This is a genomic window from Devosia sp. MC532 (genome assembly GCF_016461625.1).
GTDB lineage: Bacteria > Pseudomonadota > Alphaproteobacteria > Rhizobiales > Devosiaceae > Devosia.
This window is the reverse complement of record NZ_JAEMNZ010000001.1, coordinates 115,344-346,029: the sequence shown is the minus strand read 5'-3', so window position 1 is coordinate 346,029 and position 230,686 is coordinate 115,344. Positions and strand designations below refer to the sequence as shown.

The following is a 230,686-nucleotide window of genomic DNA, read 5'->3' as shown; positions in this document are numbered from 1 at the left end:
GGCAGATCACTTGAGTATTGCGTATCAAACAAGTGTTCCCCGCCCAGCTGTGCCAGGACATTGGCCACACGCCGGAAATAGTATTGCGTACCGGCTGGCCAATCTCCGCACCTCGCGTGTTCTTGCGATGGTGTTGGCGATAGGTCTCTTTTATTTCTGCTGAATATCTTGTGCCGTCCTTCGGGGCGGCATAAACTTATGCATCGTTCAATGTCGAGACGGGAGGGTGACGTGACAATATTTCCGACGCATCGCCAGCGTGGTCCCGTTCATGCCCTGTTGCTTAGGCGGCAGGGCTGACCAGTCGGTCCGGACGATATTTCGCTCCTTCCCACTTGGTTCGCCCTTTATGGCGCTTCGGCTGATGCTGTAGCGCTGAATTGACGGCAAATGGCGCCACACTTGCGCCGATCCAATGAGCGAAATCCATGGGCACTCTCAGTCTCAAAAATGCCGGCCACCGTGCGGGCGATCTCTTATTCTCCAATCTCACTCTTTCCATCGCTGATGGCGACCGTGTTGGCCTTGTGGCGCCAAACGGGCGTGGCAAGTCTACGCTTTTGCGGGCCCTGGCGGGGGAGCTTGAATTGAGCGAAGGCGCGATCACGCGCTCGCGGGGCTTGAAACTCGGCTATATTCCGCAGGACATTCCGTCGGAATTCCTCACGCTCTCCTTGCGCGACTTCGTTGGCACGGGGCTCGACCGCAGCCAGCTCGAAAGCGAAGGCTGGCGTGTTGATGTGGTACTGGAGGAATTCTCCATCCCAGAAGAGTTTCGCGACAAGGCTCTGAACCAGTTGAGTGGTGGGTGGCAGCGCATGGCGCTTTTGGCGCGCTGTTGGGTTGGCGAACCAGATGGCTTGCTGATGGACGAGCCCACCAACCATCTCGATCTCTCTCGCATCGTCGCGCTTGAGGATTGGCTCGCTTATGCGGCGAAATCCATGCCGGTGGTTATCGCTAGCCACGATCGGGCCTTTCTCGATCGCGTAACCAATAGAACACTGTTCCTGCGTCCGGACGAGCCCGTCTATCTGCCGCTTGCCTATTCGGCGGCCCGGGCAGAGCTTGATCGCGTCGATGCGGCGGCCCAAGCCCAGCGCGAGCGTGATCTCAAAGAAGCCACTCAGCTGCGCAAGCAAGCCGCGAAGCTGACCAATATCGGTATCAACTCGGGCAGCGATCTGCTGACGGTGAAATCCAAGCAGTTGCGCGAGCGTGCCGAGAAAATTGAAAACAAAGTCCAAGAGGTGCATCGCGACCGGACGGGCTTGGTCAAGCTCGGCAACAGCGGCGCCGACGCGCGCGTTATGATGGCGATCAGTAGCCTTGTCGTTACCACTCCGAATACTATTCCCTTATTCTCAATTGAAAAGCTGCATATTTTTCAGGGAGATCGGGTTGTCCTCTTAGGCGCAAATGGTGCTGGCAAATCCCAATTCATGCGCATCATTACAGAGGCACTTGCGGGCGATGTGGTTGACGGTGTGCGGCTCTCGCCCCAGCTTGTGCCCGGATATATGGACCAAGCCCTCGCTTGGCTCCCCACCAATCGGTCATCACTTGATTACCTATTGGAGCGGTTTGACGAGGGCGATCGGCGGACGATTGCGCTGTTGGCGGGCGCGGGTTTTGCCACCGAGAAGCAAACCAAGCCAATGGCGACACTGTCCCTTGGTCAGCGGGCGCGTGTCGCGCTCTTGGCGCTAAGATTGGCCAAGCCCAATTTCTATTTGCTGGATGAGCCGACCAATCACCTCGACATCCCCGGGCAAGAACAGCTTGAGGACGATATCTGCGGGCAGGGCGCCACAGCCATTATCGTCAGTCACGATCGTGCGTTTCTGCGGGCGGTTGGGACGCGGTTTTTGCAGATCAAGGGCAAGCGGCTGGTCGAAGTTGACAGTCCGGAAGACTTTTTCGCGGAGATGGCTGCCGCTCTCTAAAAAGAACGGGAGCCCCGCGAGGAGCTCCCGTTCTCACCAACTGACTGGAGGTCAGGTCAGTGTTCAGCGATCAACATGCTCTGGCAGAGCTTTTAGCTGATCTTTGGTAAAGCGCGTGACGCCGTGCACATTGCCGTCCTCGTCACGCATGAAATTGAGGTCTGACACGTTCAGAGCGACCGGCTTTGCGCCGAGGCCGAGAAAGCCACCGACATCAACGACAACCTGCGAAATTGCGCCAAGTCCGTGAACATGGGCGACCTTGCCGACATGGTGGTCATCCGGGCCGTAAATTGTCGCGCCTTCTAAAACGGCAGCGTTCAGCTCGGTAACGGAAAGGGGTGTGTGACGAGTATGGTCCATAATGAAATCCTTTTTGGTGTTGCTTATTATGGGATGGTCAGCTGGGGCTAAAGCGGACTGCGGGCCTCAAGGGCGGACAGCATTTCACCGATCCGCGCCGCCACTTCTGAATCGAAGCTTTGGCTCTCTTGGGTCAGCTCATATTCATGCAGTTCGCCAGTCGTGATGCCCGCACGGCGCGCGAAGTTCTTCGCATCAAGACCAAGTGCTATGCGTCGATCGCGATCGACTTGCGGCTGGGGGGCAAAGGCGGATGAAATATAGCTCATGATTTCAGACTCCACAGTGCGTAGTGGCAATGTGGCAGACGCCAAAAGGTTCACTCAAAATGGCTGTGATCGGTAACAAAGAATAAAAAAAAGCCGCCCCGGAGGGCGGCTTTCGTTTGAGCTATGCTCAGATCTTAGTGGTGGTGCTCTTCTGGCACTTCGTCTTCGTCAGCCTGGATGAGCTTTGCGAGCTCTTCACGGGTCATCTTCTTCTCGGTGATTGCACCGGTATCGATGATCAGGTCGACGACCTTGTTTTCGAAGATTGGAGCACGCAGGCTTGCGAGAGCCTGTGGGTTCTTGCGGTAGTAGTCGTAAACCTGCTGTTCCTGGCCTGGGAAGCGACGGACTTCAGCGATAAGCGCCTGCTGGTGCTCTTCGTCCGAAACCTGAACTTCCTTGGTGTTGCCGATTTCGGCAACGACGAGGCCGAGGCGCACGCGGCGTTCCGCGATACGGCGGTACTGTTCACGAGCTGCTTCTTCGGTGGTGCCTTCGTCTTCGAAGGAACGGCCGTGCGACTGCACTTCGTGCTCAACGCGCTGCCAGATGGTGGCGAATTCAGCTTCAACCAGCTGAGCTGGAACGTCGAACTTGTGGCCGTCATCGAGAGCGTCCAGAACCTGGCGCTTCATGTGCTGGCGACCCATGGAAGCGAGAGCCGATTCCATCTGTTCGCGGATGATCTTGCGCAGAGCTGCAACGTCTTCGAGGCCGAGCTTCTTAGCGAATTCGTCGTCGAGTTCGCCAGCGTTCGGGCCGTCAGCATGCAGGATGGTGACGTCGAAGGTTGCTTCCTTACCGGCCAGATCAGCGTTCTGGTAGTCAGCTGGGAAGGTAACCTTGATGGTCTTGGTTTCACCCTTCTTCTGGCCGACGAGCTGTTCTTCGAAGCCAGGAATGAATTCGCCCGAACCAACGGTCAGGTGAGCGTGCTCGGAGGTGCCGCCATCGAATGGAACGCCATCGATCTTGCCAACGAAGGAAAGGCCTAGACGGTCGCCGTTTTCGACAACTGCGCCATCACCCTTGTCGGTGTAGCCGCGGTTCTGTGCGAAAACGCGGTTCACTTCGACGTCGACTTCTGCGTCGGTCACTTCGATCACTGGCTTGGTGATCTTGACGCCAGCAGTGTCCATCAGTGTTACTGGTGGGAGAACTTCGTATTCAACTTCAAATGCCAGATCGGTCTTGCCGTCGAGCACGTCGTTGATCACTGCCTGATCCTGCGGCAGATCAACCTTTGGCTGAGCAGCTGCGCGTTCCTTGCGGGTGTCGAGCGCGCTAGCAACGGTTTCGTTGATCGCGTCGGTCATGACTTCGGACATAGCCGAACGGCCATAGACCTTCTTCATGTGAGCGGTCGGCACCTTGCCGGGACGGAAGCCCTTGATGTTAGCCTGGCCCTTGAGCTCTTCGAGCTTGGTGTCGAGGCGCGCGTTAAGGTCAGCGGCCGAAATGGTGACGCTGAGCTTGCGCTTCAGGCCTTCGTTGAGGGTCTCAGTTACCTGCATGGGGGTCTATTCCCGTCTTGTTTGATCTCGTTAGGCCAACGGCATGACGCATTGATTCAGGAGGCGAGGCCACGCGAAAATTTCGCGCCAGATGAGCCGTTTGCTTTTCTTACCCCGCGTTAAATACAGGGCTTGAAAGCACAAAACCCATCTGTTGGGTCGACACTTTCACCAATCCATCATTTGGACGCGCCAAAACAAAGCGCGGCCTCAGGCCGGGTTGATGGAGGCGTATAGAGGCTATTCGGGCTTGGTGCAAGCATTGCTATGCCTGTCTAAACGCCGGATACCCTAGCAAACCTGCGATTTTTCATGTGGTTGCATCTTGGCGCGGTAATCAAGTGGTGAGGGAGCGGGTTCACTGCGCAGTTTTCCACATGATTGAACGCGCCAGAGTCGGCTGTTTCACAAGATTCTGTGCCTTGAGTTGAGGAGAATGAGGGCAGGGCATTGACCCCGTTATGACAATATCATAGCAAGCCGACAGCGCGCTCGTGGCGGAATTGGTAGACGCACTGGATTTAGGTTCCAGCGCTTCACGGCGTGGGGGTTCAAGTCCCTCCGGGCGCACCATCACTCACCTGTTGAGTGGTTTCAGATTTAATCTGATTGAAAAAGCGGCAGCCGTGATGCCGCTTTTTTCGCATCTAGCGTTTGGCGTCGTGAGTACGGGCGATCACCACCCTTGTGTGATGTGCTGATCGCATATTTCTCATGTTATGCACCGCTCTAGAGCGTGCTGCAGCTCCGAGCTGAGCAGCGCACAATGCCGGTGGCGAATAGAAGTCACTGCCACACCCTTCTGACATTGTACAAGGGCGCAGCTTAAAACTGCGGCACCAAATCCCTGTCCTGTGGTGACTGGGCTGTAAATCTGTGCGCGTCGCCTAAACTTTGTGCATATACCTCACTTTGCCCGTGCTACACTGTTTTTCGCTTATTGACTAAGGCTATGGAAAATATGGTTTTCTTGAAGCTTGCGTGAGTTGGCACACCCTATGCATATGTATTGGCGGTAATTGCCGAAAGTGGCCATGGAGGCATGAGTTGAAAAAGATCGAGGCTATCGTAAAGCCGTTCAAACTCGACGAAGTAAAAGAGGCACTGCAGGAAGTAGGTCTGCAGGGCATCACTGTGACCGAAGCCAAAGGCTTTGGGCGCCAAAAAGGCCACACGGAGCTCTATCGTGGCGCTGAATATGTCGTGGACTTCCTGCCAAAGGTGAAGGTCGAGGTGGTTTGCACCGACGACGTCGCCGAAAAGGCAATCGAAGCTATCCGTGCAGCAGCCCAGACAGGGCGCATCGGCGACGGCAAGATCTTTGTTTACTCGATCGAACAAGCGATCCGCATCCGTACCGGCGAATTTGGTGACGACGCGCTCTAAGTCCCCTTAGACCGAGCGCATCGCACCCGACTGAATACAACCGTTTCCGCAAGACAGGGGAAAGACCCAAATGACGACCGCAGCCGACATCATCCAGCGCATGAAAGACGAGGACATCAAGTACCTGGACGTGCGCTTTACCGACCTGCGCGGTAAGCTTCAGCACGTTACTATGGACGTGTCTGTTGTCGACGCCGACATGTTCGAAGACGGCGTGATGTTTGACGGTTCCTCGATTGCTGGCTGGAAGGCCATCAACGAGTCCGACATGGTGCTCATGCCAGATCCGGCGTCCGCTTACATCGACCCGTTCTTTGCTGCCAAGACCCTCGCAATCAACTGCGACATTCTCGAGCCAGCAACCTACCAGCCATACAACCGCGACCCACGTTCGATCGCGAAGAAGGCTGAAGGTCTCGTCAAGTCGTCTGGTGTTGGTGACACCGTCGTTTTCGGTCCAGAACCAGAATTCTTCATCTTCGACGACGTGAAGTACTCGACCTCCACCTATAAGGTTGGCTTCCAGGTTGACGCGGCAGAACTGCCAACCAACAACGATGCAGACTTCGAAGGCGGCAACAACGGCCACCACATCGGCATCAAGAAGGGCTACTTCCCAGTTCCACCGCTGGACAACGCGCAGGACATGCGCGGTGAAATGCTCGAAGCCCTCGGCGAAATGGGCGTCATCATTGAAAAGCACCACCACGAAGTGGCATCGGCTCAGCACGAACTTGGTCTGAAGTACAAGACCATGATCGCATCGGCTGACGACGTGCTGATCTACAAGTATGGCGTTCAGCAGGTTGCTAACTCCTACGGCAAGACTGCAACCTTCCTGCCAAAGCCAGTCTTTGGCGACAATGGTTCGGGCATGCACTGCCACATGTCGATCTGGAAGGATGGCAAGCCACTCTTCGCTGGCGACCAGTACGCTGGTCTCTCGATGGACTGCCTCTACTACATCGGCGGCGTCATCAAGCACGCTAAGGCGATCAACGCTTTCACCAACCCGACCACCAACTCCTACAAGCGTCTGGTTCCAGGCTTTGAAGCTCCAGTTCTGCTGGCTTACTCGGCTCGTAACCGTTCGGCGTCGTGCCGTATTCCATTCGGCCAGTCGCCGAAGGCAAAGCGCGTTGAAGTTCGCTTCCCAGATCCACTGGCGAACCCATACCTTGCCTACACCGCACTGCTGATGGCTGGTCTTGATGGTATCAAGAACAAGATCCACCCAGGCGAGCCAATGGACAAGGATCTGTACGAACTGCCAAAGGACGAACTCAAGGAAATCCCGACCGTCGCCGGTTCGCTCCGCGAAGCTCTGGAAAGCCTCGACAAGAACCGTGAGTTCCTCAAGGTCGGCGGCGTGATGGATGACGATTTCATCGACGCTTACATCGAGCTCAAGATGGCTGAAGTGCTGCGTGTCGAAATGACCCCACACCCAGTCGAATACGAAATGTACTACTCGGCCTAATCGGCAGAGTTTGGGGAAGGGGCCTTCGGGCCCCTTTTTCTTTTATAGGCTGGGAAATGCGCGGCGCATGGCGTGACGCCAATCCTTGGGCGCCTCAAGCGCCAATTGCGCGTCGCGTGTGGAATAGTGCTCTGTAAACTGCACAGCAAAGCCGATGTCGAAGAGGCGCACGACCGCCCCTTCAAGCTGACCGATGGTGACGAGTTCCCCGATTGCCGGTTGGAACGGAGCTGAGACCGCTGCCCCGCGACCGGAATAGTCGATGACGAGGCATGGCTGTGGCCACTCATCCTGTCCGCGGCAAATGATGGTACGCGGGTTTTTCGGTAGCAGACGTTCGCTACTACGGCGGTTGGTGGTTTCCGTCCAAAGTGTTTCAGTGAAATTGTTGATGCGTTCGTTATGCTCTAATGTGCGCGCGCTGCTCATGAGCAAAGCCATCTCAAACCCATCTTCGAGGCGCCGTGTCACCGGGCCCTGCAGGGCACCAAAAGCTGCAAAGCGTGCCGTAACCATGTCCCCCAATTGCGGAATAATCGGTGCGGCCACGCCCAGACTGGTCGTTGCAATCATACGTAACCGGCAAGCAAACAGGTTGAGGCCAGCGTGAGCAGGTCTCGCGCCAAGTGAATAGCGGCCTGAAACAGTGGTAATGCCGTGTACGACGATAGACGCTTGTGGGGATAGCTCGGTCACGTGGAACCCTCCAGTGTGTAGAATCTACAGCAAAACTGGCAAGCTGACCTTTAAACTCACCGCTGAATTTTATGACCTGCCTTAGCTATTTAGAAACCATGAGGCGGGTTCACATAAACATGACAATGAAGTTCAGGAATCTCTTGATCTGATCTTAACATGAGTTTAGTAGTCCGGTTAAGGGTGCTTGTAGCCCAGTTTACAAAACCGGATCTTCCAAATGCGTCGTTCACTCCTTCGGGGTGCGAGTGCTGTTGCGCTCGCCCTATGCCTTGCCGCGCCTAGCTCTGCTCACGATGCGAGGCTCCATGCTAATCCTGAAGCTGGCAATGGCAGCCCTCACACGGCTGCGGGCATCCTCAGCACGGTCAACAATCAGGGTCCAAAGACTGCTGATAGCCTGACCATCGGCATTTGGAACACCGCCGCCAACATCACCACCTATACGATCGGCAACAGCTGGAACGATTGGGTGCTGTATCTGGCCCTCGATAAACTGCTTGAGCCATCGCCCTATATGTCCAAGGGTCGCTCGTGGCTGGCGACTGAAGTTGTGCAGGTGTCGGAAGACGCGCGCATCTGGGAAGCGGAAATCCGTCAGGGCGTTAAGTGGCACGACGGCACTGACATGACCGCCGAAGACGTCGTCTTCACCTACAATCTTTACCTCAACGGCCCGGCAAACCGCTGGACTCACCACGTCTCTGACGTGCCACGCATCGAAACCATTGAGCTGGTTTCGCCCACTCGCGTCCGCTTTACCGCGCCGCGCCCCATGCCAAACTTCGATCTCGTCACCGCGCCCGAGCTGCCGATCATGCAGAAGAAGCAGTGGGAAGGCATCGAAGACCCGCGCACCATGACCGATCCGGTCATTGGCACCGGCCCCTACAAGCTGGTCGAATACAAGGCCGACGAATTCTACCGCTTTGAAGCGCACGAAGAATTCTGGGGCGGCGCGCCAACGGTCAAGGAATTGACGCTGGTCATGATCAAGGACCCGCAGACGATCTTTGCGGCCCTGAAGTCCGGCGAAATCGACGGGGCTGCCCGCGCTCTGCCGCCTGAAATGGTCGCGCAGTGGAAGGACGATCCCAATATCGAGATCGCGCAGGCGCCAACCCTTTGGGGCACCTGGATGCAGATGAACCTCAATGATCCGGTGTTCAACAACCGCGATCTGCGCAATACCCTGTCGCTCGCGATCAATCCTGAAGAAATGGTCGAGCGCGTCATGCTCGGTCGCGCGCAGTCCGGTAAGCACGGCTGGCCGCACCTTGATAGCACCTGGACCAAGCCAGGTCTTGAAGTGCCATTCGATGCCGAAGCGGCCAAGGCTGGCTTTGAAACCCTTGGCTTTATCGACGCCAATGGTGATGGCTATCGCGATCTGCCCGATGGCACGCCGTTCGATTGGCGCATCGTGGTCTCGACCAATCAGCCGCTCTATGTGCGTGCTGCCGAAGTCATGGTCGAGCAATTCGATGCCGTGGGCATCAAGACCCATGTTGAGGCCGTGGACGCTGCCACCTTCAACAGCCTAACCACCGATGGCAATTACGAGTTCTCCATCTCCGAAATTACCCCGCACGGTCTGGCCGATCAGGACCAGTACATGCAGTTCTATTCGAGCCCGCAGATGAAGACGCTGCTCGACAGCGAACCTGAACGTCTGGCCCTCTACAATGAGTGGTGGGAAGCGGACAGCCGCGAAACGCGTCAGGACGCTCACTTCAAGCTGCAGGAATATGAACTGAAATACCCGAGCCGCTTCATGCTCTGGTACCCAGATGGTCTGTTTGCCTACAACTGGAAGGCCTACGACAACTACGCCTCTTCGTTCGGCTACGGCATCTTCCACAAATACTCCTTCTTGCCTGAAGCTGGCCGTATCGGCACCTCCGACTCCATCGATCAACTGATCGCGGAATAAGTCTGGCTCGCCCGCGCGGCTTCGGTCGCGCGGGCTTTTTGGCGTTTCGGTCCATGTATTATCTGCGCACGACACTGCAGTATCTGCTGACTTTGCTCGCGGCTCTCGCGGCGAACTTCTTCTTGCCCCGTTTGGCGCCCGGCGATCCCATCAACGCTCTGCTCGGCGCAGACGTCGTTGAGACCATGACCGAAGAGCAGGTGGCGCAGGTCGCGAGGGAACTTGGCATCCATGATGCCCTCCACGTGCAGTTCTGGAACTATCTCACCGGCATATTCACCGGCGATTTCGGCATGTCGATCAAGCTGGGAATGCCCGTGTGGGATGCCCTCATCCAGAAGCTGCCGTGGACGCTGCTGCTGATGGGTTTTGCGCTGGTCATCTCGACTGTGATCGGCACGGTCTTAGGCGTCATGTCCGCCTGGAAGCGCGGTGAAATTGCCGACATTGCCACCATGGGCGGCGTGCTTTTCGTCGGTTCACTGCCGCCGTTCTGGCTGGCGATGATGCTGATCATTCTCTTCTCGACGACCCTTGGTTGGCTGCCATCCTACGGTGCTTACAAAGTGGGCACGTCCTTCCCGAGCCTGAATTGGTTCCAAGGGGTGGGGCTGCGGTTGATTATGCCTGTGCTGGCTCTCGCCATTGTCCAAACCACCTCGGTCCTTCTGATTGCCCGCTCCTCCATGCAGATGGCGCTTGATCAGGATTACATCATGTTCGCCCGCGCCAAGGGCGTGTCCGAGGGCAAGATCTTCTTCAAGCACGCGTTCCGCAATGCGCTGCTGCCGCTCTACACCCACACCATGATGGGTCTTGGCGCCCTCATTGGCGGCTCGCTCATCATCGAGACCGTGTTCTCCTATCCCGGTCTCGGCGGTCTCATCGTTCAAGGCGTCAACTCGCGCGACTATCCGCTTTTGCAGGGCCTGTTCGTCATCACCACGATTTCGATCATCGCCGCGAACTTTGTCACCGACCTTCTCTATCCCCTGATTGACCCGCGCACGCGGCGGGCGGGTTAAGTCCATGTCGACAGCACACTATTCCAATACCAGACGCGTCATCGCGCCGTTCTCGACAGCCACAGGCAAGGTGCAATGGCTGGGCATTACCATGCTGGGCGTCATTGTTCTGCTTGCGGTCATGGCGCCGCTTTTTGCGGGCTATCTGCCGCGCGCCCTAAGCTGCGCGCCGTTCGAAACGCCGAGCGCCGCCCATATTCTGGGCTGTGACGACGCTGGCTACGACATCTGGTCCCAGCTGCTCTATGGCGCCCGCGTCTCTCTCATTGTCGGGCTCTCGGTTGCCACGGTCTCGACCGTGATTGCCACCGCCGTTGCCATTCTCGTTGGCTATCATGGCGGCTGGGTTGATCGCCTCGTCATGCGGTTCATCGATGTGGTGCAAGCCATGCCGTTCATGCCGCTGGTCATCGTTCTGGGCGTCTATTTCGGGGCCTCCATCCAGACGCAGATCATTGTGATCGCGCTCGTCATGTGGGCGAGCCCGGTGCGTGAGCTACGCGCGCAAATTTTGTCCATTCGTTCAGCCGGTTATGTTGAGGCATCCATTGCTATGGGGGCAGGGGGCTGGTTCGTTGGTCTCAAGCATATCCTGCCAGAGATTGCTCCTCTCATTGTGCCGCAGTTCGTGCGCATCGCCCTTGCGGCGATCATGGTCGAGACCTCGCTGAGCTTTTTGGGTCTTGGCGATCCTCTCCAAAACTCTTGGGGGTCGATCCTCTTCCACGCCAATGCGCGCGCCGCTTTCCTCACCGGCACTTGGATCTATTGGATCTTGCCGCCCGGCATAGCCGTCTCGCTCACCGTTTTGGCTCTGGCCTTCATCGGCTTTGGCTATGACGCCTCGCTCGCGCCGCGCATCAAGGTCAAGAAGCAGGCACTGCCGCTAGCGCCCGCCCATGCTGCGCCGCAGTCTGGCGCGGCCTTGTCTGCTCAGGGCCTGACCATTGTTTACGACACTGAGTTTGGCACCAACACCGCCGTAAAGGCCTGTGATCTGACCCTCCAAAAGGGCGAGCTTTTGGGCCTTGTCGGTGAGTCCGGTTCCGGCAAAACCACACTCTCGCTCGCCATCCTGCGTCTCCTGCGCCATCCGGCCCGTGTCACGCACGGCGCGGTCTGGCTTGGTGACGATGATCTGCTGGCAAAAGACGCCGAAGAGCTTCGTGCGCTGCGGGGGCGCAAGTTCGCCCTTATCCCGCAGAGTGCCATGAACGCACTCAATCCCGTGCTCACCATTGGTGCGCAGATCGAGGAAGCTCTTGAGCGTGGCGATAAGCTGACCAGCGTCCAAAAATCCGCCAAGGTGAATGAGTGGCTGGGCAAGGTTGGCCTAGAGACTAAGCACGCCAACAGTTACGCCCATGAACTCTCGGGCGGTATGCGCCAGCGTGCCGTCATCGCTATTGCCCTGTGCAATACGCCCGAGGTGGTGATCGCCGATGAGCCGACCACAGGCCTTGATGTGCTGGTGCAGGAAGAGATCATGCAACTTCTGCTAAATCTCCGCCAAAGCCTTAATTTATCTATTCTTTTCGTCACTCACAATCTCCCCTTGATCGCACGCCATGCCGATCGTTTGGCGGTTATGTATCAGGGCGAATTGGTCGATCTCGGCGCGCCAGAAAGCCTGCGCACGGCGGCTCTTCATGCCCATACGCGGGCGCTTTTTGATAACCTACCAGAGATCGACGACCCAAAACTTTGGCCACAAGGCGTCCCAAATGGCGATCCGGTCATCGAATTTACCGGCGTCACCAAAACCTTCTATCCGAACGCCGTTTTGGGCCTCAATCTCGGCGCACCGCACAAAGCGCTAAACGATGTGTCCTTCACCCTGCGTCCCGGCGAAAAGCTTGGGCTGGTTGGGGGCAGTGGCGCGGGTAAATCGACCCTTGCCCGTTTGGTCATGGGCATGATCAAGCCCGATAGCGGCTCGATTGCCTATAACGGTGCTCCGCTTGGTGCGGGTCGTGCGGCTCGTAAAACCATGGCGCGCGCCGTCCATATGGTGTTCCAGGACCCGTATCAGTCCATCCGCAATCGCATGTCCATTCGCGACATTATCGCCGAACCGCTGCGCATCCATGGGGAACGCGACGATGGCGTTATCGGGCGCAAGGTTGCGGCAGCATTAGCGGCAGTACGACTCCCGTCCGATGGGCACTTCATGTCCCGTCGCCCGGTTCAGCTCTCTGGCGGACAACGCCAGCGTGTCGCCTTCGCCCGAGCATTGGTTTGTGACCCCAAGGTGATCATCGCCGACGAGCCAACCTCAATGCTTGATCAATCCGTGCGCATGGAAATCGTGCAGTTGATGGAAGACCTTCGCCGCGAATACGGCACGGCCTTCCTCTTCATCACCCACGACATCGCCTTGGCACGCCACTTCTGCGACCGGCTCATTGTGTTGAGCGAAGGCCGGATCGTTGAGCACGGGGATGCGGACGCTGTCGTCCAAACCCCACAACATGACTACACGCGCAAGCTGATCGCAGCGGCCTGACGCACAGAAAGACAAAGATGAGCGGACGTTTTCTCTATTTGCAGAATAGTTACGGTGGCCCCCCGCCTGCGCTTTTGCGTGTCGCAGACCACACTCTTGATATCTACCAGCAGTACGACACAGACCGGCTCGATTGGTCGGTCTACGATGCAGTCATCATCTCCATGAGCGCCGATCAGGTTCACCTTGTGGAGATCACGGCGAAGCTGCAGGCCTACCTCAATGGCGGCGGCACGCTGGTCATCAATGGTCACGTGGCGCGCCCGTTCCTGCCCGAATTGCAGCGCTACGAGCCGATGGAAAAGCGCGGCAAAGCCGAGCTGGTCATTCATCGCGAAACCGAGCACCCAATGCTTGCCTCCGTCACTGCCGAACAGCTCACCCTGCGCAAGGGCGTTGCTGGCTTTTATGGACGAGGCACCAATCCTGCTCCCGCAGGCGCGACAGTCATTCACTCGGTTGGCCCTGATCATGTAGCCGTCGATTGGCTCTACGAGCGTCCCGAAGGCGGTCGCATCTTCGTCCACTCGGGCGTCGAGCTCTGGGCGGTTCTGATGCTGGAAGGTCCCGAGCAGGGCATACCTGTCATTCAAGCCATTTTCGATTGGTTGGCGCAAACCTCGCAGGTGGCAGCATGAGCACAGTTTTGAAGCCTATTGTTGCCGTTATCGACGGCGGCCAGCACTATCATCATGACGCGATCACCCGGGAGCCATTTGCCACCTTCTTCGATCACATCGTCTATCTGCGCGATGTCGCCAAAACCGATCTCACCCAGTTCGATATCGTCATCATTCCTTGCCGCACCAATGCCTATTATCTGGCGCCTCTGAGCCGTCAGTTCCAGGCCTTCATGCGCAATGGTGGCACCCTTGTCGCCATGGGTGAGACCTTCCCCAATACATGGCTGCCCAATATCGGCCTGCGTGAAATGCCGACCAACTTCTGGTGGTGGCTGACCCCCGGTGCCGATCTTGGCTTGCGCATGAGTGATCCCGATCACGTGGTCTGCGATTATCTCAAAAAAGAAGACGTCACCTTCCATCTCCACGGCGCTTTCGAACCGCTCCACGAAAACCAGAAATCTCTGGTCGAGACAGCCGATGGTGAGTGCCAGATGTTCGAGGACGAGGTGTCCTATGCGCCCGGTCGCTTGATCGCCACGACGCTCGATCCTTTCTTCCATCACGGCGCGTTCTTCATGCCCGCAACCACCCGCATGTTGGCTGGTATGTTGCCTTGGCTGATCGACACGGAAGCCGAGCGAAAGGCTGCTCTGGCCGAATGAGTACTGCAGATTTGGAGGCCGCTCCGGCGGCTGTTCCTCCGCGGCAGGCGTTCTTGAACGCCATGTCGCAATTCGCCAATTCGGTTTGCATCGTGGCCACGGACGGTTCCGCCGGCCGCGATGGCACCTGCGTATCGTCCATGACATCGGTTGCCGCCGATGGTGACAAGCCGACGCTCCTGATCTGTCTCAACGAAAAGAGCCGGGTCACGCCAAAACTGCTCACCAATGGGCGGTTTAGCGTCAATCTTCTTACAGCGAGCGAGCAGGGGATTGCTGACCTCTTTGCCGGTCGCTGCGGCGGCGTTGCCGAGGGATGGTTTGACGATCCGCGCTGGATGCTCGGGGAGGCTGGCTTGCCAGTCCTCAACCCAGCCCTCGCCAGCTTTGAATGCTCGGTCTTCCAAACCAGTTTCGTGGGCACGCACCACATCATCATTGGCGCTGTCGAGGCGGTCTACACCACCCAGAGTGGCACCCCGCTCATCCATTCCCAGCGCCTCTACCGCTACCTCGCTTAGGCGAAAACCTGTACGTTGAAGGGTACACAGAACGATGACTGAACCGACAAGCGGCAAACTGCTGCTGATCCATTCGCACTACGGCACACCGCAGGGCCTATTTGATTTAGCGATGCAGCGTGGCGACGCCATTATCGTGCGCGAGAAAGACCTCACACCTGAGCATTTCGCTCAGGCCAAGGGCTTGATCACCACCAGCCACATCGACCAGTTGAACTTCCTTGCTCTGCGCCCGCATCTTGAGGCTTTCCTCGCACGTGACGGCAATTGGTTCTTCAATGGCCACATCCTGCGCGAACTGGTTGGCGGGCTCAAAATCTACCAGCCCATCATCAAAGCCAAACGCGCCGATCTGGTGCTGACCCGCATCAACGAACACCCAATTTTTGAAGGCGTCGATCAGCCGTCCTTTGAAGAAAACAAGGGCGTCGCAGGCTTCTATGGTCGCGGCCACAACCCGCTTCCCGAAGGCGGTCTCGTGGTCAATGGCATTGGCCCAGACAATCTGCCGATCGATTGGGAATGGAGCCTCCCGACCGGCGGTCGCATCTTCAGCCACGCTGGCAATGACATCGGTGGCATGGGCGGACCAAACCCGAACCACGCCCTTGTCGCCCCCCGCATCATCGCTTGGACCACGGGAGAACTCTAATGGCCATTCTCGCCATCAATCCCGGCACTTACTACCACCTCGAAAGTTTTGAAGCGCCACGTTACGCGCAATATTTCGATCAGCTCGTGCGCCCCGAAGACCTGACGAATGTTGATCTCAACGCCTTCAACGTTGTGCTGATCCCGTGCCGCACACCAGCCGACCGCATGGAGCCGCTCAAGCAGCAATTGCTCGATTATCTCGATAAGGGCGGCACCATCATCGCCACCGGCGAGAGCGACAGCGAACTCTTCCTGCCCAATATCAAGGTCACCCCACAGCCGACCAATTTCTGGTGGTGGCTCACCCCCGGCGCAGACCTTGGCGTACGCATCGCCAAGCCTGAGCACAGCCTCTTCCAATATCTCACCCAGAAGGACATCACCTGGCACTTGCACGGCTGGTTCGATGTTCCCGAAGGCGCCGAAGTTCTCGCCGTCAACGAAAGCGGCAAGCCCATTCTCTATATCGACGAAGTGACCACCAAGGGCCGGATGATCATCACCTCGCTCGATCCTTTCTACCACCACGGCAGCCACTTCATGCCTGCCACCACGCGCTTCCTCGACGGCTTCTTGCCGTGGATGCGCGCTGAACTCGATCGGGACTGCCTCTAATGACTGCCACCACTCTCACCGTTTTGGAAAACGGCAAGCCGCTGACCTACACCTATGCCGACCTCATGTCCTATCACGGTCACGGCTTTCCGGGCGGCGTCGCCCACGGGTTCAAGGTTTTGGAGCGCTCGCTCCCACTCATGGCTGATGGAGCAATCCCTGAGCGCCGCGAAATCTCCTTCCGCACCTCGTTCGGTGGTCCGGGCGGTCGCGATGCTTTGGAAATGGTCACCCGTTGCCTGACCGAAAATCGTCTCTCGATTGAGCCCGATCTGGCGCAGACCGAGCGCGGCGATACCATGGCCCGCTACGTGTGGCTCGTGAGCTATCGCGGCACCACGGTCAGCGTTCGCATCCGTGAGGGCATTGTCCGGGACGAGTTCATCGCCTTGGGCAAAAAGGCCAATCGCACGGACGACGAAAATGCGCGTCTCGAATATCTAAAAAGCGAAATGGCGGAGCGGATTTTATCCCTCCCCGCCACCGAAGTTTACGAGACCTTCTAAGCCGAAGGGTTTAACACAGTGATCATCAGGTGCAGTTCGCTCAAACGAACTGCACCTGTTTTGCTTACGCGGTGTGCGGCAGCACGCGTTTGAGAATGTCGGCCATGGTGACGACACCCAGAATACGGTCAGCTGCGGTGACGATAGCGAGTTGCTCGCCGTCCTTACGCATACGGGCCAGAGCTTCGTAGACGGACGTGTGTTCTGGCAAAGCCAGAACGTCACGCGCGAACTTGGCGGCTGGCGCCGACCCACCCTCAAGAAGCGTGTCGCGAACGTGCACAACCTTGGGCCCGGATGCGCCCTCGTCGAGCAGCAAAATCCGCATGTGGCCCGAAGTTTCGGCGAGCTTGCGCACCTCGGCAACACTGGCCCTAGGGCCAACCGAAACGGGCTTGCCACCCGGAGCGATCAAATGGCTTACCGAAGCACTGCCCAGATCGATCAGGCTCGAGAGCTGTTGTTGCACTTCCGTTTCCAGCACGCCCACCTTCGCCGAATGTTCAACGAGCTGACGGATGGTCGCCGCGTCCTGCCCACCGATAGCAGTGCTTTCGACAGGCTCAACACCTGAGGCACGGACGAGAGAGTTGGCGATGCGATTGATCACGCCGAGCACAGGGCGCAGCGGCCAGATGTAGCTCTCAGCGGCCAGACCAATGGCAACGGCCGCCTTTTCAGGATGCGCAATCGCCCAGGACTTTGGTGCCATTTCGCCAACAACCAGATGCAGGAAGGTGACGAAGAACAGCGACAGCAGGAACGCCGCGCTATCGGCCAGCCAGAATGGAGCACCGGCATTGAGCAGGATAGGGCCCAGCGCCGCGTCTACGGCGGGCTTGGTGATCGCACCCAATGCGAATGTGCACAGGGTAATCCCAAGCTGCGCGCCCGCAAGCATGAGGGTCAAGTCGTTCATGCCGCGCAGCGCTGCGCGGGCCGAAGCACTCTGCGGGGCCATTTCTTCGAGCTGACGACGACGAGCGCCAATCAGTGCAAATTCGATGATCACGAAAAACGCGCTGAGAACGATGAGAGCGATAGTCGCTAGAATGACGAATGTTGGGTCTTTCATGGCAATCACTCCGCCTGCTCGATGAGCTGGACGCGTACTCTGGTGGGCACATGGCGCTCCACTTCGAGAACAGTCACAGACAGGCTACGGCTAATCAGAATACCCTCTGCGACTTCAGCTTGATCGGCAGGGAGCTGCACAACCACAACTTCATCAACAGCCGGCAGTTCGCCGGTTTCCGCAATAAGCAGACCGGCAATGGTTTCGACGTCGCCTTTCTCGATCGGGCGACCAATCGTGCGTTCGACTTCGTCGAGGTGCACATCGCCTTCCATGATCCAGATACCGTCGCCATCAAAGGTCACGGCATCTTCTTCATCGCTGTCGTGCTCATCAGTGATTTCGCCGACGATCTCCATGGCGATATCTTCGAGCGTCAAAACGCCAGCAAAGCCACCATATTCGTCGATGACACAGGCCAATTGGTTATTGGTCCCGACGAGCTTATCGAAGGCGTCGGGCAGGTCCATCAATGTCGGTACAACCAGTGCAGGGCGCATGATGGTGGTCACCGAGGCGTTCGGGTCCGCGGTTTCCAGTTGCGGGAGCAGGTCCGACAGATGCACCACGCCAATTGGCGCTTCTTCATCGTCGACCACTGGATAACGCGTATGCGCACGCGCCATCATCTCACGCACTTCAGCGATAGTCGTTTCCGGGCCGATCCAATCAACCTGCGAGCGTGGCACCATAGCGTGCTCGACGTCGCGCTCTGGGAAGTCGACAATACGGTCCATCATCCAGGCCAGTTCGGCTGGCAGGTCGCCACTATTGCGGGAGTCCGCGATAATGCGTGGCAGATCCTCGCGCGAAGCGCTGACGTCGATGTCGTGAACAGGCTCGATCCGCAGCAGCTTGAGCAGCACGTTCGCAGACATGTCGAAGAAGCTGATGATCCAGCCCATCGCCTTGAGATAGAACAGCGTCGACGTCGCCAGCATTTTTGCGAGCGGCTCTGCATTCGAGATGGCGAGGTTCTTTGGATAGAGTTCGCCAAAAATCATTTGCACGACAGTCGCGAAGAGCAGGGCCAGAATGGTGCCGGTCGCAATACCGACTTCTGTGGGGATACCCACCCCACCAAGCATGGCGCCGAGGGCGCCGCCCACGAGTGGTTCGGCCACATAGCCAACCATAAGGCCGGTTACAGTGATGCCCAGCTGCGCGCCGGAGAGCATGAAGCTCGTTTGCTTGGTGACAAGCAAGGCACGCGCAGCGGCTTTGTCGCCTTGTGCCGCTTGCGCCGCCAGCTTGGTGCGGTCGACGGCCATATAGGCAAATTCTTGAGCGACGAAATAACCGCCAACAGCGATGATCATAATGATGATCGCTATGCCGAGCAGCAGATTCAATATTGGTTCGATCATTTGTGACACCTGATGCACGCTAAAAGAAGCGGCACATATTTCTCCTGTAAGGCTTCGTCAGTTGGATATTGGGTGCTGTCATTCATAAGAACGACCGATGATGTCGATCTGTTCATTTCAGATCGCCTGATTGGGTTGATGGCACTGGCTGCGGTCGTTTCAAAAGATTGCCGATATCGCCAGCCATGCAGCAAAAGCGAAGGCTGCGATAACGCCGGAGACAATCACGAGGGAGACAATGCCGGTCACTGTTCCGGCCAGAACCCAGATCCCGTCTTGCTGAATAAGACCCAGCGCGAGGATGCAAATGGCGATAGCTGGCAGCATATTGCCCAGCGGAATGGGCAGAAACAGTACGATAGCGAGAATGAGTGTGAGCGCGCCGACCAGATATTCTGCCGGTGGCTTTGTCAGTATGGAAAAGCGCGGGCGCATAAGCCGCTCGGCTTTCTCCAGCCATGGCCCAACCTTGGCCAGAATGCGGGCAAAGTCTGCGCGCGCAAAAGAGCGATCAGCGATGATGGCTGGTAGCCATGGAGCGCGTCCCAACATCAGCTGAGCCGCCAGAAATAGGAGCGGTGCTCCAAGCACGCCTGACACGCCTGGCGGCACCGGGATGGTATTGGGCACGGCGAACACAAACAGCATGGCGGCGATAGCGCGCTGATCGAGCTCTAGCAGCAGGTCGCGAATATAAATGCGATCCAGGTCAACGCGCCCGGCAATCTGGCCCAGCTTGGCTGAAAGACTAAACGTTTCATCGTCGCCGCTTATCGCGGTCTCTTTTGTCGACATAAAATTCCCCCTCTCGGCAAAGGCGCGCCACCGACCATCGGTCGGCAGCGCCCCTCAGCTTTACTCGTCTTGTTGGCCTGTCAGGCTGAGCAGCAGCTGGAAGATATTGATGAAGCTCAGATAGAGCGACAGTGCGCCCATAACGGCGAGCTTCTGGTTGCCTTCAGCACCATTGTGCTCTGCGTACTGATCCTTGATCGACTGTGTGTCCCAAGCGGTCAGGCCGAGGAACACCAGAATGCCGATGATCGAGACCGCGAACTGCAGAACGCTGGAGCCGAGGAAGATATTGACGATCGAGGCAATAACGACGCCGATCAGGCCCATGATCAGGAACGAGCCAAACTTGGCGAGGTTCGCTTTGGTCGTATAACCGTAAAGGCTCATCACGCCGAACATTGCAGCGGAGATGAAGAACGTACGGGCGATGCTCGACCCGGTAAAGTTCAGGAAGATGGAGGCCATCGACAGGCCCATCACCGCACAGAATGCCCAGAATATGCCTTGCGCTGCAGCAGCGGAGAGGCTGTTGATCTTGAACGAGAAGAACATCACGAACGCCAGCGGCGCGAACATGACAACCCACTTCAATGGCGAGGAGAAGATCGGCACGTAGAGGGCTGGTGTCGAGCCGACGAAGAAGGCTACGAGGCCGGTGATGACCAGGCCAAGGCCCATGTAGTTGTAGACGCGCAGCATATGCTGGCGCAGGCCTTCGTCGTAGACGGCGGTGTTCTGCGAAGCGGTGGCCGAATTACCCCATCGCATGTTGGGCTGGGATGACATCTGTCTCGTCTCCATTAGTATAAGGTGTCAGCGAGCATGTGCGCTGCGTTCAGTATTTCTGCTTCATCGCTGGCGCCGACGAGCGCATAGGCGATTTCCCCGATTTGCCAGTGCGCGAGAACGGCATTGCCCTCGCTGATGGCAGTAGGGTTGTGCGCATCGAAGTCGCCGGGGCGCGCTGCGAATATGGAAACCCGTCCCAAATCTGATGCACTGAGGGACATCTCGACACTGGGGCCAAACCGGGACGGATAAACCTGTACGTCTTCGACGGTCCAGCTCTCGGGCAGGGTCGGCATGACGATGGCTGTCGCCGCGAGGAGTTCCGCCGGATCGTATTCGGGAACCTCTGGCTGCGATGTCATGACCGCCCGCACCTGACTAACTTCGTGGGCGCGCAACGCTGCCTCAAGATAATCGGGCATCGGGGAGGGGCGCGAGAGTGCCGAAGTGGTCAGTGCGCCGATTGAGGCGCCCACCATCACCAGACCGCAGGCCGCTGCGACGGGACGCAGGCGGTTGAAAAAGACCCGTCGACCTATTGAGTTTTGTAGACGCCGGGCGAGATCCAGCGATGAAACGCGGATCGCCTCTGGCGCACCAACACTGCTCAAATAGAGCTCGTGGTTCACCCTCAGCTCGTCGATCACCTGCGCCGCCAGCTCGGGATTGCGCGCCAAGTGCTGTTCAACCACCACACGCCGCAGCGGATCAATTTGACCATCGATATAGAGAGTTAGATCCTCGTCAGTGACGTGCTCAGTCATTGTCGGTACTCCCTACGATCTTGAGATGTCTGGGGGGATTAAGAAGCTCGCCAGAGCGCAGCGCCTTGCGGGCACGGGAAACGCGCGACAGCAAAGTGCCTTCGGGCACATTGAGAACCTGTGCAGCCTCGGGATAAGTCAGCCCTTCAATGGCAATCAGGTGCAGCGCCTCGCGTTGCTCATCGGAGAGCAACAGAAAGCCGCGTCGGACTTCGCTCAATTGTACGGCATCGTCCTGATTGGGTGGGTAGCTTACGCTGCCAACTCGCGCCTTGTCGGCACTCGTGCGAACAACGCTGCGCCGATACCCATCGACGAAGCAATTGTGCATGATCGACATGAGCTAGGTTTTGAGAGAGCCACCAATTTTGAAGGACCGGCGCTCTTCATAGGCGCGGACCAGCGTTTCCTGCACCAAATCCTCGGCATTCTGCGGCTCGCGCGTTAGCGTCAGCGCGTACCGTCGCAGGTCTGGCAGGTGGTCAATCACTTTGGCGAGGCGGTTGCTCATCCAATATATACGCGCGACTTGCCCAACCCTTCCAATAGGTCATGAAAATAATTGACCGATCGTAGGTGAGAAATGAGCGTCAGGTCTTCCATCCTGACGCCCACGAGGTTCATGTCTATGCCGTATGGACTGTGCGAGGCAGGGACGAGAGGATTTCCGCCCCATCGGCGCGCAGAATGACGATGTCTTCAAGGCGAATGCCAAAGCGGCCCGGCAGGTAGATACCCGGCTCAATGGAGAACACCATGCCTTCGGCTAGAACAGTGTCGGACGACGCGGTGATATAGGGCGGTTCGTGCCCGCCAATGCCCATGCCATGACCGGTGCGGTGGACGAAATATTCGCCATAGCCCGCCTCGGTAATGACCCCGCGAGCCGCCGCATCGACATCGCGCGCCAGTGCGCCCGGAACCGCCGCCTTCAACGCCGCCTGCACCGCACGCTCCACGATGTCGTGGATCTCCGCATACCCATCCGGACCTTGGCCGATTATCGCCATGCGCGTGATATCGCTCGGGAAACCATCCGTGCGGCCACCGATGTCGAGCACTATCGCGTCTCCATCGGTAAGCTTGCGGTCACCGGTATGGTGGTGCGGAAATGCGCCATTGGGACCACTGCCAACCACGGCAAACTGCATGGGCGCGTTTTCAGAACTAAAGTGATCGCTGATGATCGCCATGAGTTCATTTTCGGTCATGCCGGGCTGAATAGCCTTGAACGCCGCCTGCATGGCGCGGTCCGCGATCAGCGCATTCTTCTTGAGCGCCGCATATTCGCGCTCATCCTTGCGCATGCGCAAATAGCTCAGCGTATCGTCCGTAAAGCTGCGCTTGGCCGAGGGCAGGGCGTCGAGCAACAGCATGGCAAAGTCGATGCGCATGGTTTCGTCAAAGCCAATGTGCTTTGCCGCAGTCGCACCAACATCGGCCAGCGCTGCCAGAAACGCCTCCTTCGGCCCAATATCATCGGACCAGACATGGAAGGCGATATCCGTCTCCGCCCGCGAGCCTTCCGCATTCAGCGCCGGCATGACAAACGCTTCGCGCTCAGGGCCGATCAGCAACAGGCACGGGCGTTCACACAACATTGGGTGAAAACCCACCAGCCAGTCCATGTGGGAGCTTGGTGCAAGCGCAATCAGATCAACATTTTGCTCGGCCATACGCTCACGCAGGCGCGCGAACTTGGCCTTAGTATTTTCGGTCACAGAATGCCCCTATGGCTTTGAAATCGCGTCGAGAATGCGGATCCAGCCGCGAATGCCCTTCTCGAACGAGCTAAGGTTATATTTCTCATTGGGCGCGTGCCCGCGGTCGTCCGCCGTGCCCCAGCCGACGAGCAAAGCATCCATGCCCAGAATAGAGCGGAAATCGCCGACAATCGGGATCGACCCACCACCGCCGGTGACAATCGCCGGATTATCCCACTCGCCCTTCAACGCCTGCTTGGCCTTGTCGAGAATTGGCGCGTCGTAAGGCAGCTGCACCGCTGGCGCCGCGCCATGATCGCCGAACTCAACGCGGCAATCCGCCGGAACTTTTGAGCGCACGTAGTCCCGGAAAATCGCGCGGATTTTGTGCGGGTCCTGATCATGCACCAGGCGGAACGAAATTTTTGCGGTGGCTTCCGCCGGAATGACGGTCTTGAAGCCTTCGCCCGCATAACCGCCGCTGATGCCGTTCACTTCCGCTGTTGGGCGCGCCCAGTTCAGCTCCAACATCGAGCGACCCTTTTCCCCGACCGGGATCGAGAGCCCAACTTGCTCGAGCATATGCGGACGAGACGCTTCCAGTGCATCCCAGACCTTCTTCAGCTCCGGTGGCGTCTCGTGCACGCCGTCGTAAAAGCCGGGCAGGGTAATGCGACCCGTCTCATCATGCAGTCCAGCAACAATCTTGCCGATAATATGCAGCGGATTGGCGGCAATCGCCCCAAACCCGCCCGAGTGCAAATCGTGGCTTGCCGCATAAATCTTGATTTCTTCGCCCACCAGCCCGCGCAATCCAGCGCAGATAGACGGCGTCTCGTCGTCCCACATGCCCGTGTCACAGACGAGGACATAATCGGCCTTAAGCTCGTCCTTATTGGCCTCAAGGAATGGCCGCGCCGATGGCGAACCGCATTCTTCTTCACCTTCAAAGATGATGGAAATCCGCGCTGGCAGCTTGCCATTGACCTCCTTATAGGCGCGCACCGCCTCCACAAAAGTCAGCAGCTGAGCCTTGTCATCGCAGGTGCCGCGACCGGAGATAATCTTCTGCCCCTTCGCCCCAATGCGGATCGCAGGTTCAAATGGCGGATGGTCCCACAGGTGCAACGGGTCGACCGGCTGCACGTCGTAGTGGCCATAGAACAGGTAATGCGGGCTCTCGTCGTCCGGGCCCGCATGATGGGCAACAACCATTGGGTGCCCGGTGGTGTCGCGGACCGAAGCGTCAAAACCGAGCTCAGTGAGATAGTCGGACAGCGCCTGCGCGGCCCGTCGACAGTCGGCGGCATGGGCCGGATCGGTTGAGATGGACGGTATGCGGACCAGATCAAACAGGGTCTGCAGGCTTGATTCGAGGTTAGCATCGGCCTGACGAAGGACCGGTTCGAGCTCAGACATGGGCACCGTATCGCTTTGCAATGTATAATTTTTTGAAGCCGCAAACACCGCCCGCCGTACTCAAGCAATACACTCTGTACCCTTGTATGTAAGCGGGCCTTAGCAACTTCCAGCATGACGATTTTAATTGTCTGACATCTCTTGGAAACCCATTTCTGATCGATGATGGCGCTTGTCTGGGCTTGACAGCGGACGGGACATGAATTTGTCTGACATATGTCTATTTCTGCTGAAATGGTCTTGGCTTAAGTTTTCCTGCGCCTTGTGCAAAGGGCAAACGCGGCGGGCCAATAGGGACAGCGGGATGCACGAATTTTACCGGGTGTTGCGGTTTGGCAGGGGGCCAACCGCACGCTCTCGGGTAATTTTGAGGGAGTTTAGTGGTGAGACGTATTATTCTTTTGGGCACGACTGCGCTTGCGATGGCAGCGTCGTCTGCAGGTGTGTCGCTCGGCTACGAAGGGCTGGAACTGGTCGCGCCAAACTGTGACGCTGGCAATAAGATCAGCGCCATCCGTGCTGTCGACGCACACACGGTCACGTTTGAGATGTGCGGCTCCGATCCGGCTTTCGAGCCTAAGGCCGCTTTCGTGTCCTTCGGCATCCAGCCTTCGGAACACATCAACACCGTTGGTACCACTAAGGACATTCTGTCCAACCCAATCGGCACCGGACCATACACGCTTGATTCGTGGAACCGCGGTGACTCGATCATCCTCAAGCGCAACGACAATTACTGGGGCGAAAAGGCCAACGCCGAAACTCTGGTTTTCCGTTGGAGCACTTCGGGCGCCAGCCAGCTCAACGAACTCCGTTCCGGCACTGTTGATCAGATCAGCACGCTCAGCCCAGACGATTTTGACGCCGTAAAGAACGATCCAGATCTGCAGTTCCTGCCGATTTCTGGCCCGAACACCTTCTATGTCGGCATGAACAACAAGTTCGCGCCATTTGATAACGTCAAGGTCCGTCAGGCGATTGCCATGGGCATCGACCGTCAGCGTATCGTTGACAACTACCTGCCTGAAGGCTCGGACGTCGCCAAGTTCTTCACCCCATGCACCATTCCAAATGGTTGCGTAGGTGACGAATGGTATGGTTTTGACCCAGTGGCCGCTAAGGCGCTTCTGGCCGAAGCTGGCTTCCCAGAAGGCTTCAAGACCAAGATTTTCCTCCGCGACGTCTTCCGCACCTATCTGCCTGAACCAAACACCATGGCTGTTGAACTGCAGTCGCAGCTCAAGAACAACCTCGGCATTGACGCTGAAGTTGTGGCTCTGGAATCCGGTGACTTCATCGGTCAGGCGAGCGCCGGTGACCTTGATGGCTTCCACCTGCTCGGCTGGGGTGCAGACTATCCGCACATCACCAACTTCCTCGATTACCACTTCGGTGCTGAGGTAAAGCAGTTCGGTAACTCCTTCCCAGAAATCTCTGGCCCACTGGCTGAAGGAGCGACCGTTGCGGACGTTGAAGCGGCTAAGCCACTCTACGAAACGGCCAACAACGCCATTCGTGATCTCGTTCCGATGATCCCGATCTCCCACGCGGCTGCGGCTTCAGCTGCGCGCTCCTATGTCGAAAATGCCGGCTATCGCCCATTCGGCGCTAAGCAGTTCAGCCTGGCAAACCCCGGCAAGGACACCATGGTCGTTATGCAGAACGCTGAGCCAATCAGCCTGTACTGCGGTGACGAATCTGACGGCGAGTCGACCCTGGTCTGCACCCAGATCATCGAAACCCTGCTCGACTACGCTCAGGACAGCGGTTCCATCGTCGGTGGTCTCGCAACCAGCTGCGATGCGAACGCAGACGCCACTCTGTGGACCTGCAACCTGCGTGAAGGCGTAAAGTTCTCGGACGGTTCGGACTTCGACGCCAATGACGTCGTTGCATCCTATGCTGCCGGTCTTGACGTGACTAACCCTGCGCACGTCGGCAACACTGGTACGTTCAACTACTACTCGTACCTCTGGGGCCTGATTAACGCTCCGGCCAAGTAAGCGATTATCGCTTCGAGCGAAGCGGGTGCTCCGGCACCCGCTTCATCAGACTTCTGCTCTTTTAGAAAAAGCCCGATGCTTGGATATGCGATAAAGCGTCTACTGAGCGCCATCCCTGTGCTGTTTGGCATTCTGCTGGTCACGTTCTCACTCTCTCGCCTGATACCCGGCGACCCCTGTAAAGCCATGCTGGGTGACAAGGTCAGCGAAGCGACCTGTATCGAGTTTGAGCGCAGTTTTGGGCTGGATCAGCCTATATGGGTGCAATTCTTCTATTATATTCGTGACGTCGCCCAGGGTGACTTCGGCAATTCCATTCGCTTTTCGCGTCCGGTAACCCAGATCATCATTGAGCGTCTGCCGATGACCATGGAGCTGGCACTGTCGGCTCTGGTGATCGCCACGATCTGCGGCATCGCTATCGGCATTTTCGCCGCTCGCCGTCACAACACTGCCGCTGACGTCGGCACCATGGCTATCGCCAATGTCGGTATTGCTATGCCGGTGTTCTGGCTTGGTCTGATGATGGCCTATGTCTTTGGCGTTATGCTCAAAGGTACCCCGTTCTGGCTTCCGCCCTCTGGGCGTTTGACGGCTGGTTTGGTGTCCGTGCCCTTCTATGAGGCATGGGGTTGGGAAATCACCAAGGGCACGTTCTTCGGCCAGATCGCCGAGTTCATCTCCAACTTCTTCATTTTCAACGCGCTCATCACCTTCAACTGGACCGTCTTCAATGACGCGGTCCGCCACATGATTTTGCCTGCAATGGCCGTGGCGACCATTCCAATGGCGGTTATCGCGCGTATGACCCGGTCCTCGCTCCTCGACGTCCTCGGTCGCGATTATGTCCGCACCGCGCGCGCCAAGGGTGTGCCCGACAACAAAGTCGTTCAGCGCCATGCGCTTGGCAACGCCATGCTGCCTGTCGTCACCATCCTGGGCCTACAAATGGGCGCGCTTCTGAGCGGCGCCGTTCTCACCGAGACAGTTTTTGGCTTGGCTGGGGTAGGGCGCATGTTGATGGAGGCGATCTTCGCCCGCGACTACCCAATCGTACAGGGTTTCACCGTGCTCATCGCCACCATTTACGTGGTCGTGAACCTCATCGTGGACCTCTCCTATACCTACCTCGATCCGCGCGTTCGGCCGCAATAGGACCCTGATATGAATAGCCTAAATACTGCAACTGCCAGGGCCGCTGAAATCGTGCTGGAAGAGGGCCTGCTCGGCGATCCAGTGCCGCTATGGAAGCAGACGTGGAAGCGTCTCTTGCGCAAGCGCTCTGCCCAAGTGGGCATGCTCTTCATCGGCTTTATGGTGTTGGTCGCAATCTTTGCGCCGCTCATTGCGCCCTATGACCCCAATCAGGTGCTGCTTGGCGTTGAGGATATCAAACGCCGCGAAGCGCCATGTATCCATATGTTCGGCTGCGATGTTGCCAATCCCCAGCATTTGATGGGCATTGACGGCAACGCTCGCGACGTCTTTTCCCGTATTGTCTATGGCTCCCGCATCAGTCTGATGATCGGCATTGTCACCGTTTCTGCGGCTCTCGTTATGGGCGTGCTGCTCGGCGCAATCGCTGGCTACTTCGGTGGCTGGCTCGACAACATCATCATGCGCATCATGGACGTCATTCTCGGCTTCCCATCTCTGCTTCTGGCTATCGCCATTGTCGCCGTGCTGGGGCCTGGCATCGTCAACGCGCTATTGGCCATATCCGTGGTCTCTGTGCCCGGATACGCCCGTGTGACGCGGGCCAGCGTCTTGTCGGTAAAGTCACAAGACTTCGTCGCTGCCAGCCGCGTCCTTGGCGCGAGCAAGTGGCGCATTCTGTTCACCCGCGTTCTGCCGAACTCGCTCACCCCGATTGTGGTTCTTGCCACTATGGGCGTCGCTGGCGGCATTCTTGAAGCTGCGGGCCTGAGCTTCCTTGGTCTTGGCGCTCAGCCGCCAATGGCGGAATGGGGCACCATGCTTGGTAGCGAGAAAGACCAAATCTTCTCCGCGCCGCACTTGGTCTTCTTCCCCGGCATCGCCATCGTCATCACAGTGCTCGGCTTCAATCTGCTGGGTGATGGTCTGCGCGATGCGCTCGACCCACGTTTGAACTCGTGAGGCGGCGATGAGCGAACCAATCCTTCAGGTCCGAGACCTCAGCACTCTCTTCACCACGCGCAACGGCACTGCGCTTGCCGTCGATAAAGTCTCGTTTGATTTGAAAGCGGGGGAGACCCTGTGTGTCGTCGGCGAGAGCGGTTGCGGCAAGTCCATTACCGCCCTGAGCATTGCCGGCCTTGTCCCCTATCCGGGCAAGGTCGTCGGCGGCGAGGTCATGCTTGGCGGCATCGATCTGCGCCGGATGACCCCAGCGGAAACCTCAAAAATCCGCGGCAATCGCCTGTCGATGATCTTTCAGGACCCGTCGTCTGCGCTGAACCCGGTGCATACTGTCGGGAAACAGATCGCCGAGGTCTATCGCCTGCATAAAGGCATGACCGAGGCCGAGGCCAAAGCGGCTGCCATCAAGCTTCTTGCCGCTGTCGGTATTCCTGATCCTGAGCGCCGCATGAAGGCCTATCCGCACGAAATGTCGGGCGGCATGGCACAGCGCATCATGATCGCCATGGCTTTGGCCTGTCAGCCTGAAGTTCTCATCGCCGACGAGCCAACCACAGCCCTCGACGTGACCATTCAGGCGCAAATCCTTGAGCTGATGCGCGAGCTGCAAAAGGATTTTGGCACTGCCATTATTCTGATCACCCACGATCTGGGTGTCGTCGCTGAAATGGCCGACCATGTGGCCGTCATGTATGCGGGGCAGGTGGTTGAATATGCCGACGTGCGGACCTTGTTCCGCTCGCCCCAGCATCCTTACACCAAAGCGCTTCTGCGCTCGATCCCGAGCATGGATGCCGGGCAGGAGATGCTCGAAGTCATCGAGGGCCGCGTCCCTCAACTGACGCACCTGCCGCAGGGCTGTCGTTTTGCGCCGCGCTGCACGGCGCGCCGCGAAGTCGATGAGCCGCGCTGCACAAGTCTCGTTCCGGACCTGCTGCCCGTTGCTCCCGATCACCATTCCCGGTGTTGGCTGACGGCGTCGTCCGCTACCGAAATGCATAAACAGGCTGAACTGCTATGACCGCCTTGTTGGAATTGCGCGATGTGAAAAAAGAGTTCGCCGTCACCGGCGGTCTCTTCCAACGCGTCGTTGGCAAAGTCGCGGCGGTGAACTCCGTCAATCTCGCCATCGAAAAGGGCAAAACCCTTGGCATCGTCGGGGAGAGTGGCTGCGGAAAGTCGACCCTTGCACGCGTTGTCGTCGGCCTGCACCCCGCCACCGGCGGCGAGGTCATTTTTGACGGCAAGCAGATCAATAAGGGTGACGCTGGCGTCAGCTTTGAAGCCAGCCGCCGCATCCAGATGGTCTTTCAGGACCCATACTCATCGCTCGATCCGCGCCTGCCGATTGGTCGGTCAATCGCTGAAGGCTTGGCGGTCCATGGTATCGGCAATGAGGCGAGCCGCCGAAAGGCCGTCGGAGAGATCCTCCAGCGTGTCGGCTTGCCAGCGCAAGCGGCGGACCGTTATCCGCATGAGTTCTCTGGCGGTCAGCGTCAGCGCATCGGCATCGCCCGCGCGCTGATCCTTGAGCCCGAACTTCTGGTCTGCGACGAACCCACGTCTGCCCTAGACGTCTCGGTTCAGGCTCAGATCCTCAATCTATTGCGCGTGCTCAAGAGCGAGCTGAACCTCACTATGATGTTCATCTCGCACAACCTCGCCGTCGTCCGTCACATCGCCGACGACGTCGTGGTGATGTATCTCGGTCACGTCGTCGAGATGGCCCCATCGGCTGAGCTCTTCGCTAATCCCCGCCACCCCTATGCGCAGGCATTATTGTCCGCGACCCCGGTGGCTGACCCAGACCGTCGGGGCACCCGACTGCGTCTCACGGGCGAACTCCCCTCGCCAATGAACCCGCCAGCCGGATGCCCCTTCAATCCGCGTTGCCCATTGGCCAACGATCGCTGCCGCACCGAAGTGCCTAAACTGGCGCAAGCGGGCTCCGCCCGTGTCGCCTGCCACGCCGTCCAAGAGGGACGAGCCTCCAAGCTGGAAGCTCTTATTCCCGCTTAAACTTGGGCCAAGCACCGCAAAAGCTCATGGCGTCTCCATTGGAGGCGCCATTTTTTCGTGTTCAGGGCAGGGCGTAGCCATCGACAAAGCCCCTGCCAAGCCCTTCACGGCGCCCAAAAGTGCCAGCCAAGTGCCAATGATAGGCCCATCGGCGCCACAGATGTTGAAAAGCTTTGAGAATTTTCTTGGGGCCGCTTTACAGGGGCAAATCACGCCCCTATACAGAGCCCACGTTGCGCCGAACGAGAGTTCGCAAGCGCTGCGGGAGTAGCTCAGTTGGTTAGAGCGCCGGCCTGTCACGCCGGAGGTCGCGGGTTCGAGCCCCGTCTCTCGCGCCATTTTCTTTCATGAAATTGTTGTTCTGAAGTCAGGGTGCCCCTGCCAAGTCCTTGCGCTTTATTCGCTTTCGGGCAGTCGGAATGTTGACTGGAATGTCTGTCGCTTGAAGCCTGTAATTCGCACCGTTTTGGGCAGTGCGTCACCAAGACGAGTGCGATCCCTTACAGTCTCACTCCCATAAGTTTTTCTCGCTTCACCTTGTGAAGAATGGTGCCTCCCGGAGACTGGCGGGCCAACCGGGGAGGCGTGTTTGGTGCAAGTAGCCTAGTGACTGATCATCCAAGGTCTGGCGGCAGGGAAGCTCTTGGAGCCGTCGGGTCGGACTAAGGTGGAGCGCCCTTTCTTGCCGGTGCTGCTGCAACACGAGCAGCCTGGTCCATGCGCTGATCCACCCCGTTTGGGCTCGTGACGCGCCCGCTCGTTGGTGGCAAAAGCTCGCCGATTTGAGGCTTCCATGCCCGTAATATAGGGGACCGTAAGGAAAGCCCGCGGCGCGGGCTCTCCACAATCTGGGCAGGCACAGGGCTCTGCCGATTGGGCCATGGGACGCACAGCCGAGAACGGGCCGCAGTCCTGGCATTGATAGTCATAATTGGCCATGATGTTCCCCTAGAGGTCGCGCGCCAGCGGCATGTCCACCGAGCCATCGAGGAACTTCTTTGGCCCCTCGGAGCCGGGCATGATGTCGAATTCGAAGATGTCCGTCGGCAACCACAGCGTGGCGCAGGCATTGGGAATGTCGACCACGCCAGAGATATGGCCCTGCACCGGGGCTGTCCCGAGGATCGAATAGGCCTGAGCGCCCGAGTATCCGAATTTCTTTAGATATTCTATGGCGTTGAGGCAGGCCTGACGATAGGCCGTGGTGACATCGAGATAGTGCTGGGTGCCGCTTTCGTCGACTGAAATGCCTTCAAATATGAGGTAGTCATCATATTTGGGGGTGATTGGAGAAGGGCGGAAGATTGGGTTCTTGATCCCATATTTGGCCATGCCGTCTTTGATCAGACTGACGCGAATATGCAGCCAGCCCGCCATCTCGATAGCGCCGCAGAAGGTAATTTCGCCGTCACCCTGACTGAAGTGCAAATCGCCCATCGAGAGGCCCGCCCCATCGATATAGACGGGGAAATAGATCTTGGACCCGCGGGAAAGGTCCTTGATATCGCAATTGCCGCCATGTTCGCGCGGCGGCACCGTGCGCGCGGCTGTTTTCGCGGCGGCGTCAAAAGCATCTCCTTTGAGCGGGCCAAGGTGGGCGGCATTGACCTCGGGGAGTTTGGCGAGCGAGGGGACGCGGGTTGGATCGGTATCGTTGAGCTTTTTCTCGCGCGTGTTCCACAGATCGAGCATTTTATGATCGGGTAGGCAGCCGATCAGGCCGGGGTGAATGAGGCCTGCATATTTGACGCCCGGAATATGGCGGGACTCGGTGAACATGCCTTTGAAATCCCAGATCGATTTCTGAGCACTCGGAAAATGCTTATCGAGAAAACCGCCGCCATTGTTGACAGAAAAGAAGCCGTTAAAGCCCCATAGGGAGTCTTCAAAAGCGCCGATGTCGAGAATGTCGACGACGAGTAGATCGCCCGGCTGTGCGCCTTTAACGCCAATTGGACCTGAGAGAAAGTGGACCTGATTGAGATCGACATCGCGCACGTCGGCGGCGCTGTCGTCGTTTTTGATCTGGCCGCCAGTCCAGTCATAAGTTTCGACCTTGAAGTCATCGCCCGGCTCGACCCAACAGGCCATCGGAATGTCCGGATGCCAACGGTTGTGGATCTTCTCGTTGGTGTATGGGCTTTCGTTGAGATCGACCTTGATCAGTGTTTCGGTCATGTCTGGTCCTCTTTTAGGCGATGAATGGCAATGGCTAGACGGAAAGGAATGAGGAGACTTTCGCCTCATCGATGCCGGTGCGGGGGCTTTCGTGGACGATCTCGCCATTTTCGATGACCAGCACGCGGTCAGCGATATCGAGCGCAAAGCTCAGCACCTGTTCAGAAACGACGATGGAGAGGCCTTTGTCGTCGCGGATGCGGCGCAGGGTCCGGGCGATCTCTTTGATGATCGAGGGCTGAATGCCCTCGGTGGGTTCATCCAGCAGCAAAACTTTTGGACGCGAGGCCAGCGCTCTGGCGATTGCCAGCTGTTGCTGCTGGCCGCCCGAAAGATTGCCTCCGCGACGTCCCTTCATATCGAGGAGCACGGGAAAAAGCTCATAGAGGTCGGGCGGCACCTCGCGGTCGTCGGTGACGGTGAGGCCGGTCTCGATGTTCTCTTTCACCGTCATGGTCGAAAAGATCATGCGGCCTTGTGGGACATAGGCGAGGCCAGAGCGTACGCGGTCGAAGCTTTCGGTGGCCTCCACCAGCTTGCCGTCAACGGCGATTGTGCCGCTCCGTGAGGGGACGATGCCCATGAGCGACTTCATCAGCGTGGTTTTGCCCATGCCGTTGCGGCCCATGATGGCGACAATCTCGCCGGGAGCGACATCGAGCGAGACGCCGTGAATGACTTCACTCTGGCCGTAGGAAACGCGCAGCTTGTCGATTGCGAGCATGATGGCCTCCTAATGACCGAGATAGACTTCGACGACTTTGGGATCGTTTTGGACATGGTCCATCGTGCCCTCCGAGAGCACTTTGCCCTGGTGCAAGACCGTGACCCGGTGGGCGATGTCCTCGACGAACTTCATGTCGTGCTCGATGACGATCACGGAGTGCTGCTTGATGATGGTGTTGAGCAGCTCAGCGGTTTTGATGCGCTCGGCGACACTCATCCCGGCAACGGGTTCGTCCAGCATCAGCAGTTCGGGTTTCTGGATCAGCAGCATGCCGATTTCGAGCCATTGCTTTTGGCCGTGGCTGAGAATGGCGGCTTCCGTATCTAGGTGATCTTTGAGGAAGATCATCTCCGCGATCTCCTCGACCCGGTTGGTCACCTCATGATCGCGCCGAAAGGCCAAAGCACCCCAGACGGTTTTCCCGCGCGGAAACGAGAGTTCGAGGTTTTCGAAAACCGTCAAATCCTCGTAGATGGATGGGTTCTGAAATTTCCGCCCAACCCCGGTGTGAACGATCTGGTGTTCCTTCATCGTCGTCAGTTCCTTGCCGCGGAAACGGACGGAACCGGATGTTGCTTTCGTTCGACCGCAGATGAGGTCGAGAACGGTTGTTTTTCCCGCCCCATTGGGGCCGATGATGACGCGGATCTCGTTCTCATCGACGTAAAAGGACAGGTCGTTCACGGCCTTGAAACCATCGAAGGACACGGTGAGGCCTTCGACTGCGAGCAGGAAATCCTTCGGCGCTACGTCTGAAATGAACGTCATAGTTCGGGGTCCTATTCGGCTGCAGCTTGAGAGGGGATGGGAGCTATGGAGGCCACGGGCAGGGGCACAGGCGGCGCTGTGACGGGGGTAGTCGGAGCCGGGCGCGGCCGCTCCCGCAGGCGGGCCCAGATCGGCTCGACATAACTCTTCCAAATACCGGCCAAGCCGTTGGGGAAGGCCATGACAACGGCAATGAAGAGGCCGCCCATGGCAAAGAGCCAGAGTTCCGGAAAGCTCTCGGAAAACGTGGTCTTTGCCCAGTTCACCAGCAGAGCCCCGTAGACCGCGCCGAAGATCGACAGGCGTCCGCCGACAGCGCAAAAGATCACCATTTCGATGGATGGAACAATGCCGACAAAGGAGGGCGACATGAAGCCGACCTGGAGGGCGAACATGGCACCACCAATGGCGGAGAAGGCAGCAGCGAGGCAGAAGACGAAAATCTTGAAATTGGCGACGTCATAGCCCGAGAACCGCACCCGATCCTCCTTGTCGCGCATAGCGATCAGGAGGCGGCCGGCCTTGGAGCCTTTGACGTAAAGAGCGATCAGGATAACGCCCAGCAGCAGCGCTGCATTGACGAAATAGAGGATGAACTTGGCGCTGTCGGTGCGGATATCCCATCCGAGCAGGGTTCGCAGGTCGGTCATGCCGTTGATGCCGCCCGTATACCCCTGTTGCCCAACGATCAGAATGGTCAGAATGGCGGCGATGGCCTGGGTGATGATGGCGAAGTAGACCCCGCCGACCCGGCGTTTGAACATGGCCGCGCCGATGATGTAGGCAAACACTGTCGGGACGACGATGATCGCAAGGATCGCCACGGGGAAGGACTGGAACGGCACCCACCACCAGGGCAGCTCGGTCACCTGGTTCCAATCCATGAAATCGGGGATGCCCGGTGTCGACTGGATGGCGGTGTTTTCCGGAGATGACGCCTCAAGCTTGAGGAACATGGCCATGCAGTAGCCGCCAAGGCCAAAGAAGATGCCTTGGCCGAGGCTCAAAATGCCCCCTAAGCCCCAGCACAGAACGAGCCCTACGGCGACGAAGGCATAGGTTAGGTATTTGCCGACGAGGTTGAGGCGGAAGAGATCTAGCGTTAGGGGCAAAACCACCAGCAGCAGCGCAGCGATGACTGCAAAGGCGAGGAGGTCTTTGTTTATCGGGCGTTTGGATGCAGAGGTCGCGAGTGACATAAGAGTGCTCCTTCAGCGACGAATTTTGAGAGTGAACAGCCCCTGCGGGCGCAGCATCAAAATGCCGACCACGGTCAGCAAGGTGAGGACCTTGGCCATGGAGCCCGACAGGAAAAACTCCATTGTCGATTGGGCCTGGCTAATGGCGAAAGCGGAGGCAATGGTGCCGAGAAGGCTGGCAGCGCCGCCGAAAACGACGACAAGGAAGGTATCGACGATATAGAGCTGGCCGGAGGTTGGGCCGGTCGAACCGATCATGGTGAAGGCCGATCCTGCGACCCCGGCAATCCCACATCCAAGACCAAAGGTCAGACGATCGACCCGCTTGGTGTCAATGCCAACAGCCCCCGCCATCACCCGGTTCTGAGTCACGGCACGCACTTGCTTGCCCCAACGGGATTTGAACATCAGCAGGAAAACGCTCGTGGCGATCAGTGTCGTCAGGCCCATGACGAAGAGGCCATTGATCGGCACTTCGATGATATCGGTGAGGGGAAGCGATCCCATCATCCAATCGGGCAGGGTGACACCCACTTCGCGCGCACCAAACACCGTGCGGTAGAGCTGTTGCAGAATGAGGCTGAGCCCCCAAGTGGCGAGCAGAGTGTCGAGTGGGCGTCGGTAGAGATGCCGGATCATCGACCACTCCACCAAAACCCCAAGCGTGAAGCTGGCGCAAAAGGCCAAGGCCATGGCGATAAAGAAATAGACTGGGAATAGGGCTGGGACGAAACTGGTAACGAAAAGGCTGACGCCCCAAGTGGTATAGGCACCCAAGATCATGAATTCGCCGTGCGCCATGTTGATGACGCCCATCTGGCCGAAGATGATGGCTAGGCCCAGCGCCATAAGCACGAAGACCGAAAACAAGCTCAGCCCGGCAAAGCCCTGCATCGCCAGGATCGAGAAAAACTGGTCATATGTGTAATCACCGATCATTTGCGCCTCGCTAATTGATGGAGAGTTTGGCGGCCCCTAAAGGGACCGCCGTTGGCGTCAGAAAATCGGCTTATTGGTAGCCTTCTGGGAACGGATCGGGTTCCATCAGGTCGGCGGTTTCGTAGACAACGTCATACTGCCCGTCGGTGCGGGCGTGTCCGATGCGCAACTTGCTCCAGAGGTGGTGGTTGTCGTGAACCTTGACGTAGCCTTCCGGGGCGGTGGTCAGTTCTATGCCCGGCGATGCTTCGCGCACTTTATCGATGTCAAAGCTGCCAGCACGCTCGACCGCGGCCTTCCAGAGCCAGGGGCCGAGGTAGGCCGCTTGCGTCACGTCGCCGATGACGATGCCGTCGCCCCAGCGCTCCTTGAACGCCTTGACGAAGGCGGCATTGTTGTCGTTCTCGATCGATTGGAAGTACTTCATCGCGGCATAGGCGCCGACGATGTTCTCGCCGCCGATGCCGAGGATTTCGTCTTCCGTCACCGAAATGGTGAGCAGCAGTGGCGCTTCCTTGGTGAGGTCGATACCTGCGGCCTTGAGCTGCTTGTAGAAGGCCACATTTGAGCCCCCCACGACGATGGCATAGATGACGTCTGGCTTGGTCAGCTTGATCTTGTTGATGACCGAATTGAACTGGGTATGTTCGAGCGGGTAATATTCCTCGCCGACGACCTTGAGCCCCTTCATCTCGATATGCTTGCGGGCAATCTTGTTGGAGGTGCGCGGCCAGATATAGTCCGAGCCCAGCAGGTAGAAGCTCTTTGCGCCCTTGGTGTCGACCACCCAATCAATGCCCGCAAGGATCTGCTGGGTTGCTTCTTGGCCGGTGTAAATGACGTTCGGGCTCTCTTCGAGACCTTCGTAGAAGGTGGGGTAGTAGAGCATGCCGTTATATTGCTCGAAGACGGGCAGCACCGCCTTGCGCGATGCTGAGGTCCAGCAGCCCATGACAGAGGCTACCTTGTCCTGAACGAGCAGCTTCTTGGCCTTCTCGGCAAATGTAGGCCAATCGGAGGCGCCGTCTTCCTGAATATACTTGATCTGGCGACCGAGAACGCCACCAGCGGCGTTGATTTGCTCGATGGCAAGGATTTCCGCCTGCACCGAACCGGTCTCGGAAATCGCCATGGTGCCGGTCACCGAGTGGAGGATGCCCACGGTCACATCTGTATCGGTGACGGCGAGGCCGCTGGTATTGACTGCGGCCGTCGATGTGTCGGCGAAAACGCGCGTTGTGCCCAGCATGCCCAGCGCTGGAATGGTTGCCATGGCCGCCAAGAGTTTGCGGCGGTTGAGTTTGAAGGGGCCTTGGCCCGTTGCATCAGTCATTGAAATGCCCTGTCCCTGTTCGCGGCTGCGGCGGGTTTCACCAGCAACTGAGCAAGGATTGGGCATTTTATTGCTTTGCCTCTCAACGGGGCATTTGACGTATTCCAGTGCGCGAGATTTCCCCCTAGTCTGCGTTATGTCGCGAGCGATCTGAGGGACGATACCCTCGCGACTACGATGAAATGCGAATGGCACGATACCCGAACGCGGTGGGGGCGCTCGGTTGGGAGAAACGATGACGGCGCATCCGAAAGTGACGCGGGTACGGCGGACCTACAATAAGTGGGTCGCCAATCAGACGCTGGAAGACTTTGCCCTGCGCTTTACCGCACAGAAGGTGCGTCGCTGGTCGCCTGCACGCATCGCCAACACAGCGATAGGCGCCGCATCTTTTTTGGCCCTTGAAGCGATAGGCGGGGCGCTGACGCTTAACTACGGCTTCCACACCACCGCTTGGGCCGTGCTCACAACCTGCCTGATCATTTTTCTGATGGGCATACCCATCGTCTATAACGCTGCCAAATACGGCGTCGACATCGATTTGCTAACCCGCGGCGCTGGCTTTGGCTATCTCGGCTCAACCATAACCTCGCTGATCTATGCCAGCTTCACCTTCATCTTCTTTGCCATTGAAGCGGCCATTATGGCGACGGCGCTGGAGCTCTGCTTTGGCCTGCCGCTGACCATTGGCTATTTTGTCAGCGCGCTCGTCGCTATTCCACTCGTGACCTACGGGATCACGCTGATCAACCGCTTCCAAATGTGGACCCAGCCGTTCTGGCTGGTTCTGCAAATTCTGCCCTTTGTCTTCATCGGCGCACAAAGCATGCCGTCGGTGCGGGAATGGACCGGCTATACCGGCCTGATGGGAGAGTTGGATGGGAGTTTTAATCTCTCGCTGTTCGGCGCGGCGTCGGCGGTCATGTTTGCGCTGGTCGCTCAAATTGGCGAGCAGGTGGACTATTTGCGGTTTCTCCCGCGCTCGACGCACAAAAACCGCCTGACCTGGTGGATTGCGCTCATCGGCGCCGGTCCGGGATGGATCATCATCGGTGGCATCAAGGTCATGGCCGGATCGTTCCTGGCCTACTACGCCTTCCGCCATGGCGTCGCCTTCGAGAGTGCTGCCGAACCCACGCAAATGTATCTCGTGGTCTTTGGCCAGATGCTGGCCAGTCCCGAACTGGCGCTGGCCGCGACGGGCATTTTCGTTGTCGTCTGCCAGCTCAAGATCAATGTCACCAATACCTACGCAGGCTCGATAGCGTGGTCGAACTTTTTCTCGCGCCTGACCCATAGCCATCCAGGCCGGGTGGTCTGGGTAGTCTTTAACGTCTTGATTGGCCTGATGCTAATGCAGTTCGGCATCTATCGAGCGCTAGAGCAAATCCTCGGGCTCTACGCCATTCTCGCCATTGCCTGGCTCGGGGCGATTGTCGCCGATCTCGTGATCTGCAAGCCGCTTGGCTTGTCGCCTCGCCATATCGAATTTAAGCGCGCCCACCTCTATGACATCAATCCAGTTGGCTTTGGCTCGATGCTGATTGCGGTGGCTTTGGCTGTCTTGTCCTATTTGGGCGTGTTCGGAGACGTCGCGGCTGCGCTTTATTCCTATGTCGCTCTGGTGTCGGCCATGGTCTTTGTGCCGATCATCGCGCTGCTAACCGGTGGGCGGTATTATATCGCGCGCGAGAGTGAGCTTTCGGCACGCAGCGGTGAACCCATTCAGTGTCACGTCTGTGAGCATAGCTTTGAGCCCGAAGATATGGCTCGGTGCCCTGTTTACGGCGGCCCGATCTGCTCTTTGTGTTGCTCGCTCGATGCCCGGTGCGGCGACCGCTGCAAAACCGATGCTCGAATTTCCGATCAACTCTCGAATGTGGTCACAAAACTCTTTCCCGCGCCCATCGCCCGCGCCCTCCGCAGCAGGCTGGGTCACTATCTGTTCCTCATGGCAATCGTTGGGGCGTTGATGGCGGCCGTTCTGATGGTGTTCGCTTATCAGGCCACGCTGGATGGGCTTTTGGCCCGCGCGGCCATCGATTCAATCCTGACAAAACTCTTTGTGGTCTTCTTCATAATCACGGGCATTGTTATCTGGCTTTTTGTCCTCAATCGCGAGAGTCGTGACTTCGCCGAGGAAGAGGCGCGGCGCCATACCGCCTTATTGGTGGAGGAGATCGAGGCGCATCAAGAAACCGACCGCAAGTTACAGCGGGCGAAAGAAGCCGCTGAATCCGCCAATTTGGCGAAATCGCGTTATGTGACGGGACTGAGCCACGAGTTGCGCTCGCCGCTCAATTCCATTCTTGGCTACGCCCAATTGCTTGAACGGCAGCGCGAGGAGCAACCCATGGTCACGCGAGCCGCTCGCACAATCCTGCGCTCGGGCGAGCATTTGTCGGGGCTTATTGAGGGGCTTCTCGATATCTCCAAGATCGAGGCCGGCAAGCTGTATCTGTTTCGCGACAAGACGGCGCTGCCTGCCAATATCCACCAAATGGTCGAGATGTTTTCCCTGCAAGCACGGGACAAAGGGATCGAATTCATCTCTGATCAGCAGACCCCGATCCCCGGCTATGTCTACACCGATGAGAAGCGCCTGAGGCAGATCCTCATCAATCTCCTCTCCAATGCCATAAAATTCACCCAGCAGGGCTCGGTGACCTTACGCATCAGCTACCGCAGCCAGATTGCGACTTTTGAAATTATCGATACCGGAATCGGTATAGCGGCCGACGAATTGGAGCAGGTTTTTCTTCCCTTCCAACGGGGCAGCTATCCTCCCGGCGCAGAGCCGCAGCCCGGAACGGGACTGGGTCTGACCATCACCAAATTGCTCGTCGAGATTATGGGCGGGGAGCTGACCGTGCGCAGCGAGCCGGGCGTCGGCACGTGCTTTACAATGCGTATGTTGCTGTCTTCGACTTGGATGCCCGACGAGCCCAAGCATTCCACTATTCGCATCACGGGTTATTACGGTCCGCGTCGTTCGATTTTAGTGGCTGACGATGATCCGGCCCAGCGCGAACTCCTCACCGACCTACTCGGCGGACTGGGCTTTGAGGTGTCCACCGTCGCCGATGGCATTGAGTGTTTGCGGGCGGTGCGAAAACATCGGCCAGACCTGCTATTGCTGGATGTCTCCATGCCGGGGCAAAATGGGTGGCAAGTTGCGCGAAAACTGCGCGGCGATATTATGAAGCGATTGCCAATCATCATGATTTCCGCCGATGCTGGAACCGACAGGCGTCAGTCGGAGCATAGCTCGCTTTACGACGGCTATCACATCAAGCCGTTCAAGATTGACGATCTCGTCCAGCAGATCGGCGCAACGCTCGCCTTGCAATGGATCGAAGCCGACGAAGCACTCCCGCCAAACAATGAGGATACGCTGATCAGATGATGACGCCGAGCGCGCCTAAAGTCCTGATTGTCGACGACCAGCCCGAAACGCTGTCCATGCTCTTTGATGCCTTGGAATTTGAGGGCATGGCCCCTCTGAAGGCGGTGGATGGGCGCGCCGCCTTGTCCTTGGTCGGTCAGGCCCGGCCGGACATCATCTTGCTCGATGCAATGATGCCGGGCATGGATGGGTTTGAGGTGTGCCGGGTGCTCAAGTCGGAAATGGGGTATGCGGACTTGCCGGTTGTCTTCATGACTGGTCGCAATGATAGCGAACATGTGGTCAAGGCGCTCGCCTGTGGCGGCGTTGATTTCGTTCCCAAACCCATCGTCTTGAACGAATTGTTCGCGCGCATGCGGGTTCACTTGGCAAATTCGCGCAAAACGCGCTCAGCGCGTGATGCTCTCGACGCCATCGGTCGGCCCATTGCTGCTGTTGGTCGCGATGGGGCCATCGCTTGGGCCACCCCGCAGGCACAGGAATTGCTGACCCGTATCGGCCTGCGGTCCGACGAAGGCGCCGCGCTCCCCTGGGAATTAAAGCAGTGGCTGGTCGATAGCGAAGGCAGTGAGAGCGCGGTGCGGCTGTACCGGCGCTTTGACCGCGAAGTTGAATTCCGGATCATGGAGCGCGGCAACGAAGGGGCAGTGCTGCTCCGCCTGATCGATCGCGCCATTGGCACGGGCGAGGAACGCCTTGCGGCCGCCTTCGGGATCAGCCTGCGCGAAGCGGAGGTGCTGCTCTGGCTGACCCATGGCAAATCCAACAAGGAAATCGCTGAAATCCTGCAGCTCTCCCCGCGAACGGTGAACAAGCACCTTGAGCAGATTTTCGAAAAGCTCGGCATTGAGAACCGCACGGCTGCAGCAACCATGTCGGTCCGCGTGCTCTGGGATTGATCCGCGCCGCTAGAGCGGGTCAGTCATACTGCGGCAGGACCATGCCCGGGTCACGCGTGGTGTTGAATGCTGCACCCTCGAAGGCGAGCTCTTGGTTCGCCGCGGCATTGATGGCGATCTCCGCGCCGCGGTACCAAATAGTCCCAACCACCGTTCTGGCCGTAACGCCGATTACGCTGAGGAGCGCGCCGCTCCGATCAAGGCAAACGCGCAGCCCCGCTGGCGTACGGACGTGCAACGCGCCGTTCCGATAGATCTCGCTGCCCTGCGCTACATTGATCAGCTCGTAGGTGACGCCGTCGATCACTCTGCGATAGGCGGTGTCCCAAGTCTGATGCTGATGCATGGTCGGTTTGGGGAGAAGGCTCGTGAACCAGACGGAGCCATCCGGTCTTGGCGCGACCCCGCACGTGCGCTCCAGAAAATCAAGAAGGCACAGAATGGCGGGGGAGTATTTTTCGGTAAATCCCGCTGCGCCTGTATAGGGATTGAGCGTCTGCGGGAAGCGCTCTGCATGGATCAGCGCGTCGAGCACAGGCTGCATGATCCACGTCAGCTCTGTGTGGTGCCCATGATGCTCGAAAGCATGCGGCGTGCGGATCAGCGTAAGGAAATTGGTGGGACCATTCCAACTATTTTGACCCGGATTGGGGTCAAAGCGCGGATCGTCGAGCGCGATGGAGGTCAGCGGAAACCGTGCGAAGAATTTTCGCGTATTGAGCAAATAGCGCTTCAGCGACGTTCGGAAGAGGTCACCATCGCCGATCTCGCAGGCAAGGACACGCAGCAGCACATCCGATTGAATGCGAACGTGACGGTCATTGCGGTCCTTGTCGTAAAAGAGGGCATCCTCGTCATCAAAACACTCCCGGAACAGCGCGTCAGTGCTGGCAGCGGCCTTGCTTGCCCATGCATCGGCATTTTCGCCCAATGTCGCCGCAATGGCCCCAAGGTAGTGCCGCTGGCTGGCAATATTGGCGGTCAGATCGGGGGCGACGAATGGCAAAATGGGGCTATCAGGATCAAAACGCGTTGGGTCGTTTTGAAACGGACTATCGTCCACGTGCCAGAAGCGAGAAGACAGGTCATGCCCTGTGTCGTAGGTCGAAAACGCCTCGACGCCGCCGGTCCCACGCGTATCGCGGTACTCCGCGATCCAGGCATCGTAGCGGGCCATCGCCTCATACATGGTGCGTAACCATTCAGTGTCAGGTCTATTGAGGCGTACATGGGTCCAAACGCTGCGCGCCAGTGGCGACACCAGCTGGATCTGGCTAAATTTGGGACCAGTCGCAGCCGTCATTTTATAGGGAAAGAGACCATCATCGCGCTGATGACGGGCAAAGGCCGAAAAGGTCGCCTGCGCGATACTGGGCAGAAAGCGCGAGAGAATTTCGGCATTGATCGTGCCCGTGCTTTCGAGCCAGCAGCCGTGATAAATCCCGCCCTCGTGCAAAATAGGCGTGTCGTCGGCAGCGGGTCCAATGCAGTCAAACAGTTCGCGGACCGCTTGCTCATATCGCGCGTTGAGCCGCTCTGAAGACGAGACAAAATTGACGCCCGACTTTTGCCATTCCTCAAGCAGTTGCTGATGCTCGGCACGGGGCAGCGGCCCCAGCCGGTCGGCCAGTGGCGATGCTCGCAAAGTCTCAAGCAGAGATAGGCTCACGACACGCTCTCAATGCGCAGCCCGTCGGCATCAAAGAAATGCATGTCAGCGGGCGAGAATGAAATCGTCAGCTTTTCGCCGCGCTTGTGCGGCGCATTGCCGGGCGCTTGAACCAGAACACTATTGTTGCCTGGTAGGGAGAGGTGGAGAAAAACCTCGCTTCCGAGATATTCGACCAGCGTAATATCACCCTCTACCGACAATGCTCCGGTAGCGCCAATCTCGATATGCTCGGGACGAATGCCAACAGTGACAGCTCCGGCCTGTGGAACTGTAACATTCACTTGACCGATCTTCTCGAGCTCTATCCCTGCATTACCAGCTACGCCATTGAAAAAATTCATCTTTGGCGAACCGATGAACCCAGCAACGAAGAGGTTTCTTGGCCTGTTGTAAAGCTCGTGCGGCGTTCCGATCTGCTCAAGATTGCCCTTGCTCAACACGGCGATGCGCGTCGCCATCGTCATCGCTTCGGTCTGATCATGGGTCACGTAGATCATGGTGGTGCGGAGGCGATTGTAGAGATTGGCCAGTTCGACACGCATCTGCACGCGCAGCTCAGCGTCGAGGTTGGAGAGCGGCTCGTCGAAGAGAAACAATTGCGGCTCGCGGACGATGGCCCGCCCGATGGCAACGCGCTGCTTTTGTCCGCCGGAGAGCTGGCGCGGCTTGCGCTCAAGCAATTCGTTGATCTGGAGAATTCTGGCCGCGTCCGCCACGCGCCGCTCGATCTCATCCTTGGGCATCTTCAAATTGGATAGGCCGAAGGCAAGGTTCTTGCGCACGCTCATATGCGGATAGAGCGCATAGGACTGGAACACCATGGAGAGATTGCGCTGGCTGGCTGAGAGGTCGTTGACGATCCGATCGCCAATGGCGACCGTGCCATCGGTAATTTCTTCCAGTCCCGCAATCATGCGCAGCAGAGTAGACTTGCCGCATCCCGAGGGACCGACCAGCACCAGAAACTCACCATCTTCAATGGCCAGATCAATGCCGTGGATCACTTCCATATTGCCATAGGCTTTGCGGACTTCGCTGAGGGTTACAGAGGCCATGGTCAGACGCCTTATTTCAGTCCGCTCATCGCGATGCCGCGAATGATGAGACTCTGGAAGATAATGAAGAACAACAGGATGGGCAGGATGGAGAGGATCGACATGGCGAACATCGCGCCATATTGGCTGACCCCATCGGAGCTGATGAAGCTGCGCAGCGCTAAGGGGACGGTATAGTCGGCCTGATCATTGAGATAGACCAGTGGTCCCAGGAAATCCTCCCACGTCCAGATGAACGAGAAGATCGCCGCTGTCGCCATGGCAGGGAGCGACAGGGGCATGATGATCGCCCAATAGATTTTGAACGGCGAGCAACCGTCGATCATGGCCGCTTCGTCAAGTTCGCGCGGAAGCTGGCGGAAAAACTGGATCATCAGGAAGATGAAGAAGGCTTCTCCTGCGAGGAATTTCGGCACGATCAGCGGCAGATAGGTGTCGACCCATCCCAGCTGTAGGAAGAGGAGATACTGGGGGATGAGAACCACGTGATAGGGGATCATCAGGGTCATCATCATCAGGCTGAACCATATGGTTTTGCCGGAGAATTCGAGCCGGGCGAAAGCATAGGCGGCGAAAGAGCACGAGATGACATTACCGATGACCGAGAGGACGGTCACGACGGTGGAGTTCCAGAAGAAGGTCGTAAAGCTGACGGGCAGGGCGTTCCAACCCTTGGTATAATTGTCCCAGCGGAACTCGCGCGGCCACAGCCCCAGATCACCAAAAATCTGATTATCCGGCTTAAGTGAGGATGCGAGCATCCACAGTAGCGGATAGATCATGATCAGCGAAGTCGCGATCAGGAACACGTGCTTGAGCAGCGCGGTGCGTTTTGCCCGTTTGGCCTTTTCGACGCGATAGGCGCGGGCGATTTCGGAAGTCGTGCTGGTCGATTGAGGCAGTGTCGCAGTCATGCTCATGGCTCAACCCCTCTCATTTTCGTAGTGGACCCAATATTTGGAGGTCCAGAAGGCAATGGCAGTGAAGAGCGCAATGATCAGCAGCAGAACCCAGGCCAGCGCCGAGGCATAGCCCATGCGAAGGAAACTGAAGGCTTCGTTGTAGAGATAGACAGTGAAGAACAGGAGGCTGTCCAAAGGCGCACCGGTGCCGCCAGAAATGATGAAAGCCCCGGAAAAGCTCTTAAAAGCCTCAATCATCTGCAATACGAGATTGAAGAAGATCACGGGGGCGAGGAGTGGCACGGTAATGGCGAAGAACTTCTTGCTTGGGCTGGCCGCGTCGATCTCTGCGGCCTCATAAAGCTCCTGCGGAATGGCGCGAAGGCCTGCCAAGAAAATCAGCATGGGGGAGCCGAACTGCCAAACGGCGAGGACCACCAGCGTCCAGAGCGAAAACTTTGGATCGGAGAGCCAATAGGGGCCGTCGATGCCAATAAGGCTCAAGGCGGAGTTGATGACGCCATCATAATTGAACAGCTGCCGCCAGAGGATGGCCACAGCGATAGAGCCGCCCAGAATGGATGGTAGGTAAAACAGCGCCCGATACCAGCCTATGGCGCGAATACCCTTATCGAGCGCCATTGCCACGCCGAGGGCGAAGATCAGCTTGAGCGGCACAGACACCACAACGAAGGTGAAGGTGACCTGCAGGGCCTTCCAGAACCGCTGATCAAATTGCAGCATATAGGCGTAGTTATCGAGGCCGATCCACTGCGGTGGACGCACCACATTGTATTTGGTGAAGCCGAGATAGAACGAGGCCAGAATGGGCCCGATCGACAGGAGGAAGAAGCCGATCAGCCAAGGCGTTAGGAAGGCGTAGCCAGCAAAGTTGCGGGCGAAGAATTTCTGCACCAGTTCAGTCCTCGATAGCGCTTCGTGCAAGGCTCAGGAAGGCTGCAGCACCTGCCCGTGACCAGAGGCAGAGCTGCAGCATCTCCCGGAGAAGCCGGCGCCACGGGAGAGAGGCGCCGGACGGGTTCAGGCGTCAGGCGCGCCGGAGAATGGCCTGAGCCTGGGAGACGAAGTCGGAAGCCACTTCTGAAATCGAGCGCTCTCCGAGCAAGACGCCGACGGCAAGGCGCTCAAAGGTCTGTTCGACTTCGCCCGAGCCCCTCGGCGGTGGGGCGGTCAGCGCTGCGGTCTTGCCTTGGATTTTGTCAAAGAACTCGACCGAGCGGGCTTCAACTTCTGAAAGCTGCGGCTGCAATGCAGCGCGCACGTCAGATTGGCTCGGAATACCGCGCTCCAAGCCAAGGATCTTGGTCATGTCGAGATCGTTGACGAAGGCACTCATATAGGCGGTGGCAGCTTCTGGGTTCTTGCTGTCGCGTGTCAAGCACACGAACTGGCTGGGCTGCACGACAGACCCCGGACGCATCTCTGCGGTGTTCGGATACATGGCGCAGCCGAGCGTATCTTGCATCAGGCCCTGAATGCCGACCAATTGGTTGGACCACAAATAGGTCATGGCCGACTTACCTGTGACCACGCCCTGTGCGGCGAGATCCGAAACGCCCGATAGGCCAGCGCTTTCAGCACCTGCTGGCGTGCCACCCGCATTGCGGATTTTCTCCCAGGTCGCAAAGTATTCTTCGACGATTTCCTGCGTCGGGCCGTAGGAGCTGTCCTCATTATAGAGGTTGGCACCCTTTTGGACCGTGAAGTCGGAAAAATTCTGATAGTCGGCCGTGTTGTCGTCAGTGCCTGGAACGCCGGTGGCCTTTTTTACCTCGGCCGCGATCTCTGCGAGCTGGTCATAGGTGTAGCCATAAGGGTCGAAGTCCTCGCCCACCTTGATCCCAGCTTCTTCAAAGAGGCGGGTATTATAGACCGCCATATGGCTGTTGGCGCCGATCGAAAGGGCGTAGAATTTCCCATCCACCGTACCAGCGTCGATAGCGCTCTGGTCGATCTTGGAAATATCAAGGCTCTTGCCTACGAACTCATCCAGCGGAACCACCGCACCATTGGCGATGTATTCGAACAAAACCCCGTAACCTTGCTGTATCACGTCCGGCATGTTGCCGCCCGCAATCTGCGTGGTTAGCTTGGTGAAGTAATCAGCAAAACCAAGGGTCTCGCCAGAAACCTTGATCGACGGATTTTTGTCATTGAATATGTCGATAACGGCCAGAGTGCGTTTATCGCGTTCTGGATTGCCCCACCAGAAATGGCGGATTTCAGCGCTTTGCGCAAAGGCCGGACGGCCCATTGCCGCGAGCGCCAAAACTGAGCCCGAAGCGCCCAAGAATGTGCGTCTTGAAAGTCTGCTCATGTGTTCCTCCCTAGAACATTCTTCTGATCTCTGGGTGGTTCCTCCAAACCAGTCCCGGAAATCATGAGTTACGTACCTCTAAATTCCTCACGCCAGAATGCCCGAACGGTTCTGGCTCATTTTTAGTCTCGGGGAGAGGGAGGTGGGCTGATGCCGAACCGTTCTCTCGCTGTCTATCAGGGACAAACTGCGGTGCAGGGAACGGTAGTGCCCGCCAACCGCGACCGCACGGTTGTTACTTCGCAGGCAACTCAGAAGGTCGATACGAGCAGCTGTCCGTTACTCATCGGTCCGACAGCAGACGTACCGCGTAGCTCGCGCTTGACCACATACCCTGGCTGGACCCACAAGGTCCATGACGCGTCTCCGGCCGATCCTGAGAGGAATATCCTGCTCAGATACCGCAACATTGCGCCGCCTTCCATACAAGTCAAGCGCAAAGATGGACGCCAAAACCCGGCCAAGTAAAATGGCGCTTTTTGCTAATGCGCGTCGCGTGATGGGGCGCTCAGTGCCGCGGAAGGCGGCATGGTATGGGGGGCGGGGCGAAGCCGGGTGAGCCGGTCTTTCAGCATTTGGTTGCGGGGCACCAATTGGGCGGCTTTTTCATAGGTCAGATAGGCAGCATCCTCATGTCCCGTCTGCTCATATAATTGTCCGAGCCTATAGAGGATATTGACGGTATTGGGTGCCGATTGCAGGATTTGGGTATAGCCGGCTGCCGCCTGTTTGAAGCGCGCTCTCTGGTGCGCGGCAGTTGCCAAAACCGCGGCGCGTTCTATGACGGCTTGCGGCAATATCCCATTGGATTTGCGTCTCTTTACACGGACGCATTGGAGCTGTTCCAGCTTGGGGCCGAAGAGCAATTTGTAGGGTTCGTCACCACGCAGGAAATTATATTCGCGGTAACCGCGACTGATCATCTCCCTAATGGAAAAGGCGTGGAGCAAGAGGCCGGGCGAGGGGCCTTCATAGCTTTCGTCGCGACCTGTCATAAAGAAATTGGCGGTGCCGCGCACCGGGTCGAGAAAGGTGATGAGCCCAGCAACGAGCCGTCCGTCTACCGTCAGCAGCGGCATATAAAGCGACCCCGCCTGTAGGGCATTGAAGGTAATCCGCCGATTGGTCCGCAAGATGCTTTGCGAGCGTTCTGCTCCCTTCTTGTGGGACCATTTCTGCCACCAGAATTGGGCCAGTTGGTCATAGGCGGCGTTAAATGTCTCGGCGGTCGGATAAGTGATTTGGATCGAATTCTGATCGTCGAGTGTGCGCAAGAGGCGGCGCAGCTTTTGTCGTATATTGGCGCTGAGCTGACCGAGATGCTCGTCGAAGGTCGCCGGCAAAGAGACGACAGGACACAGCAGGTTATTGGTGTGCTCCTCATTGGTCCGCACGCCTGCTGTTCGGTCAAATCGCCGAGCGGAAAACTCATCGAGCAGTTTTTCATAACGCGGGTCGGCGGCCTGGACGTAGTCGAAGTCTAGCTCTTGCCAATCGAGGTGTCGGACTGCTTTTGCCAGCGCGGGGATGACGTGACGCGCCTCCTGCGGGCGGCAAATCAGCCCCGTATAGTCGGCGCCATAGTTCCCCGCCATCAGCAGGGTGACATAGAATTTTCCCGAGGGCAGCGTGCGCAGCCGAAACCTCAAGGGAAGGAGGGCGACAATCTCCCCATCGGCGGTGTTGCGGGCGACCAAAACCTGCCACCCGCCTTCAAGCGCCACCAGCCAGTCGCGCATGAAATCATAGGACAGGAAATAATGCGCATGCGGATCTTGCGCATAGAGCCTGTTCCACTGGCTCTCCAGCGCAGACAATTCAGTGGTGGTGGAAATGGCCGTGACGAGCATCGCGTTTCCCCTTGGGTTTAGGGAATATTACGTCGCAACCGATTTGCTGCTTAGTAGCTAGTCCGATGGGGGTATGCCCGCTGCGGGGTCAGTAGCTAATCCCTTTGGCTTGGATGAAGGCCAAGATCGCCTTGTTGACCGCCACAATTCTGGTTATGGCCGCGTCGATGCGCTTGAGCTCGGCGTCATCCAAAGCCTCTGTTTTCCCATAGCGAATATCGTCATGGAGATCGGAAATGCGCATCAGCTGCGTGGTGATCGCGCCATCTCGATCGAAAGAGTAGATGCAGTGGTTGAACTTGTTGCGAAGCGCGCTTTCTTTTCCCAGGCGATCTGTGATGGACAGCACAGCCTGCCGGTCATCCGGATCGACTGCGGGGAGTTTGGCCAAGCGCTGCAGGAGGTCGAGCCGCGCCCGCGTCGTGTTGAGTGTCAGAAAGACAATGATCGCACCGTCCTTCGATGCGCCAAGCAGATGGGCGATCAGGTAGATGAACAGGCTCTCGGTATTGGTCCAGACATAGTTCAGGCGACCGACGCGCTGTAAGGCACTCTCGAGAGTGCTCATGATGCAGTTTCCCTTCTGAGGTGATGCCTACTCTGGGTCGTCGGATCGGTTTCGGAACAGCCAAGCCACTTGGGTTCGGTTGTGAACGCCAAGCTTGCGGATGATGTTGTGGACGTGGATCTTGATCGTGTGTTCCGACAGGTCTAGGCGTGCGGCGATGATCTTGTTTTGAAATCCCTTCGATAAAAGCCGGAGGACTTCGCGTTCACGGATCGTCAGATTTTCGAGGTGGTTCGGGGCGATATTCAGGGCGGGGGAGAGAATTGAACTGGGCGCTTGCGTGAGCACCGGTGTGTCCAGTCCACTAAAGCTGGGTTCGGTTGCGTGCGTCCAAAGGCTGGGCGGAAGATAGCGCCCGCCGTTGAGCAGCAGCCAGACAGCGGCGAGCCAAACGCGCAGCGACAGGCTGATGGGCAAGACACCATGGGCGAGGTTTTGTGCCGCCGCTGCGCTCAGTACTTTTTCGTCGCAAGACTTGCCGTTTACAACCACGACTCCAATGATCGAGGCGGGATATTTCTCTTTGAGCGCGGCCAGCGTCGAAAGCAGATCATCGGATTTGTCGGCCGGCAAAAGAATAAGCGAGGGCGCGTGGGGAGCGTCCAATTTATCGTCAAAGCGCGCTGTGTAATTGGGGAATGCCAAGCTCATCGCATGGGCTAGTCCCTGAAATAGCGCATCCTCTTCTACCCCCAATATGATCGTGTTTTCGACCATGCCTGAGGTAGGCGCGGGGCCTAACGCCCCGACATTGGGAAAGACGTCTCCAAGCAGTGACACTGGTACCCTCCAATCCAGTCTTGCATGTCGCCCTGCACTAGGGAGATTTCCGTATCTAGACTTGGGGGTGACTATAGCTACAAGGATTTGCGAGGAATATAGTCTTATTGGGTAAAATATTTGTCCTGGCAGTCTTTGGGAAGCAGTTTCGAAACCCAAGTCTTTGCGCCGTAATAGTTTCGTAAAAATCCGTATAGCCCGTTCTAGCTAGTCTTAAAGATCGTCTTAACTCTAGCCCGAAATCGATGCTCCAACGGTGATGTTCCGGGTGGGCCTCGGAATGGTGAGCTTGTCTTACCGACGCTCAGGATAGTTGTCCGAGATCGTCTTACTGCCCTCGGTTGAGTTCATGTACATAACGCTACGCCATCTGCGATCATTTCGCAGAGCCTATTGTGGTGTGCCTGATTCAGAGCCGGTCACCAACACCGTGACTATGGACCCTTTGGAAATGAGTTGGGTCTCGCCACAGTGTTATTCTCGTGGAGCGAGAAATGACTAGATCTAATAGAAACAACAACAATCACCACACTCCAAGCACCATCGACCCCTCCCAGGACCAGTCACAGGTGCAGGCCGAGTTGCAAGCCCAGCTGCAGGCGCAGCTAGAAGCCCAAGCTCAGGACCAAGATCAGAAACAGGATCAAGATCAGGATCAGAAACAAGACCAGGATCAAGACCAGAAGCAGGATCAGGACCAGGGCCAGTGGCAGCATTCGTCCAGTGAGAACCTTAACGGCAATCTCAATGGCAATGTGAACCTGAACGGCAGCAGCAACGAAAACGTCAACGTCAACGAAAACACATCGACCACTGATGTGAACGTCAATGTCGATGTGGACCTCGATCTGGACACACCACGTGTCCCTGACGACGCTGATTTTGCTGACATCGATATGAAGGACGTCGACTTCGACAATATCTTCATGACCAATGGTGGTGGCGATATCTCCTTCGATCCCGGTGACGATGTTAACTTCGAAAACATCTTCAACAATGCCTTCGGGACTGGTGACCACAACACCGCATTTGCGGTCAATCAGATCGCCGATCTGGTCGACAATGACAACCTGAGCAATGTGCAGCAGAATAACGGCGGCACCTTCGATATGACTTGGGATAGCGCCGGTGGTGACTCCAGCACAGGTGACGGCTTCGGTATCGGTGATGCAGACGGCAAAGACGGCTGGTCTATCGATGCTGGCGACGATATCGCAGCATCGGCAGCCTCCAGTGCTGCATCGTCGCTAAGCTCCACAGCATTCACGCAGGAAATCGTCCTTGGTGCGAACCTGCAGCAGAATGCGGTCGACGTCTCCGTAGTTGGTGGAAACAACAACTATACGAGCGTTGGTGGCGACGACGCCGAAGCGTAATTCACCCCGTTCAGTACTTACGACCTGCGCGCAAGCGCAGGTCGACCTGCGTTGAATGCCTGCGCAGGGAAGGGCCACGCTCATGTACGCTTACCTCCCGCCATACGACGAAATCATCGCGCACTTCATTGGTCACTGGGAATTCTCCGAGGAGACAGCACGCTTACGGCACGAGCTACTGACTTTTCGCTATCGCGAAAATGAAGTGCCGGATGAGGAGGCGCTACGCCTCCACGAGCTCGATGTCATCCAGCCCCATGCTATCAAGTATTTCCAACCTGGTGTTGAGCACACGCCGCACCCCTATGAGTTCTATGGTCATTCACCCATTGATCCCGCGCGGATCAAACTCGAGCCCAAGCCTGCCAAGCGTCCTGCGGAACAGGACGATAGTGAACCCTCACACAAATCCTTGCCCAGCGGGGTGATTGGCTATGTTCACCGGGAAGCGGGTCCAGACCTCGGTCCTGATCCGGGTGAAGTCCTCTTCGTCGTCAAGCAGCAGATTTTCCTCGAAGACAATGACGTCTTAGATCTCGGCGGCGCTGACCGTCCCTTGGTTGATCTGACCGTAACGCCACGACTTGCTGAAATGCTCGCGGACACAGTCGCTGTTAATCCGTTCAGCGCCCTCGATGTGCCGTCCGACGTCTCCTCGATGGGAGATTTTGTCATTGCCGTGCAGCAGACCATTGCTGCCGACGATTTTGCTCCGGATCACCTTGTTGCCTCTGGCGATACGCTCTCCGGCATCTACGTCAATGGCGAGATGGCCGAAGAGGCTCCGCTTCTTGATGATCTCTTGCCCGAACCGTTTCAGCCCCAAGATACGCCGGAGCCCGCAGAGGAAACCGTGCAGCAGGAGGCTTCCTCCGGAGCGGAAGCGAGCCTTGATCTGATGGCGGGCGGCAACTTGCTCGTCAACGTCGCCCAGTTGAGCAATTCTGGCATGCTCACCGGTGTCATCGGTGTTCAGGGCGATGTTCGTCAGCTTGACGTCATCGTGCAATCCAATTGCGTGAGCGACCAAGACACCCTCGTGGGTGAAATTGCCGCCTCCGTGGCCCCGCCCACCATGGCGCTAAACGTCGCGACCTTCACCCATTCCCAACTCGACATTGCTAGCAGCACGCGCTCCGGCGACACTGAAGCAGGTCCTTCCAATTGGAGCGTGACGGTCGTCCAAGGTGATCTGGTTTTTGCCCAATGGCTGGTTCAAGCCACCTTCATCTACGACAACGATATCCACGTGCTCAACAGCACCGGCTCCCAGTCTAACTTCGTGACTGGTGCCAATCTGGCGCAGAACATCACCTCGTTCAGCGCGCTGGGGACGTATTACGATCTCATCATCATCGGTGGCACTCTCTACGACGCCAACTTTATCGTGCAATCCAATGTGCTGCTGGACGATGATTTTATCTCCGGTGATGGCTATGCGGGCTCGGTCAGCACCGGAGGAAACCTGCTCTACAATGGCGCGTCGATTTCCAACATCGGTGCGGGCGAGTGGGCCTTAGGCCTGCCGTCCCATTACCAACAAGCTCTTGAGGACGCTGAAGATGGCGACCGACCCGCCATGCCTTCAGGTTTTCTCAGTGATGCGGATTATGCCGGAATGTCCGGCCTATCGGTTCTGATCGTAACCGGGAGCATTTTTGATCTGCACTATGTGCGCCAGCTCAATGTGCTCGGCGATGCTGACCAAGTGGCCATCGCTCAGGCGGCGATATTGGATGATCAAACCGCAAATTGGCAGGTAACCACCGGCAGCAATGCTCTGATCAATCTGGCCGCAATTGTTGATGTGGACACCTTGGGAACCGGCGCCTATGTCGATGGTGTCGTCTATTCGGACGCGATCCTCATCCAGGCGGATATTCTCTCCTGTGGCGACGGCGGGCGTTTTGATCCTGACGTCTTGGTCACCGAGGCAATCGCATTCTTAGGCGCAGATGAGGGGGACGACTGTGGGGACAGCGACGGCGTAATCGCCGCACCGACACACCATGACGCCTCGCTCGACGCAATGCAGTCGATGCTGGTGTAAGGGAGACCTCTCGTGGGGGACGGCACAAACGACCGAGGCAATGGGCGCCCAGATCAATCTTATGGCCCTCAAACGAGGACGGCCGGAGATTTTCTCGATCAGGTCGATCGCGCTACACGCTCATTGGAAGGGATGATCACGGAAGGCGATCCACGCGCTGCTCGCGCGGGAGACGATATTGATACCAAGCTTTACGGTGCGGTATCCGGCGCTCTGGGCAACGGCAGCGCCCCGGTTCGTCCTACCGAAGAAATTGGCAGATCACGGCCGTTAGGGCCAACCATCGACATGGAGCGCGGGCCAATCCTCGCCGATCCTGAAACCGATGGCCAGGACGAGGACGAGCAGCGCCCGGTAACAATCGACAAGCCTGCAACCAATGACAATGGCGGCGGAAATTTCCATAAGCGCATGAAACCGATCAGCTTTGCTGACAGCTATCGGAGCGCCTTATCGACCATCAAACGCAATCTTGTGTTGGTTTTCGTCTTCACAATCTTCATCAACATCCTCGTTCTGGCGATCCCCATCTATCTCTTCCAGATGTCAGACCGCGTCCTCACAAGCCGCTCTCTCGACACGCTGGCGATGCTCACCATATTCGTGCTCGGGGCTGTCTTCTTACAAGTCTTTCTGGATGGCACCCGGCGCATCATCCTCATGCGAACGGCCGTAGAGGCTGAGGTGCAATTGGGCGCTCCGGTCTTGAGCGCTGCAGCGCGCGCCTCGCTCGGGGGTAATGGCCGGGAATATCAGGTGTTGTCAGATTTGCAGCAGGTTCGCTCGTTCATCACCTCAGGCACGCTGCTGGCGCTTCTCGACGCGCCGCTCGCGCCGCTCTTTATTGTGGTGGTCTATCTTATTCACCCAACGCTCGGGGTCATCATTGTGGGCGCCAGCTTGGTGCTGCTGGTGGTGGCCTTGCTCAACCAGCGCGCCACGGCCAAATCCTTCGGTGAGGCCAATGCCTTCCTCTATCGAGCCAATGCGCATCTCGACTCCATGTCTCGCAATGCTCAGATCATCAACGCTTTGGCGATGATCCCCGAGGCCGTGCGCATCTGGGGTAAAGACACTGCCGGGTCGCTTAAAGCGCAAGTGCGTGCGCAGGACATGAATACGTTTTTCTCTAGTATTTCCAAGCTCGTACGGCTGTGTACTCAAGTGGGACTTTTAGGGTGGGGCGCCTTCTTGGCGCTGGAGGGGCAGATGACCGGCGGCATGGTGATCGCCGCGTCGATCATCTCTGGACGCGCTCTCTCGCCGATTGAAGGGGCTATTGAAGGGTGGAACCACGTCGTCCATGTCCGCGCCGCTATCGGGCGCATCCGCGGCCTCCTGCAATCTTCGCCATTGAACTTCGCCCGCCTGCAGCTGCCCTCGCCAAGTGGCAAGCTTGATGTCGAGCGCGTGCTCTTCGTACCGCCGCCAAACAAGCGCGTTATTCTCAATGGCATCTCCTTTTCCCTGCAACCGGGCGAGTCTTTGGCGCTGATTGGAAGTTCGGGCGCAGGCAAGACGACGCTGGGAAAAATGCTCGTCGGCTCGATCCTTCCCACCTCGGGCAATGTCCGGCTGGACCTGATGGATCTGCGCAATTGGGATCAACGTCAGTTCGGTGAAAACGTCGGCTATCTGCCCCAGGACGTCCAACTCTTCCCCGGCTCCATCAAGGCCAATATCGGTCGAATGCGCGATGACGCGACCGACAAAGACATCTTCGATGCCGCTGTTCTGGCCAATGTTCACGAGCTGATTTCGAGCCTGCCCCAGGGCTACGAAACCTACGTCGCCGCCGATGGCGCGCCGCTTTCGGGTGGGCAAAAGCAGTTGATCGCGCTGGCCCGCGCTTTCTATGGCTCGCCAAAACTCGTCGTTCTGGATGAGCCCAACTCAAACCTCGACACGCAGGGCGAACTCGCCCTCGCCAAGGCGCTGACGGAGGCCAGAAAGCGCAAGATCACCGTCGTGACGATCACCCAGCGTCCATCTTTGCTCAGTGTCGTCGACAAGATCATGCTGCTCAATAATGGCAGCGTCGCCCTGTTCGGTAAGCGCGATGAGGTCATGGCGCAGATCAGCGCAAAGTCCAACGCCAATAAGAGTGCCTTGAACGGCAATACGGCCGTGCCGCTGGGAGACGCAGTATGACCGTCAGCGAAGCCCGTTACCACGAAGTCGAATGGTATCGCGAAGTTCCGCGCTCCATCCGCAAACAGGTGCTGGTTGGCGGCACCCTTATCCTTGTCACCTTTGGTGGCTTTGGGGCTTGGGGGGCCTTTGCCCCTTTGGCGGCGGCGGTCATTTCCCCCGGCACCTTTGTGGCCACAGGCGAGAACAAGGTCATCCAGCATCTTGAAGGCGGGATCATCGCTAGTTTGAGCGTCCGCGATGGCGAAACCGTCGTTGAAAACCAGACCCTCATGACCTTGGATGACACAGCCGCTCTCACCAATATGCAGCAGCTGATGCAGCGTGAGATGCGGCTGCGCGCCATCCTCCAGCGCCTCAGCGATCAGGTTGCCGACAGTAAAGTCATGACGGAAATTCCGGTCGCGGCCTATGGCGAGGGGGCCACAGCCATGCAGGAGATTCTCGTTGGCCAAAAAGCCCATTTCCAGGCTTGGCGGGAAAAACTCGACAATGATCTCACACTGCTGACGCGCAATGTCGAGGCATTGACCCATCGTCAGACCGGTGAGAGAGGGCAAATCTCATCGATGGAAGCCCAGCGCGACCTTCTCACCGCGGAATTGGAGACCAAAACAGTATTGCTCGATAAGGGCCTCATCACCCGTTCGGAAGTCCGCCAGATCCAGCGCGCCGTGGCCGATGCAGACGGCGACATTTCCCGTCTGATGGCCGAAGTGCAGGAGATCGACACCCAGATATCGCGCTATACTGGCGAGATGATCCAAGTTCGTGACGCCAATCGGCAAACCGCCCTTAGCGAAATCCAGAACGTGCAGATTGAGCTGGATAGTGTGCGCGAACAGATCCGGCAGGCGCGAAGCGTGCTGACACGCACTACCATACGCTCGCCCGTTTCCGGGGTCGTGGTGCGCACCTATTACCACACCACCGGTGGCGTGGTGGAAAGCGGTAAGCCGATCATGGAAATCCTGCCCAGCGGCGTGCCGCTCATCATCGAGACCTATATTCCGCGTCAGAAGATTGATGAAGTGAAACAGGGCGTTAAAGTCGCCGTGCGCCTGTCGGCGCTCAATCAGCGGACGACGCCAATTCTCGAAGGCACGCTCGACTACCTCTCAGCAGACTCCATGCTCGAAAACTCGACCCAAGGCGCTCAAGAAGTCTATGTCGCCCGTGTCAGCATTTCGCCCGAACAGTTTGCAGCGGTACCAAACTTCGTGCCCACTCCCGGCATGCCCGTCGAGGTTATGATCCAGACCGCCCAGCGGACCTTCTTTGAATATCTGTCACGGCCAATCGTCGACAGCATGAGCCGCGCATTCCGGGAAACCTAAACGCAGCCCGCCACATCGATGTGATGTCGCGGGCTGCAATATATCGACTTAGACGGCTTCGATCACCGCCGAAATGCCTTGGCCAACGCCAATGCACATGGTCGTCAACGCTCGCTTTTTACCGGCAAGGCCGAGTTCCAGCGCGGCGCTGCCGATGATCCGCGCTCCCGACATGCCGAGCGGATGACCCAGCGCAATCGCGCCGCCATTCGGATTCACGCGGTTATCGTCCGGCGAAATGCCAAGTTCGTTGAGAACAGCAATGGCCTGGCTCGCGAAGGCTTCATTGAGTTCGATCACATCGAGATCAGCGGCCTCGAGGCCCAAACGCTTCAGCAGCTTCTGGGTCGCTGGAGCTGGGCCAATGCCCATGACCCGTGGCGGAACACCAGCAGTGGCGCCGCCAACGATCCGCGCGATTGGCGTCAGTCCGTGCTTTTTGGCCGCGTCAGCCGAAGCGATGATCAGCGCTGCTGCGCCATCATTCACGCCCGAGGCATTGCCAGCGGTCACGCTGCCCGATGGGAACAGCGGGCGCAGCTTCTGCAGTGTCTCCATCGTTGTGTCTGCGCGCGGATGTTCGTCGCGGCTCACGACCGTATCGCCCTTGCGGCCCTTGATCGTCACCGGCACGATTTCGCGGTCAAAGCGACCATTCGCCTGTGCCGCCGCGGCCTTGGCCTGACTGGCCACAGCGAACTGGTCCTGTGCCTCACGGCTCACGCCGAAGTCGCGCGCAACATTTTCGCCGGTTTCCGGCATGCTGTCGGTGCCATATAGCTCTTTCATCAGCGGATTGATGAAGCGCCAGCCAATGGTGGTGTCATAGATTTCCGCCTGACGCGAAAACGCGGTCTCAGCCTTGGGCATGACGAAAGGCGCGCGGGACATGGATTCCGTGCCGCCCGCGACCATGAGATCGGCCTCGCCGCTGATGATAGCGCGCGCCGCCGTCAAAACCGCATCGAGCCCGGAACCGCACAACCGGTTGATGGTCGTGCCTGTCACCGCAAGCGGCATGCCCGCCAGCAGCAGGCTCATGCGCGCCACGTTGCGGTTGTCTTCGCCTGCTTGATTGGCATTGCCAAAAATCACGTCGTCGACCGCTTCCCAGTCAACGTTAGTGTGCTCTTCCATCAATGCCTTGAGTGGGATGGCGCCCAGATCGTCGGGGCGCACTGCGGAGAGTGCGCCGCCAAAGCGGCCGATGGGGGTGCGCTTGTAAGCGCAGATAAAGGCCTCACGCATTTATAGCTCCGGCACAGTCAGATCGAGAATGTCAGCGGGCAGAACGAGTTCTGCGCCGGTGACGCTTTGCAGTTCTTCGACGCTCATCGAGGCAAGCTTTTCGCGCAGCACGAATCTCTCGTTCTCGATGTCGATCACCGCAAGGCTTGTGTACACGCGCGTCACGCACCCTAATCCCGTAACCGGCAAGGAGCAGCGTTTCACTAATTTGGGCTTGCCATCTTTGGTGACATGCTCGGTCAATACCGCAACGCGCTTGGCGCCATGCACGAGGTCCATTGCGCCACCAATGCCGGGAATGCCCTTACCGCCCGTGCTCCAATTGGCGAGGTCACCATTTTCGGCCACTTCATAAGTGCCCAAAATGGCGACGTCCAAATGCCCGCCACGCACCATTGAGAAGCTGTCGGAATGGTTGAAAAAGCTCGCGCCCGGCAGGAGGGTGACGGCCTTCTTGCCGGCGTTGATCATGTCCCAATCTTCTTCGCCCTTGGCTGGGGCGCTACCGAAGTTGAGAATGCCGTTCTCGGTGTGGAACACTGCCTGACGGCCAGCAGGCTGGAACTGCGCCACCATTTCGGGAAAGCCAATACCCAGATTGACATAAGCGCCGTCGGCAATGTCCTGCGCTGCGCGCCAAGCCATTTGTGCGTTTGTGAGCTTGCTCATACGTGTGACACTCCCAGCTGCATCAGCGTTTCTTCCTGCTGCGGGTCCGCCACTTCGACAACGCGTTGCACAAAAATGCCCGGGGTCACGACGATTTCAGGGTCAATCCCACCGGCGGGAACCACACGTGTCGCCTGCACAATGGTGACGCGGCCTGCGGTTGCCATCAGCGGCGAGAAGTTGCGCGCGGCAGCGCGATAGGTGAGGTTGCCGTGTGTGTCGGCCGTTTCCGCCTTGATCAGCGCAAAGTCAGCCTTCAGCCAACGTTCCTGCACATAGCACTTGCCGTCGAATTCGCCGACCGGCTTGCCTTCGGCAACGGTCGTGCCGTAGCTCGCGGGCGTATAAAATGCCGGAATGCCAGCGCCACCAGCGCGAATGCGCTCAGCCAGAGTTCCTTGCGGCACCAGTTCGAGTTCTATTTCACCAGCCAGATAGCGCTCGGTGAAGGCTTTTGGGTCAGCAGAACGTGGGAAAGAGCAGATAAGTTTCTTCACCATCCCAAGAGCGATCATGGCAGCCAGGCCGATTTGTCCATTGCCCGCATTGTTATTGATCACAGTCAGTCCGGTCGGGTGCCCGGTTGCCTTAAAGCGTTGAATTAAAGCGTGGATCAGTTCGATTGGCGCGCCTGCGCCACCGAAACCACCAATCATCACTGTCATGCCATCCTCAATGTCCGCAACGGCGGCACTGAGGGCTGGGATAGTCTTATCCATGAACAGCTCCTTCCTGTTGCGCGGGAGAATGGTCATTCAGGGGATTTCCCGCAACTGCATTTGTGCGATATGTGTCCTTTGTTGAGTTATCGCACAAAAGGGGTTCGCGGTGCTGGAGCGTGATATAATGGGGGGCTTGGCCAAAGGCTTGTTGGCTATAGAAACCTTCCGGGCGGATACGCCACGTCAGTCTATTTCTGAGGTTGCTGCGGCTAGCGGACTCGATCGTGCCACCGCACGGCGCTGTCTGCTTACGTTGGCCCACTTGGGATACGCGACTTACGACGGCAAGTATTTCACGCTGACGCCGCGCGTGCTGCGCCTCGGTACAGCGTGCCTTGCCACCATGCCCATCCCGAGCATCATCCAGCCCATGCTTGATGATCTCTCCGAGCGTATTGGCGAAAGCAGCTCCGCCTCAATTTTGGATGGGTCCGAAATTGTCTATGTCGCCCGTGCTGCGCAGCGAAAGATCATGTCGATCTCGCTCATGGCTGGCTCACGCCTTCCGGCTCACTGCACCTCCATGGGACGCGCCATGCTGGCGCAGCTTAAAGATTCCGATCTCACAGCGCTGATCGGCGAAGGTCCGTTTGAGCCGCGCACGAAAAACACGATCACGACCCTTGAGGGTCTTCAGGCAGAATTCGCCAAAATCCGGGAGCAGGGCTACGCGCTCAACGATCAGGAAACAGAGATCGGCCTGCGCTCTATCGCCGTTCCGGTATACAATTCTCGCAAGGTCGTTATCGCCGCCATCAATATCGGCGTCTCGGCCTTCCACTACGAAAATGCTGAAGTCGTTGCGAAGTTCTTTCCGCAACTTGTTGAAATTCAAAACGAACTGCGCGGCTTAATCCACTAGCACGCGCGCAATGAGGGGAGGGCTTTGCTCTCCCGAGTGGGGCTTTGTGCGGCGTATGCTTTCAAACAGGCTTTCCTTGTAGCGATAGACATGTATACATCATAACAATTATGTATCTGTCGTTTGCAGGGGAGGGCAAAATGACGGTTCAAACATTTCCGCTCAATGCGTGGTATGCCGCAGCCTGGGATGTTGAGGTCAAGCGGGGACTTTTAGCGCGCAAAATCTGCGACAAGCCGGTCGTTCTTTATCGCAAGCAAGACGGCACAGCCGTCGCGCTAGCTGACGCCTGTTGGCATCGCCTGCTGCCACTCTCTTTGGGCGAGCTGCACGGTGACAATGTCATCTGCGGCTATCACGGCCTTGAGTTCGACGATACCGGACGCTGCGTCTACATGCCCTCGCAGGATACGATTAATCCGTCCGCCTGCGTCAAATCCTATCCACTGGTTGAAAAGCACCGCTTCATCTGGCTTTGGATGGGCGATCCGGCTCTGGCTGATCCGGCTTTGGTGCCGGACCTGCATTGGAACGACGACCCGGATTGGGCTGCCGATGGCAAGCTCATTCACGTGAAATGCGACTACCGCCTCGTTATCGATAATCTTATGGACCTGACGCATGAGACCTATGTCCACGGATCGTCCATCGGTAATCGCGCCGTTGCCGAAGCGCCGTTTGAGGCGACCCATAGCGACACGACCGCCACGATCACCCGCTGGATGATCGACATTGACGCGCCGCCCTTCTGGCGCGGTCAGCTCGGCAAGCCGGGTAATGTCGATCGCTGGCAGATCATTAATTTTCAGGCCCCATCGACCATCGCCATCGACGTTGGCGTTGCACCAACGGGCACGGGCGCTCCCAAGGGCGACCGAAGCCAAGGCGTCAACGGTTTCGTGCTCAACACCATGACCCCGGAGACTGGCAAAACCTGCCACTATTTCTGGGCCTTTGCCCGTAACTACAAGCTTGGCGAACAGTCTCGCACCCACAATCTGCGCGAAGGCGTGTCCTCCATTTTCCGCGAGGATGAGATCATTCTCGAAGCCCAGCAAAAGGCCATCGACGCCAATCCCGATCACGTCATTTACAATCTCAACATCGACGCCGGGTCGATGTGGGCGCGAAAGCTGATCGACCGCATGATCGCCGAAGAGAATGCGTTGGCGCAGGCCGCAGAATGACCGAAACCTCTGATCGTGCGATGCAATCGCAGCGCGCCCTCATGGGCGTGCGCGATTTGATCATTCGCGGAGAAATCCTGTCGGGTGAGCGCTTGTCTGAAGTCGCTCTAGCAGAGCGTCTGGGTATTTCGCGCACGCCTTTGCGGGCCGCTTTAGCGCGGCTCGAACAAGAAGGCCTGGTCGAACTCAAGCCAACGGGTGGCTATGCCGTTCGCAGTTTTACCCGGGAGGACGTGGTCGACGCTATAGAGCTACGGGGCGTGCTGGAGGGGACTGCCTTGCGCCGCGCGGCCGAGCGCGGTGTCGAGAGCGCAAAACTCGATGTGCTCAATGGCCTTCTCGCCAGCATCGATACCGCGCTCAGCGCCAGCGTCGAGACGATGGAGTTTGAAGCCTATGTCGGGCTCAACGCCCAACTGCACGCATTCTTCTGGACCCTGTCGAGCCAGACGATCCAGCGCGAGATAGCTCGCGTCACCAGCCTGCCTTTCGCCTCGCCGAGCGCCTTTCTCGACAAACAAGCCGATGTCCCAGCGTTCCGCCGGTCGCTTTTTGGCGCGCAAGATCAGCATCGCGCCATGGTGCAGGCAATCGCGCGGCGCGAGGGGGCTCGGGCCGAACATATGGCGCGTGAACACGCACGCTTGGCTCTGCAAAATCTCGAATTCGTTCTCGATCAGGATCGGAGCCTGATCCGCCGCGTACCGGCGCTGTCATTGGTTGTGGGGTAGGGAATGCGCAATAAGATTGAGTGGCGCAACGCCAAGGTATTCGAGGTCCGCCAGATCGCCGACGATGTGCGCTATATCGAATTTGCCGTCGAGGGCGGGGTACCGCGCTTTGATCCGGGCTCTCACACCAACATCAAAGTCATCATCAACGGTCAACACACCGTCCGCACCTATACGGTGGTCCCGTCACGTCCGGGCCACATCGCCGTGGCGGTCAAACTTCACCCGCAAAGCCGGGGCGGGTCCCGCTTTATGTGGAGTTTTAGCGAAGGCGATGCGGCGCGCCTCACCATTCCTGAGAACGGCTTCGAACTGAGTTGGCGGGCAAGGCACTACCTCCTCATCGCCGGAGGCATTGGCATCACCCCGATCTACGGCATGGCCAAAGCCCTCGCGGCGCGCGGCGCCTCTCTTCGTGTCGTTTTCAGCGCCCGTGAACAGGGTCTTATGGCATTCCGCGAGGAGTTACTCACCGTCCTCGGCGAACGCGTACAGTTCTGCGACAATAGTTTGGGGCAGCACGCCGACTTTGCCGAAGAGTTTGCTCAACTCCCGGCCGATGCCGAGTGTTACCTCTGCGGGCCCATCGGCATGCTGGAGGCCGCCAAACAGGCTTGGGCCGCGTCTGGTCGTCCGATCAGTCGCTTGCGCTACGAAGTTTTTGGCGACAGTGGGCTCTTCACCGAGCAAAGCTTTGAGGTCGACATTCTCAACCGCGATATGAGCGTCAAAGTTCGCCCCGATCAGACTCTCTTGGAGGCTTTGCTCGAAAGCGGCGTCGACATGATTTACGACTGCCAGCGTGGCGAATGCGGTCTCTGCGCTGTTCGAATTGTTGAGCACCAGAGCGAAGTTGACCATCGCGACGTGTTTTTCAGTGCCGAGGAAAAGTCGGAAGGGCATCGCATGTGCGCCTGCGTTTCCCGCTTCACCTCAGGTGGCGGCGTTATCGACGTCGGCTACCGGCCCTAAGCGCCACTTTGTGCCGCTGTGAAGCCAATTCTGGCGCCCCAAAGTGCCAGCATAGTGCCCACGATAGGCCAATCGGTGCCCCATCAAATCCCTCTTGAAACAATTTAGTTATGCAATATAACAATATGTATGAGGGAGGGACTCATGGACATTCAGGCAGCACCAATTCGCCATGTGCGATTGGGGTCGATGGCCGCTACGGCGCTGACCCGCGACGACGGCTCCATTGTCATTCGTTCGGCTGATCCGCTGGGGTCATACCCGCGCTCAATCATCGACGCGCTCAAGTACTGGGCCGCAAAATCGCCGGATCGTGTGCTGATCGCTGATCGTGCCGGTGAGGGGTGGCGAAAGCTGACGTTCGCGCAAGTTGTCGAGACAATTCAACCGCTTGCCCAAGCTCTCCTCAATGCAAATCTGAGCCAAGAGCGGCCGCTGATCATCCTCTCCGGCAATGAGATCGAGCACTTTTTGCTCGGCATGGCCGCCCTGTGGGTGGGCATTCCCTATGCGCCGATTTCTCCGGCCTATTCCCTGATTTCGACCGACTTTGGCAAGCTCAAACATATCGCCAAAATCCTGACCCCCGGCCTGATCTACGCCAGCGACGGCGCGGCTTTCAGTGCTGCACTCGAAGCCAGTTTCGATGGTCAAGTGCCTGTAATCACGCGCACAAATCCAATCGGCTCACGCGCAGGCTATTCGTTTGACGACCTGCTGCAGACGCCAGTTTCGCCCGCAGTTGCCGCAGCGAACCAAGCGATCACCCCAGACACGATTGCCAAATTCCTCTTCACCTCCGGCTCAACCGGCATGCCCAAAGGCGTCATCACGACCCACCGGATGATGGCCTGCAATCAGCAGATGATCTTGCAGGCATTAGCTTTTTTGGCAGACGAGCCGCCCATCTTGCTCGATTGGATGCCTTGGAACCACGTTGCCGGTGGGAGCCACAATGTCGGCATTGCCCTTTACAATGGCGGCACATTCTACATCGACGACGGTCAACCCACGCCGGCGCGCTTCGGGCGTACGCTCGAAAATCTCAGCATGGTGCAGCCGACGTTTTTCACCAATGTTCCAAAGGCTTACGAGGCGCTCGTTTCCGCGTTTAATGAGAACCCGTTGGCGCGCAAAAAACTCTTCGCTAATCTCAAGCTTATGCAATATGCCGGGGCGGGGCTCTCGCAAAACGTGTTTGATGGCCTCGCCAAAGCCTCGGTCGCTGAGACCGGTGAGCGGGTGTTGATGATCACCGGCTACGGCTCCACCGAAACAGCTCCTTTCGCATTTACAACGACTTGGCCGGTAGAGCAGGCCGGTTATATCGGGCTCCCAGCCGCTGGCATGGAGATCAAACTCGTCAGTAATGCCGAAAAGCTTGAGCTGCGGATCAAGGGGCCGAATGTCACCCCCGGCTATTGGCGCGATGATGAAAAGACCGCCGAAGCCTTTGACGATGAAGGGTATTATTGTATCGGCGATGCCGTCAAACTCGTCGATCCCCTGAACCTCGATCTGGGCCTCGTCTTCGACGGTCGCGTGACCGAGGATTTCAAATTGTCGACAGGCACTTGGGTGAATTTTGCTGCCGTTCGCAGTGCCGTTATCAGCGCCTGCCCCCCGCTCATTCGTGACGTGGTCGTCACCGGCCTGGATCGGAATTTCATCGGCGCCATGATCTTCCCAGACCTGCAAGCGTGTTGCCGCCATGCAGGCTTGGCCGAGGATACGGACGCTGCTCTCGTCGTCGGCCACGCCCGAGTTGTTGAGCGCTTTCAGACAGCGCTATCCGAGCTCGCGCTCAACGCCACTGGCAGTTCCAATCACGTCGCTCGGGCTATTCTACTGAGCGATCCCCCTGACATCGATAAGGGCGAGGTCACCGATAAAGGGTCGATAAATCAACGCGCTGTCCGCACCCACCGTGCCGAGCTAATGCAGCGTCTCTACGCCGAAGAGCCAGTGCAAGAAGTCATGATCTTTGACAGAAAGGGAGCCTAGGCATGTCCAAACCATTGGCCTTTACGTTTGAGGATGCCTGGCTGCTCGGCGGCGCGCGCACGCCCTTTGTGGACTATCGCGGGGCCTTCGCGGACATATCTCCAATCGATCTTGGTATTAAGGCCGCTCGCGCCGCTGTAGAGCGGGTTGGCGTTGACCCAAAGCATATCGGCCACACCATTGCTGGCTCAATGGCCCAAGCGTCCTACGATGCCTACTGCACACCGCGCCACATTGGCCTCTACGCGGGGGCGCCAATTGAAGCACCTGCCCACCTGGTCCAGCGCATCTGTGGCACGGGCCTGGAAGTCATTTCCCAAGCGGCGGACTCTGTCTCGCTGGGTCGGATGGATCTGACCCTGGCTGCCGGGTGTGAGTCCATGAGCCGCAACCCGATTGTGGCCTATACGCACCGCAATGGCTTCTCGCTCGGCAATGTCGAATTCCGCGATTTCCTCATGGAAGCCCTGTACGATCCTGCTGGCTTAGTGAACATGGGTGACACGGCCGAGAACCTGGCAAAGCAATACAATATCATCCGGCAAGACGTTGATTTGTTTGCGGAACGCAGTTTTAGTCGCGCGTTAGAGGCGCAGTCTGCTGGTGTGTTCTCTGAGGAAATTGTCTCGGTTGAAAATGAGATCTTCTCCGTTGAGGGCCTGGCAGATCGCGGCATTAAACTGCCGCGTGGCGTCACCACGGTGGCCGTCGATAGCCATATCCGCCCGTCGCCCTATGATGTTCTGGCCAAGCTCCGTCCTGCCTTTGGCGGAGTTCAAACTGGAGGCAATTCTTCGGCCATCGTCGACGGCGGCGCAGCCGTTCTGGTTGCCAATTCGGCCTATGCAAACGCCAACGGCCATAAGCCACTTGCCCGTATCCTTGCGAGTGCTGCTGTTGGCGTGCAGCCGCAATACATGGGCATTGGCCCAGCGCCAGCCATTCGCGCCGTTTTGGACAAGGCTGGCTTAACGCTCGAACAAATTGATCTCGTCGAGATCAACGAGGCCTTCGGTGCGCAAGTCATTGCTTGTGCGATAGAACTCGGTCTCGACATCGAAAAACTCAACGTCAACGGCGGCTCAATTGCGCTTGGTCACCCCTTAGGTGTCACCGGTATCCGAATTGCGCTTACACTAGCCAATGAACTCAAGCGCAGTGGCAAACGCTATGGCATTGCCTCCGCTTGTATCGGAGGCGGGCAGGGCATGGCGCTGCTGATTGAGAATACGGAGTCTTAGGGGTGCAGGTTCACGGAAAGACGGTTTTTGTCACTGGCGCTGCCTCTGGCTTGGGCGAGGCAACAGCGCGCCACTTTGCGTCTCTTGGGGCTCGTGTCGCGGTCTTGGATCGTGATGCGGAAAAGGGTCTGGCCGTCGCCAAGGCAATTGACGGGGCGTTTTTCGCGCTCGATGTTGCCGATGCCGCCAGCGCGGAAGCGGCCGTCAATGCTGCAGTTGCAACGCTTGGCGCACCTAGCGTTTTGGTCAACTGCGCCGGTATTGGCACTGCAGCACGCATTGTGGGACGTGAAGGTCCTGCAGAACTTGCCGCCTTGCAGCGCGTTATCTCGGTCAATCTCGTCGGCTCGTTCAACATGATGCGCCTTTGCGCCCATGTGATGTCGACTGCGGAAGCTGATGAAAACGGGCAGCGCGGCGTGATCATCTCAACCGCCTCTGTCGCGGCCTTTGATGGTCAAATCGGGCAAGCGGCCTATGCGGCCTCAAAGGGTGGCATTGTTTCTATGACCCTGCCTGCCGCGCGCGAACTGGCCCGCTTCGGAGTTCGGGTCATGGTCATCGCGCCCGGCCTATTTTTGACGCCGCTTTTGGCAGAATTGCCTCAAGAGGTGCAGGAGGGCCTTGCCGCCGCCATTCCCAACCCGCAACGCTTGGGAACGCCCCAGGAGTTTGCCGATCTTGCAGCAGCCATTGTCGCAAACGACTACCTCAACGGCGAAGTCATTCGCCTTGATGGGTCGTTGCGGATGCAGGCTAAGTAGGGGCGAACCATGTTTTCCAACTCGACCCGCGTGCTTATTCAGTTCGGGGACTGTGATCCAGCCGGGATTGTCTATTACCCAAACTACTTCCGCATGTTCGACAATGCGACGGCTGCGCTCTTGTCTGCTGCGTTCGGCATGAACAAGCGCCAGTGGGTCGCGCACTACGGCATCGCCGGCATCCCAATGGTCGACACGAGTTCTCGTTTTCTCATCCCCTCGCAATATGGCGACGAGATCGAGATCCGGACGTCGATCTCTGAGCTCGGACGATCGAGCTTTGGTGTGCTGCACCACGTCTATCGTGACGACGATCTTGCGATTGAAGCGCGGGAAAAACGCGTGTGGGTGCAGCGCGATGAGACCGGCGTGATCCGCTCTGCGGCCTTGCCCGACGACGTGCGCGCGCGCCTGTCTTCCTGATTTTTTTTGCGCGTGACGCGCAGTTCACTGCCACAGTGAAAGGTTGGTCTATGACCCAGTCTGACGTTCTGAAAATACAAAATCACGGTGCAATAGCGCATATTGCGCTGAACCGGCCCGAGAAACGAAATGCCCTAAACGACGATCTGATTGTAGCGCTCGACGCATTCTTCTCCAGTCTTGGGGATGAAACGCGAGCGGTGATCGTTTCTGGTGAAGGCGGACATTTTTCATCGGGACTAGATCTGTCCCAACACGTCGCTCGTGCGCCACTTGAGGTCATGGCGCATTCGCGCAATTGGCATCGGGTCATGGCTCTGGTTGCGCAATCTCCGCGTCCCGTGATTGCCGCCATGTCTGGAGCCGTCATGGGGGGCGGGCTGGAGTTTGCCGCGACCAGCCACGTTCGCGTGGCGGAGGAGTCGGTCCGTTTTCAAATGCCTGAAGGCCTGCGTGGGATTTTCGTTGGCGGCGGCGGTTCGGTGCGCATCTCTGGTCTCATTGGGGCCGACCGCATGACGGAGATGATGCTGACAGGGCGGAGCTACACAGGCGTTGAGGGGGAAAGGCTGGGGCTGGCCCATCATTGTGTGCCCGAGGGGCAGGCGTTGACCAAGGCCTTCGAATTGGCGGAGAGGATCGTAAAGAACTCACCGACGATCAATCAGTTTATCATTCAAGCCATCGCTCAAATCGCAGCCATGCCGCCTGAAGCGGGTCTCTATGCCGAAAGCCTTGTGGCAGCACTAAGTCAGACAGGCCCAGATGCGGAGGAGGGGCTGCGCGCCTTCCTCGAAAAGCGTCAGCCGGTATTTGTCAGGTGATCTTCTTGAGCAGGCTCAGCAAGGTGTCACGTTGTTCCGTCCCGCCAAGCCTGGCGACGAGGTCATCCTCAAGCTTGGCGTGGACGTCGCGAGCGTCTGCCAAAAATCTGGTGCCCTGGTCAGTCAGATACAGAGCATTGGCGCGGCGATCATTGGCCACGACTTCGCGGCTGATCAATCCGCGTTTTTCGAGCCCGTCGACAAGGGCCACAAAATTGGCGCGCTTGATAGAGAGTGCCGCTGCAATCTCACTTTGTTTGCGCCCAGGGTTCTCTTCCATGAGCACAAGAACAGAATACTCGGCCGGCCGGAGGTTTAGCGTCTCGAAGAAGCTCAAGAATTGCTGGAATACGCTGAGCTGTGCTCGGCGCAGACGGTAACCAATCATACCCAGCGTCGCCTCTGTGCGGAGGTTTTCGTCGGATGTGTTGGTTAGAGCCTCATGCTCGTTCATTGCTGGCTCCGAAGATGCGGGCTGTGCTTGTGGCGAAGTCGGTCATTTGTTATGCTTGATAACATTGTTGACATCTGGTCCGTCAAGCTTAGCCTTTTATAGACCTGCAACTCGCTTATCAATCTGGTTGAAATAGTTATATATATCGCGCCGATGTTGGTGTTGTATCGATGTAAATTACATGCGGGGCGGTAAAGTAATAACTCTGTAGTTATAATGTGGGGATCTTATATCATTTTACACTACCGCGCCTGAGGCGTTTAATCGCTATCGTTGGAAGAGGGGGGAGCCGTGTTCCAAGATACTTCACTACTCGGCAGGTCCGCGCATGGGCTGGCGCGATGGACCGCTTTGCTCGGTGGCTTCGTGCTGCTGGCGATGATCGGTATCGTTGTTTTTAGTGTTATCGGTCGTGCCTTTATCTGGGCCGGAATGAAGCCCATTCTTGGCGATTACGAGCTCATATCGGTGGGGATGGGCTTTGCCGTTTTCGCGTTTTTGCCTTGGGCGCATCTAACTCGTGGTCACGCACTTGTTTCGCTCGTCACCGACAATTTCGGTGACCGCGCGAATATGTGGATCCTGGTGGTGACAGATCTTCTGATGCTGCTTGCATCGGCATTCATAGCCTGGCGCCTGTGGCTCGGCATGCTGGATAAATTCAACTATCGCGAAACGACCATTCTGCTCGGCCTTTCAATGGGCTGGGCCTATGCGGCAGCCGTCATCGGGGCCGTCGTTATGGTGATCGTTTCAGCATACGTACTGGGCCGATCGATTGGCGATGCGATTGCGGGACGTGCTGCGCCAAAGCACGCGGGGAGCGAACATTGAGCTTTAACGTCATGTTGGGGCTGCTTGGCATCCCCGTTGTTCTCATTCTCGTCTTTCTGCGTGTCCCCATCGGCTTGGCGATGATGATCGTCGGTATCTTTGGCTCCTGGATGGTGACCAAGACCTTCAATCCGGTGATGTCGCAGTTCAAGTCGCTCAGCTACAGCACTTTTGCGTCCCATAGCCTCTCGGTTGTGCCGCTGTTTTTGTTGATGGGGCAGTTTGCAACGCTGAGTGGGCTGTCGAGTAAAATCTTCACGGCTGCAACAGCTTGGCTCGGCCATCGCAAGGGCGGGGTCGCGATGGCTGCCATCGGTGCCAGCGCGGGCTTTGGCTCAATTGTTGGCTCATCCTTGGCGACGGCAGCCACGATGGGGCGCGTTGCGTTGCCAGAGCTAAAAAAGCATGGCTATTCCGACAGCCTTGCCACCGGCACGGTTGCTGCGGGAGGGACACTTGGGATTTTGATCCCGCCCTCGGTGATCTTGGTCATCTTCGCAGTGTTGACCGAGCAAAATATTGCCAAGCTCTTCATGGCCGCCTTTATCCCAGGGATACTTGCTGCGATCGGCTATATCATTGTTATTGCGATCTATGTTCGCGTTCGGCCGGGTGCTGGCACCACTCTAGAGCGTAAGCCCTACGGTGAGCGCTTTAAGGCGCTGTTCGAGATTTGGCCGGTGCTTGCCGTCTTCACGCTGGTTATCGGCGGTATTTATACAGGCCTCTTCACGCCGACTGAGGCGGCCGCTATTGGCGCGGCGGGCACAGGGTTGATTGCTCTGGCAAACCGGAGCCTGACGTGGGCCAATGTGCGCGATGCACTGCTCTCGACCGCAGCCTCTACAGCGATGATCTTCTTGATTGTTTTTGGCGCGGCGGTCCTGAACAGCTTCCTGGCGTTGTCACAGCTGCCACAGATGTCTGCTAACTGGATTGGCGAACAGGCGTTCAACCCTTGGGTCGTGCTGGCGATTGTCCTCGTGTTCTATCTCATCCTGGGCTGCGTCATGGACTCCCTGTCCATGATCCTGCTGACCATTCCGATCCTCTACCCAATGATGATGGTTCTCGATTTCGGTATGACACCAGATGAGTTCGGTATCTGGTTCGGCATCATTGTTTTGATCGCGGTAGAGGTTGGCCTGATCACACCGCCGGTGGGCATGAACCTGTTCATCATCAACTCAATGTCCCCAGAGACCAAGCTCTCAGATACCTATGCTGGGGTTATTCCTTTTGTCATCAGCGACATAGTTCGAACCATAATCCTGGTGGCGTTCCCTGCCATAACCTTATGCTTGGTTTGGTGGGTGTATTAGCGATTTGCCTGCATGGCCTTGGAGGAAAGGGCACGCAGGCATTTAAGCCGGGACATTTCTCGGCCTTTTAAAGGGAGGAAGATTATGAAAAAGACCACTCTGCTTCTGGGCGCACTTGCGGCGCTGGCCATGTCATCCACGAGCTTTGCTCAGGAAGTGACACTGCGCATTCACCAGATGCTCCCGGCGCAGGCAACGATCCCTGCGCAAGCTATCGAACCTTGGACCAAGATTGTGAGCGAGGCCTCGGGCGGCCGTATCGCTTTTGAACTCTATCCTGCCATGCAGTTGGGTGGCGTTCCTGCCGACTTGTACGATCAGGCTAAGGACGGCGTCGTCGACATCATCTGGACTATTCTGGGCTACACACCAGGCCGTTTCCCCAAAGCCGAAGTCTTCGAGCTGCCGTTCATGCTGACGTCAGGTGAAGCGTCTTCTGCTGCGTTCTATAAATACGTGATGGAGAATGCTGCCGACGAAATCGCCGATACCCATGTTCTGGCGCTGCACACCCATGGTCCTGGCCTGTTCCACTCCAACGATCCGATCACTTCGTTGGAAGATTTGAAGGGTATGAAGGTCCGCGGCGGATCGCGTATTATCTCCAACATGTTGCGTCTTTTGGGTGCAGAGCCGGTCGGTATGCCGGTAACGCAGACTCCAGAAGCTCTGTCCAAAGGCGTGATCGAAGCGACCACGGTTCCGTGGGAAGTGACGCCATCGTTGCGCATCGCCGAACTGGTCAAAAACCACACCGGTTTTACCAGTGACTATGGTCTCTACAGCCAGACATTTGGCATGTTCATGAACCATGACAGCTACAACAACCTCCCCGATGATTTGAAAGCGATCATCGATGAGCACAGCGGTCTTGAACTGTCCCGCCAGTTCGGTCGTGTGATGGACAATGGCGATGCCACTGGTCTTTCTCTTGCGGTCAAGGCTGGCAACAATATCGTTCAGATCGATGCTGAGCAGACCGCCCAGTGGGTGGCCGCAGCTGAGCCAACCTACGCGGATTGGTACAAGGAAATGGAGGCCATCGGCGTTGATGGCCCGGCGCTGGTGGAAAAGGCCCGCGCGTATATCGCTGCTGAAGGCAAATAATCTGCCGCAATGAACTATGAAGCCCCGCCCGTGTTGGCGGGGCTTTTCTATGAGAAACTCTAAGGCCTTAAGCCCGTATAGTTCTCAGCTAGCGAGCGTTGAGCATGAGTGGAGCTAATGAGATATTCGAACTCCGTCCGCTGCATGTTCTGCTCAAACGCGGTGTGCTGTGGGAAGACATGGAGCAGGTTTGTCATCCACCAACTAAAACGTTCTGCCTTCCAGATATGGGCGAGTGCGCGGGGTGAATAGTGGTCGAGGCCTGCCGTGGATTTTCCGATAAGTGCCTCCGTCAGAGCTTCCGCCAACAGAGCCACATCGGACATGGCGAGGTTGAGGCCCTTCGCCCCTGTGGGTGGCACGATATGGGCTGCGTCGCCGGCCAAAAACAGCTTGCCGAAACGCAGCGGCTCTACAACAAAACTGCGCAGCTGCGCGATCGACTTCTCCAGTGAGGCCCCTGTGACCACCTCTTCGGCAATCTCTGGGGAGAGACGCGAACGCAGTTCATCCCAGAAGCGATCGTCGCTCCAATTCGATACATCTTCCGAGGCGTCGACTTGGACATAATAGCGACTCCGGGTTGGCGAGCGCTGTGAGCACAGGGCAAAGCCTCGTTGGTGGTGCGCGTAGATCAATTCATGCGCGACAGGGGGCGTATCAGAGAGTAGGCCCAGCCAGCCAAAGGGGTAGACCTTCTCATAAACGTTGAGCGCTTTCGGCGGCACACTTGCTCGGCTTACGCCGTGATAGCCATCGCAGCCCGCGATGAAGTCGCACTCCACTGTCTTGCGCACGCCGTGTTCTGTCCACGAGACACTCGGGGTGTCATCTAGATCGTGAAGTTCAACGTCTTCCGCTTCATAGATTGTCGTTTCTCGCGGACGTAGTGCCATGAGATCGCGTGTGATTTCGGTCTGACCGTAAACAGTCACATGTCGTCCGACGAGCGCGGTGAAGTCGATGCGATGGTGGGTTTCGCCGTAGCTGAGCGTGGTGCCGTGATGGACTATGCCCTCTCTTTGTAGGCGGTCGGCCGCCCCGACTGTCTTGAGCAGATCGACAGAACTCTGCTCCAGCACGCCAGCCCGGATTCTCCCCAAAACATAATCAGCGGTCTTGCGCTCCAGAATAATATTGGCGATGCCCACTATGTCTAAAAGGCGCCCGAGCATGAGGCCAGCTGGGCCGGCGCCGATAATAACGACCTGCGTAAGCATAGAACGATCCCCCTCGCTTGCAGGATGCGCTCCAAATATGGTCAGGTGAATGGATCAGAGCGACAAAAAGCTGGACGATCTGAACATGTCGCATATTCCGACTTACACGCTTTATGGTGAGCTGACCGACCCGCACGAGTTGCTGCATTGGGAGACTATCCAAGCCCGCAGCCGGCTACATGGCTTCCACATCGATAAGCATCGCCATGAGCAATTGCTGCAGGTCTTGGTGATCGATGGTGGCACGGCGACGGCGGTGTTGGACGGCGTTCAAGTCTCGTTGCACTCTGGTGATCTGGTGCTGATCCCGACAATGGTCGTGCACGAATATTGGTTTTCGGAGGATGTGGACGGACTTGTCCTCACGCTTTTCGAAACTGATATTCGCGCCTTAGGCTTCGCTTTTGACCAGGCTTTGGTCATTCACGGGGTGGTTGACGCGCGCTCATTGGTCGATCAGGTGCTTGGTGAACTGCGCAGTCCGGGTGCGAAGCATGAACTCGTACAAAACGCGCTTCTAACGCTGCTATTCGCTGCGATTGAGCGTGCTTCAGCAGCGTCCATCCAGTCCGATATCCCATTGCAACGCAATCAGCTTCTCTTTGATCGGTTTCGGGGATTGGTCGAGCAAACCTATCGCAGCTCACGCAGTGTCTCGGTTTTGGCTCAACAGATGGGGGTCAGCCACACCCACCTCAACAGGGTCTGCCACGCCATGCTTGGCGGTTCCGCGCAATCAGTGATCAATCGACGACTGGCGACGGAGGCACGGCGCTACCTCATGTTTTCAGATCTGTCCGTCAAACTCGTGGCGTCCGAACTCGGGTTTGATGATCCGGCCTATTTCGCGCGGTTCGTGACGCGACATCTGGGGAAGTCGCCACTGCAAGTGCGGTCGGATCGGCAAAACATCATTCGGCGCTAAGAGGCGTTCTGATCTCCTCAGCGCGCTCGCGCACCATGTTCATCAGCGTCGTGACATCGATCGTCGGATCGACATCGGTGCGGGTGGTGAACCCTAAGGGCCCGACGGTTTCACTCAAATCAAAAGGGAGTTTGACAAGCTGATGTTCGGCGAGGTCGTTGGCAACGACACCTTCGGATATAAACCAGATTGCGTCAGTGCTGCGCACATAGGCGCGCGCAAATGCGTCCGATACGGTTTCGACCCGGCGCTTATGATCGATGACATTGTGCGCCAAAAACAGCCGCGATACCAACGGATAGATCAAAGCGTCTGGCGGCGGCAGTAGGACTTCGTAGTCCGCCACGGCAGACAAATCGACATGGTCACGGGCGAGTAGCTTGTGGTCTTTACGCACGACCGCGACGGCGCACTCAGAATAGAGATGCTCAAAGGACAGGCCGAGCATATCAGCCGGATCTGCCATGCGCCCGATAACAAAATCCACATCGCCCGTACGCAGAAGCGAGAGCAAGTGTCCATTTGGACCGGTAATGATGCGGGTCACGACCTCGGGCACGGCTTGGGCGAATTGCTGAACGGCTCTGGGCAAAATGCGCGCGGATACCGAGGGTAGGGCGCCGACCCGCAAAGTCGTCGCCTGGGATGAGCGGCGCGTGGCGTCGATCCCTTGCCGGAGCGCCGACATGCTGGTCGAAGTGTAGCGATAGAACACTTCACCCAATCCTGTGAGAGCAAGCCGACGTTTGCTGCGATCAAAAAGTGCTTCGCCCAAAATTTCTTCGAGGTCCTGAACGGTTTTCGTAACCGCCGGCTGACTTATGTTCAGAGCCTCACCAGCCCCCACAATCGAGCGAAGGCGGACCACTTCGAGGAAGCAGACGAGGTGGCGAATTTTTATCCGCGGGTCTACCAAGCGGCCGCTCAAACTGTCCTCCTAGTTATAAAAGGCGGGTGTTTATTGAGGATCGCTGCGTTTCGCTCGCACGTCAAATAATTTGAGGGTTATATTTAGGGCTGAAGTTATCATTTTACCTTCGCGCGTGTTTCTCCCTAGTCTCCGGGTCGGGGGACGGTATGGCTTTCTTAGAACGACATTCAGGCGCGCTGTACTATCGGCTGTGTGGTCCAAAACTTGGTCCAGCGTTGGTCTTGGTCAACTCGCTCGGCACCGATTGCCGAATTTGGGATGATGTGATCGGCCATCTTGCTCAGCGCTATCGTGTTTTGAGTTATGATCTCAGAGGTCATGGTTTGAGCGCGGTCCCGCGCGGACCATACACTCTTGACGATCAGGTCGACGATTTGCTGGCGTTGGTTGACCATGTTGGTTTTGACCGCTTCGCTCTGTGCGGCGTGTCGATTGGTGGGCTTATCTCGCAAGGCGTGGTGCAGCGCTGCGCTCAAAGGGTTGATGCGCTGATCCTCTGCAACACTGCGGCCAAGATCGGCACCGAAGCCTTCTGGAATGAGCGGATGGAGACCGTATTGGCTTATGGGGTGGAGCCTATCGCTGATGCAATCATGACGCGCTGGTTCAGTCCCAGATTTGCGCAGGAAAACACTGCTGCTTGGAACGTGTGGCGTCGGCAATTCTTGCAGAACAGCGCACAAGGTTATGCTGCAACCTGCGCAACATTAAGGGATGCTGATCTGACATCGGCCCTTGATCATATCTCAGTGCCGACACTTGTTTTCGCGGGTTCTGACGATCAGGCAACCCCGCCTGCGCTGGTGAAAGCAAGTGCCGATCGCATCGCGGACGCCAGCTATATTCTGCTCGAACACGTGGGGCATCTTCCGAGCCTAGAGGCGCCGGACCAACTGTCTCGTCATATTCAATCTTTTTTGGAAGGGCATGGTCATGCCTAACTCAGCACTATTCGAGCAAGGTATGAAAACGCGTCGCGCAATTTTGGGCGACAAGCATGTTGACGCGGCAACAGCCCGAATTTCCGATCTGGATCGGGATTTTCAGACTTTTATCACCGAAACGGCGTGGGGCACGGTTTGGTCCAACCCGGATCTGACACCACGTGAACGCTCTTTGGTCACTTTGGCAATCCTGGCGGCATTGGGCCGCGAAGAAGAATTCGCCATGCACGTACGCGCAACAGCCAATACAGGCGCCACGCAAGAGGACTTGGCGCAAGTTCTGATGCATGTTGCAATCTATTCTGGAGTTCCGTCCGCCAACGCAGCGTTTCGCTTGGCTAAAGAAGAACTCAAAAAGGTCCAGGGGGAGGACAGATGACCGGTATAATCTTACCCGGAGACGACGGGGTATTGTTTCAGCGAGATCGCGACTGGCATCCGCCTGCGGCGACGCCGGGGTATAAGAGTTCCACCTTTCGCTCCCCTCAGCACAGCCTCATCGCTATGGGGCCAACCAAGTCGGAGATGACCGGTCCGACTTTCGGTCATGAGCCAATCGGCTCGCTGGATAATGACCTCATCCGCAACTTTGCTAAGGATGGGAATGAAGCCATAGGTCAGCGCATGATCGTCTATGGTCAGGTGTTGGACGAGAACGCGCGCGCGGTTCCGAACACTCTGGTTGAGGTCTGGCAGGCCAATGCCGGCGGGCGCTATCGGCACAAGAAGGAAGGTTATCTGGCCGCTCTTGATCCCAATTTTGGCGGCTTCGGCCGTGCTGTTACGGACCAGAATGGCTTCTATAGTTTCCGCACAATCAAGCCCGGTGCATACCCTTGGCCCAACACCGGCAATGACTGGCGCCCGGCGCATATCCACTTTTCCGTTTTTGGCCATGCCTTCGCCCAGCGGCTCATCACTCAGATGTATTTTGAGGGCGATCCGATGATCTGGCAGTGCCCGATTGTGAGCACGATTCCTGACAAGAGCGCGATTGATCAGTTGATCGCCCGATTGGACAGAATGAACACGACGCCGATGGACGCCTTGGCCTATCGCTTTGATATTGTCTTGAGAGGCCGACGCTCCACCATGTTCGAAAACAAGTTGGAGGGGAACTGATGCTGCACCCAATTCCTGTTTTGAAAGAATCCCCCTCGCAGACGGCTGGGCCATATGTCCACATCGGCATGACGCCCAACTTCTGTGGCATTACTGGCGTTATCGCCGAAGACACCGGCAAGACTATGTTGGCTGAGGGCTATAACGGCCCGCGCATTGCTTTACGCGGTCGGGTTATCGATGGTTCCGGAGCGCCAGTGTCCGATGCTGTGCTCGAAATTTGGCAAGCTGATGCCGAAGGCAACTTTCCCAAGCAAGGAGACTCCCCACCGTTGTTTACCGGATGGGGTAGACAGCCTACCCAGGAGGACGGATCGTTTCTTTTCGACACGGTTAAGCCCGGTCGCGTAAAGGCGCCGGATGGCACTCTCATGGCTCCGCATATCAGCGTGTGGATCGTGGCGCGTGGCGTCAATATTGGTCTGCAGACCCGTGTCTATTTTGACGACGAGGCAGAAGCCAATGCTGCAGACTATGTCCTAAAGAAAATTATGGACCTACGCCGTCGGGCAACTCTTGTTGCAAAGCGAGATGACGCAGATGGCACGCTCGCGTATCATTTTGACATTCGCCTGCAAGGCGAAGGTGAAACCGTGTTCTTTGACATCTGATTTTTGGGTCACTGGCTATGAATAACCTGCTGTCGGCCTTTGCCAGTGATCCGGTAATCGAGGCGCTGCTCAGTAACGAAGCGCTCGTCAGCGGTTATTTGGCGTTTGAAGTCGCATTGGCGAAAGCTAGCGCCATTTCCGGCTTCATTCCTGAAGCCGCAGCGCAAGAAATTGAAACAGCGCTCGCACAGTTCTCGATGGATTGGAACGACCTCAAACTCGGCATGGCCCGCGATGGCGTACCCATTCCCGCACTGATTAGGCAGCTCAAGCCTCGGCTTTCGCCGTCTGCCGCTGTGTATCTGCACAAGGGCGCGACGAGCCAAGATGCTGTCGACACCGCACTTATGTTGCAATTGGCGAAGGTGATTGCCATTTATGAGGAGCGGATCTCTCTGCTTCTGACCAGATTCGGCGAGATGAAGGCTGAATTCGGAAACAGGCCTTACCTGGCGCATACGCGTATGCAAATTGCCCTAGCGTCCACATGGAGCGCCAAACTCGCCACTTGGAGTGAACCGCTCGCGCGCATTTTGAAAGCCTTAGGCCCTTTGCGACAGTCGCTTTTGGTGCTCCAATTGGGTGGCCCAGTGGGTGATCGCGCCAGTTTTGACGGGCATGGCGATACAATCGCTCGGCACATGGCGGAAATGCTGGACCTCGGTCTTGCAGAGCCTTGGCATAGTCAGCGCGACCAAATCGTCGGCTTCGGCAATATCCTCGTGCAGATAACGGGAATTTTGGGGAAGATCGGCATGGATGTGGCCCTTCTCGCGCAGAATGAAATCGGCGCTGTCCGCCTGACTGGCGGCGGATCGTCATCTGCGATGGCCCATAAATCTAATCCGGTAACTGCCGAAGCTTTGGTGACCTTAGCCAAGCAGGTTGCGGGGCATGCTGGCACGCTCAATCTCGCGATGATCCATGAGAACGAGCGCTCAGGCGTTGCTTGGGCTCTGGAATGGCTGACACTACCCACAATGCTGATCTCAACCGGCGCAAGCCTCAATCACGCGGCTTCTCTGCTCGGGCGCTTGGAGGTTGTACCGAGCTAATGCTGCGCTCATGCAGGTGGATCGCAGGAACACAGGCCTTTGACGGAGTTTTCCACGTCTAAGGCACAGTGATCTCGATATATTTTTGTCAGCACCTTTCCTTTGGCCGAATAGTGCAGTAGATGAGTTTCACGTTGCGCCGAACGAGAGTTCGCAAGCGCTGCGGGAGTAGCTCAGTTGGTTAGAGCGCCGGCCTGTCACGCCGGAGGTCGCGGGTTCGAGCCCCGTCTCTCGCGCCATTTTCTTTCATTGAAATTGTTGCGGTTATCAGTTCATCCCTTGTGGGATGTTCTAGAGCACTAGCATTTTTGCTCGGGCGTGAGCGGGCTATCTCAACACGACCGCGCCGACCTCAGTCTCCAGGGCTTTGAGCTTGGTTTAAGACACCGCAAGCGCGATATTCCTATTGTCTGGGTCCGTCCTAGGAAGAGGCGGGCCTCGATAGTCGAGCGCGAGCTTAGGGCGTGGTGCGGTGTGCCGACTGTCGTTTGTCGAGATGATTGGTGATGTAAAGCGCCGATAGGATAATGGCGATGCCAATAGCGGTTGACGCGGATGGTAACTCACCAAAGGCAAGGAACCCTGCGGCGGTTGCGGCTATAATGGAAAGATAGTGGAAGGGCGCCAGTTGATTGGCTGGGGAGCTCTGATAGGCGCGCAGGAAGCAATATTGTCCAACTTGCGCGAGTGCGCCGATCGCTATCAGGACTGGCCAATCGCCAAGGCGCACCGGCTCCCACATGATGATCGCTGGGGCGGATGTGAATACAGTCAGCCCAACGGTGTAAAACACCATCAATGTGGTTGTGTTCTCTCCTGCCAGCCCACGGGTTTGCACCGTGGATAGCGAACCGAACACAACAGTGCCAAGAGCGGCTAATAGGCCTAGGTTCCATTCGACTTGATTGGGGCCAATCATGATCAGCACGCCAAAAAAACCGATCCCAGTGCCTATCCAGCGCCACGGTCCCGAGCGTTCTTGAAGGAGCCAGCTGGCCAGCGCCAGAGTGACGAGTGGTCTGGTAAAGCCGATGGCGTTTACGAGCGCCAAAGGCAGTGCCGTCAGCGCTGCGAAATTGCAGTTGAGGGCAAGCGTATTGCACAATACCCGAAAACTGTGTTGTCCCAGTCGCTTGGTACTTTTGAGCGCAGTGCGGTGTTTCCATGCCAGCGGCAGCACGCTCACGAGACCGATGAGCGAGCGAATAAAAACAATCTGCACCGATGGGTAACTGGCCCCGCTCATTTTGACGAGGACGGTCATAACAGTGACCAGAGCCATGTCGGAAAGAAGCCACGCTAGCCCAAGGGGCAGCACACGCGCTTGGGCCATTTTAGGCTCTTTGCAAGAGGTTAGCCATGATGCGGAAGGCACCTGGAACCAGCTTATAGAGCTGGTGGTGCAGCGCGAGGCTCGTGTGGGTATGGCGCCCCTTACCGATCCTCCCCGAGACGAGAGAACCAAAGAGCGGATTTTCGCCGACATCGTTCATACTTAGGAGGGGCTCATAAGCTTCATCCCAGTGAGAGACGAAATAGAGACCGCGCTCTTTATCCCAGCCGTCAAAGTCGGCGCGGGTGATGGTATTGGGGCCAGCAAAGAGCGGATGGTTGGGCTGCAGGATTTCGACTGGGCTTGATGGGTTGTTGACGCGCCAGCGAAGCGAAGGCGAGCCGATTGTCAGCGGGCGAGGAGGGGTAGTTTGCTTGTCCCAGCCGTCCGTTGGGCGATGGTAGAGGGTGACCAAGTGCCCGCCGTTCTCGACGAAAGTGTGTAGCTTGCTGGTTACCGCTTTCAAGTCCGGGCGCGTGCCGTAAGCGAAGAGGCCGACGATGATAGTGTCATAGACTGAGAGGTTGCCCGCAAGTGCTTCAGCGTCTAGGTCGATGACATTGGCCCCCATGCGTTTAAGCCAGAAGCTGACATTGTCGGCCCCGCCGTTGATGATGCCTACCGTGGTGTCAGGCACTTTCAGATCGAGCGCCAATATGTCGAGAGTGAGCGGGCGGACATAGCGCGATGTGCCGATATGCTCGTAGGCAATAGGGGTGACGACGTGAGCCGAAAGTCCGTCAACGCTTAGTGGCAGGTGGTATTTACCGGGAGTGAGGTCAGGAGTTGCTATGAGCTGCAGCGCATCGCCCGCAGATTTGACGCTTAGGCCAGGCGGGATATTCTCAACTGATACAGACGATGGAGCGCCGGTGCTTTTCACAGTGAAGCTGTGCTGGCCCTGTGCGGGAAGCGCTAGAATGAGTGCCTCGGGCGTAATTGCGGCACTTTTCGCTGGGGCGATTTGGACGGCTTCTTCTGTATCGAGTGCAAAGCGAACTTTGGTCCCGCTGACCTCGGTTTCGACTTCGAGCCAGAGCGCGCCGTTGCCGCCTAGGCTGAACCAATTTGGGTAATAGGGATTGCCGACGTCTGCATGCGGATCGGCCTCGACAGTCAGGATGGCCGTGCGGGCGCTAAAATTGACAGGAACGCCGGAGGCAAAACCATTTGGCACGACTGGTGTCACGGTGACAGTACCGGCCAGTGGATGTGCACTTTCGACAGTGATCGTTACACTCGATCCGGGGAGGACGTCGCGGGAGGATACGGACGCAGTCAGGTCCAGACCACCGGCCAGTACGATTGCAGCGTCGAGTTCGACAATTTTTCGGGTGATGCGGTGCGCGTGTCGTTCAGCGATCGCGTCAATACTGCTGAGTGCCTGCTTGGCCGCAATCAGGGCGCTTAGAACCTCATCCGATTTTGGGAAGGCTGCAATAGCGCTCGCAATAGCCGCGTCAGCCCGGGCCAATTCAGGCAGGGACCCAAGATCCGACAGTTTTGTCGGGAGGGCGTCAAAGACACTGATTTCAGCTGTTCCGCCAACGAGGTGGAGGTCCCAACGTGAAGCGTCATAGCGCCAGTCGCCCATATTCTGGGTGGCGTGATAAGCCCGCGAGACTTCGCCGAGACGAGCAAAGCTCAAGCCCGTGACCGGGTCGCATGCGCCCGCAATAATCATCGTGGTTGCGGGAGGTGGAGGAACTTCGTCGTCATAATAGTCGCCGCCGCCGGACCATGCGGGGAGATAATATTTGCTGACCTTCCAAGCGGTGAGGCCGGCGATTTTATACGTCGGATCGGCTGACAGAGCGAGTGCGGTTTCGGCTGCTTCAGTCATGGCACGGTGGTGACCGTGCTGGCCCGGAACGTCGAGGAAGGTTGGAATAACGATGTCAGGGCGGAATTCGCGATAGGCGCGAACGAGCCGATCGATTGTACGTTCCTTGCCCCAGCGGGCGAGTGTGTCTGGGCCGGATTTGGAAAAGCCAAAGTCGTGAACGGGGTCATTCGGTCCGTGCCCGAGCCAAGCGATGTCGGCATCAATAACTCGGGCGGCCTCTTCAAGCTCGCGGCTGCGGACAACACCCAGGGCTCCCAAACGCTCTGGACCGAGCGTGTTCTGACCGCCTTCGCCACGTGTCGAGCAGGCGACAACAATGCGTGCGCCGTGTTCATGGCGCAAGGAGGCGAGCATGGAGTTGTGCTCATCGTCCGGATGGGCGCCGGTGTTCATAACGGTCACTGTGGACTTGAGCCGCGTGAGGGCACGGTACAGCGCGACGAAGCGTGGCGATTTTGCTCGGTTATGAAGACGGTCGCGGGAAGAAAGCATGATCGACTAGTCCTTGCGTCGAAGATGGGTCAGTTTGCAGGATCGGAAAGGCTGAGGTGCGGGGAGACGGTGTCGAGCAAAGGTAATGCTGCAGCACCGAGGGCGGCCGTTAGTTGGCCAGTCTGCCCGCCTAGAACGCGCGGCAAGACGCGTTTGTCACGTGTGGCCACAGTAACTGGCAGAGGATTGATTGCTGAAATTACTGCTTCCAGAACGGCGTCAGGGAGGCCGCCGCCAAAGATAATGGTTTCGGGATCGAAAATGTTTTCGAGTAGGGCCACGGTCGGCGCGAGATAATCTGCAGCGGTCTCAATCCAATCGAGCAGAGTTGGATTTTGCGCCTCGTGCAGGCGCTCGATATCTTCCACGGTTTTGGCATAGATGCCCGCCATGGCCAAACGCTCACGCAGAGCGAAAACGGATACGAACCGCTCGAGTGCGCCAGCCGGGCCAGCCTTGCCAGCGCCATTGCGCGGCACTAGGCCGATGTGACCGATTTCGCCAGCGTTGCCAAATGCACCGCGCAATGGGCGGCCATCGTGTATGACGCCGAGCCCAAGCCCAACGCCGAAATAAAGGTAACAGAAATTGGTAAGCTGGCGACCGGCGCCATAGAGGCGCTCGCCTACGACGGCGGCGGTCGCGTCGTTTTCGACAACTACATCGTGACCAGTGGCTTGGGCGAAGAGTTTTCTTGGGTCGTGGCCAGTCCAGCCTGGGAGGGTCGCCGGACCGACAGAACTCATACCCTCAATTTCAAACGGTCCGGGCATTACCACGCCTATGCCCAAAAGCTTAGGAGGCGGTGTTGCAGAGAGTTCGGTTTGAAGACGGGCCACTTCATGTGCGACAAGATTTGGCACGACGGCCGGGCCGGTATCCTCAAGGCGACTGATCGACTGCGCACGCACGCGACCGGAGAGATCGAGAAGGACGCACACCATATGGTCGGCGGCGATTTCAACGCCTGCTGTGAGTGGGCCGTCGGGATTGACTGCAAATTGGATCGGGGGTTGACCACGCCCAGAGCGAAGCCGTCCCAACTCTATCAGCATCCCCTCGGCGAGCAGCTCTTCAACGATATTGGTCACCGCTTGGGCGGTGATTTTGGCGTGGCGGGCAATTTCAGTGCGACCCAAATGACCGTGCAATCTGATCACTTCCAGGACGACGCGGCGATTGTGCGCGCGGTTTCGTTCTGGGTTGGAGCCGATAGCGACCATAGGCGGTACGGGTTTTTTGCTGCGGCTAGTCAAGGGTGATCTCCGAAGGATGCGCTCAACTCATAGCACCAAAAGTCGAATGTCAAAACAATAACTCAAGTAGATTATGTTATTGACAATCGCTTGGATTCTGGGGGACGTTGAAGGCAAGCTTGGAAGGGGACTTTCAGGTCACATGGAGAGCTGTCGCTTAGGCCGACGGTCGTATGGAGGATATATACCAATGCTTTTCAAAGCAAAAATGGCCGGTCTCGCCGCTGGCATCAGCATGTTGGCACTCGGCTCCGCCCAGGCCGTTGAAATCGAATACTGGCAGTATGTGTTCGATAGCCGTGTTCAGGCTATGGACAAGCTGATCGAGAATTTCGAGGCGGCTAACCCAGGCATTACCGTCAAGCAGACCACCTTCCCTTATGCCGATTACCAGACGCGCGTTGTCGCTGCTAAGGTTGCAGGGCAGGGTCCGGATGTTGTGCAGCTCTTCTACGGTTGGACCGATCAGTTCGTGAACGGTGGCCTCATTCAGCCACTTGATCCGGCTGTGTTCCCGCACGATGAGATTGAATCAGAATTTTTCCCAATCGTCTCTGCGATGAAGCGTGGCGAAGACTATTATGGTCTGCCGACGGCGGTGCGTTCGCTTGCACTGTTCTACAACAAGGCGCACTTCGCTGAAGCTGGCATCGAGCCTCCAAACAATCTGGAAGAGCTCGTCGCTGCCGCTAAGGCCACCACCAAGGTTGATGGTAGTGGCAACATCACGTCCGCTGGTATCACACTCGATATGGCAGGGCAGGATCACCATTGGTGGCGCGAAGTACTCGTTCGTCAGTTCGGCGGCGTCCCATATGATGCAGAAGGCAACGTCGCTTATAACGACGAAGCTGGCGCAGCAGCGATGAAGTTCTATACGGACCTGCAGACCGAGCAGAAGGTTGGCCTGGTTGGTTTCATGGATGAAGGCCAGGCAGCATTCCGTGCAGGCCTTGCTGCTATGACCATCGACGGTACGTTCCGCCTCGGTGCGTTCGCTGCCAACCCATTTGAATGGGGTGTTGTCGAGCTGCCAGCCGATGCAAACGGTATGCGTTCGAACTACTCGTCCTACTTTGCTAACGGCATCGGCGCGACTGCTCAGGGTGAAGAGCTCGAAGCTGCGCAGAAGTTCCTGCAGTACATTTCCTCGGAAGAGGCAATGAACATCTGGCTGGAAACGGTTGGCGAACTGCCAGCGCGTCGCGACGCTGCACTGACCGAAGCCAATCTTGCTGACCCAATCCGCGCGCCGTTCTTGAAGGGCCTTGAATACGCGCACACCACCCGCTTCTACGACGAAGCTGGTCAGCGTACGACGGCGATCGATGCGGTTAATCGTATTCTGCTCGAAGGTCAGTCGCCAGCCGACTCCGTTGCCGCTGCAGCTGCTGCAGAGCAGGCGATCATCAACGACAACCGCTAATCGTCGGGCTTAGAGCTCGCGATTATCTCCAAAAAATCGGTCCATCCCGGTCCTTGTGATCGGGGTGGTTCGTCAGGCGGTGTGGATCTGTGGCTCTAGCGCCCGGGTGCCCCACAAGGAGCAAACATGGCGTCAACGAACGCACTTCCACAGTCAGGACCGGTTCGGCTTTGGGACCGACTGACTATCGGCCAAAAGCGTGTGATCTGGGCTTGGGTGTTTCTCATCATCCCGATCGCCTTCTACGCAGGCATTCGATTTTATCCAACGTTTCAGGCGTTTTGGCTATCGCTGACCAATTGGGACCTCTTGCGTCCGGCCAAGTTTATCGGCTTTGCGAACTATCAAAAAATGTTCGCCGATCCAGCTTTCTGGAAAGTGTTCAACAACACCTTCCTCTATCTCATCATCGGTACGCCACTGAGTTTGGTGATCTCTTTCTTGATCGCCTACTACCTCGACCGCGTCCGCTTCATGCATGGTTTCATCCGTGCGCTCTATTTTCTGCCCTTCCTAACCACGGCTGCCGCTATGGGTTGGGTATGGCGCTGGTTCTATCAGCCGGTTCCAATCGGCGTGATTAACTCCGTTCTGAGCAGTGTTGGGATCCCGCAGCAGCCATTCCTGCGCTCGGTCGATCAAGCGCTGTTCTCAATTCTCATTCCAGCCATTTGGGCAGGATTGGGCTTCCAGATCATCATTTTCATGGCAGGTCTGCGGGCTATTCCATCGACCTTTTATGAGGCCGCGCGCATCGACGGCTTGGGCGATGGTGCTATCTTGCGCAAGATCACCATTCCGCTGCTGAAGCCGACCACTGTGTTCCTCGTCGTCTTCTCGTCCATCGGTTTCCTCCGCATCTTTGATCAGGTCTACAACATGACCACCAATGATCCGGGTGGTCCGCTGAACTCGACTAAGCCACTGGTGTTGATGATTTATCAGACCGCGTTCTCGTCCTACCAGATGGGCTATGCCGCTGCGCAGACAGTGGTGCTGTTCACCATCCTGCTCATCGTCTCTCTGCTCCAGCTCTATGTGCTGAGGGAAAAGAAATGACCGCTACAACCGTTTCCTCTGAATTGGCGGCCAACCGCCGCGATATTCGTCCCGGTCGTTACATTGCATGGACGCTGCTGTTCATCGGTGGGCTGATCATGATCACGCCATTGCTGTTCATGTTCTCGACCTCGCTCAAGACGTCGGGCCAAGTCTATGACCTCAAGCTGATCCCATCCGCACCGACCTTTGACAATTATTTGAAGGTTCTGCAAGATGGCCGCTTCCTGCAGTGGTTCATCAACTCGACTTTCATTGCTGTCGTTGTGACCGCGTCGAACGTCTTCTTCGACAGTCTGGTTGGCTACACGCTGGCGAAGTTCCAATTCCGTGGCCGCTACTTCATCTTCCTCGCCATTCTGTCGACCTTGATGATCCCGACCGAAATGTTGGTGATCCCGTGGTATTTGATGTCGAGCCAGCTGGGTTGGCTGAACTCGTATTGGGGGATCATGTTCCCAGGCCTGATGACGGCATTTGGCACCTTCTTGATGAAGCAGTTCTTTGAAGGCGTGCCGAACGACTTCCTCGAGGCGGCCCGCGTTGATGGGCTGAACGAATTCACCATCTGGTGGAAGATCGCTATGCCGATGGTGGTTCCTGCCATCTCTGCTCTGGCCATCTTCTCCTTCCTCGGCAACTGGACCGCCTTCTTCTGGCCGCTGATTGTGACGACCTCCAAGGAGCTCTACACATTGCCTGTGGGTATCTCTTCGTTCTCGGCGGAAGCTGCGATCCAGTGGGAGTTGATTATGACTGGCGCGGCGATCGGCACGATTCCGACGCTGCTCGTGTTCCTCGCGCTTCAGCGCTACATCGTTCGCGGTGTCATGCTGGCCGGTCTTAAGGGCTAAGCGATGACCGATCCACGTCTCACCGACACCTCGGTCTTCCCAGACCCAGTCTACAAAGAAACCGTACTTCGCCCCCTCTTTGATGGGGCGAAGGATCACCACGTCGAAGGTTTCCGCGCCATCGACCGTGCGCATTTGGTGATGCTGGTTGAAACCGGCATTCTCACAGAAGAGCAGGGAAGGGACATTGCTAAAGCGCTCGCTAGCATTGATGCCGAAATTGAACCATCGTCCCTTGTTTACACCGGTGAGGTAGAAGACTTCTTCTTCCTAATCGAACGCGAATTGAAAAAGCGCGTTGGCCCGGACCTTGGTGGGCGTCTGCACACCTCGCGGTCGCGCAACGACATCGACCACACGTTGTTCAAGCTCGGTATCCGCGAGCGGTTGAACGTGTTGCTCGAAAAGGCGCTTGCTCTGCATGCGGCGCTAATCGAAGCGGCAGAGCGGGAAAAGGCGACGCTGATAGTTGCCTATACTCATGGCCAGCCAGCGCAGCCAACCACTTTTGGTCACTACCTGTCTGCAGTCGTAGAGTTTGTTGGTCGTGACATCGAGCGGCTGTTCGAAGCGTACCGCATTCTCGATTACTCGCCGATGGGCGCGGCTGCGATCACGACCTCGGGGTTCCCGATTGATCGTCACCGCGTTGCCGACCTCTTGGGCTTCTCCGAGCCTTTGCAGAATTCTTATTCCTGCATTGCGGGCGTGGATTACATCACTTCGACCTACTCAGCCATTGAACTGATGTTCCTCCACCTTGGACGTGTCATTCAAGACTTCCAAGTGTGGACGAGCTTTGAGGTCGGGCAGATCTATGTGCCAAATAGCCTCGTGCAGATCTCCTCGATCATGCCGCAGAAGCGCAATCCGGTGCCGATTGAGCACTTGCGTCATCTTTCGAGCCAGACCGTTGGTCGCGCTCATGCCATGCTGACCGTGGTGCACAACACCCCGTTCACCGACATGAACGACAGCGAAGGGGAAACGCAGTCGATGGGCTATGGCGCTTTCGCCGGTGCCTATCGCGTGCTCGACCTGTTGGCCGCTCTGGTTGCACAAATCCGCATCAACCCTGATCGTGTGCGCGAAAATATCTCGCGCTCCTGCATCACGATCACCGAACTGGCGGACAGCCTGGTTCGGCGCGAGGGCTTGTCGTTCCGCGAAGGACACGAGATTGCGGCGGCAGTGGCCAAGTCGGTTGTCGCCAAAAAGGGCGATCTGGCCAAGGACGGCTACGCCTCATTCCGTGACGCCTTCTTGAACGCAACCCAGCGGGAAACGGCACTGAACGAAGCAAGCTTTGCTGAAATCGTCTCGCCAGAATATTTCGTCGCTGTGCGGACACGCTACGGCGGTCCGGCACCTGAGCCGCTGAACGCCGCCATTGCTGGCTACAAAATCAAAGCAGCAGAACTTGCTGCAAAACACGAAACAATCTTGCGCCGACAGGCTGACGCCGCGCGCACGCTCAATGAGCGATTCACCGCATTAAAGGGAGCAGTCTGATGGCCAGTATCGAACTTCAGGGCTTGATCAAGGCTTACGGCAAAACCCAAGCCGTTCACGGCATTGACCTTAAGATCGAAGACGGTGAATTCGTCGTCTTTGTCGGTCCGTCGGGTTGCGGTAAATCCACGACCCTGCGCATGATCGCAGGTCTGGAAGACATTTCCGGCGGTAAGCTGCTGATCGGAAATGAGGTCGTGAACCAGCGCGAGCCGAAGCAGCGCAATATCGCTATGGTGTTCCAGAACTATGCGATTTACCCGCATATGACGGTTGGCCAGAACATCGGTTTTGGGCTCTATACCTCAAAGCTCTCGAAGGCTGAGAAGCAGCAGCGCATCGAAGAAACGGGCAAGCTCTTGGGCCTGTCGCATCTGCTCGATCGCCGTCCTGCAGCTCTCTCTGGCGGTCAGCGTCAGCGCGTTGCTATCGGTCGCGCGATGGTGCGCGACCCTGTTGCGTTCCTTTTCGACGAGCCACTCTCGAACCTTGATGCGCAGTTGCGTTCGCAAATGCGTATGGAAATCAAAGCGCTACATCAGCGCCTTGGCACAACCATTGTTTACGTGACGCACGATCAGGTGGAAGCCATGACCATGGCCGACAAGATCGTGGTTATGCGTGATGGTCATATTCTGCAGGTCGGGTCGCCGACCGAGCTTTATGAGAACCCGCAGGATGTGTTCACCGCACGCTTTATCGGTAGTCCGTCAATGAACATGATCGATGGCCAACTGACAGCGTCGGACCTCAGCGTCGCCGGTGCCGCCATTTCCGGGATCACACTTCCCGGCCATGACGCCAAGGTGCTGGTTGGCATCCGTCCGCATGATCTTGTGGTCGGTGAAGGCGAGGGCAATGGTTTTGTCGCCAGCGGTCTGGTGGAGGCTGTCGAGCCGCTTGGTTCGGAAACTCTGGTGCACATTGGCCTGAATGGCAAAACCGTCATCGGTACGGCACCAGGCCGCGTTGTGCCTGCTGTGGGTTCGTCGGTGACAGTACGGGCAGAGCCTGGTTCGCTTTATCTCTTCGATGCCGTGACCGAAAAGGCTATTGGCCGCGCATGACATTGACTTCGAACAAAGCCGGGGCTGTTCTCAGCCTCGGCCGTATATATTGCGACATGGTGTTTCGCGGCCTCGACGGCATGCCGCAACTGGGGCGCGAAATCTTCGCTAATGAGTTCGCTTTAACCCCAGGTGGTGGTGCGCTGATCACGGCAGCTCATGTTGCCGCGCATGGTCGTCCCTCAGCGGTTGTGGCACGCTTTGGCACAGATCCGCTTTCACGTACGCTGGGCGGGGAGATCGAGACGCTTGGGCTGGATTTGCAGTTCCTCGATCGGCACGAAACGGCTGGTCCGCAGTTGACTGTGGTTATTGTCAATAGCGGTGATCGCGCCTTTCTCTCGCGTCGTGCGGGGTATGCACGCCCGGCAACCTTTGAGACCGCAATCGCCTGGGATCAGGCAGCGCATTTGCATATTGCCGAATATGCAACGCTTTACGAAATGCAGGATGCTGTCGCTCTGGCGAAGGCGCAGGGACTGACCGTGTCCCTTGACCCGAGTTGGGATGACACGCTCATCAAGGATCCATTTTTCTTTGAACGTACAAAGGATGTGGATCTGTTTTTGCCAAATTTGGAAGAAGCGCAGGCCCTGACCGGGGATACAGATCCGGCCGTGGCACTGGCTAAGCTGGCATCGCATTTCCCCGTTGTTGCACTCAAACTAGGGGGCGACGGGGCTATGCTGGCCTGCGAGGGTGAGGTGATCGCCCGCAGCAGTGCAAAGGTTGAGGTGGTCGATACGACCGGCGCTGGCGATGCCTTTAATGCCGGGTTTATCGACGCTTGGCTAAATGGCCAGCCGAAGGAGGCATGCCTTGAGGCGGCGATACTGGCGGGTACGCGTTCAGTACAAGCGTCTGGCGGTACGGGAAGCCTGCGCGCGGCGTCCTAAAATCTGATTGTCTGGCGTTCGGCTAGGTCGTTTGGCCTTCGATGCCGGGCAGTATGAAATCCCTTGGCGTCGCTATTCTTCGGGATAGCGACGCATTCACTTGCGCAACTGGGGCAGGGTACTACGACTTCGCCTGCTTCTGCAGCATGCGCACCAGAGGATCATAGTGCGCGATTACGGCATGGCGGTAGCCCTCATGGTCTCCGCGTTGTGCCGACCAATAGAGGTCGCTGTGCGCTTGCGCAGTTTGGCGCATGTCGTCTGGAAGGGCGAGATCAAGTTTCGGCAATACGGCCGTATGGATGTCCCAGAAAGCTGCGACGAGCTGAACGGCCAACGGATTGCCGACAGGTGACAGCATTTCAGAGTGGAAGAGCCTGTCGTCACTCAAAAAGGGTTCATTGTTATTGGAGCGCTCGACCATGTTCGTGACGAGCCGTTCGATGATCGGGTTCGCCTTGCCTTTGTGAGCGTCCACCACAGCGTCGGTGAATGCCAAGTCCAGCACGCGACGAAGTTCGATCACTTCACGAAGGGCCTCCAGATCGTCGCCGGGTGTTAGCGCGCCGCGAAACACCAGTGTCTCGACAAGCGGTGTCAGGCTCATATTCCCCACGACCGTGCCATGACCGTGCCTGACCTCCACGATGTCGAGTGTGGCCAAAGTGCGAATCGCCTCGCGCACCGATGAGCGGGAAACCCCCAGATCGTTACAAAGCTCGGCCTCGGTCGGGATAGCATCCCCCGGCCGCAAACCCCTTTGCATAATCAGGTGCTTGATCTGTTCGGCAGTGGTCGAGCGGCGCATCCGCAATGGGCTATTGGTGCTGTCAGTCGGTTCGCTCATTTTCCTACCATGCGTGTGTTTTCGCCGTAGCGTGCCGCGATATTCCGCGTATTTCGCTTGGATACAAGGCTTGCGTGCAGCCATACATTAGGATAGAAGACGTCAGACGTCAGACGTCAGACGTCTGATGTCAACTGGAGGGAATAAGTGACTTCGCGTTCTCAAGGGATTTCTCGCCGCGCTCTCTGCCTTGCTGCAGGTGCTTTCGCCTCAATGTCGCTGTTTGGCGCATCGGCCAGCTTTGCGCAGGTAAATACTGATAATATCGACCTCGATGCCACCATTCAGGCCGGTATCGCTTACGGTCTCTCTGGCACTTTCGATCCGCTCAATGCGTCGGGTGCGGTCACTGTGGCTGCCAACTGGCACACCATGGAAGGCTTGGTTGATCTCGACCCGGTCACCCGTCAGCCTTACGCTGCCCTGGCTGCAGAAATGCCGACCAGTGCTGATGGTATCGAGTACATCGTTAAGCTGCGTGAGGGCGCTGTTTTTCATGACGGCACCCCAGTAACTGCAGAAGACGTTGTCTTCTCGGCTCAACGTGTGCTGGATCCAAACTCGAACTCGCTGTTCCGTTCATTCGTAGCGTTCATCGATAAGGTGGAAGTCGTTGATGCAACGACTGTAAAGTTCACCAACAAGTACCCATTCTCGCTGTTCAACGAGCGTATCGGTTCGATTAAGATCGTTCCGAAGGCACTTGTTGAGGCGGATCCGGAAGCTTTCGGTAAGCTCCCGACTGGTACGGGTCCTTACAAGCTGATTTCGGCAGTGCCGGAAGCGGAAATTGTGTTTGAGCGTAACGAGGCTTACACCGGCAATCGTCCTGCGCTTGCAGCTGATATGGTCTGGAACCTTATTGCCGATCCTACTGCGCGTGTGAACGCTCTGTCGTCTGGCACAATTCAGGCGATGGAAGATGTTCCTTACATCGACGTTGACGCGGTAGCTGCGACTGCCGAGCTTGAAAAGGCTCAGTCCTTCGGTCTGCTCTTCGCGATGTTTGACACCACGAAGGCGCCGTTCAACGACGTTCGTGTTCGTCAGGCGTTTATGTATGCGATCGACATGGATAAGGTCATTGGCACTGGCATGCTCGACAACGCATCCGCTGCTAAGGGCTTCCTTCCAGAAACGCACCCGAACTTCCACGAAGCTTCGACGGTCTATTCGCTGAACCAAGAAAAGGCTAAGTCCCTTCTCGCTGAAGCGGGTGTTCCTTCGCTTGATATCACGCTGATGAGCACTGATCATGGTTGGGTGAAGGACGTTGCGCCAATCATCAAGGAAAGCCTTGATGCTGTTGGTATCAACACCACGCTCGACATCGGTCAGTCCGGCGGTCAGTACGTTAAGGTCGATGCTGGCGAAATGCAGGTCATGATCGCCCCTGGTGATCCATCTGTGTTCGGCAACGACCCAGACATTCTGATGCAGTGGTGGTTTGGCGACAACATCTGGCCAACCACGCGCTACCGTTGGGCTGAAAGCGAAGGCTACGCCGAGCTGACCCAGCTGCTTGCCGACGCACAGAAGCTGTCCGGTGAAGAGCAGACTGCAAAGTGGAACGAAGCCATGGATCTTCTTTCTGAAGAAGTCGTGCTCTATCCGCTGCTGCACCGCCAGCTGCCGACGGCTTGGAACCCAGACGAACTCGAGGGCTTTGCACCAGTTCCAACCACTGGTCTGTCCTTCCTCGATGTTGGCGTGAATAAGTAATAGCCAGTCGCGCACATTGCGCCATTCGCAAATACGGACCTCGGGTTATCCCGGGGTCTACTTCCCCGTCACGCTTACCCAGAAGAGAGCCAAGGCGGAATGCTAAACGTGCTCAATCTGATCGGTCGCCGCTTACTGCAATTGCCGATCATGATCCTAGGGATCACCTTCCTCGTCTTTTTCGTCATGTCCTTTTCGGGCGTAGATCCAGCGATCACCGCGCTGGGCGAGGGCGCATCGATGGAGGCGCGCGCTGCCTATCGGTTGCAGCATGGGCTCGATGAGCCGTTATTGTCCCGCTACATCGATTTCCTTTTCGGCATGATCCAGGGTGATCTGGGCACGTACTCTGCGCGCCAGTTGCCAGTGATTGACGAAGTTGCTCGCGCCTTTCCAATCACGCTGCAGCTGACCTTCCTTGGGTTGATAATTGCAGTCTTCTTCTCGCTATTGCTCGGTGTAATTGCTGCGATTTATCGCGATCGCTGGCCCGATCAGCTTATCCGTGTGTTCTCGATTGCGTCGCTGTCGACCCCCAGTTTCTGGCTTGCTGTTCTGCTTATTCAAGCGCTTGGGCACAAAGTCGGTTTGATTTCTCTCCTTCCGACATCTGGCCGATTGCCAGACATGTTTGACAATTTTGGTGGTTGGTTCCTCCGCATGTTGCTGCCTTCTGTGGCGCTTGCTGTGCCAGTTGTCGGCCAGTTGTCACGTGTTGTCCGTACAGCCGTGGTTGAAGAGCTCGACAAGGATTACGTCCGCACAGCGCTTGGGGCTGGCATTCCTCGACATGTCGTTGTCGGTCGCAATGTTCTGCGCAACGCGCTTATTACGCCGATCACCGTTTTGGGGCTCCGCATCGGCTATCTCATGGGCGGTGCCGTCATCATCGAGATCATCTTTAACATCAACGGCATGGGCATGCTGATCCTCAATGGTGTCAGCAATAATGAACCAAACTTGGTGCAGGGCGTGACCCTGACCGTGGCGGTCGCCTTCATCGTGATCAATGTCGTGGTCGATCTGCTTTACGTGCTGGTCAATCCGCGCATCCGGGATATCTGACGTGATCCGTACTGAAACCACCAAAAAGCTTTCTGTTCCGGGTTTAAGCCTGGCAGGCCTGAAGAACCTTCCGCTGACGTCCAAGATCGCGCTCGTTGTGCTGGCGCTCGTTGGCTTTGGCGCTGTTTTTGCGCCGCTTGTCTCGCCGTTTGATCCGCTCGCCACCGGGCTTACACGTGGCCCTGCCGGTCCGGACGCAACGCACTGGTTCGGTACTGACCGACAGGGACGCGATATCTTCTCTCGTCTTGCCTATGGCGCCCGCTATTCGCTGATTATCGGTATTGCTGCGACCTTCGTCGCGCTCATTGCAGCCTCTGTCTTGGGCGCAATAGCTGCAACCGCAAGTAAGCTCGTTTCCGAGACGCTTATGCGTGTCCTCGACATGGTCATGTCGTTCCCGGGCATTGCTCTGGCAGTTGTATTCGTCACGGTGTTTGGCCAGAACCTCCCTGTCTTGGTCTTCACCATTGCCTTCCTCTATGTGCCGCAGGTGACCCGTGTCATTCGTGCAAACATCATCGGCCAATATGGCGATGACTATGTTGCTGCTGTGCGCGTTATGGGGGCCTCTACACCGCACATTCTAATCAAGCACGTCGCTCGAAATTGCTTGGCACCAGTGTTGGTTTTCGCAACCATCCTTGTTGCCGATGCGATTGTGTTTGAAGCTTCGCTCTCATTTATTCAGGCTGGAGTTCCTGACCCGGAGCCAAGTTGGGGTAATGTGATGGCCGCCGGGCGTCAGCTCGTCATGTCCGGCAGTTGGTGGTCGACTTTCTTCCCCGGCATGATGATTACGATTACAGTTTTGGCGCTCAACATTCTTGCCGAAGGCATGACGGACGCCATGGCGGCACCTCGTGCTCGCGCAGCGATCAACCAGAGCCAAGTTGCCGCCGCGATCGATCAGCTCACTGCGCCCAAGGCCCAGGGTAATGAGGCGGTAGCGGGTGACGCGGTCGTCTCTCTCGAGGATCGTCTTGCCGAACTCCGTCGCATTGAGTTGGCCCGAACGGATCGCCTCGTGGGTGACGACGGCAAGGCTCCACTTCTCGAAGTTAAGAACCTTTCGATAGCCTTCCCGAGACACGGCAATGTCAACGTCGTGGACGAGATCTCCTTCTCGGTTCGTCCGGGAGAGACCGTTGCGCTCGTTGGCGAAAGTGGTTGCGGCAAGTCCATCACGTCGCTCGCGGTTATGGGTCTTCTTGATCCGAGGGCGAAAATCACGGGCGAGATTCTGTTTGAAGGTAAGAACCTTCTCACCATGACCGAGAAGGAGCGCAATGCTCTGCGCGGTAAGGGCATTGCCATGATTTATCAGGACGCGCTGTCGTCGCTGAACCCGGCTATGTTGATCCGCAGCCAGATGGCGCAGCTCACCTCGCGTGGCGGGACCCGCACGGCTGAAGACCTGCTCACTATGGTTGGTCTTGAGCCTCAGCGTATCCTCAATTCGTATCCGCATGAGCTTTCGGGTGGACAGCGGCAACGCGTACTTATCGCGATGGCGCTTACCCGCAATCCGCGCTTGGTCATCGCCGACGAGCCGACTACGGCACTCGACGTGACCGTACAGAAGCAAGTGGTTGAGCTGCTCAATCGTCTGCGCGAAGAACTCGGCTTTGCAATGCTCTTCGTGTCTCACGATCTGGCCTTGGTTGCTGAAATCTCCCACCGCATTTCGGTGATGTATGCTGGCCAGATGGTTGAGCAGGGTAAAACCCGTGAGGTTCTGACTCAGCCGGTGCACGAATACACCCGTGGCTTGCTTGGTGCTGTTCTCAGCATCGAAGCGGGTGCTTCCCGACTTCACCAGGTGAAGGGCACAGTACCTTCTCCGCGTGAATTCCCGGAAGGCGATCGTTTCGCACCACGGTCATCGGACCCTGAGCGCAATGCGGGTGTGCATCGCGTCTTCCGCCAAATACCAAACACGCAGCATTTTTATGCAGCTCATCCCGATGACGCCTTGGTTCAACCTTTGGAGCAAAACGCATGAGCACGGTTGCATCCGAAAAGGGCGAGGCCCTAATTGAACTGCGCAACGTCTGCGTCGACTTCCGTATCCGGTCGTCCATTCTGAAGCCGGTTTCGCTTCGTGCACTCGATACTATTTCCCTTGCGGTTCATCGCGGCCGCACCTTGGGTGTAGTGGGCGAATCTGGTTCAGGAAAATCGACCGCGGCGAAAGTGCTGATTGGTCTTCTGGCACCGAGTTCGGGTCAGATTTTCTTTGGCGGCGAAGAGGTCAAAAAGTTCGACGCGAAGACGCGCAAGCGTATTGGTCGGGTGGTATCGGTTGTGTTCCAAGATCCGGCTACCGCACTCAATTCGCGAATGCTTGTCCGCGATGCGCTGGTTGATCCATTGCAGGTTCACGGCATTGGCGACGACAACTCGCGTCAACGTCGTGTGTCTGAACTCGTTTCCCTTGTGGGTTTGCCGCAGTCAGTTCTCGACGCAATTCCGGCTCAACTCTCTGGCGGGCAACGCCAGCGTGTTGCGATTGCTCGCGCTCTCGCACTGGAGCCTCAGGTGATTGTTGCCGATGAGCCGACGTCGGCACTGGACGTTTCGGTTCGGGCGCAGATTCTCAATCTTCTCCAGGACCTCAAGCGCGAGCTTAATTTGGGGATGGTTTTCATCTCCCACGACATTCAGACCGTACGCCACATCTCGAACGATATTGCCGTGATGAACCGCGGCAAGGTCATCGAATATGGTCCGGGCGCGCAGGTGCTCGGTTCTCCGTCCCAAAACTACACCCGTACTTTGCTCGCGGCAGCGCCAAGCCTGCTGCACGTTTAGTCGGATCCTCCTTAACCTCCTGACCCTTGGTCCTCTCATGTCTAAGCACGTTTATCACGGCATCGTTCCTCCAGTCGTCACACCGCTCAATGCGGACGGCACCGTCAATTTTGACGATCTCACCAACCTCGTTGAGTACCTGATTACCTCCGGCGTGCACGGCCTATTCGCCCTCGGCTCGACGGGCCAGGTCTGTTATCTGTCTGAGGAAGACCGCGTCGCGATCGTTCGCCACATCGCCAAAGTGAACGCTGGTCGCGTTCCGATTATCGCTGGCGCGATGGAAGTCTCCCCGCAGACCGTCATTCGCACCGCCAATAAGATGATTGAAGCCGGCGCAGACTCCATCGTGACCACCGCGCCGATGTACACCATCAACGATGAAGCTGAAGTGGCCGACCACTTCCGCATCATCAAGGCGGGTATTTCGGTTCCACTGTTCGCCTACGACATTCCGGTGCGCGTTCACAAAAAGCTGTCGCCTAAGCTGCTCGTTCAGCTCGGTAAGGAAGGCGTCATTGCTGGCGTGAAGGACTCCTCGGGCGACGACGTGTCGTTCCGTCGCCTCATTGCCTACAACGAAGCTGCCGGTAAGCCATTGGTACTGTTCACCGGTCACGAAATGGTTGTTGATGCCATGGCTCTTATCGGTGCCGATGGTGCCGTTCCTGGCGCTGCGAACTATGAAGCAGCGGCGTATGTCCGTTTGTGGGACGCAGCGAAGGCTGGTGACTACGCCACTGCCGTCAAGGAACAGAAGTTCATCAACGATCTTTTCGAAGTCGTTTTTGTACCGGCTGGTCGCTCGGGTGACGCTACCGGTGTTGGCGCGTTCAAGGTCGTTATGGCCGCACGCGGCATTATTTCGTCGGCAACGATGACCGCGCCTCTGAAGGGTTTGGATGCGGAAACTACTGCTAAGATTGAAAAGATCGCCCGCGATCTCGGCGTGATCAGTTAATCTGAATACTGTTCCCGGCGGCGACACATTCTCGCGTTGCCGCCGGTACTCTCGTTTAAAGGACTAGATCGTGGACATTTTGAGCCGCATCCGTGGGGGCCTGGTGGCCTCGTGTCAGCCAGTAGATGACGGTCCGATGGATCGCCCAGAGATTGTTGCGGCCATGGCGCAGGCCTGTGTCGCCGGTGGCGCTGTTGCTCTTCGCATTGAAGGTGTCGACAATCTCAAGGCGACCCGCCCGCTGGTCAATGTCCCGATCATTGCCATTGTAAAATCTGATCTCGACGACAGCCCTGTTCGCATTACCGTGCGTGTTTCGGAAGCTATCGCTTTGGCAGAAGCCGGTGCCGACATAATAGCCTATGACGCGACTGACCGCGCCCGTCCTGACAGCAAGGAAGCAGTGCTGGCTGCTATTCTCGGAGCCGGGAAAATTGCGATGGCAGACAGTTCGACTCTTGCTGATGGCAAGCTAGCGCTCGCTGGTGGTGCGCAGATTTTGGGCACGACCATGTCCGGCTACACCGAGGCAACAGCCGGGAATAACGATGGACCGGATTTCCGGCTTATCCGCGACTTCAAAGCCTTAGGTGCATTTGTTATGGCTGAAGGCCGCCTTAATTCACCTGACTTGGCCGCAGCAGCCATGCAATCTGGTGCAGACGCGGTTACCGTTGGTAGTGCCTTGACGCGTCTCGAACATGTTACCTCTTGGTTCGCTGACGCCATTCGGAGCGCAAAATGAGCCTAAGCGGCTTCGCGGTTGATCTGGGCGGCACTAAGATCGCAGCCGCGCGCATTGAAGACGGTCGCGTGGCCGTAAAAGTGCAGGATATGACAGATCCCGCTGCGGGGCTGGACGCTCAAATAGATAAGATGGCGCACCTCCTGAGAGGCATCGGTCACTCGGACGGTCAGCCTGTTGGTGTCGCTGTCGCAGGGCGAGTTGATCACCAAGGCAATTGGCATGCGGTTAATACCAAAACTCTCAGTGCAATCACAGCGGCGCCGTTGGGCGCGTTGCTCGTCGAGCGCTTTGGCCACAAAAGCTGCGCAATAAATGATGCGGCGGCGGCGGCTGTTGCTGAAGCGAAGCTGGGGGCTGGGCAGGGGGCGTACAACTTTGCTTACATCACCGTCTCTACGGGCGTTGGTGGTGGCCTTGTCCTCGGTGGGAAGCTTGTCGAAAGCTCTAACGGCCTTGCCGGCCATGTCGGTTTCGTCTCGTCGCCCTATGGGTCAGCGCGCTGCGGTTCTGGACGTGTAGGCACTGTTGAGAGCATTGCCGGTGGCAAGGCCTTAGCCGCTGCGGCTGGGCTCGCAGATGCGAAAGCGGTTTTTGAAAGTGGCGAGCATGAAGGCGTTATCGCGCTCGCCGCTGCTAGCGTCGGCACACTAATAACGGATCTCACTTCCATATTGGGATTGGACCGCGTTGCCATCGGCGGAAGCATCGGCTTGGCACGAGGATTTCTCGATCGTGTGAAAAGTCAGGTTGCCTCTGAGCCGGAACTGTTCCGCACCGAGATTTGTGCTGCTGCACTAGGGCACGACAGTGGGCTGCTCGGAGCATTGATGCATTGCCAGGACAAGTCGTGAGCAGTTGGCTCTACGGGTCAGTTTTCGTCCTGCGCAAAGACTAAGGCGCGGCCGCGGGTACTGTTGATGGCGTAAGCCCGCAGTTCCTCGGCGGCGTCACGAGCCACAGCAATTGTCAGGTTCGCACCTGTCGCGGTGAAGTCTTGTGCCGAAATGCTGGCATGGCGAAACGTAGGGATGCGCGCTTGAAGGAGCGCTACATCCTCAAATGGCACCGTAATCTTGATGGTGCTCATCGCGATCAACTGTGCTTTCTCGGCGTTTCGCAAGCATTGGGTGGCGGTTCCGCCATAAGCTCTGATCAGTCCGCCACTGCCGAGGAGTACGCCTCCAAACCATCGCGACACGTTGACGACGACGCCATCTAAATTCTGGCCGTCGATAGCCTGCAGTATCGGCTTTCCTGCTGTGCCACTCGGTTCGCCGTCATCACTGAAGCGATAGGCTTGGCCGAGGCGCCATGCCCAACAATTATGCCCCGCATCAGTTGCGGCACTCTCCGTGAGAAATTGCTTCGCGTCTGCCTCTGATGCAATGGGAGCAGCCAGGGCGATGAAGCAGCTCTTCTTAATGTCCTGCCGAAATGTTGCAGTGTTGATGAGCGTGAAACGGTCCGTCATTTACCACCGGTACCATTCCTTGCTCAGGTGCGGAAATAGCATAGCGCTTTCCGTTCACAGGCGCTGATTTACGTTTTGCCAGCGAGTTCACGTTGGCGGTGAATGAATTTGATGGCTGTGGAATAGCGATTGTGCAGCTTTCGGTAGTTGACCAAAATGCCTTCGCTCACTTGCGCGTTTTCGAGCTGAACGTAGATCGTTTTGAATTCCTGCTCGATCTCGTGAGCATCCTCAAGCAAGCTTTGAATTTGTTTCTCAGTTAGTCGTACGACAGTCGCCATTGTTCGCCTCCATTGAATGGAAAAATGGGCGGGGCCGTTGTCGGTTCCAACGAGGGCGAGAGCGCAGAGGCTATTCAGGCAGCACGAAGCTCAAGCCAATCGATCCTTGCGCCTGCCAAATCACGCGACACGGTTCAAGTCGATGTGAGAAGAGTAAATAGCAGTCAGCGGCGACCTTGGTTTCTTCATCCAGGCGAACTCGAGCACCACCGGATGACTGCTCAATAATCGTCCCGGCTGCGCGCAGAAGCCCGTCACCCCAGACGAGCGTCGCTGGCAATCGCACTCTATCTCGTTCTTGGTCGCGCCGGTCGTTTTTCATGGACGACTGATTTGGGCCGAGTCGGCGAACGAGAAGCTAACGCAGTGACTAAAATTGTATCTTTATCGCTCTATCCACAGTGTCGAGTTCTGCTAAAGCGATGTTAAATATGAGAAATTACGCTCTTGTGTAAATCTTGCGCCGTTGATTGAGGATACCGATTGCATTCTAAGTAATTGGAACCGAACGCGCGCCAGTTCGTTTTTCGACGGCAGGCACCTCCCTCCCTGCGACCTCCAGTAGTCCCCGGTTCATGCACACAAGGCCGGGGACTTTTTTGTCTTGAGGGCATGGAGCCGATTTGGAACTCCGCCATCGCTGCTGAGTTAGAGGTATAGCAAGGCCCGCAACGCAGGGGGTGCCAGATGAAATCGCAAATTCGAATTCTCATTCTGATACTGGGCGCGGTGTCGAACACTGGCTTGGCTGGTGCTTCTGAGCCTATTGCGGTGCCCATATCCAGCTCTGCTTCTTTGCCTATCTACGACGAAGCCGACTTTGATTGGTCTGGACTCTACGCCGGGATCAGTGCCAGCCCCGCGCTCGGTGATGACGGTGGAGCGTTAACGCTGGGTGCGCAGCTTGGCATTCAAACCCAGTTCGACTTCTACTTAGTTGGAGCGGAAGTGGCCGTCCGTGGGCTTCCTGGCACCACAGGTCATGACGCTATGGTGTATGGTGAGATTCTTGGTAGGGCGGGGGTTGTCGCGACTGATAGCCTACTCGTGTACACAGCAGCCGGGTACGGGCTGGATTTGGGACCTCAGCCAAGCCAGCAAGTCCTATTAGGCGGCGGGCTCGAAATTCCGATTTCGGACTCGGTTTCCTTGGGTGCGCAATATCTCCATGGTGTCCCGATCTCCGGTGGGGAGCCCACGAATCTGATCACTTTTGGCGCAAATTGGCATTTTTGATCAGAGTGATAACGAATCTTAAATGAATGCGCGCAGCGGCGTGCCTTCGAATGTTGCAAACAGGGCGGAAATGTGTCACTACTGTGATCTGCCGCCCTATTGTGCTGCGCCATCTGGCTGCAAGGCGTGTGGATGGACGCAAACGCTAGGATTTGTCTCAAATTGGAGCGAATCCGTAGTTTCTTTGCAACACCATGGGCCAATTGGTCATGGATTCTTAGCCTCGCTGGCTAAAATGCGCTTTGACGCACTTGTATCTTCCCTCTGCCTGAGTCATTTACAGGGCGACTACGGTTAACTCTATTGGGAGTGCAAGATATGTTTGTACGTTCTCTGGCTATCGGCGTTTCGGCCGCAGCTCTTATGGTTGGTGGCGCTCAGGCAGCTGACCTCATCATCCCAACCACCCCACAGCCAATCATCGAAACCTCTTCGGGTTTTGATTGGGAAGGTATCTATGCTGGTGCTCGCGTTGGCGGCCAGTGGGTTGGTACTCAGCAGTACGGTAACGCAGGTCGTATCGACACCACCAATGGTGTTCTCGGCGTTGCAGCTGGCGTGAACTTCATTCCAATGGACCCAGTTCTGGTTGGTCTTGAAGTGACCGGCGACTGGCTCTGGAACGACTCGTACTCGTCCGGTGAATTCTTCGCTAACCTCCGCGTTGGTGCTGTCGTAACCGACAACGCACTCGTATACGCAATCGGTGGCGTTGGCTTCCAGGCTCGTGAAGGCGTTGACAATGCTGGTATCTACCAGCTCGGCGCTGGCGTTGAATTCGCTGTAACCGACGCAGTAACCGTTCGCGGTGAAATCGTTGGTCAGGGCGCATTCGACAAGAACGGTTCGGACGACTTCTTCCGTGCGACCAAGGCAACCGTTGGTGCCTTCTACCACTTCTAAGCCAAGATAACGTATCGGGGCGCTTCTCGCGCTCCGATGCTTTACTTGCACCCAATTCGGCGGACCGCTCACGCGGTTCGCCGTTTTGTTTTTGGGGTGCCCTACACTAACGAGCGGTGCGTAAAACGCTCGGGAGAAAATTGGTCCATGTGATCGATTCTCTTCGGCGTGGATTTCGGCCTGTCGTTGCCCGTTTAGGGGCTGAACGGTGCTCGGCTAGTGCAATAAAATGCACTCGGTCGGGAGAGATTTGCCCGTCAATGCGACAACTTGCACTGGCTAATGCCAGAGAAACTGCACAAATTTCCAGTATTCGATAGTAGACCTATTACATGATTGTTCAAGTCATGTTTTCTTTCCCTTGAAACAGGATGGGGGAAGGTCTAATCGGTTTCGCATCACCGGCGTGTCGGTACACTCGCCCCAATTGCGATGCTACCCGCATGCCTAACGGCCGCCCTGGCCGGAACACAGTTTTTAGGCTGCTCGCATGACTGATTTGCTCAGCGATTATTTGCCCATTGTTATCTTCATCGCCTTGTCGGGCCTTATCGGCGCGGCATTGCTGATTGCGCCATTCTTGATCGCCGTTAAACGTCCTGACCCTGAAAAGGTGTCGGCTTTCGAAGCGGGCTTTGAGGCGTTTAGCGACGCGCGCATGAAGGTGGATGTGCGTTTTTATCTGGTCGCGATTCTGTTCATCATTTTTGACCTAGAAGTCGCCTTCCTCTTCCCTTGGGCTGTAGCCTTCCGGGATGTCGGTTGGTTCGGTTTCTGGTCGATGATGGTTTTCCTCGCGGTGCTGACCATCGGCTTTATTTATGAATGGAGTAAGGGAGCTCTCGAATGGGATTGAGCCACGCAGATACCACGCTGGTTACGCCCCGTCCGACAGGTGCTCTGGACCCGGCGACGGGCAGGGCAGTTGGTGCTGACGATCCGTTCTTTGTCGGCGTGAACAACGAGCTGGCCGACAAGGGCTTCCTTGTGACCACTGTCTCTCAATTGATCACTTGGGCGCGCACTGGTTCGCTGATGTGGATGCAGACAGGGCTGGCTTGTTGCGCTGTCGAGATGATGCAGATGTCCATGCCGCGCTATGACGTGGAGCGCTTCGGTACGGCACCCCGTGCGTCGCCGCGCCAGTCGGACGTTCTGATCGTCGCCGGTACGCTGACGAACAAAATGGCGCCCGCTCTGCGCAAGGTCTATGACCAGATGCCCGAGCCGCGCTACGTCATTTCCATGGGCAGTTGCGCCAATGGCGGCGGCTACTACCACTATTCCTATTCGGTCGTTCGCGGTTGCGATCGCATTCTGCCCGTAGACGTCTACGTTCCAGGCTGCCCGCCCACTGCTGAAGCGCTGCTCTACGGCATTCTTCTTTTGCAAAAGAAGATCCGCAGAGACGGCACGATTGAAAGATAAGGGCAGGGTCATGGACGAAACTGAAATTTTGGACACTGCCGTCGTTGTGGACCCGCAAGTCGCACTGGGGGAATATATCGCCGCATCTCTGGGAGACGCAGTGATTGGCTTTGATGTCGCTTTCGGGGATCTGACGGTTTCCATAGCGAAGGATGCCGTTGTAGATGTCGCGCGGTTTCTGCGCGATGACGCAAAATGTCGCTTCATCTCTTTTGTGGATGTCTGCGGCGCGGACTATCCAGAACGCGAACAGCGGTTCGACGTGGTTTACCACTTGCTGAGTCCGCACGTTAATCAGCGTATCCGGTTCAAGCTGCAGACGGACGAGAACAGCCTCGTGCCGTCGATTTGTGACGTGTTCGCCGGCGCGAACTGGTTCGAGCGCGAGGTTTATGACCTCTACGGCGTTTTGTTCTCAGATCACCCCGATTTGCGTCGCATCCTCACCGACTACGGTTTTGACGGCAATCCGCTGCGCAAGGACTTCCCGCTCACCGGCTTTGTAGAAGTTCGCTATGACGAAGAGCGTCGTCGCGTTGTCTATGAGCCGGTTAAGCTCGCGCAGGAATTTCGTGCGTTTGATTACCTGTCACCATGGGAAGGCACGGACTACGTGCTGCCCGGCGACGAAAAGGCGAAGAACTGATGAGCGAAGTAGACGTTCGCAACTTCACGCTAAACTTCGGCCCTGTGCACCCTTCGGCGCACGGTGTGCTGCGTATGATCTTGGAGCTCGACGGTGAAATCGTTGAGCGCGTTGATCCCCATATCGGCCTGCTGCACCGCGGCACTGAAAAGCTAATCGAGCACAAGACCTATCTGCAGGGCCTGCCGTATTTTGATCGCCTCGACTATGTGGCGCCGATGAACCAAGAGCACGCCTATGTGCTGGCGGTTGAGCGCATGCTCGGCATCGCAGTGCCACGCCGTGGCCAGCTTATTCGTGTCCTGTTTGCCGAAATCGGCCGCTTGCTCGCCCATTTGATGAACGTGACCACGCAGGCCATGGACATCGGTGCGCTCACGCCTCCTGTTTGGGGGTTTGAACAGCGCGAAAAGCTGATGATTTTTTATGAGCGCGCATCGGGCGCTCGTATGCACGCCGCCTACTTCCGTCCCGGTGGTGTGCATCAGGATCTCCCGCAGGCTCTGGTCGATGATATCGGCCAATTCTGCAAGGATTTCATCCAGCCACTCGAAGACATTGACCGCCTTCTCACCAACAACCGCATCTTTAAACAGCGTAACGTCGATATCGGTGTTGTCCCGCTCGACGAAGCTTGGGGTCGTGGGTTCTCAGGCGTGATGGTTCGTGGTTCGGGCGCGGCCTGGGATTTGCGCAAGGCTCAGCCATACGACGCCTATGCCGAAATGGATTTCGACATCCCAACTGGCCAGAACGGGGACTGCTATGATCGCTATCTCGTCCGTATGGAAGAGATGCGCCAGTCGACCCGCATCATGGAACAATGCGTTGCCAAGCTGAACGCGCCAGACGGGAAGGGGCCAGTGGCCTCCACGGACGGCAAGGTCGTTCCGCCCAAGCGCGGTGAGATGAAGCAATCGATGGAAGCGCTCATCCATCACTTCAAGCTCTACACCGAAGGGTTCAAAGTACCTGCCGGTGAAATCTATGCCGCCGTCGAAGCGCCCAAGGGCGAGTTCGGCGTTTATATGGTGTCTGATGGCACCAACAAACCCTATCGTTGTCACATTCGTGCGCCGGGCTTTGCCCATCTAAGCGCCATGGATTACCTGTGCCGTCACCACATGCTGGCTGACGTTACGGCAATTCTCGGATCGATCGACGTTGTGTTCGGAGAGGTTGATCGCTGATGTCGGTGCGTCGCCTTGCGGAAGAGTCGGTACAGCCGGCAAGTTTCGCCTTTACTGCAGAAAATCAGGTCTGGGCTGAAAAGCGCATTGGCCTTTATCCCGCGGGACGCCAGCAATCAGCGGTGATCCCTCTGTTGATGCGTGCCCAGGAACAGGATGGCTGGGTCACTCGCGCCACGATCGAAAAGATCGCGGAAATGCTCGGCATGCCCTATATCCGGGTGCTCGAAGTCGCCACCTTCTATACTCAGTTCCAGCTGCAGCCTGTGGGCACACGTGCTCATATTCAGGTCTGTGGCACCACGCCTTGCATGCTGCGCGGCGCAGAAGGACTGATCGAAGTTTGTAAGAACAAGATCCACCACGAACCGCACCACCTCAACGAAGACGGCACGCTGTCTTGGGAAGAAGTGGAATGCGCTGGCGCGTGTGTGAACGCACCAATGGTTGCGATCTTCCAAGATACCTACGAGGATCTGACGCCGGAACGCCTCGAAGAAATCATCGACGCTTTCCATGCTGGTCGTGCTGACACGATCAAGCCAGGCACCCAGATCGATCGTCTGAACGCTGCGCCTGCTTCAGGATTGGTTGTTCTCACTGAGGAGCCAACTGCCAAGCGCGAAAAGTTCGTGCCACCTCTGGCTCCAGACGCTCCAGCAGCCGCGCCCGCCGCTGGTGCCGCGCCGCAAGCGCCGACTACGGCCGCGCAGCCCAAGAACATCGCGCCTGAAGCGGCGCCTGCGCTCAAGGGTACGCCTGTTGAGGCCAAGGTTTCGACCGCTCAGGCCGAAAAGGACCGTAAGGATGCTTCTGCCTCAGCAGGGGCAGACGGCAAGCCGAACACGGCAATGCGTGAAGGCGCCACCGGCGCTGAATCGTCAGCAGGCAAGGTCGACGGCGGCAAAGGCGTTGGAAGCGACAACGAGCCTGCTGTGGTTGCAGCCTCCGCTAACCCCAAAGAAGTCACTCCGAATGCTGAGAAGGGCGGCGTGATGCCACTCTTTGTGGCTCCCTCGGGCGCTGCGGATGATCTCAAGCTTATCTCCGGTGTCGGCCCCGTCATCGAAAGCAAGCTCAACGCGCTTGGCGTGACCCGTTATGATCAGGTTGCCGCTTTCAGCGACGAGGATTTTGCCAAGGTTGAAGCTGCACTGTCCTTCCCCGGCCGTGCCCAGCGCGACAATTGGAAAGGTCAGGCTGAGGCTTTGGCCAAGGGCGGGATTGAAGAATATCGGCGTGTCTTCGGGAAGGATCCCCGTTGATGGCTGATGGCAATGTTGACCTAAGCAAGCTGACCATGGTCGAAATCCTCCTTCTGGTGGCATTCGCGATTATGGGGACGGCTATAGTCTCAGGTCTGGGGATCGTCGCAGGCATTCAGCTCGATGGGCTGGTTGCTGCGGTGATTGGGGCGGTCATCGGTATGACCGCCTGGTGGTTTTATGTAGTGAAGCGGAAAGCTGATCATCATGCTCGCTGACAAGGATCGCATTTTCACCAACCTCTACGGACGGCACGACTGGCGTCTGGAAGGCGCGCGGAAACGTGGCGCTTGGGTTGGCACTAAAGAATTTATCGACTCCGGGCGTGACTGGATCACCAATGAAGTGAAGGCCTCTGGCCTCCGCGGCCGTGGTGGTGCAGGCTTCCCGACGGCACTCAAATGGACTTTCATGCCAAAGGTCAATGACGGTCGTCCGCATTATCTGCTGGTGAACGCCGACGAATCTGAACCGGGCACATGTAAGGACCGCGAAATCCTGCGCCACGATCCGCACCACCTGATTGAAGGGTGTTTGTTGGCCGCGCGCGCCATGGATGCGCACCTCGCGTTTATCTACGTTCGCGGCGAATTCATCCGTGAACGTCAAAACCTAGAGCATGCTGTCCAAGAGGCCTATGACGCCAAGCTGATCGGCAAGGACAATATCCACGGTTGGGACTTGGATATCATCGTCCACCACGGCGCTGGTGCCTACATCTGCGGCGAAGAAACCGCATTGATGGAAAGCCTAGAGGGCAAGAAGGGGCAGCCACGCCTCAAGCCGCCATTCCCAGCGGGTATGGGTGTCTATGGCAATCCGACCACGGTCAACAACGTCGAATCCATCTCCGTTGTGCCGGAAATTCTCCGTCGTTCTGGCGGGTGGTTCGCCAATATCGGCCGCGCCAATAACACTGGCACCAAGCTCTTCATGGTTTCGGGTCACGTCAACAATCCCTGTACCTTTGAAGAAGCCTTGGGTGAAAACTTCAAGGACATCATCGAAAAGCACTGCGGCGGTATCCGCGGCGGCTGGGATAATTTCCTTGCAGTGATCCCGGGCGGTGCCTCGTGTCCGATCGTGCGGGCCGAAAACATGATGGACACCATCATGGACTTCGACGGTCTTCGTGAGAAGAAGTCGAGCTTCGGAACCGGCGGCATGATCATCATGGATAAGTCGACCGATGTGGTGAAAGCCATCTGGCGCATTTCGGCTTTCTTCAAGCACGAAAGCTGCGGCCAGTGCACGCCATGCCGCGAAGGCACAGGTTGGATGATGCGCGTTCTTGGCCGAATGGTTGAGGGCCGTGCACAAAAGCGCGAAATCGACATGCTGTTTGAAGTCACCAAGCAAATCGAAGGGCACACAATCTGTGCGCTCGGCGACGCTGCGGCCTGGCCTGTTCAGGGCTTGATCCGCAACTTCCGTGACGTCATCGAAGCGCGCATCGATCAATATACCTGGTCCTCGACCAGCGACGGCGCTGTGCCGTCGATTGCCGCGGAGTAAGCCGATGGCTCAGATCAAAGTCGACGGTACTCTCGTCGAAGTTCCTGACTACTTCACACTCATGCAAGCCGCTGAGGCAGCAGGCGCGGAAATCCCACGCTTCTGCTTCCACGAACGTTTGTCTGTGGCCGGCAATTGCCGCATGTGTCTGGTCGAAGTTAAGGGTGGCCCGCCAAAGCCACAGGCCTCTTGCGCCATGGCGGTCAAGGACTTGCGTCCAGGCCCCAATGGTGAACCACCGGAAATGTTCACCAACACGCCGATGGTCAAAAAGGCCCGCGAAGGCGTGATGGAATTCCTTCTGATCAACCACCCGCTAGATTGTCCGATTTGCGATCAGGGCGGCGAGTGCGATCTGCAGGATCAGGCCATGGCCTATGGTGTCTCTGGTTCGCGCTTCTTTGAGAACAAGCGCGCAGTCGAAGACAAGTACATGGGCCCGCTGATCAACACAGTGATGAACCGCTGCATTCACTGCACGCGCTGCGTTCGCTTCACCACAGAAGTGGCGGGCATTTCTGAACTCGGCCTCATCGGTCGTGGCGAAGACGCAGAAATCACTCCGTATCTGGAACGTGCACTAACCAGCGAAATGCAGGGCAATGTCATCGACCTTTGTCCTGTTGGTGCGCTCACCTCCAAGCCCTACGCTTTCCATGCGCGTCCTTGGGAACTGAACAAGACCGAGTCCATCGACGTGATGGACGCTGTCGGCTCGGCCATTCGCGTCGACTCTCGTGGTCGCGAAGTGATGCGCATTCTTCCGCGCATCAACGAAGCGATCAACGAGGAATGGATTTCGGACAAGACCCGTTTCATCTGGGATGGCCTCAAGAGCCAACGCCTTGATCGACCTTATGTCCGCAAGAACGGCAAGCTCCAGCCCACAAGCTGGGACGAAGCGCTGTCGGCAGTTGCTGGCAAGATCAAAAAGGCCGGTAACAAGGTCGGTGCGATTGCGGGGGATCTCGCAGCGGTCGAAGAAATGTATGCCCTCAAGGGCCTGCTAGCTTCCATCGGCTCTGGCATGACCGACGTTCGTCCGGCCATGTCCGGCATTGATCCGTCCATGCCGCGCTCAGCCTATATCTTCAACCCGACCATTGCCGGGATCGAAGAGGCCGACGCTATTCTGATCATTGGCGCCAACCCGCGCCATGAAGCAGCTGTTCTGAATTCGCGTATTCGCAAGACCTGGCGCGCCAAGGGTCTGCCAATTGCCGTCATCGGTGATCAGCCAGACCTGAACTATGATTACACCTATCTCGGTGCTGGTTTTGAGACCTTAGCCGACCTCGCATCCGGTAACGGTGCGTTTGCCAATACCCTGGCTTCTGCCCAGCGTCCGCTTATTATTGTTGGCGAAGGTGCAGTGTCGAACGCTGAAGGTGGCAAACAAATCGGTCGCGATGTCATCGCACTAGCCGCCAAGTTGGCGACTGGCGCGAACGTCGCCGAAGGCTGGAATGGCTTTGCGCTTCTGCACAATGCGGCAAGCCGCGTTGGTGGTCTCGACATCGGCTTCGTGCCGCATGACGGCGGCGTTTGCTCGGCTGACCAGATCGCTCTGGCGGGCAAGGGCGAACTCGATGTCCTCTTCCTGCTGGGTGCAGACGAATACGACACTTCCGCCATGGGTAAGGCATTCGTGGTCTACATCGGCTCGCATGGTGACAAGGGGGCCCATCGCGCCGACGTCATTCTGCCGGGTGCGACCTATACCGAAAAGTCGGGTACTTATGTGAATACAGAAGGGCGCGTGCAGGTCACCACCCGTGCAGTGTTCCCGCCCGGCGATGCGAAGGAAGATTGGGCCATTATCCGTGCGCTCTCGGGCGCCATCGGGCAGGCTCTGCCGTATAATTCGCTGACCCAGCTGCGCGCGGCGATCTATGCTGAATTCCCGCATCTGGCCAAGATTGACCAGATCACTCCGGGCTCGGTGAAAGATGTCGCCAAGCTCGCCAAGGCCACTAAGACCAAGTCGGCACCGCTTTCGAGCATCAAGACCGACTTCTACCTCAGCAATCCGATCGCACGGTCCTCCGCCGTCATGGGCGAATGCGCGGCGATGGCTGCTGGCCTGCGTCAGGCAGCGGAGTAGGGGAGCACAATGGACTTTATTCTTTCGGCCCTCGATTACCTGCTTGGCATCCCCGTCCTCGGATGGGGTGTGCACATCGGTTTCGTCTACAAGGCTCTTCTGCTTCTCGTTGGTCTGCTGCTCTTCACTGCGTTCATCCTGTTGGGTGACCGTAAGGTCTGGGCTGCGGTGCAGCTGCGCCGTGGTCCCAACGTTGTTGGTCCCTTCGGTCTCTTCCAATCCTTTGCGGACTTGCTCAAGTTTGCGTTCAAGGAAGCCATTATTCCGGCGGGCGCAGACAAGGTACTGTTCATCGCCGCGCCCCTGATCACCGCCACTCTGGCTCTCGCGGGTTGGGCCGTTGTCCCCGTCGCTGACGGCTGGGCCATGGCCGACATCAACATCGGGATCCTGTACCTCCTCGGTATTTCCTCCCTTGGTGTTTATGGCGTGATCATTGGTGGTTGGGCGTCCAACTCCAAATATCCATTCCTCGGTGCACTGCGTTCTGCAGCGCAGATGGTGTCCTACGAAGTCTCCATCGGCCTCGTTATCATCACCGTTCTGCTGTGCGTGGGCTCGCTCAATCTCAACGACATCGTGCAGGCGCAATCCGAGATGGGGATCGCCCATGCTCTAGGCGTGCCGTGGCTCTCGTTCCTGAATTGGTTCTGGATCCCGCTCTTCCCGATGTTCGTTGTGTTCTACATCTCGGCTCTGGCAGAAACCAACCGGCCGCCTTTCGATCTGGCCGAAGGTGAATCCGAACTCGTTGCCGGTTTTATGACCGAGTATTCCTCCACCCCGTACCTGCTGTTCATGTTGGGCGAATACATTTCGATCCTTCTGATGTGCGCCATGACCACCATCCTCTTCATGGGTGGCTGGGCATCACCGATCGATTTGCCGCCGTTCACCTGGATTCCGGGTGTGGTGTGGTTCTTCCTCAAAGTGTCCTTTGTCTTCTTCTTCTTCGCCATGGCTAAGTCGATTGTGCCTCGTTACCGCTATGACCAGCTGATGCGTATCGGTTGGAAGCTGTTCCTGCCGTTGTCCCTGATCATGGTTGTCATCGTTGCATTCGTCCTTCAGCTCACGGGCTGGGGCTGGCACGGGGGAGCTGTCTAATGCGCGCCTCACAGATCCTGAATACGCTCCTGCTGAAAGAGTTCGTGTCGGCCTTCTTCTTGGCCATGCGTTACTTCTTCTCGCCGAAGCCAACCATCAACTACCCGTTTGAAAAGGGTGCTGTGTCGCCGCGTTTCCGTGGGGAGCATGCTCTGCGCCGTTACCCCAATGGGGAAGAACGCTGCATCGCCTGCAAGTTGTGTGAAGCGATTTGCCCGGCACAGGCCATTACCATCGAGGCGGGTCCCCGCCAGAACGACGGTACACGCCGTACCGTTCGCTACGACATCGACATGGTGAAATGCATCTACTGCGGCTTCTGTCAGGAAGCTTGCCCGGTGGATGCGATCGTCGAAGGCCCGAACTTCGAATTTGCAACTGAAACGCGCGAAGAGCTCTACTTTGACAAGGCAAAGCTCCTAGCCAACGGCGATCGTTGGGAGCGTGAAATCGCGGCCAATATCTCCGCTGACGCGCCTTATCGCTGAGAGGGAAGAGCATGACACTTCCACTGTTCTTCTTTTACCTGTTTGCGGCGGTGACCATCGCCTCCGCATTCATGGTTATCTCTGCCCGCAACCCAGTCCACGCGGTGCTGTTCCTCATTCTGGCATTCGTCAACGCTGCTGGCCTGTTCATGCTGGCCGGGGCCGAGTTCCTCGCGATGATCTTGATCGTCGTCTATGTTGGCGCGGTCGCGGTGCTCTTCCTCTTCGTCGTCATGATGATCGACGTCGACTTCGCAAAGATGCGTCAGGGCATGCTGCAATATGCTCCGATTGGCGTGGTCGTCGGCGTGGTTCTGCTGCTCGAGCTGTTCTTGGTAGCCGGTAGCGCATTCATCGCGCCTGAGGCTGGCGCCGCTGGTGCACTGCCAATCAATGACGCGATCGATAATACCCGCGCCATCGGGCAGGTCCTCTACACGCGTTATGTCTTCCTCTTCATGGGCGCAGCCGCAGTACTGCTGGTCGCTATGATCGGCGCAATCGTGCTGACCCTGCGTCACCGTCCGGGCGTCAAACGACAGAACACGGCAGCGCAGCTCGCTCGTGATCCGAAGGTGGCGCTGAAGATAAACAAGATCAAAAGTGGTCAGGGACTTTAGGGGGTTACTATGGGCTTGGGTATCGGGCTCGGTCATTTCCTGACCGTTGCAGCCATTCTCTTCACACTCGGCGTGTTCGGAATTTTTCTGAACCGCCGCAATATCATCACCATCCTGATGTCGGTCGAATTGATCCTTCTGGCGGTGAACTTGAACTTGGTGGCGTTCAGCGCGCACCTCAATGACCTACAAGGTCAGATTTTCGCGCTCATGATCCTGACGGTTGCTGCAGCTGAATCTGCAATCGGCCTGGCAATCATCGTCATCTTCTTCCGTAATCGCGGCACTGTTGCTGTCGAAGACGCCAACTTGATGAAGGGCTAAGAGCACCCGCTATGATCATTCAAGCGATTGTTTTTCTGCCCCTTATCGGGGCGCTGATAGCCGGGTTGCTCGGCCGTCAGATTGGCCACCGCGCCAGCGAGTTCTTGACGACGGCGCTGCTGCTCATCGCAGCGGTGCTGAGCTGGATTGTATTCATCCCGGTTGCCTTTGGTGACGGGTTGGTCGGTGCTGTCAGCGACGGTCAGGCGTCTGTCCTCAAGGTTGAGGTGATGCGCTGGATCCAGGTTGGCGAGATGGACCTGCGTTGGACGCTCCGCGTCGATACGCTGACAGCCATCATGCTGGTCGTGGTGAACACCGTGTCGGCACTCGTGCATGTGTACTCGATTGGTTACATGAGTGAAGATCCGCATCGTTCGCGCTTCTTCGCCTACCTTTCGCTGTTCACCTTCGCCATGCTGATGCTGGTCACTGCAGACAACTTCCTGCAGATGTTCTTCGGCTGGGAAGGCGTGGGTCTAGCGTCCTATCTGCTGATCGGGTTCTGGTACACCAAGCCTTCGGCAAATGCCGCTGCGATGAAGGCATTCGTCGTCAACCGCGTTGGTGACTTCGGCTTCGCGTTGGGCATCTTTGGCTCGTTCTTCGTCCTTGGCAGCATTGGTTTTGATGGCGCTTTTGCAGCTGTCGATTCCTTCGCCGAGACCGGCATGCCGACCTTCCAGTTTTTGAGCTGGACCGTCGATGCGATGACCGTCATCTGTCTGCTGCTCTTTGTTGGCGCGATGGGTAAGTCGGCGCAGTTCCTGCTACACACCTGGCTGCCAGACGCGATGGAAGGCCCGACCCCTGTGTCGGCTCTCATTCACGCCGCAACCATGGTGACCGCAGGCGTCTTCATGGTCGCGCGCCTGTCGCCGATGTTTGAAACCTCGCCATTCGCTCTGACGGTGATTATCGTTGTTGGCGCAATCACCGCCTTCTTTGCGGCGACGGTCGGTCTGGTGCAAAACGACATCAAGCGCGTGATCGCGTATTCGACCTGTTCGCAGCTCGGCTACATGTTCGTTGCGCTTGGGGTAGGGGCCTATTCGGCGGGTGTTTATCACCTCTTCACTCACGCCTTCTTCAAGGCGCTGCTGTTCTTAGGCGCTGGCGCGGTCATTCACGCCATGCACCATGAACAAGACATGCGCTACATGGGTGGCCTGCGTAAGAAGATCCCTGTCACCTATTGGATGATGATGATCGGTACGCTTGCGCTGACCGGTGTCGGTATCCCAGGCACAAGCTTCGGCTTTGCTGGCTTCTTCTCCAAGGATGCCATCATTGAAAGCGCTTATGCCTTTGGTGGCAACGTCGGCTCCTTCGCCTTCTGGATGCTGGTTATCGCAGCGCTGTTCACGAGCTTCTACTCGTGGCGCCTGGTGCACCTAACCTTCCACGGTTCGCCACGCGAAAATCCGCATGCTCATCATGATGATCATGCCCATGAAGATCACCACGCCCATCATGGCTCGGCCTATGACAACGCCCATGAAGCGCCAACAGTTATGCTGGTTCCGCTCTATGTGCTGGCTGTTGGTGCGGTGCTTGCAGGCTTTGTGTTCTACGGCATGTTCTTCCACGACGTGGAGCATATCCAGCACTTCTTCGCTGGCTCGATCTATGTCGATGAGCAGATCATTGACGATGCCCACCACGTTCCGACTTGGGTCAAGTGGAGCGCGACCATCGCTATGATCACCGGCTTCGTCGCCGCATGGTACATGTATATCAAGCGTCCCGATATGCCGGGCCGTGTGGCTTCGACCAATCCGGGTCTCTACAAGTTCCTCTTGAACAAGTGGTACTTTGACGAGCTCTATAACTTCATCTTCGTGCGTCCGGCGCTTTGGATCGGTAACTCGGTCTGGAAGGGCTTTGATGATTGGCTGATTGACAACAAGCTCACCGAGGGCCTCGGCCGTCGCGTGAACAACGTCACCAGCTGGGTCGTCAAACTTCAGTCCGGCTATCTCTATCACTATGCATTCGCGATGCTGATTGGTGTTGCCTTGCTGCTGACCTGGGCCATTACGGCCGGGGGGCTCCTCTGATGACCTTTGCCAATTCTATTCTAACGATACTGACTTGGCTGCCAGCCTTGGGTGCAGGCCTGCTACTCCTGACGCCGAAAACGTCAGTAGTTGCCATCCGCTGGATCGCGCTGGCTGTTACGCTGGTGGTTTTTGCTGGCTCGCTTGCGCTCTGGCAGAGCTTTGATGTGTCGAACCCTGGTTTCCAGTTCGTGGTCAACACCCCATGGATTGGTGACAGCATTGGCTACCGCGTTGGCGTCGATGGCATATCGGTGCTGTTCGTGGTGCTGACTGCGCTGATCATGCCTTTCGCCATTCTGGCGAGCTGGGAAGTTGATACGCGCGTCAAAGAATACATGATGGTCTTCCTTGTGCTGGAAACGCTGATGATCGGCGTTTTCACCACGCTCGATCTGGCCATGTTCTATGTCTTCTTCGAAGGCACGCTCCTGCCGATGTTCCTGATTATCGGGATTTGGGGTGGGTCAGCGCGCATTCAGGCTGCGTACAAGTTCTTCTTCTACACCTTCGTCGGCTCAGTCTTCATGCTGGTCGCGATGATGGCCATGTATTGGGATGCGGGCACGACCGACATCATGGTTCTGCTGAACCACGGTTTCCCATCGGAAATGCAACCTTGGCTCTGGGTCGCATTCTTTGCGTCGCTGGCTGTCAAAATGCCAATGTGGCCGTTCCACCGCTGGTTGCCAGAAGCCCACGTGCAGGCACCAACAGCTGGCTCGGTCATTCTAGCGGCCATCCTATTGAAGCTTGGCGGTTACGGTTTCCTTCGTTTCTCGCTGCCAATGTTCCCGGAAGCATCAGCTCAGTTTGCGGACTTCGTCTTCATCCTGTCGGTAGCGGCGATCATCCTGACCTCGCTGGTGGCGTTGGTTCAGACTGACATTAAAAAGCTGATCGCCTACTCGTCGGTCGCGCACATGGGCTTCGTCACCATGGGCATTTTCGCTGGCAACGCCTTGGGCGTGCAGGGCGCAATGTTCCAGATGATCTCCCACGGCTTCGTCTCGGCAGCGCTCTTCCTCTGCGTTGGCGTCATTTACGACCGTATGCACACCCGCGATATCACCGCTTACGGTGGCCTCGTGGAGCGCATGCCGCGCTATGCCTTCGCCTTCATGGTCTTCACCATGGCCAACGTTGGCCTGCCTGGGACTTCCGGCTTCGTGGGTGAATTCCTCACCATGGTCGGCGTCTTCCAGGTCAACACTTGGGTAGCCTTCGGCGCTGCGACCGGCGTGATCTTCTCTGCCGCCTACGGTCTGTGGCTCTATCGCCGCGTGATCTTTGGTGCGCTGACCAAGGACAGCCTGAAGGGCATTTTGGACCTCAACCTGCGTGAAAAGATCATCCTTTATCCGATGATCGTTCTCACCTTGGTCTTCGGTTTCTACCCAGCCCCAATTCTCGACACGACCGCTGCGGCCGTGGACAAACTTGTGGCGCAGTACTCGACTGCCGTGGGCCGTGATGTGGCCGTGGATCAAGCCGATGCCCGCGTCACTCTAGACTATGTTGCACCCGCAGACGGTGCCGCTGAGCCGGCTGCTGCCGCGCCAGCATCGCACTAGGAGACGAACGTGAACTCAGACATTACCGATTTCGCGAGCCTTGCTCCTGCCTACCCCGAGATGATCATCTCGGTCGGCGTGCTGGTGCTGCTGCTCCTCGGCGTATTCGTCAATAAGGAGCGCTCGGCGCTCGTGTCTTGGTCGGCAATTATCTTGCTGGCCGGGACTGCCTTGTTTGCCGCCTTGCAGCCAGCTGATGGCATTGTCTTCAACGGCTTGTTCATGGCGGATAGCTTTGGCCGCTTCATGAAGGTTCTTGTGCTTGGCGCATCCGCACTCGCTCTGGTGCTGGCTGTGCCGAATGCCGAAGAAAACGGCGTGCACAAATACGAGTATTCAATCCTCGCAGTGCTCTCGACCTTGGGCATGATGATCATGGTTTCGACCAATGATCTGATGAGCCTCTATATCGGTCTCGAGCTGCAATCGCTGTCCATCTATGTGATGGCCGCTATCAAGCGCGATGATCCGCGGGCGTCGGAAGCCGGCTTGAAGTATTTTGTGCTCGGTGCACTCTCTTCAGGCATGCTGCTCTATGGTGCGTCGCTGGTTTATGGCTTCACCGGCCATACCAATTTGCAGGAAATCGTCACCGCGATTGCAACCGAAGGTCGCTCCGTCGGTCTGATTTTCGGCGTGGTCTTCTTGCTCGCCGGTGTTGCCTTCAAGATCTCCGCCGTACCGTTCCACATGTGGACGCCAGACGTTTACGAAGGCGCGCCAACGCCTGTGACGGCCTTCATGGCTATGGCGCCAAAGGTTGCGGCGATGTCCCTGATGATCCGTTTGGTCATCGAGACGTTCTCGCCAATCGCTGGTGACTGGCAGCAGATCGTCATCTTCCTGTCGATCGCTTCCATGGTCTTGGCCGCATTCGCCGCCATCGGCCAAAAGTCGCTCAAGCGCCTGATTGCTTTCTCCTCGATCGGCCACGTGGGTTTTGCCCTCGTTGGTCTGTCGTCGGGCACGCAGGTTGGCGTTGAGGGCGTCGCCATCTACATGGCCATCTATGTGCTGATGTCTGTGGGACTCTTTGCCTGCATCCTGTCGCTGCGGACCGATAAGGGTTATGTCGAAACCATCGAAGACCTCGCTGGTGCGGCGCAAACCCGTCCCTACGTGGCCGGTGTGATGCTGGTGATCATGTTCTCGCTGATTGGACTTCCACCGCTCGCAGGGTTCTTTGCCAAGTGGCATGTGTTCCTCGCCGCAGTTGAAGCAGGGTTCTTCGTTCTGGCTGTTGTGGGCGTTCTCGCCTCGGCGGTTAGCGCTTATTATTACCTGCGCGTGGTCAAAACGATGTACTTTGATGAACCCAAGCACCAGTTCACAGCTGTGCCCGCTGAACTCAACATTATTTTGGGTGTGAGCGCGTTCTTGCTGGTGACCTACTACTTCATCCTCGGCAATCCGCTGACCAATATGGCCCAGAACGCAGCGGGAAGCTTGTTCTAGGTGGCTCAGTTTAATCTGGGTGATAAAGCCCTGTCGGCCGGTTATCGGCTAACGGGCTTTGACACCATCGGGTCCACAAATTCGGAAGCGCTCGCAGCGGCAGCTGCGGGCGATTTCGGTGGACACTGGTTCGCTTCACTACATCAATCCGCAGGACGCGGACGTCGTGGGCGAGAATGGTTCAATCCATCCGGCAACCTTGCCGCTAGCCTGCTCATTATTCCCGATGCTGAACCAGGTCAGATCGCCACACTCGGCTTTGTCGCCGGCGTGGCCATCGCTAGCGCATTGGATGGAATATTGCCTCAGGGTGTTGTGAAGACTGAGAGCCATAGCGAAAATTTTGGGGAGCAAGTCGCGCTGAAATGGCCAAATGATGTGTTGGCTGGCGGCTCCAAACTATGCGGCATTCTTCTGGAGGCGTGTAAAACGCCGTCCGGTCAGACCGCTGTTGTCGTTGGTTGCGGAGTAAATGTTGTCGCGGCACCCCAAGGTGTGCCATACGCTACAGCGTCTCTTGCAGGCTTGGGATATGTCCGTAGCGCCGAAGACGTGCTTGCGGCTCTATCCGATGCTTGGGCAGGGGCTTTTGCAATCTGGGATGATGGTCGCGGTACGGCGGCAGTTCTGGAAAAATGGCGTCAATCTGCTGCTGGAATCGGCGGCCCAATCACTGTCCAACAAGACGGCGCAGTGCGACGTGGAATATTTGAAACCATCGACTCCACAGGTCGATTGATCATGCGCGACGACGACGGCGCGCGGATCACCATCACTGCGGGCGATGTGCATTTTGGGGCAACGGCCAGCGCCCGAAGCTGACCATAACGAGGTGCGAAGCGACCGACGGCCAGAGTTCGTTCGGCGTCACAGCGCTCAATAAAGGAATAAGAACCCATGGCGAAGAACCAACGGGATGAACTCGTATTTGTGCCGCTCGGTGGCGTTGGCGAGATTGGTATGAATATGGCTGCTTATGGCTTCGGCCCTGAGCGCTCCCGGAAGTGGATCGTCGTGGACTGTGGCGTAAGCTTCGGTGGTCCGGAGTTGCCGGGCATTGAGCTGATTATGGCCAACCCAGAATTTCTGGAAGAGAACGCCGACGACGTTCTGGCTCTAATCCTCACCCACAGCCACGAAGATCACTACGGCGCGGTGCTTGATCTGTGGCCCGTCTTTGACAAGCCGGTTTATGCAACACCATTCACAGCGGCCATGCTGGCCGCCAAGCGGGCAGGGGATGGCATTGTCGAAAACGTCGACATCTCCATCATGCGCCCAGGCAAGGCGTTCCAAGTTGGTCCCTTTACCATTGAGCCGATCAACGTAGCGCACTCCATTCCAGAGTCGAACGCACTGCTGATCACCACCCCAGTTGGTCGTGCCCTGCATACCGGTGACTGGAAGCTTGATCCAACCCCAGTACTCTCTGCGCCGACCGACTTTGATCGCCTGCAGTCACTCCGCAACGACAGCGAACTGCCGCTGGCGCTCGTCTGCGACTCGACCAATGCGATGAAGGAAGGCGAAAGCCCCTCCGAGCAGGAAATCGGCGAGAACCTCGAAAAGCTCATTCTCGATGCTCCCCATCGTGTGTGCGTCACCACTTTCGCATCAAACGTAGGGCGGGTGGTTTCGATCGTGCGCGCAGCCCATAAGGCAGGCCGTGAAGTTGTCCTCTCGGGTCGTTCGCTCCACCGCATCATGGGTATTGCCCGTGAACTGGGAATGCTGGAAGGCATTCCGACGTTGCACGATCAGGACATGTATCGCTCGATCCCGCGCGACAAATGCGTTCTCATCTGCACGGGTTCACAGGGCGAGGCGCGCGCCGCTATTGCTCGCATTGCGCGTGGCGATCACCCGGTTATCGACCTCAACGCTGGCGACCGGATGATCTTCTCGTCTTGGGCCATTCCGGGCAATGAGCGCGAAGTCATCGACATTCAGAACCTGCTTATCGATAAGGGCGTGGAACTGATCACCGCCAATGACGCGCTTGTTCACGTTACAGGCCACCCGCGCCGTGGCGAACTCAAGAAGCTCTATTCTTGGGTCAAGCCGGAAGTGCTCGTTCCAGTTCACGGTGAAGCTATGCACTTGGCTGCGCATGCTAAGTTGGGTCGCGCCGAAGGCATTCCCAATGTTTGCGAAGCGCGCAATGGCGATATGGTGCGGCTCTTCCCTGACCCACTTACTATGCCGGCAGAAGTGCGCGTCGGCGAACTGTACCTCGATGGTCTAGTGCTCTGTACCCCTGACGAGTCGGGTGTCAAAGGGCGCCGCCGCTTGTCCTTCGGTGGTATGATCATCGTCAGCATGGCCGTGAACAACAACGGTCAGGTTGTCTCCGGACCCGACATTGTCATCGAAGGCCTGCCGGAAACTGACGAAGAGTCCATTGGCGAACTCGTGCACGACACCGTTCACGGCGTTATCAATTCAATGCCTCCAAAGCGTCGCCGGGATACAGAGATTTTGAACTCGGCCTTGTTCAAGGGTATACGCGGGGAAGTGAACGCGTTCTGGGGCCGTAAGCCAAACGTTTCGATCTTCGTACACCGCGTGTAACTTTATGTCGCTGCCCCGGCTCTGGGGCAGCGATCTGCTTTTGGGGTATGATATCTCCCACTAAGCCTTTCTTCTGCTCTCGGACACGGATATCTCGCCATGCAAATCGGCTCCTTACTCGCAATTTACTTCGTGGCATGGTGGATCATTTTCGTGGCGGTCGTGCCGATGGGTTCCACTAGCCTTCACGAGGTGGGCGCCAAGGTTGAGCCTGGGCATGAGCCTGGGTCGCCGGTGAAACTACAGCTGATTAAGAAGGGCTTGCTCACCACCGTAATCGCGGCTTTCGTGACCGCAGGCCTGATCTACTTGATGACCCAGACCATTGTTGCAGACTATTGGAACCGATGAAGGCGTCACTTCGTCACTCGGCATCACAATCGTGCACTGCTTGGGGATTTCGCACACTACGTCCGAAATGATCCAAGCAAAGTCATCGTAATTACAGAGCAGAAAATTGTAGCGCGTAACTGGGGCTTCCAGTGCGCGCTATTTTCTTTATCTCGGCCATTGGAATTGATCCCGCCTGCTAACTTCGTCATGCGATAGGGTATTGGCTGATTTAGCTTTTGTTAGGGAATTTCGGTGCGTGAACGCTCGCCGCGCTAACGTCCCCTAGCATATATGCTGTCGATCATGAGAGAACCCTTTGGATGGGGTGCAGCAGCACACCGCGAACTGACGTGCCACATTAACTAAGCGTGATATCCTACTGTTCTGCAAACAAAAAAACAGGGCCAATGGCCCTGTTGGAAAGAGTTTAATCGACAATACGTTGGTCTTAGGCACGCTAAAAAGCGGCGGCCAACGCTCCTCCCTTGACGCTGTCGACGTCCAGCGGTTTTATTCCGCCGTAATATTATTGTTACGGAGCCTAACAATAGAATTTCGTCCTGCCAAGTAAAATCTGCATTGCTTGCATGCTTGCATCGAATGGACGAACGGGGTTTGAGTGGGCATCAACAGAACCACGAGTCGAACAGCGTATTCGGAGTAGCTATGCGCCTTTCCCGTTATTTCCTTCCGGTGCTGCGCGATGTGCCGAAGGAAGCCGAAATTGTATCGCATCGCCTGATGCTACGTGCAGGCTTGATCCGTCAGCAGGCTTCTGGGCTCTATTCTTGGTTGCCTGCAGGCTACAAGGTCCTGATGAAGGTCCAGCGCATCATCGAAGAAGAACAGAACCGCTCGGGTGCTGTTGAGTTGCTGATGCCGACCATTCAGTCGGCCGACCTCTGGCGTGAGTCTGGTCGTTACGATGCGTATGGCAAAGAAATGCTGCGCATCGAAGACCGTCACGAGCGTGAATTCCTCTATGGGCCGACCAATGAGGAGATGGTCACGGACATTTTCCGTACCTATGTGAAGTCATACAAGGATCTGCCGCTGAACCTCTACCACATCCAGTGGAAGTTCCGCGACGAAGTGCGCCCGCGTTTCGGCACCATGCGTAGCCGCGAGTTCCTGATGAAGGACGCCTATTCCTTCGATCTCGACAAGGACGCAGCGGTTGCCGCTTACGAACGCATGTTCGTGGCTTACCTGCGCACCTATGCTCGCATGGGGCTGACCGCCATTCCGATGCGCGCCGACACCGGCCCAATTGGTGGCGATCTCTCGCACGAATGGATCATTTTGGCTGAAACTGGCGAAAGCCAGGTCTTCTGCCACGCCGATCTTCTGCAGAAGCCAATTCCGGGCAAGGACGTGGATTTCCGTGGCGACCTCAAGCCAATCTTCAACGATTGGACTTCGCTCTACGCCGCGACCGAAGAAATGGTTGATCACGCCGAATACGAAGCCACTGTGCCGGAAGACAAGCGTGTCTCTGCCCGTGGTATCGAAGTTGGTCACATCTTCTATTTCGGCACAAAATACTCGGCTCCGATGAAGGCAAATGTCACCGGCCCGGACGGCAAGGACGTTACTGTGCACATGGGCTCGTACGGCATCGGCCTGACCCGCGTCGTTCCGGCGATAATCGAAGCTAACCACGACGAGAACGGCATCATCTGGCCGGTTTCTGTCGCCCCATTTGAAGCTGTGCTCATCAACCTCAAAAAGGGTGACGCTGACACCGACGCCGCTTGCGACAAGCTTTATGAAGAGCTTAACGCTGCTGGCCTCGATATGCTCTATGATGATCGCGATCAGCCAGCCGGCTCGAAGTTCGCGACTGCCGACTTAGTCGGCATTCCGTACCAGATCATTCTTGGACCGCGTGGCCTTAAAACCGGCGAAGTTGAGATCAAGCATCGTAAGTCGGGCGAACGTGAGACGCTGCCAATCGCAGCAGCTGTTGAGCGCCTCGTTAGCCTTATTGTACCGCAGCGGATGACCGACATTTGACCACGAGCGCCGAGGACGCAGCGACAAGCCGGCACACACGCCCGTTTGCGCGTTTCGAATGGATGATTGCTGGGCGCTATTTGCGCGCCCGCCGCAAGGAAGCTTTCATCTCCGTTATTGCCTCCCTCACCATGGTGGGGGTGGCGATAGGCGTGGCGACATTGATTGTCGTCATGTCCGTCATGAACGGGTTTCGTGGGGAGCTTCTCGACAAAATCCTCGGCCTTAATGGGCATTTCACCGCCCATCCTATCGAAAGCCAGTTCACCGACTATCAGGAGACGGTGAGCAAAATTGAAGCTGTCGACGGGGTTTCCTATGCAGTGACCTTCGTAGAGGGTCAGGTTTTGGCCAGTGGTCGCGGCGCCTCTTCAGGCGTCGTGGTCCGTGGCATGGACGAAGACAACCTCAAAAAGCTCAATCTGCTGTACAACTCTGCAGAGCAGGGCGGTTTTGACCAATGGGATGATAGTCGCGGCGTCGCTATCGGCTATCGCTTGGCCCAACAGTTGGGCGTCGGGCTTGGTGACGAAGTGCAGATCATTAATCCCGATGGATCAATGACGCCCTTTGGCTCCACGCCGCAGATCCGCTCTTACACGGTCAATGTCGTCTACAATGTCGGCATGGTCGAGTTTGACAGCCTCTATATGTACATGCCGCTCGAGCCCGCTCAGGACTATTTCAAAATGGTCGATGAGGTGCTCAAGCCCGGGCAGGGGCCACTCGACCCGCTGGCCAGCGATGAAGAAATCGACGCTGCCTATGAGCGTATCGGTCGCGTGTCGGCTATGGAAATTTTTATTGACGACCCCGACAATATTGCCGTGATGCGCGACCGTATCGCAGCCGTCGATGGACTGCGTCCGCTAATCCTTACCGATTGGCGTCAGCGCAACGAGACGTTCTTCTCTGCCTTGCAGGTCGAACGTGTTGTGATGTTCACCATACTCTCGATGATCATTCTCGTTGCCGCTTTCAACATCATCTCCAGCCTCATCATGCTGGTGAAGGATAAGGGCGCCGATATCGCCGTACTGCGCACAATGGGCGCAACACGGGGTTCGATCATGCGCATTTTCTGCATCACCGGCACAGCCATTGGCTTTATTGGCACCATCACCGGATTCTTGCTGGGCTTGGTCATTGCCTCAAATGCCGAGAATATCCGCTTGTTTATCTCCAACACATTCGGTGTGACGCTCTTCCCACCAGACGTGTTCTTCCTCTCGAGCTTGCCAAGCCGCGTTGACTACACAGAAGTCACGGTAATCGTGGTTATGGCGCTGAGCCTGAGTTTCCTCGCGACGCTCTATCCAGCTTGGCGTGCGGCTCAATATGACCCTGTGGAGGCTTTGCGCTATGAATAAGCCTCACCTAAAACTCTCCGCTGTTCACCGTCACTACGGCGAAGGGGAGCGTTTGGTTCGCGTACTCGATGCTGCCGATCTCACGGTCGAAAGCGGCGAGCTCGTCGCCTTGGTCGCCCCTTCTGGTGCTGGCAAGTCAACCCTGCTGCATCTCTGTGGTCTTCTCGAATCCCCGCAAGAGGGCGAGGTCGAAATCATCGGCGAAAAGACCAGCCAAATGGGCGACCGTGCCCGTACGCAGTTGCGCCGCACGACTGTTGGCTATGTCTATCAGTTCCATCATTTGCTGCCAGAATTCACCGCCTTGGAGAATGTAACTCTGCCACAGCTGATCGCTGGAGTGGATCAGAAGGCGGCCGCAACTCGGGCTATGGAACTGCTCAGCCTGCTCAATGTCGGCCATCGTGCATCGCACCGTCCGGCAGAGCTTTCGGGGGGTGAACAGCAACGTGTGGCCATCGCCCGCGCCGCAGCGAACCGTCCTCGCGTTATCCTTGCCGATGAGCCGACCGGCAACCTAGACCCTGAGACCAGTGATCTGGTGTTTGAGGCCCTCAAGAGCCTCATCCGCAACGAAGGTGCAGCCGCGCTGATTGCAACGCATAACTATGATCTCGCACGGCGGGCTGATCGTATCGTCACCATCCGGAACGGATTGGTCGTCCCGCACACGGTCTAACCCCAACACTCATTTGCGCAAAACTCGCTCCGGCATGGTTTCCTGCCGGGGCTTTTCTTTGGCAAATCCGTGTCGCCGAATCTTAACGGCTGTACGCGGTTCCTAACGATTTCCTAACCAGTTTCGCGGTGTTCCCGGTTTCACCAGTGTTCCCATCTAGGCGAGAACATAAATGGAACATATAAGAACAAACAGTGAAACACGGAGTTCAAAAATGCTCGATTTCGTTAAAGACCTCGCTGCCTTTGTCACCCTTGGCGCTTTCACCGTCGCGTCCCTGACTTGGGTCGACATTCTCACCCATTTCGCGTGATCGGTTGTGGAAGTCGGTAAACCGTGGTTTGACCAAAGAGGCTGACTGACTGAAGGTCAGACTCAGGAGAACCTCATGCGCGGCCCTGGCTTTATTCACCTTCACGTACACTCTGCCTTCTCTCTGCTCGAAGGCGCGATCCAGCTTGAGAATATTCTCAAGATGGCAGTCGAAGACGAGCAACCCGCCTTGGGGTTGGCAGACACAAGCAATCTTTTCGGTGCCTTGGAGTTCTCCGAAAAGGCAACGAAGAAGGGCATCCAGCCGCTGATCGGCATGGAAATGCAAATCGACTTTGCCGCTGCGGAAGAGCGCATTAGTGAGCGCGGACATGTGGCGTGGTCTGGAAAATCCAGCGTTGTGCTGATGGCGCAATCAGAGGAGGGGTTCGCCAATCTCTCTCGACTTGTGTCTAAAGCCTATATGGAAATGGACGGCGAAATTGGTCTGGCACGCGCCCAGCTCGATTGGCTTAACTCCGACAGTCTTGCTGGCCTGATCTGTCTCTCTGGTGGCCCAGAGGGCGCCATTGATATGCCATTCGCCATGGGCCAGGACGCTAATGCAACGCGCCGCCTCGATCGCTTGGCCGATCTGTTTGGCGATCGTTTCTACATCGAAGTTCAGCGCCACGGCCGCACCAGCGAAGCGATCGTTGAGCCGAAGCTAATCGATTACGCCTATCGCAAGGGCATACCGCTCGTCGCGACGAATGAGCCTTTCTTCAAATCTGCCAAAGAATACGAGGCGCACGACGCTCTGTTGGCAATCGCTGGTAGTTCCGTTATCGCGCAAACCGAGCGGCGCAAGCTGAACGACCAATATTATTTCAAGACCCGTGCGGAGATGATCGAGCTGTTCTCGGATCTCCCCGAGGCACTCGATAGCACGATTGAGATCGCCCAGCGCATGGCCTATCGCCCGCGCACACGTGGGCCCATTCTGCCCAAATTTGCTGCCGGATCGCACCAAACTGAAGATGAGGTTGTGGCAGCCGAAGGTGCTGTTCTTCGTGAGATGGCCGAAGCGGGCCTTAACATGCGCCTCCAGACGACGGGGATTGCTCCAGGCAAAACCGAGCAGGAGTATCGCGACCGACTGGATTTTGAGCTCACCATTATTGAGCGCATGAAATTTCCGGGCTATTTCCTGATTGTGGCCGACTTTATTCAGTGGTCCAAAGCGCAGGACATCCCGGTGGGTCCTGGGCGTGGTTCGGGTGCTGGCTCACTCGTCGCGTTCGCGCTGACGATTACCGACCTTGATCCCCTGCGTTACAATTTGTTGTTCGAGCGCTTCCTGAATCCGGAACGCGTGTCGATGCCCGACTTTGATATCGACTTCTGTCAGGATCGCCGTGAAGAGGTGATCCACTACGTTCAAGACAAATACGGCGCCGAACAGGTGGCGCAGATCATTACCTTCGGTACGCTGCAGGCTCGCGCTGTGTTGCGCGACGTCGGACGCGTATTGCAGATGCCTTATGGGCAAGTTGACCGTATCTGTAAGCTCGTACCGGCGAACCCTGCTGACCCTTGGTCTGTGGAGCGCACGCTCAAGGAAATCCCGCAGTTTAAGCAGATGGTCGACGAGGATGAGACCGTCGCCCAACTGGTTGAGATTGCGCAGTCACTCGAGGGCCTGTTCCGTCACGCATCGACCCACGCGGCCGGTATCGTGATTGGTGACCGTCCACTCCAAGAGTTGCTCCCGCTCTACCGAGACCCGCGCTCGGTCATGCCGGTCACCCAGTATAATTTGAAGTGGGTGGAGCCCGCGGGCCTAGTTAAGTTCGACTTCCTCGGCCTCAAAACGCTGACGACCATCCGTTACGCCGTCAACATGGTCAAAAATCGCGGCATTAACATCGATATCGACACGATACCGATCGATGACGCTGCAACCTACAATCTCTACTCTCGTGGCGACACCTACGGCATTTTCCAGTTTGAAAGTCCCGGCATGCGTCGCGCGTTGATGGACCTCAAGCCCGACCGTATTGAGGACTTGATCGCTATGAACGCGCTCTATCGTCCGGGTCCGATGGATAATATCCCGAGCTTCATTGATCGTAAGCACGGCAAGGAAGAGGTGAAGTATCCCCATCCGGCATTGAGTGAAGTGCTCGACGAAACCTATGGGATTATCGTCTATCAGGAGCAGGTGATGCAGATCGCCCAGCTTCTGTCCGGCTACTCTCTGGGTGAAGCAGACATGCTGCGCCGCGCGATGGGTAAGAAGATCAAAGCGGAAATGGATAACCAGCGTATCCGCTTCCGGGATGGTTCTGGTCCGCAAGGCGTAAGCGCAAAGCTTGCCGATGAAATCTTCGATCTTCTGGCCAAGTTTGCGAACTATGGTTTTAACAAGAGCCACGCGGCCGCTTACGCTTGGGTTTCCTACCAGACAGCCTATTTGAAAGAACACTTTCCGCACGAGTTCTACGCGGCGTCCATGACCCTCGATATGGCGCAGACCGATAAGCTTTCTGACTTCCGCCGTGAGGCAGGCAAGAAAAAGATTGAGGTCGTTTCTCCGTGCGTGAACCAATCTGAGGTGCTGTTTTCGGTGAAGAATGATCGCATCCATTACGGCCTTTCGGCCGTGAAGGGTGTTGGTCGTGCCATGGCAGAGCATATTGTTGAAGTTCGTGGTGATAAGACTTTCAAAGACTTAGGTGATTTTGCTCGCAGAATAGATCCGAAAGCGTTGAATAAGCGCACGTTGGAAACTCTGGTGAGCGCGGGTGCCTTTGATGGCATATCGCCAAGCCGCGAGATCGCCTTTGCAGCAGTCGAAACCATCATTGGTACGGCACAGGCTCTCAATGCCGATCGTAACAGCGGCCAGGTTTCGATGTTCGACAGCGCCGAAGATCAGCAGTTCCGCCTGCCGACCAATGTTCCAATTTGGAACTCAACAGAGCGTGCCGACAAAGAGCGTGCTGCCATCGGTTTCCACCTTTCAGCACACCCGCTCGATGCCTACACAGACATGTTCGAAAAGCTCCGGGTACAGAAGTGGGCGGATTTTGAGCGCGCGGTAAAAGATGGCGCAGGGGCCGGGCGCTTGGCAGGTACAGTGGCGTCTCGACAGGATCGGCGGACCAAAAAAGGTACGCCGATGATGATTTTGTCGCTGTCCGACCAGACGGGGACCTTTGAATGCATTGCATTCTCAGAACAGATCAAGGACTTCGGTGAGCTTTTGCAGCCCGGAAGGTCCGTGGTCCTGCAGGTTGGAGCTGATGAGCGCGATGGCAACGTCAGTCTTCGTCTCGTGTCTGCGCAGCCTATCGAAGGCATGGCGGAGCGTATCGAGCGCCAGTTGACCATCTTTGTTGAAGATCGCGAGGCCCTTGGGCCGACAGCCGCACAGTTGAAGCGGGGCGGGAACGGCGCTGTGAATTTCGTTGTCATCAGGGATGGTGGAGCGCGTGAGTACGAGATCGAACTGCCTGGGAAATACCAAGTGACGGCTGAAGTGGCCGGCGGGATCAAGTCTCTGCCTGGTATTACGGATGTGCGCTTCGCATAAAACAACGCGGGGGAGGTGAGCCGATAGCCCCTCCTCCCCCACTTAGGGGTTTTCACCCTTGTCCCCGTGATCTCGCACGGGTCTATGTTTGAACAATGCCACGGCTGATGTTCTGTTCCCCTAATCAGTCGGGTGAAATTGAGATAAACTTGTCTCGGCACGTCGTAAGCAAGACGTGAGACGCTTGCCAAAATACAGCTTCTAGCCTATATGGCGCACGCGTTCGGCCCAAGGTCGAGCGTGATCACACACACAAGGCAGGGCTTTTCTTTCGGGGGAAGCCAACCGGTGACAGTCCTAACAGACGGTCGCAATTGTCTTGTGGAGGAATCAACCGGTAAAAGGATAGCCCAATGGCACTCCCAGAATTCTCCATGCGTCAGCTGCTCGAAGCTGGCGTGCACTTCGGTCACCAGAAGCATCGCTGGAACCCGAAGATGGAACGCTTCATCTTTGGCGTACGTAACGACATTCACATTCTCGACCTGTCGCAGACCGTTCCGGCTCTGCAGCGCGCTCTTCAGCTGGTGTCTGACACCGTTGCTGATGGCGGTCGCGTTCTGTTCGTTGGTACCAAGCGCCAGGCAGCTCCGCTCGTTGCAGACGCTGCAAAGCAGTCGGCTCAGTACTTCGTCAACTCGCGTTGGCTCGGTGGTACTCTGACCAACTGGCAGACGATCTCGAACTCCATCTCGCGCCTGCGCGAACTGGAATCGATGTCTGACGCTGACAAGGCGCTCCGCACCAAGAAGGAACGTCTGATGATGTCCCGTGAACAGGAGCGTCTTGAGCGCGACCTGGGCGGCATCAAGGACATGGGCAACCTGCCGAACCTCCTGTTCGTGATCGACACGAACAAGGAAGAGAACGCGATTAAGGAAGCTCGTCGTCTGGGCATTCCGGTTGTCGCAATCGTCGACACCAACTGCGATCCGGATATCGTTGATTACGCTATTCCGGGTAACGACGACGCAAGCCGCGCTCTGGAACTTTATGTTTCGCTGATCTCCCGTGCAGCTCTCGACGGCATCGCCCGTTCGTCCAGCGCACTGGGTGCAGACCTGGGCGCTTCGAGCGAAGCTCCGGCAGAAGACCTGTCGGAATAAGCTGCTAACTAATCGTCACAAGGCGTGCCTCCTTCGGGAGGCACGCTGACCCTTTAGGGTCTTCCAGATACACATTGCGGTTCCGCGAGGGGCCGCCAAGAGGTGAACCCCATGGAAATCACTGCTGCAATGGTCAAGCAGCTCCGCGACTCGACTGGCGTCGGGATGATGGACTGCAAGAAGGCACTCGCTGAAACCAACGGCGACATGGAAGCTGCAATCGATTGGCTGCGCACCCGTGGCCTCGCGAAGGCTGCAAAGAAGGCTGACCGCGTTGCTGCGGAAGGTCTCGTCGGTGTTGCGACTGCTGGCGCGAAGGCTGCTGTCGTTGAAGTGAACTCTGAAACCGACTTCGTTGCTCGCAACGATCAGTTCCAGAACATCGTGACTGCAATTGCTAAGCTTGCACTCGACGCCGATGGCGACGTTGCTAAGCTCGGCGAAATGCCATTCCCAGGCGCTGGCCACTCGGTTTCTGCTGAACTGACCGAAGCGATCGCTAAGATCGGTGAAAACATGAACCTGCGCCGCACCCAGACCGTTTCGGTCTCGGATGGCGTGGTCGAAAGCTACATCCACAATGCGGTCAAGCCAGGCATTGGCAAGATCGGTATTCTGGTTGCTCTCGAATCGACCGGTGACAAGGCAGTCCTGTCTGCACTCGGCAAGCAGCTTGCGATGCACATCGCAGCAGCCCAGCCACAGGCAATTGCTCCGGAAGAACTGGATCAGGAAGTTGTCGCTCGTGAGCGCGCGATCATTCTTGAACAGGTCAAGGAATCGGGCAAGTCCGCTGAGATCGCTGAAAAGATGGTCGAAGGCCGTATGCGTAAGTACTTCGAAGAAGTCACGCTGCTGAGCCAGACTTTCGTCATCGACGGCGAAACCAAGGTTGCAGACGCAATCAAGAATGCTGAGAAGGACGCTGGCGCCCCGATCAAGCTGACCAAGTTCGTGCGTTTCGCTCTCGGCGAAGGCATTGAAAAGGTTGAAACTGACTTTGCTGCTGAAGTCGCTGCAACTGCAGGCGTAAAGTAAGCCATAGTTACGGCGGGTGGACCTTCGGGCCCGCCCGCTGCTCTCCGGCTGCGGCTAAGCGTCGGATTGAGCCAGTCTATTGTCTCGTTAAATACCTTGCGCAAACTTTGCCTTCCTTTTTGAGGGCGATTTGCCATAGGGTCTGTCTGGTGTTTCGCAGACACCGGTTTTACAATTTTGAAAAAGGGTTCGCCGATGTCTTCTGCTTACAAGCGCATACTGCTCAAGGTTTCGGGCGAGGCGCTAGCGGGTGATAACTCATTCGGCATAGAGCCAAAGTTTCTCCATGGTGTTGCTGAGCAGATCGCGCAGGTTGCGCGCGATGGTGTTCAGGTCGCCATCGTAGTTGGTGGCGGTAACATTTTCCGCGGAATGTCTGGTGCAGCTGATGGCACTGATCGTGTCACTGCCGATGCTATGGGCATGTTGGGGACCATGATCAACGCTCTGGCACTGTCTAACGCGATCTCGCGTCAGGGCCTCAAGGCTAAGCCATTCAGCGCGGCGACCATGCCATCGGTTGCAGATACATACACCGCCCGTGATGCCAAGCAGGCCCTCGAGGAGGGTTTTGTCGTGGTGCTGGGTGGCGGGACGGGCAATCCCTTCTTCACAACGGATACGGCCTCGACGCTTCGCGCGATCGAGCTGGAATGCGATGTTGTTCTCAAGGGGACCAAGGTCGATGGCGTGTATTCCGCTGATCCGATGAAGGACCCTACAGCGACGCGTTACGACGCAATCAGCTTTGAAGAGGTGATTGCTCAGAATCTTAAGGTAATGGACACGTCTGCATTCGCTCTTGCGCGTGACAACGCCATGCCGATCATCGTATATGCGCTGGATGACGCCGCAGGTCTTACCGGCATCTTGGAAGGCAAGGGCCGTTCCACGATCGTTGGTAAGTCTGCATAAGCCAGCAGCAGAATCTGTCGATGTGCGCTATGATTTGCGCACTCGAGAATAGGACTGGAAGGATAACCGACCATGGCATCTGCCTATAACCTCAGCGATCTCAAGACGCGCATGCAGAAGTCGATCGCGTCGCTCAAGGACGAATTGAGCGGTCTTCGTACGGGTCGCGCAAGCGCCAGCCTCTTGGAGCCAGTTGTTGTTGAAGCCTATGGCTCGCGCATGCCGCTCACCCAGGTGGCGACCGTGACTGTCCCTGAGCCGCGTATGCTTTCGGTGCAGGTGTGGGACCGTTCAATGGCTAACGCCGTTGAAAAGGCCATTCGCGATAGCGGTCTCGGTCTGAACCCAATGGGTGAAGGTCAGGTGATCCGCGTTCCTCTTCCGGAGCTGAACGAACAGCGCCGTAAGGAACTCGCTAAGGTCGCTCACAACTATGCAGAAGCTGCGCGCGTTGCTGTGCGTCATATTCGACGTGACGGTATGGATGCCCTTAAAAAGGCTGAAAAAGACGGCGACATGAGCCAAGATGACTCGAAGAAGCAGTCTGAACTTGTTCAGAAGGCCACTGACGATGCTGTTGCAGAAATCGATACGGTCGTAGCAGCAAAAGAACAGGAAATTCTACAGGTTTAAGGCTTGTAGGTTCCGAGCCTGGAGGGGCTTATGGCTGGGGAACCCGCCGCAAAGATCAACGCTGTTTCAGGGTCGGGATGGAAAATTCCGGCCCATATTGGCGTTATTATGGACGGCAACGGACGCTGGGCTAAGCAGCGCGGAAAGATGCGAACGGAAGGACACGTCGAAGGCGTGAAGTCCCTGCGTAACTGCGTCGAGCTCTGCATTACGCACGGCGTGGATTACCTCACCGTTTTCAGTTTCTCATCGGAGAACTGGACGCGCCCTCCCGAAGAAGTGTCCTTTATATTCAATCTTCTACGCCGCTTTGTTGCGTCGGATTTGCAGAAGCTTATCCGGAACAACGTCCGTGTCCGGATCATTGGGTCGCGCCATCAGCTGGACGCGTCGATGGTTCGCTTGATCGAAGATGTTGAGGCAAAAACGTCTGCCAATACCGGGCTGACACTTGTCGTAGCTTTCAACTATGGCAGTAAAGCTGAATTGGTTGAGGCGACACGTCATCTCGCGGCAGAAGTCGCTGCCGGCCGGTTGAAGCCCGAGGACATCACAGAGCAACACGTCTCCAATGCTCTCTACACTGCGGGTATTCCGGATCCTGACGTCATCATTCGCACAAGCGGCGAGCAACGTCTTTCAAACTTTCTGCTGTGGCAGTCGGCATATGCTGAGTTCGTTTTTGTGGACGAACATTGGCCTGATTTCGACGAGCAGAGTTTTACCCGAGTACTAGAGATTTATACCAAGCGAGATCGACGCTTTGGCGGTATTGGAGCTGTGGCCAGTTGAGTAAATCAAAAGGCCCCGCGTCGAGCCAAAACACGCCTGTTCGTCGCTCTTGGGCAGATGTGGGACCGCGCCTAGTTTCAGCGTTGGTCCTCATCGCCTTGACCGTTGTGTCTCTCTATTTGGGTGGACTCTGGTTTGCGCTGGTGGTCAGCGCGGTCTTCGCTGGTTGCTATCGCGAGTGGGAGACCATGGTTTCTCGCCAGCCGATCACCCCTAGGGGCATTGCCATTGTGGCGCTTGTCGCTCTGTCGGGGGTGGTGTTTCCATTCTTCGGCTTTGTCTGGTCTCTCGCTGCTGTGGCGATTGCCTGCGGTGTGGCGTTGACCATGGGGCGTGGGGAGATCTTGTGGCGTATAGTCGGCATTGTGCTGTTCAGTGCGCTCACCATCTCGGCGCTGTTAATGCGCGGTGCCGGCGATCTGGGTATCGTTGCTGGTGTGTTTTTGGGCACCTGCGTATGGATGACGGACTCAGCGGCGTTTTTTACAGGTCGCCAGATCGGCGGCGAGAAATTGGCACCAGCCATTTCGCCGTCTAAAACTTGGTCAGGGGCTCTGGGCGGCTTGGCTTTAGGGACGATTGCGGGCCTCGCGGTCTGGATGGTGCTTACGCCGTCGCCGTGGTGGATTGGTTTGATTATCGCTGCATCCATCAGTGTACTGGGGCAGGTGGGTGACCTCACCGAAAGCAGCATAAAGCGCTGGTTCCGCATTAAAGACACGGGCGACATCATTCCTGGCCACGGTGGACTGATGGATCGCCTTGATAGCCTCACATTCGGCTTGTTTTTGGTGGTGATTATCGGTGCCGCCCATCAGGGCTTTGGCTCCGTCGCTGAAGGCCTGCTGCACTGGTAGTTTGCCAGTGCCACTATAAGGAATACCATGTTCGACGCCTTTTTATGGCTCAATGCCATTTGGATCATCGCTGCGATCGTCTTCATCCACGAGATGGGGCATTATCTTGTCGCACGTTGGAATGGCGTGGCTATCCAGGCATTTTCTGTCGGTTTTGGTCCTGAGATTATCGGTTGGAATGATAAGCACGGCACTCGTTGGAAGATTTCAGCGATCCCTCTCGGTGGTTATGTTCGCTTCCTTGGTGACATGAATGAGGCCAGCGCGCCTGATCCTGAGGTCATGAAGAATATTGACCCGGCTCTGGCGCCGCGCTTGTTCATGAATAAGAATGTTTGGCAGCGGATCTCCATCGTTCTCGCTGGTCCCGTCGCAAACATCATCCTGACATTCGTCATCCTCTATGTGCTGCTCATGAGCTATGGGCGCTACATTATTCCGCCCACGATCGGCGACGTGTTGCCAGCCTCTGTCGCGGCTGAAGCAGGTTTTGAGCCGGGCGATATGATCATCTCTGTGGACGGTTACAAAGTTCGCGGGTTTGACGACTTCCAGCGATTCATCGCGACCAGCCCTGAGCGCGAAGTCAGTGTTGTCTTGGAGCGGAACGGTGGCGAACGTGCTATTGCACTAACACCAGAGGCTGTTTCGGTTGAAGATCGTTTCGGCAACAATCAGCGTATCGGCCGGATCGGGGTAACGCGTGACGTTACTCAAGAGGAAGTTGCGCTGTACAAGCCGGGTCCAGTCGAAGCCATCGGCATGACCTTTGAGGAAATCCGCTTTATTATTCAGCGCACTGCGGCGTTCCTGGGTGACTTCTTTGTTGGCCGCGGAGACGTGGAGCAGCTTGGCGGTCCTGTCAAAGTTGCGAAGGTTTCCGGGGAAGTAGCGACCTTGGGAGTCGTCGCGCTGATCAATCTGATGGCGCTGCTGTCCCTCAACATTGGCATATTCAATCTCCTGCCAGTTCCCATGCTTGATGGGGGGCACTTGCTCTATTACGCCGTTGAGGCGGTCAGGGGTAAACCTCTGAGTATGAGGGTGCAGGAGATCGGCTATCGCTTTGGATTTGCTTTGGTTGTCGGCCTTATGGTCTTTACGCTCTTTAATGATACACTTTTCGCATATTTCGGAATTCTGCGCTAACTGCGGGTTAACCTTAACTGGCAGTGTGTTGCGTGAATACAAGGGTTGAGACGAATAACTTGCGTTCTGCGAGGTACGGGGTTGTTCCAAATTCAAAAAACAGTAAAACACTTCAATGGAGTTTGCTTGGGGAGGCGCTGTGCATGGCGATTCCCCGGGCGGTCGCAGAAGGCAAAAACAATATGATCTACCCCACCAAGCTGATGCGTGGCGCGGTTTCCGCGATCGCCATACTCGGGGCTTCGTCCCTCGCTGCTGGTGTTCCTGTTGTCGGCGCTGTCGCTGCCTACGCTCAGGAACAGCTGGTTGCCTCGGTTCTCTTTGAAGGCAATCGTGCAATTCAGGATAGCAAGCTGGTCGACATGGTTGACCTGTCGAGTTCTGGTATTTTCTCGCAAGCACGTCTTGCTGCCGACGTTGAGAGTATCCGTCGTGCGTATGATGCGCAGGGCTATCGCGGTGTTACCGTGACGGCGCGCACTGAAGCGACTGCTGATAGTCGCGTTCGTGTTATCTTCCAGATTAATGAAGGCAATCGCTCTGGCATTGCTGGGATTAATTTCACCGGTAATAACGCGATTGGTTCTGGCAACCTTAAGGGTGCCATGCTGACCAAGGAAACTGGTCTGCTGAGCTGGTTGGTTCGTGATGACTCCTACGATGAGCGTAAGCTTGCCGTGGATCGTGAACGCCTTCGTCTCTACTACGCAAACCGTGGTTACCCAGATGCTCAGGTGAACTCGGTTGTTGAATTTGACGCTGCGCGCAATGCGTACTTCATCAACGTCACTGTTAATGAAGGTCAGCGTTACAAGATTGGTAATGTTGGTATCGAAACCAGCATCAGTGGTCTGAATACTGACGCGCTGCGCGGTACGGTTCGTACAGGCAAGGGTTCGACCTATTCGGCTGATGCGCTGCAGAAGTCCATCGAGGCGATGGCGTATGAAGCGACGGCGCAGGGTTATTCCTTTGCTGACGTTCGTGCTCGCCTTGATCGTGACGTTGCGACCGGCACGTTTAACGTAACTTACCTGGTTGATGAGGGTGCGCGCATTTATGTTGAGCGCATCAACATCAGTGGCAACGTGAAGTCGCGTGACTTTGTTATTCGCCGTGAATTTGACTTCGCAGAAGGCGATGCGTTCAATCGCTCGATGGTCGTTCGCGGTCGTCAGAATCTCGAAAATCTTGGCTATTTCACTAAGGTCGATATCTCGACCGCGCAGGGTTCCTCTGCCGATAAGATCATCCTCAACATTAATGTTGAAGAAGGTCCGACTGGTGAATATGGCGCAACCGCAGGTTACTCCACTTCGGATGGTATCCTTGGTGAGCTGTCGCTGACCGAGCGCAACTTCCTTGGTCGTGGTCAGTACCTTCGTGCTGCAATCGGTGCATCGGAGTCGGGCCGTACGTTCGACTTCTCCTTCACCGAGCCGCGTTTCATGGGTACCCGGGTTTCGGCTGGTATTGATGCGTATCACCGCATTAGCGACGAAAACTCGAATAGCTTCTACGGTACTCAGGCAACTGGCGGTCAGCTGCGCTTTGGCATCCCGATCACCAGCGCACTATCGAGCTCGGTTTTCGTCGGTGGCGAGCATAAGGTTATCGCTGACGCGAAGGATCCGTACTCGGCTCTCGTGGATGATGGTCAGGTCTTCAATAAGGCATTTGTTGGCTACTCGCTGACTTGGAATTCTCTGAACGATCAGAAGAAGCCAAGTGAAGGTCTGCTTGCAACCTTCACACAGCAGTACATTGGCTGGGATCATAACCTGCTCAAGACCGAGGCACGCGGTCGCTACTTCATGCCTCTGATTCCAGATGCTGGTGTGGTCGGTAGTGTGCGCGCTCAGGCTGGTATCATCAATTCCATGGACGGTGGTGCCGTTCCAGCGGTTGAGGCCTTCTCGGCTGGTTCGCAGCTGGTTCGTGGTTTCCAGGGGCGTGGTGTCGGTCCGCGCCTCGACAATGGCGAATACCTCGGCATGACCTACTATGCTGGTATTTCGGCTGAAGTTCAGTTCCCAATCCCTGGTCTGCCAGAGAGCTACGGTCTGAGCGGTGCAGTGTTTGCTGACGCGGCATATGTCGGTAGCGAACATCTTCCAGGTCTCGGCGGCGGCGCACTTGCTGCGGGCAGCGTTGATGAACCTTGGAAGGCTTCGGTTGGCGCGTCCCTGATCTGGGATTCACCATTCGGCCCGCTCCGTGGTGACGTTGCTCACGTGTTGAACAAGGCCACAGACGATCGTACTCAGGTGTTCCAGTTTACGATCTCCAGCTTGCTCTAATCAGAGCAACGTGACAGATATTTTCGAGCCGCGGCGCGGTCGCCCGCGGCTCGTTTATTTTGAGTGACAGTATGGTTGATACGCGTTTCCACCGTTTTGCCGGGCCTGTCCAGTTGGGCGCGCTGCTTACTAGCATCGGTCGTGAGGATCTTGTTCCAGACCTTAGCCGGCCGGACTACCTTGTAGCGGGCGTTTCAGAACTAGAACTTGCAGGGCCAGGCGAGATCGCATTTGCGGCTCATCCGAGCTACGCGAGTGAGTTACGCCAGTCGTCTGCTGGCATTGTGTTGGTTTCCCCAAATCTGGTTGATGACGCTCCTAAGGGAGCGATTGTCGTTGCGACCACGGGTACCCATAACGTTTTTGCAGACATTCTGGATGCGCTTTACCCATCCAACACACGGTCGATCATTGCGGGTCTGCGTGACGATCTCGCAGAGCCGCTGATTGAGGCTGATGTCTATCTCGGCGCTAATGTCGCTGTTGGGCAGGGCGTTGAAATCGGTCGCGGGACGGTTATCGGCGCCAATGCCGTCATTGGGGCAGGGGTCACCATCGGGCGCAATTGCGTTATTGGTGCCAATGTAACTTTGGAATGCGCCCATTTGGGCAATGGCGTTGTGCTGCACCCCGGTGTGCGGATTGGCACGGAAGGCTTTGGCTGGCTGGATCACGGCCGGACGAACAGGAAGATCCCGCAGCTCGGTCGCGCGATTATTCAAGATCGTGTTGAAATTGGCGCGAATTCGACAATTGATCGTGGCGCGCTTGGGGATACCGTGATCGGCGAAGGCACAAAGGTCGACAACCTCGTGCAGATCGGTCACAACTGCAAAATTGGTCGCAATTGTCTGATTGCGGCGATGTCCGGGCTATCTGGGTCTACTATCGTTGAAGACAGCGTGCTTCTTGGTGGTGGGGTCGGGACCTCAGGGCACCTGAGAATTGGTACTCGCTCCGTGGTTCATGGTCGCGCTGCGGTGACCAAGGATTGGCCAGCGGATTCTAAGCTTGCTGGTGCTCCGGCTCAGGATATTAGAGATTTCTGGCGAGAACTCGCCATCATGCGCAAACTAACAAAGGGTGAGAAGCGGGGATGACTGAAACTACCGCCGTGACCGAACTCGATGCGATGAGCATTGGTGAAATTCTGGAAGCCCTCCCACACCGTTACCCGTTCTTGATGATCGACAAGATCATCGAAATTGACGGTGACGAGAGTGCTGTTGGTGTGAAGAACGTCACCTACAACGAGCCTATTTTTACCGGCCACTTCCCCGGTAATCCGATTTTTCCTGGTGTGCTCATCATCGAAGGCATGGCCCAGACGGCCGGTGCTATCGTGATTAAGCACGATTCCAATGGCGGCAAGAAAAACGTCGTTCTGATGCTTGGCGTTGATAAGGCCAAGTTCCGCAAGCCAGCAGGTCCGGGCGACACGATTGAGTTTCATATCGCTAAGATCCAGCGTCGTCGCAACGTCGGGCGCTATGGCGCGCAAGCCAAGGTCAATGGTGTGGTGATTGCGGAAGCGGAAATCACTGCCATGATTGTTGGTGCCGACGAGTGAGCAGTTTGACTATCCATCCGACAGCAATCGTTGATAAAAACGCTCAGCTCGGTGCGGGCGTCCGTATTGGGCCGTATTGCATTGTCGGACCTAACGTCAAACTGGGCGACAATGTGGAACTGGTGTCCCATGTCTCCATCGACGGCCGCACCACAATCGGTGCCGGTACAAAGATCTTCCCCTTCGCTTCGATTGGGCATCAACCTCAGGATTTGAAGTTCCACGGCGAAGAGTCCTATCTCGAGATCGGTGAGCGCAACACCATCCGTGAGTCCGTCACCATCAACCCGGGAACGGAAGGTGGCGGTCTATATACGCGGATTGGCAATGACTGTTTGCTGATGGCCTGTTCGCATGTGGCTCACGATTGCCAGGTTGGCAATAATGTGGTGCTGGCCAATTACGTTGGTCTGGCCGGCCATTCGATTGTCGGCGATCACGTCGGCTTTGGCGGCATATGTGCGGTGCGCCAGTTCGTGCGTATTGGGCATCATGCCTTCATCGGCGCGCAGAGCATGATTGATGCTGACGTCATTCCTTATGGCTTGGCTGTCGGCAATCGTGCGCGACTGGGTGGGTTGAACCTCGTTGGTTTGAAGCGTCGCGGCTTTGATCGTGATGCAATTCATTCATTGCGTGCTGCCTATCGCATGATCTTCTCGCAAGAGGGGACGCTTCGCGAGCGCGTTGAAGACGCCGCTGAGATGTTTAAAGACAAGCCGCTGGTGCAAGACGTGGTGAACTTCATTACCGCTGAAGATCGCCCCCTCATTCAGCCGCGTGATCTAGACGAAGAGTAAGAGTAGAGAACATGACGAGCCCGCTTCGTCTCTTTATCCTTGCGGGCGAGCCATCTGGCGACCGCATTGCTGCAGATCTCGTGTCACGATTGCAGGCGCGTGTGCCGCTTGAATTTGCCGGGGTAGGGGGTGAAGCACTCTCTGCCCTAGGTCTCAAATCATTTTTTGATATGAATGAGCTGTCGGTCATGGGCTGGGCTGACGTGTTACCACGCCTGCCCAAATTGCTTTGGCGGTCGCGGCAGGTCGCGCGGGCCATTGTTAAGGCTCGGCCCGATGTTGCGGTATTGGTCGACTCTCAGGTCTTTAACGCCATTGTTGCCAAGCAGGTTCACAGGCTGGCTCCCGAAATTCCAGTGGTGCTTTGTGTCGCTCCCGCCGTTTGGGCTTGGAAGCCTGAGCGGGCCAAGTCGTTGAGTCCAAAGTTTCGCGAGATACTATCTGTTTTGCCCTTTGAGCCAGCGTTTATGCGCGCGGCTGGCGGGCCGGACACGAACTATATCGGCCACCCGGCGACAAGCGTATTCAAACAGCGCTCAGAAGTGCCCAAGAGCGGACCGCTGATGCTCTTGCCAGGCAGCCGTGAGGGCGAGTTGCGTCGCCATCTGCCACTGATGGCCGAAGTGGCAAAGCGACTGGCTGATCATCCTCGTGTCACTGGTTTTGTGCTTCCGACACCGAGCCGTCTTAAAGCGCGCGTAGAGCGTGAAACCAGCCAGTGGCCGGTTGCCGTTGAGGTCATTACAGGTGATGAACGTCGCGCTGCCGCTCTGGACAGCGCCGTGGCGGCTGTCGCGGTGACTGGTACCGTCACGCTTGAGCTGGCGCTTTCTGGTGTGCCCATGGTCACGACCTATGTTGCCGATAAGGGGCAGGCTAAGCGCTGGGTGAAGTATAAGGTGAAGTACGCCTCGCTCCCCAACGCGATCCTCGATCAGCCGCTGGTGCCCGAGGTTCTGCAGCTCGAAGCGGACCCCGCGGCACTCGTCGCGCAAATCACTCAGCTTCTCGACGAACCGGCAAGCAGCCAAGCGCAGTTGCATGGCTTTGCGCGTATTCGCACTCTTATGGAACATGGAGAAGAGGGCGAGCCACGGGTTGATCCCGTTGAGCGCATCCTTCGCTACTATAATCCGGAATGAAAAAGGCCCCGCAATGCGGGGCCTAATTTTATGATGATCTGACCTACGATTAGCGGGTTTCGATCGGAGCGTAATCGCGTGCGGTCGCGCCTTGATACAGCTGGCGCGGGCGGCCGATCTTCTTCTGAGGATCGCCGATCATTTCCTTCCACTGGCTGATCCAGCCAACGGTACGCGCCACCGCGAACAGAACGGTGAACATCGAGGTCGGGAAGCCGATCGCATCCAGGATCACGCCCGAATAGAAGTCGACGTTCGGATAAAGCTTGCGATCGATGAAGTACTGGTCTTCCAGCGCAATGCGCTCGAGTTCCTGGGCGACCTGCAGGGTTGGATTGTTCTCAACGCCGAGGATAGCCAGAACTTCCTTGGCGGTCTGCTGCATGACCTTCGCACGAGGGTCGAAGTTCTTGTAGACGCGGTGACCAAAGCCCATCAGGCGGAATGGATCGTTCTTGTCTTTCGCACGAGCGATGAACTCGGGAATGCGATCAACAGTGCCGATTTCCCGCAGCATGTTGAGGCATGCTTCGTTGGCGCCGCCGTGAGCAGGTCCCCAGAGGCAAGCAACACCGGCAGCGATACAGGCGAATGGGTTCGCGTCAGACGAGCCGGACAGGCGCACGGTCGAGGTCGATGCGTTCTGTTCGTGGTCTGCGTGCAGGGTAAAGATCAGGTCCATCGCACGGGCGATTTTCGGATCTACCTTGTACTGTTCGGCAGGAACCGAGAAGCACATGTGCAGGAAGTTCGCTGCATAATCCAAGTCGTTACGTGGATAGACGAAGGGCTGACCGACCGAATATTTATACGCCATAGCTGCGAGCGTAGGGATCTTGGCGATCATACGGATCGAGGCGATCTCGCGCTGCTGTGGGTCATTGATGTCGGTGGAGTCGTGGTAGAACGCCGCCATAGCGCCCACGACACCAGTCATGATGGCCATAGGATGCGCGTCGCGACGGAAGCCGCGATAGAAATAGTGCATCTGCTCATGCACCATTGTGTGGCGGGTGACGACCTCGTCGAAGTCCTTCAGCTGAGCTGCAGTTGGCAGTTCGCCGTAGAGGAGGAGGTAGGAAACTTCGAGAAAGCTGGAGTGCTCGGCCAGTTGTTCGATTGGGTAACCGCGATAGAGAAGCTCGCCTTTGTCACCATCAATATAGGTGATGGCGCTATCGCAGGCGGCTGTCGAGGTGAAACCGGGGTCGTATGTGAACAGACCGGTCTTGGCATAGAGTGAACGGATATCAACCACATCTGGTCCGACCGACCCGCTCAGGATCGGGAACTCATGGGTTTCATCTCCGATGACGAGTTTGGCGACTTTGTCGGTCATAGAGCACTCCTCGATTCATCGCAGGCACAAAAGCAAAGCTGGTGCATCGTGCCGGCACCGGCGCCTGACCGCGCCGTTTTCGAGGGTAGAGGTATCAGGTTCTAGGCCTGAGAGGCAACCGATAGGTATGCGCTGGTGCGGTATCGGCGCGGGTGAACCGCGCCGATATTTAAAGGTTTTAGTTGACGGTCACGTCGCCGAGTCGAGCCATGCTTTCTTCGCGGCCGATCAGCACCATTACCTCGAAAATCCCCGGAGAAACGGTGCGTCCAGTGAGTGCAGCACGCAGTGGCTGAGCAAGCTTGCCGAGCTTGAGACCCTTCTCTTCGGCCAGTTTGCGCATGACCGCATCGATCTCTGGCACTGACCAATCGGCAAGGCCCCCTAACGTATCAGCAACGCTTTTGAGCATCTCGCGATTTTCAGGGGTCAGCAATGCTGCAGCGGCCGAGTCAGGCGTGATCGGGCGGGTCGCGTAAATGAACTGCGCCAGGTCGATGAGCTCGAGGACAGTTTTCGCACGTGGCTGAAGTTCTGGAAGCGCGGCGAGCACCGAATTGTGGTTTGCAACCAGACCGGCGTGGTCTTCGGTACGGCCAGTTTCAAGCGCGGTCGCGACCATGACGTCGTAGAGATACGCAGGCTCAGCAGCGCGGATGTAGATGCCGTTGATGTTCGCCAGCTTATCGAAGTCAAACCGTGCCGCGCCCTTGTTGAGAGCTTCGAGGCTAAACCACTCAACCATTTGTTCGGTCGAGAAGATTTCCTCGTCGCCGTGGCTCCAGCCCAGGCGGGAGAGATAGTTGCGCATGGCTTCCGGCAGATAGCCCATCTGGCGGTATTGTTCAGCGCCGAGTGCGCCGTGACGCTTGGAGAGCTTAGCGCCGTCAGGACCGTGGATCAGCGGAATATGCGCCATTTCCGGCACAGTCCAACCCATGGCGTTGTAAATGATGATCTGGCGGGCAGCATTGGTGAGGTGGTCGTCGCCACGGATAATGTGGGTGACGCCCATGTCATGGTCGTCGACAACCACAGCATGCATATAGGTCGGGGTGCCGTCCGAGCGCAGGATGATGAAGTCGTCGAGGTTTTCGGTCTTGAAGACGACATCGCCCTGGACATGGTCCTTGACGACGATTTCGCCAGACAGGGGAGCCTTGATGCGCACGACTGGCTTTACGCCTTCTGGCGCTTCGCTCACATCGCGGTCGCGCCAATAGCCATTGTAGCGCGGGGGCTTGCCAGCAGCGCGCGCGTCTTCGCGCATCTTGTCGAGTTCTTCTGGCGAGCAGTAGCAATAGTAAGCGTGGCCCATCTTGACCAGCTCGTGTGCGACTTCCGCGTGGCGCGGTGCGCGTTCAAACTGGCTGATCGGTTCGCCTTCCCAGTCGAGGCCGAGCCAAGTCAGGCCATCGATGAGCGCAACAACTGCAGCTTCGGTGGAACGCTCGCGGTCGGTGTCCTCGATACGCAGCAGCATCTTGCCGCCGGAGTGCTTTGCGAAAGCCCAGCTAAACAGGGCGGTACGAGCACCACCAATGTGCAGGTAACCGGTGGGGGATGGGGCGAAACGGGTTACGACCTGAGACATGGTTCCAAGGAATTTTGAGGAAGTGTGCGGCGTGTGTACCATAGCCTTGGGGCAGCGCAAGGGCGAGGGCGCGCGTGGGGAGCGAACGAGTACCGATTTGGTCTCGGTTTAGGCCGATAAATGCCGGACTTTCCGGTGTTTTCGGTCAGGTTTTCCTGCGCCAAATGATCGCTCACCCTTTGGCGACTGCGTATCAGAGGCTTGTCACCGAATTTGGCTCAGCCTTTGAGCAAAGGCGCGGTTTCGTGCTGCTGCCATTTTCGCTTATCGCGGGGATGATTGCCTATGCCCTGCTGTTGGGAGAACCGCATTGGCTAGTTCTGGCGACGGGAACGGTTGTTTGCGCTCTGGGCCTCGTCTGGGCAAGCTGGCGCGCGCCCATTGAGGGTATCCGGCTTATGGTGCAGCTATCAGCCCTGTGGACCGGGTTTTGCCTCCTGCCGCTGCATGGAGCCCTCTTTGGTACAGATATGCTGCGCACGCCTTTCTACGGGACCTATGAGGCGCGCGTTGATGAGGTGCTCGGTAGTGACGGCGGGCGGGCGCGGGTCATCATTTCAGCCATCACACCGGATGCAGAGGCGCGGGCTGTGCCAATCCGCCGGGCGCGCTTGATCTTGCCGGTGGATGTGCAGGTGGAGCCCGGCGACATCATTCGCGCTGCAATGCGCTTTGCGCCTATTCCGGGCCCTGTGTTGCCGGGGGCATTCGATGGTCAATTCCATTCGTATTTCAACGGCGTAGGTGCATATGGAAATGTAACGAGCCAGTTTCAGCTGGTACGGAGCGGCGACGGTCTCGCGCTGGATCGGCGCGTACTGGCGCTGCGCACGGCCATTGCGGATCGGATAGACATGCACCTTGATGACGCAACCGCAGCGATTGGCAAGGCCATGGTCGTTGGAGACCAGAGCGATATTGATGATGAAACTCGTGAGGTTATGGCTGCATCGGGGCTTGCCCATATCTATTCGATTTCGGGCCTACATCTCTCCATCGTCGCGGGAGGGATCTATTTCCTTGTGCGCCTGCTTCTTGCGTCTATTCCCCTCGCGGTCGGCTTGCCGGTAAAAAAGATTGCGGCGGTTGTCGGCTTGATGTCAGCCTTTGCTTATCTGGCGCTCGCGGGTGGCATCGAAAATGTCCCGGCATTTCGCTCCACATTGATGCTGGCGCTGGTCTTTGGGGCGGTGTTGGCGGGGCGACAGGCCTTGACGATGCGTAACGTTGCGATTGCCGCTCTTGCCATTTTAGTCATTGATCCAGCGAGCATTTTCCGCCCGAGCTTTCAGCTGTCATTCGCGGCAGTCGTTGCGCTGATCGGCGTTTATGAAATGCCGCTTGGCAAAATCCCCAAGTCCAGTGGGCGGTTCAGCCGGGTAGTGAGCCTTGTCTCGGCGACCGCTTGGACGAGCTTCATCGCCGGGGCCGCGACGATGCTTTTCTCGGCCTATCATTTTCAGCAAACAGCTCCATTGGGCGTGGTGGGCAATGTTTTGGCTTTGCCGTTTGTTAGCCTGATCATTATGCCGTTTGGCGTGGTGTCGGCCTTGGCCATTCCGCTCGGCCTTGATGCTGCGCCTTTTCAAATTATGGGCTGGGGCATCGACCGGATGGTCGATGTGGCAGAACTGGTCGCTGGCTGGAGTGAAGGGTTTACTGGTAACCCATTGCTTGCAGAATGGACCTTGGTCGCTATTGTTATCACATTGGCATGGTTTGCTTTTTTGCAAACGCGATGGCGATTTTTAGGCCCTAGTGTCCTCGTGCCGCTGGTCCTCTTTTATGGCTTGGTACCACGGCCGGATATTCTTATCGCCGATACCACTCAGGCGGTCGCAATCCGGGATGGTGACGGATATGGGCTCGTTACGGGACGCACTGGGAGTTTCGCCGTGGAAGTCTGGGAGCAGCATTTTCAGACTGAAATCGGCACGCAGCACAGCACCACACGATGCGACGACCTTGCGTGCGTTTCCGATCAGAATGGCTATAGCGTCGCGACGATAAAGAACGCCGCCGCCTTTGCCGAAGACTGCGGGCGGCATGATCTCGTCATAACCCGCCTTAGAGCGCCCGTATTCTGCACTAGCGCAGGCCAGATCATCGACGCGGATCAGTTAGCCCGAGGTGGCGTACACAGTTTGGTTTGGAATGATGAGGCAGGCCGTTTTGATCTTCGGCCTGCGCTCACAAATCTCAACCGCCCGTGGAGAGCCTTGCAACGGTAACACCAGCGCTTTCGATTTCTGGTCCGCCCAAAGCATAACCGCTCTCATCTGGTGCGGGGATAAGTGTTTGGGTCGTGGTGCCGTAGTTGACGTAGATGCGGAACTTTCCACGGGTTCGGCAGCGCACGCCCGCAGGAATATTCAGCACCGGCACATCGGCCTCGGCGATCAGGTAATCGGCAATGCGCTGGACCAAAGCGCGGTCGCCGCTTGCGGTCTGGTAGAAGATCTTGCCCTGCGAGAGGAGAACCGGAACGCCTTCAACGTCCTCGACAATGACCTCGGCACCGCCTTCGGTTTTCTCCCGCCACAGCTGTGTTTCGCCGCCACCGCGAACGGTAACCGAGACGCCACGCGGCAGGCTGTCGACCCGCGCAACTTTCACGTCGAGAAGGTTTTGCGGCAAGTCGGGCCCGAGACGCTTGGGTGTGATGTAGTTCTGATCCTTGGAGCCCGTGCGTGGCCCGATGAGGAGATGCCCCTCAAAGCTTTCGACAGCGGTGCGTAGCGCGTCGGTCCAAGCGAACAGGGCTGGCAGAGCGACGATGTCATAACCCTCAAAACTCGTGGTTTTGGGAGAAAGGACATCAACGTCGAGGCCGTGTTTGCGGAAAGCCGAATAGAGTTCGCGCACGTGATTGCCGTGCTTAAAGCCTTGCGCTTGCGGCATGATCTCCCAAGCCCATTCGCTCTGGTAATCATAGACCAATGCGACGCGCCCCTTATTGGCGACGCCATCTAAGCCGATGTCGCGTAACTCTTGGGCGACCTGTGTCGCCTCGTGATAGGCCGGGGCTGGTTCGCTATCGGGACGGAGCAGGCCCGCGTGCATCTGCTCTTGGGCCATGGGGGCCTGCCGCCAACGGAAGTAAGAAACCACTTCTGCGCCGTGTGCAAAGGCTTCCCACGCCCAAAGACGTGCCATGCCGGGCAAGGGGTCGGGATTAGCAAAAGCCCAGTTCACCGGGCCGGGTTGCTGCTCCATGATCCACCAGCGGCCATGCCCGACCGTGCGGTAGAGATCATGGTGGAAGGCGGCATTGTCCGGATCGCCTTGGCGCAGGTACTGGCGCTTGGTTTCCGCGCTTTCATCGGACATCGCAAGGTGACCAATGGGGTAGCTATCCCAAGAGGCGATATCGAGTGTTTCGGCCACGTCATAGTGGTCGAACTCGGCATATCGGCTCATGAAGTTATGGATGACCGGCAGGTCGGGACGCTGGGCCTTGAGGATATCGTATTGGACAGCATTGAAAGCCGCGACCTGATCGGAGGCATAGCGGCGGAAATCCAGCTCATGGCTCGGTGTGGCTTCGCAGACCAAAAGATTGGGCAGCTCGATCTGATCGAAGCGATTGTATTCCATCGACCAGAAGACATTGCCCCAGGCCTGATTTAGCGCGTCGATCGTGCCGTATTTCTTTTCAAGCCAGAGGCGGAAACCAGCTTCGGCAGCGGGCGAATAAGAATAGGTCGTGCCGTGGCAGCCATATTCATTGTCGGTCTGCCAGCCAATGAGGGCAGGGTGCTCGCCAACGCGTTCGGCGACGATCCTTGTGATCCGTGCAGCCTCTTCACGATAGCCAAGGTGAGAGAAATCGTAATGGCGGCGGGAGCCGAAGCCACGCCGCCGTCCCTGCGCATCCACTGCGAACATATCTGGGTGTTTGTCCGCCATCCAGCGCGGCGGGGTCGCCGTGGGTGTGCCGACAATGACCTTAAGGCCATGTTTGTGCAGTACGTCCATCGACCGAATAAGCCAATCGAACTGTAAATTGCCGGGCGTAGGCTCAAGGCGTGACCAGGCGAATTCGCCGATCCGCACGATTTTGATCCCGACTTCGGCCATGCGGCGGGCGTCTGCGTCCCACCAATCTTCTGGCCAATGTTCGGGATAGTAGCAAACGCCCAATGCAGGGTACATTTCGTCCTCAGAGCTCTATAGTTGGTTCCGGTAGTCCCGCCACGTCGAGGTCGATGTAGAAGAGGCCACCGGCAACTTTTTCTGCGGCCAGTTGGTCTTCCGACAACGTCTTATTGGCGGTCGTGATGAAGAGGCGCTTCAAGTCCTTGCCGCCAAATGCGGGGCAGGTGACCTGACTGACGGGCACTTCAATAATGCGGTCTATTGTGCCGTCTGGGGCATAACGGATGACGCAGTTGCCGCCCCAGCGCGCGTTCCAGATATAACCTTCGCTATCGACAACAGCGCCATCGGGATAGCCGCGGTCGTTCGAGACGTCAGTGAAAACTTCCCATTCGCCGACAGGCAGGCCTGTTGCCGGGTCTGTTGCGACGGTGAGGATTTTCTGAGTTGGCGTGTCGGTCCAGTAGGCGCGGTTGCCGTTGGCGGTGAAGCAGGCAGCATTGGGAATGGTGGCCCCAGAACGGATTTGCGTTAGCTTGCCCTTACGGAAGTGATAGAGCGCGCCTTCGGCTGGGCCTTCATCCTTGACCATGGTGCCGATCCAATAGCCGCCTGATGGATGGAGGCGACAGTCATTGGAGCGGTTGGCCGGATTATCGGCTTCAATAGCGACGATGAGGCTGATCTCAGCGGTGACGAGATTGAAACGCTTAAGCCCTGTCTCCGTCGCCAAGGCGAGTTCATCCGCCGAGATGATTGCAGCGGCGGTGACGATCTCGTCAAATGCCCAGCTTTCCTGATCCTTGCCATTTTCGTCGACGGCAAAGAGGGTTTGATTATTGATATCAAACCAGAAGAGTTTTTCGCGGTGTGGGTGCCAGAATGGCCCTTCACCAAGGGCGCATTGGCTATTTAACAGTAACTGTGCGGTATCGCTCACGCCTTAGCTCCTTTGTCATAGGAGGCCACGGCTAGTTTGGCGCGTTCCGAAACCTCGGCGACACTCATGCCGGGCTTAAAGATGTAGGTGCCAAGGCCAAAGCCAGTGCAACCGACAGCGAAGAACTCGTGGAAGTTATCCGGGTTGGCGCCGCCGACAGCATAGGTTGGAACGGCAGGTGGGAGAACGGCCTTTACAGCCTTGATGCCTTTGGACCCCAGAACTTCTGCCGGGAAGAATTTTAGACCTGTCGCGCCATTGCGAATGGCGGTGAACGCATCGGTGGGCGAGAAGACGCCGGGATAAGAGGCCATGCCCTGGGCTACGGTTTCCTTGATCACGTCCGGATTGGTGTCTGGCGAGACGATGAAAACGCCACCGGCAGCTTTGACGTTACGGACGTCTTCAACGGAAAGCACCGTGCCTGCGCCAATGTCCGCACGGTCTGACAGCGCCTCTGCCGCAAGGCGAATGCTTTCGAGTGCGTTGGGCGAATTGAGCGGAACTTCAATCAGGGTAATGCCAGCATCCACGAGCGCGGTGCATACGGCAACAGCTTCGTCGTTCTTGAGGCCACGCAGGATGGCGATGATGTGACGGTGGTTCATACTTATACTCCTGCGATGCCGGTGCGCGCGGCCTTAAGGCCTGCGAGCATGACGTCTGTAACATTTACGATACGGCTCGAAGCGCCGGTCATGCCCAGTACGCGGGCATAGAGCGCGCATAGATTGTGCGAGCCGATAAGGGGGACGGGGTCGTAACCGATCTTGGACCGGTTGCCGGCGATCTCAGAGCCAATGAGGAGGCCAGAGAGATAGCCTGCGCACCATGCCGAGCTCCGACCGGAGAGAAGAGCGCTAGCGCGCGCGGCAAACAACTGCCCGATCAAATTCTCAGGGTGTTCGAGACCCTTGCTGGCGCCATAGACAAAACCATCATCGCGATCTGCAGTGGTGAGGTCGCCCTGTAGGGAGTGACGAAGCACGGAATGGGTCTTGAGTAGATCAAACATCTCGCCGGTCATGGCCGTCGAGAAGCTCTCGATCTTGGTGCCTGAGACCTTGGCCCACTTGGAGTGGGTTCCGGGCATGCAGACGAGACCGGAATAGTCGGGGGAGATCGCTGCGAGCCCAAGGAGCTGAGTCTCCTCGCCACGCATAACGTCATCGCTACCGTGACGCTGGCATACGCCGGGCAAAATGGAGACGCGCAAGCCGCCAGCCATTTCAGGATGGACCGCGCCCGCGGCCAAGTCCTTAAGGTCGGTAGGGGCTTCAAGATAAGGCGCTTCGAGCCAGCCTTGGCGCGCGCCTGCCATGCCACAGATCAGCACTTCGTCTGGCGCATTGGCCAAGCCTAATTGGCCGATCGTTTCTGTCAGTGCGCCAGGAAAAGCATCGGGGGTGAGCTTGCCCATGCCTTTGTCTGAGCTTGCTGTTCCGATTACGGAACCATCGCCGTCCAGCGCCCACGCCCTTAAATTTGAGGTGCCCCAGTCAACAGCGACCCATGCTCCTGATTGCATCACTTCGTAGTCCCTCCAAGTCTGCGGCGCGAACGTAAAGCCGGAGACCGACACTGACTAGCCCGTTCTTGTATGGCTTAACCGCAACTGCCTGATTGCACCGCGCGCTGAGTAAGGTGGAATGCGCCGAAAATCAGATTCTCACGGTGTTTAGAGTCATTTGTATGATTTTAAGCTACGGCCCCGTTCCATTCCAGAATTGCCGTGCTAGAACAGGAGCAAACAGACCCCAGTGCTCCGCAGGGCGGAGAACCAAGGAATTGATCTATGACGGTAGATAACAGCGGCAATGGCGGCCGGAAGCTGCGCTCGCGTGCGTGGTTCGATAATCCCGATAACCCGGACATGACCGCGCTCTATCTTGAGCGCTACATGAACTATGGTGTGTCGCGCGAAGAGCTGCAGTCCGACAAGCCGATCATCGGCATCGCGCAGACCGGCTCCGACCTAAGCCCTTGTAACCGTCACCATATCGTTCTGGCTGAACGTCTGCGCGAAGGTATTCGCGAAGCGGGCGGTATCGCCATTGAGTTCCCGGTTCACCCGATTCAGGAAACCGGTAAGCGCCCGACAGCAGGACTGGACCGTAACCTGGCCTATTTGGGCCTCGTGGAAGTTCTCTATGGCTATCCGCTGGACGGCGTGGTGCTGACCATTGGCTGCGACAAGACCACACCCGCCATGCTGATGGGTGCGGCGACGGTCAATATCCCGGCGATTGCGCTCTCGGTTGGCCCAATGTTGAACGGCTGGCATAAGGGCGAACGCACGGGCTCTGGCACCATCGTCTGGAAGGCCCGCCAACTGCTCGCCGCCGGCGAAATCGACTATCCAAAGTTCATTGAACTGGTTGCATCCTCGGCCCCGTCGACTGGCTATTGCAACACCATGGGCACAGCGACAACTATGAACTCGTTGGCTGAAGCTCTCGGAATGCAGTTGCCGGGTTCAGCAGCGATTCCAGCGCCTTATCGTGACCGTCAGGAAATGGCCTATCGCACTGGCAAGCGTGCGGTAGAGATGGTTCGTGAAGACCTCAAGCCATCGGACATTCTGACCAAGGAAAACTTCCTCAACGCTATCGTGGTCAATTCGGCCATCGGCGGCTCTACCAATGCGCCAATCCATATCAATGCGATTGCCAAGCATATTGGTGTCGACCTCAATATCGACGAGTGGCAGGAGCATGGGCACAAGGTGCCGCTCTTGGTGAACTTGCAGCCAGCGGGTGAATATCTCGGTGAGGACTATTACCACGCGGGCGGTGTGCCTGCGGTGGTGAATGAGCTGATGAAACAAAAGCTTATCCACGAGAACGCCCCAACCGTGAACGGCAAGTCGATTGGCGAAAACTGCCGCAATCGTCCGATTGAAGACGACAAGGTGATCCGCCATTTCGACAATCCGATGAAGGCGGAAGCGGGCTTCCTTGTGTTGCGCGGGAACCTCTTCGACAACGCCATCATGAAGACCTCGGTGATCAGCCCTGAGTTCCGCGAGCGCTATCTCTCCGATCCGCAGCATCCGGGCATGTTTGAGGGCAAGGCGGTGGTGTTTGATGGTCCTGAAGACTATCACCACCGGATCGACGATCCGTCGCTTGCTATCGATGAACACACGCTGCTGTTCATGCGTGGGGCGGGGCCAATCGGCTATCCAGGCGCGGCGGAAGTGGTGAACATGCGTCCGCCTAGCTATCTGATTAAGAAGGGTATTTCGTCCCTTGCTTGTATCGGTGACGGTCGTCAGTCGGGCACGTCGGGTTCGCCTTCGATCCTCAACGCGTCGCCTGAAGCGGCGGCTGGTGGCAATCTCGCGATCCTGCGTACCGGAGATCGTGTGCGGATCGACCTTAATAAGGGTGAAGCTGATATCCTCATCTCGGACGAGGAAATCGCGGCCCGCCGTTTGGATCTGAATGCAGAGGGCGGATATAAATTCCCCAAGCATCAGACCCCTTGGCAGGAAATCCAACGCGGCCTGGTCGGCCAATTGGGCGACGGCGCCATTCTGCGTGGTGCCGACAAGTACCAGCGCATTGCCCAGACCGAAGGTCTGCCACGCGACAATCACTAAGCGCGATATGCGTGAGAAAGGGCCCGCGAAAGCGGGCCTTTTTTATGCGCTCAGCCAGCGTGGCCGCGACTGGCCTATTTGTGGCTTTTGGCCGGCACTTATGGGCACCAGCTTTGGCGCGGACATGGCCTTTTAGGGCGCGAAGGGGCGCGTTCTTTAGAGCGGGAATATATGAAAATGGAGCTTGCGATCGGACTTAGCGGTGAGCGCAATGCTCGACTTTGCGCGTGTATTGGCTCAGCGCATGTGATGTCGAATGTCAGCAAGCGCGCGTTGGAAGATTATATGCCAGTCCGGGGAAAGGGGGGGATCATCGAGGCCGTGCCAGAAGAATAAAAACTCATGGCCGCCATCGTCACTGGTCGTGCAGGAAAAGGTCTCTGGCAGATCGCGACTGCTCACCGGCACAAAATGCCAAAGCTGGCCATCGGCAATATTGGCACTAGACCATCGCGGCCCTTCCGCAAGGTCGCCGACATAGCCGGTCTCTTCCAAGAATTCTCGCTGTGCGCCTGCACAGATCTCTTCACCCAGCTCGCGCGTACCTTTGACGATCTGCAGGCCGGCCAGTGGATGACGAAACGCTAGGATTTGCCGGGCAGGACCGACGCCCCGCAAAACAAAGGGGCAGAGTTTTTCAACTTGCCCCTCCGCCAATTCAGTACTTCCGCATCAGGCCGACCAGACGGCCCTGAACCCGGACCCGATCGGGCGGGAAGATACGGGTTTCATAGGCCGGGTTTGCCGCTTCCAGAGCGACCGTATCGCCCTTGCGGCGCAGACGCTTCAGGGTTGCTTCCTCATCGTCGACAAGGGCCACGATGATTTCGCCGTTTGAAGCCGTATCCTGCTTTTTGATGAGGACCGTGTCGCCATCAAAAATGCCTGCGTCGATCATCGAATCCCCGCGCACTTCCAATGCGTAGTGTTCGCCTGAGCCGAGCATTTCTGGCGGTACAGCGATGGTGTGCGAGTGGGTCTGGATTGCCTCAATGGGCGTGCCTGCTGCAATGCGGCCCATAACCGGAATGGAGATGGGGCGCGCATAATCGTCAGCGGCGGATAGAAGAGCACGCGCTGGGGGCGCGGCGACCTTGCCGAGAGTGCCTTCAATGACGCTGGGCTCGAACTTTGCCTTGCGGCCGCCCAAGGTCGGGTTCATCGAATCCGGGAGCTTCACCACTTCGAGCGCACGGGCGCGATTTGGAAGGCGGCGGATAAAGCCGCGCTCTTCGAGGGCAGTGATGAGACGATGAATGCCGGATTTGGACGCCAGATCAAGCGCATCCTTCATCTCGTCGAATGACGGAGGAATACCGCTCTCCTTCATCCGCTCATGGATGAACATCAGCAATTCGTGTTGTTTTTTCGTCAGCATCGGCCCCAGCCCCCAGAATCGGAACATAGACGGAACGACTATATGTGTTCCTCAAATGTTCTGCAAGTGTTGCCATGTTCCTGTCAGCACTGCCAAACGACTGTAATATGCGCATGCATAGATGGGTGGTTTTGGCCGATCCAAGCCTGAGCTCCAAACATGCGTAAACGCGTCACAGGCACAGTGCGGCGTTGAGGAGTAAATGCGACTCGTCAGCAAGACGGAACAGATTTAAAAAACCTTAATTTTCAACTTGCCAACCAAGCGTCTTCGCTCGCTAGATAGGCAGGAGAGATTTTTGTTCGTTTTTTGCACACTCATTGGGGGTTAAAATGACCGCTCTAACGAAATTCGGTCGACGCGCCTTTCTTTCGGCGGCCGCACTCGGCGTCGCAGCTCTGTCGCTGACCGGGTCGGTATTGGCGCAGGATGTGACCAAGATTGCAGCTGTGTGGACCGTTCCGGTTGAGCAGCAGTGGGCATCGCGCCTCCACCTCGCGCTGATCGCAGCGCAGGAACGCGGCGAGATCGAATATGTGTATTCGGAAAACGTGTCGAACACTGACTATGAACGCGTCATGCGCGAATATTCGGAGCAGGGCGCTAAGCTGGTGATCGGTGAAGCCTTCGGCGTTGAACAGCCAGCGCGTGCCGTTGCTGAAGAATACCCAGAAGTCATGTACCTGATGGGGTCCTCGCTCCAGCCAGTTGAGCCAAACTTCGCCACCTTCGACAACTTCATCCAAGAACCAAGCTATTTGACCGGCATGGTTGCGGGCATGAAGACCGAAACCAATAAGATCGGCATGATCGGTGGTTACGCTATTCCAGAAGTGAACCGTCTGATGAATGCCTTCATGCAGGGCGCACTCTCGGTCAACCCAGAGGTGAAGTTCTCGGTGAGCTTCATCAACTCCTGGTACGATCCTCCGAAGGCCAAGGAATCGGCATTCGCTATGATCGATGCGGGCGCTGACATTCTTTACGCAGAGCGTTTTGGCGTGTCTGACGCTGCCAAGGAACGCGGCGTTCTGGCCATCGGCAACGTGATCGACACCGCAGCGGATTACCCAGGCACCATTCTGGCGTCGGCGCTGTGGCACGGCGAGCCAATGATCAACAAAGCAATTGCCGACATTAAGGCTGGCAGTTTCACCGCTTCGGATTACGGCATTTATGCCTTCCTCGAGCACGGTGGTTCGAGCGCAGTTTATGATGAAGCGCTTGCTGGTGCGGACGCAGTTGCTGCGGCTAAGGCCAAGGAAGCTGAAATCCTTGCTGGTACTTTCAAGGTCGACATCAACGACGCTGAACCAAGCTCCAGCATGTAATCCTTTTTCTGGCCGGGTGTGGGTTTCCCCACGCCCGGCCTATTCTATTTTTTGGGGGCGGCAATGACCGACCAACAGGGGGATGTGGTGCTCTCACTTGAGGGGATCACCAAGCGCTTTGGCAAACTCACCGCGAATGACGGGATTAATCTCAGTCTCAAGCGGGGCGAAATCCTAGCCCTTCTGGGGGAAAACGGCGCCGGCAAGACGACATTGATGAACATTCTCTTCGGGCACTATGTGCAGGATGAGGGTGTGGTTCGTGTTGCAAGCGAGGCTGGCCTTCAAATTTTGCCTGCCGGTTCGCCTGGCGCGGCGTTGAAGGCCGGAATTGGCATGGTCCACCAGCATTTTACGCTGGCGGAAAACCTCGGCGGGCTCGACAATATTCGTCTTGGCACCGAGGGCATGTTTGCGCTTGGGGGCAAATCTGCGGCGCGCCAGAAGGTGGAAGCCATTATTGCGGAGAGTGGGCTTGATGTGGACCTCGACCGTCCTGTCGCCAGCCTCACCGTAGGCGAAAAGCAGCGCGTTGAAATCTTGAAGGCGCTCTATCGCAATGTCCGCGTGCTTATTCTGGATGAACCCACCGCGGTTCTGACCCCACAAGAGTCCGAAGGGCTCTTCACCGTTCTGCGCCGCTTGGCTGCGAATGGGCTGGGCGTTATTTTTATCTCTCACAAGCTGGGAGAAGTGCTCTCCGTATCGAGCCGTATTCTGGTTCTGCGGGGCGGCCGCAAGGCGGGTGAGCTCGTCACTGCAAATTCTGATCGGCGCGATATTGCCGATTTGATGGTGGGCAAGGCTGTGGCTGAAGTGAAGCGCACGCCCGCAACGCCGCGCGAGCCGCTGATGAGCTTTGCCAATGTGTCGCTCAAGCAGGGCTCGACCCGTCAATCGCTGCGCAATGTCAGCTTTGAACTCAAGGCTGGCGAAATCATCGGTCTGGCCGGTGTGTCGGGCAATGGCCAATCGGGCATTGCGGCACTGATCTCGGGGCTTGCTGTTCCGGATGCTGGCGAAGTGCGTCTTTACGGCGAAGCGCTGACCAAGGCGGACCCGCGTGCGCTGGTTCAGGCTGGTGTGGCGCGTATGCCGGAAGACCGCCAGCATGACGGCGTTGTTGGCACGATGAGTGTTGCCGACAATATTGCCATTGAGGAAGTGCGCAGCGCGCCGTACTCGCGCTATGGCCTGCTCAATCGTAAAGCCATGCAGGAGCGGGCGACGGAAGCGATTGCGGCCTATGACGTGCGTTGCCCGGGGCCGGACGCCGAAGCGCGGCTGCTCTCTGGCGGCAATGTGCAGAAGCTGATTTTGGCGCGCGTTTTGGAGCGTTCGCCGCGCGTTATTCTGGCGAACCAGCCCACACGCGGCCTCGACGTTGGCGCGCAATCGGAAGTCCATCGCCGCATTATTGCAGCGCGTGACCGTGGCGCCGCCGTGATGGTGATTTCGGAAGACCTGGACGAATTGTTCGCGCTGGCGGATCGCTTCCTTGTGGTTCACGCCGGGGAGGTCAGCGACGCTGGCCCGAGCGAAAAGCTCGACCGCGGTACGATTGGTTTGTTGATGGCAGGGCAGGCAGCATGAGTTTGCGTCTTGAAAACCGCGCTGACGCTTCTGTCGCGCTCAAACTGCTGGTTTCGCTTGGCTCCGGCATTGCCGCGCTCTTGCTGGTGGCTATTCCTGTTCTGGCTGCGGGGCAAAACCCGATTACGGCCTATGGCCTGATGGTGCAGGGCGCGTTTGGCTCGATGTTCGCGTTTTCCGAAACGCTGAACCGGGCGACGCCGCTTATCCTGACCGGGCTCGCCTGCGCAGTCGCGTTCCGGGCGAAGCTTTGGAATATCGGCGCGGAAGGCCAGCTCTATATAGGCGCGCTCGCGGCGGTGCTCGTTGGGAGCGGCTTGCTGCAGATGCCGCCAGCGTTGATGATCCCAACGGTGATGATCGCGGGCTTTATCTGCGGCGGCATGATGATGGTGGTGCCAACCATGCTCAAGCAGCGCTTTGGCGCTGATGAGGTGGTAATTACGCTACTGCTGAACTTCGTCGTTATTCTCTTTGTGCAGATGCTGATCGAAGGGCCGTTGAAAGACCCTCTGGCGATGGGCTGGCCGCAATCCATCCCGCTCGACGCGGAAGCAAAATTCTCCAAGCTCATTCCCCGTCTGCGGATGCACTGGGGGCTGATCGTCGGTATTGGCGCGGCCATTGTTCTTTGGATTCTCGTGCGCAAGACCGTGCTCGGCTTCGAGATCAAGGCCGTGGGCGAGAACCGCGATGCGGCTAAGTTCGCAGGCATCCCGGTCAATGCGACCATGCTGAAAGTGGCGCTAATTTCGGGTGGTCTCGCCGGTCTTGCCGGTGTGTCCGAGGTTGCAGGCGTAAAGGGCTATCTCTCGGCTGATCTCTCGCCGGGCTTTGGCTATTCGGGGATTGTCGTGGCCATGCTTGCGGGGCTTTCGCCGATTGGCACCGTGTTTGCGGCGCTGTTCGTGGCCTCGGTCTTTGTGGGTGCGGACTCGATGAGCCGGGCCACCGGCATTTCCAACTATCTCGCTGATCTCGTTGTGGCGCTGTCGCTGCTCTGCGTATTGGTCGGCACATTCTTCCTGCGCTTCCGCGTTCGCTTTGAACGCAAAGCCAAGTCTAGTGCGGAGGCGTAAGAATGGACGTCGTATTTGACATTATCAGCTCGGCCAATTTCTGGGCTGCAGCTCTGCGCATCGCGACGCCGCTGATTTTTGGCGTGCTCGGCGCGTTGATCTGTGAGCGGGCAGGGGTTCTTAATCTCGGCATCGAGGGCATCTTTGTGGCGGGGGCAATGGCGGGCTGGCTCGCTGTCTACCTCGGCGCAGGGCTCTGGGGTGGGGTCATCGTGGCCATGCTGGTGGGCGCGGTGTTTGGCCTGCTGCACGCGGGGCTGACAGTCATTCTGGGGCTGTCGCAGCACGTGTCGGGCATTGGCATTACGCTGCTCGCGACAAGCCTTTCGTATTTCACCTATCGTACGGCGCTGCCGGAAGTGACGTCGCCACCGCGCATCACCCCGTTCCAGCCGCTCGATATTCCAGTGTTGTCGGATCTGCCGTTTATTGGTCCGGCGCTGTTCCAGCAGACCTCGCTGACAATGCTGGCGATTGCCTTCGTGATCCTTGTGGCTTTCGTGCTCTACCGCACCCCGCTTGGGCTGGCGATCCGGGCAGTGGGCGACAACCCGGCTTCGGTTGAAGCGCAGGGGCTGTCGGTTCAGGCGCTGCGTATTGGTGCGGTAGTTGTGGGCTCGTCGCTCATGGCTCTGGGCGGCGCGTTCCTGACCATGTCGGCGTTCGATGCCTTCTTCTTTGGCATGGTCAATGGTCGTGGCTGGATCTGTATTGCGCTTGTCGTGTTCGCCTCTTGGCAGCCGGGCAAGGCTCTGCTCGGCGCACTGCTGTTCGGCGCTTTCGACGCCTTCCAAATCCGTCTCCAGGCCGAAATTGGCCAAGTTGTTCCGGGGCAGGTCTTCCTGATGCTGCCCTATTTGCTGTCCATCGTTGCCTTGGTTCTGGTTGCTCGTCGTGCGGACTATCCGCGCGCGCTGCTGCAGCCGTGGTTCAAAGGCCAGCGTCACTAATTTTCTGCGAGTACACTTATGTTCGATCTCAAGATTACAAATGCCAACCTTCCTGATGGCCGCACTGGTGTGGATATCGGCGTTAAGGACGGCCGCATTACCGCCATTGAGAAGAACCTCGGTGGCGAAGCGGGTGAAACCATCGACGCGGGCAATCAGCTGGTTGCGCCGCCGTTTGTTGACGTTCACTTCCACATGGACGCGACGCTCTCGCTCGGCATGCCGCGCATGAACGAAAGCGGGCTGCTGCTCGACGGCATCAAGATCTGGGGTGAGCTCAAGCCACTTCTTACCCAAGAAGCTGTCATCGAGCGCGCGCTGGCCTATTGCGACCTTGCGGTGTCGCAAGGGCTGCTGGCGATCCGTACGCACGTCGATATTTGCGATGAACGCCTTCTGGGCGTTGAAGCGCTGTTGGAAGTGAAGCGCCTTGTCGCGCCATATATCGACTTACAGCTCGTCGCCTTCCCGCAGGACGGCTACTATCGCTACCCGGGTGCTGTCGACCTGCTCGACCGTGCGCTCGACATGGGCGTCGATATTGTTGGCGGCATTCCGCACTTTGAACGCACCATGGCTGACGGCGCAGCGAGCATGAAGGCGCTCTGCGAGATCGCCGAAAAGCGTGGGCTGCTGGTTGATATCCATTGCGACGAAACCGACGATCCGAATTCGCGCCACATCGAAGCGCTGACCTATGAAACCCAGCGTCTAGGTCTCAATGGTCGTGTGAATGCCTCGCACCTGACGTCCATGCATTCCATGGACAACTATTACGTGTCCAAGCTGTTGCCGATGATGGCAGAGGCGGGGATTGCGGCGACCGCGAACCCACGCATCAACATCGTTATTCAGGGTCGTCACGACAGCTATCCAAAGCGTCGCGGCATGAACCGCTTCCCGGAAATGCTGACCTACGGCATCACCAGTGCCTTCGGTCAGGATTGCGTGATGGACCCATGGTATTCGCTCAACCACGCAGACATGCTCGAAGTTGCGGATATGGGCCTGCACGTTGCGCAGATGACAAGCCGCGCGGCTATGCGCCAGTGCTTTGAGGCTGTGACCACGAGCCCGGCCAAGATCATGCATCTGGAAGGCTATGGCGTCGAGGTGGGTTGCAAGGCCGACATGGTGCTGCTGCAGGCGTCCGACAGCATTGAGGCGATCCGTCTTAAGGCAACGCGTCTGGCTGTCATTAAGAGCGGCCAGGTGATCTCGCGGACTGAGCCGCGTATTGCCAAGCTGAACCTTGCCGGTCGCCCAGCGCTGCTGGATGCGAGCAAGGTTGTGCCGCAGATCTAAGCGGACGCACTTGTTGAATTGAAAAGGCCGGTCTCAGATTTGAGGCCGGCCTTTTCGTTTCCATTAGCCCTTAACGGCCCCGCCTGTGAGCCCTGAGATAACGTAGCGCTGGGCCGCGAGGAAGAAGATGATGGCGGGCAGAATAGAGAGGGACAGATAGGCCAGAACGCGTGGCCAGTCGGTTCCGTATTGTCCCTGATACTGCATGATGCCCAAGGGCCAAGTATATTTGGCCTCTGAGTTCAACATGATTGTAAGGTGCAGGTACTGTCGGGTCAGCTCTGGGTGGGATTATAGTTTTTCGCGAAGCGCTTCGTAAGGTGTCTTGCCATTGAATGCTCCATGTGGCCTGGCGAAGTTATAAAAGCGCTCCCATTCATCGAGTTTGGCTTCTAGGTCGACGTCGCCTTTGTAGTCGAGCAGTTGATAGAACTCCTGTTGAGCGGATCGATGCGAACGCTCGGCTTTGCCATTCAGCTGCGGTGTGCCGCGCTTGATATAGGCGTGGCGAATGCCGTGGTCCTCGACATGCCAGTGGAACTTCGCCTGGAATTCATGACCATTGTCGGTTCTGATCTCGCAGATGCGCAATGGGAAAGTCTTGATGATGTGGTCGACAAAGTCGATTGCCTTGGCCTGGGTGTGCTTTTCATAGATCTTGAGCGCCCGTACGCGGGTTGCGTCATCGATGGCGGTAAATTGGAAGCGGCGGAATTTCTCTCCCTTTTCTCCTTTAAATGTCAGGAACTTGACGTCCATTTGGATATGGTGACCAGGTACCTGCTTGTTGTACCGCTTGGTGTGTACCTTCCGTGAACGGGTACCTCGTGGAAGGCGGTTTACGCCGTTGCGCTTGAGTATCCGTGAGACCGTTGCGACTGAAATTTTGATGCCATGGTAGCGCGCCAGATACCAGACGATCCGAATGGGACCTAGGTGGTACTGGCTTCGAAGATGAAGCACCTTCTCCTTGATCTCGATCGGCGTCCGATTGGCGTGCCATTTCGGAAGCGGGGGCGGTTTACCAAACCTGAACCACCATGCTTTCGGTAGGCTGCTTGCCAGCGTTCGAAGCTGCTGCGGCCAATACCAAAATAACGACAGGTCTTGGAAACATCACCAGCCTGGTCCGCATGTTGAATAATGCGAAGCTTGCGCGCGATCTCGCGCTGATCCTTGTTCATGACCACCTCCTTGTCCCAAAATTGGGAGCTTATCGGAGATATTCCGCGAGTACCGGCATATTTACAGGAAAAGCAGTGCTTGGGCAAAAGGTAACAATTGGCATACGGCCCGAGCATTTCTGCGCGGTCGAGGAGAGTAGCGAACGCCTGACGGCAACTGCGCAGGTGGTCGAGCAGCTCGGCGGCGTTTCCTATGTTTATGCCGTCGGCAGTGACGGAGAGACGAAGCTGACCATTCAACAAAAGGGTCACGCACGGATTACCAATGGTGCGCACATAGATGTTGGCATAGAGGCTGGGGCCGCATTGGCTTTTGACACTGACGGGGCGCGATTGTGAGGTTGTAGCGCTAAGACCGCCGATAATATTGGCCGCCTAAGCATCCATCCTTGAGCCAGCTGCGTAGTGTCTCTGACACAGGAGATATTACGCGATGGCGAACATCCAAAAAGTTTGGATTATTGGTGGCAGTAGCGGGATCGGTGCAGCGCTTGCGCAGGCCTATGCCGACGATGGGGCCGAGGTTACCATCAGTGGACGCAATGCCGAGGCGCTGGAGAAAGTGGTCTCTATTCTCGGCCCTCGGCATAGTTTTGCGGTTGCCGATGTGGTTGATCCGCAGTCGCTTGAAGACGCGGCTAGGGCGCGTGGCCCATTCGACTGCATCATCACCACGGCGGCGATCTACGATCCCGGGCCGGTGCTGGCAGCCGACCAGAAAAAAGCTGAAGACATTATCGTCGCCAATCTGACCGGAACCTACAATGTTGCGCGTGTTGGCGCGAAGAACCTCAAGCCCGGCGGGCAGTTGGCGCTCTTTGGTTCGGCTGCAGCAATTTTTGGATTGCCCAATGGGCAGGTCTATTCAGCGACGAAGGCTGGGATCGTCAATCTGGCGCAGAGCCTGCGCGTAGAGCTAGAACCCAATGTCGATGTGCGGTTGATTACGCCGGGCTTTGTTCGGACCCGTCTGACCGATCAGAACAACTTTGAGATGCCGTTCATTCTGGAGCCCGAAGCTGCGGCACAGCGGATCTTGAAGGGGCTCAAGGGTAAGCACTTTGAGATCGCTTTCCCGCGTCGGCTGATCTGGCCTTTGCGGGTTCTGGCATGGCTGCCAAAACCCATTTCGTTTGCCTTGACCAAGCGGCTCAAACAGTGAGCCGCGCGGCGAAGTAACCTGCAACGGCGGCGCCACCAGTGATTGCGCCGCCCCAAATCAGGTCGACAACGGTTACCTTCCAAGACCAATCTTTCAGTGTCGCCAGATTGGTGAAGTCGTAAGTGCCATAGGCAATCAGGCCCAGCGCAACGCCAGCGACCAGAGCCCAAACCCAAGAATTGGCGTTGAGGGCCGGCAAAATGGCGAAGCCGACAATCCCGATTACATAGAAGAGGTAGAACACCACTGCTGCGGTCATGTTCGGCTTATCGAGCAGAAGGTGGCCGATCTCGCTACGGTAAAAACCGATAGCGAGGAATCCGAGCCAGATAAAATCAACCGCGAAGAATAACGCAGCCGCGCCGAAATAGGCCGCTAACAGCGTGCCGATAGAGAAACCAGCCATTTTGCACTCCTTAGATGCCGAGGTACGGTTGCATAAAGCGAACCAGTCGCGAGCTAAATTTGAGCGGTGCGTCAGTAACCGCTAGGCAGATACAGTCCATGTCCGTGCCCGCGATGGGCTGGTGCGTGAGGGAGCCGTCTGCTTCTTCAAGATCGCCGGGACCGAAACGATCCACTTCATCGTGAAAACTGCCCTGGAGAACGAGTGTGAGCTCGCGCCCGCCATGGCTGTGTTCAGGAACAGGCTTGCCCGCAGGAATGCGGAGCAGGCGAACCATGGTTTCCCCATCATTGATGGGCAAAATGACCTGATGCGCATTGCCGATGCGCTTCCACTTGATCTGATCGAAACGCCCAACATAGTCGCGGAGGGGCTGTGGGATTTCGCCAACAGTAACCTGTTCATCACGTGCCGGTTTGGCAGCTCGTGGTGCGGGTTCGACTTCCAAGCGTTCGGCAAAGCTTTCCCATGCGTCAACAGGACCGGCGACGGGCTCGATCTCGGACAAAAGCGCGCCAGCAGTGGCTTCGATGATGTCGAGGCGCTGGCGGCACTCTGGGCACATGGCCAAGTGTGTGGCGATTGCCAATGACCAACCCTCGGCCAGATTGCCGGATGCGTAATCGAGCAGTAGCGCTTCGCTTGTGTGGTGATGAAGGCTCATTTCAGGTCCTCCAATGCCGTGCGAAGGCGCCCGAAGGCGAGGCGAATGCGGGATTTTACGGTGCCGATCGGCAAGCTCAATTGCTTGGCAATGGTGCTGTGCGACGCTTCTTCGAAAAACGAGAGCTTGATCAGGTCGATCTGTTCCTGTGGTAGAGTTTGCATGGCCTTTTGAACTGCGTCTTGTCGTTGCCTCTGAACTAAGATGTCCGTCGGCTCCGGTTCCGGGTCGGCCATGAGGGCAGGGTCATTCAGGTCGAATTCGGGACGCTTCTTGCGGCGCCAGGCGTCGATATAGGTGTTGCGCGCGATGGCGAAAATCCATGCAGCAGCGGACCCGCGCATGGGGTCAAACTGCTCGGCTTTGCGCCATATGGCGAGCATGACCTCTTGCACCAAGTCCTCGGCGGCCTGGACGTCGCGCGTATGCTTGATGAGATAGGCACGAATGCGAGGCGAATAGAGAGTGAATATCTTACGTAAGGCCGCCACGTCGCGGCTTTCGGCGACCGCTACCAGGCAACTGGTAACCAGCTCGTTCTCTGTCGCATCGCTCGTTTTCGGGATATTACTCGTCACGCGGCCACGCCCATTTGCAGCGCGTAACATGTTGTTACGGCTAGGTGGAAAAGCAGCACTCTCGCACGGTCCCGTATCGGGGTAAATCGCAAGTGTCATGCCTCAATTACGGCATCACATAAAACTTGGATCACTCGCCGCTCAGGAAAAAATGGCGGCAGCGAGAAAGCTCTGCGTCACCTTTGATGATCCAATCGCGTTGTATCTGCGTAGTGCTGATGACACTTCAAGGGACCTCTATATATGTATCATGAACCTGCACCGTTCTCTGGCGCTCAACCGCTCCGTCAAAGGATCGCTGTTGTGGGGAGTGGTATCTCCGGATTGTCGGCCGCCTGGCTCCTGAGCAAAACCAACGACGTCGTCTTGTATGAAGCGGCAGAGCGTCTGGGCGGGCACTCCAACACCATTGACGTTCCGGGCACCGGGCCGGTGGACACGGGGTTCATCGTCTATAACAATAAGAATTACCCCAATCTCGAAGCCATGTTCGATCACCTTGGCGTTGCCAGTGAGCGGACGGTGATGTCCTTTGCAGCTTCGCTGGACAATGGCGAGTTTGAATATTGCGGCGAGGGGCTCAATGGCATGTTGGGTCAGCGCCGGAACATGTTCCGCAAGCGCTTCTGGCAATTGTTCCGCGATATTCTGCGTTTCTATCGCGAAGCGCCGCGCGATCTCTCGCGCAGTGAAATTCGCGGACTGACCGTGGACGAATATCTACGCCGCCAAAACTACTCAGACTCTTTCGTTGATGGGCATCTGCTGCCGATGGCGGCGGCGATCTGGTCATCCAGCGCTGAAGACATTCGCTCTTACCCGCTGCTAGCCTTCGTGCGCTTCTTTGAAAGCCATGGCCTGCTCACGCTGTTGCAGCGCCCCGATTGGCGCACGGTGACAGGCGGGAGCCGTAATTACGTGCAAACGCTTGCACGCGAATTTGCTGGCGAAATCCGGCTCAATACGCCAGTCGCCAAGGTGGTTCGCGACGGGCGTGGCGTGACAGTTATTGACCGGACTGGACATTCAGATCGTTTCGATAAAATCTTGATCGCCAGCCATGCGGATCAGGCTCTGGCAATGCTCGATGCACCAGATGCGAGCGAGCAGGCTTTGCTCGGCGCGTTCCGCTACACCCACAATTTGGCTGTCGTCCACAAGGACAAAAGCTTCATGCCGCGCCGGCGTAATATCTGGTGCTGCTGGAATTATGTCGGCGAAAATGACGGCCACACCGAAAGCCTGTGCGTTACCTATTGGATGAACGCGCTGCAGAATTTCAAGGGTGACGATATTTTTGTGACCCTCAATCCGGCGCGCGAAGCGGAAGGGGAAATCGCTCGTTTCGACTACACCCATCCATTGTTCGATTCCGCCGCCATTCACGCGCAGGAAAACCTCTGGCGCATTCAGGGCCTGCAGAACACGTTTTACGCGGGGGCGCATTTCGGTCGTGGTTTCCACGAGGATGGTTTGCAGTCGGGACTTGCGGCGGCGGAAGCCATGGGTTCGCTGCCACGGCCTTGGTCGGTCAAGAACCAGTCTGGCCGGATTACGCTGGCACCGGCGGAAGCTCTGGTGGCATGACGCAAATCGTCAATTCGGCGATCTATGTTGGGGAGGTGGTGCATCAGCGCCATCGCCCCAAAAAACACGCGCTGAAGTACCGTGTTTTCTCCCTGCTCATCGATCTCGACGAACTGCCTGAGCTCAATACACTCAAGCACTTTGGGCATAATCGACGGGCTCTGTTCTCGTTTCTCGATGCGGACCATGGGGATGGTGGCAGTCTTCGAGACTGGGCAGAAGGGAAGCTGACGGAGGCAGGGTTTGCCAAGCCGACACGCATCCGCGTTTTGTGCTATCCGCGCATTTTGGGTTACGTGTTCAACCCGTTGACCGTCTGGTACTGCGACGATGAAAATGGCGCGCCAATAGCGACCATTTATGAGGTCCATAATACGTTTAAAGAGCGGCACACCTATGTGCTGGGCGCTAACGATATCGAACAGAGCGCCGAGAAGGGTTTTTACGTTTCGCCCTTTATCGATATGGATTGCGTCTATAATTTCCGCTTGGTTTTGCCCGGCGAGCGGGTGATGGTGGCCATCAACGAGACTCAAAATCAGGAACCACTGCTTTACGCGGCTTTCACCGGAGTACGGCAGGATTTTTCTGATAAGGTTCTGAAGTCGCTATTCTTTTCGCACCCATTGATGACGCTCAAGGTTACGGGTGGGATCTATGTGGAGGCGCTAAAGCTGCTCTCCAAGGGGATCAAAATTCGCTGGCACACGGGACGGAAAAAGCCCGCAGCGGCGAGCCAGCGTATCTCTTAAATTGGCAGGGCGCGGACCAGCGCGCCTTCAGCTTGGCCAGGGTCATGCTCAGGCTGAATGATCAGCATATCGGCTTGAGAGAGCGACGATGTATGGCCGCTGTCGGTCTGGGAAATTGGTAACAATTTCGGCCCCATAGCGGTGTGGATGAGCTTGGCACGCATGAAATGGCGGCGGGCTGTGTTCGGTGGCGTTGGTGCCGCCAATGGTAACGTCCAGGCTTCGGCCTGAGCCTGCCCAAGCCAATGACGAAGCGCCGGCACGATGAACACGAGCGCGGTGACCATGGCCGAAACCGGATTGCCCGGAAGCCCGAAGACGAGTGTTCTGCCGCGTGTACCGAACATCAGCGGCTTGCCGGGACGCATGTTGATGCGCCAGAAATCCAGTTCGACACCGAGGTCTTTGAGCGCGCCTTGAACGAGGTCGTGTTCGCCGACCGAGGCACCACCGGTGGTGATGACAATGTCGGGTTCACTGGCAAAAACAACAGCAAGTCGGTTACGCAACACATCGTCATCATCCGGGATAATGCCGAAATCGTCGACGCTCGAGGCGTAAGGCGAGAGCAGAGCGCTCAGGCCAAATGAGTTCGACGCGACGATCTGATCTGGCCCGAGTGGATTGCCGGGGAGAACCAGTTCGTCGCCGGTGGCGACCAGAGCGATCTTGGGCCGTTGGGCAACTGTGAGCGTGGCGCAATTGGCGGCAGCAGCGACAGCGATCTGCATCGGTGTCAGCTGGGTGCCGGCTTCCAGCAACACTTGTCCGGTGTGAAAATCGTTACCCTTGGGGCGAACGCTGTGGCCAAAACGGGCAGGGGCGGTGAAGCGGACGAAATCCCCTTCGCGCACTGCTTCTTCCTGCATGATGACTGTATCGGCGCCGGGTGGAACGGGCGCGCCGGTGAAAATGCGCACGGCTTCGCCTGCGCCAACTGCACCCGAAAACCCCGCGCCCGCTTGCGACATGCCGATGACGCGCAACAAGGCGGTTTCGGTAACGTCCGCAGCATGCATGGCGTAGCCGTCCATGGCGCTGGCGTCAAAAGGAGGCTGGTCATGCAGGGCTATGACTGGGCCTGCGAGCACACGACCAAGAGCGTCCTGTAAAGCGACTGTTTCCGATTGGAACGCAGGAACGCGGGCAAGAATAGCAGTTAGGGCGTCGTCGACAGGGAGAAGGCTCATGGTGTGCGCTGATAATCGCCGGATTTGCCGCCGGATTTTTCCACCAAGCAGAGGTCTGAGATGACCATAGCGCGGTCGATACCCTTTGCCATGTCGTAAAGGGTCAATGCTGTGGTCGACGCGGCGACCAAAGCTTCCATTTCGACGCCGGTCTGGCCCGTGGTCTCGGCGGTGACGCGGATGAGAATTGAGGTGTCGCTATCGCCCTCGATCTCGACGCTAACCTTGGTTAGTGGGATCGGGTGACAGAGAGGGATGACGTCGGCGGTCTTTTTCGCAGCCATAATGCCAGCAACGCGCGCAACGGCGAGGGCATCGCCCTTTTTAAGGCCGCCACCGAGTATGGTCGTGATGGTGCTGGCTTCGCCATTGAGCCGTGCCTGTGCGACGGCACGGCGGCGTGTAACCGCTTTGTCACCAATGTCGACGATGTGGGCCTCGCCCTTGGCATTCAGGTGGGTAAGGCCCTTGGTCATCAAGCTGCGCTGCCGGTAAGGAGGGTGCGGGTTGCAGCGACGACGTCGGACTGACGCATCAGGCTTTCGCCCACGAGGAAGGTGGTGACGCCACAGGTCTGGTCGAGCATTTTGATGTGCTCGTGATTGACGATGCCGCTTTCGCTGACGAGGAGCACGTCATCCGGCACGCCCGTGGCAAGCTTGACGGTGGTGTCGAGCGTGGTTTCAAAGGTGCGCAGATTGCGATTGTTGACGCCAATGAACTTGCCATCCAGCGCCAGAGCGCGGTCGAGTTCGAGCTGGTCATGCACTTCGATCAGCGCATCCATGCCCCACTCGTCAGCCGAGTCGAGGAGATAGCGCGCGGTGTCGTCGCCGACGGCGGCGAGAATGATGAGAATGCAGTCTGCGCCCCAGGCGCGGGCTTCGGCGACCTGATAGGTTTCAAAGAGGAAGTCTTTGCGCAGGGCCGGGAGATTGGTGGCGCCGCGCGCTTCAATCAAAAACTCCGGCTTGCCTTGAAAGCTTGGGCCGTCGGTGAGGACGGACAAACAGGCCGCGCCAGCGGCTTCGTAGTCCCGGGCGTGTTGTGCTGGGTTGAAGTCGGGGCGAATGAGACCCTTGGAGGGGCTCGCCTTTTTGACTTCTGCGATCAGGCCGTATTCGCCTGCGCGACGCTTGGCTTTGAGCGCATTGAGGAAGCCGCGAGGCTTGGGCTGATCGTGCGCTTGGGCCACGACCTCGTTCCAAGGACGAGCCGCTTTGGCGGCTTCAATTTCCTGGCGCTTATAATGCTCGATCTGCTTGAGAATATCAGTCATCACGCTCGTCCGTTCGATACCGCCACGAGGCGGGCGAGGGTTTGTTTTGCGTTCCCGCTGTCGATGGCATGTGCGGCCATTGCAGCGCCTTGTTTTAGGTCTTCGGCCTTGTCGGCCACAATCATTGCCGCAGCGACGTTGAGGAGGACGATGTCACGATAAGCGCCGGGTGCACCGTCCAGCAAAGCATGGATGGCCTGAGCGTTCTCTTCAGGAGTTCCTCCCAGAATCTCCTCAAGCGGATACTGCTTGAGCCCCGCTTGCTCAGGATAGACCTCAAAGCTGCGCAGGTCGCCATTGGCAATTTGGCCTACAAAACTCTTGCCGGTGATGGTGAGTTCGTCCAACCCATCCGAGCCATAAACGACCCATGCCTTGGTGGCGCGATTGGCGAGAAGGGCTTGAGCAACCGGCTCGACCCATTCTTCAGCGAAGACGCCGAGGACGTAACGGCGCACGCCTGCAGGGTTCGATTGTGGGCCCAAGAGGTTGAACATGGTGCGAACACCGAGTTCAGCGCGGGCCGGGCCGACGTGTTTCATCGATTGATGGTGATTGGGCGCAAACATGAAGCCGATGCCGGCTTCGGTGATGCAGCGAGTAATTTCGGCCGGGGCCAGATCGAGCTTGATGCCGAGGGCTTCAAGCGCTTGCGAGGAGCCGGATTTGGACGACAGCGCGCGATTGCCATGCTTGGCCACTGGGACGCCGAGCGCGGCAGTGACGATGGCGGAAGCTGTCGAGATATTGAGGGTGCCGTGACCATCGCCGCCTGTGCCGACAATGTCGACGGCGTCTTCCGGGGCTTCGACTGGGATCATTTTTTCGCGCAGGATCGAGACTGCAGCGGCGATTTCGCCAGAGGTCTCGCCCTTGATGCGCATGCCCATGAGGAAGGCGCCAGTCTGTGCGGCTGTCGCTTCGCCGGACATGATGATGCGCATAACTGAGCGCATTTCTTCGCCCGTAAGATCCTTGCCGGAAGCGATTTTGCCGAGGGCTTGCTTGATATCCATCACGCGGCCTTTCGGGCGTTGAAATCACGGGCAAGGTTCAGGAAGTTTTGCAGCATGGCGTGGCCATTTTCGCTGGCAATGCTTTCCGGGTGGAACTGCACGCCGTGAATGGGCAGTGACTTGTGCTGCATGCCCATGATCAGGCCATCATCGGTGGTGGCGGTGACTTCAAGCTCATCAGGCAGCGTGTCGGCCTTGACGATGAGCGAGTGATAGCGCGTGGCGTCAAACCCAGCATTGAGGCCACGGAAAAGCCCCTTGCCGGTGTGATTGATCTTGCTAGTCTTGCCATGGAACAGGGTTGGGGCGCGGACAACATCGCCGCCGAGAGCCTGGCCAATGGCCTGATGGCCGAGGCAGACGCCGAGCATGGGGATTTCACCCTTGAAGCGCTCGATAACGTCGAGGCAGACGCCGGCTTCGGTGGGTGTGCAGGGGCCGGGCGAGAGCACGATGGCCTCGGGGGTCATTTCGGCGATCTCATCGAGCGTGATCTTGTCGTTGCGCTTGACGGTGATGTCAGCGCCGAGCTCGGCGAGATAGTGGACGAGGTTGTAGGTGAAGCTGTCGTAGTTATCGATAACGAGGGTCTTGGTCATTGCACTCAAGTCCTGAGGTGTCTGAAAACGAAAACACCGGGCTCTCTCGCCAAAGCGAAACGCCCTGTTTCAGCACCAGCCTCGCCATCGAAAATCCATGTCAGACCTATCTCTTGCGTCTACAACCACGGAATGAGCCAGCATTATTGGCCCACTCTCGGTTCGCCTGCATATCGTAGCGCTTCTTCAGCAGCGCTGAAAAGGGCTCTCGCCTTATTCTGGCATTCTAGTTGTTCAAGTTCGGGCTTGCTGTCGGCAACAATGCCCGCCCCAGACTGAACGTAAAGCTTGCCGTCCTTCACGATGCCGGTGCGCAGGACGATACAGGTGTCCATTGTGCCATCGGCGCCGAAGTAGCCGACGCAACCGCCGTAAATGCCGCGGCGGGACTGTTCCAGCTCGTCGATGATTTCCATAGCGCGGACCTTTGGCGCGCCAGACACCGTGCCAGCCGGGAAGCCAGCAGAGAGCGCATCAACGAAGTCGTTGACGGGGTCGAGTTCACCCACAACGTTGGAAACGATGTGCATGACGTGGGAATAATATTCGAGGAAGAATTTGTCCGTGACTTTTACCGTGCCCGGCTTGGCGACGCGACCAACGTCGTTGCGGCCGAGATCGAGCAGCATGAGGTGCTCGGACAATTCCTTTGGATCGGAGAGCAGTTCTTCCGCCAATTCCTGATCGCGGATCGGCGTCGCGCCGCGCTTACGCGTGCCTGCGATTGGACGAATGGTGACTTCGCCATCCTGCACGCGCACCAGAATTTCGGGGCTGGAGCCAGCGACGGCAAAACCACCGAAATCGAGGAAATACATATAGGGGCTTGGATTGGTCCGGCGCAGCGCACGATAGAGCGCGGTCGGGGGCAGGGTGAACTCAGCCGAGAATCGCTGGCTGAGGACGACCTGGAAAATATCGCCAGCCGTGATGTAGTCCTTGGCCTTGGCGACCATGCCGAAGAATTCTTCTTCGGTGGTGTTGCTGGTGACGTCGATGGATTCGAGATCAGCGACTGCGGGCGTGGCTGGCAGAGCGCGTGACAGGCGCGCAATTGCATCATCGATACGATCTTCGGCCGCTGCAAGCGCCTGCGCCGCCGAGACGCCGTCTTTCACATAGACGGGTGCGGTGAGGTAAAGTTCATCCTTGAGCGTGTCGAAAATCGCCAGCAGGGATGGGCGCATCAGCACCGCTTCAGGGGTGCCGAGTTCATCAGGATTGCTGTTGGGCAGGCGCTCCATATAGCGCACCATTTCATAGCCCAAATAGCCGAAGACGCCTGCCGATTGGGGCGGCAACTGGCTCGGCATGTCGATGGCGCTTTCGGCCACGAGATCACGCAGAGCATCGAGCGGAAGTGCGTCGACAGGCACGAAGGCGTCGGGATCGGTTTGGGCGGAGCGATTGATCGAGGCGGTGCCGTTTTCGACCTTGAGCAGCAGATCTGGCTGAAGACCGATGATCGAATACCGACCACGCTTGGTGCCGTCCTGAACACTTTCCAAAAGAAAGGTGTGGGTGCGGTCTGCTGCCAGCTTCAGATAGGTGCCGATCGGCGTCTCAAGGTCTGCCACGATGCGACGCCAGACGATGCCAGACTTTCCTGCGTCGTATTGGGCGCTGAATGTCTGAGCAAAGTCGGGCGTCATTTTGTAGTTTCCGAGAGTTGAAAGGAACCGTTACTGGCCGAAGTTCTGGGTGATGATGTTGGTCATCGCCTGTTCGTTCACACGAACGCCAGCGTCATCACGTACGGCGCTGATAAAGTCACCGAAGAGATCGTTCTGGACTTCAGCGTTGAGATTATCAACGATTTCAGCCTGCAGAGGGTCTGCTGGTGTCGAGTTGTCCATCACTTCGAAGACGATGAATTCGCCGTTCTGATTGATGACCGTACCGCGGTGCTCTGCGCCGCCAGCGAAGACGGCTGCGGCTGTGACCTGGTCAATCGTGCCATCTTCCGAGCCGAAGCGCGTGAAGGGCGAGCTGATCTGCGGGAAGGTCGAGAGGCTCATCGCGATGTCGGAGAGCGTTTCGCCAGCGTCGAGACGCGCGACGATGTCTTCGCCAAGCGCAGTCATTGCCACTTCGACGCGTTCCTGCGTGATGGCTGCAGTGATTTCTTCGCGCACTTCCTCGAAGGTTTCGTCGCGGACTGGTGCGATGTTGAGCAGGTCGAACCAAACGTGGGCGTTGCCAGTCACAGGAATAGCTGGGGTCAGCTTGTCCATCTGCGCGGCAAAGATCGCCTGCGAAACGCGGTTGCGGTCGTCGTTTGCAAGGTTCGGCAAGACGGAGAGCTCAGCACCGGACGCGGTGAGGTCAACTTCATAAACCGGCAGGTTGAAGCGTTCTGCAATCTGGTCGAGCGGCTGGAAGGCTGCACGCAGCTCTTCAACTTGATCGAGGATTTCGTTGACTTCGGTACGAGCCTTGGCCTGAGCCAGACGGGTCTTAATCTGCTCGCTTGCTTCTTCCAGCGTTGGGCGGGCTTCAGCAATGATTTCCGAAACATAGACAGCGCGCTCGCCGCCAATGCCCGGGATGATCGCAAACTCACCCGCGTTGAGAGCGAAAGCCGCGTCGCCAAGGCGAGCGTCGTTTATGGCGCTGCGTGGCAGGGTGCCGAGAGTGGTTGGGGTTACACCCGCCTGAGCAACGAGGTCTTCAAACGTCGCGCCGCTGGCAAGACCCTCTGCAAAGGCGGTCTGCAGTTCAGGCGTGTTGAGAACCAACTGCTGAATAGTCCGCTGCTCTGGGGTCGTCAGGTTCGCGCTGGTCGCTTCGTACTCGGCCGCAATGTCAGCTTCCGGCACGTCGATCGTCGCAGCGAGCGCCGGAATCGACAGGTCGAACAAACGAACTTTACGGGTTTCGATGGTACGGTATTCGCTCTGATGCTCGGCGAGATAAGCCTTCAGCTCTTCTTCGGTCGGCTCAGCTGGCGTTTCGATATTTGCATCGGTGAGTGCAAAATAATCGATAGCGCGGGTGGTGTTGGCGTAGCTGTTGATCAGGTTAGCGGCCACACTGGGCAGTTTGGTGTGGACAAACATAGCCTGGGTTAGTTGCTCGCGCTGCGCCATGCTCGTCGCGGAGTCAAAATATTCGGCCTCCGTCATGCCAGAGTTTTGCAACACGGCGCGGAAAACCTGCGGATCAAAATTGCCCAAGGTGCCGAAGAAGGATGGATCTTCACGCAGAAGCTGCGCGAGCTTGGCTTCGGTGACGCCCAGACCAAAGCTGTTCGAAAGAGAATCAATCGCAGCTTCGTTGGCCAGACGCATCAGCACCGAAGAAGGTACGCCCATTGCGCTTGCCTGACTGGTCGTCGGCATGGTGCCCATGGTCTGTGTCAGCTGGTTCAGCTGCTGCTGATAGGTGCGGAAAAAGTCTTTGCCGCTGATCTCTTCATCGCCCACTCGGCCAACGGTATTGCTGCCAAGATCGAGAATAACATTGTTGATCCCGAAACCAGCGACGCCCACGAGCAAAAACGCGCCCATGATCTTACCAGGCCAAGATTTTGCAAAACCGCGCAAACCATCGAGCATTTCGTACGTTCCAGTTCCTTGCCCAGTCCCTTACCAAACGTGTAAGGGCAGATGAGTAGAGACAATCCGACTTGCGGGGTTATGGCAAACCCCTCGTCGGCGCAAGAGGTAGGAGCACTTCAATTGACCACCATTACACCGTTGATCGCGGGAAATTGGAAGATGAACGGGCTCAAGCAGTCCCTCTCAGAGATTAGTGAACTCGCACAATTATTGACAACAGGCGAGGCTCCACGCGCTTTGGTATGCATTTGCCCGCCCGCAACTTTGTTGCATGCAGTGGCGGAGCAGGGGGCTTCTAGTGGCATTTTGGCCGGTGGACAGGATTGTCACACGGCAAATGCTGGTGCGCACACGGGCGATATTTCCGTTTCGATGTTGGCAGACGCTGGTGCCCAATATGTGATCGTGGGCCATTCGGAGCGCCGTGCCGACCACGGCGAAAGCGACGACATGGTTCGCGCCAAGGCAGAAGCTGCCATTGGTGCAGGTTTGAAGCCGATTGTCTGTGTTGGTGAAAGCGAAGCACAGCGCGATGCTGGGCAAGCTGTGAGCGTTGTTGCTGCACAGTTGGCAGCGTCATTGCCTGATGCGGCCGGGCAGCACAGTGTTGTGGTGGCTTATGAGCCAATCTGGGCGATTGGCACGGGTCGCACTCCGAACTCGGCTGATATCGCAGAAATTCACGACGCTATCCGTGCGCAGTTGGTTGAGCGCTTTGGGGAGACCGGCGCGACGATCCAGATTCTTTATGGTGGATCGCTGAAACCGCAGAACGCTCGCGAGATTTTGGCCATTGAAAATGTCAATGGTGGGCTCGTCGGGGGCGCAAGCCTCTTGGCAAAAGACTTCTATACTATTATCTCGGCGGTATAGATCAGGCGAAGCGCCACTCGGTTCCGTTGAAAATTCACGGACCGGCTGGCATTTGCCGTTCGACGGGTGTAAGAGCCCGACATCCTTTTCAACCTGAGCAGTGCCTTGGCATGCTCAGAATGACGCGAAGACAGAAGTTCAATGGCCAACGTCCTGCTAGTCGCCTATCTGCTGATCGTGCTGGCGCTGATCGTCGTTATCTTGATCCAGCGCTCAGAGGGCGGTGCCCTTGGTATTGGCGGTAGCAACTCCGGTGGGGGTCTCGTATCCGCGCGCGGATCGGCAAACCTGCTGACCCGCACGACCGCTATTCTGGCAACCCTGTTTTTTGTTTCTGCAATCGGCCTGACCATTCTGGCAGAGCTGGATCGCGGCACCTCAAGCATTCTCGATAATGCTGTCACCAACTCCGATGGCTCCCAGCCTTCGACCGTTCTTGACGCATTGAATGCTCTGCAAGGTGATCTTCCTGTTCCTGCGGCTCCGGCGCAGTCGGCCACAGACCTACCGGTCCCAGTGGCTCCGGCTGAAGCTCCGGCAGCACCTGCAACAGGTAACTGATCTGCCGAAAGGCTAGTTTGAACAAGGGGATGGAAACATCCCCTTGTTTCTTTTGTGTAGTGCACGAAAACGTGCTCTGCGAATCGTCAATATTATGCTTATGGTGATCGCCCATGGCTCGGTACGTTTTTATCACCGGAGGCGTGGTTTCCTCCCTTGGCAAAGGTCTCGCTTCAGCAGCACTCGGTGCTGTTCTGCAAGCACGCGGATATAAGGTCCGCCTGCGTAAGCTTGACCCCTATCTCAACATTGATCCCGGCACGATGTCGCCGACACAACACGGCGAAGTGTTTGTCACCGACGACGGCGCGGAGACCGATCTCGATCTCGGTCACTACGAACGCTTCACTGGCCGCGCGGCCAATAAGCGTGACAACATCACGTCAGGTCGAATTTATTCGGACCTGCTGAGCAAAGAACGCCGGGGCGAGTTCCTGGGCGCGACTGTTCAGGTGATCCCGCACGTTACGGACTCGATCAAGAATTTCGTTCTCGAAGGCAACGAAGACTTCGACTTCGTTCTGGTCGAAATCGGTGGCACTGTCGGTGACATTGAAGGCTTGCCCTTCTTTGAAGCGATCCGTCAGCTCGGCAATGATTTGCCGCGCGGTCACACCTGCTATCTGCATCTGACCCTGATGCCGTACATTCCGTCCGCAGGTGAACTCAAGACCAAGCCGACGCAGCACTCCGTCAAGGAACTGCGCTCGATTGGTATTGCGCCAGACGTTCTGCTGGTCCGTTGCGATCGTCCGATCCCAGAAGGCGAAAAGAAGAAGCTGTCGCTGTTCTGTAACGTGCGTGAAAGCGCCGTTATTCAGGGCCTCGATGTCGCCTCGATCTACGACGTTCCAATGGCCTATCACAACGAAGGTCTCGACCGCGAAGTGCTGGCCGCTCTGGGCATCTCCGATGCGCCAGAACCTGATCTGACGGCCTGGAACGAAGTCTCCAAGCGCTTCCACAATCCAGAAGGTGAAGTGAACATTGCCATCGTTGGCAAGTACACCGGCCTCAAGGATGCCTATAAGTCGCTCTCGGAAGCCCTGATCCATGGCGGTATCGCCAACAAGGTGAAGGTCAACCTGCAGTGGATCGACTCGGAAGTCTTCGAGCGTGATGATCCATCGCCATATCTCGAGCATGTTCACGGCATTATGGTGCCGGGCGGCTTCGGCGAACGTGGCGCGGCTGGCAAGATTGAAGCTGCACGCTTTGCGCGCACCAAGGATGTTCCGTACTTCGGTATCTGCTTTGGTATGCAAATGGCTTGCGTTGAGGCTGCGCGGAACACCGCAGGCATCAAGAACGCTTCGTCGACCGAATTCGGTCCGACCAAGGAACCTGTCGTCGGTATGATGACGGAATGGGTCCAGGGCAATGAGAAGGCCACCCGCGAGGAAAATGGCGATCTCGGCGGCACACTGCGTCTTGGCGCTTATCCAGCTCAGCTGGTTCGTGGCTCGCGCGTTGCGGACATTTATGGCACCACTCGCATTACCGAGCGCCATCGTCACCGCTACGAAGTGAACATGGACTACCGCAAGCTTCTGGAGAAGAACGGCCTGCTGTTCTCCGGCGTATCACCAGACGGCACGCTGCCGGAAATTGTTGAGCGCACGGATCACCCTTGGTTCATCGGCGTGCAGTTCCACCCAGAACTCAAGTCCAAGCCATTTGAACCGCATCCGCTGTTCACCAGCTTTATCGCTGCGGCAATGGACCAGAGCCGTCTCGTTTAAGACGAAACGCACACTCTAAATTTTAACCGTCGGGCTTCTCACGAAGTCCGACGTTTTTGTTTTGATCCAGTGACTTGTGGCTTTTCTCGCAACGGTTCGAGGCCTAAACTCGTCGGGCAACTCTTATTGGACGCGTCATGACCCATCCGCGCTTTATTCAGGCTCTCAACCTCGGCACCATCACCAAGCTTCCGGACTGGTCTGCGGGGCCGAAGGGGAGTGCCGCCGAGATCGCGAAAGTGCTGCTGGGGGCAGGGTACACAGGCGTGCAGGGGAGCGATGATCCTGCCTATGGCAAAGCTGGATTGATTACCTATGGATCGAGCCGTGTGGCAGCGCCTGGCGAGGCGTTGGAGGTGCTGCAGCGCCAAGTGGATGCTGGGCACGAGCAAACGACGTTGCATGTCGGCACAGGCTTTGAAACGAATGAACAGGCCTATGCGCTGATCGAGGATATTCTGAGCGCCAGCCAGAAGCTTAATCACGCTGCGCACATCGAAACCCATCGCGCGACGATCACGCAGGATATTTTCCGTACCCTTGGTTGGGTCGAAAAATTCCCCGAAATGACAATCAACGCCGATCTCTCGCACTATTACACTGGGCTTGAGATGCAATATGGCTCGATCCCGGAAAAACTCGAGATCATGAAGCCAATCTTTCGGCGCGTGCGCTTCGTGCATGGCCGGATCGGATCGAGCGGTTGCATCCAAGTGCCGATTGGCGTGGGGCTGCGCGACGAGCCCCATGTCACCCGCTTTGGCTGGATGTGGCAGTATTGCTTTGCGGGGTTCTTGGAAACAGCGGCGGAGGGTGCCGCTATTCCGTTTGCGCCCGAAATCCTGCCCGAAACGGTCGACACGCCAGATGGTCCACTACACATCGAATACGCATTCCCCAATTTGGGCGCCGATGGAACGCTCCGTGAGCTCGGCGACCGTTGGGATCAGGGTTTTAGGCTAACCGATATTGCCAAAGCCGCGTTTGAGCGGGCTCTGGGGCAGGGGTATCGGATCGAACTGTAAGTACGAGTGTCTAGCCAATCTCTTACAGTGCTTAGGGTTGAAGGGGAGTGGCCCTGCAACTCAACACAGCGCGAACGAACATCCGGACCGGTCTCAAGGCGCGCAGCACGCTGTAGCTCGGGTAGTGCTCAGGGGCAGCGAATAAATAACCCCCCTTAATTGGGCCGTTTGTACCTGCTGAAAGCCCTGAATACGGCGAGCGATGTTTTTATCTCACCTTGTGTGCGGCGAAAGGGGCAGATGATCTACGTCACGGTAGAAATGGTGAGTTTCTTGAGTGCCTGCTCCTCTCAAAATTGCCTAAAGCGCTCGTGACAATAATAACAATATGGTCATAATCTTATCTGCTCACAGGGGGTAGGTAAGATGATTGGTTCAGCAGGAAGGTTTGTTGTTGGAAGTTCTGTACTTTGCTTTGTGTCCTTAATTTCGGTGCCGTCCGCTAAAGCTGGGGAACCTTTGGAAGGTTTCCTGCATGGAATGCTGGAGGGCTGCGAATACACAGAGTCGCACTGGGATTTCTTGCGATCCATCGCCAACCCCCACTTTGAAGGCAGTCCACTCATCTATCCCGATGTGGCCGGCGTAACGTTTGGCGAGCTAAAGGTGGAAGATGATGACGGCCTGATCACTCTGACGGTGCCGGTGATGTCGATGTGGCGTGGACTGCTGGTCACGCACATCGGGCTTGAGGCTATGTGGGAAACCGGCGTGCATGTCTCAACCGTCACATTTGGGCAAAGTGAGGATCAGGCGCTTGCCGTGCTCGGTGCCGACGTGGCGCGGTCAAATAAGCTCATTCAAGAATGGGATGATCTGGACGGTGGTTTCAGCGCGGGTATTACAGCGCACAGAGGGCGCGGCGTCCTCTACTGTGATCTGTCCACTTGATGCGTAGGGCGGGGGTGCACAGCATGGGAATGGTGTGGCATAGCTTAGGTGTAATTCCCCGTTCCCTTCCTTAGGACTTGTCCTCATGGCTGAGATTCTATCGCTCTCGAAGGCGCGCAAGGCTAAGGCGAAAGTCGAAAAAGAGACGACTGCCGAGGCAAACCGCTTAAAATTTGGGCGCACCAAAGCAGAGCGCGAGTTGGAAGAGGCGAAGAAATTGCTATCTGACAGACAGATAGATGCGCATAAGCGTGACGAATGAACTTTGCTAAATCGTTGAACTAAAAGTGTAAAACTGTCGCAGTTGCTCCGGGGCGTACTCTGCGGTACTCCGGCCGTAACCGAGGGTTCGGGCGCGCTTATCGGGGGAAGGTGCTTTCGACCTCGTTCCGTTTCGATAGCAATCTGGAATTCAGATGACCTCCGTTAGTGCCTCGCCGAATGCAGCGCCGCAGAAGAACTCGCCTACGCGCGTTCTTGCAGCCAGCATGATCGGCACCACGATCGAATTTTTCGACTTCTACATCTACGCAACAGCTGCGGTTATCGTTTTCCCGCATCTGTTCTTCCCAGCTGGGGACGACACCACTGCGCTTCTGAGCTCGCTCGCGACCTTCGCAATTGCGTTCATCGCGCGTCCTGTGGGTGCTGCATTCTTCGGCCACTATGGTGACCGTATCGGCCGTAAGGCAACGCTGGTTGCTGCGCTGCTGCTGATGGGCATTTCCACTGTCGTTATCGGCCTGCTGCCGACCTATGATCAGGTGGGCGTATGGGCCGCGCTGTTCCTTGCTCTGTGCCGTCTGGGTCAGGGTCTGGGTCTTGGCGGTGAATGGGGCGGCGCTGTTCTGCTCGCCACCGAAAACGCTCCGGAAGACAAGAAGGCCTGGTACGGCATGTTCCCACAGTTGGGCGCGCCGGTTGGCTTCTTCCTCGCGACGATGATCTTCATCGTTCTCGATAAGGTTCTGGGCAACGACGCCTTCATGGACTGGGGCTGGCGCGTGCCGTTCCTGCTCTCGTCGGTTCTCGTTATCGTTGGTCTGATGATCCGTCTCAAGATCACCGAAACGCCAGAATTCGCGAAGGCGATCGAAAAGGCAGAACGCGTTGAAGTGCCATTCTTCGACGTCTTCAAGAACCATAAGATGAGCCTTGTGCTCGGCACCATGGCGGCGCTGGCGACCTTCGTGCTGTTCTACATCATGACCGTGTTCTCGCTGAGCTACGGTACTGCGAACCTTGGCTATGCTCGCGAAGACTTCCTGCTCCTGCAGATGGTCGGCGTGGTGTTCTTCGGACTGTTCATTCCGGTTTCGGCAGTGCTTGCTGACAAGTTCGGCATGCGCAAGGTGATGATCGGCGTTGCAATTTGTATCGCAATCTTCGGTCTGGTTCTCGCGCCAATGTTCGGCTCGGGCAATGTTTGGGGCGTGCTTGCATTCCTCTGCGTAGGCTTTGCGCTCATGGGCATGACCTACGGTCCGCTCGGCACTGCACTGGCAGCACCGTTCCCAACTTCGGTTCGCTACACCGGCGCGTCGCTGACCTTCAACCTTGGTGGCATCTTTGGTGCGTCCTTCGCGCCTTACATCGCGACGCACCTGGCCAATACCTATGGCCTTCACACGGTTGGCTACTACATGATCATCGCAGCGGTGATCACCTTGGTCGCGTTCGGCTTTATCCGCCAAACGTCCGACTAGGCCTAAGCCAAGCTGACCTTTGCGAGCGGCCTGTCCTTAACTGGGTAGGCCGCTTTCTGTTTGGACCTTTAGTGCCCGCGTGGAGCCGAGCACGTATTTGAGATAGGCCATGTTCTGCTCTGCGGTACTGGAAACCACGTGCCCCCCGTTTTTGAGAGGGAGTACGGGGGAACCGGCAATCACTTCTGACCCATCCGCTGCGGTAAGCTTTGTTCCTGCCGCCGCCAATTCGGGATTGTCGGAGAGGTCGAATCCAACAAAGTGCGCCGAAACATGGATGCGCATCTTGCCGTGACTCCCATAGACATCGACGTGATGATGTCGGCTCGTGCCGTAGTGGGAGGGCGAGGTGTGCTCCCAAGCGATTTGATGGGCATGGCTCAGCGCACCATAAGGCATGGCCTCGGCGGCGGTGAAATGATCTTCGCCCTCATGCATGCCACTGCCTTCGGCAGCCAGCGCCCGATCATGGGCAGCATTTGCCTGAATCCGGTTATAGGTCGCGGCATCGTCAAGCCAGCGCGTCATCCGCGTGCAGGTGATCCGGAATTGGACGAGCCCATAAAGACTATTGGGAAAGGCTTGCGACCATTCAGAATTGGTGACAAGCCACTCAACCAAATAGCGCGACTTGTCCGGCCCCAAAACCTGCGGCTCAACCTTTGCTGTCGCCTCGGTCAGAATACTTAGGCCACAACCAGGAAGGTCCAGAGTGGTGCCCGGCATGCTGAACGCCGACGCGGCCAAGTTCACGGGCTCAGCATGTCCCCAGCTGGTCCCGCATATGAGTAGACAAAGCGCTGCCGTTGAAACTCGCAAGACGCGACTCCAGCTTGATGTAGCTATTAACTTAGGGCGAAAATCTTTCGCGATTATGCGCTCTCATGGTGCGTTTTTATCTTTCCAGCGTGTAGGATGCCTACCAATCCACCTGACAGACGACCCCAGATGGTCCGAACTGCATCGACTTTTCGGTGTATTGAAAAATCTCGATTTTGACCCCGCTCGGGTCCGCCAGCCAGCACTGCCAAGTGTGATCTACGCCGAGCTTCTTTGGCGTGACCGCAACGCCATGTCGCGCGGCATTGGCCATGAAGGCATCAATATCGTCGGTCTCAAAACAGATGTGGTTGATCTGATTGCGATCCTCGAATGCCGAATCGCTGCGCAGAAAGACTTCAACGAAGGTGCGATTGCCGAAATCGAGGTAAAACCCGATGCGCTCTTCTCCGCGTTTGAAGTCAAACTTGGGGCTTACGCCAAGAATGTCCCGATAGAATGCCTCTACGGCGCGCAAATCCCGAGCAAATACGCAGGTATGGGCGACCTGTTTTACGAGTGGCTTAGTCAAAACTGTTTCCTCCGCGCCGTTCATCCTCCACAGCACTGTGACATGTTAGTATGCTCTTTGCGGTTATGACAACGTTTCAATCCGGCAGATTTGGCTTTTTTCGTCTGTCCCCCTTCCTTCTGTCACACACTGGGTCTAGAGAGGCACACATCACCAGCGCAACTTCTGGAAGGGCACTCATGGCATCGATTATCCACGTCAATGGCCGTCAAATCTTTGACAGCCGCGGCAATCCCACTGTTGAAGTCGATGTCGTTCTGGACGACGGCAGCTTCGGCCGCGCCGCAGTGCCATCAGGCGCTTCTACCGGTGCCCATGAAGCCGTAGAACTGCGCGACGGCGGCAAGCTCTATTCCGGCAAGGGCGTGACCCAAGCCGTTGAAAACGTCAACTCTGCGCTGGCCGAAGAAATCCTCGGCATGGACGCTTTCGATCAGCTGGCAATCGACCAGGCAATGATCGATCTCGACGGCACCCACAACAAGGGCCGTCTTGGCGCTAACGCCATTCTGGGCGTGTCGCTCGCTGTTGCGAAGGCCGCTGCTGAATCGGCTAACCAGCCACTCTACCGTTACATCGGTGGGCCAAACGCCCATGTTCTGCCTGTGCCGATGATGAACATCATCAATGGCGGCGAGCACGCTGACAATCCAATCGACATGCAGGAATTCATGATCCTGCCAGCTGGCGCAGATTCCATCGCCGACGCTGTCCGTATCGGTTCGGAAATCTTCCACACCCTCAAGAAGGGTCTGTCGGCTGAAGGCCACAACACCAACGTGGGTGACGAAGGCGGTTTCGCGCCAAACCTAGGTTCGGCTGACGAAGCGCTCGGCTTCATCATGCGCTCGATCGAAAAGGCCGGCTATCGCCCAGGCGAAGACGTCTTCATCGGTCTCGACTGCGCGTCGACCGAGTATTTCAAGAACGGCAAGTACGAGATGGTCGGCGAGGGCAAGTCGCTGTCGTCCGACGACAACGTACGTTTCCTCGAAGACCTCGTGAACCGCTTCCCAATCATTACCATCGAAGACGGCATGGCCGAAGACGATTGGGATGGCTGGAAGGCGCTGACCGATGCTATCGGCAAGAAGGTTCAGCTGGTCGGTGACGATCTGTTCGTGACCAACACCGAACGCCTCGTATCGGGCATTAAGATGGGTGTCGCGAACTCGATCCTGGTCAAGGTGAACCAGATCGGTTCTCTGTCTGAAACGCTGAACGCCGTCGATACCGCGCACCGCGCAGGCTACACCTCGGTCATGTCGCACCGTTCGGGTGAAACCGAAGACGCGACCATCGCTGACCTCGCCGTTGCGCTCAACTGCGGTCAGATCAAGACCGGCTCGCTCTCGCGTTCGGACCGTCTGGCGAAGTACAACCAGCTCATCCGTATCGAAGAGGAACTCGGCACGGCAGCGAAGTATGCTGGCTACTCGGTGGTCAAGGGCCGCTAAGCGCTCTTATCGAGTTTTGTAAAATTGAGGCTGGGCAGAAATGCCCGGCTTTTTTTTGTTTTGGGTGGTGGAGCGGTCTCAAGGTGCCGCTCGTGAGCGCTTGCGCTCCATGCTGTCTTCTGGGTGGGGGCAGAGGGCGTGAAAGGGGGAGGAACACCGCTGCGGATTTCGATCCTGAAGTCGCGCGATGTAAAACTCCGGCCCATCAGAGAATAGCGCTGCGCAAATTAGATCGTGTTTTATTTGTTTTGCTGATTTCGGAAATTTTAGACAGCATATCCAAAGCAGAATCACCTGCTTGGAGTGAGAAGGCCATGATTAAGCGTCTTTCAGCCGAAGCATTCGGAACGTTTTGGCTTGTCTTTGGAGGGTGTGGCTCAGCTGTTCTTGCGGCGGGCATTCCGGAACTTGGAATTGGCTATGCAGGTGTCTCGCTGGCCTTCGGTTTAACTGTGCTGACAATGGCTTACGCGGTCGGGCACATCTCCGGCGGGCATTTCAATCCTGCTGTTTCTCTCGGGCTCGCTGTCGCTGGTCGGTTCGATTACAAGGACCTCGTGCCTTATTGGGTCGCTCAGATCATCGGCGGTGCGCTCGGGGCACTGGTGCTCTTCGTCATTGCGTCGGGCGTGACTGGTTTTGTCGCTGGCGGCTTTGCTTCGAACGGCTATGACACGCTTTCTCCGCATGCCTATGGGTTGGTGTCCGTTATCGTTGCTGAAGTGGTGCTGACGGCGTTTTTCCTGATTATCATTTTGGGATCGACGCATAAGAATGCCGCGGCGGGTTTTGCGCCAATCGCTATTGGTTTGGGGCTCACCCTGATCCACCTGATCTCTATCCCGGTGAGCAACACTTCGGTCAATCCAGCACGCTCCATCGCGGCCGCCTTGTTTGCTGACAATGGCGCGTTGGGCCAAGTCTGGGTGTTTATCCTTGCTCCACTTGCTGGCGCCGCTATTGGCGGGATCATTTGGAAAGCACTGCTAGAGCGCGACTGAGGTCGTTGCGCGAGGTGCCTTCAGCGCCGTCGTTTTCACCGGGCTTGTCCCGGTGATCCTGTTTTGTGCGAGGCCTATCTGGATTGTCGGGACAGGCCCGGCATTGACGGTGGGGATGGATCGAATAAAGGGGCATGAAGCACTATTCGCTCACGCCTATAGATCTTTACCGGCCCGCTACGCCCTGAAGGTAAAAGCGTTTGGCGACAGTGTGGTCGCGCAGAGCTTGGGCAGGCAGCTTGCCCGTTAAGGCGAATATGACCTGCAGGGGCTCAGGGATAGCGCTGGCATCCACGATAACGCGGGTGAAATTATCAGTGCCGTTGTCCCGGTCCAACAGCAGATTGTAGAGCAGGGCACGGACATCTGTCTGAGAGGAACAAGCCACGCAGCTGGCGCCATCGGCGTGACCGTGGCCAGAGTTGCGGGGTAAGCGCAGAAGTTTGTCGCCGGGTGCGAGTTGAGGCAGCGCGTCCGCTTGGGTCACAACCAGAACTGGAATTTGGGGAGCCAACATAGTGCTACCTGAGAGGAGGTTCTGGATGAGACGCGTGACAGGACGAAGGGTTCCGAAGGGTGAAGAAATAAGGCTCCCGACAGCGCCGGAAGCCTTCTCATCTATCCGAAGTTACTTACCCGGAATGTAGTTCAGCACAGGGCCGAGCCAACGCTCCACTTCGGCAACCGCCATGCCCTTACGTTCCGCGTAGTCCAGAACCTGATCGCGTTCGACCTTGGCGACGCCAAAGTAATAGGCGTCCGGATGGCTGAAATAGAGACCAGAAACGGACGAGCCCGGCCACATCGCATAGCTCTCAGTGAGTGTAACTCCGACTTGAGCTTCTGCATCTAGCAGTTTGAAAAGAGTGGTCTTTTCAGTGTGATCTGGCTGAGCTGGATAGCCGGGAGCTGGGCGAATGCCGGCATAGGGTTCGCCAACCAACTCGTCTGGCGCAAACGTCTCGTCCTTGCCAAAGCCCCAGTGCTCCTTACGGACGCGCTCGTGCAGGTATTCGGCTAGGGCTTCGGCATAGCGGTCGGCCAGCGCCTTGACGAGAATGGACGAATAATCGTCGTTCGCCTTTTCAAAGCGTTCGGCAATGGCAACTTCTTCAAGCCCAGCGGTGACGACGAAGCCACCAAGATAGTCGGGTGTGCCGACCGGCGCGACGAAGTCGGACAGGGCGACATTGGCGCTATCGGTGCGCTTGGACAGCTGCTGGCGCAGGGTGAAGAAGGTGTTGAGCTCAGTGGCGCGGTCTTCGCCGGTAAAGAGACGGATGTCGTCCTCGACGCGGTTGGCGGGCCAGAAGCCGATGACGGCCTTCAGGTTGAACCATTTTTCGTCAATGATCTGCTTGAGCATCTTCTGAGCGTCGGCCCAGAGCGCACGAGCGGCTTCGCCCTGCTTCTCATCTTCAAGGATGGCCGGGTAACGGCCCTTGAGTTCCCAGCTCTGGAAGAACGGGGTCCAATCGATGTAGCGGGCGATTTCGCCCAGATCGAGATCGGTGATGGTCTTTGTGCCGAGGAAAGTCGGCTTTGGTGGCGTGTAGCCATCAAAGTTGGACTTGAACGCATTGGCCCGGGCTGTGGCCAGCGGCAAGCGCTTTTTGTCTAGTTCGGCACGTTCGTGCGCAGCCGCCGCCTTGGCATATTCGGCGCGTGTGGTTTCGACGAATGCGGCGTTCTGATCATCCGAGAGGAGCGCAGAGACAACACCCACAGCGCGGCTGGCGTCGTTGACGTAAACGGCCTGACCACGGTTGTAGCGCGGGTGGATCTTTACCGCCGTGTGAACGCGGCTGGTCGTAGCCCCACCAATGAGCAGCGGGATGTTAAAACCTTCGCGTTCCATTTCGGCGGCGACATGGACCATTTCGTCCAGCGAGGGGGTGATGAGACCCGATAGGCCGATGATGTCGACGTTCTCGGCCTTGGCCACTTCCAAAATCTTCGCCGACGGGACCATAACGCCCAGGTCGATGATTTCGTAGTTGTTGCAGGCCAGAACCACGCCGACGATGTTTTTGCCGATGTCGTGGACGTCGCCCTTCACGGTTGCCATCAGAACCTTGCCCGCGCTGGAGCGGCCAGTACCGCCATTGGCGGCCTTTTCCTCTTCCATATAGGGAAGGAGATAGGCAACGGCCTGCTTCATGACGCGAGCGGATTTTACCACCTGCGGCAGGAACATCTTTCCCGAGCCGAAGAGGTCGCCGACGACGTTCATGCCATCCATCAGCGGGCCTTCGATGACGTGCAACGGGCGGTCGTAAGCGAGACGGGCTTCTTCGGTGTCTGCCTCGATGAATTCGGTGACGCCATTGACCAGCGCATGAGTAATGCGCTGACCGACGGGGAGCTCGCGCCAGGAGAGGTCCTTGGCCTTGCCCGCTGCGCCGCCCTGACCGCGATAGCGTTCCGCCAGCTCGAGCATACGATCGGTGGCATTTGGCGTGCGGTTGAGGATCACGTCCTCGCAGGCGTCGCGCAGTTCGGCGTCGATGGTTTCGTAAACCGCCAACTGACCGGCGTTGACGATGCCCATGTCCATGCCGACCTTAATGGCATGGTAGAGGAAGACCGCGTGCATGGCTTCGCGCACCGGCTCATTGCCGCGGAACGAGAAGGAGAGGTTGGAAATACCGCCCGAGATGTGGACATGGGGCAGGGTCTCAACAATCTCCTTCGTCGCTTCGATGAAGTCGACGCCGTAATTGTTGTGTTCTTCAATGCCCGTGGCGACCGCGAACACGTTCGGGTCGAAGATGATGTCTTCTGGCGGGAAGCCGACCTGTTCGGTGAGGATCTTATACGCACGGGTACAGATCTCGACCTTACGCTGCTTGGTATCGGCCTGACCGCTTTCGTCAAAGGCCATCACCACAACCGCAGCGCCATAGGCGCGAACGAGCTTGGCGTGATGAATGAAGGCGTCTTCGCCTTCCTTGAGCGAGATCGAGTTGACCAGCGCCTTGCCCTGAACGCATTTCAGACCAGCTTCGATGACATCCCACTTGGAGCTGTCGATCATCAGCGGAACCTTAGCGATATCGGGTTCGGCGGCGAGCAGGTTGAGGTAGTCAACCATGACCTGCTTACTATCGATCAGGCCCTCGTCCATATTGATGTCGATGACCTGAGCGCCATTCGCGACTTGGTCCCGCGCAACGTCGAGCGCTGTGGTGTAGTCGCCAGCGGTGATCAGTTTTTTGAACTTGGCCGAGCCGGTGACATTGGTGCGCTCGCCAACGTTGACGAAAGGAATGTCCGCGGTGAGCGTGAACGGCTCTAGGCCCGCGAGACGCAGCAGGCGCTCGATCTCGGGAACTTTGCGTGGCTCATAGTGCGCGACCATCTGGGCGATGGCGCGGATATGGTCTGGGGTCGAGCCGCAGCAGCCGCCGACGATATTGAGAAGACCTTCGGAGGCAAAGCTTTGCAACTGACGCGCCATGTCGTCCGGCGTTTCGTCGTAAGCGCCCATTTCATTGGGCAGGCCAGCGTTCGGATAGGCGCAGATAAAGGTATCGGCGACCTTGGAGAGTTCGGCGATGTGATCGCGCATCAGATCGGCGCCGAGCGCGCAGTTCAGCCCGATGGTGATCGGGTTGGCGTGGCGGATCGAGTACCAGAAGGCGGTCGGGGTCTGGCCCGAGAGCGTGCGGCCCGAACGATCGGTGATGGTGCCCGAAATCATGATCGGCACATCGATGCCGCGCTCATCAAAAATCTTGCGAGCAGCGAAGAGGCCGGCCTTGGTGTTGAGCGTGTCGGTGATGGTTTCAAAAAGCAGAAGGTCAGCGCCAGCGTCGATCAGGCCGCGCAGGGCTTCTTCATAGGCGATGGCCAGCTCGTCGAAACTGATGGAGCGGTGACCGGGATTGTTGACGTCGGTCGACATGGAGGAGGTTTTTGTGGTCGGTCCGAGGGCGCCCGCAACATAACGGCGACGACCATCTTCTGCCTCAGCGCGCCGTGCAGCGCGGCGGGCAACGATCACGCCTTGGTAGTTGATGTCGTAGACAGCGCTTTCGCAGGCATAGTCGGCCTGCGCCACAGAGGTGCCAGAAAACGTGTTGGTTTCAACGATATCCGCACCCGCCATATAATAGGCGTAGTGGATGTCCTCGATCATTTTCGGTTCGGTGATGACGAGGAGGTCGTTATTGCCCTTGAGTGGGTGCGACCAATCCTTGAAGCGCTCGCCGCGGAAGTTTTCCTCAGTCAGGCCGAGACGCTGGATCATCGTCCCCATAGCGCCGTCGAGAACGAGGATACGCTCCTCCATAGCCTTTGAAAGTGCGGAGCGCACTTCGTTCCAATCATGGGAAACTGGGCTTGAGATGTTCAGCTCGGAGGGGCTCATCTACCGTCCTCTATACACTTGGGGAGTCTGCGCCGCGTACCGGCTCGTACGCATATAAAGATATCTTTATATCTGAGCAAGCTTGATGCTCGCTTTGCCCATAATTGTGTTCATGCGCCGCAGGTGGATTAGTGGCGCGAGTCGGGCTTGGTGAGATTAGGGGTTTGTAAACCATCAAAACTGTCTTCAATTTTATGCATCGGCGCAGGCGTGTAGATTAACGCGCGATAGGCTCCATTTAAAAAGAAGCGCGAACAGTGACGAAACATTACCGCAAATACGCACGGTTTTTGGTTCTAACCTCTCTGCTCGTCCCGGCTATTGCCGCATGCAACATGGGGAATCTCGGGCCAACAGTGAAGCGTGGTGCCTTCACTTCGGCCAAGTACGGCGTCACCTCCTCGCCGCGCGTAACGACGAATCCTCATCCCCCGCGTGGTGGTGGTCGCTATCAGGTCGGAAAACCCTATACGGTTGCGGGCAGAACTTATGTTCCGCAGCATGATCCGGCTTATGTTGCTGCTGGTACTGGCTCTTGGTATGGCGCTGATTTCCATGGTCGCAAAACTGCGAACGGCGAAATCTTCTCCGCCAATGCTATCACGGCAGCGCATCCTACTCTGCCTTTGCCCTCCTATGTTCGTGTGACGAATAAGGACAATGGTCGCTCGCTCGTGGTGCGCGTCAACGATCGTGGTCCGTATGTTGCTGGTCGTGTGATCGATCTTAGCTATCGCTCGGCGGCGATGCTTGGTTATGTCGAGAATGGCTCTGCCAATGTCGAGATCGCTTATGTTGGTGAAGCGCCGCTCAATGGCGATGATACGCGCCAGTTGATGGCAAGCTATAATGGTCCGCAGGAATTCGGGAAGCACACGCAGGTGGCGACCGGCAATTTCGGTGTGACCAATAATATCTTCGGCATGTTCGGCGGTTTGTTCGCTTATGCCGAGGCTGGTGCCGTTCCGGATAGTTCGGCGCAGGCTGCCACAAATGCAATGGCGGCAGGCGAGCTTGACCTCGCGGCCTTCGCAACACCGGGCGCTGTGCCCGTCAATGTGGAGCTCGGCGTTTTCTATGACGATGCGAGTGCGCAGTCGGTCTCTGAGCGCTTCGCTGTGCTTGGTGCTGTTACAGAAAGCGCTTTGCCGTTGAGCTCTGGTTCGGCGTTAAAACTGACGCTGACCAATTTAAAACCGGGCGTGACCGAAGAAGACGTTCGTAACCTCGCAGCCGAGGTTGGAATAGTGCTCTGATTTTGATTTAAATGCGAGCAACGGATTAATTTCCATCACGGAGGGGCGGACGTGAGAGTGTTGTTTGCTACGATCGCTATGCTGGGCCTGATTTCTCAGGCGAACGCCCAGGTGGCGTTTGACAGTAAGGCGAAGTTCGCCATTTTGACCGACCATGAATCTGGCACGGTCCTCTACCAGAAAAGCGCAGATGAGCGCCTAGAGCCAGCGAGCATGACCAAACTCATGACGCTGGCAGTGGTGTTTACTGAGGTGCGGGCAGGGCGCTTGTCCCTGGACGACGAGTTCTGGGTTTCCGAAAATGCTTGGCGTACGGGCGGGGCTGCCTCTGGTGGCTCCACCATGTTCGCCGTTTTGAACTCGCAAATTCGCGTCGAAGATTTGGTACGTTCGGTCATTATTCAATCGGGTAATGATGCGGCAATCGTTCTGGCGGAAGGCATTGCCGGCTCCGAAGGCAGCTTTGCCGCGATGATGAACGAGTTGAGTGGACAGATCGGCTTGTCCGGCTCTCATTTCGTCAACTCGACCGGCCTGCCAGATCCTGATGAGTATTCCACAGCGCGCGATCTTGCGGTCCTTGGAAGCTATCTCATTCGCGAGTTCCCTGAATTTTATCACTACTTCTCTGAGCCGGAGATGGAGTGGAACAAGATCAAGCAGCCTAACCGAAACTCGCTCGTGGAAATGGGTATCGGTGTGGATGGTCTGAAGACGGGACATACGCAAGCGTCGGGTTACGGCTCTGTAACGTCGACCAACCAAGGCGATCGCCGCCTCGTGGCCGTGGTTCACGGGCTAGAGTCGATGCGCGAGCGCACCGAAGAGGCGCGAAAGCTGCTGACTTGGGGTACGCGTGCCTTTGAAAAGCTGACCCCTTATGCTGCCGGGCAGATTGTTGGCACCGCAGATGTGTATGGTGGTGAAGTCGCCAGTGTCGGCCTTGTCGGTAACGGCGAAGTTGCGCTTTACCTGCCGCGTGGGACGAAGCAGTGCCTCGCTGCAACCATCAATTATACCGCGCCGCTCATGCCGCCCGTGGAGCAAGGACAGAAACTTGCCGAACTGCGTGTGTTCTGCGACGATCAGCTCATTCAATCGACGCCGCTTTATGCTGCTGAATCAGTAGCGCAGGGTGATATTGTTCGTCGCGCAACCGATGCGCTCAAACAGCTCGCCCTTGGCTGGCTCTGACCGGAATGACACGAGACCATGCTAAAAGCGCCAAATCGAGGCACAGCACGATTTATCACCTTTGAAGGTGGAGAGGGCGTAGGAAAGTCTACGCAGGTCAAGCGCTTGCTGCAGAATTTGGCGCGCAATGACATTGAGGCGGTGCGCACACGCGAGCCCGGTGGCACGCCAAAGGCCGAAGCAATCCGCGCTTTCATTCTCCAGGGAAAGTCCGAGAGCTGGGGGCCGGGGGCAGAAGCGATTTTGTTCGCGGCAGCGCGCTATGACCACGTCCACCAACTTATCGCGCCCAATCTCGAGCGCGGCACCTGGGTGATTTCCGACCGTTTCTGTGACTCAACCCGCGCCTATCAGGGGCTGACGGGTGGTGTTGAAGACGGGCTTATTGATGCGCTGGAAAATCTCGCGCTCGATGGTCATACGCCGGATTTGACTCTTGTTCTCGACATGGACCCGAAATTGGCTTTCCAACGCGTCGAGCAGCGCGCCGTTGAGGATGGTTTGCAGCTCACCGGGGATCGTTTTGAGAAGGAAGATCTCGACTGGCACGAACGTCTGCGGGACAATTTCCTCGATATAGCGTCGCGCAATGCCGACCGTTGTGTCGTGCTGTCGGCGCATCAGAGCGAAGAGGCTCTCGAAATGGCCATTTGGTCCGTCGTGACCCAGCGTTTCCCCGAACTTCAGGGTAGGCCGCAGGCGTGATCGATCCAAACGCAATCGAAGATCTCCCGCTGCCAGAACAGCGGCAGCTTGCCGTTGGTCATGACAAGGCGCGACAAGCAATTTTGGCGCAATTGGCCGATCACCGCCTACCCGGCGCGATAATGCTTCACGGGCCCGAGGGGATTGGCAAAGCAACGCTCGCTTTCGAGTTGGCAGCGGCGATATTCACCGCCACTGGCGATGAGAGCTCCGAGCGCGTACGCGAGCAGATCGCGGCTGGCTCGCATCCGAACCTGAGCGTGCTGCGTCGGCGGATGAAGGACGCTAAAGGGTTTTATACGGTGATCCGCGTCGAAGACGTGCGTGAGCTGCGCGAAACCTTGCAGCAGACGCGCGGTCGCTCGGGGCATCGTATCGCTGTTCTCGACTCGATCGACGACTGCAATCCATCCGCTGCCAATGCTCTGCTCAAGACACTCGAAGAGCCGCCAGCAGACACGACCTTCTTCCTTATTTCCCATCGCCCCGGTGGCCTGCTGCCGACGATCAAATCGCGCTGCCACAATATCGCTCTCCGTCCGCTGAGTGATCAGCTTGTGGCAGATGTGGTGATGAACAATCATCCTGAGCTTGACGCTTCAACCCTTGACCGCGCCGTGCAATTGGCTGGCGGCCGCCCGCGTCGAGCGTTTGAAACACTGGCCCTCGCTGAAACTTCCCCCGTTGGGGCGCTGATCACATGGCTGCAGAACCCGGCCGCCATGCCAACAGAAGCGCACCTTAAACTCGGTGACGCGCTTGGGAGTGTTCCCAATGGCCCCGATATGTCCTTTGCGCGCGAGATCCTGAGTGATTGGCTGGCATCAGAAATGCGCGATGCGGCAATGCAGGGCCCAGATCGTAGGCGACTTGCCTCGGCAACTGAGCTATGGGAGAAGGCAAACGCGCTTCTGTCCGAGGCCGATAGTGTCAATCTTGATTTCAAGCAGACACTGGTCGTGATCTTCGATTGGATCCGGAAGCATAGCGCCCTGTCCGCAAATTCCGCTGAGCAAGAATGACCAAGCCCTTTTACGTCACGACCGCGATTTCCTATCCCAATGGCGCCCCACACATCGGGCATGCCTATGAAATGATCGCGACTGACGCCATCGCGCGTTGGAAGCGTCTGGAAGGGCGCGATGTCTATTTCCTGACCGGCACGGACGAGCACGGCATCAAGATGGTGCAGACCGCTGCCGCCAAGGGTGTTTCGGTTCGCGAGCTGGCAGATGAGAACTCGGCGCAGTTCCAGAAGCTGGCAGGACTGCTCAACCTCTCCAACGACGATTTCATCCGCACCACCGAAGAGCGTCATCATAAGAGCGCGCAGGCCATCTGGACGCAGATGGAAGCGAGCCACAATGGTGATATCTTCCAGTCCACCTATAAGGGTTGGTATTCGGTTCGCGACGAAGCTTATTTCGACGAAGCTGAGCTGACCGAAAAGGACGGCAAGCGCTTTGCCCCATCGGGTGCGGAAGTGGAATGGGTCGAAGAACCTACTTATTTCTTCCGTCTCTCGGCTTATCAGGATCGTCTCCTCAAGCTCTATGACGAGAACCCAGACTTCATCGCGCCGAAGGAACGTCGCAATGAAATCATCTCCTTCGTAAAGGGCGGGTTGCAGGACCTTTCGGTTTCGCGCACCACCTTTGATTGGGGTATTCCGGTTCCGGGCGCAGAAGGCCACGTGATGTATGTGTGGGTTGACGCCCTCACCAACTACATCACCGGTGTTGGCTATCCGGACGAGCAGAGCGAACTCTTCAAAAAATTCTGGCCAGCTGACCTGCACGTCATCGGCAAGGACATCATTCGCTTCCACACCGTCTACTGGCCAGCTTTCCTGATGAGCGCCGGTCTGCCTGTGCAGCACCGCGTCTTCGCCCACGGCTTCCTGACCGTTGACGGCCAGAAGATGAGCAAGTCGCTCGGCAATGTGATCGACCCGTTCGAGCTGGTCGAAACCTTTGGTCCAGATGCTGTTCGCTACTTCTTCTTGCGCGAAGTGTCTTTCGGCAATGACGGCGACTACAGCCACGAAAAGCTGGTCAACCGCGTCAATGCAGATCTCGCCAACAACCTTGGCAACCTTGCCCAGCGTTCGCTGTCGATGATCAACAAGAACTGTGAAGCGAAGGTTCCGGCCTTTGGCGACTACACCGATGCCGACACCGCCATCGAAAATGAAGTCACCGAAGCTCTGGTTGCAGCGCAGAAGGCCATGGACGAGCAGTTGGTTCACGAAGCCACTGGCGCCATCATCGCCGCTCTCAGCTCTGCCAATAACTACTTCGCTGGCCAAGAACCTTGGGCTCTGAAGAAGACCGATCCAGTCCGCATGGGCACAGTGCTTTACCGCACGGCAGATACGGTTCGCCGTCTGGCCATCGCCATGCAGGCCTTCGTACCGTCTTCGGCAGCGCGTTTGCTCGACCAGCTGGAAGTTCCAGCCGACGAACGTACGCTCACTCATGCTGCCAAGACCAATGGCCTTGTTTCGGGCACCGAACTGCCGGTTCCGCAGGGCGTCTTTGCGCGCGTCGAGAAGCCTGCTGAATAATGCTGATCGATAGTCACTGCCATCTCGACTTTGAGGCGCTGTCCAATGATTTGGACGGCGTCCTCGTCCGAGCCGAAGCCGCTGGCGTCACCGGAATGGTGACGATTTCCACACGTGTGGAAAAGTTTTCAACATACACAGATCTTGCGGAACGATACCAGAACATCTGGTGTTCCGTTGGGACACATCCGCATAACGCCCACGAAGAACTCCATATTCAAACGGAAGACCTCGTACGGCTAAGTGCCCATCCGCGTTGCGTTGCTATCGGCGAAGCCGGTCTCGACTATTTTTACGACAATGCTCCGCGTGAAGCGCAGGCCATCGGATTGCGTCGGCACATTGCAGCAGCTCGGATCACCGGTCTTCCACTGGTTATCCACAGCCGCGCTGCCGATGAGGACATGGCCGCTATCCTGCGCGAAGAAACAGAGCAGGGGGATTTCCCATTCCTTCTGCATTGCTTCACTGCGGGTAAGGCGTTGGCTGAAACTGCGCTCGAGCTGGGTGGCTATATCTCCTTTTCGGGGATCATCACCTTCAAGAACGGCGAGGAAATCCGCGAAGTCGCCCGAATGGTTCCTGCGGATCGTTACCTCGTGGAAACCGACGCGCCTTATCTCGCGCCGATCCCGCATCGGGGCGAAAGCAATGAGCCGAGCTATGTCCGCCACACCGCGGCCAAGGTCGCCGACGTGCGTGGCATTAGCCTTGAACAATGCGGCGCGGAAAGCACTGCGAATTTCGCGCGCCTGTTTTCCAAGACCGGACTCAAATAGCTCATGGCCAAACCCGACCGGATCATCGCGACCATTCTGGGATGCGCATCATCCGGCGGCGTTCCGCGTTTAGGCAATATCTGGGGCGCGTGTGATCCACTCGAGCCCCGCAACCGCCGTACCCGTTGCGCCTTGCTGGTTGAGGCCTGGCAGAACGGCGTGGATGAGCCGACGCGTGTTCTCATCGACACCGGCGCAGACATGCGCGAGCAATTGCTTGCTGCAAATGTTGGTCGACTCGACGCAGTTCTTTATTCGCATGAGCATGCCGACCATACTCATGGGATCGACGACCTGCGCGTGCTGGCACTACAGGGCCGCAAGCGGGTCGCCGTTTATTACTCTGAGGCGTGCGGCGAACGCCTGAATCTTGCGTTCGGCTATTGCTTTAAAACTCCAGCAGGCAGTTCCTACCCGCCAATTCTCGACGCCCATGTCATTGCTGATGGTGAGACCGTGAGCATTGACGGGCCTGGCGGGATGATCGACTTTCTCGCCTTTGACATGGTCCATGGCGATATCATGTGCTTCGGTTTTCGCGTCGAAGATTTTGCCTATTGCTGCGATCTCTCAGCACTGCCGCAAAGCTCTGAGGCTGGCATTACCGGGCTCAAGACGCTGATTATCGATGCCTTGCGGCCGACGCCGCACCCGAGCCATTTGAGCCTGCCCGAAGCCTTGGACATGATCGAGCGCTTTGCCCCGCAGCAAGGCATTCTCACCAATCTGCACATTGACCTCGACTATCACACGACGGACGAAGAAACGCCGCCCAATGTGACGCCTGCCTTTGATGGCATGTGCATCGATGTGCTGACCGGCCACATTCTCAATCGCTGACAACAAAAAGGGCGCCTCGGATATCCGAAGCGCCCAATTCATTTGGCTGATGCGCAGTGCTTACCAGCCTGCGAGGATCGAGCCCTTGAATTCGGTTTCGATGAACGCCTTGATTTCATCGTTGTGGTAGGACGCGACCAGATCCTTGACCCACTGCAAGTCCTTGTCTTCCGAACGGACGGCAATGACGTTTACGTATGGGCCGGTTGGGCTTTCGCGCAGGATCGAACCGTTGACTGGGTCGAGACCAGCGTCTTCAGCGTAATTGGTGTTGATGCCAGCAGCATCCAGATCTGGCAGAGTGCGCGCGAGCTGAGCAGCGTCGATTTCGAGGAACTGCACGTTCTTCGGGTTTTCGATAACGTCGATCACCGAAGCCTTCGTACCAACGCCTTCCTTGAGCTTGATCAGGCCAGCGGATTCCAGAAGCAGCAGAACACGACCGCCATTGGTTGGGTCGTTCGGGAGGCCGATCTTTGCGCCTTCTGGCAGGTCTTCAAACTTCTCGAACTTGTCCGAGTAAACGGCGATCGGGAAGTTCACGGTGACAGCGACGGTTTCGATCTTGTAGCCGCGATCAGCGATCTGGTTGTCGAGGTATGGCTGGTGCTGGAACGAGTTGGCGGTGAGGTCGCCGGTCGACAGCGCTTCGTTCGGAATGACGTAATCCGAGAACTCCAGGATTTCCAAGGTGTGCCCCTTGGCTTCGAAGATCGGCTTAACCTGTTCCATAATCTGGGCGTGTGGGCCAGGGGTGACGCCAATCTTGACGTCTTCAGCAAAGGCTGGGGCTGCGATCAGCGATGCACCAGCGATCAGGGCAGCAGTAAAAGTCTTGAGGCTCATTTGAACAATCCGACTATTGGGAGAAAGATTAATGACGCGACCGCTTGTCGAAGCGGTTTGCGAGGAAGTCGCCCAGGCTTTGTACGCTCTGGACAATGACGATGAGCACCAGCACCACAGCCAACATGACGTCTGGCATAAAGCGCTGATAACCAAAACGAATACCCAGATCGCCCAAACCACCACCACCAACAGCTCCGACCATGGCCGAGAAGCCAATGAGGCTCACAATGGTCAGGGTCAGGCCGAGGGTGATGGCAGGAAGCGCCTCTGGGAGGAGGACCTTTTGCACGATCTGCAGAGGGCTTGCGCCCATTGAACGGGCCGCTTCGATCAGGCCGCGGTCAACGCCACGAATAGCGCCTTCGATGATGCGGGCGATAAAGGGCGCAGCTGCGATGGTGAGCGGGACAATCGCTGCCGTGGTGCCGATGGAGGTTCCCGCGATAAAGCGGGTCAGCGGCACAATGGCGACGACGAGAATGATAAACGGGGTCGAACGCGCAGCGTTGACGATAAGGCCAAGAATGGCATTGAGGGCAGGCGCCGCGAACAGCTCGCCCTTTTGGCTGGTCGCCAGAAAAACGCCCAGCGGTAGACCGATTGCCGTACCGACGATGCCCGATATCAAGACCATGTGGAATGTCTGGACAAGGCTATTCCAGAACAGGTTCAGCATTTGAGGCGAGAAGATCTCAAGCATAGCCAAGAACCTCCGTTTCGAGACCTAAGGTGCTGGCCTCTGTTTGCAATGCATCCAGCTTTTCCGGAGTTGCGTCGGCGCTGATGACCAGTGTGCCGAAAGGTTTGCCGTGGATATGGTCGACCTTGGCTTGGATAATGCCGAAATCGAGACCAAGACGGCGGGTTAGGACCGAAAGGAAGGGCTGCGCTGCGCCTTCACCCTTGAACGTGAGGGTGACATAGGCCTGCTTGCCAACCGCAGGAGCGGAAACGATCCGGTTGCGGATGTGCTCGGGCAGGGCGGTGCCTGTTAATTCGGACACGAACTTGCGCGTCGTCGCATTGGTTGGCTGGGTGAAGACATCATAGGTCGGGCCTTGCTCGACGATATGACCGCCTTCAATCACCGCGACCCGATCTGCCACAGCCTTGATCACGCTCATTTCGTGGGTGATCAAGAGAACGGTCAGATTGAACTCGGCATTGACCTGACGCAGGAGCGCCAGAATAGATTCAGTGGTCTCAGGGTCGAGCGCTGATGTGGCTTCGTCTGACAGCAGAACCTTAGGTTTGGTTGCCAAGGCGCGAGCAATACCGACTCGTTGTTTTTGGCCGCCAGACAGTTCGGACGGATAACGGTCGGCCTTATCGGCCAGCCCGACCAGATCGAGCAGCGGCAGGACGCGCTTTTTGATCTCGGCGGCCGGAACGCCAGCGATTTCGAGAGGCAACGCAACATTGCCATAGGCTGTGCGTCGCGCCAGCAGGTTAAAGTGCTGGAAGATCATGCCGATTGAACGACGTTCATCGCGCACTTGCTTTTCAGACAGCGCAGAAACCTCAACCCCATCAACGATGACCTTACCCGCGGTTGGCAGTTCGAGGCCATTGATGAGCCGGATCAGGGTCGACTTGCCGGCGCCGGACTTGCCGATGACACCGACAATGTTCCCACGCGGGATATCGAGATTGATGCCGCGCAGTGCGAAGACCTGATCATTCCCACCACGGGCAGCATAAGTCTTCTCAACGCCTTGCAGTCGGATCGCGATATCGGATGCCTCATGTGTGGGAGGCGATGTGTGGTCTAGATGGTCAGGCACAGTTATTCCTTTGCTCGACTAACTTTGTCGTCTTTATGCGCCAATCTGTCGAGCGAACGAAATTCAAATGAACCGTTCACCTCAGGATTTTTGTCTTTAGAAGACGCCTTCTGCGCAAATTTCCTCTCAACCCTTTGAATGGGCGGGGTTTATAGCCAAAACGACTATAGCAGATTGCGCGTAATAGTGGCCAGCACAGTGACTGGCCACGCTCGGCTTCGTGAAGCTGTGCGGGAGAGGTAAGGGTCGAGTTTTTGGCCTACCGAGATTCTTAGGAAGGGATATCACTGATGCGGTGACCACTGGTCGTATCGAAGAGTATCATCTTCGATACATCGGTGCGCACAGACATTGGTGAGCCAATTGATCCGAACAAGCGATCCCGTGTGAGTACGGTGAGATCATGCGCACCAGCGTGCACAACAAGATGGGTTTCCGCCCCGGTCGGTTCTATGCTCTGCAACGTGCCGGAGATCGGCCCGCCTCCAAGAGTAATGTGCTCGGGACGTATGCCGGCGGTTATCGATTTTCCGTGTAGGCCACGCGCGCTAGCAGGAAGCGGCCAACGAACCCCTTCTGCGTCGACGAGGACAGGTTCGCTCGTTGCATCAACCTGCCCAATGAGAAAGTTCATTGCAGGCGACCCAATGAAGCTGGCGACGAAACTATTTGCCGGTTGATCGTAGATATCTAAGGGCGAGCCAACTTGTTCAATGACGCCAGCGCGCATGACCACGATGCGGTCTGCCATCGTCATGGCTTCCATCTGGTCGTGGGTGACATAGATCATTGTCGCGCCAAGACGGCTATGCAGCGCCTTGATTTCACTCCTCATTTGAACGCGCAACTTGGCGTCAAGATTGGACAGAGGTTCGTCAAAGAGAAACACAGCAGGATTGCGAACAATGGCGCGCCCCATCGCAACACGTTGTCTTTGGCCGCCGGACAATTGGCGCGGGTAGCGTTCTAACAAAGGTTGAAGGTGGAGGATTTCGGCGGCGCGGTTCACTTCTGACGCAATGTCAGCCTTGCTCTTTTTGGCGAGTTTTAGGGAAAACGCCATGTTGTCGTAAACGGTCATGTGCGGGTAGAGCGCGTAGCTCTGGAACACCATCGCGATGTCGCGCTCTTTGGGTTCGAGGTCATTGACCACGCGATCGCCTATGGCTATTTCGCCATCAGTGATGGTTTCGAGACCCGCGATCATGCGCAGCAGGGTCGACTTTCCGCAGCCCGATGGTCCCACGAGCACCACGAACTCGCCATCCTCGGCGTTGACGGACACCCCATGCAATACCTGGGCAGCACCGTAGGCCTTGACGACATTACGAATTGAAACACTGGCCATGATGACCTCCTGTTTTCGCGCCTATCGGCCGCCCATGCCGGCATTGAGTGCGATGGACTTGTAGATGAGTTTTTGGAGCAGAATAGCGAGGGCAATGCCGGGCAACATCGAAAGGGCCGCGCCCGCCATGATGTAGTTCCACTGCGTGCCCTGTTGGGTTTGAAATTGGGTAAGCCCCACAGGCAGCGTGGCATTCTCGGTGCCGGTCATGACGATCAGCGGCCAGAGGAAGTTGTTCCATTGACCAATGAACGTGAAAAGCGACAGCAGGCCGATCGCTGGCATGGAGAGCGGCACGATAATGGAGATGAGGATACGCAAACGCGAGGCCCCATCTATGCGTGCAGCCTCCTCAAGCTCCATGGGTATGGAGAGGAAGAACTGCCGCATGAGAAACGCGCCGAAGGTGCCGAAGGCAACGGGTAGGATTACCCCTTGGAACGTGTTCACCATGCCCAGTGCATTGACGATGAGAAACAGCGGAATGATCAGCATGATCCCCGGAACCATAAGCGTGCCAAGGTAGCCCATCAGCAAGAGGTCGCGTCCGGGGAAGTTCAGCCGAGCAAACGCGTAACCAGATAGGCACGAAATTATGACGGTGATGATGGTCACGCTCACGGCGACGATCATGCTGTTGAGAAAGAACCGCCCGAACGGCAACTCGGTCCAAGCCCGTACGAAATTGTCCCACTCGAACTGATGGGGGAGCAGCCGTACGGGTGTCGCCAGAACTTCCACATTGGAGCGCACAGCATTCGACACCATCCAGAAGAATGGGAAGAGGAAGATGAGTGCCACGATGATCAGCAACACATGGCTGACCAGTTCGGCCGGGGTGAAGTGCAGTTTTTGGCGCTTAGTTGTCATAGTGCACCCACTTGCGCTGTAGCCAGAATTGGAAGGCGGTGAGCGCCATGATCATGGCAAACATCACCCACGCGATCGTTGAGGCATAGCCCATCTGGAAGTTCTGGAAGCCACGCTGGTAGATGGCGTAGCCCAGGGTCGCCGTGGCATTGCCGGGACCGCCGCGGGTCATGACATAGATCTGATCAAACACCTGCAGCGAGGAAATCGCCGTCATCACCATGCCAAAAAACAGCGTAGGGGAAATCAAGGGGAGGCGGATCTTCCAGAAGCGGTCCCAAGCGGTAGCTCCATCAATACGCGCTGCCTCAAGGTAGCTTTGAGGAACCATATCGAGCGCAGCATTGAACAAGACCGTGTTGTAGCCGACGCCAGCCCAAAGAGAGACGATGATCACGGCCTGCATGGCCAGACCTTGATTGGTCAGCATGTTTGGCATGGTGACGGAAATGGCCTGCATCACCCCATCAAAAAAACCGCCCGGCATGAAGATCAGCAGCCACACTATGGAGACAGCAATGCCGGGCGTGAAGGTGGGGAGAAAGAAGATGACCCGGAACCATTTCTGGCCGAACTTGGCGCTCGATATCCATGTCGCAAGGGCCAATGAAATCACGAGGTTGAGGATCAGATACTCGACCGTGAAGAACAAGGTGTTGCGCAGAACGGGCCAAAACTGCGGATCAGCAGTGAGCAAACGTTGGTAATTGGCGAAGCCAACGAACTCTGGCGTGCCAAGGAGCTTCCAATTGGTGAAACTCAGAACCACCGAGGCCAGAATGGGGAGCACAAGGAAGAGGATCATGCCGATGAGGCCGGGCAGCAGGAAGAACAATGCTGTGCGGGCTTCCTGCGCCGCAATGCGGCTCTTCTTGGGGTTCACTGGCACAACTATGCGCGTTGCGCCCGTTTCTATCGCTGTCATGGCTCCGTCCCTTGCTAAACTGAGGGTGACCCGGCGGAATTGCTCCCGCCGGATCGGGGGGAGAAGGTTTTAGAACGGCAGCTGGTTCTGAATGTCAGTCAGGACAGCTTCGGTCGTTGAGTCACCCTGCAAGGCCAGTGGCATGTACTGGGTGATCAGATTTTCAAAATCGTTGTACTTTTCGTTCAGACGGAACTTGGTCGAGTGCTCAAAAGCGTAGGTGAGCGCCTCGCGTGCGCCGACGACATCCTTTGCGGCCTCGTCGTACCAGAATTTTTGGGCGTCGAGACGGCCCGGCAGCGCCCGGCCAGCGGTTGCAAGGATTTCGGCAGCTTTCGGGCCGGTGAGAACGGCGAGAGCCTTAAAAGCCTCATCCTTGTGCTTGCTGGTGGCGGCAACACCCCAGCCAGAACCTGCAGTGATGAAACGAGACGTCCCATCGCCGCGCGGCAGTGGCGCCACGCCGATTTTGAAATCAACGCTGTCTTTGGTCTGGACCAGCACCCAAGGACCATCGATGTACATCGCTGCTTCACCGGTCGCAAATCGACCACTCCCAGTGATTGCGCCTGAACCTGAGGCGAAGACTGGCGACGTCTTGTCGACATTGACGAGATCAACATACTTTCCGACGGCCTCGACATAGCCAGGGTTAGCTGCGTCGAACTCATCGGCGTCATTAAGGTATTCGGCGCCCAAAGCGACCGGACCGGCGATGAAATCAAAAGCCTGAGTGGCGTAACCGTATTTGCCATCGCCGGTAAGCTTGATCGCGGCATCGCGGAAGTCGTCGAAGGTCCAGTCTGGGGCTGGGGTCGGAATGCCCGCTTCTTCAAAACGGTCTATATTGTAGTAGACGACCCAAGGACCAACGTCATAGGGCAGGGCGTATTGCGTTTCGCCATGCGAAAGCCCCTCCATAATGGAGCTTTCGTAGAGATTGACGTCAAACCCTTCCTTCTCGAAGTATGGATCAAGCGGCTCAAGAATGCCGTAGAAGGTGGGCATGCGCATCGACTGCATGGCGACGATGTCAGCAATTTGCCCGGATGAAGCAAGAACGGGAAGGCGCGTCCAATAGTCCGTCCAACCCGAGAACTGTGGCGTCACCGTAATATTCGGATACTGTTCGGTGACCAGTGCTGCAAGGCTTCCGAACAGGGCGTTGTCTTTTTCATCGCCCCACATTTGCCAGGTCAGATTGACCTGTTCCTGACTATAACTTGGGGCAGCAAACAGGGATGCACTGGCTAAGGCCGTTGTGGCCAATAAAACAAGATGTCGTCTCACGATAGTCTCCTCAAACCTACGAAAGATCTCCACGGGCCTCCGGCCGCAGCTCCTCGACTGCGGATGGAAGTTTTCGACCGACTTCGGCCGATATCAGGGTCTCCACATCATTGATCATGGAGACAATATTTTCGCGTTGGCGATGCCACCGATCCGGGGCGTTTCCCGGTTCGACAATTTCGACCATGCGTTCAACAAAATGCGGGGGCAGTTGTGGCAGTTCATGGGCCAAGACCAGGTTCCAGCCATCGCCCGGGAAGTATCGCCGGTTAAAGGCGAAAACGACCTGCATGATGGCGTTCACCAGCTTGCCCGTGATGCCAGCGAGAAAGACAAGGTCGAGCCGGATGACCTTGCTGGTGTAGTGGTAATCGCTCTTCCAATAATCCAAGATTTTGCGGTAATGCGTAAAGATCGCGCTACGCAATATCTCCGGGAACACCGCGAGCTCCATCCGCCAGGATTGCAGCTCTCCGCGCGGATCGTAAGCGATAAGCTGGGTACTGAGGTCCGTTGGGAGCTGATACCCCCAGATCGTCCACTCGAACTGCTTTTCGACCACTTGTCCGGCCAGCCACCCATTCAGATCACGCCGAACGCCTTGATAGCTGCGCATCCAAATGCCATCCATGCGGGCACCAAGCTTCTGAAAGCGCCGCTGCTCCAGCAAGAAACGCTGCCATTGTGGGGTTTGCTGCAAGTGCGGACGATAGGCGTCCGAATAGGCGCGGAAATCATAATCCGACAACGCATCGGCACGCCCTTTACCGTGCGAGCCGGCCAGCGCGACCGCTGCCGCACCGTCTTCCGCCAGATCGGCGATCAGCGGTACCATGACAGCGATAAGTTCGTCGCGCAGGCTCATTGTCTTATGCCTCGTCGTGGAGAATGAGTTCTACGACGGGCGACACCATGTCTGGCTTGAGAACCGGTAGCTCCAAAGTCAGCATATTGGCGCCGACAGCGACCCCGATATTGCTATCAACTTCCGCCTTAGGGTCCAGCCAGTGGATCTCGCTCGCATCGTGCAAGAGCTGGGCATAGCGCACCTTGCCGCCCAGATTGGCGATGTGAACATGACGGAACGGCCAAGTCTGCAAATGCAGATAGAGCCTGTTACCCTTTTGCGTGAATTTGCAGCCGTTCGGTGCCTGATATTTGGACGGGCCAGCGCCATAAATGGAGCGGCTATTATAATGCAACCACTCGCCATAGGTCTGAAGCGCAGTGACGGCGCGCTTATCAAAAGTGCCACGACCTGTCGGGCCCACATTCATAAGTAGATTGCCGCCGAGAGCAACGGTGTCGACGAGGATATTGATGAGCTGATCAGCATCCTTCCACGTGCTTTCGTCGCGGTGATAGCCCCAAGAGCCCGAGAAGGTATGGCACACTTCCCAGCGCACCGGGCGGCCATTGATGGTTGGGGCTTCGCGCGGCGTATATTGCTCCGGGGTCGCCAGATCCTTCGGGAAATTCCCATCCGTTGGCAGGTCGAGACGGTCGCCGACGATAATGTCGGGTTGGAGCTGGCGCACGAGGCCAATAAGTTCCTCGCTTTCCCAATCAGTCCGGCCCTTGCCGGGCATGCCGCGATAGTCGCGGTTGGGATAAGAGAAATCGAACCAAATGACCGAAATTTCACCGAACTCTGTCAGGAGCTCAGTCACCTGATTGCGCATGTATTCCGCGTATTTACGGATATCGCGGCTCTTGTTCATCTCGAGCGCATCAGGGTGATTGCGCAGCACATGAATGCCGTCAATCGGGAATTCCGGATGATGCCAATCGATCAGCGAATAGTAGAAGCCGACCTTCAGGCCTTCGGCACGAAACGCTTCGACATATGGCTTCAAGAGGTCCTTGCCATATGGAGTGTTGGTCGCCTTGTAGTCCGTAAACTTACTGTCCCAAAGACAGAAGCCTTCGTGGTGCTTGGCAGTCAGCACCACATATTTCATCCCCGCTTCACGGGCGTGTCGTGCCCATTCCTTGGGGTCGTATAGGTCCGGATTAAAATTCTCAAAATACTTGGCGTAGTCTTCGGGCGAGGTTTCCTCGCGGTTCATGACCCATTCGTGCCGAGCGGGCAGGGCGTATAGACCGAAGTGGATGAACATCCCAAAGCGATCTTCTGAAAACCAGGCCTTGCCACTTGCGCCATCATCGGCGCGGCTCAGCGTCAGCGAGCTATCCATCAATTCCTCCCAGAACCATATCGAACCGGTTCGATGTAATAGTTTGCTGAGATGTTAACTTTGTCAAGAAGGGTAGGGTCAAAAATCGAACATCACGGAAATGGGGCTTGCAGTCTGGCCGATTTTGCCTAGAAATGCGCAGGAAAGCGGTACGTATATCATTCGATCTTCGCAGCGCTCTAGCAATTGAAACGGTTCGATAAAAGCATGGCCACGATACGTGACGTTGCCAAAATTGCAGAGGTTTCTGTTTCCACCGTGTCACTTGCGTTCAGCAATCCGGGGCGGGTGAGTGCGGCTACGTTAGAGAAAATTCGTGCCGCTGCTGCGACCGTTGGTTATGCGGCTGATCCGCTGGCGCAGAGTCTGGCGCGCGGCCGTAGTCGTATGATTGGGTTCGTTGTCGGTAATGTCGGTAACCCGTTTTTTGGCGATATACGACGTGAGCTAGAGAACTACGCACTCACCCATGAGCACTTCGTTTTGGTCACGGATACCTCGGGCCAGCCGGAGCGGGAGCGGGCGCTCATTGAGCATCTTGTCGGGCTCAAAATCGCCGGTCTAGCACTGGCACCGGCCAGCTCGGGCAAGGATTACGTCGATTTTATCCAATCCCTGAACATTCCCGTGGTTTGTTTTGACCAGAAGATCGCCGGTCTGGAACGCGACTTTGTGGGCTCGGATAACTTTATGGCCGGCGCGATGCTCACAGAGCATCTTCTACAGCTCGGTCACAAGCGCATCGCCTTCATCAAAGGACCGGACCATTTCAACACCGCTGCGGAACGCTATCGAGGCTTTGTGCAAACAATGGCCGGGGCGGGCGTCGAGGTTAATCCCGCCTATGTGGTTGATGGTAAATTCACGAGATCTGGCGGCTATGCGGCTGCAATGAACCTCTTGGTGCAGCCGCAGCGGCCCACAGCCATAATCGGCGCGAACAATACGGTTGCGCTGGCGGCCTTGCAGGCAATGCAGGAACTTGGGTTCCGATGCCCGGACGATATTTCGCTGGCCATGATCGACACCGTGCAATGGGCAGACGTTATCACGCCGAAGATCACGACCGTGGTTCAGGATTCCGTGCAGCTGGGCAATATCATCGCGCAGCGGCTCGTGCACCGCATAACTGATCCAAAGTTTGCAGCAGAGCCTGCGCAGGATTTTACGCTCACGCCAAGATTTGTCGCTGGCGCTTCGTGTCGGAAGCTTTAGTGACGGCTCGGTGCAGCAGGCGTCACATGAGCCGTGACGGAGCAAGTTAGCCAACCAGTTCGCCTTAGCTTTCTGCGCTGTCATTTGCCAAATCGATAGGATGCCGATCAGAATTCACCAATCCGATTGTTCCATAATATATATTATGCGCTATTTTACATAATGTCCCCCTACGGCAACCAGTGTCCCGTGCAATGGAATTTGGCACTGGCTGTTAATCAATTTTGGCACTGACCGGGACGCCGCCCGACATTGATCGAAACTCAATCCGTCTTGGCCTGAGCGTCAGCAGCTTCTCGTTCTGCTGCCTCAATGTCCTTCAAGACCTTGTCGATGGTCCAGGCGGTTAGCTGTCTGATGCGCGTTGCCTTCACTGGTTCTGCCATGTTGGCCTCTTCCAGCAGCAACTGGCGAACTTCTTCAAGCCAGGGCCGTTCTGCCTTGAGTTCCTTTGCCAAACCGCCGTGCTTATAACGGTCGCCCACGGCCCTCATCGCGGAATGCGTGTTCGATGCCGAGAGCGCCAACACACTGTCGACAAAGCGTTTGGGCGGTATACTGACTAGTATGGGTGTATTTGCATATCGAGTGTCACCGGTGTTGCTGTAATTGATCCGGCGCCAGAACAGGTTGTCGTCGGCAGCCATTTCGTCCAGCAGTTCCTCACCTAGGGCTGGGTAGCTGTCTTGTAGCACCTCCTCCTGTTGCTGCAGAAGGTATGCAAGTAGTTCGCGGAATTCAGCGGTTTCCCGGCTGGAGAAACCTAAGCCGGCATGAGCTCTGAAATCCTCGCCCAGATCCTTGCTGTAAGCACCGAGCTTCCCCTGAGCCTTCAACTCGTCGATATAGCCCCTGCCCTGACCCACCACCGTACTTTTGTCGAACGGAATAAGTCCCTGCTCGCTAAGTATCAATCTTAGACCAAAAACGTGCAGGATTTCGCCCCGCTCCACATATGAACGGCTTTTGAACTTCGCCTCCATGTCTTCGATCGACTTCTCGACGATATCGTCATCGAGAAGCTCCTTTTCCCAGACCACCCTCCATGACGGCGCTTTGGCGGGAGACGTGAATAAGTGGCTGCCAGCAAGGCTGGATATGATCAAGTCCTTGTCGATTGATCCTTTCGCAAAAAGTTCTACCACCAAATCGTTAGTCAACACCGTGTCGTACAGATCGACCCCAGGGTATTTCCGGGCGGCTATCTTAAAAGCCGACGGCTTGTCTTTCCCATCTCCAAACATGCCATCATACCGGCTGCGCTGCTTGATCGCATCGGCATCCAGCGCGCCAAGCTTGAACTCGATGGCAAGCGCCAAGAATATTCCCAGGACGGTCTGGAGGCTTTCGGTCTTCTTGCGGAATTCGACTGGTAGCGCCTTGTAGAAGCGCCCGAAGTCCCAAAGGGCCTGTTGGACCACTCTAAGGTTTCCACGGTCAGACTCCCGCGCGATGGCGATTACGAGATCGATGTTCGACTGAAGGAACCCCTTGGCTTCCCTATCTTTGATTTTGACTATGAACGCAGGTATCGCCTGGGCGATATCAGGTACGATAGCCAGCGCCTGGCCAATGACCTTTTCTTTCCGGCGCTTGTACTCTGGCTTGTCATCCTCTTTGACTTCATCTTCGTTCGCCAGAAGGACGACTTTGCAGTCCCCGTGCTCAACATATGGGTTCACGTAGCCCAGCGCGGTGATCAAGCTCACGTCGCACCGCTCTAAGTCATCAAAGACGAAAACATCGGCATCGAACCTCTCAAGGTAGTCTTCAATCGACCCCTTCAGGCTAACGCGCAGGACCGACAGAAGCCCACCGATGGCAGCCAAACTGGCCTTCACCGCTTTGTTGGTTAGAAATGGATAGAGCGCCGCAAGAACAGCTCGGTCGAACTCTTCCTTAGAGCCCACGCCATAAAGGCTGACGTAAACGTGCTTGGTTCCAGACGATCGCAATTGCCCAAGCAAATTCTTGACTAAGTGTGTCTTGCCGCCTCCCCATGGCCCGGTGATCATGATGGCATAGTGAGGCGCATCTGGAAGGTTCAGGTAGAATTCCAGATTGGAGCGCACGTGAACATTCGGATCTTCGGGAATCGAACGTGAACGCTTAAAAACGTCAAACCAGCCCATAACGACACTCGCGTTTTTGTAACCGCAACGGGTGGTTGCGCATCGCCCCTACTCCAAGAGACTATTGAACGTATCAAACACTCTCTGGGCTCGGTCGAGGGACCTAGCGACGGTAGCTCCCTTCGCATCGAGCAACTTCGGGTTTTTTATGAGCCAGAACGCTGGAGCGTAGTGGTCGAAATTCGGCACACTTGGCGGCATCACGGCGAAGAAAGCCTCTGCTTGCTTGAGTAGGCGTTCCGTATGAGGTTTGGCTGCCGACAGATTCTCTTTGGTTGCCCGTCTCGGCTCCTCGAGTTCATAGGTGCCGTTCAGTATAGAGGCAAATACCTCTGGCTCGAACATGTCCTCAATGTCGGCCTCGGAGCGTCCAAGGAAATCGGCCATCGTGTAGAGATGCCCTGCTTTGAGGATGTCCGAGCGCTTCATGTCCTCGATTTTACGCTTGTCACCCTGCGCTTCGTCCGTCAGCACCGCTACTTGCAGGTCGTTGGCGCCAAAAAGCGACATGAAGGGCCTGATCTTATCGATGCCGCCGGCCGGACAAAGGGTCCATCTGGCGTCAAGACCCGCCCTGCCCCTTCGTTTCAATGCGTCTGACAGGGACTGCAGGTAAAGAATGTCACCCGGGCCTTCAACTAGAAGGGTGTGCTTACCCACGAAAAGGGATTGGGTGATCTCGTATCCCAAAGCGCCTTGAAGTGGAAAAATTGTGTCGGGGTCACGCGTGAGCACATCGCTGCGGACTTTGGTGCCAAGGGGCACGCGTCGCGGTCCCTTCATTTCTACTTGATCCTCCACAATTCGAACGGAGGGCAAGTCGTCGGCAGGCACCATAAAGGGGGAATGGGTAGAGAAGATTATCTGGTGATGAGGCGCGAGTTTTTCCGCGAAGAACCGCAGCAGATCCGCCTGGGCCTTACCGTGCAAGGTTAGCCCCGGCTCGTCTAGCAGCAGTACGACGGGAGTCTGCTCGTCCTTCACTTGGGCGAACTTGACCAGGAATGAAAAAAACCAGACAAACCCCGCACTTCGTTCTGAGAACGGCGTGTCGACGCGGTGGAGGGAGTTGTTGATGCGAGCCCAAGCTATCGTTCCAGAGTTCAGCGGTTCTGGATCGCCCGAGCGGGCCTGCTCGACACGCACGTTAACGCTAAGGTCTGGATTTTGCGTCCAGTACTCGAGGATTTGGTCGGTAATGTTGTTCGATGCCGCCTGTAGGCGAGCGTTGAAGGTTTCATAGGTGTTTACACTGGTGATTTCCCCAATCGGCACACCAGCATACTCGAGGAACTCGGCGAAAAGCTTCTGCCCGCGATGTTGGTCAAGTTCGATGTTATTATTTTTGATCAGATTTCGGGTGTGTTCAATCTGGATTGCACCATCCATCCGATCGTACGACGAGAAGTACATGAACTTGGGCATCAACGACCGAATGAGGGCATCCACCTGACTCTTCACGGAGCCATGCTCGTCCAGATGCGCCTTCAGGGCTTTCTGACGATCAGTAAGAGCGGACAGTTCCTTCAACCTGTTGATAAGTTCTGAGGTCGTACCGATCTTGCCTATCGTGGCTGCCTCGGCTTCGTCGATAGAGAACTTTTCGTACAGGGACTTGATCGCAGAGCCGTAGTTGATACTAGCCTCGACCTCAGGCAACTTGCTGCCATAGCGACGAAGGATCTTGACTTTGTTGGAGGTGACGACGCCACTGCCTACCAGCGCTGCAACTTGGGCCATCTCAAGAGAAGTCAGCTCCCATGTGGTCGATATGGCAATCGCGTCTTCCTCTGGATGGCGCACACCATACTGGGTCAACAGGCGCCGCGGGTAGTCGCGCTCTTTGTCCAGTATAGCCGGAGTTGACGCGTGTGAATTGAGCGCAGCCATCGCCAAGAGGATTGCACTCTTGCCGGCTTCGTTTTTGCCGACCAGGCATGTGATCGGGGAGACCGAAAACTCTTCACTATCATCTACGGATCTGAAGTTTGTAACGTGAGCAGTTTCGAGACGCATCTGCAGTTCCTTCTATTTTACCGGCGCCGCACAAGAGTTGGCCGCTCGGGGATATCAGGCCAATTTTATTCGCCCAAAGCCATACTGAGTGATGCTGACGTAGGGTCGTAGCGATACCCACCTATGGTCCCGTCCTTGATCCGCTCCACCGCCTCATCCACCACGTTGAGCGGCACCAGGAACCATTCCCTTGGCACCACCTGATTGCCAAACCGGTCTTTGATTGAGATGTTCAGCTTCGCCGGGCCGAATACGCGATGGATGATGTTCTCCAGCTTGGACCGGTTGATGTTGTAAAGCCGGTAACTAGCGACGACCTCGACATCGGCGAGCAGGAAGGTCGGATCCAGCTTCGCATTGGCGATGCGGCGTTCGACACTACCACCGGTGACGCCGATCTTGTGCAGCACCATGCGGTTTGCGGCTACGTCCGGGTGGTCGGACTTGCTGCGCAGAACGTAGATCGTGCCGCTCTTCTCGTCCCCGTCTTCAGCCTCGCCGGAGAACAGTGGGCCGGCATGAGGCTCGATGATGCGACGACCGTTTTCGTCCTGCTGCAGCGCCTTCTGGAGCGACCGCATGAGCAGGTTGCTTTCGGTGCCGTTGTCAAAGATCACGCGCAGCCGAGCATCGACGTTGCCGTGGTCGTTGGTGAACGGCTCCTCCATCTCAGCGACATAGGCCTTCTGGCCCGCCACGATGTAGAAGCGCCCCTTCTCGATCTCGGCTTTCCGTTCGAAGCGGCGGGTTTCGCGCAACCCGGTATCCAACTCCTGCTGTACCTTCTCGAACAGCGGCTTGAAGGTCGCGAAATCGTCGCACTTCTGGCGGTTGGCGATTTCTTCGGCTGCCTTCTTCTCGGCCGAGGAGCGAACGTGCCGAAGGTTGGTGATGGAATCATCGTCTGCGTCATCACCGGAGAGGCCAAGCTCCGCGAGCAAGGCGTCATCATCAAGGTCGTCAATGGTGGTGGTTGCCGGCGAGACGTTGGTCAGCAGCCCCTGGTGGTCCAGAGGCTGAAGCAGCGTAACGCAGTCTTCCTGCTTCCGAAGCTGATCGAGACGGACGGCGTACATGCGCTCGAAGATGTCACGCCCCTCCCCGTGCTGCGGATGCCGGCCATGGGCATCAACGAACTTCTGGATGTCCTCGAAACCGGCAATGATCCGCTCTTCACGGGGCGACCTCGAGGAAGCTGTCTGTGTTTCTGTGACGACGCCGAGCTCCTCGAGCAGGGCATCATCTTCCTCGGTGAATTTACCCACGTTCCGCCTCCGCCTTCATGCGCTGCATGAACGCCACGCCTTCGGCCATCTTCACTTCCCACGGGTCTTGCGAGGTTATGGACGGCAGGCGGCCACGCTCCTGCTTGAACTGCACGGCGCGCTTTGTCAGATCACGGGCCTCCTCGATCGAGAGCTTCACCTTCTTTCCGGCGATGATCGCCTTGATCTGCCGGAGGCGCTCCTCGCTCATGGTCTTCGACATGATGGAGTAAGCCTCGCCGAACGGGTTGATCCGGTCGATCAGGTCAATATCCAGATCCTTCACGTTTAGGAACTTGCGCACGCCATCCACGAATGCGGTGTTCGGGCCTCTATCTTCCTCGCCAGGAATTAGCTGTGGGCCGGACCTTTCCTCCTCAGCCGCCTTTTTCGCCTGCTGCACCAGATTGAAGGCCGCCATGGCATGTTGCCTGATGGCTTCGATATCCTCGGCGTCTGCCCCGGGATATGCATCCTTGATGATCTTGCCGAACCGGACCTGCGTCAGCTCTTCAGGAACCAATTCCTGGTCGAACAGGCCACGCTCGATCGCGGGCTTATCCTGCACAAAGCTGGCAATCAGCTCATTGAGGTCCTCGCGGCACACCCGCTTGGCCTCCTCGCTCTTCGGTTCCTGCAGGCCCTTGATCTCGACCTCGATCTTGCCCGTGTCCTCGTTGAAGCCGACGTTGCACTTCTCGGGGTCGTAGCCGCCCTCGCCGTAGTCGAAGCCGGGCGTGGCCTCGTTCTGAGCTTTCTTGGGCTTGAACTCGAACCGAGGCGCCAGCACCTGCTCCATCAGCAGGCTAGCTGCGATCGCCTTGAGGGTGTCATTGACGGCGTCGGAGACCTTCTGGCTATCAGCATCCGGCTCGGCGATGAGGTTACTGAACCGGGCCCGTGCCTTGCCGGGGGCATCACGCGTGGCGCGGCCGATGATCTGCACGATCTCGGTCAGACTGGCGCGGTACCCGATGGTGAGGGCATGCTCGCACCAGATCCAGTCGAAACCCTCCTTGGCCATGCCGAGCGCGATGATGATGTCGACGTGGTCGCGATTGTTCTTCTGCGCCGGATCCTTGAGCGAAGCCGACACCTTGTCCCGAACGCCCACGTCGTCGGTCACCAGATCGGCAATCCGGAGCAGTTTACCTTCAGGTGTGCGGACAAGCTGGAAACCGGTGGCCTGGTCGACGCCTTCCCAGTCACCCAGCGAGAACAGGATGTGCTCGACCTCCTTGATCTTGTCCTTGGTGCTCTCCCGCGAGTTGACGCTCGGGATATGCACGATGGTCTTTTCGTTGGGATCGAGGACCTTCAGGATGTCGTCCGCATAGGAGCCGGAATAGAAGTAGTATCCGATGTCGAGCTGCTTGAGGTGCTCATAGCCGTTGAGCTGCTCATAGTAGGTGTAGGTGACGGACTCGAACTTCTGCTCGTCCTCCGGCGTAAGCACGGCCTCCGAGTCGCCGCGGAAGTAGGATCCCGTCATGGCGACGATGTGAGCGCGATCCCTGGCCATGAACTGCACTAGGTGCGAACCCAGCTTGTTGTCCGGGTTGGCGGAAACATGGTGGAACTCGTCGATGGCAATGAGGCGATCGTCGAACGCCTCGACGCCGAACTTGTCTACGGCGAACCGGAAAGTTGCATGGGTGCAGACCAACACCTGGTCGCCACTGGCGAGGAAGGTGCCGACTGCGCCGACCTTGCCATCATCACCACCAGGCGCGTTGCACAGGTTCCACTTCGGCACGACCGCCCAGTCCGCCCAGAAGCCGTAGTCGGACAGCGGCTCGTCGTTGAAGCTGGCGCCAATGGACTTTTCGGGCACCACGATGATCGCCTGCTTCACGCCCTGATTATGGAGCTTGTCGAGCGCGATGAACATCAGCGCCCGGCTCTTGCCCGATGCCGGCGGCGACTTGATCAGCAGGTACTGCTCGCCCCGCTTCTCATAGGCCCGCTCCTGCATGGTGCGCATGCCGAGCTCGTTGGACTTGGTTGATGCACCAGTGCGGCCATAGGCGACGGAAACGGTGGGAACGGACTTGATGTTGATGGTCATGCGCGTGCCCTCTTGGTTCGCCCGGCTGATGCCTGCGAGTTGGCCGTCATCTTGGTGTAGAGGTCGAAGAGCTTCTCGAGGCGCTCGGTATCATTCCGGAAGCGCCGGCCGATATAGATGCGCTCGAGCACCTCATCGTTGCGGTCATGGGCCGCCCGAAGGTCATCCGGCATTTCGTCGGGATCATAGAGATCCGCTATCGTTTTCGGGAAATGTGCCTCTCGCGCCAGAAGGATGTCCTCGGCACACTTGGTTAGGTCAGCCTTGTTCTTTTCGGTAAGCGAGGGAACCGGGAAGGTGTTCCAGCCCAATGTGTTTGTGTACGAAAAATCTGTGCGCATCCTGGCACACACTGCTGACACCCAAGCTAGATTCAGGCGCGAGCAAATAATGGCCAGAGACCATAAATTCTCGCCAGACATTGTGAATGCTTTGTTGGATACGACTGTCCCAGCAGGTAAAAGGCTCGCTGGGAGGTACGGCCGGTTCTCTGAGCTGATGACCGGCACGCAAACCACCGGAGACGACGGGACCGGCTTTCTTTCGTCAAATCTGTGCGGCCAATCGGCGGCTTTCACAGTCGAAGCCTTCTTACTGGCATTCCGGAATCTGCGGACGCCTTCAATGCGCCTTGCGAGCGACGGAATTGCTTCAGCTTGCTCACGGGCATCGTCGTCAATCCAAATGCAATATCGGTGTGTCCCTGCAATCAGTTCGCGGGATCCCACAAAGGGCTTGATGTATCTTTTCCGAAGATCTTCACTCAGCGCTAGTTGTTCCAGTTCGTGACGCTCAAGTACTAGGTTACCCCCATCTGTAGGTGAGTTCCCACGCGTCATCTCAGGCAGGGAACAAAGACTTCTATTGGCGGGGCTAACAACAATGTCGTCGCCGCTAATCAGGTAGGCATTTATGTTTGCGACCTCTTTAGCAACCGTTCCACCGTCATCAGAGACGGAATACAGGCGCCGGGTCTTCGTCCTGTTCCGTCCTATGCCCACAATTACTACGGTTACACCCGCGTTGTGACTTGCCAAGTTTGCCCAACGGAACGAGGTGTGAGCGAAAACTATCCTGCAGCCCGTCCGGTAGATCGCGGGCCAAAGAACTGCCACCTGCTGTCCTTGGTTAACAGAATTTGTCATCACGAATGCTGACGAAGTGTCAGTATGCTCGCCATATTCGGCCGCCTTCATCAACCACGCGGCCACGTAGTCGAGCACCTTCCATCCCTCCACCTGGCCATCAAAGACTTGCGCCAAGTCGGCTTTTTGTTCTGGCGATTGCCACTTGCTGCCGATGTAAGGGGGGTTGCCGCAGATATAGGTTTCGCCGCCTTCGTTCTCGAAGTCGATTTCCGGCTGATCCAGTGGCTCCTGCAACAGGTCATCCGACCTGTGCTTGACGACGCTGCCGGTCGGCGGGCAGATGCTCAGCCAATCCAACCGCAGAGCGTTGCCGCAGGTGATCCAGTTGTCCGAGTCGAGTGGCAGGAACTCCAGCAAGGCTTCTTTCTGACCGCGGTACAGCACATCGCACTGGTACTCGGCGATGATGAGTGCCAGCCGCGCAATCTCCGCCGGGAACTCCCGCAGTTCAATGCCACGGAAGTTCGTCAGGCGGATATCCGTGCGGCGGTCCTGATCACCGAGCCGCCGGTTGATCTCGGCCTCGATCGCCCGAAGCTCCTTGTAGCTGATCACCAGGAAATTGCCCGATCCGCATGCTGGATCGAACACCCGGATCTTGGCGAGGCGCTTGCGGAGGTTCCGGAGCTTGGCAGGGCTGTCGCCAGCTGCCTCCAGCTGGGCGCGCAGGTCGTCGAGGAAGAGCGGGTTGAGAACCTTCAGGATGTTCGGCACGCTGGTGTAGTGCATGCCCAGGGCGCCGCGCTCCTCGTCGTCGGCAACAGCCTGGATCATCGACCCGAAGATGTCCGGATTGATTTTGCGCCAATCGAGATTGCCGATGTGCATTAGGAAGCTGCGGGCAATCCGGCTGAACCGGGGCGTCTCGGTGTCGCCGGCAAAAAGGCCACCGTTCACATACGGGAACGCTGCAGCCCAACGAGGAATATCAGCCCCCCGCTCGGTGTGACGGGTGTTCATGGCCCGGAAGATCTCGCTGATCACCTCATGGGTGTTGGTCGAGTCTCGATCGCTCATCTTCTCGATGGTGGATGTGAACAGTTGGGTGCCCAGGAAAATGTCGGTGTCTTCGGCGAAGAAGCAGAAGATCAGGCGCGCCATGAAATGGTTCATGGCAGTGGGGTCTTTAGCCCAGTCCTTGTTGTCCTTGAGTAGCTCGACGTACAGCCGGTTCAGCCGGCTGGTTGCCCGGATGTCGAACGAGCTTTCGCGAATCTGCTTGACGGTGGTGATGCCGGCCAGAGGCAGGAAGAAGCCGAAGTGGTTGGGGAAATCTGTATAGTCGCAGGCGATCGTTTCCCCGCTGACGAGATCCTCTGCCTCCAGCGTATCGCCATCGGTGGCAAGGATGAACTTGGCTTTCGCCTTGGTGGTCGCCAAGCTGTCGCGAAGTGTCTGCAGGATAGCACCCACCTGACCGGCTGGCGCAACGGCGATATGGATATTGTTGGTCTGCAGAACGCCACCAACGTCGGACTTGTTGGTGTTGCCGGCGCGGAGCTTGCGAAGGGTGGTCTCCTTGTTGCCGAACGCCTGAAGAAAGGCATACGGGAACTCGGGGCCGTCAAAGGGCGCCTCAGCGAGCTGTGATACAGCCTGTTCGATCTCTACGGCGTTCATACTACCCCTACCCCGCCCAATTCAGGCACGCGAATTTCGAGTCAGCCCTGCTTCGCTGCAAGCTTCAACACCTTCGCGGTCTGCTTCCTCACGAATTCATCGTCGTCTTCGAACTCGAACCCAAGTTGACGGGCAAGATCGAAGAACCCCGGCCCCGGACGGGTGACCCCTGCCGTTTTCCGGTGAACGAGGACGGAGAGCATTACCTTGCCCTCGTCCATTGAATTCTCGGAAACCCGGCCCAGGATTGCGCCAATGCGGTTGCGCTCAGCGGGCACACGAGGCGTCAGTCCGACTGTCGCCATGACCGGCTCATAGAAGATTGCCGTTACGCCGGCTTTCGCCTGTTTCCATAGATAGCGCTCCACTGCCCGGACGTCGGCAGCCATCTTGTCCTCATCGTTGAGGAGGCTCTGCAGCGCGACAAAGGAATGCCGGCCGATGCGCAACCCCTCCAGGGAGCCGCTGCGGACTCTGGCGGTCACCGCGGCCGGCGAAAGGCCGAGATGTTCAGCAACGACAGGCACCGGCAATCCAACGATCGACGGGTCTGCCCGGTATGCTGATATGTATTCGGCTAGGGTCTCGAACTGCACGTTGCGATTCCTACGTTTTGGATTGGCATAATCAAGAAAACACTGAAGTGAGTGCCCGTCAACGTGAGAAAGTAGACCTGGACCGAATTTGGTGTTGACGGGACTTTCCAAGTTCTCTATCTGTTCCCGTCATGAACCCGCAGAAGACGATATCCAAACGCGAGAACCTACAGGCGGCGCCGACCGGCAGCCGCACGGATCGCGTTGTCCTCCAGCGTTCCGGACTGCACCTCTAGCTGCAGTTCTCGGGAGGACCTCACCGGGTACCCCCCATGTTCACTCGAACCTTCAACGACGGCGAAACTGATCCCGAGACGCGAAAGCGGCTCTCGACTGTTTGCGTCTCCGTGCGTCTGGTCCGTGGCCGGATAGACCACCGACTATGGGGCAAACGTCCCCTTTTCTGAGCATCCCATGAACATCTTTAATCCCGGGCGCAGATCGCGCCCCTGCAACCGGCCAGGAGAGGCGGGCGCGTAGTCGCTCGGCCATTTGCCTGCCGGAGAACGAGGCAGCAATGGCTGACAATGACGACTACGATGACATCTCCGTTGAAGAGATGGACGCGATCGATGCCGAGGTGATGCAGAGCAAGTCCTTGCATCGACCGGCCATCCACACTCTCCCCGAACTCATGATCCGCCTGGCATTGATGCCGGGTCATATCGCTCGCCTGAAGCGTGACCGCACCACCAGCATGATCATCGAGGCGCCCAGTGCCGAGTGGGTGCAACCGCTGATGCGCGCAGCCAAGCGGCTGGGTGAGTGGAAGTTTGCTCACGCGGTGAGCGAGCCGCCCCGCAAGTCCACGCATGGCATGACCACCTCTGATCAGGCTGTCTTCGCCATGGCGAACGGCGGCCGCATCATCGGCGTCACGCAGAACCTGGACTACCTGCCGAAGGCCATGACCTCCTCGGCCGACATCCGGATCAAGATCGATCATCCCGATGACGAGCTCCTGCGCCAGGCCATCAAGATGGCCACCGGTCGGTATCCCCGCTCCATGCCTGCTGGCGTCTCCCATGGCCTGGACTACTCGGACATCTGCGGCGCCATCCGCACCGGCAGCACCGCCAAGGCCTGCGTCGAGCGTCTGGTGGCCGCGTCCAAGGCGAAGTCGGAGGCCGCGCCCGGGCTCGAGGACGTACCTCCTGTCGAGGAGCTGTTCGGCTATGGCGAGGAACTGGAGGGGTGGGCCAAGGCGCTGATCACCGACCTGGACGCTTGGCGTGCCGGTAAGCTGGAGTTTTCGGCTATCCAGCGCACCGCGGTGCTGGCATCCGAGCCCGGCTTGGGCAAGACCACGTTCGCCCGCAGCCTCGCCAAGTCTGCCGGTATCCCGTTCTTCCCCACCTCGGTCAGCCAGTGGTTCGCCAACAGTCCCGGCTACCTCGACAGCATCATCAAGCAGATCGATGAGTTGTTCGCCGCGGCCGCAGCGGTAGCGCCGGCCATGATTTTCCTGGACGAATGCGAGGGGATTCCGAGTCGTGCGAATGCTGATCGGCATTCATCGTGGTGGATCCCGGTTGTCGGGCACATGCTGCTCAAGCTGGACAGCGCCACCTCGGGTGACAGCTCGAAGCTGATCGTCATCGGTGCCACCAACCATCCCGAGAAGCTCGACGCGGCTCTGGTTCGTCCGGGCCGATTGTCGAAGATCATCCACATCGAGAAGCCGGACGCCAAGGCACTTGAAGGCATCATTCGCCAGCATCTCGGCAAGGACCTGCCAGATGTTGACCTGAGCGTCGTTGCCAAGCTGGGCGTGGGCTCCAGCGGTGCCGATGTACATGACTGGGTGAAGTCGGCTCGCCTCGCGGCGCGCCAGCAGAACCGCCCCGTCGCCCTGCAGGACCTGTTCGCGCAGGTGGCGCCACCGGAGACACGGCCGCCGGGCTTGGTCAGGCGCATCGCCATCCATGAGGCTGCCCATGCCGTGGTCAGTCATGTGCTGATGCCGGGTTCCGTCGACAGCGTGACCACCATCAGCCGTCAGGCCTTCGAAGGCGGCAGCACCAGCATGTCGGTAATGTTGGAAGACGCCATTGCTCGGCGCGACATCGATCACCGTGCCATGGTGCTCCTGGCGGGCCGGTGCGGTGAAGAGGTTCTGCTGAACTCGGTGAGTAGTGGCGCCGGCGGCGATGAGACCAGTGACCTCGCCCAGGCAACCTACATGTTGGCCCTGGTGCATACCTCGCTTGGTCTCGGCGACCGGCTCTTGCACCGATCCTCGCCGCAGGAGGTCAAGCAGTTGCTTACCCTCGATCCCGCACTCGCCAAGACCGTGGAGGCGGACCTGCAGCGGCTCTATACGGCCACCCTCAAGATTGTGCGAGAAAACGCCAGCCTCGTCGAGGCCGTTGCAGATGCCTTGGTCAAGCAGCGGCACCTCACCGGCGACAAGTTCGTGGCGATCTGTCGCCGCGCTCAGCGGACCGACGCTGTCAAGCTCCTGGGAGGCAGCAATGGATGAGTTGCTGATCCGGGTCCTGACCCGCCTCCTCCGTGTTCATGAGGAACTCGGTGACAAGAGTTTTGAGGAGGCTGCCCATCGCGCCCTGCTGGCGATTGCCATGACGGTGCGTGATGAAGCCGAGGCCCGCGCCGGGGACCGTCCCAAGCGGAACGCTGCTGTCGTCAACTTCCCGTTGGCGAAGGCGCTGGCCACCCGTTCGCAGGATCTGCCAGGAGGGGACAGATGAGCCGCTCGTTGGTTGACGAAAGAGCATTGTGCCTGCCCCTCCTGGTCGAGCACCTGGCTGATCGCCCCGCCTCGACGCGCGAGGGATATATCGGTGATCTCAGGCGCGTCGCCGAAACGATGGAGCAGATCAACGGGCGCGTGGCAATCGCCGCGGATATCCTGGAACTCGATACGTCCGCCCTGCAGCGTCTCGTTGAAATGTGGGAGCAGGATGGCGTTTCCGTCTCTACCATCCGGCGGCGGCTTGTTTCCTTGCGAACGCACGTCCGGCTCCTGGCTCGCGAGCTGAGAACCGGCGGCGCCATCCTGACGGCCGACTTTCCGCGCCCGCAGCCGCAGGGCGATTGGTTGCCCCCTGCCCCCGACCTGCTCGATCTCGAGCGCGCCGTGGCAGCCAGCCGCGAATGGCAATGGTCTCGGGATCTGGCTGTCACTGCCTTGGCGGCATATCTCGGGTTGTCCACCGGGGAGATGGCGCCACTCGACCACAAGGCTTTGGGTAATGGCTTCCTGGTCGTTCAACGGCCTGGCGGCTGTTTCCGGATCGTCGACATGGAACATCCTGTCGCCAGCGCCATCGGCCGCTACCTCCAGCTCGTACCAACCTCGATTGGTCGCAATGAGCCGCTGTTCCTGAACCAGTACGGCGGCCGGATGTCGCCAAGGCTGTTGCAGATGGCGTTGCGGCGCGTCCGGCAGGAGCTGGGCTGGCCGAGCGATGCCGTCGCTGGCCTGTTCCGTCGGCATCGGATCCGCAGCCTGGCCGCGCAAGGCAAGACGGTGACCGAAATTTCGACGGTGATGGGCATCGGCATCGAGACCGTTGTCCATCATTTGCGACCTTAGCGGAAACTAAACAGAAACCACTCGGGCCAACGCCTCGCCAACCATCCCGGTGAACTCGTTGGCAACCAAAAAAGCAAGCAACTTCAACATACAGGAGCGAAGCAGCAAGTCATAAACCCTTGCCGCTGCAGAAGTCTCCGGAACGGGCCAGAAGAGCCCAGAGTAGCAGGTGCGTTATGGTGCAATTGGGCAAGTCATGGGAGGCGGAAGGTCTCGCACTTGCAGAACCATACTGGGAGCGACTGGTCCCGGGTGTGGAGCGGTTCAGGCTTCCCGGAAATGAGCCGGTGCGTCGTATCATTACCGGCCGTAAGCCTAACCGCGTTGGTGGTTTCTATAGCTGGAAGAACGCTGGCCACGTGGTTCACGAGTCGGTCGGCGAGGAGCGTGTCGCCCGCCTTCTCGAGGTACATCAGTCAGTGACCGAGTATTTCGGCCAACCGGAAACGCTTCGGGTAACGCCCGACGGTGAAGTCGAATACTTCGAGTACACGCCGGACTTCCTGGTGCTCATGGGGCATGCGGAAATCCGGGTGGAGTACAAGCGGCTCTGCGACATCCGGCCTGAGAAGCCTGCCCCTGGTGACGAGCGCGGACTGCGTCGATACCGCAAGGCCGCTCTGATGCGTCACAGGCTGCGCCTGGTGAGGGACGCCTATACCCGCTGTGGGCTTACCTGGGACCTTTGGACAGACGTCGACGTGGCGGGCATGGCTGACCCTGATGTCGTCGACGAAATCCTTGCGAACTCCGGTCGGCCGATCACGGCTGAGAATTTGGAGCGGCTGCTGAGCACCCTCCGCAATCGCCCCGAGCAAACCGCGACGATGGCAGAGTGCGAAGCGGCACTGGAGAACACCGACTTCGCCCGCGGTGACATTCTTTCGCGGATCACGGAGCGCCTGATCGCAATCGACCTGTTCGAGCCCATCGGCCCCGACACGCCGGTCAAGCTGACGAGGGTCCGGCCATGAACATTGTGCTGACCAAGAACTCGATGCAGCCCGACCCCGGAGCGTTTCCTCTGGGCAAGCTCGACGACCTCATGGCGGACGACCTCAAGCCGAATGACGTCGTCATGATCGACGAGGTGGCGCACAAGTTCCTCATGAAGGTGCCGCAGGGGCCGCACCTGTTCTGGAACGGCCACGAAGAGAAGCAGCGCGCTCTCACGACGACTGAGCTGTTCAAGCTGATGGACGAGCGGCGCTACTACCGGCCCGGCCGGGAAGCGCCAACCTTCAAGTCAGATATTCATGAGGCCGAGCACCGGCAGCGTTTGGAGGTGGCCTACAACCTGTTCCGGAAGGAGCCGAAGCGCAAGGCGGAAGCCCGCTGGCTGTTCGTCTCCGAGTTCCTCAACCGCATCAAGAACGCTGAAGCGAACGGTGGACAATACGCTCGTAATGAGGACAACGCCAAGGCGGTGATTAAGGCAGTCGAGGCCGAGGTCGAACGCCACAACCAGCAGGTATCGGCCGAGGACAAGATCGAGCTGCCGCGGAACCGCGCCCCGCGCTCAGTACTCCGCTGGGTCGCCCGCGAGTTCAACCTTCAGATTCAGGAAGCCGGGTTACTGCATGGCAATGCTGTCACGCCCCGCGCCAGAACCTTGCCGCCACGGGTGTTCGAGATCATTGGGGAACAGATCCGCGAAATGGTGGAATTCTCCCATGCGCTGGGACCGCTGAAGATTCACACGCGGGTCAAGGACAAGATCGAGAAGGAGAATGCCGAGCGGGGCACATCCCTGCCGGTTCCCTCTTATTCCACCGTCAATAACGAGTATCGCCGCTACGATGCTTGGGTAAGAATGGCCAAGAAGGAAGGGGTCGCAAAGGCTGACCTCGAGTACGGGTCCGTCGGCAAGAACCCGCGGCCAAAGCGTATTCTCGATCTGGTGGAGATCGATCACCATCTGTTCGACTTGCACCCGATCCCGGGTCAACTCGGTGAAACCACTCTGGGTCTGGAACTCGCACAAAAGGGGCTGGATCGCTTCTGGGTGTGCCTGGCACTCGACGTGCACTCAGGATACCCGCTCGGTTTCGCGATCACGTTCGAGCCTGGTGGGCTCACCCCTGCCCTGATGTGCATCGACCATGCCATCCGTCCCAAGACCTATGTCCGGGAGCGTTGGCCCGACATCAACGGCGATCTCATGGGGTTCGGGAAGCCGGTGAAGGTTCGCTACGACAACGCCAAGGAGTTCGTGTCCTTGCAGTTGCAGCAGAACCTCGCTCGCATCCAAGTCGGTTTCGAGCTCTCGGTTCCGAAGAAGCCCAACAGCAAGCCGTATGTTGAGAGGCATTTCGGCACGATCGAGCAGGACTTCGTCCACTGGTTGAAGGGCTCCACCGGGTCCGGACCGCAAGATCGTGGTGACCGGCGCCCGCAGCATGAGGCAGCTATCGGTCTCGACGACTTCAACATGCTGTTTCACCAGTACCTGATCGAGGTCTATGCGCGACGTCCGCAGGAGGATCTGGACTACGAGACCCCGGAACAACGTTGGATCCGAGGGGCTAACAGTCCGTCGCATCGTCCCCGGCGCCTTGCTCAGCATGAGCTGGACAGATGGGACTTGGTGACCACCATCGAGGTGGACGCCGTTGCCACCGATGAGGGTGTCACATGGCGCAAGCTCAAGTACCGGTCTGACGAACTCCAGCAGCTTCGCCGAACTGGTGGCGCTCACGGTCATCGGGGCATGAAGCCAACCCCGGTGACGCTCCGCATTCCCCTGCTGGATGTCAGCAAGTCTTATGTGTCCCTGCGTTCGGATGAGCTGCCCGGTGGACGAGCGTTTCCTCCAGCCGAAATTCTCGTGCGGGCGGAAAACCCGCATGTGGAGGGGCGAACTATTTGGCAGCATGAGGCGGTATGCGATTTCCTTCGCCGGCAGAAGAAGGACGCCAGCAATGTTGCTGATTACAAGCAGGGCTTCCTGCGGCTCTTTGAGAATGCCTTGCGGGCCATGGGAGCCAAGCTCGATGATAAGAAGCCGAAGGTGAAGCTCACAGGTGGCCAGGCACCACGTATTGCAGGGCTGATGCTGGATGGCCCAGCCAGCGTGTCGACGGTTGGGGCCAGGAAAATCATCGACCGTTACGACTTGCTCAAGGAACACGACGAGGAAGCCAATGGCGGGCAAGTCGTCGCTGAGCCTGCCGAACGCAAGAAGCGCAGCGTGTTGGACGTGTCAGATGATGAAGATCTGTTCGAAAACTTCGCAAACAGAACGAACTGGACACACGATATTATTGAGGACGACTAATGAGCGGCGAGACTGTTGATGACGGAAAGGCTCGCATTGCGGCACTCAAGGGAGAGATGTCTACGTGGGACAAGGAGCGGCGCCGCACGAAAATCCAGCGCATTTTCGTGGCGCATGCCAACAACCTGACCGCCACGCTTGCGCTTGAGGATGCTTACGACAATGCAATTCGGATGCGTGAGTCTTCCCCTGCATTTCTCGTGGGCGACAGCCGGTGTGGGAAGAGCGAACTTATCAAGCGGTTTATGTCTGCCAAGACCTCGCAGCCCGTGCCGGATGTACCGTTTGGCTGCTCCAAGATTTTGGGCAGCCCGGCTCGTGCCGTCTACCTCAATTGCCAGAATGGGGCCACTCCTCGGCAAGCCTGTAACACAATGCTCGAGGAACTGTTCAAGCACTGGTTGTCAGCCCGAGGGCCGAGTCAGCAAGAGGCAAGCTTGCTGCTCATGAAGCATTTCCAGCGTGAAAAGATCGACATGCTCGTCATCGACGAAGCACAAAAGATGTATGACGGCCAGTCACCCAAGGACCTCGTCAACTGGATCGTTTCTATGCGAGATGCGGGTTTCTTCCGGATCTTTGTCACTGGTGATCGTAGCCTTCTGGAATTGATCGACACGCACAAGGTCCTGAGAGACAGCAAGCATTCGCTGGTTGAGTTGCGGCCCCTCGGGTACCAGACGGAAAAGCAAAAGGGGCAGTTTGCGGCATTCTTGAAGAAGTTCGACGAGGAAATGCCGTTTGTGTCTACGCCCCTTGCCGACGAGGGATTAGAGGAAGCTTTCTTTTTCGCCACCCGCGGACGACCGGGGGTACTTGCTAATCTTCTTGAGGGAGCCACGGTAGAGGCGTTCCGTCGATTGACCGACGACGACGGTAACCTCAAGGAGATGCCTCGAACGATGACGGTTGGGGACCTCGCTCGAGCTTTCAAGATCAAGATGGCGACCGAAACCCGCATGCTGAAGATCAACCCTTTCACCCATTCTGGGCCTTTCCCCAGCTATCCGAAGACGCTTGAGGGTGAGCTCGATGAACTTCAGCGAGCTCTCGCCGCCAAGGCGGCGCGTGGACGACAGCGTGCAAGCCGTCTCTACGATGACCCCAAGTGAATCATCTCAGCCGCCGACCGGACCGCTCTGGGACTTCCCAGAGCCCGCTCATGCTGATGAGGATCCGGCCTCCATCATCGTCCGTGTTGCAGAAGGTCACTTCTTCCGGACGAGCGACCTTTTTTCTCGGTATTTCCAGCTGCCGGCATACCGGTTAGCGGACGTAGGGAATCATCCGGGAATTCTGGACCAACTCGATGTTTTGGCGGGATGCGGTTCCGAATTTCTCCGCTCGCTGGGTTGGCAGCGCCAGGCGGGCAAGAAGGTCGTATTCCGGGGGCAGGCTCTCCCTTCCGATTGGATCGGGGAAGGGAGACGGGTAGCTCCAGGCGTTCTGGCGGCCGACGGTGATCAACCGTACATCCGGTTGGCTTGGCGATTCCCCGCCATTCCCTTCGATCTCAACACGAACGAGATGCTGATCGATCGCTGCCCATTGTGCTTTAACTTTCTCACGTGGACGCGAATCCGGTCCGTCTGCCATTGTCAGAACTGTCAGTTCGATTTGCGCGAAGCTCGTCCAGTTTATGCACGAGGCGAGTACGTTCAGCCTGCTTTGAAGCTGGCGGCTCATCTCGGTTTGCTGCCTGGCGAAAAGATTGCTCTCCCGCCCCCCTTCGCCACAGAAGATTCAGTGGTAGCTCTGAAAGTTCTGGAGTGGTGCGCGTGGTTCGCCGGACGGTGTGAGGTAGTGCCAGTCGCGCAGTCGGCTACGAATGCTCATCGAGGTGTTGCAGTTGCGGAACGTTGGCCAGCAACGCTGGAACTCGCTGCTGACCTAGTCCTTCGCCAGGTACTCAAGAAAGAGCATGCGATGAGTACTCTTCAGGGGGCGTTCAGATCGTTGCCGAACATGGAGATGCGCAAAGGCGTATCGACGCAACTGGCCGAAATCATGCAGCGACTGAACGTTCAGAGGGTACAAGATTATCTGGTGGTAAACCGCTGGAAATACTTCCAGCGTGGATGGCTATAGCTATTCCAGCAGGGCCAGCCAGTCCTTGATGCGGCCCAGGGCCGGTCCGCCCAGCTCCCACCTTCCTCCCTGCCCTTTGACGAACCCCACAAGCTGAAGCTCTTTGAGGATAGTCCTCATGGAGTCATTGGGGATGCCAACGTGAGCGTTGAAATCTCGAAGGTCGCGTGGTGCCACGGCGAGAAGCTCGAGCACTCGACGGCTCGGCGGATTTGCGAGCGCGATGAACGCAGCATTGGTGTGAACAAACTCGGGATCGTCATCCTTCAAGATCGGTAGAGTGCCGTCGAACATGTGCCTGCCTGTGAAATGCAGCAGGATATTTGTATAAAACTGTCAGCATTCCGTTAAGCTTTGGGAAGCGTTGCTGACTCGCGTCTCCAATGCTCCGGCCAGTGCCAGATTCTGATGGCTGCTTTTGTCGGCCAGTGCCAATTTCTGGAACTTTGGTGCCAGAATTGGGGAATATTCCAACATTGTTTTTGTTGCTGAATTCCCGACGGCCAGTGTCAGATTGCGTTCCAGGGGACAACCAGACTGCCGATGGCTCCAAAACGGCGAAAGATTGTTGGCTGCGGTTAGTCCAGTGATGGCAGCTGATGGAATGCATCTTTGAGCGCGGCGCCCCAGCCTTCAGATATCGCCACGTAATATGGATCGTTCCGCTCAAACCGCCTCTGTGGTTCGAGGTCGAAGCTATCCTTGTTGTAGATCTGCAGATCGAGCGGCAACCCCACCGAGAGATTGGATTTGAGCGTAGAGTCAAAGGAAACCAGCAAGAGCTTGATCGCCTGATCAACGCTCATTTCTCGCTCATAAGCGCGCACCAGGATTGGCTTGCCGTATTTGTGCTCGCCGATTTGGAAGAACGGCGTGTCAGCGGAGGATTCAATAAAATTGCCCTCTGGGTAGATGTAGAACAGCCGCGGCTCTTCACCCTTGATCTGCCCACCGAGGATAAATGACGCCCCAAAAGCATCTGCATTCTGCCCACCCGGCGCGGCATCCCGGATGACTTCTTTGACCACTGAGCCGATGAGCTGTGCTGTCTGGAACATGCTTCCAGTGCTGTGCAGTGTCGGTTGCCCAGGTTTTGGCGTGCGAATACGCTCGTCCAGCAGGCTTGAAACAGCTTGCGTCGTCGCCAAATTTCCCGCTGACAGCAAGACGATAGCACGCTCTCCGGGAACGCTCCAGTTACGCATTTTCGAGAAGACCGAGATGTTGTCCAGCCCTGCATTGGTGCGGGTGTCGGACATGAAAATGAGCCCGCGATCCAGCTTCATACCAACGCAATACGTCATGGGTCTTCGTCCTATTCCTACTGTTCGACGCTGATATGGACGTCTAGCGTCTCGCCAGCTGCCCCCATCCGTACGCCAGAGACAGGAGCGGCCGAACGATAGTCTAGGCCCACGGCGATTCGAACATAATTGTGGTTTGGACAGATATTGTTGGCGGCATCGAACCCAACCCAACCCAGACTATCCACATAGGCCTCGGCCCAGGCATGGCTAGCCGTCTGATCGGTTACGCCTTCCATGCGCAAATAGCCCGAAACATAGCGCGAAGGAATGCCGAGGACCCGCGCCGCTGAGAGGAAGATATGGGAATGGTCTTGGCAGACCCCTGCTCCATTATCGAGCGCCACCTCAGCCTCCGTTGCGACGCTGGTTGTGCCGGGCGAATAGACGACGCGGGAATGGATCGTGTTCATCAGAGTGTGCAGTAAGGCGAGTTGATCGGCCTGTTCATCGCGAATGCCCTCTGCCAGCTCGCGAATATGAG

The 230,686-nt window shown here is 57.3% G+C and carries 204 protein-coding genes, 3 tRNA genes and 3 pseudogenes (1 of these 210 running past the window's edge); 129 read left to right on the top strand and 81 right to left on the bottom strand.

What is annotated here, in order from left to right; all coding sequences use genetic code 11:
• The first annotated feature begins 428 nt into the window (after window positions 1-428).
• Window positions 429-1,946, top strand: a complete 1,518-nt coding sequence (locus JHC09_RS01585) for an ABC-F family ATP-binding cassette domain-containing protein (protein ID WP_199530545.1) — start codon at window positions 429-431, stop codon at window positions 1,944-1,946.
• A 63-nt stretch (window positions 1,947-2,009) separates the two neighbouring features.
• Here the strand turns inward: JHC09_RS01585 and JHC09_RS01580 are convergent, their stop codons facing one another.
• The 3 genes from JHC09_RS01580 to tig all read right to left on the bottom strand — a co-directional run bounded on the left by JHC09_RS01580 (window position 2,010) and on the right by tig (window position 4,092).
• On the bottom strand, window positions 2,010-2,309 hold the full coding sequence (locus JHC09_RS01580; protein ID WP_169194064.1) for a PRC-barrel domain-containing protein: 300 nt from the start codon (window positions 2,307-2,309) through the stop codon (window positions 2,010-2,012).
• Between the two features lie 47 nt (window positions 2,310-2,356).
• Complete coding sequence (locus JHC09_RS01575) at window positions 2,357-2,578, bottom strand: hypothetical protein (protein ID WP_182395568.1); 222 nt, start codon at window positions 2,576-2,578, stop codon at window positions 2,357-2,359.
• 134 nt (window positions 2,579-2,712) lie between these two features.
• Window positions 2,713-4,092, bottom strand: a complete 1,380-nt coding sequence (tig, locus tag JHC09_RS01570; protein ID WP_199530544.1) for a trigger factor — start codon at window positions 4,090-4,092, stop codon at window positions 2,713-2,715.
• Between the two features lie 488 nt (window positions 4,093-4,580).
• Between tig and JHC09_RS01565 the strand changes: the two genes are divergently transcribed.
• From JHC09_RS01565 to glnA, 3 genes are all read left to right on the top strand, one after another.
• Window positions 4,581-4,665, top strand: a tRNA-Leu gene (locus JHC09_RS01565).
• Window positions 4,666-5,139: 474 nt separating this feature from the next.
• Window positions 5,140-5,478, top strand: a complete 339-nt coding sequence (locus tag JHC09_RS01560) for a P-II family nitrogen regulator (protein WP_169194061.1) — start codon at window positions 5,140-5,142, stop codon at window positions 5,476-5,478.
• Between the two features lie 70 nt (window positions 5,479-5,548).
• Entirely contained in the window at window positions 5,549-6,958 is a 1,410-nt protein-coding gene (glnA, locus tag JHC09_RS01555; protein WP_182395571.1) for a type I glutamate--ammonia ligase, read from the top strand.
• Between the two features lie 42 nt (window positions 6,959-7,000).
• Here glnA and JHC09_RS01550 read toward each other — a convergent pair whose 3' ends face one another.
• Window positions 7,001-7,654, bottom strand: a complete 654-nt coding sequence (locus JHC09_RS01550; RefSeq protein ID WP_199530543.1) for a hypothetical protein — start codon at window positions 7,652-7,654, stop codon at window positions 7,001-7,003.
• A 220-nt stretch (window positions 7,655-7,874) separates the two neighbouring features.
• Between JHC09_RS01550 and JHC09_RS01545 the strand changes: the two genes are divergently transcribed.
• From JHC09_RS01545 to JHC09_RS01505, 9 genes are read left to right on the top strand one after another with little or no spacing between them, the layout of a single operon-like run.
• On the top strand, window positions 7,875-9,587 hold the full coding sequence (locus JHC09_RS01545) for an ABC transporter substrate-binding protein (RefSeq protein ID WP_199530542.1): 1,713 nt from the start codon (window positions 7,875-7,877) through the stop codon (window positions 9,585-9,587).
• Between the two features lie 53 nt (window positions 9,588-9,640).
• Entirely contained in the window at window positions 9,641-10,612 is a 972-nt protein-coding gene (locus tag JHC09_RS01540) for an ABC transporter permease (RefSeq protein WP_199530541.1), read from the top strand.
• A gap of 4 nt (window positions 10,613-10,616) precedes the next feature.
• Complete coding sequence (locus JHC09_RS01535) at window positions 10,617-13,118, top strand: ATP-binding cassette domain-containing protein (RefSeq protein ID WP_199530540.1); 2,502 nt, start codon at window positions 10,617-10,619, stop codon at window positions 13,116-13,118.
• A gap of 17 nt (window positions 13,119-13,135) precedes the next feature.
• Entirely contained in the window at window positions 13,136-13,756 is a 621-nt protein-coding gene (locus tag JHC09_RS01530; RefSeq protein ID WP_199530539.1) for a hypothetical protein, read from the top strand.
• Entirely contained in the window at window positions 13,753-14,406 is a 654-nt protein-coding gene (locus JHC09_RS01525) for a hypothetical protein (RefSeq protein ID WP_199530538.1), read from the top strand. The genes JHC09_RS01530 and JHC09_RS01525 overlap by 4 nt, the downstream gene beginning before the upstream one ends.
• A complete protein-coding gene (locus tag JHC09_RS01520) occupies window positions 14,403-14,927 on the top strand; it encodes a flavin reductase family protein (protein ID WP_199530537.1) in 525 nt (174 codons plus the stop codon). Before JHC09_RS01525 ends, JHC09_RS01520 begins: the two co-directional genes overlap by 4 nt.
• Window positions 14,928-14,961: 34 nt before the next feature.
• Window positions 14,962-15,579: a hypothetical protein gene (locus tag JHC09_RS01515; RefSeq protein ID WP_199530536.1), complete on the top strand. Its 618-nt coding sequence runs from the start codon at window positions 14,962-14,964 to the stop codon at window positions 15,577-15,579.
• Entirely contained in the window at window positions 15,579-16,196 is a 618-nt protein-coding gene (locus JHC09_RS01510; RefSeq protein ID WP_199530535.1) for a hypothetical protein, read from the top strand. Before JHC09_RS01515 ends, JHC09_RS01510 begins: the two co-directional genes overlap by 1 nt.
• Window positions 16,196-16,702, top strand: a complete 507-nt coding sequence (locus JHC09_RS01505; RefSeq protein WP_199530534.1) for a hypothetical protein — start codon at window positions 16,196-16,198, stop codon at window positions 16,700-16,702. The genes JHC09_RS01510 and JHC09_RS01505 overlap by 1 nt, the downstream gene beginning before the upstream one ends.
• A gap of 64 nt (window positions 16,703-16,766) precedes the next feature.
• Here JHC09_RS01505 and JHC09_RS01500 read toward each other — a convergent pair whose 3' ends face one another.
• The 8 genes and pseudogenes from JHC09_RS01500 to JHC09_RS01465 form a co-directional block, all read right to left on the bottom strand.
• A complete protein-coding gene (locus tag JHC09_RS01500; RefSeq protein ID WP_199530533.1) occupies window positions 16,767-17,777 on the bottom strand; it encodes a CNNM domain-containing protein in 1,011 nt (336 codons plus the stop codon).
• 5 nt (window positions 17,778-17,782) lie between these two features.
• Window positions 17,783-19,144 (bottom strand): hemolysin family protein, encoded by a 1,362-nt coding sequence (locus JHC09_RS01495; protein ID WP_199530532.1) that lies wholly within the window; start codon window positions 19,142-19,144, stop codon window positions 17,783-17,785.
• Window positions 19,145-19,303: 159 nt separating this feature from the next.
• Window positions 19,304-19,939, bottom strand: coding sequence for an exopolysaccharide biosynthesis protein (locus JHC09_RS01490; protein WP_199530531.1), 636 nt, complete (start codon window positions 19,937-19,939; stop codon window positions 19,304-19,306).
• A gap of 60 nt (window positions 19,940-19,999) precedes the next feature.
• The gene (locus JHC09_RS01485) at window positions 20,000-20,725 is read right to left on the bottom strand and encodes a Bax inhibitor-1/YccA family protein (protein WP_248308828.1); all 726 of its coding nucleotides are present in this window, start codon (window positions 20,723-20,725) and stop codon (window positions 20,000-20,002) included.
• A 14-nt stretch (window positions 20,726-20,739) separates the two neighbouring features.
• Window positions 20,740-21,492, bottom strand: a complete 753-nt coding sequence (locus JHC09_RS01480; protein WP_199530530.1) for an anti-sigma factor — start codon at window positions 21,490-21,492, stop codon at window positions 20,740-20,742.
• Window positions 21,485-22,003, bottom strand: a pseudogene (locus tag JHC09_RS01475) (sigma-70 family RNA polymerase sigma factor). The gene JHC09_RS01480 and the pseudogene JHC09_RS01475 overlap by 8 nt, the downstream one beginning before the upstream one ends.
• A gap of 115 nt (window positions 22,004-22,118) precedes the next feature.
• Window positions 22,119-23,213: a Xaa-Pro peptidase family protein gene (locus tag JHC09_RS01470; RefSeq protein ID WP_349236495.1), complete on the bottom strand. Its 1,095-nt coding sequence runs from the start codon at window positions 23,211-23,213 to the stop codon at window positions 22,119-22,121.
• Window positions 23,214-23,222: 9 nt separating this feature from the next.
• Window positions 23,223-24,614, bottom strand: a complete 1,392-nt coding sequence (locus JHC09_RS01465) for a M20/M25/M40 family metallo-hydrolase (RefSeq protein WP_199530529.1) — start codon at window positions 24,612-24,614, stop codon at window positions 23,223-23,225.
• Window positions 24,615-24,997: 383 nt separating this feature from the next.
• On the opposite strand from JHC09_RS01465, the gene JHC09_RS01460 reads away from it, so the two are divergent.
• From JHC09_RS01460 to JHC09_RS01435, 6 genes are all read left to right on the top strand, one after another.
• Complete coding sequence (locus tag JHC09_RS01460; protein ID WP_349236494.1) at window positions 24,998-26,617, top strand: ABC transporter substrate-binding protein; 1,620 nt, start codon at window positions 24,998-25,000, stop codon at window positions 26,615-26,617.
• A 75-nt stretch (window positions 26,618-26,692) separates the two neighbouring features.
• Entirely contained in the window at window positions 26,693-27,772 is a 1,080-nt protein-coding gene (locus tag JHC09_RS01455) for an ABC transporter permease (RefSeq protein ID WP_169194043.1), read from the top strand.
• Between the two features lie 9 nt (window positions 27,773-27,781).
• Complete coding sequence (locus JHC09_RS01450) at window positions 27,782-28,735, top strand: ABC transporter permease (RefSeq protein WP_199530528.1); 954 nt, start codon at window positions 27,782-27,784, stop codon at window positions 28,733-28,735.
• Window positions 28,736-28,742: 7 nt separating this feature from the next.
• Entirely contained in the window at window positions 28,743-29,759 is a 1,017-nt protein-coding gene (locus JHC09_RS01445) for an ABC transporter ATP-binding protein (RefSeq protein ID WP_199530527.1), read from the top strand.
• Window positions 29,756-30,757 carry a dipeptide ABC transporter ATP-binding protein gene (locus tag JHC09_RS01440; RefSeq protein ID WP_199530526.1) on the top strand — a complete coding sequence of 334 codons (1,002 nt, stop codon included), beginning with the start codon at window positions 29,756-29,758 and terminating at the stop codon, window positions 30,755-30,757. The genes JHC09_RS01445 and JHC09_RS01440 overlap by 4 nt, the downstream gene beginning before the upstream one ends.
• Window positions 30,758-31,018: 261 nt before the next feature.
• Window positions 31,019-31,095: transfer RNA gene (locus JHC09_RS01435), tRNA-Asp, on the top strand.
• Window positions 31,096-31,360: 265 nt separating this feature from the next.
• On the opposite strand, the gene JHC09_RS01430 is transcribed toward JHC09_RS01435, so the two are convergent.
• The 7 genes from JHC09_RS01430 to urtA all read right to left on the bottom strand — a co-directional run bounded on the left by JHC09_RS01430 (window position 31,361) and on the right by urtA (window position 37,901).
• Entirely contained in the window at window positions 31,361-31,696 is a 336-nt protein-coding gene (locus tag JHC09_RS01430; RefSeq protein WP_199530525.1) for an FmdB family zinc ribbon protein, read from the bottom strand.
• Window positions 31,697-31,705: 9 nt separating this feature from the next.
• Window positions 31,706-32,935 carry a formamidase gene (gene fmdA / locus JHC09_RS01425; RefSeq protein WP_199530524.1) on the bottom strand — a complete coding sequence of 410 codons (1,230 nt, stop codon included), beginning with the start codon at window positions 32,933-32,935 and terminating at the stop codon, window positions 31,706-31,708.
• A 34-nt stretch (window positions 32,936-32,969) separates the two neighbouring features.
• Entirely contained in the window at window positions 32,970-33,659 is a 690-nt protein-coding gene (gene urtE / locus JHC09_RS01420; protein WP_199530523.1) for an urea ABC transporter ATP-binding subunit UrtE, read from the bottom strand.
• Window positions 33,660-33,668: 9 nt separating this feature from the next.
• Window positions 33,669-34,430, bottom strand: a complete 762-nt coding sequence (gene urtD, locus JHC09_RS01415; RefSeq protein WP_199530522.1) for an urea ABC transporter ATP-binding protein UrtD — start codon at window positions 34,428-34,430, stop codon at window positions 33,669-33,671.
• 11 nt (window positions 34,431-34,441) lie between these two features.
• Window positions 34,442-35,629, bottom strand: coding sequence for an urea ABC transporter permease subunit UrtC (gene urtC / locus JHC09_RS01410; RefSeq protein WP_199530521.1), 1,188 nt, complete (start codon window positions 35,627-35,629; stop codon window positions 34,442-34,444).
• A 12-nt stretch (window positions 35,630-35,641) separates the two neighbouring features.
• Window positions 35,642-36,568 carry an urea ABC transporter permease subunit UrtB gene (urtB, locus tag JHC09_RS01405; RefSeq protein WP_199530520.1) on the bottom strand — a complete coding sequence of 309 codons (927 nt, stop codon included), beginning with the start codon at window positions 36,566-36,568 and terminating at the stop codon, window positions 35,642-35,644.
• Window positions 36,569-36,638: 70 nt separating this feature from the next.
• Window positions 36,639-37,901, bottom strand: a complete 1,263-nt coding sequence (gene urtA, locus JHC09_RS01400) for an urea ABC transporter substrate-binding protein (protein ID WP_199530519.1) — start codon at window positions 37,899-37,901, stop codon at window positions 36,639-36,641.
• A gap of 235 nt (window positions 37,902-38,136) precedes the next feature.
• On the opposite strand from urtA, the gene JHC09_RS01395 reads away from it, so the two are divergent.
• Both JHC09_RS01395 and JHC09_RS01390 read left to right on the top strand, forming a co-directional pair.
• Window positions 38,137-41,307, top strand: a complete 3,171-nt coding sequence (locus JHC09_RS01395; RefSeq protein ID WP_199530518.1) for an ATP-binding protein — start codon at window positions 38,137-38,139, stop codon at window positions 41,305-41,307.
• Window positions 41,304-42,206, top strand: coding sequence for a response regulator (locus tag JHC09_RS01390; RefSeq protein ID WP_199530517.1), 903 nt, complete (start codon window positions 41,304-41,306; stop codon window positions 42,204-42,206). The genes JHC09_RS01395 and JHC09_RS01390 overlap by 4 nt, the downstream gene beginning before the upstream one ends.
• 19 nt (window positions 42,207-42,225) lie before the next feature.
• Here the strand turns inward: JHC09_RS01390 and JHC09_RS01385 are convergent, their stop codons facing one another.
• The 8 genes from JHC09_RS01385 to JHC09_RS01350 form a co-directional block, all read right to left on the bottom strand.
• Window positions 42,226-43,875, bottom strand: coding sequence for a hypothetical protein (locus JHC09_RS01385; protein WP_199530516.1), 1,650 nt, complete (start codon window positions 43,873-43,875; stop codon window positions 42,226-42,228).
• Window positions 43,872-44,933, bottom strand: a complete 1,062-nt coding sequence (ugpC, locus tag JHC09_RS01380; protein ID WP_199530515.1) for a sn-glycerol-3-phosphate ABC transporter ATP-binding protein UgpC — start codon at window positions 44,931-44,933, stop codon at window positions 43,872-43,874. The genes JHC09_RS01385 and ugpC (JHC09_RS01380) overlap by 4 nt, the downstream gene beginning before the upstream one ends.
• An 11-nt stretch (window positions 44,934-44,944) precedes the next feature.
• Window positions 44,945-45,715 (bottom strand): carbohydrate ABC transporter permease, encoded by a 771-nt coding sequence (locus JHC09_RS01375; protein ID WP_248308856.1) that lies wholly within the window; start codon window positions 45,713-45,715, stop codon window positions 44,945-44,947.
• 141 nt (window positions 45,716-45,856) lie between these two features.
• Window positions 45,857-46,750: a sugar ABC transporter permease gene (locus tag JHC09_RS01370; RefSeq protein WP_182395621.1), complete on the bottom strand. Its 894-nt coding sequence runs from the start codon at window positions 46,748-46,750 to the stop codon at window positions 45,857-45,859.
• Between the two features lie 133 nt (window positions 46,751-46,883).
• Window positions 46,884-48,173, bottom strand: a complete 1,290-nt coding sequence (locus JHC09_RS01365; RefSeq protein WP_199530514.1) for an ABC transporter substrate-binding protein — start codon at window positions 48,171-48,173, stop codon at window positions 46,884-46,886.
• A gap of 482 nt (window positions 48,174-48,655) precedes the next feature.
• Entirely contained in the window at window positions 48,656-50,023 is a 1,368-nt protein-coding gene (locus JHC09_RS01360; protein WP_199530513.1) for a GNAT family N-acetyltransferase, read from the bottom strand.
• 88 nt (window positions 50,024-50,111) lie between these two features.
• Window positions 50,112-50,591, bottom strand: a complete 480-nt coding sequence (locus tag JHC09_RS01355) for a hypothetical protein (RefSeq protein WP_182395625.1) — start codon at window positions 50,589-50,591, stop codon at window positions 50,112-50,114.
• Between the two features lie 27 nt (window positions 50,592-50,618).
• On the bottom strand, window positions 50,619-51,371 hold the full coding sequence (locus JHC09_RS01350) for a response regulator transcription factor (protein ID WP_182395626.1): 753 nt from the start codon (window positions 51,369-51,371) through the stop codon (window positions 50,619-50,621).
• A gap of 494 nt (window positions 51,372-51,865) precedes the next feature.
• On the opposite strand from JHC09_RS01350, the gene JHC09_RS01345 reads away from it, so the two are divergent.
• The 4 genes from JHC09_RS01345 (at window position 51,866) to JHC09_RS01330 (ending at window position 58,285) form a co-directional block, all read left to right on the top strand.
• Window positions 51,866-52,747: a hypothetical protein gene (locus tag JHC09_RS01345; RefSeq protein ID WP_182395628.1), complete on the top strand. Its 882-nt coding sequence runs from the start codon at window positions 51,866-51,868 to the stop codon at window positions 52,745-52,747.
• Between the two features lie 82 nt (window positions 52,748-52,829).
• On the top strand, window positions 52,830-54,797 hold the full coding sequence (locus tag JHC09_RS01340) for a hypothetical protein (protein ID WP_199530512.1): 1,968 nt from the start codon (window positions 52,830-52,832) through the stop codon (window positions 54,795-54,797).
• Between the two features lie 12 nt (window positions 54,798-54,809).
• Window positions 54,810-56,948, top strand: coding sequence for a type I secretion system permease/ATPase (locus tag JHC09_RS01335; RefSeq protein WP_349236493.1), 2,139 nt, complete (start codon window positions 54,810-54,812; stop codon window positions 56,946-56,948).
• A complete protein-coding gene (locus tag JHC09_RS01330; protein ID WP_199530511.1) occupies window positions 56,945-58,285 on the top strand; it encodes an HlyD family type I secretion periplasmic adaptor subunit in 1,341 nt (446 codons plus the stop codon). The genes JHC09_RS01335 and JHC09_RS01330 overlap by 4 nt, the downstream gene beginning before the upstream one ends.
• Before the next feature lie 48 nt (window positions 58,286-58,333).
• Here the strand turns inward: JHC09_RS01330 and pcaF are convergent, their stop codons facing one another.
• The 3 genes from pcaF to JHC09_RS01315 are packed head-to-tail and all read right to left on the bottom strand — an operon-like array spanning window position 58,334 to window position 60,921.
• Window positions 58,334-59,533, bottom strand: a complete 1,200-nt coding sequence (gene pcaF / locus JHC09_RS01325; protein WP_199530510.1) for a 3-oxoadipyl-CoA thiolase — start codon at window positions 59,531-59,533, stop codon at window positions 58,334-58,336.
• Window positions 59,534-60,202: a 3-oxoacid CoA-transferase subunit B gene (locus JHC09_RS01320; RefSeq protein WP_169194018.1), complete on the bottom strand. Its 669-nt coding sequence runs from the start codon at window positions 60,200-60,202 to the stop codon at window positions 59,534-59,536.
• Window positions 60,199-60,921, bottom strand: coding sequence for a 3-oxoacid CoA-transferase subunit A (locus tag JHC09_RS01315; RefSeq protein WP_199530509.1), 723 nt, complete (start codon window positions 60,919-60,921; stop codon window positions 60,199-60,201). The genes JHC09_RS01320 and JHC09_RS01315 overlap by 4 nt, the downstream gene beginning before the upstream one ends.
• A 109-nt stretch (window positions 60,922-61,030) precedes the next feature.
• Between JHC09_RS01315 and JHC09_RS01310 the strand changes: the two genes are divergently transcribed.
• The 9 genes from JHC09_RS01310 to JHC09_RS01270 all read left to right on the top strand — a co-directional run bounded on the left by JHC09_RS01310 (window position 61,031) and on the right by JHC09_RS01270 (window position 69,932).
• Window positions 61,031-61,786, top strand: a complete 756-nt coding sequence (locus tag JHC09_RS01310) for an IclR family transcriptional regulator C-terminal domain-containing protein (protein ID WP_199530508.1) — start codon at window positions 61,031-61,033, stop codon at window positions 61,784-61,786.
• Between the two features lie 140 nt (window positions 61,787-61,926).
• Entirely contained in the window at window positions 61,927-62,973 is a 1,047-nt protein-coding gene (locus tag JHC09_RS01305) for an aromatic ring-hydroxylating dioxygenase subunit alpha (RefSeq protein ID WP_199530507.1), read from the top strand.
• Entirely contained in the window at window positions 62,970-63,704 is a 735-nt protein-coding gene (locus tag JHC09_RS01300) for a GntR family transcriptional regulator (RefSeq protein ID WP_199530506.1), read from the top strand. The genes JHC09_RS01305 and JHC09_RS01300 overlap by 4 nt, the downstream gene beginning before the upstream one ends.
• A 3-nt stretch (window positions 63,705-63,707) precedes the next feature.
• Entirely contained in the window at window positions 63,708-64,676 is a 969-nt protein-coding gene (locus tag JHC09_RS01295; RefSeq protein WP_199530505.1) for a PDR/VanB family oxidoreductase, read from the top strand.
• 144 nt (window positions 64,677-64,820) lie between these two features.
• On the top strand, window positions 64,821-66,680 hold the full coding sequence (locus JHC09_RS01290; RefSeq protein ID WP_199530504.1) for a feruloyl-CoA synthase: 1,860 nt from the start codon (window positions 64,821-64,823) through the stop codon (window positions 66,678-66,680).
• Between the two features lie 2 nt (window positions 66,681-66,682).
• Window positions 66,683-67,921, top strand: coding sequence for a thiolase family protein (locus JHC09_RS01285; RefSeq protein WP_199530503.1), 1,239 nt, complete (start codon window positions 66,683-66,685; stop codon window positions 67,919-67,921).
• A 2-nt stretch (window positions 67,922-67,923) separates the two neighbouring features.
• The gene (locus JHC09_RS01280; RefSeq protein WP_199530502.1) at window positions 67,924-68,685 is read left to right on the top strand and encodes an SDR family NAD(P)-dependent oxidoreductase; all 762 of its coding nucleotides are present in this window, start codon (window positions 67,924-67,926) and stop codon (window positions 68,683-68,685) included.
• Window positions 68,686-68,694: 9 nt separating this feature from the next.
• A complete protein-coding gene (locus JHC09_RS01275) occupies window positions 68,695-69,108 on the top strand; it encodes a thioesterase family protein (RefSeq protein WP_199530501.1) in 414 nt (137 codons plus the stop codon).
• A 50-nt stretch (window positions 69,109-69,158) separates the two neighbouring features.
• On the top strand, window positions 69,159-69,932 hold the full coding sequence (locus JHC09_RS01270; protein WP_199530500.1) for a crotonase/enoyl-CoA hydratase family protein: 774 nt from the start codon (window positions 69,159-69,161) through the stop codon (window positions 69,930-69,932).
• Here the strand turns inward: JHC09_RS01270 and JHC09_RS01265 are convergent.
• Window positions 69,925-70,386: a MarR family transcriptional regulator gene (locus tag JHC09_RS01265; RefSeq protein WP_199530499.1), complete on the bottom strand. Its 462-nt coding sequence runs from the start codon at window positions 70,384-70,386 to the stop codon at window positions 69,925-69,927. The two genes, JHC09_RS01270 and JHC09_RS01265, sit on opposite strands and share 8 nt — an antisense overlap.
• A gap of 291 nt (window positions 70,387-70,677) precedes the next feature.
• Between JHC09_RS01265 and JHC09_RS01260 the strand changes: the two genes are divergently transcribed.
• From JHC09_RS01260 to JHC09_RS01250, 3 genes are all read left to right on the top strand, one after another.
• The gene (locus tag JHC09_RS01260; RefSeq protein ID WP_169194007.1) at window positions 70,678-71,220 is read left to right on the top strand and encodes a TRAP transporter small permease; all 543 of its coding nucleotides are present in this window, start codon (window positions 70,678-70,680) and stop codon (window positions 71,218-71,220) included.
• A gap of 11 nt (window positions 71,221-71,231) precedes the next feature.
• Window positions 71,232-72,542: a TRAP transporter large permease gene (locus tag JHC09_RS01255; RefSeq protein ID WP_199530747.1), complete on the top strand. Its 1,311-nt coding sequence runs from the start codon at window positions 71,232-71,234 to the stop codon at window positions 72,540-72,542.
• 84 nt (window positions 72,543-72,626) lie between these two features.
• Window positions 72,627-73,649, top strand: a complete 1,023-nt coding sequence (locus tag JHC09_RS01250) for a TRAP transporter substrate-binding protein (RefSeq protein WP_169194006.1) — start codon at window positions 72,627-72,629, stop codon at window positions 73,647-73,649.
• Between the two features lie 59 nt (window positions 73,650-73,708).
• Here JHC09_RS01250 and pobA read toward each other — a convergent pair whose 3' ends face one another.
• On the bottom strand, window positions 73,709-74,869 hold the full coding sequence (pobA, locus tag JHC09_RS01245; protein WP_199530498.1) for a 4-hydroxybenzoate 3-monooxygenase: 1,161 nt from the start codon (window positions 74,867-74,869) through the stop codon (window positions 73,709-73,711).
• Between the two features lie 49 nt (window positions 74,870-74,918).
• Between pobA and JHC09_RS01240 the strand changes: the two genes are divergently transcribed.
• On the top strand, window positions 74,919-75,794 hold the full coding sequence (locus tag JHC09_RS01240) for a helix-turn-helix domain-containing protein (protein WP_199530497.1): 876 nt from the start codon (window positions 74,919-74,921) through the stop codon (window positions 75,792-75,794).
• Here the strand turns inward: JHC09_RS01240 and pcaQ are convergent.
• On the bottom strand, window positions 75,781-76,722 hold the full coding sequence (pcaQ, locus tag JHC09_RS01235) for a pca operon transcription factor PcaQ (protein WP_199530496.1): 942 nt from the start codon (window positions 76,720-76,722) through the stop codon (window positions 75,781-75,783). The genes JHC09_RS01240 and pcaQ overlap by 14 nt on opposite strands.
• Before the next feature lie 149 nt (window positions 76,723-76,871).
• Between pcaQ and pcaD the strand changes: the two genes are divergently transcribed.
• The 6 genes from pcaD (at window position 76,872) to JHC09_RS01205 (ending at window position 80,696) form a co-directional block, all read left to right on the top strand.
• Window positions 76,872-77,666 (top strand): 3-oxoadipate enol-lactonase, encoded by a 795-nt coding sequence (gene pcaD / locus JHC09_RS01230; protein ID WP_199530495.1) that lies wholly within the window; start codon window positions 76,872-76,874, stop codon window positions 77,664-77,666.
• Window positions 77,653-78,048 carry a 4-carboxymuconolactone decarboxylase gene (gene pcaC / locus JHC09_RS01225; RefSeq protein WP_199530494.1) on the top strand — a complete coding sequence of 132 codons (396 nt, stop codon included), beginning with the start codon at window positions 77,653-77,655 and terminating at the stop codon, window positions 78,046-78,048. The genes pcaD and pcaC overlap by 14 nt, the downstream gene beginning before the upstream one ends.
• Window positions 78,045-78,791, top strand: coding sequence for a protocatechuate 3,4-dioxygenase subunit beta (gene pcaH / locus JHC09_RS01220; protein ID WP_199530493.1), 747 nt, complete (start codon window positions 78,045-78,047; stop codon window positions 78,789-78,791). Before pcaC ends, pcaH begins: the two co-directional genes overlap by 4 nt.
• Window positions 78,791-79,402, top strand: coding sequence for a protocatechuate 3,4-dioxygenase subunit alpha (gene pcaG, locus JHC09_RS01215; RefSeq protein ID WP_199530492.1), 612 nt, complete (start codon window positions 78,791-78,793; stop codon window positions 79,400-79,402). The genes pcaH and pcaG overlap by 1 nt, the downstream gene beginning before the upstream one ends.
• Window positions 79,403-79,419: 17 nt before the next feature.
• Complete coding sequence (locus JHC09_RS01210; RefSeq protein ID WP_199530491.1) at window positions 79,420-80,457, top strand: 3-carboxy-cis,cis-muconate cycloisomerase; 1,038 nt, start codon at window positions 79,420-79,422, stop codon at window positions 80,455-80,457.
• Window positions 80,458-80,619: 162 nt separating this feature from the next.
• A tRNA-Asp gene (locus JHC09_RS01205) sits at window positions 80,620-80,696 on the top strand.
• A gap of 218 nt (window positions 80,697-80,914) precedes the next feature.
• Here JHC09_RS01205 and JHC09_RS01200 read toward each other — a convergent pair.
• From JHC09_RS01200 to JHC09_RS01190, 3 genes are read right to left on the bottom strand one after another with little or no spacing between them, the layout of a single operon-like run.
• On the bottom strand, window positions 80,915-81,790 hold the full coding sequence (locus tag JHC09_RS01200; RefSeq protein WP_199530490.1) for a DMT family transporter: 876 nt from the start codon (window positions 81,788-81,790) through the stop codon (window positions 80,915-80,917).
• 1 nt (window position 81,791) lies between these two features.
• The gene (locus tag JHC09_RS01195) at window positions 81,792-84,128 is read right to left on the bottom strand and encodes a PIG-L family deacetylase (RefSeq protein ID WP_199530489.1); all 2,337 of its coding nucleotides are present in this window, start codon (window positions 84,126-84,128) and stop codon (window positions 81,792-81,794) included.
• A gap of 29 nt (window positions 84,129-84,157) precedes the next feature.
• Window positions 84,158-85,351, bottom strand: coding sequence for an ROK family protein (locus JHC09_RS01190; protein WP_199530746.1), 1,194 nt, complete (start codon window positions 85,349-85,351; stop codon window positions 84,158-84,160).
• A 223-nt stretch (window positions 85,352-85,574) separates the two neighbouring features.
• Between JHC09_RS01190 and JHC09_RS01185 the strand changes: the two genes are divergently transcribed.
• The 6 genes from JHC09_RS01185 (at window position 85,575) to JHC09_RS01160 (ending at window position 92,198) form a co-directional block, all read left to right on the top strand.
• Window positions 85,575-86,810, top strand: a complete 1,236-nt coding sequence (locus tag JHC09_RS01185) for an extracellular solute-binding protein (protein ID WP_199530488.1) — start codon at window positions 85,575-85,577, stop codon at window positions 86,808-86,810.
• Window positions 86,811-86,936: 126 nt separating this feature from the next.
• The gene (locus JHC09_RS01180) at window positions 86,937-87,869 is read left to right on the top strand and encodes a sugar ABC transporter permease (protein WP_169193994.1); all 933 of its coding nucleotides are present in this window, start codon (window positions 86,937-86,939) and stop codon (window positions 87,867-87,869) included.
• Window positions 87,866-88,723 carry a carbohydrate ABC transporter permease gene (locus JHC09_RS01175; protein WP_182395663.1) on the top strand — a complete coding sequence of 286 codons (858 nt, stop codon included), beginning with the start codon at window positions 87,866-87,868 and terminating at the stop codon, window positions 88,721-88,723. Before JHC09_RS01180 ends, JHC09_RS01175 begins: the two co-directional genes overlap by 4 nt.
• Window positions 88,724-88,726: 3 nt before the next feature.
• Window positions 88,727-90,235: an argininosuccinate lyase gene (gene argH, locus JHC09_RS01170; protein WP_199530487.1), complete on the top strand. Its 1,509-nt coding sequence runs from the start codon at window positions 88,727-88,729 to the stop codon at window positions 90,233-90,235.
• Window positions 90,235-91,302 carry a sn-glycerol-3-phosphate ABC transporter ATP-binding protein UgpC gene (gene ugpC, locus JHC09_RS01165; protein WP_199530486.1) on the top strand — a complete coding sequence of 356 codons (1,068 nt, stop codon included), beginning with the start codon at window positions 90,235-90,237 and terminating at the stop codon, window positions 91,300-91,302. The genes argH and ugpC (JHC09_RS01165) overlap by 1 nt, the downstream gene beginning before the upstream one ends.
• Window positions 91,299-92,198, top strand: coding sequence for a sugar kinase (locus JHC09_RS01160; RefSeq protein ID WP_199530485.1), 900 nt, complete (start codon window positions 91,299-91,301; stop codon window positions 92,196-92,198). The genes ugpC (JHC09_RS01165) and JHC09_RS01160 overlap by 4 nt, the downstream gene beginning before the upstream one ends.
• Window positions 92,199-92,319: 121 nt before the next feature.
• Here the strand turns inward: JHC09_RS01160 and JHC09_RS01155 are convergent, their stop codons facing one another.
• Window positions 92,320-93,045, bottom strand: coding sequence for a GntR family transcriptional regulator (locus JHC09_RS01155; RefSeq protein ID WP_199368487.1), 726 nt, complete (start codon window positions 93,043-93,045; stop codon window positions 92,320-92,322).
• Window positions 93,046-93,192: 147 nt separating this feature from the next.
• Here JHC09_RS01155 and JHC09_RS01150 point away from each other — a divergent pair, with 147 nt between their 5' ends.
• The 7 genes from JHC09_RS01150 (at window position 93,193) to JHC09_RS01120 (ending at window position 101,206) form a co-directional block, all read left to right on the top strand.
• Window positions 93,193-94,767, top strand: coding sequence for an ABC transporter substrate-binding protein (locus JHC09_RS01150; RefSeq protein ID WP_199530484.1), 1,575 nt, complete (start codon window positions 93,193-93,195; stop codon window positions 94,765-94,767).
• Window positions 94,768-94,866: 99 nt separating this feature from the next.
• The gene (locus JHC09_RS01145) at window positions 94,867-95,832 is read left to right on the top strand and encodes an ABC transporter permease (RefSeq protein WP_169193989.1); all 966 of its coding nucleotides are present in this window, start codon (window positions 94,867-94,869) and stop codon (window positions 95,830-95,832) included.
• Between the two features lies 1 nt (window position 95,833).
• Window positions 95,834-97,837: a dipeptide/oligopeptide/nickel ABC transporter permease/ATP-binding protein gene (locus JHC09_RS01140; RefSeq protein ID WP_199530483.1), complete on the top strand. Its 2,004-nt coding sequence runs from the start codon at window positions 95,834-95,836 to the stop codon at window positions 97,835-97,837.
• A complete protein-coding gene (locus JHC09_RS01135) occupies window positions 97,834-98,646 on the top strand; it encodes a dipeptide/oligopeptide/nickel ABC transporter ATP-binding protein (RefSeq protein ID WP_199530482.1) in 813 nt (270 codons plus the stop codon). Before JHC09_RS01140 ends, JHC09_RS01135 begins: the two co-directional genes overlap by 4 nt.
• A 37-nt stretch (window positions 98,647-98,683) precedes the next feature.
• Window positions 98,684-99,607 (top strand): dihydrodipicolinate synthase family protein, encoded by a 924-nt coding sequence (locus JHC09_RS01130; RefSeq protein WP_199530481.1) that lies wholly within the window; start codon window positions 98,684-98,686, stop codon window positions 99,605-99,607.
• 70 nt (window positions 99,608-99,677) lie between these two features.
• Window positions 99,678-100,352 (top strand): putative N-acetylmannosamine-6-phosphate 2-epimerase, encoded by a 675-nt coding sequence (locus JHC09_RS01125; RefSeq protein ID WP_349236492.1) that lies wholly within the window; start codon window positions 99,678-99,680, stop codon window positions 100,350-100,352.
• Window positions 100,349-101,206, top strand: coding sequence for an ROK family protein (locus tag JHC09_RS01120; protein WP_199530480.1), 858 nt, complete (start codon window positions 100,349-100,351; stop codon window positions 101,204-101,206). Before JHC09_RS01125 ends, JHC09_RS01120 begins: the two co-directional genes overlap by 4 nt.
• A gap of 17 nt (window positions 101,207-101,223) precedes the next feature.
• Here the strand turns inward: JHC09_RS01120 and JHC09_RS01115 are convergent, their stop codons facing one another.
• Both JHC09_RS01115 and JHC09_RS01110 read right to left on the bottom strand, forming a co-directional pair.
• On the bottom strand, window positions 101,224-101,826 hold the full coding sequence (locus JHC09_RS01115) for a YigZ family protein (RefSeq protein WP_199530479.1): 603 nt from the start codon (window positions 101,824-101,826) through the stop codon (window positions 101,224-101,226).
• A 68-nt stretch (window positions 101,827-101,894) separates the two neighbouring features.
• Window positions 101,895-102,107: a hypothetical protein gene (locus JHC09_RS01110; RefSeq protein WP_199530478.1), complete on the bottom strand. Its 213-nt coding sequence runs from the start codon at window positions 102,105-102,107 to the stop codon at window positions 101,895-101,897.
• Between the two features lie 687 nt (window positions 102,108-102,794).
• Here JHC09_RS01110 and JHC09_RS01105 point away from each other — a divergent pair.
• From JHC09_RS01105 to JHC09_RS00930, 36 genes are all read left to right on the top strand, one after another.
• On the top strand, window positions 102,795-103,343 hold the full coding sequence (locus tag JHC09_RS01105) for a porin family protein (protein WP_199530477.1): 549 nt from the start codon (window positions 102,795-102,797) through the stop codon (window positions 103,341-103,343).
• Window positions 103,344-103,661: 318 nt separating this feature from the next.
• Complete coding sequence (locus tag JHC09_RS01100; protein WP_169193980.1) at window positions 103,662-104,246, top strand: outer membrane beta-barrel protein; 585 nt, start codon at window positions 103,662-103,664, stop codon at window positions 104,244-104,246.
• Window positions 104,247-104,736: 490 nt separating this feature from the next.
• Window positions 104,737-105,102 (top strand): NADH-quinone oxidoreductase subunit A, encoded by a 366-nt coding sequence (locus JHC09_RS01095; protein ID WP_169193979.1) that lies wholly within the window; start codon window positions 104,737-104,739, stop codon window positions 105,100-105,102.
• Window positions 105,093-105,674: an NADH-quinone oxidoreductase subunit B gene (locus JHC09_RS01090; protein WP_169193978.1), complete on the top strand. Its 582-nt coding sequence runs from the start codon at window positions 105,093-105,095 to the stop codon at window positions 105,672-105,674. The genes JHC09_RS01095 and JHC09_RS01090 overlap by 10 nt, the downstream gene beginning before the upstream one ends.
• A gap of 10 nt (window positions 105,675-105,684) precedes the next feature.
• Window positions 105,685-106,320: an NADH-quinone oxidoreductase subunit C gene (locus JHC09_RS01085; protein ID WP_199530476.1), complete on the top strand. Its 636-nt coding sequence runs from the start codon at window positions 105,685-105,687 to the stop codon at window positions 106,318-106,320.
• Complete coding sequence (locus tag JHC09_RS01080; RefSeq protein ID WP_199530475.1) at window positions 106,320-107,510, top strand: NADH-quinone oxidoreductase subunit D; 1,191 nt, start codon at window positions 106,320-106,322, stop codon at window positions 107,508-107,510. The genes JHC09_RS01085 and JHC09_RS01080 overlap by 1 nt, the downstream gene beginning before the upstream one ends.
• Window positions 107,510-108,775 (top strand): NADH-quinone oxidoreductase subunit NuoE, encoded by a 1,266-nt coding sequence (nuoE, locus tag JHC09_RS01075; RefSeq protein WP_199530474.1) that lies wholly within the window; start codon window positions 107,510-107,512, stop codon window positions 108,773-108,775. The genes JHC09_RS01080 and nuoE overlap by 1 nt, the downstream gene beginning before the upstream one ends.
• Window positions 108,775-108,993: a hypothetical protein gene (locus JHC09_RS01070; RefSeq protein WP_199530473.1), complete on the top strand. Its 219-nt coding sequence runs from the start codon at window positions 108,775-108,777 to the stop codon at window positions 108,991-108,993. Before nuoE ends, JHC09_RS01070 begins: the two co-directional genes overlap by 1 nt.
• Window positions 108,983-110,290, top strand: a complete 1,308-nt coding sequence (nuoF, locus tag JHC09_RS01065) for an NADH-quinone oxidoreductase subunit NuoF (protein WP_199530472.1) — start codon at window positions 108,983-108,985, stop codon at window positions 110,288-110,290. The genes JHC09_RS01070 and nuoF overlap by 11 nt, the downstream gene beginning before the upstream one ends.
• 4 nt (window positions 110,291-110,294) lie before the next feature.
• Window positions 110,295-112,394, top strand: coding sequence for an NADH-quinone oxidoreductase subunit NuoG (nuoG, locus tag JHC09_RS01060; RefSeq protein ID WP_169193972.1), 2,100 nt, complete (start codon window positions 110,295-110,297; stop codon window positions 112,392-112,394).
• 9 nt (window positions 112,395-112,403) lie between these two features.
• Window positions 112,404-113,501 carry an NADH-quinone oxidoreductase subunit NuoH gene (gene nuoH / locus JHC09_RS01055; protein WP_199530471.1) on the top strand — a complete coding sequence of 366 codons (1,098 nt, stop codon included), beginning with the start codon at window positions 112,404-112,406 and terminating at the stop codon, window positions 113,499-113,501.
• Window positions 113,501-113,989, top strand: a complete 489-nt coding sequence (nuoI, locus tag JHC09_RS01050; protein ID WP_199530470.1) for an NADH-quinone oxidoreductase subunit NuoI — start codon at window positions 113,501-113,503, stop codon at window positions 113,987-113,989. The genes nuoH and nuoI overlap by 1 nt, the downstream gene beginning before the upstream one ends.
• 11 nt (window positions 113,990-114,000) lie before the next feature.
• Window positions 114,001-114,609, top strand: a complete 609-nt coding sequence (locus tag JHC09_RS01045; RefSeq protein ID WP_199530469.1) for an NADH-quinone oxidoreductase subunit J — start codon at window positions 114,001-114,003, stop codon at window positions 114,607-114,609.
• Window positions 114,610-114,624: 15 nt separating this feature from the next.
• On the top strand, window positions 114,625-114,933 hold the full coding sequence (nuoK, locus tag JHC09_RS01040) for an NADH-quinone oxidoreductase subunit NuoK (protein ID WP_199530744.1): 309 nt from the start codon (window positions 114,625-114,627) through the stop codon (window positions 114,931-114,933).
• A gap of 11 nt (window positions 114,934-114,944) precedes the next feature.
• On the top strand, window positions 114,945-116,993 hold the full coding sequence (gene nuoL / locus JHC09_RS01035) for an NADH-quinone oxidoreductase subunit L (protein WP_199530468.1): 2,049 nt from the start codon (window positions 114,945-114,947) through the stop codon (window positions 116,991-116,993).
• The gene (locus JHC09_RS01030) at window positions 116,993-118,567 is read left to right on the top strand and encodes an NADH-quinone oxidoreductase subunit M (RefSeq protein WP_199530467.1); all 1,575 of its coding nucleotides are present in this window, start codon (window positions 116,993-116,995) and stop codon (window positions 118,565-118,567) included. Before nuoL ends, JHC09_RS01030 begins: the two co-directional genes overlap by 1 nt.
• Window positions 118,568-118,576: 9 nt before the next feature.
• Window positions 118,577-120,022, top strand: coding sequence for an NADH-quinone oxidoreductase subunit NuoN (nuoN, locus tag JHC09_RS01025; protein ID WP_199530466.1), 1,446 nt, complete (start codon window positions 118,577-118,579; stop codon window positions 120,020-120,022).
• Window positions 120,023-120,844: a biotin--[acetyl-CoA-carboxylase] ligase gene (locus tag JHC09_RS01020; RefSeq protein WP_199530465.1), complete on the top strand. Its 822-nt coding sequence runs from the start codon at window positions 120,023-120,025 to the stop codon at window positions 120,842-120,844. It abuts the gene before it with no gap.
• Window positions 120,845-120,919: 75 nt separating this feature from the next.
• Window positions 120,920-122,593, top strand: coding sequence for a ribonuclease J (locus JHC09_RS01015; protein WP_169193965.1), 1,674 nt, complete (start codon window positions 120,920-120,922; stop codon window positions 122,591-122,593).
• Between the two features lie 99 nt (window positions 122,594-122,692).
• Window positions 122,693-122,944, top strand: a complete 252-nt coding sequence (locus JHC09_RS01010) for a DUF1467 family protein (RefSeq protein ID WP_169193964.1) — start codon at window positions 122,693-122,695, stop codon at window positions 122,942-122,944.
• A gap of 648 nt (window positions 122,945-123,592) precedes the next feature.
• Window positions 123,593-124,942: a proline--tRNA ligase gene (proS, locus tag JHC09_RS01005; protein ID WP_199530464.1), complete on the top strand. Its 1,350-nt coding sequence runs from the start codon at window positions 123,593-123,595 to the stop codon at window positions 124,940-124,942.
• Window positions 124,943-125,004: 62 nt separating this feature from the next.
• Window positions 125,005-126,312 carry an ABC transporter permease gene (locus JHC09_RS01000; protein WP_199530743.1) on the top strand — a complete coding sequence of 436 codons (1,308 nt, stop codon included), beginning with the start codon at window positions 125,005-125,007 and terminating at the stop codon, window positions 126,310-126,312.
• On the top strand, window positions 126,305-126,991 hold the full coding sequence (locus JHC09_RS00995; RefSeq protein ID WP_199530463.1) for an ABC transporter ATP-binding protein: 687 nt from the start codon (window positions 126,305-126,307) through the stop codon (window positions 126,989-126,991). Before JHC09_RS01000 ends, JHC09_RS00995 begins: the two co-directional genes overlap by 8 nt.
• 388 nt (window positions 126,992-127,379) lie before the next feature.
• The gene (gene dnaE / locus JHC09_RS00990; protein ID WP_199530462.1) at window positions 127,380-130,841 is read left to right on the top strand and encodes a DNA polymerase III subunit alpha; all 3,462 of its coding nucleotides are present in this window, start codon (window positions 127,380-127,382) and stop codon (window positions 130,839-130,841) included.
• A gap of 353 nt (window positions 130,842-131,194) precedes the next feature.
• Window positions 131,195-131,947 (top strand): 30S ribosomal protein S2, encoded by a 753-nt coding sequence (gene rpsB, locus JHC09_RS00985; protein ID WP_169193960.1) that lies wholly within the window; start codon window positions 131,195-131,197, stop codon window positions 131,945-131,947.
• Window positions 131,948-132,058: 111 nt separating this feature from the next.
• Window positions 132,059-132,985 (top strand): translation elongation factor Ts, encoded by a 927-nt coding sequence (gene tsf / locus JHC09_RS00980; protein ID WP_169193959.1) that lies wholly within the window; start codon window positions 132,059-132,061, stop codon window positions 132,983-132,985.
• Window positions 132,986-133,180: 195 nt separating this feature from the next.
• Entirely contained in the window at window positions 133,181-133,900 is a 720-nt protein-coding gene (pyrH, locus tag JHC09_RS00975) for a UMP kinase (RefSeq protein ID WP_169193958.1), read from the top strand.
• 72 nt (window positions 133,901-133,972) lie between these two features.
• Window positions 133,973-134,533, top strand: a complete 561-nt coding sequence (gene frr / locus JHC09_RS00970) for a ribosome recycling factor (protein ID WP_169193957.1) — start codon at window positions 133,973-133,975, stop codon at window positions 134,531-134,533.
• 30 nt (window positions 134,534-134,563) lie between these two features.
• Complete coding sequence (locus JHC09_RS00965) at window positions 134,564-135,325, top strand: isoprenyl transferase (protein ID WP_169193956.1); 762 nt, start codon at window positions 134,564-134,566, stop codon at window positions 135,323-135,325.
• Complete coding sequence (locus JHC09_RS00960) at window positions 135,322-136,182, top strand: phosphatidate cytidylyltransferase (protein ID WP_199530461.1); 861 nt, start codon at window positions 135,322-135,324, stop codon at window positions 136,180-136,182. Before JHC09_RS00965 ends, JHC09_RS00960 begins: the two co-directional genes overlap by 4 nt.
• A 27-nt stretch (window positions 136,183-136,209) precedes the next feature.
• Entirely contained in the window at window positions 136,210-137,331 is a 1,122-nt protein-coding gene (gene rseP / locus JHC09_RS00955) for an RIP metalloprotease RseP (protein WP_199530460.1), read from the top strand.
• A gap of 143 nt (window positions 137,332-137,474) precedes the next feature.
• Window positions 137,475-139,631 carry an outer membrane protein assembly factor BamA gene (bamA, locus tag JHC09_RS00950; protein ID WP_199530459.1) on the top strand — a complete coding sequence of 719 codons (2,157 nt, stop codon included), beginning with the start codon at window positions 137,475-137,477 and terminating at the stop codon, window positions 139,629-139,631.
• A 71-nt stretch (window positions 139,632-139,702) separates the two neighbouring features.
• Window positions 139,703-140,731: a UDP-3-O-(3-hydroxymyristoyl)glucosamine N-acyltransferase gene (lpxD, locus tag JHC09_RS00945; RefSeq protein WP_199530458.1), complete on the top strand. Its 1,029-nt coding sequence runs from the start codon at window positions 139,703-139,705 to the stop codon at window positions 140,729-140,731.
• Entirely contained in the window at window positions 140,728-141,201 is a 474-nt protein-coding gene (gene fabZ, locus JHC09_RS00940) for a 3-hydroxyacyl-ACP dehydratase FabZ (protein WP_169193951.1), read from the top strand. The genes lpxD and fabZ overlap by 4 nt, the downstream gene beginning before the upstream one ends.
• The gene (gene lpxA / locus JHC09_RS00935; RefSeq protein WP_169193950.1) at window positions 141,198-142,001 is read left to right on the top strand and encodes an acyl-ACP--UDP-N-acetylglucosamine O-acyltransferase; all 804 of its coding nucleotides are present in this window, start codon (window positions 141,198-141,200) and stop codon (window positions 141,999-142,001) included. The genes fabZ and lpxA overlap by 4 nt, the downstream gene beginning before the upstream one ends.
• 11 nt (window positions 142,002-142,012) lie before the next feature.
• Window positions 142,013-143,143 carry a lipid-A-disaccharide synthase gene (locus tag JHC09_RS00930; RefSeq protein ID WP_199530457.1) on the top strand — a complete coding sequence of 377 codons (1,131 nt, stop codon included), beginning with the start codon at window positions 142,013-142,015 and terminating at the stop codon, window positions 143,141-143,143.
• Between the two features lie 49 nt (window positions 143,144-143,192).
• Here the strand turns inward: JHC09_RS00930 and gltA are convergent, their stop codons facing one another.
• Window positions 143,193-144,482, bottom strand: coding sequence for a citrate synthase (gene gltA, locus JHC09_RS00925; RefSeq protein WP_169193948.1), 1,290 nt, complete (start codon window positions 144,480-144,482; stop codon window positions 143,193-143,195).
• 178 nt (window positions 144,483-144,660) lie between these two features.
• Entirely contained in the window at window positions 144,661-146,076 is a 1,416-nt protein-coding gene (gene gltX / locus JHC09_RS00920; protein WP_199530456.1) for a glutamate--tRNA ligase, read from the bottom strand.
• Window positions 146,077-146,321: 245 nt separating this feature from the next.
• Here gltX and JHC09_RS00915 point away from each other — a divergent pair, with 245 nt between their 5' ends.
• The gene (locus tag JHC09_RS00915; protein ID WP_199530455.1) at window positions 146,322-148,307 is read left to right on the top strand and encodes a ComEC/Rec2 family competence protein; all 1,986 of its coding nucleotides are present in this window, start codon (window positions 146,322-146,324) and stop codon (window positions 148,305-148,307) included.
• Here the strand turns inward: JHC09_RS00915 and JHC09_RS00910 are convergent.
• From JHC09_RS00910 to JHC09_RS00895, 4 genes are read right to left on the bottom strand one after another with little or no spacing between them, the layout of a single operon-like run.
• Entirely contained in the window at window positions 148,276-150,231 is a 1,956-nt protein-coding gene (locus JHC09_RS00910; RefSeq protein WP_199530454.1) for a beta-galactosidase, read from the bottom strand. The genes JHC09_RS00915 and JHC09_RS00910 overlap by 32 nt on opposite strands.
• A 7-nt stretch (window positions 150,232-150,238) precedes the next feature.
• The gene (locus tag JHC09_RS00905; RefSeq protein WP_199530453.1) at window positions 150,239-151,114 is read right to left on the bottom strand and encodes an SMP-30/gluconolactonase/LRE family protein; all 876 of its coding nucleotides are present in this window, start codon (window positions 151,112-151,114) and stop codon (window positions 150,239-150,241) included.
• Complete coding sequence (locus tag JHC09_RS00900; protein WP_199530452.1) at window positions 151,111-151,722, bottom strand: 2-dehydro-3-deoxy-6-phosphogalactonate aldolase; 612 nt, start codon at window positions 151,720-151,722, stop codon at window positions 151,111-151,113. Before JHC09_RS00900 ends, JHC09_RS00905 begins: the two co-directional genes overlap by 4 nt.
• A 2-nt stretch (window positions 151,723-151,724) precedes the next feature.
• Complete coding sequence (locus JHC09_RS00895; RefSeq protein ID WP_199530451.1) at window positions 151,725-152,642, bottom strand: 2-dehydro-3-deoxygalactonokinase; 918 nt, start codon at window positions 152,640-152,642, stop codon at window positions 151,725-151,727.
• Between the two features lie 267 nt (window positions 152,643-152,909).
• Here JHC09_RS00895 and JHC09_RS00890 point away from each other — a divergent pair, with 267 nt between their 5' ends.
• Together JHC09_RS00890 and JHC09_RS16825 are read left to right on the top strand one after the other, a co-directional pair.
• Window positions 152,910-154,718: an IlvD/Edd family dehydratase gene (locus JHC09_RS00890; RefSeq protein ID WP_169193941.1), complete on the top strand. Its 1,809-nt coding sequence runs from the start codon at window positions 152,910-152,912 to the stop codon at window positions 154,716-154,718.
• 342 nt (window positions 154,719-155,060) lie between these two features.
• Window positions 155,061-155,306 carry a hypothetical protein gene (locus tag JHC09_RS16825; protein WP_248308826.1) on the top strand — a complete coding sequence of 82 codons (246 nt, stop codon included), beginning with the start codon at window positions 155,061-155,063 and terminating at the stop codon, window positions 155,304-155,306.
• Between the two features lie 70 nt (window positions 155,307-155,376).
• On the opposite strand, the gene lexA is transcribed toward JHC09_RS16825, so the two are convergent.
• A complete protein-coding gene (gene lexA, locus JHC09_RS00880; protein WP_199530449.1) occupies window positions 155,377-156,096 on the bottom strand; it encodes a transcriptional repressor LexA in 720 nt (239 codons plus the stop codon).
• Between the two features lie 332 nt (window positions 156,097-156,428).
• On the opposite strand from lexA, the gene JHC09_RS00875 reads away from it, so the two are divergent.
• The 5 genes from JHC09_RS00875 (at window position 156,429) to JHC09_RS00855 (ending at window position 162,354) form a co-directional block, all read left to right on the top strand.
• Window positions 156,429-157,427 (top strand): BMP family protein, encoded by a 999-nt coding sequence (locus JHC09_RS00875; RefSeq protein WP_199530448.1) that lies wholly within the window; start codon window positions 156,429-156,431, stop codon window positions 157,425-157,427.
• 63 nt (window positions 157,428-157,490) lie between these two features.
• Complete coding sequence (locus tag JHC09_RS00870) at window positions 157,491-159,020, top strand: ABC transporter ATP-binding protein (RefSeq protein ID WP_199530447.1); 1,530 nt, start codon at window positions 157,491-157,493, stop codon at window positions 159,018-159,020.
• Window positions 159,017-160,099 (top strand): ABC transporter permease, encoded by a 1,083-nt coding sequence (locus JHC09_RS00865; protein ID WP_199530446.1) that lies wholly within the window; start codon window positions 159,017-159,019, stop codon window positions 160,097-160,099. The genes JHC09_RS00870 and JHC09_RS00865 overlap by 4 nt, the downstream gene beginning before the upstream one ends.
• A gap of 2 nt (window positions 160,100-160,101) precedes the next feature.
• Complete coding sequence (locus JHC09_RS00860) at window positions 160,102-161,049, top strand: ABC transporter permease (protein ID WP_199530445.1); 948 nt, start codon at window positions 160,102-160,104, stop codon at window positions 161,047-161,049.
• A gap of 18 nt (window positions 161,050-161,067) precedes the next feature.
• A complete protein-coding gene (locus JHC09_RS00855) occupies window positions 161,068-162,354 on the top strand; it encodes an amidohydrolase family protein (protein WP_199530444.1) in 1,287 nt (428 codons plus the stop codon).
• Window positions 162,355-162,417: 63 nt separating this feature from the next.
• Here JHC09_RS00855 and JHC09_RS00850 read toward each other — a convergent pair.
• From JHC09_RS00850 to JHC09_RS00840, 3 genes and pseudogenes are all read right to left on the bottom strand, one after another.
• Window positions 162,418-162,606, bottom strand: a pseudogene (locus JHC09_RS00850) (carbohydrate ABC transporter permease); the annotation flags it as partial.
• Between the two features lie 39 nt (window positions 162,607-162,645).
• Window positions 162,646-163,348 (bottom strand): annotated as a pseudogene (locus tag JHC09_RS00845) (integrase core domain-containing protein); the annotation flags it as partial.
• Window positions 163,287-163,496 carry a helix-turn-helix domain-containing protein gene (locus JHC09_RS00840; protein ID WP_349236502.1) on the bottom strand — a complete coding sequence of 70 codons (210 nt, stop codon included), beginning with the start codon at window positions 163,494-163,496 and terminating at the stop codon, window positions 163,287-163,289. The pseudogene JHC09_RS00845 and the gene JHC09_RS00840, both read right to left, overlap by 62 nt.
• Here JHC09_RS00840 and JHC09_RS00835 point away from each other — a divergent pair.
• Window positions 163,395-163,877 (top strand): TOBE domain-containing protein, encoded by a 483-nt coding sequence (locus tag JHC09_RS00835; protein ID WP_349236491.1) that lies wholly within the window; start codon window positions 163,395-163,397, stop codon window positions 163,875-163,877. The two genes, JHC09_RS00840 and JHC09_RS00835, sit on opposite strands and share 102 nt — an antisense overlap.
• Before the next feature lie 94 nt (window positions 163,878-163,971).
• Window positions 163,972-164,700 carry an SDR family NAD(P)-dependent oxidoreductase gene (locus JHC09_RS00830; RefSeq protein WP_199530443.1) on the top strand — a complete coding sequence of 243 codons (729 nt, stop codon included), beginning with the start codon at window positions 163,972-163,974 and terminating at the stop codon, window positions 164,698-164,700.
• On the opposite strand, the gene JHC09_RS00825 is transcribed toward JHC09_RS00830, so the two are convergent.
• The 3 genes from JHC09_RS00825 to JHC09_RS00815 are packed head-to-tail and all read right to left on the bottom strand — an operon-like array spanning window position 164,690 to window position 166,348.
• Window positions 164,690-165,106: a DUF2177 family protein gene (locus JHC09_RS00825; protein WP_169193931.1), complete on the bottom strand. Its 417-nt coding sequence runs from the start codon at window positions 165,104-165,106 to the stop codon at window positions 164,690-164,692. The two genes, JHC09_RS00830 and JHC09_RS00825, sit on opposite strands and share 11 nt — an antisense overlap.
• Before the next feature lie 10 nt (window positions 165,107-165,116).
• A complete protein-coding gene (locus JHC09_RS00820) occupies window positions 165,117-165,770 on the bottom strand; it encodes a ChrR family anti-sigma-E factor (RefSeq protein WP_199530442.1) in 654 nt (217 codons plus the stop codon).
• On the bottom strand, window positions 165,767-166,348 hold the full coding sequence (locus JHC09_RS00815; protein ID WP_349236490.1) for a sigma-70 family RNA polymerase sigma factor: 582 nt from the start codon (window positions 166,346-166,348) through the stop codon (window positions 165,767-165,769). The genes JHC09_RS00820 and JHC09_RS00815 overlap by 4 nt, the downstream gene beginning before the upstream one ends.
• A 243-nt stretch (window positions 166,349-166,591) precedes the next feature.
• Here JHC09_RS00815 and JHC09_RS00810 point away from each other — a divergent pair, with 243 nt between their 5' ends.
• Window positions 166,592-167,935: an FAD-dependent oxidoreductase gene (locus JHC09_RS00810; protein WP_199530440.1), complete on the top strand. Its 1,344-nt coding sequence runs from the start codon at window positions 166,592-166,594 to the stop codon at window positions 167,933-167,935.
• Window positions 167,932-168,687: a DUF1365 domain-containing protein gene (locus JHC09_RS00805; RefSeq protein WP_199530439.1), complete on the top strand. Its 756-nt coding sequence runs from the start codon at window positions 167,932-167,934 to the stop codon at window positions 168,685-168,687. The genes JHC09_RS00810 and JHC09_RS00805 overlap by 4 nt, the downstream gene beginning before the upstream one ends.
• On the opposite strand, the gene glp is transcribed toward JHC09_RS00805, so the two are convergent.
• The 7 genes from glp to JHC09_RS00770 all read right to left on the bottom strand — a co-directional run bounded on the left by glp (window position 168,684) and on the right by JHC09_RS00770 (window position 176,328).
• Window positions 168,684-169,877, bottom strand: coding sequence for a gephyrin-like molybdotransferase Glp (glp, locus tag JHC09_RS00800; protein ID WP_199530438.1), 1,194 nt, complete (start codon window positions 169,875-169,877; stop codon window positions 168,684-168,686). The two genes, JHC09_RS00805 and glp, sit on opposite strands and share 4 nt — an antisense overlap.
• Window positions 169,874-170,353: a cyclic pyranopterin monophosphate synthase MoaC gene (gene moaC, locus JHC09_RS00795; protein WP_169193925.1), complete on the bottom strand. Its 480-nt coding sequence runs from the start codon at window positions 170,351-170,353 to the stop codon at window positions 169,874-169,876. Before moaC ends, glp begins: the two co-directional genes overlap by 4 nt.
• On the bottom strand, window positions 170,353-171,156 hold the full coding sequence (gene trpC, locus JHC09_RS00790) for an indole-3-glycerol phosphate synthase TrpC (protein WP_199530437.1): 804 nt from the start codon (window positions 171,154-171,156) through the stop codon (window positions 170,353-170,355). Before trpC ends, moaC begins: the two co-directional genes overlap by 1 nt.
• The gene (gene trpD, locus JHC09_RS00785; RefSeq protein WP_210338077.1) at window positions 171,156-172,172 is read right to left on the bottom strand and encodes an anthranilate phosphoribosyltransferase; all 1,017 of its coding nucleotides are present in this window, start codon (window positions 172,170-172,172) and stop codon (window positions 171,156-171,158) included. Before trpD ends, trpC begins: the two co-directional genes overlap by 1 nt.
• Complete coding sequence (locus JHC09_RS00780) at window positions 172,172-172,771, bottom strand: aminodeoxychorismate/anthranilate synthase component II (protein ID WP_169193922.1); 600 nt, start codon at window positions 172,769-172,771, stop codon at window positions 172,172-172,174. Before JHC09_RS00780 ends, trpD begins: the two co-directional genes overlap by 1 nt.
• A 143-nt stretch (window positions 172,772-172,914) precedes the next feature.
• The gene (gene trpE / locus JHC09_RS00775) at window positions 172,915-174,423 is read right to left on the bottom strand and encodes an anthranilate synthase component I (RefSeq protein WP_199530435.1); all 1,509 of its coding nucleotides are present in this window, start codon (window positions 174,421-174,423) and stop codon (window positions 172,915-172,917) included.
• A 30-nt stretch (window positions 174,424-174,453) separates the two neighbouring features.
• Window positions 174,454-176,328, bottom strand: a complete 1,875-nt coding sequence (locus tag JHC09_RS00770) for a peptidylprolyl isomerase (RefSeq protein ID WP_199530434.1) — start codon at window positions 176,326-176,328, stop codon at window positions 174,454-174,456.
• Window positions 176,329-176,451: 123 nt separating this feature from the next.
• Between JHC09_RS00770 and tpiA the strand changes: the two genes are divergently transcribed.
• The 7 genes from tpiA to JHC09_RS00735 all read left to right on the top strand — a co-directional run bounded on the left by tpiA (window position 176,452) and on the right by JHC09_RS00735 (window position 183,129).
• Entirely contained in the window at window positions 176,452-177,204 is a 753-nt protein-coding gene (gene tpiA, locus JHC09_RS00765; RefSeq protein ID WP_282567639.1) for a triose-phosphate isomerase, read from the top strand.
• 141 nt (window positions 177,205-177,345) lie between these two features.
• Window positions 177,346-177,765: a preprotein translocase subunit SecG gene (gene secG, locus JHC09_RS00760; RefSeq protein WP_169193918.1), complete on the top strand. Its 420-nt coding sequence runs from the start codon at window positions 177,346-177,348 to the stop codon at window positions 177,763-177,765.
• Between the two features lie 113 nt (window positions 177,766-177,878).
• Window positions 177,879-179,507 (top strand): CTP synthase, encoded by a 1,629-nt coding sequence (locus JHC09_RS00755; RefSeq protein ID WP_169193917.1) that lies wholly within the window; start codon window positions 177,879-177,881, stop codon window positions 179,505-179,507.
• A gap of 137 nt (window positions 179,508-179,644) precedes the next feature.
• The gene (locus tag JHC09_RS00750; RefSeq protein WP_199530433.1) at window positions 179,645-180,532 is read left to right on the top strand and encodes a hypothetical protein; all 888 of its coding nucleotides are present in this window, start codon (window positions 179,645-179,647) and stop codon (window positions 180,530-180,532) included.
• Window positions 180,533-180,898: 366 nt separating this feature from the next.
• Window positions 180,899-181,423, top strand: a complete 525-nt coding sequence (locus JHC09_RS00745; RefSeq protein ID WP_199530432.1) for a hypothetical protein — start codon at window positions 180,899-180,901, stop codon at window positions 181,421-181,423.
• A gap of 85 nt (window positions 181,424-181,508) precedes the next feature.
• Complete coding sequence (locus tag JHC09_RS00740; protein ID WP_169193915.1) at window positions 181,509-181,685, top strand: DUF4169 family protein; 177 nt, start codon at window positions 181,509-181,511, stop codon at window positions 181,683-181,685.
• A 154-nt stretch (window positions 181,686-181,839) separates the two neighbouring features.
• Entirely contained in the window at window positions 181,840-183,129 is a 1,290-nt protein-coding gene (locus tag JHC09_RS00735) for an MFS transporter (RefSeq protein ID WP_199530431.1), read from the top strand.
• A 36-nt stretch (window positions 183,130-183,165) separates the two neighbouring features.
• Here JHC09_RS00735 and JHC09_RS00730 read toward each other — a convergent pair whose 3' ends face one another.
• Together JHC09_RS00730 and JHC09_RS00725 are read right to left on the bottom strand one after the other, a co-directional pair.
• Complete coding sequence (locus JHC09_RS00730; RefSeq protein ID WP_199530430.1) at window positions 183,166-183,882, bottom strand: hypothetical protein; 717 nt, start codon at window positions 183,880-183,882, stop codon at window positions 183,166-183,168.
• 166 nt (window positions 183,883-184,048) lie between these two features.
• On the bottom strand, window positions 184,049-184,480 hold the full coding sequence (locus tag JHC09_RS00725; RefSeq protein WP_248308825.1) for a VOC family protein: 432 nt from the start codon (window positions 184,478-184,480) through the stop codon (window positions 184,049-184,051).
• 179 nt (window positions 184,481-184,659) lie between these two features.
• On the opposite strand from JHC09_RS00725, the gene eno reads away from it, so the two are divergent.
• Complete coding sequence (eno, locus tag JHC09_RS00720) at window positions 184,660-185,937, top strand: phosphopyruvate hydratase (protein WP_199530428.1); 1,278 nt, start codon at window positions 184,660-184,662, stop codon at window positions 185,935-185,937.
• 275 nt (window positions 185,938-186,212) lie between these two features.
• Window positions 186,213-186,938 carry an aquaporin Z gene (gene aqpZ / locus JHC09_RS00715; RefSeq protein WP_349236501.1) on the top strand — a complete coding sequence of 242 codons (726 nt, stop codon included), beginning with the start codon at window positions 186,213-186,215 and terminating at the stop codon, window positions 186,936-186,938.
• Window positions 186,939-187,104: 166 nt separating this feature from the next.
• Here aqpZ and JHC09_RS00710 read toward each other — a convergent pair whose 3' ends face one another.
• On the bottom strand, window positions 187,105-187,455 hold the full coding sequence (locus tag JHC09_RS00710) for a hypothetical protein (protein WP_199530426.1): 351 nt from the start codon (window positions 187,453-187,455) through the stop codon (window positions 187,105-187,107).
• A 111-nt stretch (window positions 187,456-187,566) separates the two neighbouring features.
• The gene (gene metH, locus JHC09_RS00705) at window positions 187,567-191,310 is read right to left on the bottom strand and encodes a methionine synthase (protein WP_199530425.1); all 3,744 of its coding nucleotides are present in this window, start codon (window positions 191,308-191,310) and stop codon (window positions 187,567-187,569) included.
• A 335-nt stretch (window positions 191,311-191,645) separates the two neighbouring features.
• Here metH and JHC09_RS00700 point away from each other — a divergent pair, with 335 nt between their 5' ends.
• Genes JHC09_RS00700 through JHC09_RS00670 form a run of 7 tightly spaced genes read left to right on the top strand, consistent with a single transcriptional unit; the run spans window position 191,646 to window position 198,650 of the window.
• Complete coding sequence (locus JHC09_RS00700; protein ID WP_199530741.1) at window positions 191,646-192,566, top strand: septal ring lytic transglycosylase RlpA family protein; 921 nt, start codon at window positions 191,646-191,648, stop codon at window positions 192,564-192,566.
• A gap of 57 nt (window positions 192,567-192,623) precedes the next feature.
• Entirely contained in the window at window positions 192,624-193,760 is a 1,137-nt protein-coding gene (locus JHC09_RS00695) for a D-alanyl-D-alanine carboxypeptidase family protein (RefSeq protein WP_349236489.1), read from the top strand.
• A gap of 18 nt (window positions 193,761-193,778) precedes the next feature.
• Entirely contained in the window at window positions 193,779-194,465 is a 687-nt protein-coding gene (gene tmk, locus JHC09_RS00690) for a dTMP kinase (RefSeq protein ID WP_169193907.1), read from the top strand.
• The gene (locus tag JHC09_RS00685) at window positions 194,462-195,487 is read left to right on the top strand and encodes an AAA family ATPase (protein WP_199530424.1); all 1,026 of its coding nucleotides are present in this window, start codon (window positions 194,462-194,464) and stop codon (window positions 195,485-195,487) included. Before tmk ends, JHC09_RS00685 begins: the two co-directional genes overlap by 4 nt.
• The gene (metG, locus tag JHC09_RS00680; protein ID WP_199530423.1) at window positions 195,484-197,031 is read left to right on the top strand and encodes a methionine--tRNA ligase; all 1,548 of its coding nucleotides are present in this window, start codon (window positions 195,484-195,486) and stop codon (window positions 197,029-197,031) included. Before JHC09_RS00685 ends, metG begins: the two co-directional genes overlap by 4 nt.
• On the top strand, window positions 197,031-197,810 hold the full coding sequence (locus JHC09_RS00675; RefSeq protein WP_199530422.1) for a TatD family hydrolase: 780 nt from the start codon (window positions 197,031-197,033) through the stop codon (window positions 197,808-197,810). Before metG ends, JHC09_RS00675 begins: the two co-directional genes overlap by 1 nt.
• A 3-nt stretch (window positions 197,811-197,813) precedes the next feature.
• Window positions 197,814-198,650, top strand: a complete 837-nt coding sequence (locus tag JHC09_RS00670; RefSeq protein ID WP_199530421.1) for an MBL fold metallo-hydrolase — start codon at window positions 197,814-197,816, stop codon at window positions 198,648-198,650.
• A gap of 60 nt (window positions 198,651-198,710) precedes the next feature.
• Here the strand turns inward: JHC09_RS00670 and JHC09_RS00665 are convergent, their stop codons facing one another.
• The 9 genes from JHC09_RS00665 to JHC09_RS00625 form a co-directional block, all read right to left on the bottom strand.
• A complete protein-coding gene (locus JHC09_RS00665; RefSeq protein ID WP_169193902.1) occupies window positions 198,711-199,496 on the bottom strand; it encodes a MetQ/NlpA family ABC transporter substrate-binding protein in 786 nt (261 codons plus the stop codon).
• A 28-nt stretch (window positions 199,497-199,524) separates the two neighbouring features.
• Window positions 199,525-200,199, bottom strand: a complete 675-nt coding sequence (locus JHC09_RS00660; protein ID WP_199530420.1) for a methionine ABC transporter permease — start codon at window positions 200,197-200,199, stop codon at window positions 199,525-199,527.
• Window positions 200,192-201,232, bottom strand: coding sequence for a methionine ABC transporter ATP-binding protein (locus tag JHC09_RS00655; RefSeq protein WP_349236500.1), 1,041 nt, complete (start codon window positions 201,230-201,232; stop codon window positions 200,192-200,194). The genes JHC09_RS00660 and JHC09_RS00655 overlap by 8 nt, the downstream gene beginning before the upstream one ends.
• A gap of 322 nt (window positions 201,233-201,554) precedes the next feature.
• Window positions 201,555-202,631 (bottom strand): sn-glycerol-3-phosphate ABC transporter ATP-binding protein UgpC, encoded by a 1,077-nt coding sequence (ugpC, locus tag JHC09_RS00650; protein WP_199530419.1) that lies wholly within the window; start codon window positions 202,629-202,631, stop codon window positions 201,555-201,557.
• A gap of 21 nt (window positions 202,632-202,652) precedes the next feature.
• Window positions 202,653-203,501, bottom strand: a complete 849-nt coding sequence (locus tag JHC09_RS00645; protein WP_199530418.1) for a carbohydrate ABC transporter permease — start codon at window positions 203,499-203,501, stop codon at window positions 202,653-202,655.
• Window positions 203,491-204,426, bottom strand: a complete 936-nt coding sequence (locus JHC09_RS00640; protein ID WP_199530417.1) for a sugar ABC transporter permease — start codon at window positions 204,424-204,426, stop codon at window positions 203,491-203,493. The genes JHC09_RS00645 and JHC09_RS00640 overlap by 11 nt, the downstream gene beginning before the upstream one ends.
• Window positions 204,427-204,495: 69 nt before the next feature.
• Window positions 204,496-205,716, bottom strand: coding sequence for a sugar ABC transporter substrate-binding protein (locus JHC09_RS00635; RefSeq protein ID WP_199530416.1), 1,221 nt, complete (start codon window positions 205,714-205,716; stop codon window positions 204,496-204,498).
• Between the two features lie 16 nt (window positions 205,717-205,732).
• Window positions 205,733-206,581: a DUF4037 domain-containing protein gene (locus JHC09_RS00630; RefSeq protein ID WP_199530415.1), complete on the bottom strand. Its 849-nt coding sequence runs from the start codon at window positions 206,579-206,581 to the stop codon at window positions 205,733-205,735.
• A 4-nt stretch (window positions 206,582-206,585) separates the two neighbouring features.
• Window positions 206,586-207,914 (bottom strand): alpha-L-fucosidase, encoded by a 1,329-nt coding sequence (locus JHC09_RS00625; protein WP_199530414.1) that lies wholly within the window; start codon window positions 207,912-207,914, stop codon window positions 206,586-206,588.
• A 207-nt stretch (window positions 207,915-208,121) separates the two neighbouring features.
• On the opposite strand from JHC09_RS00625, the gene JHC09_RS00620 reads away from it, so the two are divergent.
• Window positions 208,122-209,129, top strand: coding sequence for a LacI family DNA-binding transcriptional regulator (locus JHC09_RS00620; protein ID WP_199530413.1), 1,008 nt, complete (start codon window positions 208,122-208,124; stop codon window positions 209,127-209,129).
• A gap of 263 nt (window positions 209,130-209,392) precedes the next feature.
• Here JHC09_RS00620 and JHC09_RS00615 read toward each other — a convergent pair whose 3' ends face one another.
• The 6 genes from JHC09_RS00615 to JHC09_RS00590 all read right to left on the bottom strand — a co-directional run bounded on the left by JHC09_RS00615 (window position 209,393) and on the right by JHC09_RS00590 (window position 219,974).
• The gene (locus tag JHC09_RS00615; RefSeq protein ID WP_199530412.1) at window positions 209,393-211,261 is read right to left on the bottom strand and encodes a P-loop NTPase fold protein; all 1,869 of its coding nucleotides are present in this window, start codon (window positions 211,259-211,261) and stop codon (window positions 209,393-209,395) included.
• Window positions 211,262-211,309: 48 nt separating this feature from the next.
• Complete coding sequence (locus JHC09_RS00610) at window positions 211,310-213,277, bottom strand: AAA family ATPase (protein WP_199530411.1); 1,968 nt, start codon at window positions 213,275-213,277, stop codon at window positions 211,310-211,312.
• A gap of 65 nt (window positions 213,278-213,342) precedes the next feature.
• On the bottom strand, window positions 213,343-214,542 hold the full coding sequence (locus JHC09_RS00605) for a GIY-YIG nuclease family protein (RefSeq protein ID WP_199530410.1): 1,200 nt from the start codon (window positions 214,540-214,542) through the stop codon (window positions 213,343-213,345).
• Window positions 214,535-216,610 carry a DEAD/DEAH box helicase gene (locus JHC09_RS00600; protein ID WP_199530409.1) on the bottom strand — a complete coding sequence of 692 codons (2,076 nt, stop codon included), beginning with the start codon at window positions 216,608-216,610 and terminating at the stop codon, window positions 214,535-214,537. The genes JHC09_RS00605 and JHC09_RS00600 overlap by 8 nt, the downstream gene beginning before the upstream one ends.
• Window positions 216,607-219,378: a class I SAM-dependent DNA methyltransferase gene (locus JHC09_RS00595; protein ID WP_199530408.1), complete on the bottom strand. Its 2,772-nt coding sequence runs from the start codon at window positions 219,376-219,378 to the stop codon at window positions 216,607-216,609. Before JHC09_RS00595 ends, JHC09_RS00600 begins: the two co-directional genes overlap by 4 nt.
• A gap of 41 nt (window positions 219,379-219,419) precedes the next feature.
• Window positions 219,420-219,974 (bottom strand): hypothetical protein, encoded by a 555-nt coding sequence (locus tag JHC09_RS00590; RefSeq protein WP_199530407.1) that lies wholly within the window; start codon window positions 219,972-219,974, stop codon window positions 219,420-219,422.
• 517 nt (window positions 219,975-220,491) lie between these two features.
• On the opposite strand from JHC09_RS00590, the gene JHC09_RS00585 reads away from it, so the two are divergent.
• The 7 genes from JHC09_RS00585 (at window position 220,492) to JHC09_RS00555 (ending at window position 228,898) form a co-directional block, all read left to right on the top strand.
• The gene (locus JHC09_RS00585; RefSeq protein WP_199530406.1) at window positions 220,492-222,456 is read left to right on the top strand and encodes an AAA family ATPase; all 1,965 of its coding nucleotides are present in this window, start codon (window positions 220,492-220,494) and stop codon (window positions 222,454-222,456) included.
• Window positions 222,449-222,685: a hypothetical protein gene (locus JHC09_RS00580; RefSeq protein ID WP_182395711.1), complete on the top strand. Its 237-nt coding sequence runs from the start codon at window positions 222,449-222,451 to the stop codon at window positions 222,683-222,685. Before JHC09_RS00585 ends, JHC09_RS00580 begins: the two co-directional genes overlap by 8 nt.
• On the top strand, window positions 222,682-223,533 hold the full coding sequence (locus JHC09_RS00575) for a hypothetical protein (RefSeq protein ID WP_199530405.1): 852 nt from the start codon (window positions 222,682-222,684) through the stop codon (window positions 223,531-223,533). The genes JHC09_RS00580 and JHC09_RS00575 overlap by 4 nt, the downstream gene beginning before the upstream one ends.
• Window positions 223,534-223,709: 176 nt before the next feature.
• Window positions 223,710-224,507 carry a hypothetical protein gene (locus JHC09_RS00570; RefSeq protein ID WP_210338076.1) on the top strand — a complete coding sequence of 266 codons (798 nt, stop codon included), beginning with the start codon at window positions 223,710-223,712 and terminating at the stop codon, window positions 224,505-224,507.
• The gene (locus tag JHC09_RS00565; protein ID WP_199530403.1) at window positions 224,504-226,810 is read left to right on the top strand and encodes a DDE-type integrase/transposase/recombinase; all 2,307 of its coding nucleotides are present in this window, start codon (window positions 224,504-224,506) and stop codon (window positions 226,808-226,810) included. Before JHC09_RS00570 ends, JHC09_RS00565 begins: the two co-directional genes overlap by 4 nt.
• Complete coding sequence (locus JHC09_RS00560) at window positions 226,810-227,922, top strand: ATP-binding protein (protein ID WP_182395718.1); 1,113 nt, start codon at window positions 226,810-226,812, stop codon at window positions 227,920-227,922. Before JHC09_RS00565 ends, JHC09_RS00560 begins: the two co-directional genes overlap by 1 nt.
• Window positions 227,879-228,898, top strand: coding sequence for a hypothetical protein (locus tag JHC09_RS00555; RefSeq protein ID WP_199530402.1), 1,020 nt, complete (start codon window positions 227,879-227,881; stop codon window positions 228,896-228,898). Before JHC09_RS00560 ends, JHC09_RS00555 begins: the two co-directional genes overlap by 44 nt.
• Here JHC09_RS00555 and JHC09_RS00550 read toward each other — a convergent pair whose 3' ends face one another.
• From JHC09_RS00550 to JHC09_RS00540, 3 genes are all read right to left on the bottom strand, one after another.
• Entirely contained in the window at window positions 228,899-229,192 is a 294-nt protein-coding gene (locus JHC09_RS00550) for a hypothetical protein (protein ID WP_182395722.1), read from the bottom strand.
• Between the two features lie 284 nt (window positions 229,193-229,476).
• Window positions 229,477-230,202 carry a proteasome-type protease gene (locus JHC09_RS00545; RefSeq protein ID WP_199530401.1) on the bottom strand — a complete coding sequence of 242 codons (726 nt, stop codon included), beginning with the start codon at window positions 230,200-230,202 and terminating at the stop codon, window positions 229,477-229,479.
• Window positions 230,203-230,219: 17 nt separating this feature from the next.
• Window positions 230,220-230,686: the 3' portion of a transglutaminase family protein gene (locus JHC09_RS00540; protein WP_199530400.1), read on the bottom strand. 334 nt of this gene lie beyond the right edge of the window; only the last 467 of its 801 coding nucleotides appear in the window; the start codon falls outside the window, past its right edge — the gene reads right to left on this strand; it ends in the stop codon at window positions 230,220-230,222.

Bases quoted from the DNA above. Each gene is read 5' to 3' on its own strand.
- JHC09_RS01585 (WP_199530545.1), top strand. From the start codon at position 429: ATGGGCACTCTCAGTCTCAAAAATGCCGGCCACCGTGCGGGCGATCTC.
- JHC09_RS01580 (WP_169194064.1), bottom strand. From the start codon at position 2,309: ATGGACCATACTCGTCACACACCCCTTTCCGTTACCGAGCTGAACGCT.
- JHC09_RS01575 (WP_182395568.1), bottom strand. From the start codon at position 2,578: ATGAGCTATATTTCATCCGCCTTTGCCCCCCAGCCGCAAGTCGATCGC.
- tig (WP_199530544.1), bottom strand. From the start codon at position 4,092: ATGCAGGTAACTGAGACCCTCAACGAAGGCCTGAAGCGCAAGCTCAGC.
- glnA (WP_182395571.1), top strand. From the start codon at position 5,549: ATGACGACCGCAGCCGACATCATCCAGCGCATGAAAGACGAGGACATC.
- JHC09_RS01545 (WP_199530542.1), top strand. From the start codon at position 7,875: ATGCGTCGTTCACTCCTTCGGGGTGCGAGTGCTGTTGCGCTCGCCCTA.
- JHC09_RS01540 (WP_199530541.1), top strand. From the start codon at position 9,641: ATGTATTATCTGCGCACGACACTGCAGTATCTGCTGACTTTGCTCGCG.
- JHC09_RS01535 (WP_199530540.1), top strand. From the start codon at position 10,617: ATGTCGACAGCACACTATTCCAATACCAGACGCGTCATCGCGCCGTTC.
- JHC09_RS01530 (WP_199530539.1), top strand. From the start codon at position 13,136: ATGAGCGGACGTTTTCTCTATTTGCAGAATAGTTACGGTGGCCCCCCG.
- JHC09_RS01525 (WP_199530538.1), top strand. From the start codon at position 13,753: ATGAGCACAGTTTTGAAGCCTATTGTTGCCGTTATCGACGGCGGCCAG.
- JHC09_RS01520 (WP_199530537.1), top strand. From the start codon at position 14,403: ATGAGTACTGCAGATTTGGAGGCCGCTCCGGCGGCTGTTCCTCCGCGG.
- JHC09_RS01515 (WP_199530536.1), top strand. From the start codon at position 14,962: ATGACTGAACCGACAAGCGGCAAACTGCTGCTGATCCATTCGCACTAC.
- JHC09_RS01510 (WP_199530535.1), top strand. From the start codon at position 15,579: ATGGCCATTCTCGCCATCAATCCCGGCACTTACTACCACCTCGAAAGT.
- JHC09_RS01505 (WP_199530534.1), top strand. From the start codon at position 16,196: ATGACTGCCACCACTCTCACCGTTTTGGAAAACGGCAAGCCGCTGACC.
- JHC09_RS01500 (WP_199530533.1), bottom strand. From the start codon at position 17,777: ATGAAAGACCCAACATTCGTCATTCTAGCGACTATCGCTCTCATCGTT.
- JHC09_RS01495 (WP_199530532.1), bottom strand. From the start codon at position 19,144: ATGATCGAACCAATATTGAATCTGCTGCTCGGCATAGCGATCATCATT.
- JHC09_RS01490 (WP_199530531.1), bottom strand. From the start codon at position 19,939: ATGTCGACAAAAGAGACCGCGATAAGCGGCGACGATGAAACGTTTAGT.
- JHC09_RS01485 (WP_248308828.1), bottom strand. From the start codon at position 20,725: ATGTCATCCCAGCCCAACATGCGATGGGGTAATTCGGCCACCGCTTCG.
- JHC09_RS01480 (WP_199530530.1), bottom strand. From the start codon at position 21,492: ATGACTGAGCACGTCACTGACGAGGATCTAACTCTCTATATCGATGGT.
- JHC09_RS01465 (WP_199530529.1), bottom strand. From the start codon at position 24,614: ATGTCTGAGCTCGAACCGGTCCTTCGTCAGGCCGATGCTAACCTCGAA.
- JHC09_RS01455 (WP_169194043.1), top strand. From the start codon at position 26,693: ATGCTTGGATATGCGATAAAGCGTCTACTGAGCGCCATCCCTGTGCTG.
- JHC09_RS01450 (WP_199530528.1), top strand. From the start codon at position 27,782: ATGAATAGCCTAAATACTGCAACTGCCAGGGCCGCTGAAATCGTGCTG.
- JHC09_RS01445 (WP_199530527.1), top strand. From the start codon at position 28,743: ATGAGCGAACCAATCCTTCAGGTCCGAGACCTCAGCACTCTCTTCACC.
- JHC09_RS01440 (WP_199530526.1), top strand. From the start codon at position 29,756: ATGACCGCCTTGTTGGAATTGCGCGATGTGAAAAAAGAGTTCGCCGTC.
- JHC09_RS01430 (WP_199530525.1), bottom strand. From the start codon at position 31,696: ATGGCCAATTATGACTATCAATGCCAGGACTGCGGCCCGTTCTCGGCT.
- fmdA (WP_199530524.1), bottom strand. From the start codon at position 32,935: ATGACCGAAACACTGATCAAGGTCGATCTCAACGAAAGCCCATACACC.
- urtE (WP_199530523.1), bottom strand. From the start codon at position 33,659: ATGCTCGCAATCGACAAGCTGCGCGTTTCCTACGGCCAGAGTGAAGTC.
- urtD (WP_199530522.1), bottom strand. From the start codon at position 34,430: ATGACGTTCATTTCAGACGTAGCGCCGAAGGATTTCCTGCTCGCAGTC.
- urtC (WP_199530521.1), bottom strand. From the start codon at position 35,629: ATGTCACTCGCGACCTCTGCATCCAAACGCCCGATAAACAAAGACCTC.
- urtB (WP_199530520.1), bottom strand. From the start codon at position 36,568: ATGATCGGTGATTACACATATGACCAGTTTTTCTCGATCCTGGCGATG.
- urtA (WP_199530519.1), bottom strand. From the start codon at position 37,901: ATGACTGATGCAACGGGCCAAGGCCCCTTCAAACTCAACCGCCGCAAA.
- JHC09_RS01395 (WP_199530518.1), top strand. From the start codon at position 38,137: ATGACGGCGCATCCGAAAGTGACGCGGGTACGGCGGACCTACAATAAG.
- JHC09_RS01390 (WP_199530517.1), top strand. From the start codon at position 41,304: ATGATGACGCCGAGCGCGCCTAAAGTCCTGATTGTCGACGACCAGCCC.
- ugpC (WP_199530515.1), bottom strand. From the start codon at position 44,933: ATGGCCTCTGTAACCCTCAGCGAAGTCCGCAAAGCCTATGGCAATATG.
- JHC09_RS01375 (WP_248308856.1), bottom strand. From the start codon at position 45,715: ATGATCTATCCGCTACTGTGGATGCTCGCATCCTCACTTAAGCCGGAT.
- JHC09_RS01365 (WP_199530514.1), bottom strand. From the start codon at position 48,173: ATGAGCAGACTTTCAAGACGCACATTCTTGGGCGCTTCGGGCTCAGTT.
- JHC09_RS01360 (WP_199530513.1), bottom strand. From the start codon at position 50,023: ATGCTCGTCACGGCCATTTCCACCACCACTGAATTGTCTGCGCTGGAG.
- JHC09_RS01355 (WP_182395625.1), bottom strand. From the start codon at position 50,591: ATGAGCACTCTCGAGAGTGCCTTACAGCGCGTCGGTCGCCTGAACTAT.
- JHC09_RS01345 (WP_182395628.1), top strand. From the start codon at position 51,866: ATGACTAGATCTAATAGAAACAACAACAATCACCACACTCCAAGCACC.
- JHC09_RS01340 (WP_199530512.1), top strand. From the start codon at position 52,830: ATGTACGCTTACCTCCCGCCATACGACGAAATCATCGCGCACTTCATT.
- JHC09_RS01330 (WP_199530511.1), top strand. From the start codon at position 56,945: ATGACCGTCAGCGAAGCCCGTTACCACGAAGTCGAATGGTATCGCGAA.
- pcaF (WP_199530510.1), bottom strand. From the start codon at position 59,533: ATGCGTGAGGCCTTTATCTGCGCTTACAAGCGCACCCCCATCGGCCGC.
- JHC09_RS01320 (WP_169194018.1), bottom strand. From the start codon at position 60,202: ATGAGCAAGCTCACAAACGCACAAATGGCTTGGCGCGCAGCGCAGGAC.
- JHC09_RS01315 (WP_199530509.1), bottom strand. From the start codon at position 60,921: ATGGATAAGACTATCCCAGCCCTCAGTGCCGCCGTTGCGGACATTGAG.
- JHC09_RS01305 (WP_199530507.1), top strand. From the start codon at position 61,927: ATGACGGTTCAAACATTTCCGCTCAATGCGTGGTATGCCGCAGCCTGG.
- JHC09_RS01300 (WP_199530506.1), top strand. From the start codon at position 62,970: ATGACCGAAACCTCTGATCGTGCGATGCAATCGCAGCGCGCCCTCATG.
- JHC09_RS01295 (WP_199530505.1), top strand. From the start codon at position 63,708: ATGCGCAATAAGATTGAGTGGCGCAACGCCAAGGTATTCGAGGTCCGC.
- JHC09_RS01290 (WP_199530504.1), top strand. From the start codon at position 64,821: ATGGACATTCAGGCAGCACCAATTCGCCATGTGCGATTGGGGTCGATG.
- JHC09_RS01285 (WP_199530503.1), top strand. From the start codon at position 66,683: ATGTCCAAACCATTGGCCTTTACGTTTGAGGATGCCTGGCTGCTCGGC.
- JHC09_RS01275 (WP_199530501.1), top strand. From the start codon at position 68,695: ATGTTTTCCAACTCGACCCGCGTGCTTATTCAGTTCGGGGACTGTGAT.
- JHC09_RS01270 (WP_199530500.1), top strand. From the start codon at position 69,159: ATGACCCAGTCTGACGTTCTGAAAATACAAAATCACGGTGCAATAGCG.
- JHC09_RS01265 (WP_199530499.1), bottom strand. From the start codon at position 70,386: ATGAACGAGCATGAGGCTCTAACCAACACATCCGACGAAAACCTCCGC.
- JHC09_RS01255 (WP_199530747.1), top strand. From the start codon at position 71,232: ATGTTGGGGCTGCTTGGCATCCCCGTTGTTCTCATTCTCGTCTTTCTG.
- JHC09_RS01250 (WP_169194006.1), top strand. From the start codon at position 72,627: ATGAAAAAGACCACTCTGCTTCTGGGCGCACTTGCGGCGCTGGCCATG.
- pobA (WP_199530498.1), bottom strand. From the start codon at position 74,869: ATGCTTACGCAGGTCGTTATTATCGGCGCCGGCCCAGCTGGCCTCATG.
- JHC09_RS01240 (WP_199530497.1), top strand. From the start codon at position 74,919: ATGGATCAGAGCGACAAAAAGCTGGACGATCTGAACATGTCGCATATT.
- pcaD (WP_199530495.1), top strand. From the start codon at position 76,872: ATGGCTTTCTTAGAACGACATTCAGGCGCGCTGTACTATCGGCTGTGT.
- pcaC (WP_199530494.1), top strand. From the start codon at position 77,653: ATGGTCATGCCTAACTCAGCACTATTCGAGCAAGGTATGAAAACGCGT.
- pcaH (WP_199530493.1), top strand. From the start codon at position 78,045: ATGACCGGTATAATCTTACCCGGAGACGACGGGGTATTGTTTCAGCGA.
- pcaG (WP_199530492.1), top strand. From the start codon at position 78,791: ATGCTGCACCCAATTCCTGTTTTGAAAGAATCCCCCTCGCAGACGGCT.
- JHC09_RS01210 (WP_199530491.1), top strand. From the start codon at position 79,420: ATGAATAACCTGCTGTCGGCCTTTGCCAGTGATCCGGTAATCGAGGCG.
- JHC09_RS01200 (WP_199530490.1), bottom strand. From the start codon at position 81,790: ATGGCCCAAGCGCGTGTGCTGCCCCTTGGGCTAGCGTGGCTTCTTTCC.
- JHC09_RS01195 (WP_199530489.1), bottom strand. From the start codon at position 84,128: ATGCTTTCTTCCCGCGACCGTCTTCATAACCGAGCAAAATCGCCACGC.
- JHC09_RS01190 (WP_199530746.1), bottom strand. From the start codon at position 85,351: ATGGTCGCTATCGGCTCCAACCCAGAACGAAACCGCGCGCACAATCGC.
- JHC09_RS01185 (WP_199530488.1), top strand. From the start codon at position 85,575: ATGCTTTTCAAAGCAAAAATGGCCGGTCTCGCCGCTGGCATCAGCATG.
- JHC09_RS01180 (WP_169193994.1), top strand. From the start codon at position 86,937: ATGGCGTCAACGAACGCACTTCCACAGTCAGGACCGGTTCGGCTTTGG.
- JHC09_RS01175 (WP_182395663.1), top strand. From the start codon at position 87,866: ATGACCGCTACAACCGTTTCCTCTGAATTGGCGGCCAACCGCCGCGAT.
- argH (WP_199530487.1), top strand. From the start codon at position 88,727: ATGACCGATCCACGTCTCACCGACACCTCGGTCTTCCCAGACCCAGTC.
- ugpC (WP_199530486.1), top strand. From the start codon at position 90,235: ATGGCCAGTATCGAACTTCAGGGCTTGATCAAGGCTTACGGCAAAACC.
- JHC09_RS01160 (WP_199530485.1), top strand. From the start codon at position 91,299: ATGACATTGACTTCGAACAAAGCCGGGGCTGTTCTCAGCCTCGGCCGT.
- JHC09_RS01155 (WP_199368487.1), bottom strand. From the start codon at position 93,045: ATGAGCGAACCGACTGACAGCACCAATAGCCCATTGCGGATGCGCCGC.
- JHC09_RS01145 (WP_169193989.1), top strand. From the start codon at position 94,867: ATGCTAAACGTGCTCAATCTGATCGGTCGCCGCTTACTGCAATTGCCG.
- JHC09_RS01135 (WP_199530482.1), top strand. From the start codon at position 97,834: ATGAGCACGGTTGCATCCGAAAAGGGCGAGGCCCTAATTGAACTGCGC.
- JHC09_RS01130 (WP_199530481.1), top strand. From the start codon at position 98,684: ATGTCTAAGCACGTTTATCACGGCATCGTTCCTCCAGTCGTCACACCG.
- JHC09_RS01120 (WP_199530480.1), top strand. From the start codon at position 100,349: ATGAGCCTAAGCGGCTTCGCGGTTGATCTGGGCGGCACTAAGATCGCA.
- JHC09_RS01115 (WP_199530479.1), bottom strand. From the start codon at position 101,826: ATGACGGACCGTTTCACGCTCATCAACACTGCAACATTTCGGCAGGAC.
- JHC09_RS01110 (WP_199530478.1), bottom strand. From the start codon at position 102,107: ATGGCGACTGTCGTACGACTAACTGAGAAACAAATTCAAAGCTTGCTT.
- JHC09_RS01105 (WP_199530477.1), top strand. From the start codon at position 102,795: ATGAAATCGCAAATTCGAATTCTCATTCTGATACTGGGCGCGGTGTCG.
- JHC09_RS01100 (WP_169193980.1), top strand. From the start codon at position 103,662: ATGTTTGTACGTTCTCTGGCTATCGGCGTTTCGGCCGCAGCTCTTATG.
- JHC09_RS01095 (WP_169193979.1), top strand. From the start codon at position 104,737: ATGACTGATTTGCTCAGCGATTATTTGCCCATTGTTATCTTCATCGCC.
- JHC09_RS01090 (WP_169193978.1), top strand. From the start codon at position 105,093: ATGGGATTGAGCCACGCAGATACCACGCTGGTTACGCCCCGTCCGACA.
- JHC09_RS01085 (WP_199530476.1), top strand. From the start codon at position 105,685: ATGGACGAAACTGAAATTTTGGACACTGCCGTCGTTGTGGACCCGCAA.
- JHC09_RS01080 (WP_199530475.1), top strand. From the start codon at position 106,320: ATGAGCGAAGTAGACGTTCGCAACTTCACGCTAAACTTCGGCCCTGTG.
- nuoE (WP_199530474.1), top strand. From the start codon at position 107,510: ATGTCGGTGCGTCGCCTTGCGGAAGAGTCGGTACAGCCGGCAAGTTTC.
- JHC09_RS01070 (WP_199530473.1), top strand. From the start codon at position 108,775: ATGGCTGATGGCAATGTTGACCTAAGCAAGCTGACCATGGTCGAAATC.
- nuoF (WP_199530472.1), top strand. From the start codon at position 108,983: ATGCTCGCTGACAAGGATCGCATTTTCACCAACCTCTACGGACGGCAC.
- nuoG (WP_169193972.1), top strand. From the start codon at position 110,295: ATGGCTCAGATCAAAGTCGACGGTACTCTCGTCGAAGTTCCTGACTAC.
- nuoH (WP_199530471.1), top strand. From the start codon at position 112,404: ATGGACTTTATTCTTTCGGCCCTCGATTACCTGCTTGGCATCCCCGTC.
- nuoI (WP_199530470.1), top strand. From the start codon at position 113,501: ATGCGCGCCTCACAGATCCTGAATACGCTCCTGCTGAAAGAGTTCGTG.
- JHC09_RS01045 (WP_199530469.1), top strand. From the start codon at position 114,001: ATGACACTTCCACTGTTCTTCTTTTACCTGTTTGCGGCGGTGACCATC.
- nuoL (WP_199530468.1), top strand. From the start codon at position 114,945: ATGATCATTCAAGCGATTGTTTTTCTGCCCCTTATCGGGGCGCTGATA.
- JHC09_RS01030 (WP_199530467.1), top strand. From the start codon at position 116,993: ATGACCTTTGCCAATTCTATTCTAACGATACTGACTTGGCTGCCAGCC.
- JHC09_RS01015 (WP_169193965.1), top strand. From the start codon at position 120,920: ATGGCGAAGAACCAACGGGATGAACTCGTATTTGTGCCGCTCGGTGGC.
- JHC09_RS01010 (WP_169193964.1), top strand. From the start codon at position 122,693: ATGCAAATCGGCTCCTTACTCGCAATTTACTTCGTGGCATGGTGGATC.
- proS (WP_199530464.1), top strand. From the start codon at position 123,593: ATGCGCCTTTCCCGTTATTTCCTTCCGGTGCTGCGCGATGTGCCGAAG.
- JHC09_RS01000 (WP_199530743.1), top strand. From the start codon at position 125,005: ATGATTGCTGGGCGCTATTTGCGCGCCCGCCGCAAGGAAGCTTTCATC.
- JHC09_RS00995 (WP_199530463.1), top strand. From the start codon at position 126,305: ATGAATAAGCCTCACCTAAAACTCTCCGCTGTTCACCGTCACTACGGC.
- dnaE (WP_199530462.1), top strand. From the start codon at position 127,380: ATGCGCGGCCCTGGCTTTATTCACCTTCACGTACACTCTGCCTTCTCT.
- rpsB (WP_169193960.1), top strand. From the start codon at position 131,195: ATGGCACTCCCAGAATTCTCCATGCGTCAGCTGCTCGAAGCTGGCGTG.
- tsf (WP_169193959.1), top strand. From the start codon at position 132,059: ATGGAAATCACTGCTGCAATGGTCAAGCAGCTCCGCGACTCGACTGGC.
- pyrH (WP_169193958.1), top strand. From the start codon at position 133,181: ATGTCTTCTGCTTACAAGCGCATACTGCTCAAGGTTTCGGGCGAGGCG.
- frr (WP_169193957.1), top strand. From the start codon at position 133,973: ATGGCATCTGCCTATAACCTCAGCGATCTCAAGACGCGCATGCAGAAG.
- JHC09_RS00965 (WP_169193956.1), top strand. From the start codon at position 134,564: ATGGCTGGGGAACCCGCCGCAAAGATCAACGCTGTTTCAGGGTCGGGA.
- rseP (WP_199530460.1), top strand. From the start codon at position 136,210: ATGTTCGACGCCTTTTTATGGCTCAATGCCATTTGGATCATCGCTGCG.
- bamA (WP_199530459.1), top strand. From the start codon at position 137,475: ATGGCGATTCCCCGGGCGGTCGCAGAAGGCAAAAACAATATGATCTAC.
- lpxD (WP_199530458.1), top strand. From the start codon at position 139,703: ATGGTTGATACGCGTTTCCACCGTTTTGCCGGGCCTGTCCAGTTGGGC.
- fabZ (WP_169193951.1), top strand. From the start codon at position 140,728: ATGACTGAAACTACCGCCGTGACCGAACTCGATGCGATGAGCATTGGT.
- JHC09_RS00930 (WP_199530457.1), top strand. From the start codon at position 142,013: ATGACGAGCCCGCTTCGTCTCTTTATCCTTGCGGGCGAGCCATCTGGC.
- gltA (WP_169193948.1), bottom strand. From the start codon at position 144,482: ATGACCGACAAAGTCGCCAAACTCGTCATCGGAGATGAAACCCATGAG.
- gltX (WP_199530456.1), bottom strand. From the start codon at position 146,076: ATGTCTCAGGTCGTAACCCGTTTCGCCCCATCCCCCACCGGTTACCTG.
- JHC09_RS00910 (WP_199530454.1), bottom strand. From the start codon at position 150,231: ATGTACCCTGCATTGGGCGTTTGCTACTATCCCGAACATTGGCCAGAA.
- JHC09_RS00900 (WP_199530452.1), bottom strand. From the start codon at position 151,722: ATGAACCACCGTCACATCATCGCCATCCTGCGTGGCCTCAAGAACGAC.
- JHC09_RS00895 (WP_199530451.1), bottom strand. From the start codon at position 152,642: ATGCAATCAGGAGCATGGGTCGCTGTTGACTGGGGCACCTCAAATTTA.
- JHC09_RS00890 (WP_169193941.1), top strand. From the start codon at position 152,910: ATGACGGTAGATAACAGCGGCAATGGCGGCCGGAAGCTGCGCTCGCGT.
- JHC09_RS16825 (WP_248308826.1), top strand. From the start codon at position 155,061: ATGGCCGCCATCGTCACTGGTCGTGCAGGAAAAGGTCTCTGGCAGATC.
- lexA (WP_199530449.1), bottom strand. From the start codon at position 156,096: ATGCTGACGAAAAAACAACACGAATTGCTGATGTTCATCCATGAGCGG.
- JHC09_RS00875 (WP_199530448.1), top strand. From the start codon at position 156,429: ATGACCGCTCTAACGAAATTCGGTCGACGCGCCTTTCTTTCGGCGGCC.
- JHC09_RS00870 (WP_199530447.1), top strand. From the start codon at position 157,491: ATGACCGACCAACAGGGGGATGTGGTGCTCTCACTTGAGGGGATCACC.
- JHC09_RS00865 (WP_199530446.1), top strand. From the start codon at position 159,017: ATGAGTTTGCGTCTTGAAAACCGCGCTGACGCTTCTGTCGCGCTCAAA.
- JHC09_RS00860 (WP_199530445.1), top strand. From the start codon at position 160,102: ATGGACGTCGTATTTGACATTATCAGCTCGGCCAATTTCTGGGCTGCA.
- JHC09_RS00855 (WP_199530444.1), top strand. From the start codon at position 161,068: ATGTTCGATCTCAAGATTACAAATGCCAACCTTCCTGATGGCCGCACT.
- JHC09_RS00835 (WP_349236491.1), top strand. From the start codon at position 163,395: ATGCTTTCGGTAGGCTGCTTGCCAGCGTTCGAAGCTGCTGCGGCCAAT.
- JHC09_RS00830 (WP_199530443.1), top strand. From the start codon at position 163,972: ATGGCGAACATCCAAAAAGTTTGGATTATTGGTGGCAGTAGCGGGATC.
- JHC09_RS00825 (WP_169193931.1), bottom strand. From the start codon at position 165,106: ATGGCTGGTTTCTCTATCGGCACGCTGTTAGCGGCCTATTTCGGCGCG.
- JHC09_RS00820 (WP_199530442.1), bottom strand. From the start codon at position 165,770: ATGAGCCTTCATCACCACACAAGCGAAGCGCTACTGCTCGATTACGCA.
- JHC09_RS00810 (WP_199530440.1), top strand. From the start codon at position 166,592: ATGTATCATGAACCTGCACCGTTCTCTGGCGCTCAACCGCTCCGTCAA.
- JHC09_RS00805 (WP_199530439.1), top strand. From the start codon at position 167,932: ATGACGCAAATCGTCAATTCGGCGATCTATGTTGGGGAGGTGGTGCAT.
- glp (WP_199530438.1), bottom strand. From the start codon at position 169,877: ATGAGCCTTCTCCCTGTCGACGACGCCCTAACTGCTATTCTTGCCCGC.
- moaC (WP_169193925.1), bottom strand. From the start codon at position 170,353: ATGACCAAGGGCCTTACCCACCTGAATGCCAAGGGCGAGGCCCACATC.
- trpC (WP_199530437.1), bottom strand. From the start codon at position 171,156: ATGACTGATATTCTCAAGCAGATCGAGCATTATAAGCGCCAGGAAATT.
- trpD (WP_210338077.1), bottom strand. From the start codon at position 172,172: ATGGATATCAAGCAAGCCCTCGGCAAAATCGCTTCCGGCAAGGATCTT.
- JHC09_RS00780 (WP_169193922.1), bottom strand. From the start codon at position 172,771: ATGACCAAGACCCTCGTTATCGATAACTACGACAGCTTCACCTACAAC.
- trpE (WP_199530435.1), bottom strand. From the start codon at position 174,423: ATGACGCCCGACTTTGCTCAGACATTCAGCGCCCAATACGACGCAGGA.
- JHC09_RS00770 (WP_199530434.1), bottom strand. From the start codon at position 176,328: ATGCTCGATGGTTTGCGCGGTTTTGCAAAATCTTGGCCTGGTAAGATC.
- secG (WP_169193918.1), top strand. From the start codon at position 177,346: ATGGCCAACGTCCTGCTAGTCGCCTATCTGCTGATCGTGCTGGCGCTG.
- JHC09_RS00755 (WP_169193917.1), top strand. From the start codon at position 177,879: ATGGCTCGGTACGTTTTTATCACCGGAGGCGTGGTTTCCTCCCTTGGC.
- JHC09_RS00750 (WP_199530433.1), top strand. From the start codon at position 179,645: ATGACCCATCCGCGCTTTATTCAGGCTCTCAACCTCGGCACCATCACC.
- JHC09_RS00745 (WP_199530432.1), top strand. From the start codon at position 180,899: ATGATTGGTTCAGCAGGAAGGTTTGTTGTTGGAAGTTCTGTACTTTGC.
- JHC09_RS00740 (WP_169193915.1), top strand. From the start codon at position 181,509: ATGGCTGAGATTCTATCGCTCTCGAAGGCGCGCAAGGCTAAGGCGAAA.
- JHC09_RS00735 (WP_199530431.1), top strand. From the start codon at position 181,840: ATGACCTCCGTTAGTGCCTCGCCGAATGCAGCGCCGCAGAAGAACTCG.
- eno (WP_199530428.1), top strand. From the start codon at position 184,660: ATGGCATCGATTATCCACGTCAATGGCCGTCAAATCTTTGACAGCCGC.
- JHC09_RS00710 (WP_199530426.1), bottom strand. From the start codon at position 187,455: ATGTTGGCTCCCCAAATTCCAGTTCTGGTTGTGACCCAAGCGGACGCG.
- metH (WP_199530425.1), bottom strand. From the start codon at position 191,310: ATGAGCCCCTCCGAGCTGAACATCTCAAGCCCAGTTTCCCATGATTGG.
- JHC09_RS00700 (WP_199530741.1), top strand. From the start codon at position 191,646: ATGGGGAATCTCGGGCCAACAGTGAAGCGTGGTGCCTTCACTTCGGCC.
- tmk (WP_169193907.1), top strand. From the start codon at position 193,779: ATGCTAAAAGCGCCAAATCGAGGCACAGCACGATTTATCACCTTTGAA.
- metG (WP_199530423.1), top strand. From the start codon at position 195,484: ATGACCAAGCCCTTTTACGTCACGACCGCGATTTCCTATCCCAATGGC.
- JHC09_RS00675 (WP_199530422.1), top strand. From the start codon at position 197,031: ATGCTGATCGATAGTCACTGCCATCTCGACTTTGAGGCGCTGTCCAAT.
- JHC09_RS00670 (WP_199530421.1), top strand. From the start codon at position 197,814: ATGGCCAAACCCGACCGGATCATCGCGACCATTCTGGGATGCGCATCA.
- JHC09_RS00665 (WP_169193902.1), bottom strand. From the start codon at position 199,496: ATGAGCCTCAAGACTTTTACTGCTGCCCTGATCGCTGGTGCATCGCTG.
- JHC09_RS00660 (WP_199530420.1), bottom strand. From the start codon at position 200,199: ATGCTTGAGATCTTCTCGCCTCAAATGCTGAACCTGTTCTGGAATAGC.
- ugpC (WP_199530419.1), bottom strand. From the start codon at position 202,631: ATGGCCAGTGTTTCAATTCGTAATGTCGTCAAGGCCTACGGTGCTGCC.
- JHC09_RS00645 (WP_199530418.1), bottom strand. From the start codon at position 203,501: ATGACAACTAAGCGCCAAAAACTGCACTTCACCCCGGCCGAACTGGTC.
- JHC09_RS00640 (WP_199530417.1), bottom strand. From the start codon at position 204,426: ATGACAGCGATAGAAACGGGCGCAACGCGCATAGTTGTGCCAGTGAAC.
- JHC09_RS00630 (WP_199530415.1), bottom strand. From the start codon at position 206,581: ATGAGCCTGCGCGACGAACTTATCGCTGTCATGGTACCGCTGATCGCC.
- JHC09_RS00625 (WP_199530414.1), bottom strand. From the start codon at position 207,914: ATGGATAGCTCGCTGACGCTGAGCCGCGCCGATGATGGCGCAAGTGGC.
- JHC09_RS00620 (WP_199530413.1), top strand. From the start codon at position 208,122: ATGGCCACGATACGTGACGTTGCCAAAATTGCAGAGGTTTCTGTTTCC.
- JHC09_RS00615 (WP_199530412.1), bottom strand. From the start codon at position 211,261: ATGGGCTGGTTTGACGTTTTTAAGCGTTCACGTTCGATTCCCGAAGAT.
- JHC09_RS00610 (WP_199530411.1), bottom strand. From the start codon at position 213,277: ATGCGTCTCGAAACTGCTCACGTTACAAACTTCAGATCCGTAGATGAT.
- JHC09_RS00600 (WP_199530409.1), bottom strand. From the start codon at position 216,610: ATGACCATCAACATCAAGTCCGTTCCCACCGTTTCCGTCGCCTATGGC.
- JHC09_RS00595 (WP_199530408.1), bottom strand. From the start codon at position 219,378: ATGAACGCCGTAGAGATCGAACAGGCTGTATCACAGCTCGCTGAGGCG.
- JHC09_RS00585 (WP_199530406.1), top strand. From the start codon at position 220,492: ATGGCTGACAATGACGACTACGATGACATCTCCGTTGAAGAGATGGAC.
- JHC09_RS00580 (WP_182395711.1), top strand. From the start codon at position 222,449: ATGGATGAGTTGCTGATCCGGGTCCTGACCCGCCTCCTCCGTGTTCAT.
- JHC09_RS00575 (WP_199530405.1), top strand. From the start codon at position 222,682: ATGAGCCGCTCGTTGGTTGACGAAAGAGCATTGTGCCTGCCCCTCCTG.
- JHC09_RS00570 (WP_210338076.1), top strand. From the start codon at position 223,710: ATGGTGCAATTGGGCAAGTCATGGGAGGCGGAAGGTCTCGCACTTGCA.
- JHC09_RS00565 (WP_199530403.1), top strand. From the start codon at position 224,504: ATGAACATTGTGCTGACCAAGAACTCGATGCAGCCCGACCCCGGAGCG.
- JHC09_RS00560 (WP_182395718.1), top strand. From the start codon at position 226,810: ATGAGCGGCGAGACTGTTGATGACGGAAAGGCTCGCATTGCGGCACTC.
- JHC09_RS00550 (WP_182395722.1), bottom strand. From the start codon at position 229,192: ATGTTCGACGGCACTCTACCGATCTTGAAGGATGACGATCCCGAGTTT.
- JHC09_RS00545 (WP_199530401.1), bottom strand. From the start codon at position 230,202: ATGACGTATTGCGTTGGTATGAAGCTGGATCGCGGGCTCATTTTCATG.